The sequence below is a fragment of the Cupriavidus sp. 09_S30 genome, assembly GCF_056930435.1.
The window spans coordinates 171570-400733 of the sequence record NZ_JBXOWI010000002.1 but is presented as its reverse complement, the minus strand read 5'-3'; the positions used below and the strand labels follow the sequence as shown (position 1 = coordinate 400733).

Below are 229164 nucleotides of genomic sequence, written 5' to 3'. Positions count from 1 at the left end.
GACGATGCCTGCGCGCTCGATGCAGGGATAGGCTGTGATGCCCATGTGCTTGCAAGCCTGTGGCGCCGACGGAACGTCCACGCAGTTGCCGTCGCGGTCGAACTTGAGTCCGTGGTACGCGCAACGGATGCCGTTTTCTTCATTGCGGCCGAAGTACAGGGAAACGCCGCGATGCGAACAGAACTCGCTGATCAGTGCGGCCTTGCCCTCCGTGTCACGGAATGCGAGCAGCTTCTCGCCGAGGATCTGCACGCGCACCGGTGGGCAGTCCGGCTCCGCGATTTCGCTCACGAGCAGCACCGGTACCCAATAGCGGCGCATCAGGTTCCCCATCGCCGTGCCGGGACCGGTACGCACCAAAGTTTCAGACATGTTCTTGTCCATCGCCTCTTCCTTGCTAGTCTCCGCGTGTCCGCGTGGTGATATTTGAATCCATTCTACGGACAATTTGAGAAAGATCAAGGACGACTTTGAATACAATGGTGACGATCGGCTTACACAGAGCGGAATTGAGCGGAATACCTCACATGGATACGGAAAAGAACCACGACAGCGTGCGTGCTGTAGATCGGGCGTTGGACATACTTCTCGCCTTTCGCCCTGGTGACGAGGCGCTGACGGTGGCGGAGTTGCTGAAGCGGGTCGATCTCAGTCGGCCCACCCTGTACCGCCTCCTCAATGCGCTGGAACACAACGGCTTTGTGGCATCGTCAGGAGAGCCCCAGCGCTTTCATCTGGGCAGTTCGGTGGCGAGGCTCGCTCACGTCTGGGCAGCAGGGCATCGCATTGCCGACATCGCCCAGGCGCCGCTGCGCCGCCTGTGGGAAGCGACCGGAGAGACCGTGGCCCTGTTCGTACCGGAAGGGGCGTACCGGGTGTGTGTCGCCGAAATCGAAAGCGCGCAGCCACTCAGCTTCCGGCGCGGCGTGGGCTATCGGGAAAGGCTGGTGCTGGGTGCCAGCGGCCGCTCCATCCTGGCGCACCTCAAGGACGGGCTGGACAGCTTCGAAGGCATGAATGCCGCCGACAAGGCAGCCAAGGAGGCTGAACTCGCACGCATCCGCCAACAGGGTTTCGCCTTAAGCCGGGACGAACTCATCGAGGGTGCCGTCGCGCTTGCGGCCCCATTTTTCAATGGGGCCGATCGGGTCGCAGGTTCGCTTTGCATCTTTGGCCCCAGCGTACGGATGACCGAGGAAAAGGTGCGCGAATTCACTAGCCTGCTGATGCGAGAAGCGGAAGAACTCTCCCAATCTCTTGGGCAGCTTCCTTCCGCGAAGCGATAGATTTTTGGGGGGCGCCCACATCGGCGGTACACCCTCCTCTTCGATCGGACATGGACAATGCCCAGTCTTCGCTCTCCATGCCCTCAAAGGGCATGGGGATGCACGGGCATGAACAAACAGGCCTCGAGCCCACGCCCCGCTCTGCGGCGCAAGCGCAATTCGCCTCCGTAGCGATCACCGATGGAACGGACGATCGATAATCCAAGACCACTGCCCTGATTGCCCACGCTGCGGCGCCAGAAGCGTTCGACCGCTTGCTCGCACTCGGCGTCATTCAACCCAGGCCCCTCGTCAAGCACGCGGAAACAGATGCGGCCATCACCGGCAGGCTCGATTCTCAACTGCACGGTACTCGCTGGTGGCGAATAGCGTAGTGCGTTGTCGAGCAGATTGCGCAGTGCGGATACCAGCAGGGCCTCCGGGATTGCGACGGTGAGCGGCAGGCCAGGCTCGGCTTCCTCCAGCGTCAATCGATCTGCCGTCCCATGAATGGCCTCGGCATCCGCCACTGCCTGCCGGGCCGCCGAGCCCGCATCCACACGGTCGCCGTCTTTCGGCTCGACCCGCCCATCCAGCCGCGCCAATAAGAGCAGCTGATCCAGCGTGCCTTGCAGTCGTAGCACGCCATGGTCGGCGTTGGACAGGGCCTGCGCCAGGATCTCCGCTGACTGCGATCTGGAAGCGGCAAGCCTGGCAACCTGCAGATGCGTCTTGATCGCTGTGAGCGGAGTGCGCAGCTCATGGGCGGCGTCATCGGTAAAGCGGCGCTCGCGAGCAATCGCACCCTGGACCCGATCCAGCAAGTGGTGAATGGCGCTGACCAAGGGGCGCAATTCGGGGGGCGTGTCGGTCTCAGGCAGCGGCATGGCGTCGTCGGGACGGCGCCGCGCCAGTACGGCGCGCACACGCTCGATGGGAGCCAGCCCCCGGCCGATACCGAACCACAGCAGCAGCAAAGTGCCGGCCAAGGCAACAGCAAAAGGAACGCCCGCGGAAAAGGCGATATCACGCAGCAAACTCTCGCGCACGTCTAAGCGGTCGGCTGTGGCAATACGAATCCCACCTTGCTCCAGGACATAAGTCCGCCAGGTCTTGCCGCCGAACACATGGGTACCGTACCCAGATGACGCGGCGGCAAGTCCCGGGCTGCCCGCCGTGCGCGCAATGGTCTGGACCATGACCTCCCCGCGCAACAAGCTGACTTCGCAGGCCAAGCCGTCGTGCGCTACCACGTCGAGCGGTGAGCCACCCCGACCGCCCGGAAGGCTCCCGGATGACGGAGATCGAAGCATCAGTCCGGCCACCATGCGCGCTGATGCCGCCAATCGGTCATCCAGTGCCGTGCGCAGCTCGTTACGCACATCCAGGAGCATCCAGATCGCCACCGCGCCCCACAGCAAGGTCAGCGACACACCGATGATGACCAGCAGCCGCACACGCAGGCTGATCGGGCCCCTTTTGGCTGCGAAGGCGACACCGCCAGCTGGCGGCGACCGATCTTGCGCACTCATCGTTCCAGCTCTCCTGTCGCCTCGCCAAGCCGGTAACCCTGCCCTCGTACCGTCTCCACGATGCCGGCCCCAAGCTTACGGCGCAGGTTGTGGATGTGCACGTTGACCGCGTTGCTTTCGACCTCCTGCTCGAAACCGTAGAGGCTGTCGCACAGTTGATCCCCTGCGAGGATCTGCCGCGGATGTTGCAGCAGCGTGCGCAGCAAGGCCAATTCACGCCGGGATAGGTTGACGGGTTTCCCACACAGCAGTACTTCACCGGTCGACGCCGTGAACGTCAACGCACCATGCTCAATGCGGTCGGCACTACGTCCCGACGCGCGGCGCAGCAGCGCCTGCAACCGTGCGACCAGTTCCTCGAGATCGAAAGGCTTGAGCAAGTAGTCATCCGCACCTGCCTTCAACCCCTTGACGCGATGTTCGACCGCGTCGCGCGCCGTCAGCACCAGCACCGGCAGGGAATTTCCTCTGGCGCGCCATCGTGCCAGCACAGTCATCCCATCCTCGTCCGGCAAGCCGAGATCAAGCACGCAGATATCGAAATGTGATGTCGCCAGCGCAGCTTGCGCCTGGCTGGCGGTGCCCACGTGGTCCACGGTCAGGCCATGCAAGCGCAGGCCCGCGACGATGCCGCTGGCCACCAGCAGGTCGTCCTCGATCAATAAAACGTGCACGCCAATCGCCCTCTAAGACTCATCACCAACTCGTGTTTCGCGGCCGACGTTACCGGACCAGGATGAAGGCACCGTTAACGTCACCGTTAACGCTGGCTTAATCACTGGCCACCAAAATCGGCGGCCACGACAGTCTAGCCGCTCTTCATCGTGCCTGAGATGCTGCCAACCTTCGCTCGACCTCGCTGCTTCGTTCTCTTCGGTCTACTCCGCCAGTCCGCTTTGCGGGCGCTACTCTTGCTGACGTTGCTGCTTGTCCCATTGGCAGGCATGTCCCCGGAGCTTGCATACGCCGACGACGGCTTCCTGGAGCCCGAAGAGGCCTTTGTATTGACCGTAGATCCGTCCGACACGGCAGCCACCACTGACGTCCGACTGCACTGGAAGATTGCCCCGGGCTACTACCTCTACCGAGACCGCATCGGGGTCACCGCCACGCCCGCTGGCAGCCCGGAGGTCGTCGACAAACCCGCTGGCCAGCGTAAGGAAGACCCGAACTTCGGCGTGATGGAGGTCTACCACGATGCGGTGACCGTTCCTGTCCATGCCCCTGAAGCCAAGGAACTGGTCATTTCCTGGCAAGGTTGTGCCGAAGCGGGACTCTGCTATCCGCCGCAGACGCGCAGGATCTCTCTTGCGACAACTGCAGCCGCGTCCTCCGTCAAGGCTGCGCCTGCCGACACGGCGAAGGGATTCCTGCTCGATGCCACGGAGGCAAGCGACCGCCGTATCACCCAGTTGCTCGGCGAGCGGACGCTTGCCTGGACCGTGCCGCTGTTCTTCCTGCTGGGCATCGCGCTGGCCTTCACCCCCTGCACGCTGCCCATGGTGCCGATCGTCTCGGGCATCGTGGTCGGCAGCCAGGCGACCCCGAAGCGCGCTTTCGCACTGTCACTGGCGTTCGTGCTGCCGATGGCGCTCACTTATGCGCTGCTGGGCGCGGCCGCCGGAATGATCGGCGCCAACTTGCAGGCACTGCTGCAGAATCGTTGGACTGTCAGCGCTTTCGGCGCCATTTTCGTGGTCCTCGCAGCCGCGATGTTCGGGTTCTTCACCTTTCAGCTGCCGAGCTTCGTACGCGAGCGTCTCGATAGTGCGAGTCGGCGCCGCCGAGGTGGCACGCTGTCGGGTGCGGCCGCACTGGGCTTGCTTTCCGCCCTGCTGGTCGGCCCCTGCATGACGGCACCGCTAGCGGGCGCACTCCTCTATATCTCGCAGACCGGGAACATCCTATCCGGCACGCTGCTGCTGTTCGCGCTGGGCCTCGGCACAGGCCTGCCGCTATTGCTCATGGCAACCTTGGGCGCACGCTACCTGCCCAAGCCAGGGCCCTGGATGGAACGGGTCAAGGGCGCATGCGCGTTCCTGCTGTTAGCCACCGCGGTGTGGATGGTGCAACGCGTGATTCCCGCACCGCTGGCGCTGGCGCTATGGGGCATGCTGCTGGCCAGCTTCGCGCTCACGCTGGCGCACGTAGCTGCAGAGGCCACGACTGGCGTCCGCCTGTTGGGGCGCAGCGTGGCATCGATGGCAGGGCTCTGGGGCTGTGCCATGGTGCTGGGTGCGGCGGCCGGCAGTGGCGATCCCTGGCGGCCGCTCGCCTTCGGTACCGTCGCCACCGCCGCGCCCGCGAGCGCCGCCGGCCAGACAAGCTCATTGCCTTTCGATACCGTCCGCAGCCTGCAAGCTCTCCAGGCACGGCTGGACATCGCCCGCGCGGCCGGCCGGCCTGTGCTCGTGGATGTTTCCGCCGACTGGTGCGTCGCCTGCAAGGCGATCGAGCATGAAGTGTTTGCCGATGCGCAGGCCCGCCAAGCACTGGCCGGCATGGTCCTTCTGCGCGCGGACGTGACAGCCGGGGACGCCGGCCAGCGCGCACTCATGCGCCAGTATCAAGTGCTGGGCCCGCCGACGGTAATGCTGTTCGACGCAATGGGCCAGGAGCGGCGCGACGCTCGCCTGGTCGGTGAATTCGGGGTAGCTGACCTGCTGCAGCGTCTTGCTAACGAAGGAAGTCGCACCGGGGATCGTTCGTGAAGTCGACGCTCCAGATCGGCCCGCTAACCCTGCCTCTCACCTTGTTGGTAATCGTGGGCGCCGCCATGCTGGGCCTGTTCATCGGCGAGCGCTTGGGCCGCAAGGCCAACGTCAATGCGGAACCGCACCTGTTCCGCGCGCTGATGGCCGCTGTGGTGGTCGCACGCCTCGCCTTTGTTTGGCAGTACTGGGACGCTTATTCCGGCGAGCTGCTGGACATCCTGAATATCCGCGATGGTGGCTGGAACCCGCAAGCCGGTTTCATCGCGGCCTGGGCTTATGCACTGATACTGATCCGACCTCGCCGTGCGCTTCGCAAGCCGCTGCTCGTGGCGATGGGCACGGCCAGCGCCTTCTGGATCATGGGATCCGCCACGCTGTCGATGCTGCCGCAGGACGAAGCGCGGCTCCCGGCCATCACGCTTCCCGTGTTAGGCGGAGGAACCGAATCGCTGACGTCCTTCGCGGGCAAACCCGTGGTGGTCAATTTCTGGGCGACCTGGTGCCCGCCCTGTCAGCGTGAAATGCCCGTGCTCCAGCGCGCCCAGGCCGACCATCCCGAACTGCACTTTGTCTTCCTGAACCAGGGTGAGTCCTCGGAGACGGTCCAGCGCTTCCTGGCGAGCCGAAACCTCGATCTGCGCAATGTGCTGCTCGATCCCAATGGCCAGGCAGGCGCGCATTTCGGCCAGTCGGCATTGCCAACCACCCTGTTCTTCGATGCGACAGGTCGCCTGGTCGACCAGCACCTCGGCGAGTTCTCACATGCCACCTTGCTGCGGCGCCTGACCGCGCTTGCTGTGTCCCCCTCATCCAAGGCCTCGGCCCGGCCATCTTCCAAACCATGAATCCCATGACCATGCCAACCTCAGTGCGCCGCCTGCCTCCTGCCAGCTTTCGCCTCCCTTGGGCCATCACCGCTGCCGTGATGGTGGCGGGCGTGGTGGCGCAGTCGTGCGCGCTGGCCGAGGATCGCCCGGCCCCCTTGCGCGCTCTCGAAAAGCAAGGCCTCACCGTGGTCGGCACCTTCCCCTCACCGGGTGGCCTCACCGCCTGGGCGGGCTACATGGGCCAGCAAGCGATCGCGCTGTACGTCACACCCGATGGCAAGCACGTGATCGCGGGAACCCTGCTGGATGCGGAGGGCAAAGACGTCAATCGCAGTGTGCTTGAGAAGACCGTCAGCAAGCCGATGACCGACGGCGTCTGGGGCCAGTTGCAACGTAGCGGCTGGATCGCCGACGGCTCCGACAAGGCGCCACGCACGATCTATGTCTTCACCGACCCGAACTGTCCCTACTGCAACAAACTCTGGTCCGACGCGCGACCTTGGGTGGAAGCAGGCAAGGTGCAGTTACGACACGTCATCGTTGGCATTCTCACTCCAACCAGCCCGGGGAAGGCTGCTGCCCTTCTGGCTGACAAGAACCCCGCCGCAACCTTGGCCGCTTACGAGAGAGCGCAGACGGCAGCCACCGCCAAGGGATTGGCTTCGGGCCACCCGCGCCCACTTGGCGACCAGGGCATCAAGCCCCTGTCGCCTATCCCGCCTGCGGTCCAGGCTCAGCTCGACCGCAATGTCAGTCTCATGAGCGATCTGGGGATGCAGGCCACCCCTGCAGTCGTCTGGCGCGATGCCAAGGGGTCGGTGCAGATGCGCACCGGGGTGCCGGACCAGGTATTGGCGGAAATCATGGGCCCGCGCTAAACACCGTCGCCCAGCATCGCGCCCCTTGACACCAGAACAAGGTATGGTTGTGCAGTGCCGACCCGTGACAGGCGATGATTGCCACCCCTTGCCGGAGTCACTTGCCGGCATCCCAACCGCAGAACCTGAACATTCGCACCGGGAAACGAAGATGAGCGCACTGGTAAAAGCTGGACTCAGACGCACGGTCGCCTTGAGCCTGATCGGCTTGGCAGGCTTGACTGCAAATGCAGCGCATGGAGCCGGCGAACGGCGAGTCATGGACTTTCAAACGCATGCGGAATTCTTTTCGAATGAGACGCACCAGAAGCCACCGCTGGACCCACAGGTGTTCGTTGCTGAACAAGGAGCGCCAGCCGGCGTGGGTCCCCAGGGTATCAAGCACAGCGCCGGATTGCGCAATGCCTTGATCTCGGACGCCCGTACATTGCCCATCATGAACGCCTCGGGACAAGCGCTCGACATGTCTCTTGGCACCTGGCTTGGCGCCAAGGGGCAAATTATCCTGACGCCACAGTCCGATGGTCGGGAGAAGGTCACCGTGGTTCTTTCAGGCCTGCAGCCCCGTGGCCACTACAGCCTGTTCGAGAATCACTTCGATCAGAAGCCAATTGGCTTCACGCCGCTCGACGGCAACGGTACCGACAACGACTTTGTGGCAAGTTCTGAAGGCAAGGCCGTCGTGACAGTGATATCGCCCACGGCCATCACGCATGACAACGCCGTTCTTGTCGTGTACCACTCAGATGCAAAGTCGCATGGGAAGATGCGGGGCGAAATCGGTGTGAATGCGCATCACCAGTTGATAGCCAGGCCGTAATCGGCAAACAGCGCCGCTTCAGCGCGGCGCCACCCAGCCAAGCAGCCGGTGCCCATACCGGCTGCTCACGCCAACCAGCAATAAAGCGACGCCGATATGCCACAGCAGAATCATCACGGTGGCATCGATCGGATGAAGGAGCGATAGCGCGGTGGCCGTCATCGCAGCAACGGCGAGGCCGGCGCACATCGCGACCGGCGCGGGGGACAGCCGTGCCACATGACGCAGCATGGCCAGCCAGACAAAGGACAGCGGCAGGCCCACCAAGACCAGCGTGGCGAAGCAACTGGCGGTCTCGCCAAGCGAGATGCCGCCCGGCCCGATCCGGACCCAGTCGGTCAGGCAGCCATAACCGATCGTGCCGAACCAGGCCAGGGCCGCCGGCACCGGCAGCATCAGCCACCATTGCGAACGGCCGGGCACGCTAGCGATAAGCGCGGCTATGGCGGCCAGTACGGCGGTCAGCACGGCGGCTGCCATTCCTGTCACAAAGGCGGGCTGCGCCAGTTTCAGCGCCAGGTCCGGCCGCACGCCATGATGGAGCGCGGCCAGCCCCACCACCAGTGCCGCCAGCAGCAGCCAGCACGCCGCCCGCACGCCGGGTGAACGCAGGCGCCGCACCGGAGTTGCGTCTGCGACCAGTGAGTCGATCAGGTCAGGGGTGGGCATCACGACTTGTTGCCTTGCGGTCCGAACATCTTGCGCAGCATTTTCAGCGCGCGATGGCTGGCCACCTTCAGCGCGGCCACCGACAGCCCGCTGGTGGCAGCGGCCTCTTTCAGCGACATTTCCTCCAGTTTCAGCATCCGCACCGCCTCGCGTTGCCCGACGGGGAGTCGCTCGATGGCATCCCGAAGCGCGCGCGCATCCACGGTCTCTTCCTGAATATTCGTTCCGGGGGCCGAAAAGGTTTCATGCTTCTCCTCAAGCGCGGTTTCGTGCAAGCCGATGCGGCCCTGGTGGCGCAGGCTGTCGACAATGCGCCGGTTGGCAATGGCAACCAGCCACGGGCCGAACGGTCGGCGCGGGTCGTAGGTGTGGCGAACGGCGTGTACGGTCAGCAGCACGTCCTGCACCGCGTCCTCCAGGTCGCCGCGGTTCCGGATGTGGCGGGCCGCCAGTGCCCGCACGTAGGGGGTGATGGCTTCAAGCAGGTACCTGTAGGCCTCGCGGTCACCACCTTGCGCCCGCGCCATGGCAACCGACCAATCCGCCGTGCCATCGGCTCGGCGGGCCGGCGACACGGAACCGAGGTCGGCAAAAGCCGAATCCTGAGGCTCGCTCGTGCAACTGGAGCGGCCGTCGCGACGGTCCGCTGGGGAAGACATGCTTGCATTCTGCGTCATGGTTAACCGTCTGTCGCGCAAATTTAGTTGGGGCGGGGGTGTAACCTTTGGTCGCCTCCGGCCGAACTTCCTGACACGGTTCCGCATTCAGCGGCCGCAATTCTCAGGAGAACGCAAGATGAACAAGCAACTGCTGGCCGCCTCAACCTTGTCGTCGGCGCTTGGACTCGCCCTGGCCATGGTGGCAGCGCCTGCGCAGGCGCAGGCCATGAAGGAGATGCCGCAGATCGTCAAGGACAACATGGCGAGGATGGAGAAAGGAAAACTCGAGAAGTGTTACGGCATCAATGCCGTGTCAAAGAACGACTGCGCCGAGGGCGCGCATTCCTGCGCCGGACAAGCCACGCAGGCGCGCGATTCGAAGTCGTTCGTGCTGCTGCCGGCGGGGGACTGCAGCAAGATCCAGGGTGGCAAGCTCAAAGCTGCCTGATCCGCCATGTGTGCCGCCATGTGTGCCGCCATGTGTGCCACGGTTGCTGCGCTGCAGCGAGGGCTCGGCCCGATCCCGACGCAGGCCGGAGTCGGGCTGCGCTTCCGGCACCACCTGATGGTGGTCGAGGAGCGTCCGGCGGTCGCCTGGTTCGAGGTGCATACCGAGAACTACATGGGCGGCGGCAGCGCACCTGGCTACCTGGACGCCATTCGGCGTGATTACCCCATCTCCTTGCACGGCGTCGGCCTGTCGCTAGGTAGCGCAGAAGGGCTGGACACGGCCCACCTGGCGCGTGTGCGCGAGGTCGTCGAGCGATTCGCCCCCGGGCTGGTCTCCGAACATCTGTCCTGGAGCGCTGCCGGGGGAACGTATCTCGCCGATCTGTTGCCGCTGCCGATGACGGAGGAAGCGCTGGCCATCGTCTGCCACCATGTCGACTTGGCCCAGGCTTTCCTGAAGCGGCGCATCCTGGTCGAGAACCCCTCGACCTACCTGCGCTTCCGGCACTCCAACATCCCTGAGTGGGAATTCCTCGCCGAGGTCGCGCGGCGCACCGGGTGCGGCATCCTGTGCGATGTCAACAATATCTATGTCAGCGCCTGCAATCACGGTTGGGACGCCATCACGTATCTGAGCGCGCTACCGCCGGCGGCGATCGGGGAGATTCATCTGGCTGGCCACAGCGTACGGGAACTCGAGAATGGGCGGACGCTGCGCATCGATGATCACGGCTCGCGTGTCCCGCCCGAGGTATGGGCCTTGTACGAGGAAGCGCTCCGCCGCTTTGGGCCAGTGCCCACGCTGATTGAATGGGATACGGCCGTGCCCGCGCTCGACGTCCTGATGGAAGAGGCGGTCCTCGCCGAGTCTGCCCTGCAGAGGTATCAGCATGCATCCGCATCCCCCTGCGCTGCTTGAGTTGCAGCACGCCATCGGCCTGTCCCTGCTGCATGGCGCAGACGGCGACCTGTCCGCGTTCATGGTCGCGGACGGGCTCGAGCCGCAGGCGCGGCTCGCCATCTACCGGAACACGGCCACCGGGACGCTGTTGAAGGCGCTGATCCTGTCCTATCCGGCTGTCCAGGCCTTGGTCGGCCCGGAATTCTTCGAGGGCGCGGCCAGGCTGTTCATCGCAGACTCGCCTCCACGAAGCGCATGGCTGGATGCGTATGGCGATGCGTTCCCCGACTTCCTGGCGCGCTTGCCGCAGGCCGCCACGCTCGCTTATCTGCCGGATACCGCCCGGCTCGAATGGGCCGTCAACACCGTGCTGCACGCATCGGACGCGCAGCCACTCGACCTGACTCGCCTTGCGCAACTGGACGAATCCGAGCTCGGGCATCTCTGCTTCGAGCCGCACCCTGCCGCGAGGCTGATCCGCTCCGAATTCCCGGTGGATGCCATCTGGCGAGGAGTGCTGGCCCGCGACGACGGCGCCTTGGCCGCCGTGGATCTTGACAGCGGCCCCGTCCGGCTGCTCGTCCGGCGCGCCCAGGACGGCGCACAAGTCAGCCGCCTGAGTGACGTGCAGTGGCGCTTCACTGCCGCATTGCTGGCCGGATGCCCACTCCATGCCGCCCTGAAGGAAGCGCCGGCGTCCGAGGCTCTCGCCTGGCTCACCACGCTGTTGGCGAGCGGATGCTTTGCCGGCACCCGCCTGCCCGGGCCGGCGTCCGATCCACCATCCCAAGATGCCCGCTCATGACACACGCCACGCAATCCACTCGCCCGCATCCGACGCTCGCCGACCGCGTACTGCATCTGGTCGGCTGGCTCGAGCGCGTACCGTACAGTCTCCTCGCCATACCGCTGCGGCTCGCCGTCGCCACGGTGTTCTGGAATTCGGCGATGACCAAGCTCGCGAACTGGGAGACAGCCCTCGAGCTCTTTCGAGAGGACTACAAGGTTCCGCTCATACCGCCGGAACTGGCCGCCTACCTGGCCGTCTCGATTGAAGTGACCGCGCCCATCCTGCTCATACTGGGATTGGCAACGCGCCCCGTGGCCCTGGTGTTGCTTGGCATGACCACGGTGATCGAGGTGTTCGTCTATCCCTTGGCGTGGCCCACGCATATCCAATGGGCAGCGATGCTGCTGTTGCTGCTCTGCCGTGGTGCGGGCAACTGGTCATTGGATCATCTGATTTACAAGCGGTTTGGCAGTGCGCGCATTGACGGGCCACCTCAGGCGCCGGCAGGCAAACCATAAGCGGAAGAGTATCCGGATGGCCGAATCGAACTGTGGACCGACGGAGCTGCCCTGCTCTATCCAGCGCTACATCAACCGCTCCACATGCCATTTCGCGCTCTGCGGTTCACTTCCGTACCCATTTCTGCGTATGGATTCCGCACGAAGACTTTCGTGGCGACACCCCGGTCGACGGCGTCGTTGTCGAAAGCCAGCAGTGCTGGCTGCGCCCGGAGTCCTTGGGGACTGAGCCTGACTTGCGATGCCCTGCTCCGCCGCGAATCGCAGCGCGCAAAAGCAAAACCCCCCAGTCCTTTCGGATCTGGGGGGTTCTGGGAATGGAGAGCCTGGCGATGACCTACTTTCACACGGGTAGTCCGCACTATCATCGGCGCAAAGTCGTTTCACGGTCCTGTTCGGGATGGGAAGGGGTGGTTCCGACTCGCTATGGTCACCAGGCATAAGGGGTTGCTGCGCCGGGGTTGAGCCGTCACAGCGAATAGGGATGTAGTCTTGGTTGTGAGGTATCGGCACAGAGGCGATACGTCAACCAGTGAAACACACTGGTTATAGGATCAAGCCTTACGGGCAATTAGTACTGGTTAGCTTAACGCATTACTGCGCTTCCACACCCAGCCTATCAACGTCCTGGTCTCGAACGACCCTTCAAGGAGGTCAAGCCTCCAGGGAATCCTCATCTTCAGGCGAGTTTCCCGCTTAGATGCTTTCAGCGGTTATCTCTTCCGTACATAGCTACCCTGCGATGCCTCTGGCGAGACAACAGGTACACCAGCGGTACGTCCACTCCGGTCCTCTCGTACTAGGAGCAGCCCCCGTCAAGATTCCAACGCCCACGGCAGATAGGGACCAAACTGTCTCACGACGTTTTAAACCCAGCTCACGTACCTCTTTAAATGGCGAACAGCCATACCCTTGGGACCGGCTACAGCCCCAGGATGAGATGAGCCGACATCGAGGTGCCAAACACCGCCGTCGATATGAACTCTTGGGCGGTATCAGCCTGTTATCCCCAGAGTACCTTTTATCCGTTGAGCGATGGCCCTTCCATTCAGAACCACCGGATCACTATGTCCTGCTTTCGCACCTGCTCGACTTGTCGGTCTCGCAGTTAAGCACGCTTTTGCCATTGCACTTTAGGTACGATGTCCGACCGTACCAAGCGTACCTTCGAACTCCTCCGTTACACTTTGGGAGGAGACCGCCCCAGTCAAACTGCCTACCATGCACTGTCCCCGACCCGGATTCACGGGCCAAGGTTAGAACCTCAAACAAACCAGGGTGGTATTTCAAGGACGGCTCCACCGAAACTAGCGTCCCGGTTTCAAAGCCTCCCACCTATCCTACACAGATCGGTTCAAAGTCCAATGCAAAGCTACAGTAAAGGTTCATGGGGTCTTTCCGTCTAGCCGCGGGGAGATTGCATCATCACAAACACTTCAACTTCGCTGAGTCTCGGGAGGAGACAGTGTGGCCATCGTTACGCCATTCGTGCAGGTCGGAACTTACCCGACAAGGAATTTCGCTACCTTAGGACCGTTATAGTTACGGCCGCCGTTTACCGGGACTTCAATCAAGAGCTTGCACCCCATCATTTAATCTTCCGGCACCGGGCAGGCGTCACACCCTATACGTCCACTTTCGTGTTTGCAGAGTGCTGTGTTTTTATTAAACAGTCGCAGCCACCAGTTTATTGCAACCCCTTCACCCTTCTGGCGCAGGCCAGTCAAGCTACCAGGGCGTACCTTATCCCGAAGTTACGGTACCAATTTGCCGAGTTCCTTCTCCCGAGTTCTCTCAAGCGCCTTAGAATACTCATCTCGCCCACCTGTGTCGGTTTGCGGTACGGTCTCGTATGACTGAAGCTTAGAGGCTTTTCTTGGAACCACTTCCAATTGCTTCGCGACCTGAGTCGCTCGCCCCGCAGCCTTGAATTACGCGCCCGGATTTGCCTAAGCGCCTTCTCCACTGCAGGGACCGGGACTTCCAACACCCGGACAACCTTCCGCGATCCGTCCCCCCATCGCATCATACGACGGTGCAGGAATATTAACCTGCTTCCCATCAGCTACGCATCTCTGCCTCGCCTTAGGGGCCGACTCACCCTACGCCGATGAACGTTGCGTAGGAAACCTTGGGCTTACGGCGAGGGGGCCTTTCACCCCCTTTATCGCTACTCATGTCAGCATTCGCACTTCTGATACCTCCAGCATCCTTTACAAGACACCTTCACAGGCTTACAGAACGCTCTCCTACCACGCACTTGCGTGCGTCCGCAGCTTCGGTGACTGGCTTAGCCCCGTTACATCTTCCGCGCAGGACGACTCGATCAGTGAGCTATTACGCTTTCTTTAAAGGGTGGCTGCTTCTAAGCCAACCTCCTGACTGTTTTAGCCTTCCCACTTCGTTTCCCACTTAGCCAATCTTGGGGACCTTAGCTGGCGGTCTGGGTTGTTTCCCTCTTGACACCGGACGTTAGCACCCGATGTCTGTCTCCCGTGATTGCACTCTTCGGTATTCGGAGTTTGCTATGGCGGGGTAATCAGCAATAGACCCCCCAACCATGACAGTGCTCTACCCCCGAAGGTGAGACACGAGGCACTACCTAAATAGTTTTCGGAGAGAACCAGCTATTTCCAGATTTGTTTAGCCTTTCACCCCTATCCACAGCTCATCCCCTAACTTTTCAACGTTAGTGGGTTCGGTCCTCCAGTACGTGTTACCGCACCTTCAACCTGGCCATGGATAGATCATCTGGTTTCGGGTCTACACCCAGCGACTGAACGCCCTGTTCGGACTCGCTTTCGCTACGCCTGCCCTAATCGGTTAAGCTTGCCACTGAATGTAAGTCGCTGACCCATTATACAAAAGGTACGCCGTCACCCCCGAAAGGGCTCCGACTGTTTGTATGCATGCGGTTTCAGGATCTATTTCACTCCCCTCCCGGGGTTCTTTTCGCCTTTCCCTCACGGTACTGGTTCACTATCGGTCGATCACGAGTATTTAGCCTTGGAGGATGGTCCCCCCATCTTCAGACAGGATTTCACGTGTCCCGCCCTACTTGTCGTACACCTAGTTCCACAACGCTGTTTTCGCATACAGGGCTATCACCTGCTATGGCCGGGCTTTCCATCCCGTTCTGCTAACAACACTGCTAAAGAGTACAAGGCTCTTCCCATTTCGTTCGCCACTACTTTGGGAATCTCGGTTGATTTCTGTTCCTGCAGCTACTTAGATGTTTCAGTTCGCCGCGTTCGCTTCCCTTGCCTATGTATTCAGCAAGGGATGACCCATACGGGCCGGGTTTCCCCATTCGGACATCTCCGGATCAAAGCTTGTTTGCCAGCTTCCCGAAGCTTTTCGCAGGCTACCGCGTCCTTCATCGCCTGTGATCGCCAAGGCATCCACCACATGCACTTGTTCGCTTGACCCTATAACGAGTGTGTCTCAAGCTCGCGCTCGAAACGGTTTCGCTACAGGTTGAGTTCTCGCATTTGTGCCGTATTCCAAGTCATCTTTCGATCACTTAAATACTTTGGTTGATACAATCACAACCCGGTATCACGTTAAACTACATGCACGTCTCATCAACGCGCCGTGACACCTTTACTACATCCCATATTTTTAAAGAACAGCCGATGTCTTCACATCGCTTGGCAACGCCAAATGCAAGCGCTCAATGCTAAGCGCTTGCATTTGGCCAACCACCTGGCCTCAACAACAAACAACCGATAAGTGTGAGTGCTCAACTATGAATGCACGCTCTGGAAAGGAGGTGATCCAGCCGCACCTTCCGGTACGGCTACCTTGTTACGACTTCACCCCAGTCATGAACCCTGCCGTGGTAATCGCCCTCCTTGCGGTTAGGCTAACTACTTCTGGCAAAACCCACTCCCATGGTGTGACGGGCGGTGTGTACAAGACCCGGGAACGTATTCACCGCGGCATGCTGATCCGCGATTACTAGCGATTCCAGCTTCACGTAGTCGAGTTGCAGACTACGATCCGGACTACGATGCGTTTTCTGGGATTAGCTCCCCCTCGCGGGTTGGCAACCCTCTGTACGCACCATTGTATGACGTGTGAAGCCCTACCCATAAGGGCCATGAGGACTTGACGTCATCCCCACCTTCCTCCGGTTTGTCACCGGCAGTCTCTCTAGAGTGCCCTTTCGTAGCAACTAGAGACAAGGGTTGCGCTCGTTGCGGGACTTAACCCAACATCTCACGACACGAGCTGACGACAGCCATGCAGCACCTGTGTCCACTTTCTCTTTCGAGCACCTAATGCATCTCTGCTTCGTTAGTGGCATGTCAAGGGTAGGTAAGGTTTTTCGCGTTGCATCGAATTAATCCACATCATCCACCGCTTGTGCGGGTCCCCGTCAATTCCTTTGAGTTTTAATCTTGCGACCGTACTCCCCAGGCGGTCAACTTCACGCGTTAGCTTCGTTACTGAAGAAATGAATCCCCAACAACTAGTTGACATCGTTTAGGGCGTGGACTACCAGGGTATCTAATCCTGTTTGCTCCCCACGCTTTCGTGCATGAGCGTCAGTGACGTCCCAGGGGGCTGCCTTCGCCATCGGTATTCCTCCACATCTCTACGCATTTCACTGCTACACGTGGAATTCTACCCCCCTCTGACATACTCTAGCCTTGCAGTCACAAGCGCAATTCCCAAGTTGAGCTCGGGGATTTCACGCCTGTCTTACAAAACCGCCTGCGCACGCTTTACGCCCAGTAATTCCGATTAACGCTCGCACCCTACGTATTACCGCGGCTGCTGGCACGTAGTTAGCCGGTGCTTATTCTTCCGGTACCGTCATCCCTCCGGGGTATTAGCCCAAAGGATTTCTTTCCGGACAAAAGTGCTTTACAACCCGAAGGCCTTCTTCACACACGCGGCATTGCTGGATCAGGGTTGCCCCCATTGTCCAAAATTCCCCACTGCTGCCTCCCGTAGGAGTCTGGGCCGTGTCTCAGTCCCAGTGTGGCTGATCGTCCTCTCAGACCAGCTACTGATCGTCGCCTTGGTGAGCCTTTACCTCACCAACTAGCTAATCAGACATCGGCCGCTCCTATTGCGCGAGGCCTTTCGGTCCCCCGCTTTCACCCTCAGGTCGTATGCGGTATTAGCTAATCTTTCGACTAGTTATCCCCCACAACAGGGCACGTTCCGATGTATTACTCACCCGTTCGCCACTCGCCGCCAGACCGAAGTCCGCGCTGCCGTTCGACTTGCATGTGTAAGGCATGCCGCCAGCGTTCAATCTGAGCCAGGATCAAACTCTTCAGTTCAATCTCTGTGTGTCCTTTCGGTTTCCCTACGGGACTCGCTCTTTCGAGCGGTCGCTCACTCTCAGAAAACTGACTGGCTCCGTCCGAAGACGAAACCAAACATGTTTACTGTGCGAGCACTGATAACTTGTAAGCTAGAAGACCGAGGTCTTCCGCATTCGCCATCAAGCACCCACACTTATCGGCTGTTTGTTTGTTAAAGAACTTACGCGATTCGCTTTGCTTATCGCGTCGCTGCGTTGTCAGCAGCAGAGAAACGAGATTATGAAGTATTTTCTGCGAACAATCAAGCGTTTCGAGAAATTTCTTTTTCTTCGGTAAGCGCTGCTACTGCTCACCCAAGTTAATCTCTACAACCATCCCCCTGCCTTGCAGCGATGCTGCGTGCAGCGGGGAGCGAATACTAATGCTTCAATGGCTGACTTGCAAGTCTTCTCGAAAAAAATATGAAGGGCTTCTTTAGGCACTTGGCCGCCCCGACCCACGACCTGGATGAGCACTGGGCTGGCGCGCGGTGTGCTCCCGGTCCAGTTCGCGCGGTGCGCGCCGCTCGCTGACTCATGACGCCGACGAGCAAGGCGGTGTGCATGGCTAGCTGAGTGATGGCGCGCCGAACTGGCCGCACCGCACCACCACGTCCAGCGCGAGATAATCAGCCGATGACAATCATCGTACGTGACGCCGTGGCCGGGGATGCCCCGGCCTTGCGCGAGCTATTCCTGCGCTCGCGCCGTGAGACCTTCGTCTGGCAGCCGGCCGACGCGTTCCGCTTGGCGGACTTCGACGCACAGACCGACGGCGAACGGCTGCGAGTCGCCGAGGACGAACATGCGCGACTCGCCGGCTTCGTCTCGGTCTGGGAGCCGGACCAATTCATCCATCATCTGTACGTGGACCGGTCGCGGCTGCGGCGCGGCATCGGCCGGGCGCTGCTGCGCGCGCTGCCGGGCTGGCCGGCGACGCGCTACCGGCTCAAGTGCCTGCGCGCCAACGCGGCGGCGCTGGCGTTCTATCGCGCGTGCCGCTTCATCGAGATCGGCGCCGGCACTGCGGACGACGGCGAGTACCTGCTGCTGGAGTCGAGCGGCCAGGACGGGCAATGACCGTCCTTCCGCCCTGTCGCCTTCCCTTCCTGGCGCTTCAAAGAGGAAGATGGTGGCCTTGCTCTCCCGCCGACCAGCTCACGATGCCAGCGCGGTTCATCGCAGCAAACTGGTCGAGGCACATCCCGAAACAGTCGAAGAAGGCGGTGTCGCGGCGCTCCCGGGAGGCGAAGCCGAAGGTCGCACGCATCTGCTTGCCATGCGAAATCTCATAGAGCACGCGCATAAGACGTTGCTCGCAGACCAGGTCCGTCAGTGCCACCCCTTCGCGGAGCATCCGAGCGCTGAGCGCGCTCGGCGAGATATTGAGCAGCGCGGCGGCATGCGCCCGGGACCACGGCGCTTCGGGGCGCGAGAAGACCGCCTGAGCCACCTCCAGCGTGAGCGCCCTGGCCGGCGGAACCGCCCACTCCGCTACGGTCGGACTTTCTGCCGCATCTCGCTTGGCACTCTCCATCGTGCCGAGAGCGAGGTGTATGGCGTTCCCGCCCGTCATCGCACCAATCCACCCGGCTTCCATGGCAAACCGCCGGTACGCCATGACGCGGGCAACCTGGCCCGCCTTCAGGGCGATGCTGCGCGAGACGCCGTGCAGCCACCATGATCCCCGGCGGCAGCCAACTTCGACACAGAAAGGCAGGCACAGATTGTTCAGTCGCATCGTGCCGGCGCGACCGGGGCAACCGACTCGCGCCGTAATCCCCCGTAACTGGACCAGGATCCAGCCACCAGGTAGCCCGCATCTACCGGCAGGTTCACCCCGGTGATCGCCGCGGCCCAATCCGAGGCCAGGAACAGAACGGCCCTCGCCACATCCTCGGAACGCACCAGCCGGCCCAGTGCCGCGCTGCCGGCGAGCTCCAATCCATCCAGCGTATGTGATGCGAGCCCCTTCTCCAGCGCCGGGGTAACCGTGAATCCCGGTGACACACTGTTGACACGCACCCCCTTCGGCCCCCATTCACCTGCGAGGCACTCCGTCAGGTTGATGACCCCGGCCTTCGCCGGCGCGTACGAATGCAGTGGCCCTGAACACATTCCCGCCACCGAAGCGATGTTGATGATCGCGCCTCGCCCCTGCCTGGCCATCGCGGAGCCGAACTCCCGACAGCATAGGTAGGTCCCGCGCAGATCGATGCGCGCAACCCGGTCCCACTCCTTGAGCGACAACTCCTCCGGCGGCAAGGTGCGCTGCAGTACCCCCGCGCAGTTGACCAGGATGTCGATCTTGCCCACCTGCGCCAGAAGTTGCCTGGCAGCCGTTTCGACCGAGACCTCGTCACCGACGTCGACCGGGATGGCGATTCCATCGACAGCCTCGGCGGCGCGCATCGCCGCCGCCGCATCCTTGTCGGCGATCACCACCCGGGCGCCGGCCTGCGCCAGCACCCGCACGCACGCCAGCCCAATGCCGCTTGCGCCACCGGTGACCACCGCGCACTTCCCCTTCAGTTCGATCTCCATCACGCTTTCGCCTCCTGCTGGGACAGTTGATCTCGCAATACGCGCTTCAGTACCTTTCCCGAAGGATTCCTGGGGAGTTCGCCTCGGACGACCAACTGCTTGGGGGTCTTGAAGCCGCCCAGTTGGCGCTTGCAATGCTCCCGCACCTCTTCGAGCGTGAGCGTGGCACCTTCGCGCAGGACGACCACGGCGGTCACGCGCTCCCCCCAACGCGGGTCCGGGAGACCCACCGCTGCCGCCTCGGCTACCTGCGGCAGTTGATAGAGGACTCGCTCAACCTCGGAGGAAGCGATGTTCTCGCCGCCACTGAGAATCATGTCCTTCTTGCGATCCGTCAGGTACAGGAAGCCTTCCGCATCAAGATAGCCGATGTCTCCGGTACGAAACCACTCGCCGGCAAAGCTCGCCTGCGTCTTGCGCTCATCGCGCCAGTAGCCCCGCGTCACTTTGGGACCGTGCAGGCAGATCTCGCCTTCCTCGCCCGCCGGCAGGCACTCCCCGGCCTCGTCCCTGATCTCGATCTGCACATTCGCCAGCGGGCGCCCCGTCGAGCCGATCTTCTCGATCTCGCGGCCTGCCTCCATCATCGTATCGCCCGAGCAGCTTTCGGTCAGGCCATAGGCGTCGATGTATCGCGCAGCACCGAAGAGGGTCGTGAACTCGCGGATGCGTGCCTCGGGCGTTCGCTCACCGCCTCCCACCAGCCATCGGAAGCTGGACAGATCGAAGCGCTCCCGCCCCTGTAGTGCCAGCGTGCGATTCAACATCACCGGTGCCATCCAGCCCCCGGTCAGGCGCTCACGCTCGATCAATGCGAGCACGGTCTCCGGATCGAACTCCCGAAGCACGGCGACCAGCCCGCCCACTTGCAGCACCGCAAGCCCCGGCAGGTCGAAGGCACCGACGTGATACAGCGGACCGACGACCAGCAAGCGTTCATCCCGGCGCAGCCCGAGCGCAGAAATGTGATCGAAGCACTTCCATGCGTAGTTCTCATAGCTGTGCATCACCCCCTTCGGTCGATCAGTGGTACCCGAGGTGTACATCAGCCGGAACAGGTCATCCGGCTTGCTCGCGTGCCCCGCCTCACGGGGAGGGACGCCCCTCGCAAGACGGGTGCTATCGGCTTGCGCCGCGGCGTCCAGCACGATCAGGTGTTGGCACCCGCCGGCATTGCCCTCCAACTCCTCGTCCACGAACAGCAGTACTGCACCCGCGTGCTCGGCGATGTAGGCGACCTCCTCCGCCCCGAGCCGGTAGTTGATGGGCAACAGCACGGCCCCGACGTGGCTCACGGCCAGCGCCAGCTCGATGAAGGCTGCGCTGTTCTTCATCAACAGCGCGACCACATCCCCGGGCCTGATGCCGCGGGCGTCGAGCAGGCCCGCATCGGCGGCGACCCGCTGTGCAAGGCCCGCGTAGGACAGGCGCTCTCCCTCGTAGATCAGCGCCGTCCGCTCCGGTTCGCTGCGTGCCCACCATGTCACGCTGGCGCTCAAAGACACCATGGCTTCGCTCCTTGTCGTCCCGGCACTCAGTAGGAGCGCGGCATGCCCAGATCGTGGTTCGCGACGTAGTTGAGGATCATCTCCTCCGACACCGGAGCAAAGCGGAACAAACGGCAGTCACGCCACAGCCGCTCCACGTGGTACTCCTTGGCATAGCCCATGCCGCCCATGGTCTGCATCGCGCGCTCGGTGGCCCGCGCCACCGCCTGCGCCGCAATCAGCTTGGCGGCATTGGCCTCGCTGCCGTAGGGTTCGCCCATGTCGAAATTGGTCGCGGCCTTGTGATTGAGGAGCCTGGCGGACTCCACCTCCACATGGCATTGCGCCAGCGGAAACTGCAGTCCCTGGTAGGCACTGATCGGGCGATCGCCAAAGACCTTGCGGTCATTCGCATAGTTCACCGCCAGCTTGATCGCCAGCTCACCGGTGCCCACCAGGCCGGCGGTGGTCACGATGCGCTCGGTATTGAGCACATCCAGCAGTTCCTTCCATCCCTTGTGCAAGGTGCCGACCAGTTCATCCGGCTCGATGCGGACGTTGTCGAAGAAGACGCTGCTCGAATCCAGGGTGCAGGTGCCGAGCTTGTCGATCGGCGTGTGGGTCAGGCCCTGGCGGTCGACGTCGATCATGAACATCGACAGGCCGTCGGTGCGGGATTGCGCTTCGCCGATCTTCTTGGTGCGTGCGATCACCAGCATCTTCGACGCCGATTCGACGCCGGTGATCCAGACCTTGCGCCCGTTCAAGCGCCAGCCGCCCCCCTCCTCCGGCGCGGCAAAGGTCTTGATCTCCAGCGTATTGGTGCCGGCATCGGGCTCGGTCAGCGCCATGCAGCAATTGATCTCCCCGCTGATGATCTTCGGCAGCAGTTCGGCGCGCATCTTCTCATTGCCGAAGCGCGAGATGGACACGCCACCGAAGATGGGATTGATCATGAAGAGCTGCCCCACCGTGGAGCCGCCGCCGGTCGCTGCCAGACTCTCCACGATCAGCGACATCTCGAACATGCCCAGGCCGCTGCCGCCGTGCTCGGCGGGCAGCGCCACGCCGCACAAGCCGGCCTCACAGACGGCACGCCAATACTCGGTGGGGAAAGCCTTGTCCGCATCCAGCTTGCGCCAGTACTCCAGCCCGAACCGCTCACCGAGCTGGCGTGCGGTGTCGACGATCATCTTCTGTTCATCGCTCAGTCGAAAGTCCATGCTATGTCTCCTGTGTTTCTGTCATTGGCCTCAGATGTGCAATGCCCGCCCGAAGGCGGCCAGCACCGATTCGTGCATCGCTTCCGACAGCGTCGGGTGGGCGAACACGGTCTCCATCAGCTCGGCCTCCGTCGTCTCCAGCGAAGCCGCCAGGGTGAAGCCTTGAATCAGTTCCGTGGCGTCCGGGCCGACAAGGTGGGCGCCGAGCAGCGCTCCGGTTTCTGCATCGAAGAGCGTCTTGACGAAGCCTTCCGCTTCGCCGATGGCCACCGCCTTGCCATTGCCTTCCAGCGGGAACGTGCCGACGCGGATCGCCAGGCCGCGCGCCGCGGCCTCCTGCTCTGTCAAGCCCACGCTTGCGGTCTGCGGATGGCAATAGGTGCAGGCAGGTATCAGCGCATGCGGCGCCTCAGTTGCATCGCGCAGGCCGGCGATCCGCTCGACGCAGACCAGGCCCTGGTGGCTTGCCTTGTGTGCCAGCATCGGCGCGCCGACCAGGTCACCGATCGCCCACACGTCGGGCTCGCCGGTCTGCCCCCATGCGTCGGCCGCGATCTGGCCCCGGTCGACATGCACCTGGGTATGCTCGAGCCCGAGCCCTTCGACATTGCCGGCCAGGCCGATGGCCACCAGCAGCAGGTCCGCCTCCACGACCGTGCTGCCACTCGCGGTTTGCAGCTTCACACGGACCGCATCCGCGCCGACCTCGGCCTTCTCTACCATCGCGCCGGTATGTACAGCGATGCCGTCCCGCTCGAAGGCACGCTGCACGAAGGTGGAAACATCCGCATCGCTGGCCGGCAGCACGCGCGGCTGTGCCTCGACCACCGTGACCTTGGACCCCAGCGTGGCGTAGAAGCTCGCCAGCTCCATGCCGATGGCGCCGGCACCGACCACGATCATCGAACGCGGCTGCGTCGTCGCGGCGAGGGCGTCCCGGTAGCTCCAGACACGCTTGCCGTCGAAGGGAGCGGCCGGCAGGGGGCGGGGATGTGCGCCGGTGGCAAGGATCACGTGGCGCACAGCAAGCTGGTGCACCGCATCGTCAGCGCCGCGCACCACGACGCTGCCGTGCCCGGCGAGGCTGCCGCTGCCGGCGTAGACTGTCACGCCCGCCTTCTTCAGTAGATGGGCCACGCCGCGGTTCAGCCGCTGGGCCACTGCGCGCGAACGCGCCATGACCTTGGCAAAGTCGATCGCCAGCTCCCCTACCTGCAAGCCAAGCGCATCAGCCTGTCGGATGCGCCTGACCGTATCGGCGGTGTGCAGCAGGGACTTGGTGGGGATGCAGCCCCAGTTCAGGCAGATGCCGCCGAGATGGTCGCGCTCGACCAGAGCCGTGCGCAGCCCAAGTTGCGCCCCGCGCAAGGCCGCGACGTAACCGCCCGGCCCGCCGCCGATGATGACGAGGTCGTAGGATGATTCCGCCATCACGACACCAACAGCCCGAGCGGCTGCTCCAGATAGTTGACGATGCGCTTGAGCAGGCCGAGTGCGTTCACGCCGTCAAGCACACGATGGTCCGCAGAAAGCACCAGCCCGATCTCGCGCCGCAGCGCCGGCTGCCCGGCCGGGTCCGGGCGGAACAGTTCGCGCACGCTCCCCACCCCGAGGATCATGGCCTGCCCGGGATTGATGATCGAGGTCATATAGGTCACGTCATGCATGCCTGCGTTGGACACAGTGATCGCGCCCCCCGCCATGTCGGCCGCGTTCAGCCGGCCCGCCTGGGCACGCTCGATGGCCTCCCCGGCGGCGCGCGCCAGCGCCTGCAGCGGCTGGCGCCCCACATCGCGCAGGACGGGCACGGTCAGTCCGCGCTCGGTGTGGACCGCCATGCCGACGTCGGCCGTCGCCAGCCGGACGATGCCTTCGTCGGTCCAGACCCGGTTCAGATGCGGCAGATCGGCGAGCGCACGACCGACCGCTGCCACGATGAAGTGATTCAGCGTAAGGCGCGTCGCGCCCTGCATCCCATTCAGTTCGGCTCGCAGCGCCTGCAGTTTCGACACTTCTGCCTCCACCGCCAGGTAGAAGTGCGGAATCTCGCGCTTGGAGGCAAGCAGGCGGCGAGCGATGGTCAGCTCCATCGCGCTCGGCTTGCTGACCTCCCCGCCGACTGCCGTAGTGGATCCCGCATGCGGTTCGCCCGGTGCCGGCACAGGGGCCGGCGCCGCCGCGGGCAAGTCGCGCAGCCGGATGCGACCGCGCGGGCCGGACCCGCGCACGGTACGCAAATCGACACCGCGGCGCGCCGCAACGCGACGTGCCAGCGGCGTGACCGGGATGCGCGCGCCTTCCTGGCGCGGCCTGGGCTCGGATATCGCCGTCGGCAGGAACTGGCCGGCCCCGTGTCCATTGACGGGAGCAGCCACCGGGACCTTCTCCGCGGTCGGCACCGATGCCGCTTTGGCATCCTCCGCGCCATCGTCCCAGTAGCCGATCACTTCCCCCACCGGCAATGTGGCACCGGCCTCGAAACGGATCTCCAGCAACATCCCGTCCGCCTCGGCCTGGATCTCGGTCGCCGCCTTCTCGGACTCGATGACGAAGATCCCTTGATCCGCCTTGAAGGACTGCCCTGGGACCACCATCCACTCCACCAGTGCGCCTTCGGTCATGGTCAGGCCCAGCTTGGGAACCAGTAACTCGCGTCGCATGCTCTCAGTGCCCCGTGAAGTTCGGCTTGCGCTTCTCCAGGAAGGCGCGGCAACCCTCGTGCGCATCGGCGCTATCCAGGACAAGCCCGATCATGGCCTGCTCGTGCGCCAGCGCGGAGGGCAGGGGCATATCCGAGCCATCCCGCAACGCGCGCTTGAGCAGGCGCAGCGTCAGCGGCGACTTCTCAGCGATGCGCCCGGCCAGGGCGAGGGCCTCGTCGAGCAGGCGCTCGCGCGGCACCGTGCGGTTGCATAGTCCGAGGGAGACCGCCTCGGCCGCGGTGATCTGGTCTCCGGTGAACATCAACTCCTTCGCCCTGCAAAGCGGAATCTGGCGGATGATGCGCTGCGAGCCCCCGGCTCCGGGGAAGAGCCCGAGCGTGATCTCGGGCAGGCCAAGCTTGGCCTCCTCGGCAACGAGCCGGATATCGAGGGTCAGCAGGATCTCCGTGCCGCCGCCGAGGGCCCAGCCGTTGATGGCGCCGATCGTCGGCTTGTCACATACTTCGAAGCGGCGGAAGACGCGATGAATGACCTCGGCGAACTCCTGGTAGTGGGCCAGTCCCTGCCGGCTGTCGAGATCCGCGATGTCGCCGCCCGCCACAAAGGCGCGGTCTCCGGATCCCGTCAGCACGATCGACCGCACGGCAGCGTCGCCCTCCAACTTCGTGAGCGCTGCCTCCAGCGCCAGCAGGGTCTCCACGTTCAGCGCATTCAACGTCTTCGGACGGTTGATGGTCAGCAGCCCGATCGGGCCGCGCGTCTCACACAACACCAGTTCGGTAGACTCGGACATGAAATCCTCCTTCAGGAAACGGTTTGACGGACGGCCGCGGCTATCGCATCCGCGCTGACCGCATAGCCCTGCTCGAGCGAGGTCGCAAAGGGCACTGGCATGAACGGAGCTGCAACGCGCAACACGGGCGCGTCGAGTTCATCGAAGCCTTCATCTGCCAGCGTGGCGGCGATTTCCGCCCCCACGCCGAAGGCCTGAACGGCCTCGTGGACGACGACTGCGCGATGCGTGCGCGACAACGACTCCAGCACTGTCGACCGGTCCCATGGCTGGATGGAACGCAAGTCGATCACTTCCGCCTCGATGCCTTCGGCCGCCAAGGTTTCTGCTGCCTGCAGGCAGGTGAAGACCGTGGCGCCATAGGTAACCAGCGTGACATCGCGGCCGGCGCGCGCCACGCGCGCCTTGCCGATCTCGACCCGCACGGTCGGATCCACCAGCCCTTTGCGTGCGTACAGCCCCTTGTGCTCGACAAAGACCACGGGATCCGGGTCATCGATGGATGCTCGCAGCAGCGCGTAGACATCCTGCGGCTCGGCCGGGCAGACGACTTTCAGCCCCGGTACATGGGCCAGCCAGGCCTCCAGGCATTGCGAATGCTGCGGCCCGGCGCTCAAGCCCCCGCCGTGCGGCGCGCGCAGCACCATCGGCACGCTGCCCTGCCCGCCGAACATGAAGCGCGCCTTGGCGGCCTGATTGACCAGCGCGTCCATGGCCAGCGTGATGAAGTCCATGAACATGATCTCGACCACCGGCTTGAGCCCGGTAAGCGCCGCACCGACGGCAGCCGAGACGATCGACGCCTCGGAGATCGGGGTATCGCGCACGCGCCCTGGCCCGTATGCTTCGAGCAGGCCCCGCGTGGCCTTGAACGAGCCACCGGCCGTGCCGATGTCCTCGCCGAGCAATACCACGCTCTTGTCCTGCTCCATGCTGTCGCGCAAGGCCTGCGCCACAGCCTGTACATAGCGCATTTCGGTCCCGCTCATGCTCGTGCTCCTGGGGTGTAGACATCGCCCTGGGCCGCCTCGAACGACGGCAGAGCGTCAGCGCGCGCCGCCGCAATTGCGGCCTCCACGCAGGCAGCGGCCTCGGCATCCAGCGCGTCCACCGCCCCGGCGTCGACGCCGCTGCCAAGCAGGGTTGCGCGTGCCCGGGCCAGGGGGTCGTGTGCGGCGAGAGTCTCGATCTCATCGCTCGGACGATACTTCTGCGGGTCACCTTCGAAATGCCCACGCACACGATGCGTGATGCACTCGAGCACGAATGGCCCGTTGCCGGCACGCAGCGCCGCCACGGCCTCACGCGCGGCGTCCGAGACGGCCAGCGCGTCATTGCCGTCCACGCGCGCATGGACGATGCCGAATGCCCCCGACAATCGCTCGAGCGATGCCGCGAACTGACGCGAGGTGGGGGAGAACTCCGACCAGCCATTGTTCTCGCAGACCAGCAGTAGCGGTAGCCTCCATAGCGCAGCCATGTTCAGCGTTTCATGCAGCACGCCCTCCGCCATGGCGCCGTCGCCGAAGAAGGCAACCGCGACCCCCTGGGTCTGCCGGACAGCGTGCGCCATGGCACTCCCCAACGCGATGGGGATGCCGGCGCCGACAATGCCATTGGCCCCGAGGATGCCGAGCGACAGGTCGGCGACGTGCATCGAGCCGCCGCGGCCTTGGCACAGGCCGCCTGCGCGCCCCATGATCTCCTTGAAGAAGCCTTCCACGTCGATGCCGCGCGCGAGCACGTGGCCGTGGCCGCGGTGCGTGGTGGCAAGAGAATCCTGCGACCCGAGCGCACTGGCGATGCCGGCGGCCACCGCCTCCTGACCCACGCTAAGGTGGATGAAGCCGGGCACCTCGCTATCGGCGAAGAGCCGACTCAGCGCCAGCTCCACCTGGCGGACCAGCGTCATAGTGCGATAGAGCGCCAGCTGACGCTCCTGCACTTCGGCGCTTGCAGTCTGTTTCTTACTGCTCATACCGTCTCCTTGATCGCATTCATGCGAACCGTGCCGGCTACGCGGTCCGAACCGTCGTCGGCACGCACCCAGACATCGAACACTTCAGGGTTGTCCTGGTTCTGCGCCCCGCCCGCGACGAGCAACTCCCCGCTGCGCACAGGCTTGAGGAAGCGGATGTCCAGGTCAAGCGACGCGAAGGCATCCGGCCCGAAGCTGCGGAACAAGGCTTGCCACAGCAGGCAGATCGACATCGTGCCGTGCGCGATCACACCGCCCATCGGCGTCTTCGCGGCGAATTCCGCGTCGAGGTGGATCGGGTTGTAGTCGTCGGTGAGCCCGGCGTAGGCACGGATCACGTCCGGCTCGACCCGCAGGGTTGCCGTTTGTAATGGTCGGTTCATGGTCATGCTGCCCAGATCAGCGTGAGATATCCATCGTAGATAGGGCGGCCGCCCTCTCCGCTGCCAGTGGCGCGAAGCTCGACATAGCGCCGCTCGCGCTTCAGTTCCTTGCTTTCGCAGCGCATCACCGTAAGGACCGACTCCCCGGGGCGGGGCACGCCTCGCATCGACAGACGCTGGCGGCTATGCACGTTTCCGGGCGGGCGCGGGGTGACGATGCCCAGGTACGCGCGCATCATCATCACCACCGCAAGGCCGGCGCCTTCCGCGGCCTCGCCTGCGCCGTCTTCCTGTGCATCGCCGAAGATGTGCCGCCAGCCTTGCGTCAGCGCGGCATCGACGGTGATGGTCGTCTCTCCGAGCACGGTGCCGGGCTCGAACCTGTCATAGACGAAGACGTCGCTCATGCGCTCACCTCGGCTTGCGGAAGCGTTGCGCCTTCGACCTCGCGGAAGGTGATGCGCACGGGCTGGCCAATGGCGAGGTCATCGCTGCCATCCTTGACGTTGACCATCAGGCGGAAGCCTTCGTCCATGTCGACGATCGCGATGACATAGGGCACTTCGCCGCGGAATGCCGGTGTCGGCGCGCGGTGGACCACGGTATAGGTAAGGATCTGGCCGCGGCCTGCGGAGCGCTTCCACTCAAGCGCGTCACGGTGGCACGACACGCAGCGCGCGCGAGGAATCAGTTGCACCTGGCCGCAGTGCCGGCAGCATTGATAGCGCACGACACCTTCGGCGCAACCCTCCCAGAAGGCTTGGGTCTCCGCAGTGGAGCGGGGAATGGGACGGCTCATATCAGTGGGCTCCGAGAACAAGAGAACAATGCGCCGAGAGAATGCCGCCATCGCCATGGACGAAGGCTAGCCTGGCGCCATCGACCTGGCGCGCCTCGGCATGACCGCGCAACTGATGCACCGCCTCGACCGCATGGAACATGCCGCCTGCGGCACCGGAGTGCCCATAGGACAGGAGTCCGCCATGCGTATTGCACGGCAGCCGTCCCTCCAGGCCCAGCTCCCCGCGAAGCGCGGCAGGGCCCGCCTCACCGCGTTCGAAGAAGCCGATGGATTCCAGCTCGACCAGCAAGGTGATCGTGAAGGAGTCATAGATCTGCGCCACATCGATATCGGACGGCTTGACGCCGGCCCGCGCGAACGCCGTCGCCGAGGAGGCCTTGCAGCCGAAATTGGTCAGGCTCGGCGCAGCTACGATGTGCTCATGGGTATGCCCCTGTCCGGCGCCCAGGATCTCGATCGCCTTGCCGCGCGTATCCGCCGCCGCGACCTTGCTGCTGACGACCACGGCCGCGCCGCCATCGGAAACCAGGCAGCAGTCGAAGAGCCGCAGCGGCGAGCAGATCTCCCTGGACGCCAGGACCTGCCCCATCGATAGCGGCTCGCGCTTGTGCGCCTTGGGGTGCCGCCCGGCATGGCGGCGATGCTCCACTGCAAGCGCGGCCAGATGTTCGGCGGTTGCGCCGTACTCGTGCATGTAGCGGCGTGCCACCATGCCGTATGCGGCCGGCACACTGATGCCGAAGGGTCGCTCGAACTGCGGATGCCCGACTTCCGCCAGCGCGGCAACGGCGCCGTCGCGCGACATGCCGGTCAGCCGGTTGTCGCCGGTGACGACGAGCACATGGCGGCACTGCCCGCTTGCCACTAGTGCCGCAGCCTGCATGATCATGATGCAGGCGCTTGCGCCGCCGGCCTGGATTGCTGCGCAGTATCCCGGGTGGATGCCGAGGTACTCGCAGAAGACCGAAGCCAGCATCAGGTGCGGCTCTGTGAAGGAGTACGCGCACAGCACGCCATCGATGTCCGAGAGCGCCAGACCGGCGTCGGCCACCGCGCCGAGCGCTGCCTCGGCGTGCAGTGCCATGCAGCTGCTGCCCGGCAACTCGCCGATGGCCGTATCGTGAACGCCGGTGATGAATGCATTCATGGTCATGCGCGATTCCCTCCGGGGAAAGCAAGCGGACGCTTGTTCAAGAAGTTGGCTACGGCGTCGGCGTGGTACTGCGATTGCAGGGCGAGCGCCTGCGCATAGGACTCCAGTTCCGCCAGCGTGTCTTGGTCAAGGTTGAACGAGCGATTGAGCACGTTCTTGGCCATGCCGATCGCCTCGGTCGAGGCGTGGTGATAGCGCTCTGCCATCGCAAGCGCTTCCGGCATCAGTTGTTCCGGCGCCACCACGTTCGCAAGGATGCCGAGCCGGACAGCCTCGTCAGCAGCCACTTCCCGGGCGGAGAACACGATGTCCTTGGCGCGCTGCAAGCCGACGATCCGGGGCAGCAGGAAGAAACCGCCGAGGTCAGGCACCAGCCCGATGCGGCTGAAGGCCGCACAGAAACGCGTGCGGGGCGTGCCGATGATGAAGTCGCAGGCCAATGCCAGGTTGAAGCCCGCGCCGAAGGCCGGGCCGTCGACGGCGGCGATGACCGGCTTCTCCAGGTTGACCAGTTCGCGGAACCAGGGATGGAGCCGCCGGATCCGCTCGCGATCGCGGAGCACGGGACGCTTTGCCTCCGACAGCGACTTGAGGTCGCCGCCGGCGCAGAACATGCCATCGGTTCCGGTAAGAATGACGGCCCTCACCGTCTCATCATCTCTTGCCTCGAACACGGCCTCGGCGATCCCGGCACGGACCTCGAGATCAAAGGCATTCTTCCTCTCCGGGCGGTTCAAGCGGATGACCATCGTGGCGCCATGGCGCTCTCGCAGCACGAAGTCGTTCATGGCTTGAACCCCAGGCTGCGGGCGATGATGTTGCGCTGGATCTCGCTGGTGCCTTCCCCGATCACGTACACCAGCGCATCGCGATGGATCCGGCCGACAGGATACTCACGCATGATCCCGGCCCCGCCATGGATGCGAATCGCCTGCTCGCTGACCGAGAGCGCGGTTTCACTCGCGATGAGCTTCACGCGGGCGGCGGTGGCCGCATCCAGCGTGCCCTGGTCGACGCGCCAGGCGCCGTAGTACACAAGCCAGCGCGCCGCTTCGATCTGCGCCGACATATCCGCCAGCTTGTGGGCAATGGCCTGGTAGTCGCCAATGCGCTTGTTCGCCACGATGCGGTCGTTAGCATAGGCCTGCGCGGCGTCGAAGGCGGCGCGAGCCATTCCCAGCGCATTGGCGGCCACGCCGACGCGATTCTCGCTCAGGGACTCGAGAATCACGGGATAGGTGCCCTCGCGGCCGCCGAGCAGGCAATCGTCCGGGACAAAGGCATCTTCGATGTGGATCAGCGCGGTTTCCGAGGCGCGGATCCCCTCCTTCTTGAGCTTGTGGATGTCGAACCCCTTGTTCGGCAGTTCGACGATGAACAGGCTGATGGCGTCCGGCGTCAGCTCCGGGCTGGTGCGTGCGGCCACCAGCAGGAAATCGGCAATCGGCGCGTTGGTGATGTAAAGCTTGCTGCCGTTGAGCTTCCACCCGCCTGGAACCCGCTCGGCCCGGGTCTTCATCGCGCGGATGTTCGAGCCACCGTCCGGTTCGGACAAGCCGAAGCCGGCAACCTTGTCGCCAGACAGCGCTGGCTTGAAGAAGCGTTCGCGCTGCTCCGGCGTGCCGGCCTTCCAGATCGGCCAGATGCCCAGATGCGTGTGCGCGGACCAACTGGAGGCGAACCCCTGGCTCAGGTAGCTGAGTTCCTCGCGCACGATGCAGTCGCTGACCTTGTCGAAGCCGCTGCCGCCATCGGACTCCGGATAGCGCACGCCCAGCAGGCCAAGTTCGCCCCAGCGCCGGAAGACATGCCGCGGAAACACCTCGGTCTCGTCGGCCTGCGCGACGAGGGGCGACAATTCGTCACGGCACAGGCGTCGCACCGTGTCGCGCACGGACTCGTGCTCTTCAGAAAAGGTGAAATCCAGACTCATGGGGTCGTCTCCAGAAACCGAGCAGGAAGGGAGCCGACTTCGCCCGCGCCTCCTGATTCGTATTAAAGAATAGTATTCGTTGTTGCGAATATTAATGAGCGAGATGGATGACGTCAACCGTTTCGCGCGCGAGTTCCTGAACTGCGCAACCCTTCCAGGTAGGACGCAATCCGCTCGACGACACCCGGTCGCCCGAAGTTCTCCCGCATCAAGGGAGCGACCGCCTTGACGCGAGCCACGAGCGCCTGCGGCGACTGCGTCAGCAGCCGGCTGCGGCGCGCGATGCCCAGCGCAGCCCTGCGGTCCAGATACCAAGCCAGGCGGATCCGGGCCGCCGACGCAAAGTCCGCGGCCGGCAGCACCTCCGTCACCAGCCCGACCCGGAACGCCTCGACCGCCCCGATCGCCTCCCCACCCAAACACAGGCGCTGCGACAAGGCAGGGAGCATGCGCGCCTGCAGTACGGCATCGACGATGACGGGGTACATGCCGAAGCGGATTTCCGGACAGGCAAGCTGGAGGTCGTCAGCCGCGATCACCACGTCCGCCAAGGCAAGCAGGATCGCGCCAGCGCCCGCCGCACGCCCCCGCGCCACCGCGATCAGCGGCGCCGGACAGCAAGCCAGGGCTTCGATCATCGCCAGCAGCGCCTCCTCCTGCTCCGCGAGCGCCTCGGGGCCGGCGACGAATTCCGCGATATCGGCTCCGGCACAGAACAGCGTCGGCGAAGCGCTGCTCAGCAGCAGCACGTCGGCCTCCGCGGCGCTCAGCCCCGCCGCAAACCCGACAACCTCCCGCATCATCCGCGCGCTCATGGCATTGGCCTTGTCAACGCGATCCAGGACCAGCTCATGGTGATCGGGGTGGCGCACTACGCGTATGGGGCTGTGGTTCATGGTTGGTCCTCAAATCGAAGGAAAAGGCCGGTACCGGAGGCAAAGCACCCAGAGCCATTCATCCCGGCTTGCTTCATTCTGTACGCAGAACTATACTCGCCATACAGAATATTAAAAGGAGACGCCATGGCAAGCAGCAACGCCCGTGCACGCCCCCGGAACACCATCGACCGTGAGGCGTTCCGAGACATGTGCCGCGCCTTTGCGCAAAAGGAGGTTGGTCCGCGCTGGCAGAAGGCGGATGACGAGAAGCAATTCCCGCGTGACTTCTATGTGGCGTGCGCGCGTGCCGGGCTGATCGGCATCACCGCGTCGGAGGACGTGGGAGGCGCGGGCCTCGGCGCATACGAAGAGGCCATTGCCATGGAAGAGCTGGCCAGCATCAACCCCAACCTGGCGGTCTCGGTGCTGGTGCAGAACGTGGCCGGCTCGATCCTCTACGAGTACGGCAACGAGGCGCATCGGGAGATCGCGCGCCGCAATATTGCCGGCGAGTGCCTGCTTGCCATCACGATCACTGAACCCGAGGCCGGCAACGACATTCAGAACGTCCGCACGCGCGCCACACGCGATGGCGAGGCATGGCGGCTGGACGGCATCAAGTCCTTCATCACGCTAGCAGGCGACGCCGACGTGCTGGTCACCCTGGCGCAAACCGACCCGGCCGCCGGACGCCACGGCATGCGCTTCTTCGCGGTAGACCGTGACACGGCCGGCATTCAGACCAGCAAGATCGACACCTATGTCAACCGCCCGGCGCCGACATTCCGGGTCATGTTCAGTGAAGCCGAGGTGCCGGAGAGGCGCCGGCTGGACGCAGGGTTCGCGGAGATCATGGCGGGCTTTAACCGTGAGCGCATCATGGTGGCGGCGCGCTGGCTGGGTCATATGCAGACCGCACTCGACTGGGCGATCGGCTATGCCGGCACGCGCAGGCAGTTCGGCAAGCCGATCGGTGCGAATCAGTCCATCGCCTTTGCGCTGGCGCAGGCGCACCTGGACGTCGAGGCAGCGCGCCGCCTGACCTACCACGCGGCCGAGCGCTGGGATAGCGGCGCACCGCTCGAGCAGGTCATTCTTGATGTCTCCACCGCCAAACTGCACGCCACCCAGGCCGTCGTCCGAGTGACGCAGACCGCGCTCCACGTGGCCGGCGGCTGGGGCCTGACCTCGGAACTCCCTGCCATGCGCTGGGCAATGGATGCCCTGGTCGCACCGGTGACGGTCGGCAGCGTCGAGATCCAGCAACGCGCCATTGCCCGCCAGCTTGGTCTGCCGCTGGACTGAGCGCTGTCCGGAGGGACGCCATCGCCCCTCATCCCCATGAGCGCTGCCGGTATAGCGCAGCTCCTAGCCCTAGTGTGAGGTACAACCCCATGAGCAAATTCAAACTACGCCGCTCCCTGCTCGCCAGCGTAGGCGCGGTGAGCCTGCTTGCGCTGCCGTCGATAGCGTGCGCGCAGACCTACCCGACCAAGCCGGTGACGCTTATCGTCGCCTCGCTGCCTGGCGGCATCCTGGACACCGTCGGCCGCATCGTCGCGCACGGCATGGAAGCCATGGGGCAACCGGTCATCGTGCAGAACATGCCGGGGGCCGGCAGCTCGCTCGGCACCGCCGCCGTCGCGCGCGCCACGCCGGACGGCTACACGCTGGGCATGATCGCAACCAGCCATGCCATCAACCCGAGCATCTACCGGCATCTTCCCTATGACACCAAGCGGGATCTCATCCCCATCTCGCAAGCCGTCGCGCTGGCCAATGTGCTGGTGGTCGGCCCGAATACGCCAGCCCACAATCTGGCGGAATTCATCGCCCTGGCGAAGCGCGAACCGGGCAAACTCACCTTCGGCTCCGCCGGCAACGGCCAGTCCAACCACCTGACCGGCGAGATGCTGCAGAAGGCAGCAGGCATCCAGCTTACGCACATCCCCTACAAGGGAAGCGCCGGCGCCATAGTCGACGTACAGGCCGGATTGGTAAGCTGCATGTTTGTTGACGTCCTCTCCGCATTGCCGCTCATCAAGGCGGGCAAGCTGAAAGCCATCGCCGTGACCAGCAACACCCGCGTTCCGGCCGCCCCCGACATTCCCACCTTCAAGGAATCCGGCATGCCCGATTTCAATGGCTCGTCGTGGCTCGGTGTGATCGGCCGCGCTGGCACGCCGCGGGTCATCGTGGACAAGATCAGCACGGCAATCGCCAAGACCATGAATGATCCGGGCGTCAGAGATCGGCTGATCAGCATGGGCGTGGAACCCGTCGGGTCGACTCCCGAGCAGTTCTCGAAATTTCTCGATAGCGAAACCGCGCGCTACGCCGGTGTCGTCAAGACGGCTGGAGTGAAAATTGACTGAGCAGAACCCGTCGCGCAACGCCGGCATTTCCCGCGTCGCCAGCATTCTCAACGCGCAAAGCATTGCCATCGTCGGTGCGTCGTCAGACCCGGCCAAGATCACCGGACGCCCCCTGGCCTATATGCTGTCGCGCGGCTATCAGGGCAAGCTGTACCCGGTCAATCCGGGCCGCAGCGAAGTGCAAGGCCTGACATCGTACCCGTCACTGAAGGCAATCGGCCAACGGGTCGATCTCGCCATCATCGGCACCGAGGCAGGCAAGGTTGAAAGCGTCATTGCCGAAGGGATCGCGGCGGGTATCCCGGCATTCGTCGTGTTCTCCTCGGGCTTCTCCGAAGCCGGCGAGGAAGGCAAGGCAATGCAGGCGCGGCTGCGGGCATTGGCGCAGGAGAAAGGCGTAGCGATCCTGGGACCGAACTGCCTCGGGGCAGCCAATTGCAGCACCGGGCTGATTGCGTCCTTCACCACGGCGCTGGAAGAAACCCCTTTGCAGCGCGGCCGCTTTGCGTTTGTGAGCCAGAGTGGTGCGCTCGGTGCCTATTGGCTCGACATGGTGCTGCGTTCCGGACTGGGCTTCAGCCACTGGATCACGACGGGTAACGAGTGCGATGTCGATGCCGCCGAGGCGATCGACTTCCTGGTGGATGACCCCGATACTGCAGTCATCGGCATGTATCTCGAAGACATCCGGGACACCGTGGCATTTCGCCGGGCGCTGCAACGTGCCGCACAGGCACGCAAACCCGTGATCGCGATCAAATCGGGCCGCTCGAAAGCCGGCGCCGCGGCGGCGGCATCCCACACGGGAGCCATTGCCGGCGACGACTCCCTCTACGATGCCTGTTTTCGCCAAGGCGGTGCGGTGCGCGTCGACTCGCTCAGCGCACTGGTGGACACGGCGAGACTCTTCCTGTACGAAAGCGTGCCTGAAGGCGACAGGCTGGCCGTGATGTCGGTATCGGGAGGCGCAGGCGTGCTGATTGCCGATGAGGCCGAGGCACTCGGCATGCATCTGCCGGCCTTCTCGGCCGCCACCAAAGCTGCGTTGAAAACGATCCTGCCCGCCTTTGCAACACCGTCCAACCCGCTCGACCTGACCGGAAACGTGGTGCAGAGCACCGATAGCTTCGGACGCGCGCTCTCCGCCGTCGGCCAGGACGCTGACATCGACAGCGTGGTGCTCTTCGTGGGCATGATGCACAGCATCGCAGACACGTTCACCGAGGCCTTGGCAAGCGCGCGAAAGCAACTGAACCGACCGATTGCGGTGGTGTGGCTCAGCGCCATGCCAGAAACCGTCGCCAGGCTGGAAGCGGAGCGCATCCCCGTGTTCGCCGACATTCCGCAATGCATGCAGGCGCTGGATGCTGCGCGAAAGGCCAGGCAACTGCAGTCGGAGGCCGCTTCCTCGGCCCTCCCGGCAGTGCGCGTGGCCGGGGCACTCCCGACTGCGAGCACGGTTGCCCTTTCCGAATACAGCGGAAAGGAGCTGCTACGCAGCCAGCGAGCGATCGCGATACCCGAGGGCCGGCTGATCCGTTCCGGCGAGTCATCGGACTCCCTGCCCTTGACCGGGCGGCTGGCCGCCAAGCTGCAGTCGAGTGAGTTGCTGCACAAGAGCGAAGCCGGCGGCGTGATCCTTGGGATTCGCACCGCGGACGAGCTTGCCGGCGCCGTCCAGACGCTGCGCGGGATCGGCGACCACCTGGAGATCGATGTCGAAGGGGTTCTGGTTGAGCAGATGGTGCCCTTCGATCATGAGCTGTTGCTGGGCCTGCGCCGCGATCCGCGCTTCGGCGCGGTCCTGACCATTGCTCGGGGAGGTGTCGAGGTCGAACTGGATGCCGACGCCATCACGAGGCTGCTTCCGCTCGACGCCAGGCAGGTGGAATTGATGCTGCGCAGCCTGCGGGCCGCGCGCCTGCTGGATGGCTTCCGCGGTCGCCCCAAGGTCGATATCCCGGCCATTGCCGCGCGCATCGCCGCGCTGTGCGACTGGTTCATGGAGCGGACCGAACTGGCGGAAGTCGAGATTAACCCGCTGGCGGTGCGAGCCGACCAGGCTTGGGCCCTGGACGCCCTGGTAACACGCACGGCCTGAGGCCGTCCGGTCGGTCCGTCCGGGCCGGCTGACCGACCGGTACAATCCCGCTATTGCCTTTCTTATCCAACCAGCATGGCATCCAATCCCGCACCTGAGAAGCTTGTCGGCGCACTCGCCAGTGGCCTGAGCGTGCTGCGCTATCTGGCCGCAGCACAAGCTCCGGTGGGCGTCACGCGCATCGCACGCGACCTGCAGCTCAATTCGAGCACCTGCTTCAACCTGCTTAAGACCCTGGTGCACGAGCGCCTGGTCATCTTCGATGACTCAGCCAAGACCTACACCATCGGCCTGGGCCTGGTCGAGCTGGCGAAGGGTGCGCTGGAGCAGGCTTCCTATGCCAGGATGGTGCACCCGCATCTCGAGGAGGTTGCGATGCGCCATCGCATTACCGCAACCCTTTGGCAATGCACGACCGACGAGCGCGTGGTTCTCGTCGATCGCGCGGACAACGCTGCCGCCATGCGCGTCCATATGAACATCGGCCAGCGACTCCCGATGTACATTGCCGCGCTCGGACGCAGCTTTGCGGCGCACTCCAACCTCAGCCCTGCGGAACTGCGCTCGCGGTTCAGTGCCCTGCGTTGGGAGAATCCGCCGACCTTCGAAGCCTATCTGGCGGAGGTCGACGACGCTCGCAAGAATGGCTACGCTATTGATATCGACCGATACGTCAAAGGCGTCACTACCGTTTCTGCTGCCGTCCTCGACGGCGCGGGCAGTCCCGTCATGGCCATCAGCGCGGTTGGGTTCAGCGCCCAGTTTGATAAGGCGTCAATCAAAGCGCTGGGAGAAGATCTTTGCGAGCGCGCCGATGAAGTCACCAGAGCTGTCTCAGGACGACCTCGCATAGACAGGCCTGCTTAGGCAGCGTGTCCCGGTTGCCGCCTTTTTCGGGGATATCAGCAGCGCCCGCAGCAGATCAGTTCACTCTTAGCCTTTGCCCGACTTCCGTCGACTTGGCATAGGCGCAGTGGATACTCCGGCGAGCACCCTGTCAGCCGATACCTCAAACCCGCCAGGGCGCCCAGATGACGGGCTGTAGGCGGTTGCGCAGCGGGCCTGAATCAACTTCCGGGCGAACCGCAATCGTGCCCATCCCGCTGCCGCCTGGTCAGGACGCGTGCTGTCCGAACACCCCCTCTACCCATTGTGGGATGCCGGCCGGATTGTCCGGCATCAGCGCCTCCGGCAGGAGTTCGGGCGGGAAATCCTGGTAGCACACCGGGCGCAGAAAACGCTCCATCGCGCTCACGCCGACCGAGGTGGTGCGCGTGTCCGAGGTGGCCGGAAACGGCCCGCCATGCACCATGGCGTGGCACACTTCGACGCCGGTCGGGAAGCCGTTGACGATCAACCGCCCGGCCTTGCGTTCCAGCACGGGGACCAGCGCACGCGCCGCCGCCACGTCGTCGCCGTCGATGTGCAGCGTGGCGGTGAGTTGTCCTTCGAACGCCTGCGCCAACGCCTGCATCTGGGCCACGTCGTCGCAGCGGACCAGCAGGCCGGCCGGGCCGAACACCTCATCGTGCAATGACGGCTGCGTCATGAAATGCGCGGCCGTAGTCTGACACACGATGGCCTCGGCGCTGCACGCGCCCTCGCCGGTTGTGCCCCGGGCCACGGAGGCCACGCCAGGCGTGTTCGCCATGCGTTGCGCGCCGTCGCGGAAGGCGCGATGGATGCCGGGACTCAGCATCGTGCCGGCCGCCCGTCCGGACAGTGCGGCGGCGACGCCGGCAACGAAACGGTCCCAGCCCCGACTCGCGACGCCCAGGACGATGCCGGGATTGGTGCAGAGCTGTCCCGTGCCCATCACCAGCGCATCAACATAGCCCGCGGCGATGCGTTCCGCGCGCGCGTGCAGCGCCCCCGGCATCAGGAAGACCGGGTTGATCGCACTCATCTCGGCAAACACGGGGATCGGCTGCGGGCGCTCGCCCGCCGCGCGGCACAAAGCCAGGCCGCCCGCGCGCGAGCCAGTGAAAGCCACCGCCTGTACGGCGGGATGCCGCACCAGCGCAACCCCGACATCGTGGCCGGTGCCGGCCACCATCGAGAACGTCCCCTCCGGCATCGCCTGCTCGCGCACCGCCCGGGCAATCACGCGTGCCACGAGCTCCGATGTGCCGGGATGCGACGGATGCGCCTTCACGATTACGGGGCATCCCGCCGCCAAGGCCGACGCCGTATCCCCGCCGGCCACCGAGAAGGCCAACGGAAAATTGCTGGCGCCGAACACCGCCACCGGACCGACCGCGATCCGGTGCATCCGCAAATCGGGCCGCCGCATCGGTTGACGCTCCGGCTGGGCGGGGTCGATCGTCGCCCGCATCCACCCGCCTGCGCGCAGTTCGCGCGCGAACAGGCGCAACTGCCCCGTGGTGCGACCGCGCTCGCCCTCCAGGCGGGCACGCGGCAGGCCAGTCTCCTGCATGGCCCGCTCGATCAGTTGCGCCCCGAGCGCTTCGATGCCGTCGGCAATCGCTTCGAGGAAGCGGGCACGCTGCTCGGACGTCGTCGCGCGGTACGCGTCGAACGCACACTCCGCCAATCGGGCCGCGCGCTCGACGTCATCGCTCGAAGCAGAGCAAAAGGCTGGCGCCAGCGTCTCGCCGGTGGCCGGATCGATCGCGTGGAAGCCAGGGCCGGCCTCGCCCTGTTCATCGTGGCCGATCAAAAGTTGTCCCGTCAGGTTCATATCGGTAAGGAATCTTGTACAAAAAACGACTTCAGGTAATCGCGCTCAGTTGCCAGGGCACGAATTCGTTCTGCCCATAGCCGTGCACCTCACTCTTGGTGCGCTCGCCGGAGGCCACGCGCAAGAGCGCCTGGAAAATCGACTCGCCCATTGCTTCGATGCTGTCCTGTCCTTCGGCGATTCCGCCGCAGTTCAGATCGATGTCGGCCTGCTGGCGCTCCCACAACGGCGTGTTGGTGGCCAGCTTGAGCGACGGCGTCGGGGCGCAACCGTAGGCCGATCCGCGGCCGGTCGTGAAGCAGATCAGGTTGGCGCCCCCCGCCACCTGGCCGGTGGCCGAGACCGGGTCGTAGCCCGGCGTATCCATGAACACCAGGCCGCGCCTCGTCACCGGCTCGGCGTATCCGAAGACATCGACCAGGTTGGTGCTGCCCCCCTTGGCGACGGCGCCCAACGACTTCTCCAGGATCGTCGTCAGGCCGCCTGCCTTGTTGCCCGCCGACGGGTTGTTGTTCAAGTCGGCACCCATGCGCCGGCAGTAGTCCTCCCACCAGCCGATGCGCGCGAGCAGTTTCTCGGCGACGGCCGGGCTCTCTGCGCGCCGCGTCAGCAGATGCTCGGCACCATAGATCTCGGGCGTCTCCGACAGGATGGCCGTACCGCCGTGGCGCACCAGGCGATCCATCGCGGCGCCCAGCGCCGGGTTCGCCGTGATGCCGGAATAGCTGTCCGATCCGCCGCACTGGAGGCCGACCACGAGATGGCTGGCCGGCACCGGGACACGCACGGCCCGGTTGGCGTCGGGTAGCAGTTCCCGCACCGCGGCGATGCCCTTGGCCACGGCCTGCGCCGTGCCGCCGGACTCCTGGATCGTGAATGAGCGCAATGCCGGCCCGGCCTGCAACCCCTCCGCTTCCAGCCACGCGGGGATCTGGTTGGTCTCGCAGCCCAGGCCCACGACCAGCACTGCGGCGAAATTGGCGTGACGCGCGTAGCCCGAGAGCGTACGGCGCAGCATGCGTAGGCCGTCGCCGTTCGCATCGACCGCGCAACCGCTGTCGTGCGTGAGCGCGACGACGCCGTCGATGTTCGGGAACTCGGCCAACGCATCCGGGCGGATATCGCGCCGGAAGTGATCCGCGATCGCCCGCGCCACGGTGGCCGAGCAGTTCACTGAGGTCAGGATGCCGATGTAATTGCGCGTCGCCACGCGGCCGTCGGACCGCACGATGCCCTGGAAGGTGGCCGGCACATCGACTGGAACGGTCTCGCGCGCATCGACGCCGACGGCATGTACGCGGTCGAACTGTCCCGTGGTGAGATTGTGCACGTGCACGTGCTGCCCGCGCCGGATCGCTTGCGAGGCGAAACCGATGACCTGGCCATAGCGGCGCACCGGGCTGCCGGCAGGGATGTCGCGCACCGCGACCTTGTGGCCGGGCGGAATCAATCCGGTGACGCTCAGGTTTTCGCCGTCGATCATCGTGCCGGACATCAATTGGGTTCTGGCAATAACGACGTCGTCGACATCGCTAAGTCGGATCGTTGGCGCCAACACCCCCTTGGGGGAGTTCGCCGATGCGCCGATGGGAGTCATGTCAGTTCTCGGTTCGGGCGGGCCGCGGCCCGCCGGGTCAACAATGCCTGGCGGGACGATGCCTCAGCCACGGCTCTCCTGGCCTTGGCGCAGGGCCGTGGCGGCCACGGCGGCGGCGGTGAGCAAGCCGGCGATGATGTACAGACCGTTCTGGACCGACCCGGTGGTCTCTTCGATCATGCCCATGAGCGACGGTCCGAAGAATCCGCCGAACAGCCCGCACGTGGTGACGAATGCCAGACCGCCGGCCAGCGCCGAGCCCTTGAGGCGCGACGACGGGAACAGGAACAGCACGGACTGGACCACGAAGATCATAAGTGCGGTCAGCGAGAAGCCCGCCATTCCGAAGATCGGGTTGGCCGACGTCGCGATCACCAGACCGGCCGCCATGACGAGCAGTCCGACGACGAGCAGCCGGCGGCTTCGCGCGGCCGTGGTCGCGAGCCTCGGCAAGGTGGCGGCGCCCAGGGCGGCAGCGATCCACGGCACGGAATTGAGGGTGCCGATCTGGAACGGTGACAGCTTGCCATAGGTGCCGATCACGCTCGGCAGGAAGAAGATCATCGTGTAGATACTGATCTGGTGGCAGAAATAGACTGCGATGGCGAGCCAGGTCTGGCGATCGGCGAGCATCTGGCGCAGCAGATGCGTGCTGGCGCCCGCCGCTTCCTGCTCCCGCAGGTCGGCCGCCAGCCGACGTTCGATTTCCCGAGACTTCGCCGGCGCTCAGCCACGAGGCCGACGCCGGACCGTTCGGCAAATGTTTCCAGACCACGAACGCCAGCGCGACCGCGGGCAGTCCCTCGCAGATGAACATCCATTGCCAGCCGTGCATGCCCATCAGGCCGTGCATCTGCAGCAGCGCGCCGCCCAGCGGACCGCTGAGGATATTGGCGATACACACGCCGAGCAGGAAATAGCCGGTGGCGCGCACGCGTTGCTTGCGGTCGAACCAGTAGGTCAGGTACAGCATCACGCCGGGAAACAGCCCTGCTTCGGCCGCGCCCAGCAGCAGGCGCATCACGTAGAACGAGGTTTCGCCCTGGACGAACGCCATGCCGGCCGACAACAGCCCCCAGGTGATCATGATGCGGGTGATCCAGAACTTGGCGCCGCATTTGTGCATGATCAGGTTGCTCGGCACCTCGAACGCTGCGTAGGTCAGGAAGAACAAGCCAGCGCCGAGGCCGTAGGCTGCCGAGGAAATACCCAGGTCGACGGCGATGCTCGCCTTGGCGAGCGCGATGTTGGTCCGGTCCAGGAAGCTGATGACATAGACGATGATCAGCAACGGCATCAGTTTGCGGAACAGAAGCTTGTCCAGGGGACGCTCGCCCGCGTGCTCCGACGGCGCGGGCAGGGTCTGTTCAAGAATTTGGCTCATGTGTCTCCTTGCTCCTCTTTATTTTTGGATGTTGGGGCCCCTGCGATGGCGGCACCGCAAGATGCTGCCCGGCCCCCGGGGATGCGCGCCCTGCCTGGCGCAGGGCCGCCATGCTGCTTCGTTCAAACGCCCTTGTCCAGCAGGCCGCGGCCGGCCAGGTTGTTGATGAAGGCGCGCAGGCCGAACTGCCACGGCGCGGCCAGATGGCTGTGCGTGACCCGGTTGCGCAGTTCGCCCAGCCTGGCGCTGCGGATGCTCACCACGTCGTCGAGCTTGTGCGTGAAGCCCTCGCCGGGACGGTCGCGATCGGCGACCGGCGCGAACAGCGTGCCCAGGAACAGCATGAAGCCGTCGGGGTATTGATGCATGGCGACGGTCTGCTCGACCAGCGCCGTCGGATCGCGGCTGATGCGCGCCATGGAGTTGATGCCGCGCAGCACGAAGCCGTCCTCGCCGTAGACGCGCAGATGCACGGTTTCGCGCCGCACGTCGTCGAGGCCGAAGGTCGCGTCGAACAGGCGAATGAACGGACCGATGGCGCACGAGGCGTTATTGTCCTTGGCCTTGCTCAGCAACAGCGCGCTGCGGCCCTCGAAGTCGCGCAGGTTGACGTCGTTGCCGAGCGTAGCGCCGACGATCTCGCCGCGGCCATTGACCGCCAGCACCACCTCCGGCTCCGGATTGTTCCAGGCCGAGTCGCTGCGCACGCCAATGGCATTCCCGGTGCCGACCGCGGAGAGCACGGGCGCCTTGGTGAACACTTCGGCGTCCGGGCCGATCCCCACCTCCAGGTACTGGGACCACAGGCCCTGTTCCTGGAGCACGGTCTTGAGCGCCATGGCGGCGGCCGAGCCGGGCTGGACGGCCGCGAGATCCTCGCCGATGTGGCGTTGCACCTTGGCGCGCACCTCGGCCGCGCGGGTCAGGTCCCCGCCCGCCTGCTCCTCGATCACCCGTTCCACCATGCTGTCGGCGAACGTCACGCCCGCCGCCTTGATCACCTGCAGGTCGCACGGCGCGAGCAGGCTGGCGCGCGTCGGGTCGCGCGCATCGCCGCTGTTGGCGAGCAACGCCTCCAGGCTGCCGATGCGCGGCCCCTGCGCCGCCTGCACGGCGCGCGAGGGATGCGGCGTGTCGAGCAGCGTGCTCATGGTCGGGAACTGCGCCGACAGATCGTATACACCGTCCGCGCGGATCGCGACCACCGAGGGGCCGGGTCGGTCGCCCGGCGACCAGACGCGGCCGACGAGTGTGCCCGCATAGCCGTCATCCGGCAGGATGCGCGCGATGTCGAGCATCATGTCGGTTCGCTCGGGCGTCGAACCGTTCGCGCCATGGGAATGAATATCCTGGTTTTGCACTGTCGTTGGCTCCGTATGCGCCGATGAATTCGCGGACTATGCCCACGCGCTGCCGTTGGGATATTCGTAGGTGGCCAGCGTCTCGGGATGCATCTCGATGCTGTAGCCCGGGCGCTTGGGTGGCAGGTAGCGGCCGCGGCGGATGACCACGGGCTCGAGGAAATGCTCGTGCAGGTGATCGACGTACTCCAGCACGCGCCCGTCCAGCGATCCCGATACCGCGATGTAGTCGAACAGGCAGATGTTCTGCACGTATTCGCACAACCCCACCCCACCGCCGTGCGGACAAACGGGGACACCATACTTGGCCGCCATCAGCAGGACGATCAGCACTTCGTTCAAACCGCCGAGCCGCGCCGCGTCCAGTTGGCAGAAATCGAGCGCGCCCGCCTGGAACATTTGCTTGAACATCACGCGGTTGTGGCAGTGTTCGCCCGTGGCGACGCCGATCGGCGCGATCCGGCTGCGAATGGCGGCGTGGCCGAGAATGTCGTCCGGGCTCGTCGGCTCCTCGATCCACCAGGGATCGAACTCGGCCAGGCGGCGCATGTTCTCGATCGACTCGTCGACGCCCCAGACCTGGTTGGCGTCCATCATCAGGGTCCGCTCCCAGCCGATCTCCTCGCGCAGAATCGTCGCGCGGCGGATGTCTTCCTCCAGATTGCCGCCGACCTTCTGCTTGAAGTGGGTCCAGCCGGCCGCGACCGCTTCGCGCGCGAGACGGCGCAGCTTCTCTTCCGAGTAGCCGAGCCAGCCGGCGGCGGTGGTGTAGCCGGGGAAGCCGTGCTCCAGCATTTCGGCCTCGCGCAGCGCCTTGGTCGGGGCCTTGCGGCGCAGCAGCGTGACGGCTTCGGCCGGAGTCAGCGCATCGGTGACGTAGGTGAAGTCCAGGCAGCGCACCAGTTCCTCCGGCGTCATGTCCGCCAACAGCTTCCACACGGGCTTGCCTTCCGCCTTCGCCCACAGGTCCCACACGGCATTGACGAGCGCCGCCGTGGCCAGGTGGATCGCGCCTTTGTCCGGGCCGAGCCAACGCAACTGGCTGTCGCCGGTGGTGATGCGATGCCAGAAGGCGCCCATGTCGGCGGCGATCTCCTCGAGGGTCAGGCCAACCACCATCGGTGCCAGCGAATTGACGGCGGCAACGCACAGTTCGTTGCCCCGGCCGATGGTGAAGGTCAGCCCGTGCCCCTCCAGGCCGGTGGCCGAGTCGGTATGCAGTACCACGTAGGCCGCGGAGTAATCGGGCGCGCTGTTCATCGCGTCGGAACCGTCGAGCGAGCGGGAGGTCGGGAAGCGGATATCGCGTACGGTCAGATGGGTGATGCGGATGGTCATGTCGAAATCGTGGATCGGACGAGAAAGCGATGGGGCAATTCTACGAATCCGTTCGATATCCGTATAATTGTGATTCCGTATATATTGATCCCAAATTTGATATGAGTTCGAAGCCGGCGCGGCAGGCGATGCCGACGGGCGAATCCCCGGAGACGACCAGAACCCGTACCGCCCTGCGGATCTCTAGCCGGCAGATCGCGCTGCTCAACGCGCTCAACGAGTTTCGCAACATGCGGCGCGCGGCGGCCGCGATGCACACCACCCAGCCGGCCGCCAGCCTGCTGTTGCAGCAGTTGGAAGAGCGGCTGGGCGTGAAATTGTTCGAGCGGCTTGCTCGCGGCATGGAGCCGACACCGTACGGCGAAGTCCTGATTCGCTACGCGCAGAGCGTGCTGCACGATTTCGAGCATGCCGAGGCGGAAATCACCGAGTTAGCGAAGGGGGCAGCTGGCCTAGTCCGTGTCGGCAGCGTCATGGGACCCGTGCCGACGCTGCTTACGCGTGCGCTCACGGCGTTCAAGCAGGCGAATCGGCGCGTGCGGCTAAGCATCGAGGTGGGCACCAGCGATACCTTGCTGCCGGCCTTGCTGCGCGGGGATCTAGATGTGGTGCTCGGCCGCCTGCCCGATCAGTTTAACCAGCAGGACCTGGCAATCGAGCCGTTCGAGAAGGGCGAACAGATGCGCGTGATCGCGCGTCCGGGTCACCCCCTCGCCGGCCGCGCGAAGCTTCGCCTGGCCAATCTGGTCGACGCGACGTGGATTCTCCACCCCCTCGGCAGTCCAATGCGTCGGCGGGTCGAAGGCGCTCTGCAGGAAGCACGGCTGACGGCCGACCTGGATATCGTAGAGACGGCCTCGATCCTCGCCACGACCGCGATGATCGAGGCCTCGGATATGATTTCCGTCGTGCCGAACGATGTCGCGCAACATTACGCCAGATACGGACTGGTCACGATACTGCCAGTGGCATTACCGATCTCGATGGCCAATCTCGGGATCGTCACGCGCAAATCGCGCACGCCCTCGCCTGCAGTGCAGACCTTGCTCCGATATCTGAAGGAAGACGATCCTCACGATTGATGATGTCGGCCGGATAGTGCGCAGGCGCAAGGATGATCGTTTTAGGTAGATCAGCAATGGTCTTCCGTCGGTCGGACGCCATCCTGAACCCTTGGTTTATCGCACGCCAGTCGAAGCACCGATTGAATCGGTATAAGAACCTGTTTCAAGTGCGATAAGTGTCGCCGTCCGTCGGAGATTTGAAGGTGATGGCCAGCGCGTTGCGCGCCAGCGTGAGCGCACGTACGGTCATGCCGCCGAGCTGATGCAGGCCGGCAAAGACGTGCTCCACTCGGGCCCGGGTGCGATTGGTGGCGCGATTGCGGGCTTTGAGTCTGGCCCCCCGGCTCCTTGCCGGCCTGGGTGCGCCGGGCAATGCCATCCTTCAGATGGTAGCTCTTCGCGCAAGTCGCGGTTGGCCCCGCTGTCGTAGCCGCGATCGGCAAGGACACGACTGCGCGCGTTGCTCGGGTCCAGCACATCGGCCAGCGTGTGGCCAACATCAACATTGGCGGCGCTGATCTTGAGCTTGCGCACCAGCTTGTAGCGAGCGTCCACGTCAAGACGGGGTTGAAAAAATCCAGCAGGTTCCCTAGTCTGGGACGAACATAGAGATGCTGTCGCAGTTGCGTTACCGCCCGTCGAATCCAATATGCGGGAGTCCAGGTGCTTTTGCCGCTACCGACACTACGACACGCCCATCGGCTGGTTTTCATGGTGGTCGCTGTCGCTTGGCTTGGCGCAACTGCTGCCATCGCGGCTGGCGCCGCTGACGCCGATCTGGTCAAACGCGGCGAATACCTGGCTCGCGCCGGCGATTGCGTCGCCTGCCATACGGCGCCCGGCGGCCGACCGTTCGCAGGAGGCCTGTCACTGCCCACCCCGATCGGCGCGATCGTTTCGACCAATATCACGCCATCCAGGACGCACGGAATAGGCAACTACACGCTGGCGCAGTTCACCGATGCCCTGCGTAAAGGAGTACGGGCCGACGGGCAGCACCTTTATCCGGCAATGCCCTACACCTCGTATGCCTTGGTCACCGATGAGGATGCAGCCGCACTCTACGCGTACTTGATGAACGGCGTGCCGGCAGTGGATACTGCGCCGCCCGCTACCGATCTTCCCTTCCCTTTCAATATCCGCCTGTCGATGGCCGTCTGGAACGCTCTGTTTCTCGATGACAGCCGCTATCGACAGGATTCATCCAAGAGTGCCGAGTGGAATCGCGGCGCTTACCTGAGCCGTGGCCTGGCACACTGCAGCACGTGCCATACGCCGCGCAACGCCATGATGGCCGAGGACAAGTCGAAGGACCTGGCCGGCGGTGACGTGGGCACATGGGACGCCCCTAATATCACATCTGACCCGATCAGTGGCATCGGCGCCTGGAGCGAGCAGGAAATTGCACGCTATTTGCGCAGCGGGAGCGCCAAGGGCAAGGCACAGGCAGCAGGCCCGATGGCCGAAGCCATCGATCACAGCCTGCGACACCTGAGCGACACCGACCTGCACGCCATCGCCGTCTACTTGAAGAGCGTGTCACCCGTGCGCGATGCCGCAGACACGCGTGCCGCGTTCGACCGGGGCGCCAAAGCGGACGACCTGGGCAGCGTCCGTGGCGTGGCGCTGCCTGCGGATCTCAACCGGATGACGGGTCCACAACTCTACGACGCCCATTGCGCCACCTGCCACCAGGCGCATGGAGAGGGAAGCTTCGACGCCGGCTTGCCCCCGCTGTTTCACAATGCCGCGCTCGGCCGGGCCAAAGCCGACAATCTTGTGATGGTGATCCTCGAGGGCGTCCACAGGCAACTCGATCCGCCCGAACTGCGAATGCCGGGATTCGCCGCATCGCTTTCCGACCAGCAGATCGCCACCCTCGCTTCGTACCTGACGCAGCGCTACGGCAACCCGCGGGCTGCAGTGACAGCGGACCAGGTGAAGACACTCAGGGCCGGCGGTGAGGCATCGAACCTCGTGGTCCTTGCGCGTGTCGGCATCGGTGTCGGCGTGGTCGTGGTCGTCGGCGTGTTGCTGGCGCTGCTCCGCTTGGGACGGCGTCATAAGGCCTGACCGCCCCGTTCACGGATGCCATGCCGACGTGAACCGCAGTGGATTCCCGGTATCAGTGGCCGATCCGCAGTCCCACCGGGCCTGGCCTGACAGCCGGGGCAACCAGACCGAGAAATGATGAGACAAAATCGCCTGCTCAACGCTGTGTCTCTCCCGCTGCTGTGCGTCGTGGCTTCGGCTGCCTCCGCCCAGAGCGTGACCCTGTACGGCGTCGCGGACGATGCCCTGGTCTATGCGAGCAACCAGGGCGGAAGCCACAACTTCTACACCCGCAGTGGAAACAACGCGGCGTCGCGTTTCGGTTTCCGTGGCGAAGAACCGCTGGGCGGGACGCTCTCGGCGATCTTTGACCTGCAGCAGGGATACGACATCGACACCGGTAAGCAATCCAGTGCCGGGCTCATGTTCAACCGCCAGGCCTTCGTCGGCCTGCAGGATGCGCGCTTCGGCACCCTTACGCTGGGCCGGCAATACACCACCTATTATCAGTTTCTCGGGCCGCTGGGTCCGGTCACGATGCTGACGGGTGCGACCGGTGCCCACCCGGGAGATCTCGACGGCTTTGACACCACGGTTCGCTTCAATAATTCCGTCCAGTACGTCTCCCCGTCATTCTCGGGATTCAGCGTCGGCGCACAATATGCCTTCGGGGAAATTCCCGGGCGCATGCAGGCTGGCAGCTCGGTCAGCGCTGCGGCCAAGTATGAAAGCGGCCCGGTCGGCATCGGTGTTGGCTATATCCGTATGTACAACACCGGAAACGTCCCGGCGTTCGACCCCAATGCCAGCGGCAGCTTTGGCTCATCCTCCGTCACCACTGGTTTCGTGTCGGCCAGCTCGGTCCAGCATATTGCGGCAGCTGGCCTATACCGGATTGGCAAATTCCAGGTCGGACTGAATTATTCCAATATCCGCTTTGAGCCGGGCAGCAACTCGCTATTCAGCGGCCTGGCCGTGTTCAACACCTACGGGGCTATTGCCCGTTATGACATCGCCCCGCAGGTCGATATCGCCGCCGGCTACAGTTACACGTACGCGAGCAGATCGAACGGCATCAGCGATGCCGCGCGCTACCACCAGATCGCACTCAAGGAGCAGTACCACCTGTCCAAGCGCACAGCCCTGTATGCCCTGCAGGCCTACCAGCATGCCAGCGGCAAAACCCTCGGCGCGGCCGGAAGTTCTCAAATCGTCGACGCAACGGCAACCGTGGGGGACTCGCAGAACGGGTCGCCATCCTCGAACGGCAATCAGTTCGTCGGCATGCTCGGCATTCTGCACACCTTCTGAATTCGTCGATCCGGAGGTTGTGATGAACGACCAACAAGACATATTAGCCACCCATGGCGGGCCCGATCCGGCGCGTCGCGCGGTGCTGGCGGGCTTGCTGTCCGCCTATGCCGCCTCTCTGATCCCGTGGGCGCTGGCTCAGCCGGTAACGGACGGCGACCAGGGTGCATTCATCGCGCTATCGGCCATCATCGCGGGTCGCCAGACACTCGATAGCGCCCTGGCCAAGCGGCTCTACACCGCGCTCGTCGAGGAAGACGCTGGCTTTCCCGCAGCAAATCGGCAACTGCTGGCCCTGATCAACGAGCGCAAGATCGATCCAATGCAACTGCAGCAGATACTCGACGCCGAACAGTCGCCGCTGGCACCCTTGCCTCGCAAGATCGCGACCGCCTGGTTCCTCGGTATCGTCGGCAGTGGCGAAAAGGCGCGCGCGCTGGCCTATGAGGACGCATTGAACGCCGCCATCGTCGGGGATGTATTGAAGCCTCCGACCTATTGCTATGGCGTGTACGGAAGCTGGGCCAAGAAGCCCGCTTAGGCAAGCTTACCCTTGGAGTTGTCCATGTCCGACCCGTCCTCCGCCGATTTCGTCGTCATCGGCTCCGGCATCATCGGCTCGCTGGCTGCCCGCAAGCTCGCCTTGGCCGGGGCCTCTGTTCTGATCCTCGAGGCGGGGCCGCGTGTCACCCGGGCAGAAATCGTCGCGCGCTTTCGCAACTCGACCCGTCGCAGCGACTGGATGTCGCCTTATCCTCCGGCGCCCTGGGCGCCGCATCCGATCTACCAGCCCAAGGACAATGGCTATCTGATCCAGGCAGGGCCTTACCCATACCCGGCAGAGTATGTTCGTCAGTACGGCGGGACCAGTTGGCACTGGGCCGCGCATGCGTGGCGCAATGTCCCCAATGACTTCAGGATCCACAGCTTGTACGGGGTGGGCGTCGACTGGCCGCTCACCTATGAGGAACTCGAACCGTTCTATCAGGAAGCCGAGGAGTTGATGGGGGTGTCCGGCGCGCCCAACACCGGATCACCGCGCAGCAAGCCCTTCCCCATGGATCCGGTCGCCGAGCCTTGGGCGATGCGCCGCATCCGCGAGCGCCTAGCGCCCGCCTACGAGGTCGTCAGCAACACAACTGCGCGCAACAGCCGCACCTACGATGGCCGGCCGCCCTGCTGCGGCAACAATAGCTGCCAGCCGATCTGTCCGATCGACGCGCAATACAATGGCGGCGTGGCGGCGCGTTCGGCGGAGGCGGCCGGCGTCAAGATTCTGACGGATGCCAATGTCTACAAACTGGAGCATGACGACAAGGGTCGCATCGCGGCGGCGCTCTATTATGACCCTGACAAGAAGTCCCATCGCGTCACCGGAAAGACCTTCATCGTGGCTGCGAACGGCATCGAAAGCCCACGCCTGCTCCTGCTGTCGGCCAGCGACAAGTTCCCCAAGGGGCTGGCCAACAGCAGCGATATGGTCGGTCGGAATCTGATGGACCACCCGAGCACATCGCTCACCCTTGATGCGGACGAGGACCTGTGGCTTGGGCGGGGCCCCCAGAGCCCCAGTCTCGATCAACACCATGCGCGACGGCGCATTCCGCTCTGACCATGCGTCTTACCGGCTTGACTTCACCAATATTTCCCGGGTGGACGGCGCCACCAAGTCGTTGATCAGCAGGGGAGTCTACGGCGTAGAGTTCGAAAAGCAATTGCGGTACAGCGCGGCACGCGAGATGAGCGTGAAAACGGTACTGGAAGTGCTGCCACACCCGGAAAACCGGATCACCCTGAGCGACCAGAAGGATGCCATGGGCATCCCCAAGCCCCAGGCGCATTATGCAATCGACGACTATACGCGCAGGGGGCACCAGCGCGGCAAACAGGACTTCCAGCGCATCGCCGAGCTGATGGGCGGCACGAATCTGCGCTTCAGTCCCGATGACAAATTCGACAACAACCAGCACATCTGCGGCACGCTGAGCATGGGCAGCGACCCCGCCACATCGGTCTGCGACAAGTGGTCGCGCGCTCACGACCATGAGAACCTCTTCCTCGCCAGCACCGGCGTCTTGCCCACCGCCGGCACTTGCAACTCCACTGAGAACGGCCTTGCCGTCGCGCTGCATGCCATCGTACATCTGCTTGCCGAGCAGGGAAGTCCGAAGCCGGCTACATAGCCCTCCTTTCCCCTTTCCTGGAGCTCGCCGAAACGCCGTGGGGATGCTACGCGCCACCGGCCTGCGATGGGATTCGCTCTACTTCAAGGCACGCTGCAAGACGGCGATCATGGCGATGACAACACAGGCGAATGCCAGCAATACGAACAGGTTTCCGGTACCGATGAGGTTCGCCTGCTGATCGATCAGGCGCGACAGGCGAGCCAGTTCTGCTGGCTCTATCCCTTCCGGGAATTCAAACGGGGTCACTTTGGCTATCAACTGCGTTCGCGCCATGACTTCGTCATATTGCAACCAAAGGCTCGCGAGTCCGGTGCCAGCCGCCGAGGCGATCTGGCGTACGATGTTCTTGAACTGGTAGCCGTGGGCAAAGTCGTCCACACTGAACTCCGCCCAGGTCAACCCGGCGACGAGCATCAGAACGAATGGCAGAGTCAGGCTTTGCAGCACCAGCACCGGCAGAATGACATCGAGCGATGCCCCCGGCATCATTCGTTGTGAAAGCAGCCACGCCGCAAGCGCGAAGATCAGATAGCCCAGCGCAATATAGCGCCTCGTACCGGGTAAGGCAGTACCCCAGAACGTGAATGCTGCGGCCGCCGTGAAACCGAGTACGGAGGTGGTGCTCAAGACAGTGCCCGTGGTCTGAAAGGTAAATCCCAATCCGCTTTGCAGCATTGTGGAGATCACATAGGTCCACAAGCCATTCAGGAAGTAATAGATCGCGTAGAAGAAGAGTCCGACCAGGAAGCGGCGGCCCAGCAACAGCGCTGGATTGAGCCAAGGATCGGGATGCCGCTGCAAATGGAGCAAGCCTAAGACAAAGAACGCCAAGCCAACGATTGGGGTCAAGGCTACCCCCGGCGAGCTCGCCAGCTCGTAAAAGCGCAGGTCCCCCAGCCCATGCAACAGAGTGAGCGCACCCGCGCCGAACAGAATCACGGTGATCCAGTCCATCGCATGGTACTGGACATCCCAAGGCGACAGTGTCGCGGTCAGCCGCGGTGGATAGGTGGCCAGAACGAAGATCAACGTCACCAGGGCGATCCCCGCCTGAAGCACGAAGACCATCTGCCAGTCCGCGCTCTCAACCAGTTGTGCGGTGATCCAGGGTGCCGCTGCCGGCAGGCCCATGCTACCGATATTGAAGCCGATGAAGAGGGGGCGGCGTTCCTCGCGGGCTGCGCTGAGCTGGATGATGATGCGCGACGCGGCAAACAGCCCGCCAGCACCGAATCCCTGCACCGCTCGAGCCACGGCCAATTCGAGCGGATTGCGGCTCAGGGCGCAGAGTGTGGCGCCGGCTGCGGCAATCACCAGGCCGGCGATCGTGAAGCCACGATAGCTGATGTCGTACGCCAGGCGCCGCTGCATGAGATTGGCAACCACCGCTGCAGCCGCATACGATGTCATCGCCCAAAGAAAGTCTTCCGGCGAAGCATGCACGCCGCCACGAATGTGGGTGCCCGCCACGCCCATCATCGCCGACGCCCAGAAATCGACGCCGGTCGCACAACCGAGGGCCAGCCCGATCAAGTAGACCCGCAGCGGGGAAAGCTCCGGGTGCTGGCTCAGCAAGGGCTTACGTTGCATGGGAGGCGACTACCATTCAAGCCGTCAAGCGAAAGTTCCCCTGCGTTAATCCTGGTCCCGATTTTCCGATTGATCTTCAGCGCCAGCTGGGTACAAGCCACGCCCGACAACAAATAGGCGCTGACTGAAACCAGGCCGAACTTCGCTGACAGTCCCAAAGCGCAGATAGCGGATCGCACGGAGGAATGGCATCATCGGATTCCTGCGGTTGCGGAAACCTAAGCCTTTAGCATAGAACCGCCCTCTCGCTTTTTTAAGGTGGAGACGTTAGATTTTGGGTCGCACCACCAGGACGATCTCGCTGGCTGCTTATACCGACCAGGACGGCGAGGAGGTGCTGCCGGCGCGCACGCTTCCTTACGACACCCAGGCAGCGAGGGGCCACTGGTCATCTCTGCGCCGCCCACCCGGTTCACCGACGTAAGCAAAGCGCATGTGTATCAGGGTATCGAGCGAGGTAGCAAAGATGGGGATGTGCCACCGTAGGCATATACTTTCGCGGCATTGTGCCAATGGATCCGCGAAAGCCTCGCAGGTGTCCTTGCAGCGTTACTGCAGTCTGATGTTTGCCCTTTTTGCCACTGCAGCCCAGCGATCGACCTCTGATGCAGTGAGCTTGGCAAGCTCGTCCGGCGTACCACCGCCAGCATCTGCCCCCAATCCGTTCCAGCGGTCAATGAACCGCTTGTTGCTGAAGGCGGCGTTGATGGCCTTGTTCAACCGTTCAACGATGGCCGGTGGCGTGTTGGCAGGAGCATAGAGACCGTACCAACTCGTGGCGTCATAGTTGGGCACACCGGATTCCGCAATCGTGGGAACCGTCGGCAGATAGCTCGCGCGGCGGGACGCCGTCACGGCGATTGCCCGCACACTGCCAGCCCGTATGTGTTGCAATGCCGAGGGCATGGTTTCAAACATCACTTGCGTGGTTCCCGCGATCAGATCCACTATCGCCGGGCCGGATCCCCGGTACGGTACGTGCATCATGTTCGTGCCGGTAGTGCTTTTGAACAGCTCGGTCATCAGATGCTGCATCGTGCCCGCCCCTGGCGTGGCATAGCTGTACTTCTCGGGAGAAGCCTTCAAAAGGGCAATCAGCTCCTGCACGTTCCTCGCCGGCAGCGACTTCGTAACAATGACAGCATGGTTGACCCGCCCAAGCAGGCCGATCGGCGTCATCTTCCGGATGTCGTAGCCGAGCTTCGGGTAGACCGACTGCGCGATTGCATGATGGACAGCGCCGAAGAGCACTGTGTAACCATCGGGCTGTGCCTTTGCGACGATGTCGGCGCCGATCGTTCCGCCAGCCCCTCCTCGGTTGTCCACTATGATCGTCTGCCCCAATTCACGCCCCATCTCCTCCGCGATGGCCCGGGACAGAATATCCACCGTTCCTCCTGGCGCGAACGGCGCAACCAGCCGCACCACTTGAGAAGGGTAGCTGCCCTGGGCCCTCGCTAAGGGTGCCAGCGCCGTCGCGGCCAGGGTAAGCACAGCTTGCCGACGATTCATCGTTTGTCTCCTCTCTCTATCGTTTTTGCGATGACTCTTTTCTTCTCAGGCTGGGCTGCCCTGCGCCGCCTTCAGATAGCCATCACGCGTCTGCGGCAGTTTCATGCCGAGCAGCTTGGAGGCAAGCTGCGTGCGCAGAATTTGTGCCGTACCACCCGCGATAGTGAACATGCGGGCGTCCCGTACGTGACGTTCCATCGCGTTGTGGCGGCCATAGCCGGAGGAGCCGTAGAATTGGAGGGCGTCGTTGGTGACTTTGTTGGCGGTTTCGGCAGCGAAGATCTTGGCCCTGGCTGCTTTATCAATATCCGGAAACTCTGCGCCGCTGGCGGCCGCAGAACGCAACAGCAGTCGCGCAGCCTCGAGTTGGGTAGACATGTCTGCCAACATCCACTGCAGCCCCTGGAACTCGGCGATCGGGCGACCGAACTGATGCCTCGATTTGAGGTAGGCCGTGCCCTCCTCGAACGCGCCTTGCGCAATGCCCAGGGCCACCGTGCCCGCACCGACGCGCTGTGCGTTGTAGGCGGTCATCAGTGAAGCGAAGCCACGCTTCAGGCCGCCAGGCGGCACCACCAGCATCGACTTGTGGATCTTGAGATCATGGAACTCAAGATGCGTCTCTGGAATTCCACGAACCCCCATGGCATATAGCCTGCGGCCCACCACAAGTTCGGCCGGCGCATCGTTGTCTCGCACACAGATGAATGCACCGATACCCTGCTCCACACCATCGTCGAACACGCGTGCAAAGATCAGATGCAGCTTCGATACGCCGCCGCCGGTGATCCAGTATTTCTCGCCGTTGAGGATGTAGTGATCGCCCTTCTTGTCAGCACGCGTTGTCATCTCACTGGCGGCACTGCCTGCGTTTGGCTCCGAAATGCAGATGGCCGGCTTGTCGCCAGCAAGAACCAGGCTTGCCGCCAACTTCAGTTGCTCCTCGGTGCCGTACTTCGCAATCGCCCCGATAGCGCCCATGTTTGCCTCGACGGCAATTCGCCCCATGGTGGCGCAGGCCTTCGCCATCTCCTCGATGACGATCACTGTATCCAGGTACGAAAGGCCTCGACCTCCCACGCTCTTGGGCAACGTCATGCCCATAAAGCCCGCCTCGCGCAGTTGCGCGACATTGCCCCAGGGGTACTGCTCCGTAAGGTCCGTTTCGGCGGCAGTGGGAGCGAACGCGGATTGCGCCAGTTCCCTGGCTTGGCTCTGCAGCTTCGACTGTTCAGCGGTAAGTTCGTACATAGAATGCTCCTAGTTTTTTTCACTGTTTCCCAGCCAGTCCGCCAGCACTTCGCCCGCGTGCTCATTGAGCCGCGGAGGCGACCGCCTGTAGCTCGGTGGGGTCGCTGACATCCTGAGAGGATTGGCCAGAAGACGAATCTCGCCGCCCTGCGCCCATTCGCAAGGCATGCGCAACTCGGCTCCGCGCGCTTCGACATGCGGGTCCGCAAACACATCTTCCAAATTGTTCACCGGCCCACATGGAACCCCGACCGCATCGAGTTCCTGTAGCCATGACGCACGGGTTCGTTTCGTGAGGACGTTTTCAACCAACTCGCACAGCGCCGCACGGTTTCGGATTCGCATCGGGTTGCTTGCATAGCGTTCGTCGGATGCCAGATGCGCCATGCCAGCCACCTGGCAAAAGCGCTTGAATTGCGCGTCATTGCCGACGGCGAGAATCATCGGCGCGTCTGCAGTCGAGAACACCTGGTACGGAACGATATTCGGATGGCCGTTACCCAACCGATCGGGGACTTGCCTGTCGGTCAGGTAATTGGTCCCGGCGTTGACGAGCCAAGATATCTGCGTGTCGAGGAGGGAGATGTCGATGTGCTGCCCCTCACCTGTTCGCTTCCGATGCTGCAGCGCTGCCAGGATCCCGACCGTGGCATACATGCCCGTCATGACATCGGCAATACCGACACCTACCTTCATGGGCTCGCCGTCAGGCATCCCCGTGAGACTCATGATGCCGCCCATGCCCTGGATCAAGAAGTCGTAGCCGGGCCGGCTCGCGTAGGGGCCGGTCTGCCCGAATCCTGTGACGGAGCAATAGATCAGGCGAGGATATCGGGCCCTGACCTGCTCATACGCCAAGCCGTACTTGGCCAGTCCACCAACCTTGTAGTTTTCGATTAGGACGTCGGCCTGCGCGATCAGACGATGTACAAGTTCCTGCCCAGATTCCGTACTGATGTCGAGGGCAATGGACCGCTTATTCCGGTTAGCAGAGAGGTAGTAAGCACTCTCATCCGTCTCTTCCCCGGACACTCCACATACGTACGGCGGCCCCCACTTTCGCGTGTCGTCCCCTTCATCCGGTTTCTCAACCTTGACTACATCCGCCCCCAGGTCGCCAAGGAGTTGTGCGGCGCTGGGGCCGGCCAGGATGCGGGAAAGGTCTAAAACTTTGATGCCAGCCAGCGCCATCGTCTGTTCGGATTTCATGCCACACCACCATGGGAACTTACCGAATCAGCCTGTGATGTGAAAATCGTTACTGACGCCGAACTCGACCAAAACTGACACGAACCGATCACCGTCTTCTCCTTTGCTTTAATAGGAAGCAATCATAGGGTTCATGTTTCTCACGTTCAATTGAGATTGATTTCAATGAGATGAGCCACCAGCACATCCGAAATGTGACTCGCGGCTTGCGCGCGGATGACTCGCCAGCACAAAAAGTAAAGAGGACTCCCACTCCTCCAGGACAGTCCGTACGCCGTAGTGAGTGGGCCGTACCAGTCTCCGCAGTAAGGCGTCGAGAATCCCTTGCGCTCCTCGCCCTGCGCATCTGGCTCAAGCCTGCAAGCGACGAACTCCCACAGAGGTGAGCGTTTTCTCTGGGACGCTTCAGAGGCACTTCAAGCTGCGCCAACCGCCGACACAGATCGATCAACAAGCTGTGAAGGGCAATTGAAAACAATTTCAATTGAAGATGATCACCCCTGAAATTATCATCGCTCAAAAAGAGGCAATACTTTCGCACCTCCCAAGGAGACAAATATGCTCACCAATCTTCCAGACCGCTTTCAGAAATTCACTCGCGATTTCACCAGCTTGATTGAACTTGCAGAAGGCAACGAACAGTTTCTGATTGAACGCGGCACCCAGATACTCGGGGATCTTGTCAGCAAGGACGACTGGCTTCCGGAGGCGTACGCAAAACCACACCCCCAGTATTATCAGCAGTATCTGCTCTATCGTGACCCACAGAGTAGATTCTCGGTTGTCAGTTTTGTATGGGGACCTGGCCAACGGACGCCAATCCATAACCATACCGTTTGGGCATTAATCGGAATGCTGCGGGGCGCGGAAAGGAGTGAGCGATTTGAGGCCGATGCAGATGGAAAACCAATGCATTGCCTTGGTATTGAAGAGCTCCTACCAGGGCACGTCGATACTGTTTCGCCTAGCACATGCGACATTCATCGAGTTTACAACGTGTTCGAGGACCAGGTCTCCGTGAGCATTCACGTCTACGGGGGTGACATTGGACGAATTTCCCGTCACGTGTTCGATCCAGCAACGGGCGCTCGGAAGGATTTCATTTCCGGCTATTCCAATGAGGCAGAACTCAGGGACATTTGACCAGAATGACTGACACCTCAGAAGGAAGATCACTCCGGAAACTCGGCTTCTTTCTGAGGTGCCCCAAATTAGAATCTGAAGGTACGCCAAGGGCGCTCAGGTAGGCTGCAACTTTGTCTGCCGTACGGTATTCCTGATACTGGAGTTCAGGATGAGCATGCAGATCGCGGCGCAAGCTGACATCAGTGGGGGTTCAAGTAGACCGCGCTGCAAGGTCGTATCAAACGTCGGCGCGGTCCGGCAGCCGGATTGCCAGCATCTCGCCAACGGCACACGTGTGCTCACCAGCAGTAAGCACCAGATCGATCCAGGCCTTTCTCCCCTCCAACGAACGGAGCGCCCCCTTCACGACGAGTTCAACACCTAGCGGCGTGGGGCGCTTGAACTCAACTTTCAACGATGCTGTCACGAAGCGGTGCGGGGGCAAGCTATCGGCAATTTCTCTCCCCTCCTTCTGATACATAAAGGCTGCAGCAGAGGCGGCCCCGTGGCAGTCGAGAAGCGACGCGATCATCCCGCCATAGGCATGGTCGGGAACACCGCCGCTGTACTTGAGTTCCGGGGTAAACCTGGCAATCGTCTCGCTACCAACCAGATAGCTCTTCAGATGGTGTCCGTGCGGATTGCTCGCACCGCAGCCATAGCAGTGCGCAAACTCTTCGGGGTAGGAGTCCTGTATTGCATGCGCTGACATCTGTCGGTTTCCTTCCTTATCAGAATGAGTTTCGTAGCCAGCCTTCTGGAATCCTCGACCTACTACGAATCTGCGACAGCCGAGCCGTCGTCCTCACAGCCGCGGCGTCCTGTGACCAATCGTAGAACTCATGAACTTCATGTTCAATTGAATTTCATATCAACTCAAGATCCCGCTCGACGAACTTGCGGGGACAAGACGTGAGCCATAGAATTCAACGAACTTCTGAATGATTGAAGGTGGGATCAATGGCGCGACAATCCGGTATGGCTTCACCAACACTCCGGCAGCTCGAGCTTTTGCTAGCACTGGTTTCCTCAGACGGAATTGCAGGCGCCGGCGCAAAGCTTGGCATGTCCCCCTCCGCAACCAGTCACGCACTTCGCGCATTGGAGACCGCACTCGGCACAGAGCTGGTCGATCGCAACGCGTCGGGTGTCGCGCTAACCTATACCGGTGAGCATGTTCTCCCGCATGTTCGCGATGTCTTTGCTTCTCTTCAGTTGATCCAGGCTACGGCGCTGGCCGGCGCCGAACTGAAGACCGGGCTGCTGCGCTTGGGCTCGTTCGGCGCTAGCGCCACGATAAGGGTCCTTCCTCCCATCCTCGATCGATTCAAGGCCCGGTACCCGGGCGTTGACATTGTGGTCACTGAGAAGCCAGATGAACAGACGTCGCGAGACCTGATCGAGCGTCGCTTGGAGCTTGCTGCAGTCACGCTGCCAAAGCCAGACTTCGACTCACAAACTCTTGCTGTCGACGAGCTTGTCGCCGTGCTGCCATCGCACCACCCACTGGCAAAATCGGAGATTGTCCAACTCAAGGACCTGACCGAAGATCCGTTCATCTTGACACGTGCAGGATCGCAAGCCTTGGTCACCAAGCTGTTCGCCAGAAGCGGACTACGCCCGCGGGTAACGTACGAACTGCTGCAGCTGATGTCAATACTGGAGTTGGTAGCAAGCGGAAAGGGGATTTCCGTCCTTGCAAAGCTTGCACTTCCGGATCAGTACAACGGCACCGTTTTCCGCCCAATTGCGCCCGGCACATCCCGGCGAATCGGTTTGGTATGCCTGAATGAGAGCCGCCTTTCGCCTGTCGCGCGGGCATTCTGGCAGGAAACGCGTCAATACCAGGCCAGTCTGAAGTCTGCCTCTCGGGCGCAAGGCAGCTCTACGCGATGAGCGTTCTGCAATAGTCGGACATCGACATCTGCGTCACGGTGATTCGCATGCGCTTGTCGAGCTCGCTCTCCAAACCTGAGCTTTTCGTCAAAGTGCATGAGAACGGCAGCCTGTTCAAGGCAGCGCGCTCACTCAGCCTAACGCCGTCAGAGACCAATCCTGTACTGCGGGCGAGCATCATTTGCGCGTAGCCCCGTCTTGCGAGCTCCCAACAATCGGCTGATTCTTGCAGAGCTGAAGATTCTCCCGGACTTTCCAGCAGCCGCAACGGTTGCTACGGCACGTAGTGTCTTTGATCTCAATCGTGCTCACCCATCGCGCAGATGGTGTCTCACCAAAATCGGCTTCTCGACACACCGCATTCGCCACACGCAGCAATTTGGTGAATGCGATGCTCATAACGCATGACTGTTGCGTGCCACCGGGCCAAAGCGGAAGTCTGTTGCGCAGCAACGCACTAGTATTGGAGTCATCCTCCTGCGCCCGCGCCTCGCAGATGGTGAGGAGGTGAATGTCATGTGAATGGAGACGTTGAATGCCAAACAACCCACTCAAGGAGCGCCGGATTCGCCTGGACGGTGCTGCCTTGTTGCGTCAGCTTGAAGAGCTTGGGGAAGTCGGCGCCGACCCGGACGTGGGCGGCCGCACCCGCATTGCGCTTACCGAGGTTGAGAAGGCAGGTCGCGATCTGCTCGTACGTTGGATGCGAGAGCTGGGCCTTGAGGTTGTAATAGACCGCATCGGAAACGTATTTGGTGTTCTCCGCTCAGATACCGACGACGGCATGCAAGCTCCTCTGATGATGGGCTCGCACATCGACACGGTGACGAACGCCGGTGCCTTGGATGGCTGCTACGGCGTCCTGGGCGGGTTGGCGGTAGCGCGGGCATTTCGGGAGGCAGGCATTGCGCCGACTCGTACCATCATGATTGGTGCCTTTACCAACGAGGAAGGCATCCGTTATCAGCCGGACATGATGGGTTCGCTTGTCTATGCTGGCGGGCTCTCTGTTGACGAGGCGCTCGAAACCGTTGGCACGGACGGAACGCGGCTCGGCGACGAACTTGCACGCATTGGCTACGCGGGAGACTTGGAACCCGGTGCCATCGTCCCACATGAGTACGTGGAGCTGCATATCGAGCAGGGCCCGATTCTGGAAGCCGAGAACATCCAGATCGGCGTGGTCGAGAACCTTCAGGGCATCTCGTGGCAGCAGGTAACCATTCAGGGCAATGCCAATCACGCTGGTACGACGCCAACGCACCTGAGGCATGACGCAGGTTTGGTGGCGGCATCCATCGTGACTTTCCTGCGCGAGCTCTCGCTTGCCTCCAATGGAAGCACTCTGGCTACCGTTGGCTGCTTGAGCGTTCAGCCGAATGTCATCAACGTCATCCCGCGCCGCGCGACGCTGACCGTCGACCTTCGTGACCCGGATGAACAGCGACTCAAGCAGGCTGAGCAGCGCTTAGCGGAGTTCCTGGAGAAAGTGGCTCAGGAAGAAGGTGTGAAGGTCAGCACTGAGCGATTGGCGCGCTTCGAGCCCGTGGTGTTCGATGCTGACCTGGTGGCGTCCATTGAGGCTTCTGCAAACCGGTTCGGCTTTACCAACCGACGCATGACGTCCGGAGCGGGGCATGACGCGCAAATGATTGCACGTATCGCCCCCGCCGCGATGATTTTCGTCCCGAGCAAGGGCGGCGTAAGCCACAACCCGCGCGAGCACACGGATGACGACCAACTTGTCATGGGCGCGGAAGTATTGCTCGACGTCGTGCTCAATCGCCTTGGACAAACCCAGGCCTGACCTTCCATCGACTTTGGAACTACCTATGCTGACAAAGAACTCCCGTGCCCGCAGGACCGCGTACCCCTCCGAACTCAAAGACATCATGAGCATCGAGCAGGCAGAGCGTAGCCGTGCGTGGCTGTCTCACTGGGACCAGCTCAATGCTGGCCCGACGCCGCTGCACGACCTCCCGGCGCTTGCCGAGAGCCTGAACATCGCGCAATTGAGTGTGAAGGACGAATCGGTGCGGTCACCGCTTGGCAGCTTTAAGGCACTTGGTGCGCCTATCGCGCTTGCTCGCCTGATTCTGCGCCTGTTCCCGGAGCACAATCTGGACCCGCTGGCGCTGATTGGCGGCAGGTATGCAGACCTGCTCAAGGGTTTCACGGTCATCAGTGCGACCGACGGCAACCACGGGCGCGCGCTCGCGGCGGCAGCGAGGACTTTCGGCTGCCAATGCGTGATTGTGCTGCACGCCAATGTGAGCCAGGAGCGCGAGGATGCCATCGCTGCCTATGGTGCGAAGATCGTGCGCATTGCTGGCAACTATGACGAATCCGTCGCGGAAGCTGCGCGTTTGGCTGCCACCAATCAGTGGACGGTGGTTTCGGATACCTCCTACCAGGGCTACCAGGACATCCCGCGCGATGTGATGCAAGGCTATGGTGCCATCGCGGCCGAAGTCTTAAGCCAGGCCAAGGTTGGTCCCGGCGAGCCGGCGCCGTACACGCACGTCTTCCTGCAAGGCGGGGTAGGCGGACTTGCGGCCGGCATTGCCAGCTATTTCTGTGAGTTCTTCGGAGAGCATCGTCCGCAGTTCATCGTTGTTGAGCCGGTGCAGGCTGATTGCCTGTATCAGAGTGCTCTCCAGGGACAGGCGGCCAGCGCAACGGGCTCGGTGGATTCCGTCATGGCAGGGCTCGCTTGCGGTGAAACGTCACCGCTTGCCTGGCGCTTCCTCGAGAACAGCGTTGACGTCTTCATGACGATTTCCGATGACGACGCGGTAACGGCCATGCACCTGCTGGCTGGCAAGCAGAACGGCGACATTCCCGTCGTTGCTGGCGAGTCGGGAGCGGCCGGTGTGGCCGGCCTGGCCGTCCTTCGCGCAAACGAAGTGCTGTCGGCAGAGGCTGGGCTCGATGCCAGCTCTCGTGTGCTTGTTATCAACACTGAAGGCGCGACGGCGCCGTCCGTCTACCAGCAACTAGTAGGCGAGTCGCATGAGTCTGTTCTCGCGCGCCAGGCCGCCTGGCTTGCGCGCTGATTCAGCCGACACCCTCCCTTACACCCACTAAGAAGCGCGCACCGCGACGATGAGGTCTTCCTCATCGTCGGGGCGAAGTGCGTCCCAACGATTTGGAGACAAAGATGAGTTCGACGCAGAAGCGCAGTATCGGGCCAGTTCCGCTGATGTTCACCGGGCTGGGCTCGATCATCGGCTCTGGCTGGCTGTTTGGCGCATGGCACACCGCGAAGATAGCCGGTCCCGCTGCAGTCCTGGCATGGGTCATCGGTGCGGTGGTTATTCTCGCCATTGCATTGACGTACGTAGAGCTAGGCGCCATGTTTCCGGAGTCGGGTGGCATGGTCCGCTACGCTCGCTACTCCCACGGCTCGCTTGTAGGATTCGTCAGCGCATGGGCCAACTGGATTTCGATTGTCTCTGTCATCCCGATTGAGGCCATCGCATCGGTGCAGTACATGGCATCGTGGCCATACCCCTGGGCGCAAGGGCTCATGGCCAAAGGGGAACTTTCAACGCCCGGCCTGGTTGCCAGCGCCGCTCTGGTTGTCGTCTACTTCTTGCTGAATTACTGGGGCGTCAAGCTCTTCGTGAAGACGAACTCTGCCATCACCATCTTCAAGATTGCAGTGCCGGGGTTGACAGTCGTCGGGCTGGTATGGGGTGGATTCCACACGGAGAACTTTGCGCTTGGCACCAAGGCGGCATTCGCTCCCTATGGATGGTCCGCGGTCCTGACCGCAGTGGCCACAAGTGGCATCGTTTTCAGCTTCAATGGGTTCCAGAGCCCAGTCAGCCTGGCTGGCGAAGCCCGCAATCCGGCAAGAAGCATTCCGTTTGCGGTGGTGGGGTCCATCCTCGTTGCGCTGGTCATCTACGTTTTGCTGCAGCTTGCATTCATCGGCGCGGTCAGTCCGGCGAGCATCCGTGAAGGCTGGGCTCATCTGGACTTTACGTCCCCATTTGCTGAACTGGCCCTGGCATTGAATCTGAACTGGCTTGCGATGATGCTTTACGTCGATGCGTTCATCAGTCCTTCGGGGACTGGCGCCATCTACACGGCAACCACGGCGCGCATGATTCACGCCATGGAACGCAATGACACCATGCCCAGGCTCTTTGGCAACACCCATCCAATCTACGGCGTCCCGCGGGAAGCCATGTGGTTCAACCTGGCCGTGTCGTTCGTCTTCCTGTTCTTCTTCCGTGGCTGGGGCGCTCTGGCTGCCGTCATTTCGGTAGCAGTCGTTATCTCATTCCTTTCCGGGCCAGTCAGCCTGATGGCATTGCGAGAACATGCGAGCGACATTCATAGGCCGCTGCATATCCGCGGCATGTCGCTGATTGCGCCCTTCGCCTTTGTTTGTGCCACGCTGGTGCTCTACTGGGCCAGATGGCCCCTGACCGGACAGGTCATCGTGCTGATGGTCGCAGCGTTGCCACTGTACCTGTATTACCAGGCCAAGGCAGGATGGCGCGGCTTTGGCGAAGAACTTCGCTCGGCCTGGTGGCTCATCCTGTACCTGCCCGCAATCGCGCTGCTATCGTGGCTTGGTGGGCCGGAGTTCGGCGGGCAAGGCGTCATTCCCCCCGGCTGGGACATGGTGTCGGTTGCCGTCATCGGCCTCATCTTCTACCGCTGGGGTGTGCGAAGTGGCCGCCGTACCGCGTACCTGGCGGAGAGCAGCGCAAGCGGACTACGGGAGTTTGCCTGAGCGAAATCGAGGCAGTCCTGGCAAGGAGTGACCGCCTCCGCTGCCATCAGAGCTCGATGGCTACGCCCAGACTTACCTTCGAGCGCTGCATGGCAACATGGGTCTGGAAGCTTTTGACGTTCCCCGCAATGAAGAAGAGCTCCCTCGTCAGACGCTCATACTCTGTCATGTCGGCAACCGTCAAAACCAGCAGGAAGTCGTAGTCACCCGTCACGTAGTACACCTGCTGGACCTGGGGACAGTCGACGAAACGCTTCTTCACCTCGTCAAGGAGGTCCAGTCGCTCGCTCTCCAGCTTTACCTCGACCAACACGGTAATGGGCTTGCCAACTCTTGCCGGGTCGACCACAGCCGTGTTGGCCATGATGACTCCATCGGCCTCGAGCGCTGCGATGCGACGATTCACGGCTGAGGGTGACAGATTGACTGCATCGGCAAGTTCGCGTTGCGACAGCCTGTTGTTGTGCTGAAGCAGTTGCAGAAGCTTTCGGTCGTATGCATCCAGTTGCAATGCCATGTTCTTCACTCTCACAAATCAAGGCCGGCGCAAGTTTCACTCTAATGATACGCACAATTGGCGAGAAACCCTGGCCTTCAACGCAACGACGTTGCATTTTTCGGCGTCATAAGGGCGGATTCTTGCACTAGCACACTCGTATGATGTGAGCGGTGCTGCTGATTGCCTCAATGAATCTCATGAACACTGACATCGAACTTCTCGAATTGCTCAAGTCGTGGCGGCACGAACTCCACCGTCGCCCGGAGACCGGCTTCGAAGAGCTGCGGACCTCGGAGTTCGCCGCAAAGCTACTTGGCGGCATGGGGATGGAGGTCCATCGTGACATCGGCGGTACCGGCCTGGTGGCAAACCTGCAGATCGGGGATGGGCCGGGCGTCATCGGCTTGCGCGCGGACATGGATGCTCTAGCGATTCATGAGAATGCGCCGGAGCGCGAGCACGCATCCGAAGCCGCCGGAAAGATGCATGCGTGCGGTCACGATGGCCATATGGCGATGATTCTCGGTGCAGCCAAGCTGCTTTCCGAGCGCCGAAACTTCAATGGGACGGTGCGATTCATCTTCCAGCCTGCGGAGGAACACGGACGCGGCGCAAAGGCGATGATGCAGGATGGATTGTTCGAACGCTTTCCCGTCGACGCTATCTATGGGGCACACAACATGCCAGGGCTGCCGGCAGGCAACATTGCGACTCGGGCGGGCGGCATCATGGCCAGCGAAGACAACTTCGTGATCCATGTGAAAGGCCAGGGAACACATGCGGCGAGACCCCACATGGGCGTGGACCCCATTGTGATTGCCGCCGAGATTGTCCTGGCACTTCAGACCATCGTGTCGCGGAATCTCGACCCCAGCCTTCCCGCAGTGATTTCCTGCACCGAGTTCATTACCGACGGCATTCGCAACGCCATCCCTACGAACGTCATCATCAAGGGCGATACGCGCAGCTACACCCCTGCGGTTCAGTCATTGCTCGAAACCCGGATGCGCGAAATCAGCGAGGGTATCTGCCGCATGCACGGTGCGACCTGCACCTTCGAGTACACCCATGAATTCGCGCCGACAGTGAACTGGGAGCGATGCGTGCCCATTGCATTGCAAGCAGCGGAGAACATTGTTGGTCCGGACCGTGTCAACGGTACCATCGACCCGATGATGATTTCCGAGGACTTCGGCGCCTTCCTTCAAGTCGTGCCTGGCGCTTTTGTCTTCATCGGCAATGGCGAATCCGGAACGCCAGGAGGCGTACCCCTGCACAACAATCGCTATGACTTCAATGACAATGTCTTGACGGTCGGCGCAAGGTACTTTGCTGAACTTGCCCGCATCGCATTGCCGGTGTGACATCGGCTGGTCGGAACCAAGGGCCTTGGGTTTTCCGGACCGGCCGAAGCCCGCCCTATCTTCGATCAGATTGAGTATGTAGCTGCGCTACATATCACACCTGTCCGCCGTTGCACGAAGCCACGGCAACGGTGGTCGGTGACTCGGCGAGTGGCACAAAGCGTCGTGTCGCGCCATCGAGCGCATCGATGCTACCCGTCTCAATATCGTAGACCCAGCCGTGCAGATTCATGCGCCCCTGTTCGAGCGCAAGTGCCACCGACGGATGCGTGCGTAGGTTGGCTAGTTGCGCGATCACGTTCTCACGCACGAGGCCATCGAGCTTGGCGCGAGGCGTATCGAATTGATGCGCCGCATTGATCGCTTTCGCAGCATCCGAATGGCGCAACCAGTTCGCGACCGCCGGCAGATGATCAAGACACGTGCAGCGCGAAATCGCGCCCATTGCGCCACAGTCCGAATGCCCGCAGATCACAATGTCCCGCACGCCCAGGACCGCGACCGCATACTCGACAGTGGCCGATACGCCACCCGGTTCTGGACCGTAAGATGGCACGATGTTCCCCGCATTGCGGATCACGAACAGTTCGCCCGGCTCGCGCTGGGTGAGGAGTTCAGGCACGACGCGGCTGTCCGAGCAGGTGACGAACAGCGCTTTCGGATTTTGTGTTGTTGCGAGCTGCTTGAAAAGCTCGACACGTTGCGGATAGACCTCGCGCTGAAAGCGCAGAAAGCCGTCGATGATGTCACGCATGGGGTCCTCCAGATTCGAATACCGGATGCTGGCACGACCATTCGATACGCCATCATGCCGGTGCGGCCACGATTATCGCCGACATCAAGCGCTGGAGGCGCGGGGATCAGCAATGCCTCGGCTGATGCACCAGCCGCTCGCCGTGGGAGGCCAGCACGTGTCATCACGCCTATTGCGCACTCACCAGCACCGCGCTGGCCAGGACTGGAGGGGCGTTGCCTTCCACCACCAGCAGCGTCGCAGCGGCAGGCGCTCTGGCCGACAAGGCCGACACCGCCTCACGCAGTGGCCCAATCGCGGTACCGTTGGCAGCGCCTGCAGCGTTGGTCTTGAAGCTGGCCACCGGGGTAGGCTGACCCGCCACGTACACGTTGTAGACCGTTTCCGGCTTGAGCTTGAACAGGAACACTTCCAGGGCGTCGACCAGTCCCAGATTGCGTGCCACCACGAAGCCGCGTCCCTCCTTGCCTACCGCCTTGAGTGGAATGTTGATGGGCTCGTTATTGGCGCGAGGCACGAGATTGGCGGTGCCTTCGCCAGCGGGCACGGCGTGGGAGACGTAGACCAGTGCCTGAGGCGCTTGTCCCACCGGTGCGTGAGCGATGACCTTGTTGCTGGCAGTGTCGATCACATCGACCCCGTCACCATTCTCCAACCCCACGTACATCCGGGTGCCGTCGTCGGACGGCCAGATACCATGCGGCAATGCGCCAACCGGAATGGTGGCCACCAATTTTGGCGCAGCATCCGTCGTGTAGACCTTGACCACGTTCTCGCCGCCAACAGTCACGTAGGCCAGCGTGCCCCGCGCGGTCCTGGCAAAACCGAGGTGATTGGTGATGAAGCCGGTGTCGAGCACCCCCTTGACCTCAAGGCTCTGAGTGTCGATGCGGGTGACCTTGCCCACGTCCTTGTGGGTCATCCACATTTCCTTGTGGTCCGGGGTGAACTGCAGGAACGGCGAGAACGGGCTGGCCACGGGAATGCGCTTGACGACCTGATACCTGGCGACGTCGATCACATCGACCTCGGGCGTAAAGCTGGAGACGACAAAGGCAAGCTTGCCATTAGGATGGAACAGCACCATGCCCGGTCCGGGCGCGGTCTCGATGCGGCGCGTTTCCTTGTAGGTGCTCGGGTCGATCACTGAGATGTAGTCCTCCCCGCGCACCACTACCCAGACTTCCTTGCCATCGGCGGTAAAGAAGCCCTCGTGCGGAGAGCGGCCGATATAGGCAATGCCCTTGACCTTGTTCGTGGCGGTGTCGATGAAGGCCACCGAATTCGAGCCGTTGGAGATGGCGATCAGGGTCTTGTGATCGGGCGAGAAGCCCAGCCCGTGCACGTTGATCTCACCCTTGTAGAGCGGCGAGAGAATATCTGGCCGCGCATTGCCCAGGCGGATCTGGCCAAGCAGCGTATTGGTGGCCGGGTTGATGACCGATACCGTGTTGGTGTTCTGGTCGGCCGTGTAGACACGGTCACCGGCCGCGGGCGCGGCGAGCGCGAGCGGTGAGGCGCTGGCAAGTGCAAAGGCCAGAGCCGGCAGCAGCGTCTTCTTCATCTGGGCTTCCTTCAATGCGTGTTGGGAATCAGTGGTGTCCGGCCCGCCGGTACCTGGCCCGCAGACGCCGGGGCCGGCCCCTGGTGCCGGGCGAGCCATGCCTGCATCAGGCGAATTTCGTTCTGTTGTTCGGTGATGATGCCCTGCGCCAGGTTACGAAGCTCAGGGTCCCTGGTATCGAGCAGGAGCGCCTTTGCCATATCGATCGCGCCCTGATGGTGGGGGATCATCATCGTGACGAAGTCGTGGTCCGGCTCTCCGTTCATCGGGGCCGAGCGCATTCCCGCGTCCATGACGGCCATGGCGTCGTCCATCAGTTGCGCGAAGGGCTTCGCGGTACTGGCGACGAAGGGCGCTGGCTGCTGTACCACGGCTGTGTGCACATGGCCGTGCGGCGCGGATTGGCCCTCGTCGGCAACAGCAGCCGCGCAGACCAGCGCACCGATGATGGTCATCACGCAACCGGCGAGCGAACCCTCGCGGCTTCTGCGGGCGAGTGGACTAAAGGCAGTGCAGAACGCTTTCATCGTTTCATCTCGGTTCCAGTTGCGCATAGACGGCGGTGGCGACGCGCGCGAGTTCGCGCTTGTCGATCCCTGCGGACAAGGCGTAGCCGAACTTGCCGTCGATCCAGTAGAAAACGTTGACCGGGCCTTCCTGAGCGAAGCGGAAGGCCGTGTCCTTGTTGGCGGTGTTTTCGTTGGTCACGTAGAGGGTCAGGCGTTGCCCGGTCACGTCGTGGTACATGAACTGCGCCACGGGCCCGCTCGCGCCCGGCAGCAGCCGCCCACCGATCAGCTCATAGCCTACCGAACCGAGCTTCGGCGGATTGATCTGGGCGCCCAGTCGCTTGGACAGCCACGCGACCAGTTGATCTTCCTGGTCCGCACCAAGTTCGACTGGCCTGCGCACGTCGGGGCTGTAGACCACGTGCGCGATCGCGGCCCGGTGCGGCAAGCTCGCCATGTCGGCGGCCAGCCCCTGCATTGCACCTGGCGCCTGAGCCACGAGAGGCGCTTGCTGCATCGCGCCGCGCCCGACCCAGCCGGCCGTGGCGCCGATGAAGGCGATGGCGACGCCAGCCGCGATGCGCTGGAGCGACCGCGGAGGCAGCCATCCGTTGCGTTGCCTTGCGCTTGCCGCAGGGGGCGGCGTGCGCGCCGCTTCGATGAGCCGGCTCGGGATCGCTTCGTCCGATACGGGGCCAAACAGTGTCCTGATGGCCTGCTTCTGTTCGCGATAGACCCTGATACGCTCGGCCTCTTGGGGATGGGCCAACAGATAGCGCTCGATCTCGGCGCAGCGCGACTCGGGCAGAAATCCGTCGATGTAGGCGTGCAATTCCGATTCGCTGATGGGCAACGGGTTCATTTCACCACCTTCAGGAGCGTCGCCTGGTCGCGACCATCCATGACCGCGCGCAGGCGAGCGCGTGCGCGTGACAGGCGCGACATGACGGTGCCAACCGGAATGTCGAGCGTGCTTGCCAGCTCGTCGTAGCTCATGTCCTCGAGCGCCACCAGCACCAGAAGCTCGCGCTGTTCGACGGGCAGCCGCTGGAGCGCGGCAGCGAGGTCGCGCAGCTCCAACGGGCCGGTCTGCGCTGCATCAGTGGATACGGCAAGTGCTTCGTCCTCCATCGTCGTCGTCACCAGCGCCGGTTTGCGCCTCTGGTCTATATGGAGGTTGTGCATGATGCCAAACAGCCAGGCGCGCATGTCGCTGCCCGGGCGCCAGCCGGCCAGCTTGGCCCAGGCACGCTCGAGCGTGTCCTGAACCAGGTCGTCGGCTGCGGAGGGCTCGCCCAGCAGCGCCCGGGCATAGCGTCGCAGCCGTGGAATTGCGGCAGCCATCTGCGCCGCCGCCTCCGTGATTGGCACGTCCTTCGAGTCCATCAGAGCGCACCCTTGATCCTGCCAGGTACTCTGGACTGCATGTCGCCAGCGCCTCGGCGAAGCGATGCCCGGTTACTCGCCCGGGTGGCATACGAACGCATCATCGGATTTCCCTCTGCGGGCGCGCCTGCAATCAGTATCCGCTCACAGCCAGTTTGGGATCAATCTGCCAGGTTTCGCTCACGATCCTGTCATTGCGGTAAGTCAGCACGTAGCGCACCTTGATCGGCTGCTTGCCTTCGAACACCACATTGGCCGTCACGCTCGCACCCATGGGGTTGGCCGCTTCCTCGACCTTGTCGACCGAGACCTTCAGTGGTCCCTGTGCCTTGGTGAACTTCTCCCACACGCCGCGGATGGCGTCTGCACCGGTATAGGTGCCATCCAGCGGCCCACCAACCCAGTTGAACTGAGCATTGTCGGCATAGCTGCGCATCAACGCCGCGACATCGCCCGAGGCGATGGCCTGAAAGTGCAGATTGGCGTCGGCGGCCGGTTGGGCGGCGAAGGCAGTGAAGGATGCCAGGGCGAGGGTCGAAACGAGCAGCAGCTTCTTCATATTGCGTTCTCCAAGGTTGAGTTGATCAGGCCTGTACGTTGGTATACGAGCCCAGATCCGACTTATTCCCTCACCGCAGAGAATTTTCCATTGAAGTTCCCACCCTCCCACCGGAGACAGTAGGTGGCACGCGCGCGCTCCTGGCAGAATTGGTGAGCTCTGCCGGCCCGTAGGTGTACCCAGAACAGTGGCCCCAGCGCAAGCCCCACCATCCAGTGAAGCCAGTCGGTGTACGACCGCAGCAGTTCGCCGTTGAAGTAATAGAGGCCATAGCCGCGCACGGCGGAGGCCGGCCTCAAGCGACGGCCCTTTTTAGAATACAAAATAAGCCGGGTTAACTTGCCATCCATTTTGCAAATCCGGCGACGTCCGGCAGGCCCCACGCCCCGGCGCGTCCGATGAGGCCCGCACGGGCCGCAGCGGCCCGCTGTACAAGCGGCCCGCCGGGCCCGCCCGGATGGGCTATGCGGATATGGTGCGCGTTGCCGGGTCCCTGGAGCACATCCCTGCGGAACGCAAGATAGAGACCGCCGAATGGTTGCTTGCCCGGCTGGGCAAGCCGGCGGAAAACAGCCAGGGCTGGTGGGCGGTGGGCCGTATCGGGGCACGCCGGCCTTAGCCGAGATGGAAGCGATGAACTCCCCGTCGTCCCCGCGCAGGCGGGGACTCCATGGCTTTAACCGCACCAACCGACCCAGGACGCCGGCTCGCGAGCTGACGCTTGCACTGCGGGCCGTCCGCAGGCGTGCCAATCCTCTGCGGGCATTGGCACCCCCGCTTCGTCGCGCGCAAAAGCAAAACCCCCCAGTCCTTTCGGATCTGGGGGGTTCTGGGAATGGAGAGCCTGGCGATGACCTACTTTCACACGGGTAGTCCGCACTATCATCGGCGCAAAGTCGTTTCACGGTCCTGTTCGGGATGGGAAGGGGTGGTTCCGACTCGCTATGGTCACCAGGCATAAGGGGTTGCTGCGCCGGGGTTGAGCCGTCACAGCGAATAGGGATGTAGTCTTGGTTGTGAGGTATCGGCACAGAGGCGATACGTCAACCAGTGAAACACACTGGTTATAGGATCAAGCCTTACGGGCAATTAGTACTGGTTAGCTTAACGCATTACTGCGCTTCCACACCCAGCCTATCAACGTCCTGGTCTCGAACGACCCTTCAAGGAGGTCAAGCCTCCAGGGAATCCTCATCTTCAGGCGAGTTTCCCGCTTAGATGCTTTCAGCGGTTATCTCTTCCGTACATAGCTACCCTGCGATGCCTCTGGCGAGACAACAGGTACACCAGCGGTACGTCCACTCCGGTCCTCTCGTACTAGGAGCAGCCCCCGTCAAGATTCCAACGCCCACGGCAGATAGGGACCAAACTGTCTCACGACGTTTTAAACCCAGCTCACGTACCTCTTTAAATGGCGAACAGCCATACCCTTGGGACCGGCTACAGCCCCAGGATGAGATGAGCCGACATCGAGGTGCCAAACACCGCCGTCGATATGAACTCTTGGGCGGTATCAGCCTGTTATCCCCAGAGTACCTTTTATCCGTTGAGCGATGGCCCTTCCATTCAGAACCACCGGATCACTATGTCCTGCTTTCGCACCTGCTCGACTTGTCGGTCTCGCAGTTAAGCACGCTTTTGCCATTGCACTTTAGGTACGATGTCCGACCGTACCAAGCGTACCTTCGAACTCCTCCGTTACACTTTGGGAGGAGACCGCCCCAGTCAAACTGCCTACCATGCACTGTCCCCGACCCGGATTCACGGGCCAAGGTTAGAACCTCAAACAAACCAGGGTGGTATTTCAAGGACGGCTCCACCGAAACTAGCGTCCCGGTTTCAAAGCCTCCCACCTATCCTACACAGATCGGTTCAAAGTCCAATGCAAAGCTACAGTAAAGGTTCATGGGGTCTTTCCGTCTAGCCGCGGGGAGATTGCATCATCACAAACACTTCAACTTCGCTGAGTCTCGGGAGGAGACAGTGTGGCCATCGTTACGCCATTCGTGCAGGTCGGAACTTACCCGACAAGGAATTTCGCTACCTTAGGACCGTTATAGTTACGGCCGCCGTTTACCGGGACTTCAATCAAGAGCTTGCACCCCATCATTTAATCTTCCGGCACCGGGCAGGCGTCACACCCTATACGTCCACTTTCGTGTTTGCAGAGTGCTGTGTTTTTATTAAACAGTCGCAGCCACCAGTTTATTGCAACCCCTTCACCCTTCTGGCGCAGGCCAGTCAAGCTACCAGGGCGTACCTTATCCCGAAGTTACGGTACCAATTTGCCGAGTTCCTTCTCCCGAGTTCTCTCAAGCGCCTTAGAATACTCATCTCGCCCACCTGTGTCGGTTTGCGGTACGGTCTCGTATGACTGAAGCTTAGAGGCTTTTCTTGGAACCACTTCCAATTGCTTCGCGACCTGAGTCGCTCGCCCCGCAGCCTTGAATTACGCGCCCGGATTTGCCTAAGCGCCTTCTCCACTGCAGGGACCGGGACTTCCAACACCCGGACAACCTTCCGCGATCCGTCCCCCCATCGCATCATACGACGGTGCAGGAATATTAACCTGCTTCCCATCAGCTACGCATCTCTGCCTCGCCTTAGGGGCCGACTCACCCTACGCCGATGAACGTTGCGTAGGAAACCTTGGGCTTACGGCGAGGGGGCCTTTCACCCCCTTTATCGCTACTCATGTCAGCATTCGCACTTCTGATACCTCCAGCATCCTTTACAAGACACCTTCACAGGCTTACAGAACGCTCTCCTACCACGCACTTGCGTGCGTCCGCAGCTTCGGTGACTGGCTTAGCCCCGTTACATCTTCCGCGCAGGACGACTCGATCAGTGAGCTATTACGCTTTCTTTAAAGGGTGGCTGCTTCTAAGCCAACCTCCTGACTGTTTTAGCCTTCCCACTTCGTTTCCCACTTAGCCAATCTTGGGGACCTTAGCTGGCGGTCTGGGTTGTTTCCCTCTTGACACCGGACGTTAGCACCCGATGTCTGTCTCCCGTGATTGCACTCTTCGGTATTCGGAGTTTGCTATGGCGGGGTAATCAGCAATAGACCCCCCAACCATGACAGTGCTCTACCCCCGAAGGTGAGACACGAGGCACTACCTAAATAGTTTTCGGAGAGAACCAGCTATTTCCAGATTTGTTTAGCCTTTCACCCCTATCCACAGCTCATCCCCTAACTTTTCAACGTTAGTGGGTTCGGTCCTCCAGTACGTGTTACCGCACCTTCAACCTGGCCATGGATAGATCATCTGGTTTCGGGTCTACACCCAGCGACTGAACGCCCTGTTCGGACTCGCTTTCGCTACGCCTGCCCTAATCGGTTAAGCTTGCCACTGAATGTAAGTCGCTGACCCATTATACAAAAGGTACGCCGTCACCCCCGAAAGGGCTCCGACTGTTTGTATGCATGCGGTTTCAGGATCTATTTCACTCCCCTCCCGGGGTTCTTTTCGCCTTTCCCTCACGGTACTGGTTCACTATCGGTCGATCACGAGTATTTAGCCTTGGAGGATGGTCCCCCCATCTTCAGACAGGATTTCACGTGTCCCGCCCTACTTGTCGTACACCTAGTTCCACAACGCTGTTTTCGCATACAGGGCTATCACCTGCTATGGCCGGGCTTTCCATCCCGTTCTGCTAACAACACTGCTAAAGAGTACAAGGCTCTTCCCATTTCGTTCGCCACTACTCTGGGAATCTCGGTTGATTTCTGTTCCTGCAGCTACTTAGATGTTTCAGTTCGCCGCGTTCGCTTCCCTTGCCTATGTATTCAGCAAGGGATGACCCATACGGGCCGGGTTTCCCCATTCGGACATCTCCGGATCAAAGCTTGTTTGCCAGCTCCCCGAAGCTTTTCGCAGGCTACCGCGTCCTTCATCGCCTGTGATCGCCAAGGCATCCACCACATGCACTTGTTCGCTTGACCCTATAACGAGTGTGTCTCAAGCTCGCGCTCGAAACGGTTTCGCTACAGGTTGAGTTCTCGCATTTGTGCCGTATTCCAAGTCATCTTTCGATCACTTAAATACTTTGGTTGATACAATCACAACCCGGTATCGTGTTGATTACTTCAGCGCCTCATCAACGCTTCACGACACCTTTACTACATCCCATATTTTTAAAGAACAGCCGATGTTTTCACATCGCTTGGCAACGCCAAATGCAAGCGCTCAACGCTAAGCGCTTGCATTTGGCTAACCACCTGGCCTCAACAACAAACAACCGATAAGTGTGAGTGCTCAACTATGAATGCACGCTCTGGAAAGGAGGTGATCCAGCCGCACCTTCCGGTACGGCTACCTTGTTACGACTTCACCCCAGTCATGAACCCTGCCGTGGTAATCGCCCTCCTTGCGGTTAGGCTAACTACTTCTGGCAAAACCCACTCCCATGGTGTGACGGGCGGTGTGTACAAGACCCGGGAACGTATTCACCGCGGCATGCTGATCCGCGATTACTAGCGATTCCAGCTTCACGTAGTCGAGTTGCAGACTACGATCCGGACTACGATGCGTTTTCTGGGATTAGCTCCCCCTCGCGGGTTGGCAACCCTCTGTACGCACCATTGTATGACGTGTGAAGCCCTACCCATAAGGGCCATGAGGACTTGACGTCATCCCCACCTTCCTCCGGTTTGTCACCGGCAGTCTCTCTAGAGTGCCCTTTCGTAGCAACTAGAGACAAGGGTTGCGCTCGTTGCGGGACTTAACCCAACATCTCACGACACGAGCTGACGACAGCCATGCAGCACCTGTGTCCACTTTCTCTTTCGAGCACCTAATGCATCTCTGCTTCGTTAGTGGCATGTCAAGGGTAGGTAAGGTTTTTCGCGTTGCATCGAATTAATCCACATCATCCACCGCTTGTGCGGGTCCCCGTCAATTCCTTTGAGTTTTAATCTTGCGACCGTACTCCCCAGGCGGTCAACTTCACGCGTTAGCTTCGTTACTGAAGAAATGAATCCCCAACAACTAGTTGACATCGTTTAGGGCGTGGACTACCAGGGTATCTAATCCTGTTTGCTCCCCACGCTTTCGTGCATGAGCGTCAGTGACGTCCCAGGGGGCTGCCTTCGCCATCGGTATTCCTCCACATCTCTACGCATTTCACTGCTACACGTGGAATTCTACCCCCCTCTGACATACTCTAGCCTTGCAGTCACAAGCGCAATTCCCAAGTTGAGCTCGGGGATTTCACGCCTGTCTTACAAAACCGCCTGCGCACGCTTTACGCCCAGTAATTCCGATTAACGCTCGCACCCTACGTATTACCGCGGCTGCTGGCACGTAGTTAGCCGGTGCTTATTCTTCCGGTACCGTCATCCCTCCGGGGTATTAGCCCAAAGGATTTCTTTCCGGACAAAAGTGCTTTACAACCCGAAGGCCTTCTTCACACACGCGGCATTGCTGGATCAGGGTTGCCCCCATTGTCCAAAATTCCCCACTGCTGCCTCCCGTAGGAGTCTGGGCCGTGTCTCAGTCCCAGTGTGGCTGATCGTCCTCTCAGACCAGCTACTGATCGTCGCCTTGGTGAGCCTTTACCTCACCAACTAGCTAATCAGACATCGGCCGCTCCTATTGCGCGAGGCCTTTCGGTCCCCCGCTTTCACCCTCAGGTCGTATGCGGTATTAGCTAATCTTTCGACTAGTTATCCCCCACAACAGGGCACGTTCCGATGTATTACTCACCCGTTCGCCACTCGCCGCCAGACCGAAGTCCGCGCTGCCGTTCGACTTGCATGTGTAAGGCATGCCGCCAGCGTTCAATCTGAGCCAGGATCAAACTCTTCAGTTCAATCTCTGTGTGTCCTTTCGGTTTCCCTACGGGACTCGCTCTTTCGAGCGGTCGCTCACTCTCAGAAAACTGACTGGCTCCGTCCGAAGACGAAACCAAACATGTTTACTGTGCGAGCACTGATAACTTGTAAGCTAGAAGACCGAGGTCTTCCGCATTCGCCATCAAGCACCCACACTTATCGGTGTTTGTTTGTTAAAGAACTTACGCGATTCGCTTTGCTTATCGCGTCGCTGCGTTGTCAGCAGCAGAGAAACGAGATTATGAAGTATTTTCTGCGTTTAATCAATCAATTTCGAGAAATTCTTCATTCTGGAAAGCGCACTCATTCGAGTTGCCCCTAGCCGGCCATTTCCCCCTCCGTTACGCGATGCATTGCGAAACGGGGTGCGAATATTAATGCCTCAATGGCTGACTTGCAAGTCTTTTCGAAAGAAAATTGGAAGAGCCTCTTTTATCACTTGATCGCCCCGACCCACGACCCGGATGAGCACTGAGCTGGTCCGCGCCTATCCGACGCGGAAAAATTCCACGCTCTGCCCCGCATTGACCGCCCGCCGCAGCCACGACGGCATCTCGCCTTGCCCCCACGTGCGCCCCTCGGCGTTGCGATAGCAGACCCTTGGAGGCAGGGGTGGCGGCGGGTCGAAGCGCCCCGCCGTCGCCAGTTCTTCCATCGTCAGCCCGTACTCGGCCATCTGGGCCTGGATCCAGCGGATCGCGTCCGCCCGCTCATTTTTCACTGTCATCGTTGCCGTCGTGGCCGTCATCCCGGTTGCTGGGCAAGCCTGGCGCACCTTGCTTTTCTTCCACTGGCGTCGCCCCGGTCTTGCGCCACCGCCCCGTTCGCGCGGCGCCAGGCACAATTCGGCCAGCAGTTGGCGCGCGAGCGCCGCGGCCTGGGGCTTCGAGCCGGAAGCGGGCTTCGGCCTGCGCTACCGCCGCAAGTTCGGGGCGCAGGTCTTCGACGGCGTACCCGCTCTTCTGGCGCGCGGCGCGCTCCCGGTTCAGTTCGCGCACCGCGGTCGCTTACGCGAACCCCGCGGTGGCGATCTGCCGCCTCTCCGGTAACGAGCCCTTGCAGCGCGCGTACTGACGCCCCAGGGGACCCGGTGGGCCAGTGGTGCTCGACTGGCTCGAGCCGTCGCCGTAGGCCCCGCCCACTACCGTACCCATTTCTGCGAGCTGAAGCATTGCGAATCGCCGTGATCGCAGCCGAGCGCCAGAACCGCTTTGCGGCAATGGATACATGCCGTGACATGATCGTGAGCCTGAGCGAACTCGGCCTCGCGCAGCGAGTGCAAGACCTGATGATGGAATACGACTACTACTTCATGCAAAACATCGACCCTGCGCAATGTCGAGCGATGGCTGTCCACCAAGCTGTGGTCCAGCTAAGAGCGAGGGCGGAAGCGCAAGCGGCGGCGGCGCAACAGAACACCCCCTTCTCCTTCGGTCAGGGGCAATAAAAAACGGGCCAGTGGCCCGTTTTTTATCGTGTCGTGCCCGACCGCCACTCGGGCAGTTCCGGCAAATTGCGCCGCGTTGAAGTTTTGGCTGCTTCCTTCAGCTTGGCCTTCATCGCAGAAATGACGACTACGGTCTTTGCAGCCGTGACGGCGGGCGCGCACCACGACCTTGCGGCCTGTCGTCTGAGCCGTGCCGTCTTTCGGCTTGTGTATGCACGCGGGAACCGCTGAAGATCATGAGCAGTTAGGCGAATTCGCGGCTCTCTATTGCACGACCGTCAAGCTCGACTTGGTCGCCGGCTTCAATTTCAGTTCCGTCCCAGCTCCGCCTACTTACCCAGATACTTGAACAAGCTCATCCCCTGGATCTGCATGAACGATTGCTGCGCCGCCTGCAGCGCAGTCTGCCGCTGGTAGTACTCGGTCATGGCCGAGGCGTAGTTCAGGTCCTGCAGCCCGGACAGCGTCTGCTGGTAGTTCAGGTCGCGATCGGTGCCGATGGTGTTGAGGGCGTCGAGTTCCTGCATGCGCGAGCCGACCGAAGTGCGCACGGTGAGCACATTGTCGAGCGCGTTGCTCATCTTGCGGTTCGCGGTGGCAAGCGCATTGGTCACGTTCGCCTGGTCGGCGTCACTCTGGATCGGCTTCTGCAGCGCCTGAATGGTTTGCTGCAGCGTGGCGAAGATGTCCGTGCCGGCCTGCCGCGCGGGCGCGGCGGTGATGGTATCGCCGTCCTGGGGCTTGCCCGTCACCGAGAAGGAGACGCCGCCTATGTTGATGGCGGCGCCATCGACGTAGTTGGTTGCCGTCCCGACGGTGGCCGGCGGCTGTGCGGACTGATCGGTCACCGTGTACTGCATCCGGTTGGTGACCGGATCGGTGTTGAACTGGATGGAGAACGCGTGGCCATACAGCGGGTCGGTCGGGTCGGTGACCGAGACCGCGCTGAAGACAGCCGTGCCCTTGTTGGTGCTATTGCCTTGCAGCACATAGCCTGCCGATGACTGCACGCTCATGAAGACATCGCGGCCGTTGTCGCCTGCGGCGATCTGGCGCGCCACGTCGACCTGCATCATTTGCTGGCCCGTATCGCCCACGTACTGGATGCCGCCGTTGGCGTCCTTGGTGAACGGCGGCGTGCTCGACTGGAAGCCGGCGAACAGGTACTGGCCATTGCCGTCATCGCTGTTGGCCAGGCCCAGCAACTGGTTGTACTGGCCCTGCAGCGAAGTCGCCAACGACGCGCGGTCCACGTCGCTCAGGCCACCGTTACCTCCCTGGATCAGCAGAGTCTGGATGTTCTGGATCGTGGTCGTCACGCTCTGCAGCGCGTTTTCCTCGATACCCAGACTGTTGTTGGTCTGGGTGCGCGAGGTCGCGTACTGGCCGTTGACTGCGCTCGCCTGCGAGACGGCCAGCGCGCGCGTGGCGGCGACGGGATCGTCGGAAGGCGTAACGATGCGGCGCCCGCTGGCGAGCTGCTGCTGCACGTAGAGCAGCTGGCTCTGCTGGTCGTTCATCGAGGCCAGGCCTTGCTGATACAGCATGGAGGAAGCGACACGCATGGGAATTCCTTGTTGATGCGTTGAGCCGGACGTTCTGCCAGGCAGCTTAGCGGCCGATGCCGATGATGGTGTCGAACAGCGTCGCCGCGGTCTGGATGACCTGTGCGTTGGCCTGGTAGAGCTGCTGGTAGCGCAGCATCGAGACCGTCTCCTCGTCCGTGTTGACGCCCGAGACCGATTGCTGTGCCGACTGTACCTGGGCGGTGATGCTGTCCTGCGAGGTCGAGGCGATCTTGACCGATTTGGCGCGGCTGCCGACGTCGTTCACCAGCTGTGCGTAGGCGTCGTTGAAGCTCGACACGCCGCCGATGGTCTTCGCGTTCTGCAGCTTGGCCAGTTGCAGCGCGTTGCTGTTGTCGGACACGCCACCGGTGTTCGGCGCCAGCGTGAACGTGTCGCCTGTCTTCGGTGCGCCGTCGAAGGTGACGGTCTGGCCATTGATGGTGTACGAAAACGCCGTGCCGCTGGTGCTGGAACCCGAGGGCGTGACCGCCTTGCCCGCTGCGTCGGTGAACGTATAGCCGGAGCCGGTGTAGGTGGCCGTGATGGTTGAGCCCAGCATGGCGAAGTTCGACCCCACATTGCTCAACGCGACCGTCCCGGTGCCGGTATTGCCCGCGCCGACCGCGACGCGCGTCGGCGCGGCGGCAGCGATCTTGGCCGGGTCCTTGATCAGCACATCGAACGCGCTGGCGGCGTTGCGCGTAGGCTGAACCAGGAAGGAGTCATTGGCCTGCATGCCTGCCGTGATCTGCAGGCTGAAGCCGTCGGCGTCCAGTTGCATCGGGTAGGTGCCCGCCGCTGCCGAGGCCACGGTCTTGTTGTCGGACGCCCGCACCAGGCTGTAGTTGGCGCCGTCAAATTTCAGCGTGTAGTCGCTGGTGGTCAGCGCCGATGTATCGGTGATGGTTGGTGTGACCTGGGCCGTGCCGGTGTTGCGGGTGTTCGGCAGCACGGTCGCCTGGCCCACCTGGAAAAGGTCGCCGCCGACCTGGCCGGTCAGGTCGATGCCCAGTTTGTGCTGGTCGTTGAACGTCTGGCCCAAGGCGAGCGAGATCCGTCCGATGGCATTCTGCGCCGCATCGAGCGTTTCGCCGCGGAACTGCAGCAGGCCGCCGATGGAGCCGCCGGAGACAGAGCTGTCGTCCATCTCGACCGCGCCGCCGGTGGGCAGCGTATAGGCCAGCACCGTGCGCGACGGGTCCGCCGAAGACGGCACCGCCTGCAGGTCGTAGGAGTTCCCGCCGATGACCAGCGGCTGGCCGTTGCCGACCACGACGTTGTAGGTGCCGCCGTCCTGCACCACCACCTTGGCGCCGATCAGCTTGTTCAGCTCCGACACGGCCTGGTCGCGCTGATCGAGCAGGTCGTTCGGCGGCTGCCCCCCGGAGGCCGCCGTAGCCTTGGCGATCTCGTTGTTCAGGTTGGCGATCTGCTTGGTGTAGGCATTGACCTCCGTTGTGGAGGACTGCAACTGCGTATTGACCCCGGATTGCAGCTGCTTGAAGTACTGATCGGAGGAGCGCACCTGGCCGACGAGCGCCTGCGCGGCCGACAGCAGGTTCTGGCGCGCGGAGGGGTCGGCCGGCGTATCGGCCACGCCCTGGACCGCGGCGAAGAACTTCTGCATCAGCGGTGCCAGGCCGCTGGTCTGATCGGAGAGCAGGTTATCGATCTGGGCGATCTGGGTCGAGTAGGTCGACAACTGCGCGCTGGCGGTCTGGGCGCCGCGCAGCTGGCCGGTCAGGAAGGAATCGTAGACGCGCTGCACGGTGACCGCGTTCGAGCCCTGCCCGATAAAACCGCTGCTGCTGTACAGGCCACCGGCCGAGGCAATGATGGTGTTCTGCCGCGTATAGCCGGTAGTGGCCGAGTTGCTCAGGTTGTGGCCCACGGTATTGAGGGCGTTTTGCGCGGTGTTGAGTCCGGACAGACCGATATTGAAGAGAGACATGCTCTAACCCTGGATCAGCTTGGCGGTCGCCGGCCGGTGCCGGAGACATGGAATGACTGTGATATCGGCAGGGCGGCCGCCGGACTTTAGCGCCGCGGCGGCGGGTCCGCCCGGCTCAGACAGTGACGCGCTTCATGATCCGGACCAGCTTCTCGCCGTAGAACGGATCGGTGGCATAGCCTGCGCGCTGCAGGCCGCGCGCGGCTTCGTCGGCGCTGCCGGCCGCGAGCACGCCGGCATAGCGTGGATTGCTCGACAGCAGGCGCGCGTAGTCAGCGAATGCTTCCTCATAGGAACCGTAGGCGCGGAAGCGCGCGCGCACCTTCTGCGGCTGGCCGTCGACGTACTCGGTGGTGGTGATCTCAGCCACCTGTCCCTTCCAGTTCGCGCCGGCCTTGATGCCGAACACATTGTGCGTGGTGCTGCCATCCGGATGCGAAATCTCTTTGCGGCCCCAGCCGGACTCCAGTGCCGCCTGTCCCAGGATGAGCCGCGCCGGCACGCCGCTGGCGCGCTCCGCGGCCTGGGCCGGCCCGGCCATGCGGGCGACGAAGGCGCTGACATGCGGCGGCGAGTCGTTCTCGTAGGCATAGCCGCCGTTGTCGGCGCCGCCCTGCCAGGCATAGGCGTCCTGCGCCTGGTACTGGCGCACGCCGGCCGTGGGGTTCCACACGGTGCCCGGCACCACGGTGCCGGGACGCGGCGGCTGGTCGCCGTCCACAGCGTCCGCGCCATCCTGGGCCGCCTGGCCGGCGGCGGCAACGCGTGCCGCCATGCCTTGCGGATCGTCCGGCAGCGCCGTGCCTGCCGCGCGGGCGAGCTGGCGCACCATCACATCGGCCAGGCCGATCCCGCGCGATGACAGGTGCTGGGCCATCTGCTGGTCCAGCATCGACATGTAGAGCTTGCTCTGGTCGTTGTCGAACAGGCCATCCTTCGGCGTGGCATCGCGCATGCTCTTGAGCACCATCTGCGTGAACACGGCCTCGAACTGGCGCGCGGCTGTCTTCAGCGTCTCGCCGCCGGCACCCTGGTGCGCGGCCTGCTTGAGCATTTCGAAGCCCTGCGTGTCGAGCGCGAAGCGCTGCGACAGGTCGGCCTGGGCAGTGGCTGCGCTGTTCATGTCAGATCACCTCGAGTTCGGCGCGCAAGGCACCGGCGGCGCGCATGGCCTCCAGAATCGTCTGCAGGTCGGCCGGGGTCGCGCCCAGCGCGTTGAGCCCCTTGACCACGGCGGCCAGCGAAGCCCCGGCCTTGACCATCTGCAGCGAGCCGCCGCCCTGCTTCATGTCGATCTGCGATACCGGCGCCACCACCGTCTGGCCGCCGCTGAACGGTGCCGGCTGGCTGATCACCGGCTGCGTGTTGATCACGACCGACAGGTTGCCGTGCGCCACCGCGCAATCGTCCACCATCACCGCCTGGTTCATCACGATGGAACCGGTGCGCGCGTTCAGGATGACCTTGGCGGCGCCCTTCTCGGGGATCACGTCCAGCCCCTCGATGCGCGCCAGGAAGCCCACCCGCGCCGCCGGCGACGCCGGTGCGCGCACCTGCACCACGCGCCCATCCAGCGCGGCCGCGGTACCGCCTCCCAGTGCGCGGTTGATGGCCTCCACCACGCGTTGCGCGGTGCCGAAATCGGTTTCCTTCAGCTCCAGGTTGAGCAGCCCGCCCTCAGGCTGGAACGCGGGCACGCCGCGCTCGACGATGGCACCGTTGGCGATGCGCCCGACCGCGAGCTGGTTGACCTGTACCTTACTGCCGTTGGCCGACGCGCCCGCGCCGCCGACCAGCATATTGCCCTGCGCGATGGCGTAGACCTGGCCGTCGGCGCCCTTGAGCGGCGTCATCAGCAGCGTGCCGCCGCGCAGGCTCTTGGCGTTGCCCATCGACGACACCACCACGTCGAGCTGGCTGCCCGGCTGCGCGAACGGCGGCAGGCTGGCCGTCACCATCACCGCCGCCACGTTCTTGAGCTGCATGTTCTTGCCGGCCGGCAGGGTGATGCCGAGCTGGGAGAGCATGTTGGTCAGGCTCTGCGTGGTGAAGGGCGTCTGCATGGTCTGGTCGCCCGTATTGTCGAGGCCGACCACCAGGCCGTAACCGACCAGCGGGTTGTCACGCACGCCCTGCACCGTCACCAGGTTCTTCAACCGCTCCGCCTGCGCGCTGCCGCACAGCGCCAGACCCCACAGCAGGCCGACGAGGAAGAGGCGAAGCAGGCGGAAGCGCGAAGACATTGGCGAAAACGGATTGAGATGGGACATCAGAATGGGGAAACGCTGAGGAAGAAGCGCTGCAGCCAGCCCATGTTCTGCGCTTCGTCGATATAGCCCTTGGCGGTGTACTCGATGCGCGCGTCCGCCACCTGGGTGGAGGGCACGGCATTGTCGCCGCCGATGGTGCGCGGATTGACCACGCCCGAGAAGCGGATGAACTCGGCGCCCTGGTTGATCGCCATCTGCTTCTCGCCGGAAACCACCAGGTTGCCGTTGGGCAGCACCTCCAGCACGGTCACCGTGATGGTGCCGCTGAAGGTATTGGCCGCGCTGGCGCCGCCGCTGGCCTTCATGGCGTTGGCGCCGCTGATGTTGGCGTTCTGGCTGGTGCCGAACAGGCCGCCCAGCGCGCGGGGCACCGAATCGAAGGACAGCGTGGCATTGCCGGTGCGGCTGGCGTTGGTGCCGGAGTTCTTGGTCGCGTTGACGTTCTCGCTGATCACGATGGTAAGGATGTCGCCCACATTGCGCGGGCGGCGGTCCTCGAACAGCGGATTGCCGGCGTAGGATCCCTGGAAGATCGATCCGCTCGGCGCGCCCATGGGACGCGATTCCGCGCGCGCCGAAGTGGGCAGTTGCACGAGCGGCTCGCGCGGCACCAGCGCGCAGCCGGAGGCCAGGCAGCACAGCGCGAGCGCCCCCAGTCTGGGCAGCATGGCAGCCATGATCAGCCGAGCTGGCCCAGGCGCTGCAGCATCTGGTCGGATGTCTGCACGGCCTTGCTGTTGATCTCGTAGGCGCGCTGCGTCTGGATCATGCTCACCAGTTCCTCCACCACGTTCACATTGGATGCTTCCACATAGTTCTGCTGCAGCACGCCGGAGCCGTTCAGGCCCGGCACGGTGGTATTGGGCGCGCCAGATGCGTCGGTCTCCACGTAGAGGTTCTCACCCTGGCTCTGCAAGCCGGCCGGATTGGCAAAGGTGGCGAGCTGCAGCTGCCCGATCTGCACATTGTTGCTGGAGCCCGGCTGGGTCACGGAGACGGTACCGTCGCGCGCGATGGTCAGCGAGGTGTAGTTGGCCGGCACGGTGATAGCCGGCTGCACGACGAAGCCGCTGGAGGTGACCAGCTGGCCGTTCTGGTCGCTCTGGAAGGAGCCGTCGCGCGTGTAGGCGGTGGTGCCGTCCGGCATCGTGACCTGGAAGAAGCCGTTGCCGATGATGGCCACGTCCTTGCTGTTGCCGGTCTGCTGCGGATTGCCCTGCGTGTGGATGCGCTCGGTGGCGACCGGGCGCACGCCGGTACCCAGTTGCAGGCCCGACGGCAGCGTGGTCTGGTCGGACGACAGCGCGCCCGGCTGGCGCACGGTCTGGTACATCAGTTCCTCGAACACCGCACGGCCGCGCTTGAAGCCGTTGGTCGATACGTTGGCCAGGTTGTTCGAGATCACGTCCATCTGCGTCTGCTGCGCATCAAGACCGGTCTTGGCAATCCAGAGAGAGCGGATCATGCTTGGTTTCCTTGCACGGCCGCCAGCGGACGGCCGCGATCTGTATCTGTAAGTCGAGAGGCCGGCGCGACGGTGGCCGGCCGGCCGTCAGTTGGTCGAGAGCAATGCGTTGGCGCGCTGGTCGTTGGAGTCAGCGCCCTGGATCATCTTCATCTGCATCTCGAAGCGCCGCGCATTGGCGATCATGTCCACCATGGCCTCGACCGGGTTGACATTGCTGCCTTCCAGCGCGCCCGAGGTGACGCGGACCGTGGCGTCGGCCTGCAGCGGCTGGGCGCCGGGACGCAGGCGGAACAGACCGTCGTCACCGCGCGCGATGGCGTCGGCGGGCGGGTTGACCAGGCGCAGCTTGCCCACCTGCGCCAGGCCATTGGCGGTATCGCCCGGCCCGCGCGCGGTGATCGCGCCGTCGCTGCCGATGGTCACCGTAGAGCCCGGCGGCACGGACAGCGGGCCACCATCGCCCATCACGGGCAGGCCGCCGGCGGTCAGCAGCTCGCCATTGGGGCCGAGGCTCAACGCACCCGCCCGCGTGTAGGCTTCGCCGCCGTCCGGCGTCTGCACGGCCAGCCAGCCATTGCCCTGCAGCGCAACGTCCAGGGAACGCCCGGTGTAGGTCAGCGGGCCGGCCTTGAGGTCGGCGCCGGGCGTGCTGGCCAGCGTGAAGGCGCGGGTCTGGGTCTCGGCCCCTACCACCGGCACCGCGCGGAACATATTGATCTGCGCGCGGAAGGCCGGCGTCGAGGCGTTGGCCAGATTGTTGGACACGGCCGCCTGCTGGTCCAGCGTCTGCTTGGCGCCGGACATGGCGGTGTAGATCATGCGGTCCATGACTTCGTCCTAGCCCTCGTCTTTCCGCGTTACAGGTTGACCAGGGTCTGCATCACCTGGTCCTGCGCCTTGATGGTCTGGGCATTGGCCTGATAGTTGCGCTGCGCGACGATCAGGTTCACCAGCTGACCGGACAGATCCACGTTGGAGTCTTCCGTGGCATTGGACTTGAGCGTGCCGAGGCTGCCGCCCGGCGCCGACAGCAGCGCCTGGCCGGAGGAACCGGTCTCGGACCAGACGTTGTTGCCCTCCGGCTTCAGGCCCTGCACGTTGCCGAAGCCAGCCAGCACGACCTGGCCCAGCGCCTGGGTCTGCTGGTTGGAATAGCTGCCCAGGATGGTGCCGTCGCCCTGCACCGCGAAGCCCAGCAGGCTGCCCGAGGTGTAGCCGTTCTGCGTCAGCTGCTTGGTGTCGCTGTCAGCGCCGAACTGCGTGGTGCCGGTCAGGTCCAGCTTCGCATCCATCTGTGCGGCGCCGTTGGCGGCCGGCACGGTCAGCGTAATCGCCGCCGGCGCGGTCGACTGCAGCGCGCCCGCGCTGGTGAACGCCAGCGTGGCCGGCATGCCCGCCAGCACGTTGCCGGCGGAGTCGGTCACGTACATGTTCCAGTCGGTGCCGCCCGCAACGGTCGGATTGGCTGCCGACTTGCTGAAATAGGCCGTCAGCTGCTGGGAATTGCCCAGCGAGTCGAAGACCTGGATCGGCGTGCTGTAGTTGAACATGTCCGACGTCGGCAGATTGCCGGGCGCGCTGGCGAAGGCCTTTGCGGGCACGGTGCTGCCCGAATTCAACTGGAGCTGGGCAGCGATGTTGCTGGTGGCCTTGGGCGTCATCTGCGCATTGCTGATCGTCAGCGGCTGCGGCTGCACGCCGGCGCCGGCCTTCACGCCTGCCGGATAGCCGGTCAGCTGCAGGCCCTGCGCGTTGGTGATGCGGCCATCGGCCTGGCGCACGAACTGGCCGTTGCGTGCATAGAAGACCGAGCCGTCGGTACTCTGCATGCGGTAGAAGCCCGCGCCGTTGGTGATAGCGACATCAAGCGCGTTGCCGCTGTTCGAGATATTGCCCTGGTTGAAGGACTGGACCACCGAGTTCACGGAAGTGCCCAGGCCAATCTTGGTGCCGGCATAGACATCGGCGAATTGCGCGGTGGACTGCTTGAAGCCGACGGTGTTCGCGTTGGCGATGTTGTTGCCGATCACGTCCAGATTGGCGGAGGCGGCGTTGATGCCGCTTACCCCTTGACCGAAGCCCATATGAGTATCCCTTGTTGCCTGTCGTTCGTCGAAGACCGGCGCGTGTCCGCCGGACCGGGTGATTAAAGAATGCGGCGGATGTCGTTGACGTTCGCGCTCTGGCCGTTGCCGATGTCGGCCAGCACGCCGGTCGAATCGCCGCTGATGCTCTTGACGGTGCCGTAGTTCAGCGCCACCGGCGACACGCTCTTGCCGCTGGCAGTCGCCGTCACCTTGAAGGTGTAGTCGCCATCCGGCACGGCCACGCCAGCATCGTTCTTGCCATCCCAGCTCACGTCCTGCACGCCGGCGGTCTGGCCCTTCAGATCGATGGTGCGCACGACCTGGCCGGAGGAATCGACGATGTCGACCGTGACCGCATCGGCAGTCGACGGCAGGTCGATGCCGAACTTGCTGGAAGTACCGTCGGAGACGCTGATCTTCGAGCCCGGCACCATCACGGTGTGCCCGATCAGGGCAGTCGAACCCATCGCGCGGCTCGCGCTGACCTGGGACAGCAGCTGGTTCAGCGTGCTGTTCATGGTCTGCATGCTGCTGACCGTGCTGATCTGCGCCAGTTGCGAGGTCAGCTGCGAGTTGTCCATCGGGTTGAGCGGATCCTGATTGTTCATCTGGGTGACGAGCATGGTCAGGAAGTTGTTCTGCAGATCGGCGGCGCTGGCGCTGCCGGACTGCAGGCTCTGGGTCAGGCTGGTCGTCGTGCTGTTGACGTTGGAAGTGGTGGTCATGGCGGATCCGACTGTTTGGCGATGGGTACCCGGGCCTTACTGGCCGAGGGTCAGCGTCTTGAGCATCATGCTCTTGGCCGAGTTCAGCACCTCGACATTGGCCTGGTAGGAACGCGAGGCGGAAATCATGTTGACCATCTCCTCCACCGGATTGACGTTGGGCATGGTCACGTAGCCTTGGGCGTTGGCCAGCGGATGCGTGGGATTGAGCACCATGCGCGGCGGCGAGGGGTCTTCCATCACGCCCTGCACCTGCACGCCGCCGATGTCGCTCTGGCCCGGCGTGGGCGCCAGGCCGAAGACCACCTGCTTGGCGCGGTAAGGCTGGCCGTCCGGGCTGACCGCGCTGTCGGCGTTGGCCAGGTTGGAGGCGGTGACGTTCATCCGCTGCGATTGCGCGGCCATGGCCGAGCCGGCCACGTCGAAGATGTTCATTGCAGGCATGGCTCGCTCACTGCTGGATTGCCGCCAGCATGGTCTTGATCTTGGAGTTCATCACGGTCAGGTCGGACTGGAAGCGAACCGTGTTGTCGGCGAAGGCCACGCGCTCGGTATCCATCTCGACGGTGTTGCCGTCGATGCTCGACTGCAGCGGAATGCGGTAGGCCAGATCCTGCTGGCCGCCGGCGGATGCCTGTCCGGGCAGGTGGCGCACCGAGGTCGTGGACAGCGATACGCCTTGCGCCTGCGCGCCGCGCTCCATGGACTGCGCGAGCGTGCTGGAGAAATCGAAGTCGCGCGCCTTGAAGCCCGGGGTGTCGGCATTCGCGATATTGGCGGCCAGCACCGATTGCCGCTGGTTGCGCAGGCTGAGCGCCTCCTGCTGGAAACGGAATGCCGCGTCGAGTCTGTCAATCATGTCTGCATCTCGCGTGGAAGGGAGAACATGGGCGGCACCTGCCACCGCAATGCTTCTTCAGGCATGCCATCTTAGGTGTGGCTCCGCCAGGGCAATCGCATGAATAGGCGACGGAAACCCGCGCATTTCCCTCCCAAGCGCGCAGCACGCCTGCCTACAATGTGAGGCGTTCCGATACGCGCAGCCGACTCCTGGCGCGCGTTCCATGCTGGGAAGAAGAGATGAAGCCGCTCTATCGCGCAGGCCCGCTGCTGTTGATGCTGGCCGTGGCCGCCACGCAGGCTGCGCCGCCGCGCGCCGGCCAGGCCGGCGCCCCCGTCAGCCCGTTCGCCGACGACCCGGTGCGCCGCGCCGTGCAACAATTCCTCGAGCGTCAGACCGCCGGGCTGCCAGGCAAGGTCAGCATCCAGGTGGTACCGCCTTCGGGCGGACGCGCGCCGGACTGCCCCCTGCCCGATCCCTTCCTGCCGGCCGGTGGCTCGCCATGGGGCCGGGTGACGGTCGGCGTGCGCTGCGGCGGCGAACGGCCATGGATCCGCTACCTGCAGGCGCAGGTGGCCGTCATGGCTGACTACTATGTGGCCGCGCGCGCGCTGGCACCGGGCGAGCCGATCGCGCCCGCCGATCTCGAAGTGCGCCAGGGCGATCTTTCCACCCTGCCGCGCGCGGTGGTGACCGATCCGGCCCAGGTGGCAGGCGCGGTGGCGGCCAACCGCATCGCAGCGGGCTCCCCGGTCCGCGCCGACCTGCTGAAGAAGCCGGCGGCGATGCGCCCCGGCCAGGTCGTGACGGTGACCGTCGAGGGCGAGGCCTTCCAGGTCAGCAGCGAAGGCCGGGTGTTGACCGAGGCCGCCGTCGGCGCACCGGTCCAGGTTCGCCTGAAGAGCGGCCAGGTGGTCGGCGGGATCGCGCGCAGTGCCGACACCGTGGTCCTGCAGCAGTAATCCGGGCTGGCACTGGCGCGGGAGCAGTGCCGGGCCGGCCCCTGCCGGCCATGCGACAATGCCGACCAGGCCATCACTGGCCAGGCGAAGTCGGCCTAAAGTTCCGCGCCGAACTTCCGATATGCCAGAGGAACCCAGCAAGGAACACCCGTGAAGATCAATCAATCCACCTCGTCTCGGCCTGGCGAGCCCGCTGACGGCGCCACGCGCGCCGCCCCGGCCGCCAGCGCAGCGTCGCCGGTGCAGGCCTCGGGCGACGTGCACGTCAGCCCGCTGGCCGCCCAGGTCCGCGCGATCGGCGCGGGCCTGGTACAGGACAGCGACGATGACATCGACACCGCGCGCGTCGAGGAGATCCGCCAGGCCATCGTGGAAGGCCGGATCAAGATCGACCCGAGCAAGATCGCCGATGGACTGCTCGCCTCGCTGCGCGAGCTGCATCAGAACAAGTAGGTCAACAGCAGCCCTCTATCCGCGGAGAATGAAATGAGCCTGATCCGTAGCCTGCAGCACGAAACCGAGGCCGTGTCGGCATTTGCCGGCGCGCTGGCCGAGGAACGCGAGGCGATGAAGTCGGGCGATTTCGCCGCGCTCAGTACCCTGCTCGAGCGCAAGACCGCTCTGGCACGCGCACTGGCCGACATGAGCGCGGCGCGCGAGGCGCAGATGCGCGCGGCCGGCATCCGGGCCGACGCGAGCGGCCAGCTGGTCGGGCTGCGCATCGATCCGGCGGTCACGCTGGCGTGGCGTGACCTGCGGCTGGCAGCGCAATCCGCGCGCGACGCCAGTGAACTGAACGGCGCCGTGATCAACGCTCACCTCGAATTCACCAGCGCTGCGCTGCATACGTTGCGCCAGCGCGGCACCGATGCCGGCCTGTACGGCCGCAACGGCCGCGCCGAAGGCGCGACGCCCGGCGTCAGCCTGGCCTGCGGCTGAACAATGCCGGCGCCCCGGGGCAATCCCCGGGCGCCGGTCGCCCACGCTGACCTGCGCGGGCAATGCACCGGGCAGGCACACCGAAGCCACGGGCCGGCGTGCGGCCCACAGCCCGCCTGCCGCACCCCTAGTTCAATGATCCAGCGGACTAGCGGAAATTCACGATGACCTGATCGGAACGCCCCTGCAGCACGGGCGTCAGCGCGCCGCGTCCCGGCACCATGAAGGCAAAGACAAAACCCTGGCCGGCGTCGTCGCCACGAAAGGCGTCGGTGCGGCCCTGGGCATCGGGCAGCATCACGCAGCGCACCGAATTGCACAGATAGGCCTGCAGGTCCGGCGGAATCCCGCCGACAAAGGTGTAATGCCAGCGCACCGCCGTCACCACGCCTGCGGCCTGCGGCGGCCGGTAATTGGGCAGGATGGGCGGCGACATCGTGCGCATGCCGCGGCTATGCAGTGCGGGTCCCTGCACGGACGCCGACCACGAAAAGCTAGGCCCAGTATCGGCCGCGCGCGCCGTGCCGCCGGCCAGCACGAGCGACGACGTCGCGATGCAGAACACACAGACAGCCCGCGGCACGCGTGCACCGCACGGCGACGCCGTTGCCGGGCCGCCGGCGCGCATCAAAGCAGGCCCCGCAGCTGGTTGCGCAGCCGCGTGATCGCCTGGCCGCGGATCTGGCAGACGCGCGACTCTGTGACTTCGAGCACCGCGCCGATTTCGCGCAGGTTCAATTCCTGGTCGTAGCATAGCGACAAGACCAGCTTTTCCCGTTCCGGCAAGCGGTCGATGGCGCGGACCAGCGCCTCGCGCATGCCGCTTTCCATCAGCACCAGCAGCGGATCGCCGTCGTCGCTGCCGCCCAGGTGGCGGTCCAGGAAATCCTCTTCGCCGGAGCGTTCGAAGTCTTCGTAGTGCAGCAGCTGGCAGCCGTGCACCTCGTTGAGCAGCAGCTGGTATTCGTCCAGCGGCATCTCCAGCGCCTCTGCCACCTCGGAATCCAGCGGTGCGCGGCCCAGCTTCTGCTCCAGGCCGCGCACCGTGCGCTCGATCCGGCGCGTGAACTGGCGCAGGCTGCGCGACTGCCAGTCGTTGGCGCGCACCTCGTCGAGCATGGCGCCGCGGATGCGCTGGCTGGCATAGGTTTCGAAGCGGGCGCCATGGGTGTCTTCATAGCGCTTGGCCGCGTCAAGCAGGCCGATCATGCCGGCCTGGATCAGGTCATCGAGCTGCACGCTGGCCGGCAGCTTGGCCGCGAGCTGCAGTGCGATGCGGCGCACCAGCGAGGCATGCGCCTTGACGATATCCGTTTGTTCGAGCTTTCCCTGAATCGTGTACATGGTGGAACTCTCGTGGCTCCTAGAGCGCGAAGCAGTTTGCGGCCCCGCCGCGCGGGCACGGCATCGCCTCGGCCCGGGTGGGCGGCGCGGCACGGGCTGAGCGCGTGGCGAGGGGCATCGGCTTCAGTGAATGCGTGCTTGGTCCCGTTCCCCCGCCATGGGGGACAAGGACGACAAGGCGGACGGAGCGGGCGCAGCCTGCAGCGGCCAGCCGCCGATGCCGCTGGCGATGCGGCGCAGCGCGACGGTGGCAGGCGCAGCGGGATAGGCGTCGACGACGCCGCGCCCGAGCTGCTCGCCCTGCTGCACCAGCGGGTCCAGCGGCAGGTAGCCGGCACAGCTAGCCTCGACACCGAGGTACTGGCGGGCCGTACGGGCAAGATTGCCCGCGACCGCGGCGGCGATGCCGTCACCGGACGCGGCGTTGATCACCAGGTGGAAGTGGCGGCAGGCATAGCGGTGGTGCAGGCGCTTGATGCAGGCATAGGCCGCCGTGATGGAGGCCGCCTCGGGCCGCATCACGACCAGCAGGTTGTGCGCGATGCCGGACAGCGGCGACAGCCCGCCCTGCGCATCGGCCCGCGCATCGGCCACCACGGTGCGGAAGCCCGCGAGCGTGCCGGATAGCGCGGAGGCGTCAGGCAAGGCACCGCCGTCGGGCAGCACGGCGAGGCCGGACGGGTGTGCCGGCCCGAGCGCTTCCTCCAGCGTGGCGCGCGCCTGCAGCACGGCAGCCAGCGTGGCGCGCGGCGCGGCGCCGGCGAGCCTGGCGGCGCGGGCAGCGCGCTCGTCCTCATCGACCAGCAGTACGCGCTCACCCTGCCTGGCCAATGCACTCGCCAGGCCGAGCGCGACGGTGGTCGCGCCCGCGCCGGGCTCGCATGCCACCACCGCGATACGGCGCGTGGTGCGCGGTGCCAGCATGCGGCGCAGCCCTTCGGCCTGATCGGATGCCAGAGTATGCACTGACTTACTCTCCCAGCGGCGCGAGTTGCACGGTGGCATACCGCCCGGCCGATTCCTGCGCGGCGAGTGCTTCGGCCTGCGCGGTCGCGAAAGGTGCAGCCTGAGGCGTGGCCTCCGGCGCAGCCTTGCGCTCAGTGCGCGCCGGATAGTTTTCCAGCACGTCCAGCAAGGCAAGCAAGCGCGCCAGGCCTTCGACCAGCAGCGGCCCCTGCCCCGACTGCGCGCCCTTGCCCGCCACGCGGCCGGCAAGGCGGGCCAGGAAAGCCGGCGCCGAGGCCGTCGGTTCATGTTCGAGGCGCAGCGCGGTCAGGCCGGCCTGCAGCGCCAGCAAGGCGGTGCGGCATTGCGCTTCGTCAGCACTGGGCACCGCGCCGCGGGCAAGATGATCGAGCGCGTGCCGCAGCGTGCGGAAGCGCGCGTCGGCCACCTGGCCCCAGCGCGCCCAGCGCGCCAGTTGCCCGGTCTCGCCCGCCAACTCGGGATCGCACAGCAGATAGGCCGTCTCCAAAGACTTGCCGCTGTCCCGCTCGACCAGGCGCGACACCAGCAGGCTGGCCTCGATGCCGCCCTCGGCGCCACCGCGGCCGGCACGGCGTTGCAGCGGGCCCTCCGGCACGCGCACCGGCACCTGTGCCAGCCACTGGACGGCCTCCCGCCCCTGCACGGAGACGTCGCCCATGGCGTGGAAGGTCAGCGTCTCGGCCAAGGTCTCGATCTTCCAGGCAGCGCCGCCGCTGAGCACACGGCTGCCCTTGCGGGCCCCGGCGAGCCAGCGCTCCCCGCCCTGCTGCCAGCGGGCCAGCACCGCCGGGCCTGGCAGGGCATCGACGACGTTGACCACGGTACGCGCGGCGGCCAGCGCGGCCCGCAGCGTGGTCGCTTCGGCCTCGCCGGCGCCACCGCGCCCGCCTGTGACGGTGGCGGCCAGCGGATAGCCGTCGCGGTCGGCCAGCCACAGTGCGTACTGCACCGATTGCGGCGCACGCCGCCCGGGAGCCTGCACGGATGCGCTGGCGCCCAGCGCCAGCACATAGCGCTCGCAGCGGCGGCCGACTTCCCGGCAGGCCGACTCGCGCACTTGCTGGGCCACCGCGCGCAGCGGTACGGTGTCGTCTTCACGCTGCTGCCAGAGCCCGCGCAGCAGCCCGAAGCCCTGCGCACCCGCTTCCAGCTCCGCCACGCAGGTTCCGACCGCGTCGGCGCTGTCGCTGAGCGAACGCAGCATGTCGTCTGCCGCCGGCGCGCTGGCCGCGTCGCCTTCCTCGGCGGCGGCGCCCAGGCGGTGCGCCACGTCGGCATCGGCGAACACCGAGCCGCGCCGGGGCGTCAGGAAGGCACGCTCGACCAGGGCCTGCGACTGGGCCAGTTCCAGGTGCTCCGGCACGCGCTGGCCCGTCGAAGCATAGAAGACCGGCAAGCGATGGCGGATCACCACGTCGAGCACCGCGCCCAGATGGGTCGCTTCATCGAGCTTGCTGATGATGCAGCCGTCCAGCCCGCCGCTGCCTTGTCCGCCCGCAGCCGTCTCCTGGCGATAGGCGTGCACCACTTCGTTGAGCGTATCGCCGTGGCTGGCGCCATTGAGCAGCAGCACGCGCTGCACCGGAGCCTGCACGCCGGCAAGCATGGCGATCTGTTCTGAAAGATTGCGGTCGCGCTGGCTCATGCCGACGGTATCGACGATCACCAGGTGCTTGTCGGCGAGCGCATCCAGCGCGAAGCGCAGGTCGGCGCCGTCCTTCACCGCGTGCACGGGTACGCCGAGGATGTCGCCATAGATGCGCAGCTGTTCGTGCGCGCCGATGCGGAAGCTGTCCGTGGTCAGCAAGGCGAGCCGCTCGGGACCATGCTTGAGCACGAAGCGCGCGGCCAGCTTGGCCGTGGTGGTGGTCTTGCCGACGCCGGTCGGGCCGATCAGCGCCAGCACGCCGCCCTGTGCGAACAGAGCGTCGTCGTCGCCCAGCACCTGCACCTTGCGAGCCAGCTCTTGGCGGATCCAGGCCATCGCGGCTGGGCGATCATGGCCGAGCGGAAGGCGTGCCAGCAGCGTACGCGCCAGTTGGCCCGAGAATCCCGCGCCGGCCAGCCACGCAAACAGCGATTCGCGCAGCGGATCGCCCGCGGCCACAGGCGTCGAGGCCATGCCGGCGAACTGCCGCTCGATCAGGGCGCGCATCGACTTGAGCTCGCCGCGCAGGTCGCCGAGGGCGGCGTCGTCCGCACGCTCCTCGACAGGCGCCACGTAGGGGCGGGCGCTGCCGGAGATCGCGCCAAGGTCGGCATCGCGCATGGCGACGATCTCCACGCCGCCTTCCACGGTGCGATTGGACAGCACCACCGCGTCGGGTCCCATGGCCTCGCGCACTTGACGCAGGGCCTCACGGCCGTTGGCCGCCACGAACTTCGCTACGCTCATCGCGCCTTCCTCACGCTGCACCGCCGATCATCGCGGTGATCCTGATATTCCTGTTGTCCGGCACCTCGGCATGGGACAACACCTTGAGCTGCGGCAGGGTGCGCCTGAGGAAGCGCGCAAGCAGCGGACGCAGCGGATGCGGTACCAGCAGCACCGGGTTGTAGCCCATCTGCTCCTGCCGCTCGACCGCAGCGCGCGCCTGCTCCAGCAGCGCATCGGCCAGGCCCGGCTCGATGCCGCCACCGCTGTTGAGCGCCTGCGTCATTACGCGCTCCAGGCTGGCATCGAGGCCGATCACCTGCATCTCCGCCCCGCTGGGGAACAGGTGCTGCGTGATGGCGCGGCCCAGTGCCAGGCGCACCAGGGCGGTCAGTTCGTTGGGGTCAGTGACCTTGGCGGCGTGCTCGGCGACAACGTCGAGGATGGTGCGCATGTCGCGGATGGGCACGCTTTCGTCCAGCAGGTTCTGCAGCACCTTCTGCAGCGCAGTCAGCGAGATCAACTTCGGCACCAGGTCCTCGGTCAGCTTCGGCGACTCCTTGGCAATGCGGTCGAGCAGCTGCTGCACTTCCTGGCGTCCAAGCAACTCGGCGGCGTGCAGGTGGATCAGGTGGTTCAGGTGGGTCGCCACCACGGTGCTGGCGTCCACCACCGTATAACCGTAGGCCTGGGCGCGCTCCTTGAGCGCAGCGTCGATCCAGACCGCGGGCAGGCCGAAGGCCGGGTCGCGGGTCTCCGCGCCGGGCAGCGAGCCGCTGACCTGACCGGGGTTGATCGCCATCCACTGCCCGGGCACCGCCTCGCCCGCGCCGACCTCCACGCCCTTGAGCGTGATGCGGTAGGCGTTGGGCTTGAGTTCGAGGTTGTCGCGGATATGCACCACCGGCACCAGAAAGCCGATTTCCTGTGCCACCTTCTTGCGGATGCTCTTGATGCGGCCGAGCAGTTCGCCGTTCTGGGCGCGGTCGACCAGCGGAATCAGCCGGTAGCCCACTTCCATGCCCAGCGGGTCGACCAGGGTGACATCGTCCCAGGTCGCTTCGCTCGATTCCGCGGTGGGCGCGGGCTGGCGCGCCTCACGCGTCTTGCTGTCTTGGGCGTCCGCCTGCTGGCGCCGCGCCAGGTAGCGGCCGAACCAGACCAGCGCGCCGGAAAACAACAGGAACGCAAAATGCGGCATGCCCGGGATGATGCCGAGCAGGCCGATGATGGTGCCGGTCAGGTAGAGCACGCGCGGGTTGGAGAACAACTGGCCGGTCAGCTGCTGGCCGACGTCCTGGTCGTTCGACACGCGCGAGACGATGACACCCGCGGCGGTGGAGATCACCAGCGCGGGGATCTGCGCCACCAGGCCGTCGCCGATGGTCAGCAGCGTGTAGTTGCGCACGGCCGTGGAAAAATCCAGGTCATGCTGCACCATGCCCACCACCATGCCCGCGCCGACGTTGATGAACATGATCATCAGGCCGGCCACGGCATCGCCGCGCACGAACTTGCTGGCACCGTCCATGGCGCCGTAGAAGTCGGCCTCCTGGGCCACCTCGGCGCGGCGTTTCTTGGCGCCCTCCTCGTTGATCAGGCCCGCATTGAGGTCGGCATCGATCGCCATCTGCTTGCCGGGCATCGAGTCCAGCATGAAGCGCGCACCCACCTCGGCGATACGGCCGGCACCTTTGGTGATCACCATGAAGTTGATCACCACCAGGATGGCGAACACCACGATGCCGACGGCGAAATTGCCGCCCACCAGGAAGTGGCCGAAGGCTTCGATCACCTTGCCCGCCGCATCCGGGCCGCTGTGGCCTTCCAGCAGCACCACGCGGGTGGAGGCCACGTTCAGCGACAAGCGCAGCAGCGTGGAGAACAGCAGCACGGCGGGGAAGGCGGCGAAGTCGAGCGGACGCTGGGTGTACATGCCCACCAGCAGCACCATGATCGACAGCGCGATATTGAAGGTGAACAGAAGATCGAGCAGGAAGGGCGGCAGCGGCAGCACCATCATGCCCAGGATCATCACGATCAGCAGCGGGCCTGCCAGGGCCCGCATCTGGCCGGCACTCTGCCCGACGGGCAGCTTGATCAGGGAACTCAGGGCATTCATGCGCGGCTTTCCGGTACGGCTAGTTCGTCAGGCACGGGAAGGTTGCTGGGCGCCGCGGGCTGCGGTCCGTTGGAGTAGTGCCAGTGTTTCAATTGGAAGACCCAGGCCAGCACTTCGGCCACGGCGGTGTACAGGCCGGCGGGAATCTCCTGGCCCAGTTCGACGTGCCGGTGCAGGGCGCGCGCCAGCGGCGGCGCCGACAGCAACGGCACACGGTGTTCAGCGGCGATCTCGCGGATGCGGGCGGCCACCAGCTCGCTGCCCTTGGCCACCACGCGCGGTGCGCTCATGCGGCCCTCCTCGTAGCGCAGGGCGACCGCGAAGTGCGTCGGGTTGGTCACCACCACATCCGCCTTGGGCACCTCGGCCATCATGCGCCGGCGCGCCATGGCACGCTGCTGCTGGCGGATGCGTCCCTTCACATGCGGGTCGCCCTCAGTTTCCTTGTGCTCCTGCTTGACCTCCTCCTTGGTCATGCGCAGCTTCTTGTGGAACTGCCAGAACTGCCAGGGCACATCGAGCCCGACCACCACGATCAACGAGGCGACGACCAGCGCCGAACAGAACAGGACCAGCTCGAGCATGTGCTGCAGCGCCTCCTGCACCGGCGCATTCATCAGGGCGATGGCGTCCGGCAGGCGGTGCCAGAGCACCCATGCGGCAACCCCGCCCACCAGCACCGACTTGGCAATGGCCTTGAACAGCTCGGCCAGCGTCTGCGCCGACACCATCCGCGAAAGACCCTGCAGCGGCGACAGGCGGCTGAAATTGGGCGCGAGCGATTTAGTCGAGAACATCCAGCCGCCCAGCAGCAGCGGCGCAGCCAGCGCCGCCACGGCGAACAGCAGCAGCAAGGGCAGCAGCGCGAGCAGGCTGTCCCAGACCACGCTGGCAAATTGCGACAGCATGCGCGACACATCGAAGGCCGTCGCGGGTTCGAAACCCAGGCTGTGCCGCATGTTGGCATCCAGCCTGCGGCCAAGCGGCGCGCCAAGCGTCCACAGGCCGGCTACGCCGGCCATCAGCATGATGAAGGCGGCGAGCTCGCGCGAACGGATCACCTGCCCCTCTTCGCGCGCCTTTTCCAGGCGCCGGGGTGTGGCGGGTTCGGTTTTCTCGAGATCGCTTTCTTCGGACATGCACGCTCCGTTGCGAAGCGCCAGACGGCCCTTCGTCAGTGTGACGATTATCGAAGCGGGCCTGACCTGCCATTAGCGGGAATAGGGCCGGGAATCGGGTGCTGTTTGCGTGATCAGCAATGCCGGTGGATGCGGCGTTCGGCCCAGCGAGGAATAACGGACGGCGCCCCGACAACTTGAGGCGAGGGGCTTCGCGCGGTGGCGACGGCCGCCTGCACGTGGCGGGCTACGAGCCCGCGCCTGCCTCAGGCTAGGCCCGCACCCAGCGTGGCCACGCAGATGGTCAGCAAGCCGAGCAGCAGGTTCCAGCCCACGGCCTGGCGGATCCGCCCGAGCGCCACGCCGCCGGCTGGCCAGTCCTCCGCCTCCACGCTGCGCCGCAATGCTGCGAACGGCCCGACGTAGACGTACAAAAAGATCGCGAACATCAGCAGCCCGCTGCCCATCATGACGTGCCAATTCGCCGGCGCGGCCGAGCCGGCTTGGCCGAAGCGCACCATGCCGGTCACTCCGATCAGCAGCACGGTGGCCCACACCCAGCCCAGGAAGCGGCCGAGCACCGCGCGCCAAAGGCGAAGCCGCGACGGCGGCTCGAGCAGCTGGGCCGCGGCAGGACGCAGGCAGACATAGGCGAAAAACATGCCCCCGACCCAGATGACGGCGGCGGCAACGTGGATGAAGCGCAGCAGCAATTCGACGCGCATGATTGGCAGCTCCCGGAAAGGTCCCGGCCGTGTGCGCGGGACGCGGCCTCCATTCTATGCACAGCCGGCGTGGCACGTGCCCTCGATGGGCCGATATCTGCCGATTCGGATGCTACCATCGTGACGTTATCGCCGCATAATCCGTCAACTTCTGAACGCCACGATGATCGCGATGGGCATTGATTCCAGCCACTCCCGCCAATCCCGCTGGACCACTCTCTTCCTGCTGACGTTCCCGCCGTTGACCTGGGCAGGCAATGCCATTGTCGGGCGCCTCGCGGCCGGATATGTGCCGCCGATCACGCTGAATTTTGTCCGCTGGGTGATTGCGGGGCTGATCCTGGCCATCTTCGCGGGGCGCAGCCTGCTCGCGCATCGCGCCGCGCTGCGCGCGAACGCCTGCGTGATATGGGCGCTCGGCGCACTCTCGATCGCCAGCTACAACGCGCTGCAGTATCTGGCCCTGAAGACCTCCACGCCGATCAACGTCACGCTGATCGGGGCCTCCACACCGCTGTTCCTGCTGATCCTGGGTACCGTCTTCTTCAAGGAACGGGCCAAGCCTTGGCATGTGGCCGGCGCGCTGCTATGCCTGATCGGCGTCGGTTTTGTGCTGCTGCGCGGCGAACCGGCGCGTCTCGCCCAGCTCGACTTCGTTCCCGGCGACCTCTTCATGCTGGCGGCGACCATCGCCTGGAGTGCCTACACATGGATGCTGCGCAAGCAACGCCCGGACCTGCCTCTGCCCGCCCTGTTGCTGGCCCAGATCATCACCGGCCTGGTGGTCAGCGTGCCATTCGTCGGCTGGGAACTGGGCATCGAACAGCAATCCATCCGCTGGGGCTGGCAGGTTGTCGCCATCCTGGCCTATGTCGGCACGATGCCGTCACTGCTGGCCTATTTCGCCTGGGACCGTGCCGTCGTGCGGGCCGGCGCGCAGTTGCCGGTCTTCTTTATCACCCTGACGCCAGTGTTCGCCGCACTGTTGTCCACGCTGCTGCTGAGCGAATGGCCGCAGTGGTATCACGCGGCGGGCCTGGCGACAATCGGCGCGGGGATCTTGCTGGCGCAGAAGCGATAGACGATAGCGGTAATTGACTGATAAATCGCCGACAAAGAGAACAGAATAGCGGCGCTCGCTGATCGCAAGGCTTAGCCTGCGCATGAGGACGAGGGGATGCAAAAACCTTGTTGCTGGCCGTAGTGCACGGGCAGCGAGGCCAATGCGGCGGCAATGGGAACGGCTGGAGATGACGTCTCGTTGGGGGGACAAACGCACTGGACGATGTGGTTCGCGCCGGCCTTAGCCGAGATGGAAGCGATGAACTCCCCCGTCGTCCCCACGCAGGCGGAGACCCAGTGGCTTTAACCGCATCAACCGCCCCAGGACGCCGGATTGCGAGTTGACGCTTGCACGGCGGGCCTTCCGCAGGCGTGCCAATCCCCTGCGAGCATTGGCACACCCCCGCTTCGTCGCGCGCAAAAGCAAAACCCCCCAGTCCTTTCGGATCTGGGGGGTTCTGGGAATGGAGAGCCTGGCGATGACCTACTTTCACACGGGTAGTCCGCACTATCATCGGCGCAAAGTCGTTTCACGGTCCTGTTCGGGATGGGAAGGGGTGGTTCCGACTCGCTATGGTCACCAGGCATAAGGGGTTGCTGCGCCGGGGTTGAGCCGTCACAGCGAATAGGGATGTAGTCTTGGTTGTGAGGTATCGGCACAGAGGCGATACGTCAACCAGTGAAACACACTGGTTATAGGATCAAGCCTTACGGGCAATTAGTACTGGTTAGCTTAACGCATTACTGCGCTTCCACACCCAGCCTATCAACGTCCTGGTCTCGAACGACCCTTCAAGGAGGTCAAGCCTCCAGGGAATCCTCATCTTCAGGCGAGTTTCCCGCTTAGATGCTTTCAGCGGTTATCTCTTCCGTACATAGCTACCCTGCGATGCCTCTGGCGAGACAACAGGTACACCAGCGGTACGTCCACTCCGGTCCTCTCGTACTAGGAGCAGCCCCCGTCAAGATTCCAACGCCCACGGCAGATAGGGACCAAACTGTCTCACGACGTTTTAAACCCAGCTCACGTACCTCTTTAAATGGCGAACAGCCATACCCTTGGGACCGGCTACAGCCCCAGGATGAGATGAGCCGACATCGAGGTGCCAAACACCGCCGTCGATATGAACTCTTGGGCGGTATCAGCCTGTTATCCCCAGAGTACCTTTTATCCGTTGAGCGATGGCCCTTCCATTCAGAACCACCGGATCACTATGTCCTGCTTTCGCACCTGCTCGACTTGTCGGTCTCGCAGTTAAGCACGCTTTTGCCATTGCACTTTAGGTACGATGTCCGACCGTACCAAGCGTACCTTCGAACTCCTCCGTTACACTTTGGGAGGAGACCGCCCCAGTCAAACTGCCTACCATGCACTGTCCCCGACCCGGATTCACGGGCCAAGGTTAGAACCTCAAACAAACCAGGGTGGTATTTCAAGGACGGCTCCACCGAAACTAGCGTCCCGGTTTCAAAGCCTCCCACCTATCCTACACAGATCGGTTCAAAGTCCAATGCAAAGCTACAGTAAAGGTTCATGGGGTCTTTCCGTCTAGCCGCGGGGAGATTGCATCATCACAAACACTTCAACTTCGCTGAGTCTCGGGAGGAGACAGTGTGGCCATCGTTACGCCATTCGTGCAGGTCGGAACTTACCCGACAAGGAATTTCGCTACCTTAGGACCGTTATAGTTACGGCCGCCGTTTACCGGGACTTCAATCAAGAGCTTGCACCCCATCATTTAATCTTCCGGCACCGGGCAGGCGTCACACCCTATACGTCCACTTTCGTGTTTGCAGAGTGCTGTGTTTTTATTAAACAGTCGCAGCCACCAGTTTATTGCAACCCCTTCACCCTTCTGGCGCAGGCCAGTCAAGCTACCAGGGCGTACCTTATCCCGAAGTTACGGTACCAATTTGCCGAGTTCCTTCTCCCGAGTTCTCTCAAGCGCCTTAGAATACTCATCTCGCCCACCTGTGTCGGTTTGCGGTACGGTCTCGTATGACTGAAGCTTAGAGGCTTTTCTTGGAACCACTTCCAATTGCTTCGCGACCTGAGTCGCTCGCCCCGCAGCCTTGAATTACGCGCCCGGATTTGCCTAAGCGCCTTCTCCACTGCAGGGACCGGGACTTCCAACACCCGGACAACCTTCCGCGATCCGTCCCCCCATCGCATCATACGACGGTGCAGGAATATTAACCTGCTTCCCATCAGCTACGCATCTCTGCCTCGCCTTAGGGGCCGACTCACCCTACGCCGATGAACGTTGCGTAGGAAACCTTGGGCTTACGGCGAGGGGGCCTTTCACCCCCTTTATCGCTACTCATGTCAGCATTCGCACTTCTGATACCTCCAGCATCCTTTACAAGACACCTTCACAGGCTTACAGAACGCTCTCCTACCACGCACTTGCGTGCGTCCGCAGCTTCGGTGACTGGCTTAGCCCCGTTACATCTTCCGCGCAGGACGACTCGATCAGTGAGCTATTACGCTTTCTTTAAAGGGTGGCTGCTTCTAAGCCAACCTCCTGACTGTTTTAGCCTTCCCACTTCGTTTCCCACTTAGCCAATCTTGGGGACCTTAGCTGGCGGTCTGGGTTGTTTCCCTCTTGACACCGGACGTTAGCACCCGATGTCTGTCTCCCGTGATTGCACTCTTCGGTATTCGGAGTTTGCTATGGCGGGGTAATCAGCAATAGACCCCCCAACCATGACAGTGCTCTACCCCCGAAGGTGAGACACGAGGCACTACCTAAATAGTTTTCGGAGAGAACCAGCTATTTCCAGATTTGTTTAGCCTTTCACCCCTATCCACAGCTCATCCCCTAACTTTTCAACGTTAGTGGGTTCGGTCCTCCAGTACGTGTTACCGCACCTTCAACCTGGCCATGGATAGATCATCTGGTTTCGGGTCTACACCCAGCGACTGAACGCCCTGTTCGGACTCGCTTTCGCTACGCCTGCCCTAATCGGTTAAGCTTGCCACTGAATGTAAGTCGCTGACCCATTATACAAAAGGTACGCCGTCACCCCCGAAAGGGCTCCGACTGTTTGTATGCATGCGGTTTCAGGATCTATTTCACTCCCCTCCCGGGGTTCTTTTCGCCTTTCCCTCACGGTACTGGTTCACTATCGGTCGATCACGAGTATTTAGCCTTGGAGGATGGTCCCCCCATCTTCAGACAGGATTTCACGTGTCCCGCCCTACTTGTCGTACACCTAGTTCCACAACGCTGTTTTCGCATACAGGGCTATCACCTGCTATGGCCGGGCTTTCCATCCCGTTCTGCTAACAACACTGCTAAAGAGTACAAGGCTCTTCCCATTTCGTTCGCCACTACTCTGGGAATCTCGGTTGATTTCTGTTCCTGCAGCTACTTAGATGTTTCAGTTCGCCGCGTTCGCTTCCCTTGCCTATGTATTCAGCAAGGGATGACCCATACGGGCCGGGTTTCCCCATTCGGACATCTCCGGATCAAAGCTTGTTTGCCAGCTCCCCGAAGCTTTTCGCAGGCTACCGCGTCCTTCATCGCCTGTGATCGCCAAGGCATCCACCACATGCACTTGTTCGCTTGACCCTATAACGAGTGTGTCTCAAGCTCGCGCTCGAAACGGTTTCGCTACAGGTTGAGTTCTCGCATTTGTGCCGTATTCCAAGTCATCTTTCGATCACTTAAATACTTTGGTTGATACAATCACAACCCGGTATCACGTTAAACTACATGCACGTCTCATCAACGCGCCGTGACACCTTTACTACATCCCATATTGTTAAAGAACAGCCGATGTTTTCACATCGCTTGGCCAATGCCAAATGCAAGCGCTCAACGCTAAGCGCTTGCATTTGGCTTGTCCAACCCAAGGTCGATGGTGGAGGATGACGGGATCGAACCGACGACCCCCTGCTTGCAAAGCAGGTGCTCTCCCAGCTGAGCTAATCCCCCCTCAGATAACTTGGTGGGTCTGGTAGGACTTGAACCTACGACCCCCGCCTTATCAAGACGGTGCTCTAACCACCTGAGCTACAGACCCTTGGCTGTAACAGCAAACAGACCGATAAGTGTGAACGCTTAACTAAGGAAGCACGCTCTAGAAAGGAGGTGATCCAGCCGCACCTTCCGGTACGGCTACCTTGTTACGACTTCACCCCAGTCATGAACCCTGCCGTGGTAATCGCCCTCCTTGCGGTTAGGCTAACTACTTCTGGCAAAACCCACTCCCATGGTGTGACGGGCGGTGTGTACAAGACCCGGGAACGTATTCACCGCGGCATGCTGATCCGCGATTACTAGCGATTCCAGCTTCACGTAGTCGAGTTGCAGACTACGATCCGGACTACGATGCGTTTTCTGGGATTAGCTCCCCCTCGCGGGTTGGCAACCCTCTGTACGCACCATTGTATGACGTGTGAAGCCCTACCCATAAGGGCCATGAGGACTTGACGTCATCCCCACCTTCCTCCGGTTTGTCACCGGCAGTCTCTCTAGAGTGCCCTTTCGTAGCAACTAGAGACAAGGGTTGCGCTCGTTGCGGGACTTAACCCAACATCTCACGACACGAGCTGACGACAGCCATGCAGCACCTGTGTCCACTTTCTCTTTCGAGCACCTAATGCATCTCTGCTTCGTTAGTGGCATGTCAAGGGTAGGTAAGGTTTTTCGCGTTGCATCGAATTAATCCACATCATCCACCGCTTGTGCGGGTCCCCGTCAATTCCTTTGAGTTTTAATCTTGCGACCGTACTCCCCAGGCGGTCAACTTCACGCGTTAGCTTCGTTACTGAAGAAATGAATCCCCAACAACTAGTTGACATCGTTTAGGGCGTGGACTACCAGGGTATCTAATCCTGTTTGCTCCCCACGCTTTCGTGCATGAGCGTCAGTGACGTCCCAGGGGGCTGCCTTCGCCATCGGTATTCCTCCACATCTCTACGCATTTCACTGCTACACGTGGAATTCTACCCCCCTCTGACATACTCTAGCCTTGCAGTCACAAGCGCAATTCCCAAGTTGAGCTCGGGGATTTCACGCCTGTCTTACAAAACCGCCTGCGCACGCTTTACGCCCAGTAATTCCGATTAACGCTCGCACCCTACGTATTACCGCGGCTGCTGGCACGTAGTTAGCCGGTGCTTATTCTTCCGGTACCGTCATCCCTCCGGGGTATTAGCCCAAAGGATTTCTTTCCGGACAAAAGTGCTTTACAACCCGAAGGCCTTCTTCACACACGCGGCATTGCTGGATCAGGGTTGCCCCCATTGTCCAAAATTCCCCACTGCTGCCTCCCGTAGGAGTCTGGGCCGTGTCTCAGTCCCAGTGTGGCTGATCGTCCTCTCAGACCAGCTACTGATCGTCGCCTTGGTGAGCCTTTACCTCACCAACTAGCTAATCAGACATCGGCCGCTCCTATTGCGCGAGGCCTTTCGGTCCCCCGCTTTCACCCTCAGGTCGTATGCGGTATTAGCTAATCTTTCGACTAGTTATCCCCCACAACAGGGCACGTTCCGATGTATTACTCACCCGTTCGCCACTCGCCGCCAGACCGAAGTCCGCGCTGCCGTTCGACTTGCATGTGTAAGGCATGCCGCCAGCGTTCAATCTGAGCCAGGATCAAACTCTTCAGTTCAATCTCTGTGTGTCCTTTCGGTTTCCCTACGGGACTCGCTCTTTCGAGCGGTCGCTCACTCTCAGAAAACTGACTGGCTCCGTCCGAAGACGAAACCAAACATGTTTACTGTGCGAGCACTGATAACTTGTAAGCTAGAAGACCGAAATCTTCCGCTTCCCGCATCAAGCGCCCACACTTATCGGCTGTTTGTTTGTTAAAGAACTCACGCGATTCGCTTTGCTTACCGCGTCGCTGCGTTGTCTGCAGCAGAGAAACGAGATTATCAACGACTTTCTACGTTTCGTCAACAGGTTCGAAGCATCTTTTTTGCTTCGGTCAGTCGCGCTTCGCAGCACCACCAACCATCCCATCGACCCCGCAACCCGCGTCGCGCCTGGCTTTGCCGGGTGCTTCGTGTTGCGAGGGGGCGAATATTAGGCCAGTTCCTCTAGCTTGGCAAGTGCTTTATGAAAAGAATTTGACAGCCCCGCGTCACACACCCGGCGAGCCCTCGGATAGTGCCTCCGCGGGCACCGGAAGCCGGGTCGGATCGGGATAGAATCATCCGATGCCGGACCACCCCGAATCTCAGATCGCCTCCTCAGGCGAATCCGCCGTCGACCCCTTGGCGCTGGCCGCCTCGCTGCCGCGCCCGATCGTCTTCGTTGACCTGGAAACTACAGGTGCCAACGCGCAGCATGACCGGATCACCGAAATCGGCGTGGTCGAGGTAGGGCCGGAAGGCATCGTGGAATGGGAGACGCTGGTCGACCCCGGCACGTCCATCCCTTCCTTTATCCAGCGGCTCACGGGCATCAGCGACGACATGGTGCGCGGCCAGCCCACCTTCGAGGCACTAGCGGAAGGCCTGGCCGAACGACTGCACGGCAAGCTTTTCGTCGCCCATAACGCCCGCTTCGACTATGGCTTTCTGAAGAGCGCCTTTCGCCGCGCAGGTGTGGACTTCCGCGCCGACGTGCTGTGCACGGTCAGATTGTCGCGCTCACTCTTTCCTGCCGCTGCCCGGCACGGACTGGACGCACTGATCGGCCGCTTCGGGCTGCAGCCCAAGGGCCGCCACCGCGCGCTGGCCGATGCCGAGCTGCTATGGCAGTTCTGGCAGCACATCCACGCGCGCTATTCTCCGACGCTGGTGGACCAGGCGGTCCGTGCGCTGATCAAGCACAGCAGCCTGCCGGCCGGACTGGAGGAGGACGCGCTCGACGGCATTCCGGACCGCGCCGGCGTCTATCTGTTCTATGGCGACCAGCCGATGCCTCTCTATATAGGGAAGAGCATCCACCTGCGCCAGCGCATCGGCGCACACTTCGCCAACGACCACCGCGATGCCAAGGACGCCAGCCTGTCACGCGCCGTGCGGCGTGTGGAGTGGCGCGAGACGGGCGGCGAGATCGGGGCACTGCTGCTGGAGGCCCACCTGGTCAAGACGCTGCAGCCGCTGCACAACCAGCGCCTGCGCCGCAACGCCCAGCTGTACTCCTGGGAGTTGCCGCCCGGTCTGCCGGTGCCGCGCTTGCGCTCGGATCGCGACGTCGACTTCAGCCGCCACCCGGCCCTGTTTGGCACCTTCCCCAGCCGGGCCGCCGCGGAGGGGGCGTTGCGCGAATTGGCGCGCGGCCACGGCCTGTGCGAAGCGACGCTGATGCTGGAGCGCACCACGCGCAGCGGTGTCCCCTGCTTCGCTCGCCAGTTGCAGCGCTGCGCCGGCGCCTGCGTGGGCCAGGAATCCAGTGCCGACCACCGCGCCCGCACGGAAGCGGCGCTGGCCCCGCTGGCCCTGCGTCCCTGGCCATTTCCCGGCCCTGTCGCCTGGCGCGAAGGACGCGGCGCCCACTGCCATTGGCATGTGCTGGAGAATTGGTGTTACCTGGGCTCCGCCCCGACCCTGGCGGGCACGCCGGAACTGCTGGGCACGCACGCCCGTTTCGACCTGGACGCCTACCAGATCCTCCAGCCCCATCTGGAAACACTGCTGACGCAAGCGCGCTCGCTGCCGCGCGAGCGCGAATTCGCACTGCTGCCCTCACCCCAGCCGAGTCCATCGGCTGCGACCACCGCGCAGACCGCCCCAGTACGCCGGCCCACGCGAACGCCGGCAAGCGCTTCTGCAACGGCTCCACTCCCTTTCGAAAGCTGACCGCCCCGTCCAATCGGCACCATATAGGTGCATTGTATACTATATAGGGATTTCCCTTGCGAGGACGTTCCCTGTGGCACTCATATCAATGCCCCAAAACAGCGCGGGATAACGCAAGAATCAGCCAAATATACGCTGCATTGCACCAAAACTGGCCGATTGCAGCCCTCCGGAAATTTGCCTTGCGATCCGGCTGCCTAAGAATATAGTATACCGATTCGTATCCCACAGCCCCCAGGCGCTTGGCCCTTGTACAGGCCGAGCGCCAACAACGATGGAGCGAATCGTGACCCGGCAAGACGACGACGCCTTGCAGTTGGACACCCGCTTCCTGCCGGCATGGCAGGCAGCGGCCTTGCTGGAGAAGGGCGAAACCAGCGCCAGGGAACTGGTGGATTGCTGCGCGGCGGCCTACTGCGAAGGTCACGCCAGCATCAACGCCCTGGTGCTGGCAGATTTCGATGCCGCCCGTGCCGCCGCCGCCCAGAGCGACGCCCGCCGCTCCCGCGGGCAGCCCCTAGGGCCGCTCGACGGCGTCCCCTTTTCAATCAAGGAATCCTTCGACGTGGCCGGCTGGCCGACCACTTGCGGCAATCCGGCCCATCTCGGCAATGTCGCCGGCGCCGACGCCGCGGTGGTCGAGCGACTGCGGGCCGCCGGCGCGGTACTGCTGGGCAAGACCAATGTGCCCATCGCCCTGCGCGACTGGCAGAGCTACAACGCCATCTACGGCACCACCCGCAATCCACGCGACATTGCGCGCACGCCCGGCGGCTCCTCGGGCGGGAGCGCGGCCGCAGTCTGCGCCGGCATGAGCTTCTTCGACGTCGGCTCGGACATCGGCTCGTCACTGCGCAATCCCGCCCACTACTGCGGCGTGTTCTCGCACAAGAGCAGCCATGGCCTGATCCCGCTGCGCGGCCACGGCATCGGCGCGCCGCACTATGGCGAGCAGGAGATCAATGTCGCCGGCCCGGTCGCGCGCAGCCCGCGCGACCTGGAGTTGGTGCTGCGGGCCCTGGCCGGGCCGGACGGCGAGCAGGCTTCGGCCTGGCGGCTGGAGCTGCCCGCTTGTGACAAGCGCACCCTGGCGGAATTCCGCGTGGCGGTGCTGCCCACGCATGCGCTGGCCGAGGCCGACGCCGAGGTCCGCAGCGAAATCGAGCGGCTGGGCCGCTGGTTGGAGGCGCAGGGCGCGCGCGTGGACTGGGACCGCCGTCCTGACTTCGATGCCGCAGAACTTTGGCACACCTATGTGCTGATGCTGCGCGCCACCACCTCGGTCCATATGGACGAAGCTGGCTTCGACGCCTTGCTGGCCCGCGCGGCGCAAGCCACACCCGGCTCGCACGACTACGCCACGCTGCAATACACCGGCGCAGCCATCCGCCATCGCGAATGGCTGCAGCTCCAGCAGAAGCGCGCCCGCTTCGCCGACGGCTGGCGGCGCTTTTTCCACGACTACGATGTGCTGTTGTGCCCCGCGGCGGTCACCACCGCCTTTGCGCTCGATGAGCGCGGCGAGCCTTGGCAGCGCACGCTGCAAGTCAACGGCCAGGCACAGCCGCTGACCGACCAGCTGTTCTGGGCCGGGCACTCCGGCCTGTGCGGCCTGCCCTCGACTGTAGCGCCCATCGGGCCCGGCCTGAGCGGCCTGCCCGTCGGCGTGCAGATCGTCGCCGCCCGCCATGCCGACCTGACTTCGCTGCGCTTTGCCCAGTTGCTGGAGCAGGCGGGCTTCTCTTTCCGGCCACCGCCGGCTCTTCCCCACTCGGTGCAATAAGACAGGGCACCGCCCCCACCCGTACTCGTAGAAGGAGCGAACATGCTGGACTGGTTCCGGGATCTATCACGCATGGAGCGCAAGGGTTTTTATGGCGCGTTCCTCGGGCATGCGGTCGATGTGTTCGACTTCATGATCTATTCCTTTCTGATCTCGACGCTGATCGCCCAGTGGGGCATGAGCAAGTCGACGGCTGGCGCCATCGTCACCTGGACGCTGGTGTCTTCGCTGGTGGGCGCCATCGGCGCGGGCATCCTGGCCGACCGCTACGGACGCGTGCGCGTGCTGCGCTGGACCATCGTGCTGTTCTGCGTGTCCTGCTTCCTGTGCGGCCTGGCCAACAGCCCCGAGCAACTGATGGCCTTCCGCATGCTGCAGGGCCTGGGCTTCGGCGGCGAGTCCTCGCTATGCATGGTGCTGGTGACCGAACTGATCCGCAATCCGGCGCACCGCGGCAAGTACTCCGGCTTCACCGCGAGCAGCTACTCCTTCGGCTGGGGCGCGGCGGCCATCGCTTATGCGATCGCCTTCAGCGTGCTGCCGCCCGAGACGGCGTGGCGGGCCTGCTTCTTCATCGGCATCCTGCCCGCGCTGGTCGTGATCTATATGCGCCGCAACCTGCAAGAGCCGGAGGTCTTCGTCAAGAGCCGTGCCGAGACCGGTGCTGGACCCTCCGCGCTTGGCCAGCTCGCGCGGCTGGGCGCGCGGCCGCTGCTGGGCAAGACGGTGCTGTGCAGCCTGCTGTCGGGCGGCATGCTGGGTGCCTACTATGCCATCGCGACCTGGCTGCCCACTTTCCTGAAGACCGAGCGCGGCTTGTCGGTGTTCGGCACCAGTTCCTACCTGGCGGTGACCATCGCCGGCTCGCTGGTCGGCTACGTGGCCGGCTCCTATGCATCGGACCGCTGGGGCCGCCGCCTGACTTACGTGGCCTTCGCCGCCGGCGCGCTGGTCATGGCAATGGTCTATATGGTGATCCCGGTTTCCAACGGCTCGATGCTGCTGCTCGGCTTTCCGCTGGGCGTGCTGATGCAGGGCGTGTTCGCCGGCATCGGCGCCACCATCTCCGAGTCCTACCCGAATGACATCCGCGCCACCGGCTATGGCGTGTCGTACAACATCGGCCGTGTGATCGGCTCGCTGTTCCCGCTGACGGTCGGCTGGCTCAGCAGCGGCCGCACCTCGCTGCCGGTGGCCATCGCCATCGTGGCCGGCGCCGGCTATGCCATGGTGGTGGGCGCCGCCCTGCTGCTGCCCGAAACGCGCGGCATGGATCTGGACCAGGCCGGCGGCAGCGGCGGAGAGGACGACGAACTTGCACCGACGCTGTCGCCGGCGGTGGGCAAAGCCGCATAGGATTGCCGCGCGGCGCTTGCCAGCCGCATGGGCGCGGACTACGCTTCGGCGGGGATCATGCCCCGCCGGAGGAACCATGCCCGCCGCCCACCCTCGCCTGCTCACTCCTCCGGCGCTGCTGGCCGGCCTTACCCTGTGCGCGTTGGCCGGCTGCTCCAGCCTGCAGGACAACGTCATGCAGCAAGCCCTCGATACCTGGCGGACGGCACCGATCGAAGAGGCGAAGGCACAGTGGGGACCGCCGCAGGCGGTCCAGGCGGCCCCTGACGGCACCGCCTACCTCTGGGTCGAGGAAGTACCGGGTGCCCGGCCGCCCGGCAGCGGCCCGAACGACGCGCGCGCCCCCACCGATCCGCCGATCGTCATCCCCAACGGCCACTGCCAGCGCCGCCTGATCACGGGCCCCGACGGCCGCGTATTCCGCGCGGACTGGAGCGGCGATGCCTGTTGCGTCACCACCGCCTTTGGCTACTGCGCCAACTTGCCGCGCCGTACGCCCCCCGGCTGAGACAGCTGTGGGGCCTGACACCGATTGGGCACTGCGCGACGGCCGCCTGCCCGCCTGAGGCAACGGCCGGGCGGCAGCCCGTAGCCGGCGCGTCGCCCGCTCAGTCGATCGTCGCGCCGGAGGCCTTGACTGCCTGGCCCCAACGCTTCTGCTCCATCTCGATGGACCTCGCGAAGGCTTCCGGTCCCTGCCAGGCGGCCTCGGCACCCTGCACCTCCAGCTTGGCGCGGGTATCCGGATCCTTCAGCACCGCTTCCAGCGCACCGGAGAGCCTGGCGACCACCTCCTTGGGCGTGCCCGCCGGCGCCAGCATGCCGTAGAAGCCGACCACCTCGAAGTTCTTGAGGCCCTCTTCCTCCATGGTCGGCACATTGGGCAGCGCCGGCGAGCGGTGACGAGAGGTGACGGCCAGGGCGCGCACCTTGCCACCCTTGATAAAACCAGTGAACAGCGGCACAGAATCGGCCATCATCTGTGCCTGGCCGCCCATGACGTCAGTCAGCGCCGGCGCGCTGCCCTTGTAGGGGACGTGCGTCATCTCGGTGCCCGTGGCCTGCATGAACATTTCCGGCATCAGGTGCGAGATGCCGCCGTTGCCGCCCGAGGCAAAGTTGAGCTTGCCGGGGTTGGCCTTGGCGTAGGCGACGAACTCCTTCACGTTGCGCGCCGGCACGTTGTTGTTGACCACCATCACCAGCGGGATCAGTGCCGTTCGCGCCACCGGGGCGAAGTCGCGCGGCATGGCGTAGCCCAGCTTGGGATAGAGTGAGTTGTTGATCGCCATCTGGCCGGTGTTGGCCAGCAGCAGCGTATAGCCATCGGGCGCGGACTTGGCGACCATGTCGGCGCCGATGTTGCCGGCCGCACCGGCCTTGTAGTCGATCACGACGGTCTGGCCCAGCAGCGGCTGCAGCTTCTCGGCCAGGAGGCGCGCATGGGTGTCGACCGGGCCACCCGGCGGGAAGCCGACGACTACTCGGATCGGCTTGTCCGGCCAGGCTGCCGCAGCGGGGCCTGCCACCAGCGTGGTGACAGCCAGCAGTGCTGCCGCGGCAAGGCGGCAGGAAAATCCGCGGCGTGTGATCGTGTTGTGCATGGTCTCCTCTCTCCTTCGAATCGGTCGAATGTGGCGCGCCGCCCGGATGTCCGCAGCGGGCGCGGCACCCTTAATTGTGACGTTTTTATGACAACTGACAATGCCTGACCTGTCACCCGGGGATGTGCGAACCCGCCTTAGCCGCTTATCATCCCTTTCCGACCCCGGGGCAGGCCGGGTCAGCCGCTGGAACGGCTGGCGCGTTTTCCCACGGCGGGCGCAGGCCACCACGGCCGGGCCCGGACCGGCCGTGCACGGCGCGCCGCCGGGGCCGAAGCCAAGGAATCTCACACTGTGAAACCAACGAATCAAGCTGCAAGCCTGCTGCTCTGGGCGGCGCTCTATGCCTTTGGCGGCTACGCTTCGCACCAGCTCAACGGGCCCTTCGATGCCGCCGGCTATATCTGGCTGCCGGCCGGCGTCACCATGGCCGCCTTCATGCTCACGCCGACGCGGCGCTGGCTGCCGGTCGGGCTGGCCTTCTTCGTCGCGCAGATGGCATTGGGCTGGGTGGAGGGCCGCAACGCCTTCCGCATGGTGCTGTTCTCGGCCGACGAGATCGGCACGGCCGCGCTCGCCGTGGCCCTGGTGCGCCTGACCCATTTCTCGCTCGAAGGCGTGGCCTTCGTGCGCGGCCTGCTGCTTGCCGGCATCATCTCCAGCACGGTCGGCGCGGCGATCGGGGCGGCCTGGTTCGCCATCTATATGGACGTGCCGTTCTGGCACACGGCCCGCGTCTGGGCCATCGCCGACCTGGTCGGGGTACTGATCGTCACCCCGGTCTTCGCCGGCTGGTCGCGCTTTCGCGCGATGCGCTCGGGCGGACAGGACCGCGCCGACTTCCTGTTCGGGCTGGCAGCCTTCGTGGCACTGGTGCTGACCACCTTCGTCATCTTCGACGGCAGGACCAGCGCGCACCTGCCGCAGGGCATCGCCTTCGCGCTGACCTATTTCCCGCTGTTCTTCGCCGCCATGGTCACACTGCTGTGGGGCGGGCGCGGCGGCTCGATGGCCGTGGCCTTCCTGGCCGTGTTCGTGCTGCTCAACACCGGCCAGGGCGAAGGCCCCTTCGCCGAAACCGCATTGCACCGCGGCCGCTCGCTGCTGGAAGCGCAGATCTACCTCGCGGTGGCCGCGCTGCTGACGCTGCTGATCAGCACGCTGCGTACCAGCCGCGAGCAGTTGCACGAGCAGTCCGCGCGGCGCCAGAACGACGTGGCGCTGGCGCTGGCCGCCAGCGGCCAGCTCGTCTACTGCCTCGATCCGCACACCGGCCGCCTGCGCTGGAGCGGGGACACGCAGCGTGCGTTCGGCCTCGCCGAGCAGGACCTCGCCGACCTCGACACCGTGCTCGCCCTAGTCCACCCGGACGACCGCGCCAGGGTACGCAGACGCTGGCTCGAGGAGAGCGACGGCGACACGCGCGCCGACCTGCGCTTCCGGCTGCTGCTGCCGACGGGCGCCACCACCACCGTGGTGGACATGAGCGGACCGCTGCTCGACGGCGACGAATCGGTCGCCGTGATCGCCGGGGCCTGGCGCCTGGAGGCTGCGCAGCCGGAGCAAGCCGGCACGGAGCGCGACGCGGCATGACTCCGACCCCGGGCGCCGGCACCGGCGCCCTGCTTATCCACGGACTCGGCGGCACGCAATTCGACCTGGGCCCGATGCACAAGGCACTGCGCCGCGCCGGTGTGCAGACGCACGCGGTCACGTTGCCAGGCCACGGCGGCCAGCCGGAAGACCTGGTGCCGGTGCTGGCCGAGGACTGGCTCGACACCGTGCTGCAGGCGTATGACGAGCTGGCCGGCCAGTACGAGACCTTCCACGTGATGGGCATGTGCCTGGGCGGACTGCTGGCGGCGGCGCTGTGCGAGCGGCGCCAGCACCGCAAGGGCAAGCTGGTCACGCTGGCCGCGCCGGTCTATATCGACGGCTGGTCGACGCCCTGGTACCGCTTCCTGCGCTACCCGGTCTACCGCATCCCCGGCCTGCCCGCGCGCATGCGGGTGGAAGAGGACGAACCCTACGGCATCAAGAACGACCTGGTGCGCGCCATCGTCAAGGCCAAGTTCGAGCGCGGCGACAACTTCCACTACCGTTGGGTGCCGCTGGCCTGCGTCCGGCAAGTGGACCGCCTGCGCGGCTGGGTGCTGCGCGGCGCGCACCGCATCGCCTGTCCCACGCTGTCCATGCACGCGCGCGAAGATGAGCTGACCAGCCTGAAATCGCTCGACTTCCTGGGCCGGGCGATACCGCAGATACAGACCGTGGTGCTGGAGAACAGCTACCACATGATCTGCGTGGACAACGACCGCGAGCAGGTGGTCAGCGGGGTGCTGGATTTCTTCGGCCTGCAGCCGGACACCGCCTCGCCGCGCGCACGCCGGCAGGCGCGTGCGGCGGTCGAGGTGCCCATGGACGCCGAGGCCGTGCGCACGCTGGTCGACGACTACCTGCACGCGCTGACGCAAGGCCACCAGGAATCGCTGTTCCCCCTGCTCGCGCCCGACGTGCAGTGGCGCCACCATGACAGCCTGCTGCTCAATGGCAGCTTCGACGACCGCGACGCGGTCATCGCCATGTTCGCCCAGGCACACGCTCTGGCCGGCGATACCCTGCACATCGAAGTGACCGCGCCACCGCGCATCGATGGCCAGCGCGTGGAAGTCGATCTGGCGGTGTCGGCTGTCCGCGATGGCCGGCCGATGGCGAACGGTGGCACCCAGACCCTGCAGCTGCGCAACGGGCGTATCGCCGCCGTCGACTACCGCCGCCAGGCCGGCGCCTGATCGGCGCCTGATTCGGCACCCCAGCGCCGCAGGGCTGCGGGACCACGCGCCGGGCGGACCGGAGGGCAGCCGCCGCTAGGACTGGCCCCGGGCCACCGCGCCGCGCCACAGGTACAGGTCGACCACCACTAGCAGCGCCAGCGGCACCAGCAGGCTCCACATGGACCAGCCAGCGTGCACGAGCGCGCCGAGCACCGCGCCCGCCGCGAATGCGCCCACGGCCGGCGCCATCTTGGCGAGCCGCGCCTGGATGTCGACGCGCCGCGCGCCCTCCGCGAAGGGCAGGTCGACCAGGTCGATCACCACCTGCGTCGTATTGCCGGTCATGATGGTGGTCGGCCCCAGCCGGGCCAGCACGGTCCTCGACAACGCGTTCTGGATGCCCATTGCGGCCACGCCGAGCAGGCCGGCGGCCAGCGCCGCGGGCGCGCCCGGATCGAGCGGCGCGGCATGCAGCCCGGCGGCCATGAAACCCAGCAGCAGCAGGCACTGGACGAGCAGCAAGGGCGGCACGGGCGCGCGCCCCGAGCGGATCAGGCCCGCCTCGGCGAGGCGCGTGGCGGCCACGGAGACGATGAAGACTGGCAGCGCCAGCAGCTTGACGAGCAGGCCGTGGGGCGTTCCCGCCAGCCCGACACCGATCATGATGAAGTTGCCGGTCACGTGCGCAGTGAACAGGCCGGACAGCGCAATGAAGCCGACCACGTCCACATAGCCGGCGACGAAGGCGAAGAGGCAGCCCAGGACGATGTCGAGGCGGGGCGTGCCCGCCACCTTGTCCGCCTCGGCCTTGGTACCCGCGCCGGCCTCCCGGGCCGCGCCAGACGGCGCCGGACTCAAGGCCGCCCTCCAGGCTGGCCGGTGGGTTGAAGCGACACGCTCAGGGCTTCCATATTCTTCCTCTCTTCTCTTGTGCCGGCTCTTCCCGCGGCATGCGGGGCGCGCTACGCGCGGACCTAGAAGTTGTGCCGCATGCCGAGCGCGAATACTTGCGGATCGGCCCCGGCCTTTACGCCCGCGGGGTTGATCGCGAAGTCGTAGATTGCATTGCTGTGGTTGTTGATTCGGCTGTAGTAAGCGTAGAGCCCGGTGCGCTTGGACAGCGGATAGTCGTAGCCCACCGTGAGCTGCCACGCACCGGTGCCCGGGCCGCTGCGGAAGAAGCCGACCGTCTCGGTGGCGTTGCCGGTGCCGTTGCCCACCCAGCCCAGCCCGGCGCGGATGCTGCCCGTGCCGACCTGCTGCACCACCGAGACATAGGCGCCGTTGCGCTCCAGGTCGCCGGTAGCGGTGCGGTAGTGCAGGTGCTCATACAGGGCGCTCAGGCGCGTAGCGGAAAACTGGTAGGACACGCCGAACTTGATCGCATCGTCATTGCGGCCCGCCGTCTGGTAGTGCTGGTGGACTTCATAGGCCAGCGCCACACCAAGCGCACCGCGGTTATAGGCGGCGGCCATCGAGTACAGCGCCGGGTTGCGCGGCACCGTCAGCTTCTCCTCCGGCAGGCCATAGCCGAGCGAGGCGGAGAAACCGCCCCAGACCGGCGACTGATACTGCAGGATGTTCTTCTGGCGCCGGTCGAAGGAACTGGTGTTCTGCACGTTGTCGGTGGTCGCGGCGGCGCCGTTGCCGAGCAGCGCCATGTAGCCGGCGGTGGTCGGGTAGTAGGGGTCGTAGCCCCTGGTCGAGGCTGTGTAGGGCGTGTCCCAGTTGCCCATGAAGACCATGCCGTAGGGACTGTCCAGGCCGAGGCGCGTATCGCGCGCGGCGATCTGGCCGGCGCCGGTGTCGAGCGACAGGGTGCTCTCGATCTGCCACACCGCCTTGAGCCCGTAGCCGAGCGCCTCCTCGCCGCGCAGGCCGAAGACGGAGCGGTAGCTGGAAATCCGCCCTGCGTCGCCGAGCTTGCTGCCATCGCTGGCGGTGCTGACGGTGACATATTCGAGCGCGGTGTTCAGGCGCCCATACACGGTAACTTCGGACTGCGCGTGCGCCGGCGCGGCGGCTGCAGTGAGAGACGTCAGGAACGCGGCGAGGCAAAGACGCCGGCGGGAACGGACACCGCTTCGCCGCGCGTCGCGGCGCCGCCTGAGCCTGGACTGCATGAACAGCACATTCTGCATTCAGCCTCCTCTTTCACCATCGCCTGCGACGCCCGGAGGGACCGGCGCGTCCTGCGCCGCCCTGCCGACCGCCGCAGCCTCTCCCGCCCCGGGCGGCGCGCCTGTGATCCTGGGCACGCACTCGCCGCGGAACCAGGCGACGCTGACCGGCTCGCCCGCCAGCATGCGCTTGACCGGCGGCACCGCCTGCTCGCCGATCAGCATGCCCAACAGCCCCAGCAAGGCGATGGCCGGCGGCGCCGGCGAGCGCACCTGCAGCAGCGCATAGATGATGCCGACGAGCACGCCCGCGGCCAGCGATACGATATAGACCTTCATGGTGATGTGTCCAGATGTCCAGGGTTCCGGGAGGTCAGGGTTCCTCGCTCCGGCCCCGGCGCAGGAGGTCATGCCAGGCCACCAGCAGGAAGCCGCCGACCAGCCCGAGGTGCTCGAAGAAGGCGTTGGCCTGCATGAACTGCTCGGCGGGCGGGGCCGCCCAGAAGCGGTTGGCCAGGAAGGTGGCCATCAGCGTGAAGGCCGCCAGCGCCAGCGCGCCGAGCCAACGATAGAACCCGGTCAGGATCAGCAGCGAGGCGCCCAGTTCCAGCGCGATCACGGCCGCCGCCAGCGGTGCGGCTGGCGCCAGCCCGAAGTGCTGCATCTCCTGCACGGCGCTGCCGAAGTCGGTGAGCTTGACCAGCCCGCCTTGCAGGTAGGCGGCGCACAGCAGCAGCAAGGCCAGCCAGTGCAGCCAGCGCGGCAGGCGGCGGCCCGCGCCGGCCCGGTCCAGAGTGGTGTCCGCCATGGTGCAGCTCCGTCGTCAGAATGCCCAGCACGAGCAGCCGAGCGCGCCCCAGAAGCCACGCGCGTCGGAGGTCGGCACATTGGCGGCCAGCGCCGAGGTGTGTGCATGGCCGTGCACGCCGCAGGCGCTGGCGCAGCCGCAGGCGGCGCTGCGCGCCAGCGCTGCCTTGGCCTGCGGCCTCGGCTGGTAGCCGCCCTTGTGGCGCACCGGCGACCAGTCCGGCATGGCCGGCGGCACCACCGGCGCCAGCGGCCCGAAGTCCCCTTCGCCGTAGACGACCTTGCCGCCCAGCAGCGTCATCACCGAGGTGATGTCCTGGATTTCGTCGCCTGGCACCGCGAAGTAGTCGGCCGACAGCACCGCCAGGTCGGCCAGCTGGCCAACGGCGATGCGCCCCTTCTTGCCCTCCTCCGACGAGAACCAGGTATTGGCCTCGGTCCACAGCCGCAGCGCGGTCTCGCGGTCGAGCAGGTTGGCCTGCGGGTACATCGACAGCCCGCCCACCGTCTTGCCGGTGGTCAGCCAGTACAGCGAGACCCAGGGGTTGTACGAGGCCACCCGCGTGGCATCGGTGCCTGCCCCAACCTTGACGCCACGCTCGAGCATGCGCTTGATCGGCGGCGTCGCCTCGGCCGCGCGCGCGCCATAGCGCTCGACGAAGTACTCGCCCTGGTAGGCCATGCGGTGCTGCACGGCAATGCCGCCGCCCAGCGCCGCGATGCGGTCGATATTGCGGTCGCTGATGGTCTCGGCGTGGTCGAAGAACCAGTGCAGGCCGTCGAAGGGGATGTCACGCGCCACCTTCTCGTAGACGTCGAGCGCGCGCGAGATGGTCTCGTCGTAGGTGGCATGCAGGCGCCACGGCCAGCGCTTTTCGGCCAGCAGCCGGATCACCGGCTCGAGGTCGGCCTCCATCGACGGCGGCATGTCGGGGCGCTCGACGCGGAAGTCCTCGAAGTCGGCCGCCGAGTAGACCAGCATCTCGCCAGCGCCGTTGTGCCGGTACAGGTCATCGCCCTGCCCCGGCTTGACCTGGCCCGCCCAGCTGCGGAAGTCGTTGAGCTCTTCCTTGGGCTTCTGCGTGAACAGGTTGTAGGCCAGGCGCACCGTGAGCTGGCCTTCCTTGTGCAGTTCCTCGATGATCTGATAGTCGTCGGGGTAGTTCTGGTAGCCGCCGCCCGCGTCGATCACGCCGGTCACGCCCAGGCGGTTCACCTCGCGCATGAAATGGCGCGTCGAGTTCTTCTGGTACTCCGGCGGCAGCTTCGGCCCCTTGGCCAGCGTGGCGTAGAGGATGGTCGCGTTGGGCTTGGCCAGCAGCAGGCCGGTCGGATTTCCGCTGCTGTCGCGGACGATCTCGCCGCCCGGCGGATTCTGCGTGTCCTTCGTATAGCCCACCGCACGCAGCGCCGCCCCGTTGAGGATGGCGCGGTCATACAGGTGTAGGATGAAAACCGGCGTGTCGGGCGCTGCCGCGTTCAGTTCCTCGATGGTGGGCAGCCGCTTTTCCGCGAACTGGTGCTCAGTGAACCCGCCCACCACCCGCACCCACTGCGGCGCGGGTGTGCGCGCCACCTGCTCCCTGAGCATGCGCATGGCATCGGCAAGCGAGCGCACGCCGTCCCAGCGCAGCTCCATGTTGTAGTTCAGCCCGCCGCGGATGATGTGCATATGGCTGTCGATCAGCCCGGGAATCGCACGCCGGCCGCCCAGGTCGATCACCTTGGTGGCGGCGCCGGCCGTGCGCATGATGTCGTCGCGGGTGCCGACGGCGGCGAAGCGGCCGTCGCGGATGGCGACGGCGTCAGCCTGCGGATTGGCGGGATCGAGAGTGGCGAACTTGCCGTTGGTGAGGATCAGGTCCGGCGGCGTCGATGTGTTCATGGCGAATGTCCTGGTGGCGCCCGCGGTAGCCGGCGCGGCAGCGCTGGCGAGAAACCGCGGGCGTTTCATGGGCGGGCCGGCATGACCGGCCGCGCCGGGTGTCGAGCATGCAGTCAGTCGGGATGAAGCGGGGGAACGGAGCATGTGACAAGGCCGGCCAAGACGGCCACGCCGGCCGGGCCGGCATGCCCGCCTCAGACATGCCGCATGCTCATCGCCCGGCGCTGGCCGTCGCCGACGCCGCCGGTTCAGCGCGCGGGCAGTGCCGGGATTGCCTCGTGCTGGCTGGCGGTGCGCTGGGCTGCCTTGTGCACCATCGTGTAAGCGTAGTCCACGCCCATGCCGTAGGCACCGGAATGTTCCTTGACCAGCGCCATCACCGCGTCATAGGTTTCGCGGTGCGCCCAGTCCCGCTGCCATTCGAGCAGCACCTGCTGCCAGGTCACGGGCACCACGCCGGCCTGCACCATGCGCTGCATGGCATAGTCGTGGGCATCCTTGCTGGTACCGCCGGAGGCGTCGGCCACCATGTAGATCTCGTAGTCGGTATCGTGCATGGCCGACAGCGCAAAGGTGAGGTTGCAGACCTCGGTCCACAGGCCGGAGACGACAATCTTCTTGCGGCCGTTGGCGGCCAGAGAGTCGCGCACCTTCTGGTCATCCCAGGAATTCATCGAAGAACGCTCGAGCAATCCCTTGCCCGGGAACACGTCGAGCAGCTCCGGATAGGTGAATCCCGAGAAGCTCTCGCTCTCGACCGTCGTGATGGTGGTGGGAATATTGAAAATGCGGGCCGCCTTGGCCAGCGCGACCACATTGTTCTTCAAGACCTGGCGGTCAATCGACTGGACACCGAATGCCATTTGCGGCTGCTGGTCGATAAAGATCAGCTGGCAGTTCTGCGGTGTCAGGACTTCAAGCTTGGGATTGCTCACGATATTCTCCTGTTCAGGTTGGGGAGAGGTGGGACAATGGCATACGGCACGCAGGCAGCCGGGAAATGGCGGCGCAGTACTTCCCGGATGCATGACAAGCGCGTGAAGAACTCATGGAAACGGCTGGATTTATCCGCGTCACCGGTCTGATAATGGAGAGCAATGCAGGACGTGAGATGAAAAGGGTCGATTGACTCATTAACCACCCTCATCGCAAATGCCAAATATAATCCCTCATCCATTTATCAAGTTGAGCTCAGACCGTGCGCCAGAGTATATCCAGACGGGTCGCGCAGACATAACGGATATTTTCGAACGGTTCAAACAGGAATTTCGAAAATGAAGATCACATTGGACGCACTGCAGGTCATCGAAGCGATCGCGCGCTGGGGCACGTTCGGACTCGCGGCCGAGGCTTTGCACAAGGCGCCCTCCTCCCTAAGCTACGTGGTGCAGAAGCTGGAAAGCGACCTCGGCATCACAGTGTTCGACCGCAGTGGCCACCGTGTCCGGCTGACGAAGGCCGGCGAAGTCCTGGTCGAGGAGAGCCGCCAACTGCTGCGCGCCGCGCAGGACCTGGAAGAGCGCGTCAGGCGCGTGGACGCGGGCTGGGAAACGGAACTGAAGATCGCAACGGAAGCCCTGCTGCCGTTCGATGCCCTGACGCCGCTGGTGTCGGCATTCCAGGCCGAAAACACTTACACGCGCCTGTTGTTCTCGCAGGCGATGCTCAGGGAGGCCTGGACGGCGCTGGTATCCAATCAGGTCGATCTCATCATCGGGGCGGTCGGCGACCCGCCCGTCGCCCAGGGATTGTTCTCGGTTCCGATCGGCAGCCTGAGGACATTGTTCGTGGTTTCCCCCGGGCATCCGCTGGCATCGGCGCCGGAACCGATCGACTGCGCGGTCTTGTGGCAGCACCAGTTCGTGGAGATCGGCTCGGGGCGCGACACCATCTTCGGCATGTCACCGGCGCTGGTCGAGGGCCAGAAGCAGATCAACGTTCCGAGCCTGCAATCCAAGGAAGCCGTCCTGCTGGCAGGCATCGCCTGCGGCTACCTGCCCTCCTGTGTCGCGCAGGCCCATATCGCGAGCGGCCGGCTCGTGCAGAAGCAACTGTGCGAGGCGCGTCCCGCGCAGACCTTGCACATCGCGTGGCGCAGCAAGAACCCGGGGCCGGCGCTGCGCTGGTGGCTGGAGCGCCAGCAAACCCTGATCGACACCTTGCGGGAGCGCCTGGACCTGGAGGCAGAGGCCGCCTAGCTAGAACACGCGCCCGAGCTGCAGGTACAGGTTCCAGACGCCGTTCGGCGCCGCCGCCACGCCAAAGTAGAGCGGGCCGATCGCACTGTTGCCGCCGATGAACAGGCTGCCGCTGCTCTTGTAAGGGCCATTGCCGAAGTTGCGCCGTCGCAGCCAGACATCGCCCACCTCCAGGCTGGCGCCGATCACCGTGGTGCGGAAGCCGGGCAGGATGAATTCGCGCAGATCGTTCAGGTAGGTCACGCGGCCATAGAGCAGGTAGTTGCCGGTGAACTGGTCGGTCGCGTAGGCAGCCAGGTGCTGGAAGCCGCCGAGCGTGAAGCCCAGGCCGCCGCTGAGGTTCGGGGCGGTACGGTGGTCGCCGTAGGTCATGCCGGCCTCGGCCGCCAGGTTCAAGGTATGGCGGCCGACGCTCCCCGCCCACAGCGCCTTGCCATAGGCCTCATCGAAGCGGTTGTCGGTACCGCCCAAGGCCATCTCGTTGATGGCCAGCAGGTAGTAGCCCTTGCGCGGAAACTGCGGGTCGTCGAGCTGATCGATCGTCAACTGCGCGCGCACGGTCGGCTGGGTGACGCGGAAGCTGGGAAACAGGCGCGAACTGCCGGCGCTGATATTGTACGACGGCGAGTACCGCACCTGCTGATAGTTCACGCCGGCGCGGAACTCGCCCAGGCGGCCGATCGGCACGCCGAAGTCGATGCCCGCCATGCCGGTGTCGACGCGGTAGGCCGTCAACGGCGTGGCATAGCGGTCCGAAGCATTGTCGGGATACAGGTCGATGTGCTTGCGGCTGATTTCCGCATACGGCGCGACGTAGAAGCCGAAGCGGTCGAACACGGGCTGGCGCAGCTCCGTATGCCACTTGGCTTGGTTGCTGCCGAGCACCACGTCGTTGCGCCACTCCAGCCCGCTCTGCGTGAGCCAGGGATAGCGGTGGCCGATCTGCAGGTTGAAGGCCCCCTGCCCGTTGAAGCTGTTCGACAGGCCGAAGCCGAACAGCAGGAACTGCGGGCCCCAGGATTTCTCATGCGCGTCGACCGTCAGCACATTGCGCGTCGTGCCATCCGGCTCGGTCTGGCTGACCAGTTCCTGCGTCACGCTCTCGAAATCGCCGGTGGTGGAAAGCTGGGCCAGCTCGCGGTTCAGCGCCGCCGCGTCGTAGCGGTCGCCCTCGCGCACGCCCAGGTATTCGCGCACATAGCTGGGCGGGATATGGCCGTGGGTGTTGATGTCGATGGCGTCGATGCGCGTATTGGCCTCCAGCACCGGTCCTGTCTTGCGTGCGGCCACATAGGCCTGCCACGCCTCGGGCGGCAGCGCCAGCGCCGCCAGCCGTTGGCTGGCGCCCTGCGCGGCCAGCCAGCCCCCCTGCACTCCGTCATTGGCGCGGGAGAAGTCGGTGAACGACAGGTCTCCCAGGTCGGGCTCCAGCAGCACGTCGCTGCCTTGCAGCAGCGCTTTCTGTGCGGCCACATTCTGGTTCATCAGGATCGTCACCATCTGCTGCGTGACGGCCGCCGGCGAATTCAGGCTGGCGGGATCATCGAGCGGCGAACCGACATTGACCGCGATCACCACGTCCGCGCCCATGTCGCGCGCCATCTGCACCGGCAGGTTGCTGACGAGCCCCCCGTCGACCAAGGTGCGGCCGCCGACGGTGATCGGCGCGAACAGGCCCGGCACCGCCACGCTGGCGCGGATGGCGCGCGGCAGCGAGCCGTGGTCGAAGATCACCGGCTGGCCGGTGCCCAGGTCGGTCGCGACGGTGCGAAACGGGATGGGCAGCTTGGCGAAGTCGATGTCGGCCGGCAACTGCGCAGTCCAGTTCTGCAGCAGCGCCAGCAGGCGGTTGCCCTGCACCAGGCCGGCCGGCAGCTTGACCTTGCCATCGCCGTAGCCGACGGAAATGCCGATCGGATACTGGAATTCGTCCTCGCGCAGCTTCTGCGGCAGCTGCGCGCGCTCGTTGCGGTCGAAGGCGATATCGCTCAGGTCGATGTGCGCCAGGCGCGCTTCCAGCGCACTGGCCGACAGGCCGCTGGCGTAGAGCCCCCCCACCACGGCGCCCATGCTGGTGCCGGCGATGCAGTCCACTGGCACGTGCAGCGCTTCCAGTGCCTTGAGCACGCCGATATGGGCGTAGCCGCGCGCGCCACCGCCGGAGAGCGCCAGGCAGATGCGCGGGCGCTTGCCCGGAGTGGCGTGCACGGCGGTGGCCAGGCTGGCCAACTGGGACGCCTGCTTGCCGGGCGCGGCGGCACCGGGTGCGCCCTTTCCCGCGGTGACCATCGAGGGCGCAGGCGTGGCCGCGAGCGCCGAAGAGGCCGAAGCACCACTTTCAATCGTGGCGCCCCGGGCGGCATGCGGCAACATCGACAGGGCGGCAAGCGCGACGAGCAGAAGCAGCCAGAAGCCCAGCGGCGGGCGGCCGCTGGCGACGGCACGGTGGTCTGTGCGGAACATGGAGAGGGCGGGCGCAGGTGAGGCTTCGCCGCAGCGGCGGCATCGCCCTTCCGCGGCGCCCACGCCGGATTGGCGCGGCAAAACCTGTCACGATAGGCGAATTGCCGCCCCTTGAGAAGGCGACCGCACGCCCTGCCATGCTTTCGTGGGGAGGGGGCGGCGCATCCCCGTGCGCCGCCGTGATGGAGTGCTTTCGAGCTGTGTGTCCGATACAACAGTCGGCGTGCCTACTCAGGCGCTCAGGCGGGCGCGGGCCACGCGCCGGTACGCTCCAGCACCGGCGACCAGCCCTGGAAGCGCCAGCGCAGCGGCAGCGCCCCCGGCCGCCGCACCACGCGGTCGACGTGTATCCGCACCAAGCGCTCGGCGCCGGCGAAGGCAGCCAGCTCGGGCCCCTCCCAGATCACCTCGGTGCGGCCACCCAGGTGCAGCAGCGTGCCGTCGTCGAAATCCGGCACCAGCAGCCCGGCCTGCGGGCTGGCGAGCAGGTTGCCGATGGTATTGAAATAGGCATTGCCGTTGAAGTCGGGAAACGTCAGCGTGCCGTCGCCGTCCACGCGGATGAAGCCCGGCTTGCCGCCGCGGTGCGAAACATCGGCGCCGCCGGTGCGCGGCGCGGCGGCGTCGACGTGGTGGGTGGCAATAAAGAAGGTATCGGCGCGTTGCAGCAAGGCACGGGCCGCATCGTCCAGCCGGCTGCCGCGCCATGCCGCCTGCCCGGAAGGCGCCGCCGCGCGGACCTCGCGCAGCTGGATATAACGCGGGCAGTTGCCGAAGCTCTGGCTGACGGCCACTGCCATGCCTTCGGGCCCCACCGCTTCCAGCACGCCGTTGAGCCGGTTGCGCCGGCGCGTGTGCAGTTCAATCCCGAGCAGGCCGACCTCGCTGCCCACGTGCAGCGCACCGGCAAGCGGATCGTCCGGCAGCAGGCCTGCGCCGAGATGCAGGTGATAGGGATCAACGGCCTGCGCAAAGCCGGGCGCGCCCGCCAGCATGGTGGCCCAAGGCCGCCCGTCGGCGTCGAGCGCGCCGAGCAGCAGGAAGGGGAACTGGGCGAAGAAGTGGCGATGCTGCTCGGGCATGTGTCCCCGCACCGCCCGCTGGCCGGCGGCCTCGATCAGATCGTGCTTGCCCGCCCGCAGTTGGGCGGCCCGCTCGCCCGCATGAAAGGGCGAGCCGGCGTGGGGCCAGCCGCGCATGTCGGTGTCCAGGCTTGTCTTGGCGTCCATGATGTACTCCTTGGTGCTGGCGCGGCCGGATCGGGGGTGGACCTTGCAGGCGGCTAGGCAGCGAGCCCGACGCGCGACACGGGCATCGGCACGAAGCCGGGCAAGGCCTCGATCGAAGCCAACCAGGCACGCAGCGCCGGATAAGGTGCCAGCGGGATGTTGCCCTCCTCGGCCCGCGCGATATAGCTGTAGGCGGCGACGTCGGCCAGCGTGGGTGCCGGGCCGGCCAGGAAGGGTTGTTCGGCCAGCCACTGCTCCATCAGTGCGAACAGATTGCGCGCACGTTCGATGGCTTCGTCCAGCGGCCGCGGCATGCCGAACAGCACCGTCACACGCGCCGCGGCAGGGCCGTGGGCGATCTCGCCCGCGGCCACCGACAGCCAGCGCTGCACCGCCGCCGCCCCGGCCGGGTCGCGCGGCAGCCACTGGCCGTCGTCGTAGCGCAGGGCCAGGTAGACCAGGATGGCGTTCGAATCGCTGATGATGGTGCCGCCATCGTCCAGCACCGGGACCTGGCCGAAGGGATTGAGCTGCAGGAACGGGGCGCGCTTGTGCTCGCCGCCGCGCAGGTCTACCGGGACCAGCCGGTACGGCAGGCCGAGCAGCGACAGGAACAGCTCCACGCGGTGTGCGTGTCCCGACAGCGGCATGTGGTAGAGCATCAAGGGGCTGGCGGGGGTGGCCTGGGTGGCGATAGGGGTCATGGGGATCTCCAGGAAGTCGACGGTGCCGGTTGTGTCGGTTATGTCCATTGCATTCTGGTCGCCGGCCCGCCTGGAATAAATGGGGCAAAACGTATTTGACTACTCCGCCAGGTGGAGTAATGTGGCGGCCATGGACAAGCTACGTGCCATGCAAACCTTCGTGCGCATCGTCGATGACGGCAGCCTGACGGCCGCCGCCACTGCCATGCGCAGTTCCCTGCCCGCCGTGGTGCGCACGCTCGCCGCGCTGGAAACCGACCTGAGCGTGCGCCTGCTCAACCGCACCACGCGGCGCCTGTCGCTGACCGACGAAGGGCGCAGCTACCTGGAGAGCTGCCGCCGCATCCTGGCCGCCGTCGACGAGGTCGAGGCGGGCCTGAGCGCACGCCACGTGGAGCCTGCCGGCCAGCTCGTGATGACGGCGCCGGTGCTGTTCGGCCAGATGTACGTCGCGCCAGCGGTAACGCGCTTCGTGGAGCGCTACCCGGCGGTGAGTTGCCGCCTGGAGTTCACCGACCGCGTGGTGAACCTGCTCGAGGAGAACATCGACGTCGGCGTGCGCATCGGCCCGCTGGCCGACTCCACGCTGGTGGCGCAGACGGTCGGCCAGATACGCCGCGTCGTGGTGGCGACCCCGGCCTTCCTGCGCAAGCACGGCGTGCCGCGCCACCCGGAGGCCCTGGCGCAGGCCAATTGCGTGCGCTTCATCGGCAATGCCGCGCACTGGTGGACCTTCCAGAAGAACGGCGAAGCCTTCCACGTGCCCGTTAGCGGCAATCTTGAGTTCAACCAGACAGCGCCCGCGGTGGCCGCCTGCGCGGCGGGCGCCGGCTTCGGCAACTTCCTGTCCTACCAGGTGGCGCCGCTGGTGGCGGCCAAGGAGCTGCGCATCGTGCTGCAGGAATTCGAGCAAGCGCCATGGCCGCTGTCGCTGATCTACCCGCATGCGCGGCTGCTGCCGGCGCGCAGCCGCGCCTTCATTGAATGGATGAAGGCGGACCTGGGGCCGCGCTTCAGCTAGCCCGCAGGCCCGCAAACCCGCGCCCCCTCACTCCAGCACGATGCCCGCGCTGCGTATCACCTCCTCCCATTTGCGTACCTCGGCATCGATGAAGCCGGAGAACTCGGCGCTGGAACCTGGCTCGGGTTGCAGGCCGAGCGAGACCAGCCTGTCCCGCACGCCGGGGTCCGCCAGCACCGCACTGGCATCGCGGTTGAGCTGGTGCACGATGGCCGCGGGCGTGCCCGCCGGCGCCAGCAGGCCGAACCAGCCATAGCCCACCACGCCCGGATAGCCCTGCTCGCCGAAGGTCGGCGCCTCCGGGTAGACCGGCGTGCGCTTGTCGGAGGACACCGCCAGCACGCGCAGCTTGCCGGCCTTGACGAAGGGCAGCGCCGAGGTGATGGCGGTCAGCGTGGCGTCGACGCGGCCCGCCAGCAGCTCGGTGTAGGCGGTGGCGTCGCCGCGGAAATGCACGTTGACGTCCTTGAAGCGCGCCTGCGCGGCGAACAGCTCGGCGGCAAGGTGCGGCCCCGATCCCGCGCCCGGCGAGGCGAAGGTCACGCCGTCCTTCTTCTCGCGCGCCATGCGCACGAAATCCGCGACGCTGCGCACGGGTGAATCCGCCCGCACGATCAGGAAGAGCGGACCCAGCACGCGCGGCCCCACCGGGGTGAAATCCTTGTGGATGTCGTAGCGCTGCGGCAGGCCGGCCGCCGTGTTGATGGCGAAGGGCGCGGCGGCCCACAGCAGCGTATAGCCGTCCGGCGCGGCGCGCGCCAGCTGTTCGTTCGCCACCCGCGTGCCCGCACCCGGCTTGTTCTCCACCACGAACTGCTGGCCGTACTTGCGGCTGAGCGCCTCGGCCAGCAACCTGGCCGACGTGTCGTTGGAACCGCCCGGCCCGTAGGGCGACAGCAACCGCACCGCGTGCGCGGGATAGTCCTGCGCCCGGGCGGGCAGCGAGCCGCCGGCGAGCAGCAGCGCAAGCCCGGGCACCTGCGCCAGCAGGCGCCGCCGCGCCATGCGCGGGGCGTTCATGGCTAGGCTCCCGTCCGGCGGATGGCCGGATAGACGAAGGTCTTGTCCAGGTGGGCGCGCGCGGGTATGTAGAGGCGCAGCACCACGTAGAACGGGCCGGCCGGCGCGGGCAGCCAGTTGCCGTGCAGCGCCGGGTCGGCCGGCGGCGTGGCCGACAGCTGCAGGCGCAGGCCACCGTCTGCATCGTAGCGCAGGCTCGGCGAGCGGTCGCCCAGCGAGTAGCGGGCGAGCGCATTGTCCACCAGCATGCAGTCGCCCTTGTCGTACATGGTCAGCGACCAGAAGGCGTCCACCTGCGGCAAGCCGCCGGCGGGGAAGGCCAGTTCGTAGGCATGGCGGCCATCGAGCGGCGCATCGGCGCCGTCGCGATCGGCGATCATGTACATCGCCTCCTCCATGCCCAGCGCGCCGATATAGTTGCGCGCCACCTGGGCGCGCTGCAGGTACTGCTCGCCGAAGGAAGACAGGATCTCCACCGGCAGGTTCCAGCCGCCGCCGAGAGCCGAATCCATCGGCACAGCCAGCTCGGACAACACGGCTTGCAGCGCCGCGGACAAGACCGCCAGCTGCGCGTCGCCGAGCGCTGCCGCATCGCAGCCAGCGCCGATGCCGAGCGCGGCGAAGCGCGCCATCCGTGGCGCCTCCTGCGGCGCCGGCGGATAGTCGCGCAGCGCGCGGTTCACCACCTCGGCAAAGCGGCGCGCGTCGCCCGGCCGCTCGTCCGGGCGCATCGCCACATCGAAGACAAAGGCAGCCGGGCCGCCATCGGCACGGCTCAGGCGGATGCCATCCTGAAAGGCGTGGACCGCCGGCAGGTCGGCCTCACCCTCGGCCAGCAGGCGGCCGATCATCCAGACCGCATCGGTCGGGCAGGCGATGGCCACCGCCCCAGGCGGCACCGCGCCCTGCCAGCCTGGCCCATGCAGCAGGAAGCGGCCGGGCCCCGGGCCCGTGGTGCGCGTGCCGACATAGCCGAAGGGATTGGTATAGAAATCGAGCAGGCCCAGCACGTAGTAACGCCCACCGCTGTCAGGCACCTCCAGCAGCAGGGGCCCGCGCGAGAGGTCGATCCAGGCATTGGTGTAGAGCGTATCGTTGTTGGGGGTCACCACCTGGCGATGGCGCGGCCCGAGCAGTTCGCGCGTGTGGGTGATCTCGTTGACCCAGCGCAGCGTCGAGCCGGGCCCCTCACCGGCGAATCGGCCCGCCGCGTTGCGGCGCGGGCAGGTGGCGGCGCGCATGCGCGCCATCTCATAGAGCGGCAAGGTGTGGATCACGGCCTCGCGCGCGAGCGCTTGCATCGAGGTGATGGTCGGGTTGGCGGTCATCGATGGTCTCCGGGTTCAGTCGACGCGGCGCAGCGCGGGAATCGCGTACTGCCCCGCCATGAAGGCGGGGCTCGGGTGGTACAGGCGCAGGATCAGGTAGAAGCGGCCGGCCGGTGTCGGCAGCCAGTTTTCCGCCCGCGCCGGGCGGCGCTGGCCGACTTCGATCACCAGACTGCCGTCGGCCTCGAAGCGCAGTCCCGGCGTGCGGTCGCCGATCGCATGCCGGCCGATCTCGTTGGCGACGAAATAGCGGTCCTCTCCGTACAGCGATACGGACCAGAAGGCCTGGGCAGGCGGCAGCATGCCAGGCGCGAAACGCAGTTCGTAGGCACGGTTGCCGTCCAGCGGCTCGCCTTCCGCATCGAAGTCCGCCATGGCGTAGACCGCCTCGTCCGCGCGCAGCGCGCCCAGCCCCTTCATCGCCGTGGTGGCACGCAGCAGCCAATCGTCACCGTACGCACCGAGCTGCAGGCTGTAGCCCCAGCTCTTGCGCCCCTGGCTGCGGGTGTGCGCCTCGATCAGCTGGATGCCCTGCCGATAGGCGCTGGCCAGCCCCGCGCGCACTGCGGGGCGCAGTGCGCCGACCTCCGGCGCATCCTCCAGCCGCACGCCCACCTTGCGCAGCAGCGTAAGCAGTCCCTGGTCCTGCGGCGCGGGCGGATAGTCACGCAGCCCGTTGAACAGGTTCTGGAAGAAATCCAGCGCCTCGTCGCCGCTTTCGCTCCAGGCCTCGACGCAGGTCGGGCGGCGCGGCCCGGCACTCGCCGTGAGCGCGAAGCCCCGCTCGAAGGCCAGCGCGCGCGGCAGGTCGGCTTCGCCCTGCACCAGCACGCGGCCCAGCAGCCAGACCAGCGGCGTCGGACAGGCGACCACGTGGGCGCCGCTACCTTGCTGGCCAGGCCCGACCAATTGCACCTCGGCGCCCTCGGCCGGGATATTGCGCGGGCCCAGGTTCTCGAAGTTGTTGGTGAAGGCATCCAGCAGTTCGATCACGTAGTAGCGCTCGCGCTCGGGCAGGGGCGGGATGCGCAGCGTGGCCGGCCCATCAGCCAGGTTGAGCCAGCCGCAGAAGTAGAGCAGGTCGTTGGCGGGCGTGACGATGTCGCGGTCGGCGTGCGTCCATGGCCGTTCGCTGGCTGACAGCATGTTCATGGGTGCGCGGCCGTAGCCGGTGACTTCGCGCGTGGAGGTCTGCAGCCGGCAGGTGCGCAGGCTCTCGACCAGCGGGTAGCCGTACAGCACGAGCGGCAGCGCGGCGGCAGCGGTGAACGCCTCCTGCGGGCTCGCGTAGGCGGGCGCGGCAAGGACGGGGGCGGCGGGATGGTTCATGCAATGGTCTCCGGTTGGGTGGCGCCGATGCCCGGCGCTTTACTCGAACACGACGCCGCTGGACTTCACCAGCGCCGACCAGGCCTGCGCGTCATCGCGCATCTGCGTCGCGAAGGTCGCGCGCGGCACGGGTGTGTAGCGCATGCCGAAGGCGGCAATCTGCGCCTGCACGGCACGGTCCTGCATGGCGGCGCGGCTGGCCTGCTCCAGCCGGTCGACGATGGCCTCCGGCGTGCGCGCCGGCACGAACAGTGCGAACCAGCTATCGAGGTGGAACGGCACGCCGGATTCCGCGAAGGTGGGCACGTCGGGCAGCGCCGGCGAGCGCTGCGAACCGCTGACGGCCAGCGCGCGGACCTTGCCGGCGCGGATCAGCGGCAGCGTACCGGTCAGGTCGGACATCGCCACCTGCAGCGTGTCGCCGATCAGGTCGGTGAGCATCGGGCTCACGCCCTTGTAGGGGATATGGCGCAGGTGGATGCCGGCCGATGCGTTCAGGCTTTCTCCCGCCAGGTGGCCGCCCGAGCCTGGGCCCCAGGAGCCGTAGGCGAGGTCGGCACCGGGACGCCGTGCCAGCGCGATCAGGCCCGGCAGGTCATGCGCGGCGAAGGCGGGATTGGCCACCAGCACATTGCCGCCGTAGGCCAAGCGCGCCACCGGCACGAAGTCGCGCAGCGGATCGTAGGGCAGGCGCGGGAAGATCGAGGGCGCGATCGCATGCGTGGCCGAGATGCCGAGCAGCAGGGTGTAGCCGTCCGGCGCGGCGCGCGCGACCTGCGCCGAACCGATGGTGCCGGTGGCGCCCGCCACGTTCTCCACCACCACGGTCTGCTTGAGTTCCGCGCCGAGCCTGGCCGCCACCAGCCGGCCCAGCACATCGGTGCCGCCGCCGGGCGGAAACGGCACCACCAGCCGGATCGGCTTGTCCGGATAGGTGCCTGCCGCGGCCGGCGCGGGCGTAGCGAGCATCACCAGGGCGCAGGCCGCGCCGATTGTGGCGATCCAGCGCCGCGTGCGGGCGAGCGCGCCCAGCGGCATCCATGCTGCCGATCGTTCCATCCTTGTCTCCTGTTGGCGGCCCCCGTCTTGCGCGGGCGCTCGCGGCGTTGCCCGGCACGCGCCGGGAATCTGCTTCAGGCTGGCGCGGCCACTGCCTCCTCTCCCGCGCCGCCGTGTGTCTGCGCCACCTCATGGGGCACCTCATGCGCCGGACGCAAGGTAATCACGGCATCGGCCGCGCACAATCCGTCGGCGCTGATGATGAAGGGATTGATTTCGAGCGTGTCCAGCCGCTCGCCCAGCGCCACCGCGGCGCGCGACACGCGTACCAGCACGTCGGCGACGGCATCGGGATCGAGCGGCGGATGTCCGCGGTGGCCCGCGCACAGCGCGGCCGCCCTGCTCTGCGCCAGCATGGCGCGGGCGCGGGCATGCGACAACGGCGCCAGGCCGAAGGCGGTCTGCCGCAGCACCTCCACGGCGGTGCCGCCAATGCCGGCCAGCACCACCGGCCCGAATACCGGGTCGCGCCGTACGCCCACCATCAGCTCGCCCCACCCCCGCACCATGCGCGCCACCAGCACGCCTTCGAAGGGCGGTACGCGGTCCTGCGCGTCGCGGCAGCGCGCCAGCGCCGCGCGCACCTGCGCGACGGCGGCGCGCACGCCCTGCGCATCCGCCACGCCCAGCACCACGCCGCCGACGTCGCTCTTGTGCAGCACGTGGCGCGAGCACAGCTTCACCGCCACGGGATAGCCGATCTGCGTGGCGATGGCCACGGCCTCCTCGGCGTCTGCCGCCAGCCCGTGCTCCGTCACGGGCACCCCCGCGGCCGACAGGATGCGTAGCGCCTCGAATTCCGACAGCGCCGCGGCGTCCTCCGGCAGCGCGGCCGCCGGCTCCGCGCCGGCATCGCCATCGGATGCGGCGGGCATCGCGCGCCCCGCTTCGAGCGCGGCCGCGCGCGCCAGCGTGGCAACGGCTTCGACCGCATGGGCGGGCTCGCGGAAGACCAGGCAGCCGCGCGCCTCCAGCCAGACACGCTTGTCGTCGTCGACCAGGCCGCTCAGCAACAATGGTGCGCCCCCGCGCGCGCGCAGGGTCTCCACGCTTTGCTGCAGCCCGCCCCACAGGCGCGGCGAATTGGCGCCGCCGGCCAGGAAGGCCGCCACGCAGCCATAGTCGGCGCTGGTGGCGGCGGCTTCGAGCGCGTCGAGCAGCACGCGCGGCTGGGCCAGGATCTGCCCGGTCACGTCGATCGGATTGGCCGTACTGGCGAAGGGAATGGCGGCGCGCAGCGCGCTTGCCGCCGCCTCGGGCATCGGCGGCAGCGGCAGGCCGAGGCGCTCGGCGCTGTCGGCCATCATGATGCCGACGCCGCCCGACACGGTCACGATGGCAAGCGGCGCCACAGAGTCGGCGGCCAGCCCGCTCGGGCTGTGCCAGCGCGGCGGGCGGCTGCCGCGCGACAGCACATAGCCCAGGCGGAAGAACGCCTCGAGCGTGTCGGCGCGATGCACGTTGTATTCGTCGAAGACCGCCTGGTAGACGGCGTCCTCTCCCGTCAGGCTGGCCGTGTGCGACTGCGCCGAGCGCGCGCCGGCCTCGGTGGCGCCGACCTTGGCCACCACCACCGGCTTGCCGGCCGCGCGCGCCGCCGCCAGGGCGCGGCGCAGGCGTGCGCCGTCGCGGCAGCCCTCCATGTAGACCAGGATCACGCGCGTATGCGGATCGTCGGCGAGCCAGGCGATCACATCGGCCAGTTGCAGGCCGGCCTCGTTGCCGGTCGTCACCCAGTGGCTCAGGCCCAGCCCGGCTTCGCGCGCCAGCGCGAAGGCGTAGCCACCGAAGGCACCGCTCTGGCTCACCAACGCAACATCGCCGACCGGCGGCACGCCGGACAGCGGGATCGGCGAGAAGGTGGCGAACACGCGCTCGCGCAGGTTCATGGCGCCAAGGCAGTTGGGACCGAGCAGCAGCACGCCGTGGGCGCGGGCCGCTTCGGCCAGCGCCTGCTGCATGCGCACGCCCGCTTGCTCGCCTACCTCGGCGAAACCGGAAGTGAAGTACACTGCCACGCGCACGCCGGCCCGGCCGAGCTGCGCCATCACATCCAGCGCCGCGCTGGCCGGCACGGCCACGATGGCCAGGTCGACCGGCGCGCCGATGGCATCCAGCGACGGATAGGCACGCAGGCCCTGCACGTCGGGCGCATCGCGATGGACCGGGTAGATGCGGCCCGCATAGCCGAGCTCGCGCAGCAGCCGGATTGGCATGCCGCCCACCTTGTCGGGCTGCGTGGATGCGCCGATCACCGCAATCGAGCGTGGGCGCAGCAGGGCGTCGAGGTCATGCATCGGCGGGGGTCTCCTATCGTTGGCGTTGGCATTGGCGGCAGCGGCCGCGTGGTCTCATGGCGTTGTCGTGCGCCGCTGGCGCGCTAACGTTGCAAGCCGGTAGCCGCCTCGATGGCCCGCACCATCTCCATCAGCAGCGGCGCAATGCGCCGCTCCAGCGCGCCGCGCCGCAGCAGCGAGCCCGCCACCGCGCAGTTGAACAGCAGCGGCCGGTTCAGGTGGACGATGCGCGAGTACACGCCGACGCCGTGCACGCCGCTGCCGGCGTCGCCCTCGTTGATGGCGTAGCCGCGCTTGGGATAGTGGGCCACGTTGTGGCAGACGCGGTCATAGAAGGCGGCGTATTCGTCGGGCCGCTCGTCCTTTGCCGACGCCATCAGCTTGCCGAACTCCTGCTTAGACAAGGTGCACAGGAAAGCGCGGCCCATGGCCGTGCTCATCACCGAGCGCACCGCGCCCACGCCGGGCCGCGCCGGCGTGCCCTCGTTATGGGTGCACGACACCAGGTAGGTCACGTCGAGCCGGTGCGCCACGCCCATGGACACCGCACCCTCGATGCGGTCGGCCAGCGCCTGCATCAGCGGGCGCGCCGCGTGGCGCACCTGCAGGCCGGCGAGGTAGGGATACCCCAGCGCCAGCACCTGGGCACTGACGAAGTACTTGTCCAGCTTGGGGTCCCAGTCAAGGTAGCCGAGCTCGAACAGCGTGCGGCAGATGCGCGACACGGTCGCGCGCGGCAATTGCAAGCGCTGCGCGAGCTCGCCGTTGCCCAGCGGGTGCGGTTCGTCGATGAAGCAGCGCAGGAGCGCGAAGCCCTTGGCCAGCAGCCCGCCGAAGGACGGGTCCTCCAGGCGGCGCTCGGCGATGAATTGTTCGACCGGCATGTTCATGTCTTGTCTCCTCGGACCAGTTTGGGTCGACCAGCCCGGTAGTGTCAAAGTCCGGAATATATTTCCATATATTGGAAATCAGTCTAGCGGCTTGACGAACGGGGGTGATGAACCATATGGTTCGAAAACCGAACGAAGATTCGAAAATCCGGAGACTTATCATGCACACCTCTCCCGCGCGCGGCGCGTCCGGCGGGTCTGCCTTCCCGACCGTCGCCACGCCATCCATCCTGCAGCCGCCGCGCCAGCGGCGCGCCCGCGAAACCGAACAAGCACTGCTCACGGCCGGCCGCGAACTGCTCGCGCGGCGCGACTTCGCCGCGGTATCGGTGGCGCAGATCGCCGCGGCCTGCGAGGTCTCGGTGGGGGCCTTCTACGGCCGCTTCCGCGACAAGATGGCCTTCTTCGAATCGCTGCGCACGCTGGTGATGCAGGAGACCGCCGAATCGGTGGCACGCTACCTGTGCCTTGAACGATGGGCCGAGGCTTCCACCCGGGAACTGCTGGACAAGACCATGCGCTTCCTGGCGCGCGGCACGCACGCCAACCGCGGCGTGATCCGCGCCTCGCTCAAGCACGCCTCGGCCCGCCCCGAAGAATGGCTGCCGCACCGCGAAAGCGGCGAGGAGGTCGTCCGCCGCATGGTGGACCTGCTGGTCCCCCGCCTGCCCTATCCGGCCGAGCAGGCGGAACTGCGCGTGCGCTTTGCCATGCAGGCGGTCTTCAGCCTGCTGGTCAACGCCGTCCTCAACGACCCGGGCCCGCTGCAACTCGATGACGAGCGCCTGCCCGACGAAATGAGCAATATGGTCGCGCGCTACCTCGAGCTGCCCGCCTGAGGCAGCACCAGCGCGATCCGGCAGGCCGGCGGCCTGCCGCCGCCATTGCGCCGGCCCGAGGCCGGCCATCCCACCATCCCCTGGAGACAGAACATGAGGAAACGCAGCCCGCTGCGCGGGAAGCGTGCCGCCTTGCGCGCGGCCGCCACCCTGTTGCTGCTGCCGCTGGCCGGCCACGCGCAGGACAATTACCCGAACAAGGCGGTACGGCTGGTGGTGCCCTATCCGGCAGGCGGGCTGACCGACACGCTGGCGCGCGCCCTCGCCGACGGGCTGGGCAAGCGGCTCGGCCAGCCCGTGGTGGTGGAGAACAAAGGCGGCGCGGGCGGCATCATCGGCACCGACCTGGTGGCCAAGTCCGCACCCGACGGCTACACCTTGCTGCTGACCATTCCTGGCCCCATCACCGCCAACCTGGCGCTGTACAAGAAGCTGCCCTACGACCCGCGCACCGACCTGCGCCCCATCTCCGACCTGGCGACCGCGCGCACGGTGCTGGCGGTCAACGCGAGCGTGCCCGCCGGGAGCGTGGCCGAACTGATCGCCTATGCCAAGAAGGAGCCGGGCAAGCTGCGCATGGGATCCTGGGGGCCCGGCACGCAGCCGCACACCATCCAGACCTATATGGACAAGAAGTATGGCATCGACATCCTGCACGTGCCGTATCGCGGCGAAGGACCGATGGTGACGGATCTGCTGGCGGGGCAGGTCAATGTCACCGTCGGCTCGGTCACCTCGCTGCAGCAGCACTTCGCCGGCGGCAAGCTGCGCCCGCTGGCCGTGATCGGCGCGCGCCGCGCCAAGGCGCTGCCCGACGTGCCCACCTTCACCGAGGCAGGCTATCCGGACGAGGCCTACAAGCTAGTGGGCCCGATCACGCTGATGGCGCCAGCCAGGACGCCCCAGCCCGTCATCGACAGGCTGGGGCGGGAAGTCAGCAGCCTGGTGAAGAGCCAGCCGCTGGCGCGGCGCATCGAAGACATGGGGGCGGAGCCGCTGGGCAGCCAGCCAGCCGAGGCCGAAGCCGCGTACAAGGCCTATCTGCCGGTGGTGCTGAAACTGACGGCCGATACCGGCGTGACGCTGGACTGAGCCCCACGGCAAATCGGCGCCGTCGCACGCGCCCCGGCCCCCAGGCCAGCTGGCGCCGGGGCGACAATGCAGGCGGGAAATGACCGCTATGAATCCTGCGCGGCTTGCTTTTCCGCGCTGCGGCATCGCGCCTACAATGGCCGCAGACCGCACGCGCCAGGCCTTCGAGATGCAGGGCACGTGCGCCACCCATCCCTAGACTTGGGGGCGCGATCCAGCGCCCATCCCGATATGGCTACGCTTTTCCTGGTGCGACATGGTCAGGCCTCATTCGGCGCGGCCAACTACGACTGCCTCTCCACCACCGGCCGCCAGCAGGCCCGCTGGCTGGGCGAGTACTTCCGCGATCGTGGCGTCGCGTTCGACCGGGTCTTCGCCGGCACGCTGGTGCGCCAGCAGGACACCGCAACCGAGATCCTCGCCGGCCTGGGCGATACCTCTGCCCAGGTCCAGACCCACGCCGGACTGGACGAGTACGACGGCGAGGCGCTGTATCGCAGCTTCACCGGCGGCGCCGACCACCGCGCCCACCAGAACGGCGACTACAACGACTACTGGCGCACCTTCCGCGCTGCCTACAAGGCCTGGACCGAAGACGCGCTCGCCGACATGACGGAGTCCTGGGCCGACTTCGGCAAGCGCATCCGCAGCGGCCTGCTGCAAGCGCTGGAAGGCGCCACGCGCGACGACAACATCCTCGTGGTCAGTTCCGGCGGCGCCATCGGCCGCGCCACCGCCGACCTGCTCGGCGCACCGGCGCAGACGGCCATCGAACTGAACCTCCAGTTCCGCAACACCGCCTTCTGCGAGATCATCGCCGGACGCTCGGCCCAACGCCTGCTCAGCTTCAACAGCCTGCCCCACCTGGACCGGCCCGAGCGGCGCGAGGCGATCACGTTCGCTTGATGGGGCCAAGATGCGCCAACGCCGCTGGCCAAGCATAGTGTCTTGGCGATTGGTGTTGGCCCATCCGGTCGGCTCTGGCAAGAGCGTTGCCATTCGCGCCGCTGCGGTGTGCTCCCCTCTCCCGCTTGCGGGAGAGGGGCCGGGGGAGAGGGCAGGCGCTTGCTGGCGGCGACGTGCTGGATCACACCGACGGCTTCGTCTTAGCCTTGGCGTGCTGGACAACACCGACGGCTTCGTTGCTTGTGGCTCCTTGCTAAACCACCCCTCTCCCCCGCCCTCTCCCCATGAGGGGAGAGGGAGCCAAGACCCTATGCTTGGCGATTAGTGTTGGCGCATCCTGCCGGCTTCGGCTGGCGCCGGGATTCGCGCCAGCCGAAGCCGACGGTGTGATCCATCCAATCGCCACCAGCGATCACCCGCCCAAAGAAAAAGGAGCCGGTCTCCCGGCCCCTCTCTCCGCCATCGCGGCAATACCCGACCTTACAGCCGCTCGACAATGGTCACGTTGGCCATGCCACCGCCCTCGCACATGGTCTGCAGGCCGTAGCGCTTGCCACGCTGATGCAGCGCATGGACCAGCGTCGTCATCAGCTTGGCACCCGAGCCGCCCAGCGGGTGGCCCAGGGCGATCGCGCCGCCATTGACGTTGAGACGGTCGGGGTCGGCACCCGTCGTCTTCAGCCAGGCCAGCGGCACCGGCGCGAAGGCTTCGTTGACCTCGAACAGGTCGATGTCGTCGATCTTCATGCCGGCGCGCTTGAGCGCGTGCAGCGTGGCGGGCACCGGTGCCTCCAGCATGATGACCGGGTCGTGGCCCAGCATGGTCATGTGGTGCACGCGTGCCAGCGGCTTGACGCCGAGCTTCTTCAGGCCGGCCTCGTTGACCACCATCAGGCCCGCCGCGCCGTCGCAGATCTGGCTGGCGGTGGCGGCCGTCACGCGGCCGCCCTCGGCGATCAGCTTGACGCTGGCGATGGACTCCAGCGTGGCCTCGAAGCGGATGCCCTCATCCACCGTGTGCGATTCGCCATTGCTGCTGCCATCGGCCAGCCGCACCTGCACCGGCACGATCTCGTTCTTGAAGGCGCCGCTTTGGGTCGCCGCGATGGCGCGCTGGTGGCTTTGCAGCGCATAGCGGTCCAGGTCTTCGCGCTGCAGCTCATACTTGCGCGCCATCATCTCGGCGCCGGTGAACTGGCTGAACTTCACGCCCGGATAGCGCTTCTGCATGTTCGGGCTCATCGACGTGCCGAAGCCGTTCTGCGCGGCCAGCGTGGACGGCAGCCCCATGGGCACGCGCGTCATGCTTTCCACGCCGGCGGCGATGACGATGTCCATGGTGCCGGACATCACCGCCTGCGCCGCGAAGTGCAGCGCCTGCTGCGAGGAGCCGCACTGGCGGTCGACCGAGGTGCCTGGCACGCTTTCCGGCAGGCACGACGCCAGCACCGCATTGCGCGCGATATTGCCCGACTGCTCGCCGGCCTGGCCGACACAGCCCATGATCACGTCCTCGACCAGCGCGGGATCGGCGCCGGTGCGCGCGATCAGCGCGTCGAGCACCTGCCCGGCCAGGTCTGCCGGATGCCAGCCGGACAGCTTGCCGCCCTTGCGGCCTCCCGCGGTGCGCACCGCGGCGACGATGTATGCCTCTGCCATGAGATCTCCTTTGTCCCCAGTTGTTGGGCCTGGTCGCGGCTGTGCCCGACTGGCCGTTGAACCCCCGGCTCGCGCCGGATCGCGGCAGGCCCGCCCGCCTGGACGGGCCCGCAGCCTGATGACCGATTCTGCGGCCGGCGCCGCCCGCGCCGCGTCGTCGGAAGCGACGATTGCGCACAGACGAATGCGGCCCGCGCCGCGCGTGGCTGGTTGCGCTCAGGTGCGCGGTGCCAGCACCGAGAAGATGGCCGTGGCGCGCAGCAGGCAACGCTCGCCCACCATCAGCTTGCAGCTGCCGAAACGCAGCCGGTTGCCGAGCTTGTCGAACGACACGTGCGCCTCGACCCAGTCCCCGACCCGCGCCGAATCGAAGTAGTCCAGGCTCAGGTTGGCCGTCACCGCGGTAGGACGCTTGCTGCCGGCCTCGAGCGACATCATCATGCCGATGGCTGTGTCGGCCAGCGTGGCCAGCATGCCGCCATGCGGGATGCCGAGCGGGTTCAGGTGCTGCGGCCCGATGCGGATGCCGACAGCGCGCCGCGGCGGGTTGACGTAGAGCTGCCCGAGGTGCGCAAGAAAGCCGCTGGTACCGCGCAGCGCGATGAATCCTTCCGGCGGATCGTCCGCCGGCGCCTCCGGCGTGGCATCGGCTATAGGGAAGAGGCCCTGCATGACATCGCCCGCCATCTCAGCCAGCGAAGTAGCGTGACGCGACGCCGAGCTGCTCCCGGCATTCGGCAACCATGCGCTCGATCAGCTCTGCGCAGCTCGGCACGTCGTCGATCAGGCCCACACACTGGCCCGCGCTGACGATGCCGTCATGGACGTTGCCGGCCTGCAGCGCGGCCTTGCCACGCGCACCCGCCACCAGGTGGCGTACTTCCTCGAACTGCGCACCGCCGGGACGCCGCTCGATGGCCACCACCTCTTCCGAGATAGCGTTGCTCAGCACGCGCGCGGTGTTGTGCATGGTGCGGAAGATCAGCTTGGTGTCACGCTCGCTCGCATCCACCAGGGCCTGCTTGATGTTGTCGTGGATGGGCGCCTCGCGCGTGGCGCAGAAGCGCGTGCCCATGTTGACACCCTCCGCGCCCAGGACCAGGGCCGCCGCCATCCCCCGCCCGTCTGCGATGCCGCCCGAGGCGATCACCGGAATGCCCAGGCGCCTGGCCGCCAGCGGGATCAGCACCATGCCCGGCACGTCGTCCTCGCCAGGGTGGCCGGCGCACTCGAAGCCGTCGATGGAAACCGCATCCACCCCGAGGCGCTCCGCCGACAGCGCGTGGCGGATGGCCACGCACTTGTGAATCACCTTGATGCCTGCCGCCTTGGCCCGCGCGATATGCTCCTTGGGATTGTTGCCGGCCGTTTCCAGTACCTTGATGCCGCTCTCGATGATCACGTCCAGGTAGCGCGCGTAAGGCGGAGGATTGATCGACGGCAGCAGCGTCAGGTTGACGCCGAAGGGCTTGTCGGTCAGTTCGCGGCAGCGGCGGATCTCATCGGCAAGGGCCTCCGGCGTGGGCTGGGTCAGCGCGGTCAGGATGCCGAGGCCGCCGGCATTGGAGACGGCTGCGGCCATTTCGGCATAGCCTACCCATTGCATGCCGCCCTGGATGATCGGGTAGCGGGTGCCCAGCAGCTCGGTGATGCGCGTTTTCATGGAATTCCTTGGTGCCTGGTTGATGCGGGATGCAGATCGGAAAGAAGCCGGAACGGGGGTGCGGGGCAGCCACAGCAGCAGCAGTGCAAAGGGCCGGCACGATGCCGGCTCATGCCAGACCAAAAGAAGCTGGGCGGCGCAGCCGCCACACCCACGCGGCATCCTGCGCTCCGCCCGGCTCCGCCCCCGGCGGCAGACTGGTGCCAGTCTAGCCGCGCCATGACCAGCCAGCCTCGTCGGAAGCGACGATTACAGGCGGCGCGCGGCGCACTAGGCTTGAAGCTCATCCACCTGCACAAGCCCGCCATGACAGACGCCAGCCCGCCGAGCTTTGAAACGCTGCAGTACGCCGTCGAGGACGGCGTCGCCACCATCACCTTGAACCGCCCCGACCGGCTCAATGCCTTTACGCCGCAGATGATGCATGAGCTCATCGCGGCCTTCGATGCCACCGACGCCGACGATGCCGTGCGCGCGGTCATCGTCACCGGCGCCGGACGCGCCTTCTGCGCCGGCGCCGACCTGGCGGCCGGCGGCTCGACCTTCGATTACGAGAAACGCTACGGCGCCACGGCCGCCAACACGGCGCACCGCGACGGCGGCGGCCGCGTTTCGCTGCGCATCTTCCGCAGCCTCAAGCCGGTGATCAGCGCGGTCAACGGCGCCGCGGTCGGCGTGGGCGTCACCATGCAGCTGCCGATGGACATCCGCCTGGCCTCCACCGACGCGAAGTTCGGCTTTGTCTTCGCGCGCCGCGGCATCACCCCGGAGGCCGCCTCTTCCTGGTTCCTGTCACGCGTGGTCGGCATCTCGACCGCGCTCGAATGGTGCTACACCGGGCGTGTGTTCAGCGCGCAGGAAGCCCTCGAGCGCGGGCTGGTGCGCTCGCTGCACGCGCCCGAAGATCTGCTGCCGGCCGCCCGGGCGCTGGCGCGCGAGATCGCCGACAACGCCGCGCCGGTGTCGGTGGCGATCTCGCGCCAGCTGATCTGGCGCATGGCCGGCGCCAGCCACCCGATGGAAGCGCACAAGCTGGACAGCCGCGCCATCCAGTCGCGCGGCCGTTCCGCGGACGTCAAGGAGGGCGTGGACGCCTTCCTCGACAAGCGCCAGGCGCATTTCCCCGAGCGCGTGTCGCACGACATGCCGGACTTCTTCGACTGGACGAGCGAGCCGCCCTTCATCTGAGGCAGCCCGGGAGACGCAACCATGCATGTCAGCGAAGCGGTAGAGAGCCGCAAATCCGTGCGCGCCTTCCTGCCCAGGCCGGTCGCCCCCGAGGCCATCCGGCGCGTGCTGGAGGCGGCGGCACGCGCGCCGTCAGGCGGCAACCTGCAGCCCTGGCACATCCATGTGGTAGGCGGCGAGGCGCTCGACCGGCTCAAGGCCATCATGCGCGAGCGCGTGGCCCAGGCGCCCAGCGGCGAGTCGCGCGAATATCACATCTATCCGCCCGAACTGGTCTCGCCCTACCGCGACCGGCGCTTCGAAGTGGGCGAGGACATGTACCGCTGCCTGGGCATCGCGCGCGAAGACAAGCGCGGCAGGCTGGCGCATTTCGCCAACAACTTCCATTTCTTCGGCGCGCCGCTGGCCCTGTTCTGCACGGTGGACCGGCGCATGGGCCCGCCGCAATGGTCGGACCTGGGCATGTACCTGCAGACGGTGATGCTGCTGCTGCGCGCCGAAGGCCTGCACAGCTGCGCGCAGGAATGCTGGGCCGTCTACCCGGAAACCATCGGCAGCTTCCTGTCGCTGCCGCCGGAGCGCATGCTCTTCACCGGCATGGCGATCGGCTACGAAGACCCCGAGGCAGCGGTGAACCGGCTGCGCGCTGCGCGCGCGCCCTTGGCCGAATTCGCGGAGTTCGTCGGCATCTGACACCCGCCGCCGGGCGGCCGGCAAACTGCCTACAGCAGGCCCAGCTGCCGCGCGATCGCCACCGCCTGCGTGCGGTTGCTGGCGCGCAGCTTGGCGCTGATATTGCGCAGGTGGGTCCGCACCGTGGTTTCGGAGACAAAGAGCCGCTCGGCCATGGCGATATTGGAGAAGCCTTCGGCCAGCAAGCGCAGCACCCTCTCCTCTTTGGGCGTCAGCGGTTCCGGCAAGGCCGCGCGTTCGCGGCCCGGCGCCGGCGCCTGCGCCGCCTGGCGCGCGGCATGCGCCGGCGCGCAGGCCTGCAACAGGCGCTGCACGTAGGCCGCCGGCAAGGCAGCGCCGGCCGCCTCGCTGGCCTGCGCCGCCAGCCGTCGCGCCACCGCGCCCTCGTCGGCAACAATGCGCACGAAGCCTTCCGCGGCGCAGAAGCGCAAGGCCTCCCCCATTGTGTCCAGCGCCCCGGCTGCGTCGCCGGCGCGCTCGCAGGCGAGCGCCAGCAGCACGCGCAGCTTGAGCGCGCGGCGCAGCAGCTCGCCACGCCGCGCGGCCGCCAGTTCGCGCACGATGGCCTCGCGCGCCGGCTCGGCCGGGCCGGTAGCCAGGTCCAGCCGCAGCTGGGCCAGGGCGAGGTTCTCCACGTCATTGGCGAAGGAGGTCACGCCGACGCGCGCCTTCCACAGCCCCGGGTCGGCTGCACGCTGCAGCGCATCGGCGGCGGCATGGCGGTTGCCCTGCAGCAGCGCCAGCCGGCCGCGTTCCAGCAGCGAGCTCTGCACCAGGCGCGGCAGGCCGCGGTGATGGCCCAGGTGTTCCAGGCCGGCCAGCCATTCATAGGCGTGATCGGTCTCCCCGCGCTCGAAGGCAATGCGCGCCAGCACCACGTGGCCTGAAATGATCTGGTCCGGCAGGCCCAGGTCGCGCGCCAGCGGCACGTAGACATTGAGCAGCCGCTCGGCACGCCCGCAGTCGTTGATCTCGTACAGGCCCTCGGCCAGCAGGATGCCCGCCATGGCGTTGCCATTGGTGGGGCCGTAGCGGTTGGGCAGCATGGTGCTGGCCGCGACGCGGAAGCGCGCGAGCGCCTGCTGCAGGCGCGCCTGGCGCAGGTCGATCAGTCCCTCGACCGACTCGGAGAAGATCTTGTTGAAGTTGCTGTCCGATCCATGCACCGCCTGGCGCGCCAGGGCCAGCAGGCGGCGCGCCTCGCGGTAGTCCCCGCTCACCGCGGCCAGGCGCGCCATCGAGGTGGCGAGGATGGAATCCGGGAAGGGATAGCCCATCGGCACAGGCAAGGGATCGTCGCGGCTGGCGGCGCGTGCCTCGTCGAAGCGGTCCATCATGTGCAGCAGCATATGGCGCAGCGCGCGCACATGTGCCTGCAGGTCGGGGTCGGCGCCGCCTGGCGAAATGGCCTGCAGCAGGGCGATCGCGTCGGACGGGCCGCGCGTGAACGAGACGGCCCACACCTGGGCGATCTGCAGCTTGGGCCAGGCTGCCAGCGCCTCGGCGGACACCGAGCCCAGCCAGCGCGTCAGCAAGCGCATGCGCCCCTGCGCCAGCAGATCGTCGACGCTTGCACGCAGCAGCGGCAGGGCCCGGCCCATGGCGCCGGCAGCCAGCGCATGCTCGATCGCGGGCACCGGGCGGCCCTGCTGCTCGAACCACAGCGAAGCCGCCAGGTGCATGGCTGGCATCTGGTCCTGCCGCGTGGCGGCAAGCTGGCTGCGCAGGAAATCCGAGAACAGGCTGTGGTAGCGATACCAGCGCACGGACGCGGCGGCATGTGCGCGCCCTCCAGGCGCATCGCCATCACGCGCACCATCGAGCGGCATCAGGAACAGGTTGGCCCGCTCCAGCCATGCCAGGATGTCTTCGCTGTCACCGGCATCGCCCGCGGCCTGGCGCACCACGTCGCACAGGGGTCCGCACAACTCGTCGAGGATGGCCGTGCGCAGCAGGAACTGGCGCACGCGCTCGGGCAGATGCAGGAAGACGTCTTCGAGCAGGTAGTCGGCAATGGCGGCATTGGAACCGGAAAAGCCGGCAATGAAGGCGTCCGGATGCTGGCGCCGCTCCAGCGCCACCGAAGCCAGCCACAGCGCGGTGGCCCAGCCTTCGGTGCGGCGATGCAGGCTCCTGACCGCCGCGGCCGGCAGCGTCAGCCCGCGTGCCTGGCCCAGGAAGGCGGCGGTTTCCTCAGCGGTGAAGCGCAGTTCGGCCGGCTCGATCTCGAGCAGTTCGCCACGCGCGCGCAACCGGCCCAGGCCGCTCTCCGGCACCCAGCGCGTCCCGATCACCAGCCGCGCACCGGGTGGCAGTTTCTCCACCACTTGCCACAGCAGGTCGGTGACGGCCGGATTCTGGATGGCCTCGAAGTCATCGAGAAAAAGGGCAAAACGGGCGTCCCGCCCGGCCCGGCCGGCCATGCGGTCGATCAGCGCCAGCGCGCGCTCGCCCGCCGAACAGCTCGGCCTCGGCCCGCGCGCGCGGCAGGCTCGCCGGCCGCCGCATCCGGTCGAAGGCGGCCTCGAGCGAGCCGAGAAACCGCCCGATATCGTTGTCGGCGCGATCGAGCGTGAGCCAGGCCGTGGGCACGCCCGCGGCCTCCAGTCGCGCCCGGCACTGCAGCATGACGGTGGTCTTGCCGAAACCTGCCGGAGCCCGCACCAGCACCAGCCTGACGAAGTCGGCCGCGCACACGGCATCGCAGATCCGCTGCCGCTGCACCTGGAACGGACTGGGCACGGGAGGGCGCAGCTTCGCCAGCAGCGCCGCGCCACTCATGTCCGGGGCCGTTTGCCCGCTGGTCTCCTCGCTACTCGCCATTCGCCGTATCGTTGCGCGGTCCTGCCGCGCCTTATCGCCAGTATTGCCAGTATCGCCCGTGTGACCCGTATCGCCCGTATCGCGCGGGCCGCGCGGAACGCCAGGCCGCATATGGAAAGGCCGGTCTGCGACAGCCGGCCTCAGTCTCGTCGAACGAACAATTATGGCGTAAACCGGCGCAAGGCACCGGCCGCAGCAATCACACTAGCTTGTTACCCCGTCCCGCCCAGTAGCGGTCGCGCAGCAGGCGCTTGAGCAGCTTGCCAGTGGGCAGGCGCGGCAGTTCCGGCTCGAAATCCACCGAACGGGGGCATTTGATGGCGGACAGGCGTTCCCGGCAGAAGGCCATCAGTTCCTCTGCCAGCGCCGGCCCCGCTTCGGCCATATTGACCGGCTGCACCACCGCCTTGACCTCCTCGCCGAAGTCCTCGTTGGGCACGCCGATGACGGCCACGTCGAGCACCTTGGGGTGGGTCATCAGCAGGTTCTCCGCCTCCTGCGGGTAGATGTTGACCCCGCCCGAAATGATCATATTAGCCTGGCGGTCAGTCAGGAACAGGTAGCCGTCCTCGTCCAGGTAGCCGATATCGCCCAGCGTGGTCCAGCCGGGATGCTGCGGGTGGCGGGTCTGCGCGGTCTTGTCCGGGTCGTTGTGATACTGGAAGTTGCGGCCGTCGGCGAAGTAGATCACGCCGGGCTCGCCCGGCGGCAGCAGCGCCCCGCTGCCGTCGCAGATGCGCAGCGTGCCGATCGAGGCGCGGCCCACAGTTCCCTTGCGGCCCAGCCACTCATGCGAATCGACCGAAGTCGAGCCGTTGGCCTCGGTGCCGGCGTAGTACTCCCAGATGATCGGGCCCCACCAGTCGATCATCTGCTCCTTGACCTGCACCGGGCACGGCGCTGCAGCATGCACGGCAAAGCGCAGCGAGGCAATATCGTAGCCTTCGCGCACCGCGGGCGGCAGCTTGAGCATGCGCGAGAACATGGTCGGCACCAGTTGCGTGTGCGTGATGCGATGGTCCTGCACCAGCCGCAGATAGTGCTCGGCGTCGAAGTGTTCCATCACCACCGAGGTGCCGCCCAGCGCCTGCACCATCAGGCTGTAGCGCAGCGGCGCCGCATGGTAGAGCGGGGCGGGCGACAGGTAGCGCGTGTCGGCACCGAAGCCGTAGCGGCCGCGGCACATCTCGATCAGCGAAGTCGGCGCGTCGATGCGGGCATCGGCCGGCGGCGAAAACACACCTTTGGGCCGGCCCGTGGTACCGGAGGAGTACAGCATGTCGCCACCGGCGATCTCGTCCTCGATGCGCGAGACCGGGTACTGCGCCAGCGTCGACTCGTAGGGCGCATAGCCCTCGATCGCGCCGTCCATCATGAGCCGCAGGCGCAGCCCTGGCGTGTGCTGCGCCAGCACGCGCGCCACCGGAGCCTGGGCATGCGTCGTCACCAGCAGGCGCGCACCGCTGTCTTCCACGATGTAGGCGGCCTCGGCCGCGGTGAGCCGCGTGCTGATGCACACATAGATGATGCCCGAGCGCTGCGCTCCCCAGCAGAGCTCGAACAGCCGCGGGTGGTTCTCCAGCAGGAAGGCGACGCGGTCGCCCGGCTTCAATCCATGGGCGCGGAACATCCGCGCCACCTGGTTGGAGCGCTCGTCGAGCTCCCGGTAGGTGACGGTGGCCCCGGAGGCCATGATCACCGCCGCTTTGTCCGGGGTGCGCTGCGCATGAACATAGGGATGCATGGAACAAACTCCTCGGGTTAGACAGGCCGGCCGCAGGTGCCGCTGCGGGCATTCTGGGGAACCGGGGCGGGCCTGGGCATCGTCGGAAGCGACGATCATCGCGATGCTGCGGCGCGTCAGCGCCAGCCGCCCGGCCGGGCGCGCAGGATTCGTCGCATCCGACGATGCAGGCCGCGCGCCGGCGGACATAATGGCCGGATGCCCGCGGCATGCCCGAGTGCCGAACCAACCCGTGGAGGACAGCGGTGGATTTCCAATTCAGCGAAGAACAGACCATGCTGCGCGACACGGTGGCGCGCTATCTGGCCGACCACTACGACTTCGAGGCGCGGCAGGCCGCCGTGCGCTCGGCGCCCGGCTGGCGTCCCGCCTGCTGGAAGGCGCTGGCCGGCGAGCTCGGGCTGCTGGGCGCGGGGCTGCCCGAGCGCTTCGGCGGCCTGGGCGGCGGCGCGGTGGAGCACGCCATCGTGATGGAGCAGTTCGGCAGGCACCTGGTGGTCGAGCCGTATCTGTCGAGCATCGTGCTTGGCGCGGGCGCGCTGGCACAGGGCAGCCCGGAACTGGCGCAGGCCTGGCTGCCGGCGCTGATCGCCGGCGAGGCGGTGGCCGCCTGGGCGCACGCCGAGCCGCACGGCCGGTACTGCCTGCACGATGTGCAGACGCGTGCGGAGCGCCACGGCAAGGGCTGGCGCCTCTCCGGACACAAGCGCGGCGTGGTGGCAGCGCCGTGGTCCACGCATCTGGTGGTCAGCGCGCGCAGCGCCGGCGAGCGGCGCGATACTGCCGGCATCAGCCTGTTCTGGGTACCGCGCGACGCACGCGGCCTGAGCCTGCAGGACTATCCCACCATCGATGGCGCGCGCGCCGCCGACGTGCATCTCGACAACGTCGAGGTCAGCGAAGCCGACTGCATCGGCACCCCGGGACAGGCACTGGCACTGATCGAGCAGGTCAACGATACCGCGCTGGCGGCGCTGGCCGCCGAAGCCGCCGGCGCGATGCAGCGCATGCTCGCCGACACGGTCGACTACGCGCGCCAGCGCAAGCAGTTCGGCGTGCCGATCGGCACCTTCCAGGTGCTGCAGCACCGCATGGCGGACATGTACGTGCACGCCGAGCAGGCCGCGGCGCTCAGCCTGGTCGCGGCCATGCAGGCAGGCGCCGCGCCGCGCGAACGCGCGCTCGCGGCCAGTGCGGCGAAGGCCCAGGCAGGCCTGGGCGGCAAGTTCGTCGGCCAGGCCGCGGTACAGATCCACGGCGGCATGGGCGTTACCGAGGAACTGGCGGTGGGCCACTACTTCAAGCGCGTGACGGCCATCGACCTGCAGCATGGTTCAGCCGAATACCACCTGCGCCGCTATGCCGACCTGCTCTACCCCGCCGGCCATTCCGCCCAGGCACAAGCGGCCTGAACGGGCCTGAACGCGGCGCGCACGCCGCAGACGACCGAACCGACATCCTGCCAGAACCGAACGAGGCCTGACGATGCATCTCGAATTCTCCGCCGAAGAGCTGCAGTTCCGCGACGAAGTCCGCGCCTGGATTGCCGACGCCTACGACGACGAGCTCAGGGCCCTGATGGCCCAATCGAAGAACGGCTATCTCGACAAGGCCGGCCAAGTGCGCTGGCAGAAGAAGCTGCATGCGCGCGGCTGGGCGGCGCCCAACTGGCCGCGCGAATACGGCGGCCCAGCATGGACGCCGGCGCAGCGCTACCTCTTCCAGGCCGAGACTGCGGCCGCAGGCTGCCCCACGGTGTCGCCGATGGGGCTGAAGATGGTGGCGCCGGTGATCATGAAGTTCGGCTCGGCCGAGCAGAAGGCGCGTTTCCTGCCGCCCATCCTGAGTTCCGATGTCTGGTGGTGCCAAGGCTACTCCGAGCCCAACTCGGGTTCGGACCTGGCCTCGCTGCAGATGCGGGCCGACCACGGCCGCGACGAGCAAGGCGAGCACTATGTGCTCAACGGCTCGAAGATCTGGACCACCCATGCTCAATGGGCCGACTGGATGTTCTGCCTGGTGCGCACCGGCCGCGAAGCGCGGCGCCAGGACGGCATCAGCTTCGTGCTGGTCGACATGCGCACGCCGGGCATCACGGTCTCGCCGCTGCCCACGCTGGATGGCCCGATGCCCGGACAGCAGGAGGTCAACCAGGTCTTCTTCGACAATGTGCGCGTGCCGGTGGAGAACCGCATCGGCGAGGAGGGCATGGGCTGGACCTATGCCAAGTACCTGCTGGAGTTCGAGCGCGGCGGCAGCTTCGCGCCGATGCTGCGCCAGCAGCTGGCCAAGGTGGCGCACATTGCCGCCGACCAGCCCGGCGACGACGGCGGCAGCATGCTGGACGATCCCGCCTTCCGCCGCAAGCTCGCCGAACTGCATCTGCGCGCCGCCGCGCTGGAGGCCGTGGAATTGCGCATCTTCTCCAATGTGTCCTCCGGCACCTCGATCGGCGCGGCTTCCAGCATGCTCAAGCTGGTGGGCACCGACACGCTGCAGGCCATCAGCGAACTGGCCGTCGACGCCACGGGACCCGATGCGCTTCCCTTCGTGCAGGACACCTGGGCCGAAGTGCAAGGCCGTCCCGCTGCGCCGCGCGTCGGCCCCGACTACGCCGGCCCCATCGCGCCGCGCTATTTCAACTACCGCAAGGCCTCGATCTACGCTGGCTCGAACGAGATCCAGCGGAATATCATCGCCAAGCTTGTGTTGGGGCTTTGAACGGGCCGTTCACGGCCCGTAGAGACTCCCGCTCGCCCTAATGCCGTTCAGTTAAGGCTGGACGGCATTTTTCTGGGTGGCGCGGGTCTGAGCGCCTTGCTTTAGCGGCGTGGGTTGATCGTGGCAAAAGCCGCTGCCTAGTACCGAACCCCCAAGCACCGCCCAAAGAAAAAGGCGCCCGCAGGGGCTAATGCCGCGCATCCCGCGGCGGCGGCATGCGGGGGCGCGGATCGGGGCCTTACGGCGCGGTCAGTTGACGCGCCGCGCGAAGCCTTCCCAATAGGGCTCCCGCAGCTTGCGCCGCAGCAGCTTGCCGGAGGGATTGCGCGGCAGCGCATCGACGAAGTCGATGGTCTTGGGAATCTTGAAGCCGGCCAGGCGCTGGCGCGCCCAGGCAATGATGGCTTCGCGCTCCGGCTGCACGCCGGGACGCGGCACCACGATGGCCTTCACCGCTTCGCCCCACTTCTCGTCCGGCACGCCGATCACCGCCACGTCGGCCACGTGCGGATGGCCGTAGATCGCGCTCTCCACCTCGGCCGGGTAGACGTTCTCGCCGCCGCTGATGATCATGTCCTTGACGCGGTCATGGATGTAGACATAGCCGTCCGCGTCGAGATAGCCGGCATCGCCGGTGCGCAGCCAGCCGTCGGCATCGATCGTGCGCGCCGTTTCGTCGGGCTGCTTCCAGTAGCCGGCCATGTTCTGCGGCGAGCGGATCATCAGCTCACCCACCTCGCCCGGCGGCAGCCGCCGGCCCTCCCAGTCGACCACCACCACCTCCACGCCCGGCAGCGGCTTGCCCGCCGCGCGCATGCGCGGCACGTCCTCGGTGGTGTGGTCCTCGGGCGGCAGTGCCACCACGGTGCCGGTGGTCTCGGTCATGCCGTACTGCTGCGCGAAGCCGCAGCCGAAGACCTCGATGCCTTCGCGCAGCAGCGCTGCGGGAATGGGTGCGGCACCGTACAGCAGGTACTTCAGCCGCGAGTAATCGACCTCCCTGGCACGCGGGTCGCGCAGCACGATCTGCATCGCGGCAGGGACCAGGAACAGCTTGCTGACACGATCGCGCTCGATGAAATCCAGCACGGCGCGCGGATCGAACTCGCGTGCGATCACGCCCTTCGCGCCCGACAACAGGTTGCGCAATCCCCAGCCCGAACCGCCGATGTGCGCGACCGGCATCGCCACCAGCGAGACATCGTCGACGCTCCAACGCGACCAGGGGATGTTCTCGGTCTCGCTGGCCAGCGTGCCCGCGCTCAGGTTGCGGTGCGTGAGCATGGCGCCCTTGGGCCGCCCTGTCGTGCCCGAGGTATAGAGTTGCAGCACCACGTCGTGCGGCGCCGCCGTGTGATCGACAGGCGTGGCGGGCTGCGCGTCGCGCCAGTCGGCGTAGGCCGGCCAGTCCGCCTGGCCGCCCTCCATCGCAATCACCTTGCGCGCCAGCGGCAGGCCGGGCAGCAGTTCGCGCACCAGCGCGGCGGATTCGGGCCCGACGAACAACAGCACGGCATCGCAATGGCCGGCGATGAAGGCCACCTCGGGCGGCGCCAGGCGCCAGCTGATCGGCGCCATGACCGCGCCAAGCTTGGCTGCGCCGAGCCACAGCTCGAAGTACCGGTCGCTGTTCTTGCCGACGTAGGCAATGCGGTCGCCGGCGCCCACGCCGTCAGCACGCAAGGCCTGCGCCACACGGTCGGTGTGGCGGTCGAACTCGGCGTAGGTGGTGTGCCGGCCCTCGAAGTCATAGGCGACGGCATCGCCGCGCGTGGCTGCGAAATGTCGCAGTGCTTGGGGCAGTGTGGCCAGGTAGCTGAAGTCCATCCACGTCTCCGGTATCGTTGTCGCGCGCGCATCGCTATCGCCCGCGCGGCGCCTGAGCGCGCCGGGCGACGATGCCCGGCCGCGCCGACGGCTGTGCTCAGCGCGGTGCCATGCGGATGGCGCCGTCCAGCCGCACCGACTCGCCGTTGAAATAGCCGTTGCGACACATCTCGACCGCCAGCGATGCGAACTCGCCGGGCAGGCCAAGGCGCTTCGGATAGGGAACGGAAGCCGCCAGCGCCGCCTTGACGTTCTCTGGCGCCCCCTGCAGCAGCGGCGTGTTGAAGATGCCGGGCATGATGGTGTTGACGCGGATGCCTTCTCCCGACAGGTCGCGCGCGATCGGCAGCGTCATGCCGACCACGCCGGCCTTCGAGGCGGAGTAGGCCGCCTGCCCCATCTGCCCGTCCTGGGCCGCCACCGAGGCGGTATTGATGATGACGCCGCGGTCGCCGTCGCGCGCGTCCAGCGTCAGCATGCCCGCGGCCGAGCGCGCGATGCAGCGGAAGGTGCCGATCAGGTTGATCTGGATGATCCGCTCGAAGGCATCGGACGGAAAGAACTTGATCTGGTCCGGCGCCTCTTTGGCGCGCGACGCCGTCTTGAAGGCATTGCCCGTGCCCGCGCAGTTGAGGAGGATGCGTTCCTGCCCGATGGCGGCGCGCGACTTGGCGAAGCCCGCCTCGACCTGTTCTTCCGAGGTGACATCGACGCGGCAGAAAATCCCGCCGAGCTCGCGCGCCACCGCCTCGCCCTTTTCCACGTTCATGTCGAACAGTGCCACGCGCACGCCATGCGCGGCCAGCGCACGCGCGGTCGCCTCGCCAAGGCCGGAAGCACCGCCGGTCACCACCGCCGACACCGAAGCATCGAGTTCCATACCGTCTCCAGGATGCGACGCGCTGCGCTCACGCGCGCGCCGCCGTGTTGAGAATGCCGGCGCCGCGGCGCCGGACTGGTATGGAGATTCGAGGATTGGCGCCCCGCCCGCATCGTCGGAAGCGACGAATGCAAGCGGGCGCATGGGCGACACGGGGGGCGCGGGCGGCCGTCAGCCGCAGGCCTTGCCGTGATCCGCCTTGAAGCCCTGCGAGGTCGCCTGCGACTCACTCATGTACTGGCCGTGCTTGGTCTTGCCGTACCACTTGCTGCCGGGGCAGTGGTAGACCTTGGATTCAGTATTGACCCAGACTTGGCCCGGCCCGCCGCCCGGCGCCGCGGCGCGGGTCGCGGATGGCGCGGCCGCAGCAGACGCTGCGGACGACTTGGGCTTGGCCGGCGCGGCCGGCGCGGAAGGAGCGGTGGTCGGTGCAGCGGACGGTGCCGACGGCGCGGGCGCGGCTGCCGCGGCCATCGGGGCCGCACCGGCCGCCTTGGCTGCGCTCGCACCATACCAGTCCTTGACGCCGCCGTGATGTGCGCAGGCGCCGTGCTTGCTGGCGCCGTAGTAGCTGCTGCCATCCTTGCAGGTGCCGGTGGGCGCCTGGCCGGCGGGAGCGGGGGCGGTCTGCGCCAGTGCCGCCTGGCCGCCCAGGGCGGCGAGCAGCAAGGCGGTCAGCAAGCCGGGGAATCTGGCGGCACGGGCTAGACGTTGGACAAAAGACGCTTGGCGCATATCGGACTCCTGCTGTGAGCTTGGGATGGCCGGACACAAACACTATTGCACCTTGGCGCGTGCAGCACGGTTGCGAAGGCAAGGCTGCACCGCCGGCAGGCGCGGACCGGGCGCGCCCCCACAGCCCAAAACGGCAGGCCGGCCGCCGCCGTTGACCGGCCGCGCAGGCAAGGCGGCGAAAAGGCCACGGGGCCGCGCCGGATGTGCGCCATCCTGTCCATCGGCCATACTTGGCGGCAAGCGATGCGCTACAGTGTCGTAGCAGGCCCTCCCACCCTAGTCCGCTGAATCATTGAAATGGGAGGTGAAGGACATGCCATGCGGGAATCAGCGCTAGGCGCAAAGCGCAGCAATAGCACGGCTATTGCGAGCATTTGCAACGACGCGATGAGCCCGCATGGCATGGCAGGCACCGACCAATTTCAGTGATTCAGTGGACTAAGCCGGGCCGGCCGAGCGCTGCCCTGCAACCGATCGATGCCGACGATCCCCTACTGATGCGGAAATTCCTCACTTGTTTCCTGCTGCTGGCCGCGCTGACCTGGCTGGCCTGCACGGCCCCGGCGGGTGCACAGACGGCATCGCCGCTCGTGGCCGCACTGCGCGGCGCCTCCACGCCACCCGCGTCGCAACCCGCGGCCCCCGCCAGCGAACCGCTCGGGGAGTCGCTGGACCGGGTCATTGCCAACCTGCAGAACGACAAGCAGCGCAAGGCGCTGCTCGAGCAACTCCAGGCCATCCGCCGCGGACTGGGCGCATCAGGCGTGCCGGCCAGCGCCGCGCAGGCCGGCGGTGCCGGACTGATCGGCGCGCTTGCCCAAGCGATGGACCGGATCGATAGCAAGCTGCGCGCCAAAGACCAGGGCCCATGGCAGTACTGGCAATTGCGCCTGAACTTCGCCGCGCAGGAGTGGCAAGACGCCGTGACCCAGCATGGCACACGCACCGCGCTCGACTCGTTGCGGGAATTCGGCCTGGTGGTCGGTGCCTGGGCGCTGGCCGGCTGGCTCCTGTGGGAACTGGCGCGGCGGCTGCGCAACCGGCGCCTTGGGCGGGCGGCGCACGCGCAGTTGCCGGCATTGCCGTCCTGGGTCGACGTGAGCGTCTATATGCTGCGCCGCATCGGACCATGGGTAGTGGCCTTTGTCTTGACTTTCCTGCTGGCCTACCGCGCCTTCGCCCACTCTCCGGCCAGCGTCGCCGGCATGCTGGTGTCATACAGCATCCTTGCCGGCGCGCTGCTTTCCGCCGCCTGCCAGGTGATCTTCACGCTGTTTCGCACCGCGCACCGCGGCAGCGCGATCCGCGACCTGCTGGCGCACACGCCGCGGCTGCTGTACCTCGTCGGCGCGCTGGCGGCCCTGGGCAATGCCTGCACCGACGGCCGCGTGGTCAATGCCCTCGGCTTCAACCTGGCGGCCCTGCTGGGTACCGTGGCGGACATCGCCGCCGCGCTGCTGATCGGCTACTTCTGCCTGCGCTTCCGTCGCCCCATCGGGCAGCTGATCAGCAATCGGCCGCTGGCCGTGCGCCAGGCCCACCCCGCGCTCATCGACGTGCTGCGCATAGCCGGCAGCACCTGGCACTTGCCTGTGCTGACCGTGGTGATTGCTTCGGTGATCGCTACCCTGCTTGCCACTGGCCATGCCGAGGATTTCCTGCGCCGCACGGTGTCTTCGGTCGCACTGTTCGTGGCGGCACTGCTGCTGACCCTGATGAGCGGCCGCTCGCCGCAGGCCGCGCACCGCCCGCCGCGCATCCGCGACCAGCGCCGCTCGGCCTACGTGGCCCGCTTCGGCAAGTTTGCGCTGACTTTGTTGCGACTCATGATCTGGTTCGGCTTCTTCGAGCTGACCAGCCGCGTCTGGGGCGCGTCGCTGCTGGAACTGACCGAGTCGACCGAGCTCGGCAAGCGTATCGGCGAAGCCGTGGCCAGCGTCACCGGCACCGTCCTGCTGACCTGGCTGCTCTGGCTCGTGATCGACACTGCCACCACGCAACTGCTGTCGCCCACGCATGGACGCGCGCCGCAGCCCAGCCTGCGTGCCAAGACCATCCTGCCGCTGGTACGCAACGCCCTGCTGGTCATGCTGCTGACCGTGGCGCTGATCGTCGTGCTGGCCAACCTTGGCGTGAACGTGACGCCGCTGCTGGCCGGCGCCGGCGTGGTCGGCCTGGCCATCGGCTTCGGCGCGCAAAGCCTGGTGCAGGACCTGATCACCGGCCTGTTCATCGTGATCGAAGACTCGATTGCGATCGGTGATTCGATCGAACTGCCCGACCACGCGGGCACGGTCGAAGCGATGACCATCCGCACCGTCAAGCTGCGCGACGGCAAGGGCGCGCTGCACGTGCTCCCCTACAGCCAGATCAAGATCATCAAGAACCTGTCGCGCGGCTATGCCTACGCCGTGTTCAGCATCGCCATCGCACCGGACAGCGACCTGGACCGCGCACTGCAATTGATCCGAGAGACCGGCGCCGAGGTGCTCCGCGACTTCCGCCGCACGCGCAAGCTGATGTCGGGGCTGGATGTCCTGGGCCTGGACCAGCTCGGCCCGAACGGTCCGGTGGTGCTGGCGCAGTTCAAGACGCAGCCGCTGGTGCAGGGCGAGATCACTCGTGCCTTCAACGCGCGACTTAAACGCAAGTTTGACGCCAACGGCATCCGCCTGGCCGCGCAGCAGATGTTTGTGCGCATGGCGCAGCCGGGGCAGCCGGCCGGGGCCGAAGCCCGCAGCGGCGATACGCCTGCGGCAGCCGCCGCCCCGAGCGTGCCTGGCGAAGCGGCACCACCCGCAAACGAAGGCGCCACCGGCGGCCGGAGCGACGCGGCCAGGCGGTCGGACAAGCCGGCCAGTTGACGAGTGCCGCACAGGCATCGGGAAATGGAGAGATCGGGTCATGCACTGTTGCCTGCATGCCATAGCCTCCCTCGCCGCGGCGCCGAAAAAGATTTTGAGTATACGCAAGGGCGACGCTAACATGGCCGGGCGCTGCACGGCGGCATGCGGCCGTGGACCGGCACGGCAGTGGCATGATGTGACAGGTAGTGGCAGCGCATACCGATAACGATGACCGCGGCGCCGGCGCCAGCCGGCCGCGGCGAAAAAAGATACGGGGGGAGGCAATATGCCTCCGGAGAAATCGACATGGGTGAGCTTCCGTCGTCCGACGAGGATTTTCATCGCCTGGTGGACTCCATCTACGAGTCCGCCCTCGACGTCACCATGCTGCCCGAAGCGCTGGATCGCTTCTCGCAGTACACCTGCACCGAACAACCACGCTATCTCGTCTGGGACAAACTGGCGGGCGCCGCGCGCCTCGGCGTGACGCAGCATGGCTGCTTCGCCCCCCAGGGCGGCGAGCTGCCCGAACCGCTGCACAGCCTAGCGCAACTGCCGGGCAGCGGCCTGGCAGGTGTGAGCGGCACCTTTACAGACCTGTCCCCGGCAGCGCCGGGCACCGCCACCGGGGCGGCGCTGTGTAGCCAGGCTGAGCTGGCGCGGGGCGTGCGCCTGTATAACAGCGACGAAGTCTGCGTGCTGATGAGTGGCGCCCGTGCGAAGTACGCCGGCCTGGACGACCACCACCGCCGTCGCCGCCTGGCCCAGGTATTGCCGCACTGGGCACGTGCCGCGAGGCTGCAGCAGCGCAATGTCGAACTGAGCGGCCTGGCCGCGCTCGGCCTGGCCAGCCTGGATACGCTGGACTTCGGCGTGATGGTGCTGCAAGGCAATATGCGCGTGCGCTACAGCAATCGCTGGGCCGAAGCCATCGTGCAGACCGATGCCAAGCTGGCGCTCGAAGACGGCCGGCTGCGCGCGCGCGACGACACCTTGCAGTCCGTGCTGCGCGAGCTGCTGGACAGCGCCGTGCAAGGGCACGCTGGCGGCTCTGCCGGCTCGTGGATGCATGTCACCTCGGGCGGGCAGCCAGTGCCGCTCATCGTAATGCCGCTGCTATCGCGCCAGCCGCTCGAAGCGCCCTGGCAACTGCCCTGCGCGATGCTGCTGATGGGCAACTCCGAATCGCGCTCCGTGCTCGACACCGCAGTGCTCGGCTCGCTGTTCGGCTTGTCGCGCAAGGAAAGCATCATCGCCATCCGGCTGGCGGCCGGCGAAACGCTGAACGAGATCGCCGAGGGCGAGTTCCTGTCGCCGCATACCGTGCGCGTTCACATCCGCGACATCCTGCGCAAGACGGGCACGCACCGCCAGGCGGAACTGGTGCGGCTGCTGCACCTGCTGCCGGGCGTGGACCTGGAGCGGGCCGGCGTGCTCGGCAGCGCCGGCTCGCGCGCGCGACGCGCCACGCCGGCGTGAGCACATCCCGGCGCCCGAGGGCCTTCCGGGGGCCTATGTCTGCTGGCGCACCGCATCGCGGGCAATCTGCGCGAAGCGCATGACCTGGCGCTCGTCCCCGTCCGGGCGCGTGGCGAGCGCGATACCGATGCGCTCGGCCGGGCGCGGGCTCGACAGGGGCAGGAAGCGCACGCGCCGATTGGCATAGCGCGCGGCCACGCTCGGCACCAGCGCCACGCCGAGTCCGCTCTCCACCAGGCTGATGATGGTCTGCACCTGCACCGCCTCCTGCGCCACGCGCGGCACGAAGCCGGCGCGTTGGCACAGCATCATCGCCACCGCGTGCAGGTTGGGCACCGCCGTGCTCGGATGCATGATGAACGGCTCGCCGGCGAGCTCGCGCAGCGCGATCGAATCGCGTGCCGCCAGCGGGCTGTCGGCCGGCACGGCCGCGAGGAACATGTCGTCTTCCAGCGGCGTCAGCACAAACGCCCCGGCGTTGAGAATAGGCACGCGCACCAGGCCGGCATCGAGCGTATGCTGCTGCAATCGTTCCAGGATGGCCGCCGTGGTGGATTCGTGCAGCACCAGCTCGATGCCCGGATACGCGGCACGGAAAGCGGGGATCAGCTTGGGCAGCAAGGCATAGGTGGCCGAGCCGACGAAGCCGATGCGCAGCGCACCGCGCTCGCCGTGCGCCGCCGCCAGCGCCGCCGCGCGCGCCTGCCCGGCGTGGAACAGGGCCCGGCGCGCATCGTCCAGCGCGGCTTCACCGGCCTGGGTCAGGCGCACGCCGCGCGAGGTGCGCACGAACAGTGGCGTACCCAGTTGCTCCTCGAGCTTGCGCATGGAGATCGACAGCGGCGGCTGCGCCATGTGCAGCCGCTCGGCGGCGCGGTGGAAGTTGCCGGTCTCGGCCAGCGCAACGAACTGCTGCAGTTGACGCAGATCCATCTTGATATCGCCGGTATATCGAAAGCTAAAAATCTAATATTAGACGCGATAGCGACGCTGATCTACTCTTGCCCGGCGGTAATAGAAGCCTGGGGTCCGCCGGACCATGCGCCAGTGCACCAAAGACCAGACAGGCAAGGAGACAAAGCATGCAGCCACTCGCGGGCATCCGCGTGATCGATCTTTCTTCGGTGGTGATGGGGCCGTACGCCAGCCAGTGGCTGGCGGACCTGGGCGCCGAGGTCATCAAGGTGGAGGCGCCCGAGGGCGATTCCACCCGCCATACGGGGCCATCCGCCGAGGCGGGCATGTCGGCCATCTTCCTCGGCGTCAACCGCAGCAAGAAGAGCGTCTCGCTCGACCTGAAGCAGCCGGGCGCGCAAGCCGCGCTCGACAAGCTGCTGGCCGGCGCCGACGTGTTCATGCACAGCATGCGGCCGCAGAAGCTGGGCGGGCTCGGCCTCGCGCCGGCCGATGTGATGGCGCGCCATCCGCGGCTGGTCTACGTGAGCCTGCTGGGCTTCGCCGAGGACGGTCCCTACGGTGGGCGCCCCGCCTACGACGACATCATCCAGGGCCTGTCCGGCAATGCCGCGCTGATGGCCGCGCAAACCGGCTCGGCGCGCTACTTCCCCACCATCGCGGCCGACAAGACCAGCGGACTGGTGGCGGCGCTGTCGATCGCCGCCGCCCTCGCCGGCCGGCCGGCGCGCGCAGGACGCGGCACGCTGGTAGAGGTGCCGATGTTCGAATCGATGGCCGCCTTCAATTTGGTCGAACACTTCTACGGCCAGCATTTTGCCCCCCCGCGCGGACCCGCGGGCTATCCGCGCGTGCTGGCACCGCTGCGCCGCCCCTACCAGAGCGCCGACGGCCACGTGTGCATGATGCCGTACACCGACGCCCACTGGCGCGACTTCTTCACCGCGGCCGGCCGCCCCGACCTGGCCGCCGATGCCCGTTTCACCGACATCGCCGCACGCACGCGCCACATCGAGACCTTGTACGAGCTGACCGGCGAGATCGTGCGCACGCGCACCACGGCCGCATGGCTCGCACTGTGCGAATCGCTGCAGATTCCGGTGGCCAAGGTCAACCGGCTCGACGAACTGGCCGACGATCCGCACCTGCGCGCCACCGGCTTCTTCGCGCAGCTGGAGGATCCGGCCATGGGCACCGTGCGCTTTCCCGGCGCGCCGGTGCGCTTTGATGGCGAGCGCGCCGAGATCGGCATGCCGCCCCGGCTGGGCGAGCACACGCGCACCGAGCTGCGCGCCGCCGGCCTGAGCGAGGCGGAGATCGAGGCGCTGGCCCGCAGCGGCGCCGCCGTGTGCGCCGGCCATCAGGCCACCACCGACAAGGAGACCCCATGATGCAATCGCAACTGCCGCGGCTCGGCCAGGGCTTCTACTGGCAGGACCTCAAGGAGGGCCAGGCCTTCCAGACCTTCCGCCGCACCGTGACCGAGACCGACCTGGTCAACTTCATCTCGGTCACCGGCATGGTCGAAGCCATCTTCATCGAGGCCGGCTACGAAGGCGGCGCCATCCAGGGCCGGCCGGTGCCCGCGGCGCTGACCTACACGCTGATCGAAGGCTTCATCCTGCAGACCATGATCCAGGGCACCGGGCTGGCCATGCTGGAGCTGCAGCAGAAGATCCACGCGCCGGTCGTGGTGGGCGACACCATCTGGGCCACGGTCACCGTCGACGCCATCCGTCCCACCTCGCGCAGCGGCCGCGCCGTGGTCGACTCGACCATCGAGGTTTTCAACCAGCGCGGGGAGCAGGTCATGACGTACTCCGCACGCCGCCTGTTGGCCGGCCACTGAAGCCACGGCAACGAAAGAGGAGACCGCGATGCCCACCCGCAGAACGTTCCTGGCGGCCGCACTGGCCGCACTCGGCCTGATCCCGGCGGTAGCCGCCCAGGCCGCCACCGACTTTCCCAAGCATCCGATCCGGCTGGTCGTGCCCTTCCCCCCCGGCGGTCCGACCGACCTCGTATCGCGCGTGATCGCCAAGCAGATGAGCGAAGAGTTCGGTCAGCAGGTCATGGTCGACAACCGGCCGGGCGCGAACGGCAACATCGCCGCCGAGGCCGTGGCCAAGGCGCCTGCTGACGGCTACACGGTGCTGTACAACACGTCGTCGATCGCCCTGAGCCCGGCGCTGTACCGCAAGCTCGTCTACGACGTGCGGCGCGACTTCGCTCCGGTAGCGCTGACGGCGGTGGTGCCGCTGGTGCTGGAAGTCAACGCGCAACTTCCGGTCAGCAACCTCAAGGAGTTCATCCAGTACGCCAAGGCCCATCCCGGCAAGCTGACCTACAGCTCAGCGGGCAATGGCAACGTCACCCATCTCGCCGCCTTCCTGTTCCTGCAGGCCAACGGACTGGATGCCGTGCATGCCCCCTACAAGGGCAGTGCCCCGGCCCTCAGCGACCTCGTCGGCGGCCAGGTGCAGTTCATGACCGACACCATCAACTCCTCGCTGCCCTTCATCCGCGACAAACGGCTCAAGGCTCTTGCGGTGACCAGCTCGACGCGCAGCTCGCAGCTGCCCGACGTGCCGACCGTGGCCGAGACAGTGATGCCCGGCTTCGAGGTGGGCGCCTGGCAAGGCATGCTGGTGCCGGCTCGCACGCCGGCCGACGTGGTGACGCGGCTCAATGTCGCCGTGACGAAGGCCCTGGCCTCGCCGGAACTGCGCGCCAGCCTCGCGGCGCAGGGTGCCGAACCGCTCGGCTCGACGCCGGAAGCCTATGGAAAATACCTCGCGCGCGAGATCGAGCGCTGGCACAAGGTGGTGAAGGACTCGGGCGTCGCATTGGACTGACGCCCGCCCCGGCGGCGCCTCAGGCGCCGTCGCCCTCCTCGCGCAGCATGGCCCAGCACAGGCGTACCAGTTCCGCCTCGAAGGCGGCGGTGCCCAGCAGGGGCGACCGCTCCAGGGAAGCAGCGCGCACCACGCCGAACAGCGCGCGCGTCAGCACGAACATCTGTGCAGGTCCTGGTGTGCGCAGGCCGGGCAGGTCCAGCGCCTGCATCTGGGCGGCGATGCGTTCGCTGGCGGCGCGCAGCGCCACCAGCGCATCCTCTTCACGGTCCTCGCGCCAGGCCAGCCGCGCCAGCGCCCGCCCCGGCACGTCTTCGCCACCGAAGCTGCGTACATAGGTCGACACATAGGCGCCCAGCAGGGCGCGCAGCCCTTGCCGGGCGGACTGTGCCGACCAGCCGGATGCCGGGTCACGCGCCTGGCCGGCGAGCGCCTGTGCCCCCTGCGCGACCATGTCCTCCAACTTCGCCAGTGCCACCTCGCGCTCACGCGAGACCAGGGCCCGCACGATGGCATCGCGGTCCGGGAAATACTGGTAGAGCGTGCCGATCGACACGCCGGCCAGCTCGGCGATGCGATCGGTGGAAGGCGGAGCCTCGTCGTTGGCGGCCGGCCCGGCCAGGAGCCGCGCTGCGGCATCGAGGATGGCATCGACGGTGAAGCGCGCGCGCGTTTGTGTGGGCTTGCGGCGCCGAGTGGGTTCGGCGGGAGGAGCGGCGGAAGGCATGCGGTTCGTCTGAAGTTGGACACCAGCCGCCGGCGGATACCTTGGAAAACTGAGCAGAAAGCGAGTAGGCAAGCGGGCTGCGCGGCCGCAAGATTGTCGCACACCGATCGGCGCCAGCGCGCCGTCAGCCCTCCTGCCGCCATGCCCGAACTGACCTCCCTCGCCCCCATCCGCCCCGTCCGCCCCACTCGCCACGATCCCCCCCCTGCCGGCGGCGGGCCGGCTTCCCGCGCGCCTGACGCCCCCACCGTGCTGGTGGCCGGCGCCGGCATCGCCGGCCTTAGCGCCGCCTGGCAGCTGTTGCAGGCCGGCCTGCGGGTACGCGTCCTGGAGGCGAGCGAAGCGCCGGGCGGGCGCATGAGCACTGTCGAAGGCGGCGGCCACCTGTTCGAGCGCGGGGCGCAGTTCCTTTCCACCGGCTACGGCGTGCTGCCGAAACTTGCCGTCGACGCCGGCCTGCCCGCCGCGCTCAAACTCGCCAGCGACACCAGTGCCGTGGTGCGCGGCGGCCAGCCGCGCCGCATCCGCCCCACGCATCCGGCCGATCCTCTGCGCAGCGGTCTGCTGGGCACTGGCGAATGGCTGCGCTATGGCCTGGCGATGTGGGAAGCCAGGCGCCCGCTGGGAACACTGCCGCTCAACGACCTCAGCGCCTGGGCCGACTTCGACGACGCATCCGCCGCCGCCTGGCTGACACAGCGGAGGGCGGCGGGCGCACTGGCCTACATCAGCGAGCCAGTGCTGCACGGCTTCTATTTCCTTGCGCCGGAAACGACCTCGGCCGCACTGGCGTTGCAGGTCAGTGCCTTCAGCTGGCGCCGCTGCCCCAGCACCGCGCTGGCCACCGGCATGCAAAGCCTGCCGCGCCGGCTGGCGCAGTCGCTGCCGGTCAGCTACGGCCACCGCGTCGAGCGCATCGAGCAGCGTGGACAGTCGGTCCGAGTCAGCGGGCCGGGCTTCGAGGCCAGTGCCGACTACCTCGTCTGCGCGATGCCGGCACCGCACGCCCGCCGCGCATGGCAGGACGCCGACGTCTTCGCGCAGCGGCTGCTGGCCACGCCCTACAGCCGTACCATCAACCTGGGCCTGCTGACCCGCCCCGGCTTTCACCCGCCGCCCGTGCTGCATGACGTGTATGGCCTGCTCGTGCCGCGCGCGGAGCGCCGCCACATTGCCGCAGTCGCGCTCGAAGCGGCCAAGCTGGGCGCCGCCCCTGACGGTGCGCAGGTGATCAATGTAATGCTCAGCGATGCCGCGGCGGCCGAACGGCTGGGCGCCAGCGACGCCAGCGTGCTGGCGGACGTGCTGCCGGAACTGGAGGCCTACCTGCCGGGCATCTCGCGGGCGCTGGCCGACTGCGTGGTATCACGCTGGGAGCACGCCATGCCCTGTGTGCCGGTCGGGCACGCGCGCGACGTGCTCGCCTACCGGACACGCCCGCGCGCGGCCGGGCGCCGCGTCTTCCTGGCGGGGGACTACCTGAACGCGCCATTTACCGACGCAGCGGCCCTGAGCGGCACATGGGCCGCGCAGGCCGTGCTGGAGACAAGCGCCCTGCAGGCGCAGGCGCCGGCCGGCGCCCGCGGCTAGGCCGCCTTGCGGTGCCGGCGCTCGGGCCGGCATTCGTATTTCATCTCGCGCCGGCCATCCTCGTAGACCACCTCGAACCGCGTGGTGAAGCCCCACAGCCGCGTGACGTGGCGCACCACCTCCTCGTAGTTGTGGGCCAGCGGGCGGCGGCTGCTCTGCAGATGGCGCAGCGTCAGCGAGCGGTCGCCACCCACGTCGACGTTGGTGACCTGGATATTGGGCTCCATGTTCGACAGGTCGTACTGGCTCGCCAACAGCTGGCGGATCATGCGGTAACCTTCGTCGTCATGGATGGCCGTCACGCGCAGTTTGCCCTCGCGATCATCGTCCAGCACCGAGAACAGCTTCAATTCGCGGATCACGCGCGGCGACAGGAACTGCAGCATGAAGCTCTCGTCCTTGAAGTTGCGCATGGCGAAGTCCAGCGTCTTGTGCCAGTCGCTGCCGGCGATCTCCGGCGCCCAGCGGTAGTCTTCCTCGGTGGGATCCTCGCAGATGCGCCGGATATCCTGGAACATCAGGAAACCGATCGTGTACGGGTTCAGGCCGCTGTAGTAGGGGCTGTGATAGGGCGGCTGATAGATGACGTTGGTGTGCGCCTGCAGCAACTCCAGCATGAAGGCATCGTTGACCAGCTTCTCGTCGTAGAGCTTGTGCAGGATGGTGTAGTGCCAGAATGTGGCCCAGCCCTCATTCATGACCTTGGTCTGCCGCTGCGGGTAGAAATACTGCGCGATCTTGCGCACGATGCGCACGATCTCACGCTGCCAGGGCTGCAGCTTGGGCGCGTTCTTCTCGATGAAGTAAAGCAGGTTCTCCTGCGGCTCCGGCGGAAACTGCGGCTCGGGCTCGGGGGCCTCGTCCTCCGCGGTCAGCGCGTGGGGACGGTGCTTGGGCAGCGTGCGCCACAGGTCGTTGACCTGCATCTGCAGGTAGTGCTCGCGCTCGGCCTGGCGGGCCTTTTCCTCGGTGATCGACAGCCTCTTGGGCCGCTTGTAGCGGTCCACGCCGTAATTCTGCAGCGCATGGCAGGAGTCGAGCAGCATCTCCACTTCCTGCTCGCCATAGCGCTGCTCGCACTCGGCCACGTAGTTCTTGGCAAACAGCAGGTAGTCGACGATGGCGTCGGCATTGGTCCAGGTGCGGAACAGGTAGTTGCCCTTGAAGAAAGCATTGTGGCCGTAGCAGGCGTGCGCAATCGTCAGCGCCTGCATCGGCATGGTGTTTTCCTCCATCAGGTAGGCGATGCAGGGATTGGAATTGATGACGATCTCGTAGGCCAGCCCCATGTGGCCGCGCTGGTAGCTGCGCTCGGAGGCGAGGAAGTGCTTGCCGTACGACCAGTGGCTGTAGCCTACCGGCAGGCCGGACGACGCATAGGCATCCAGCATCTGCTCGGCAGTGATGATCTCGATCTGGTTCGGGTAGGTGTCCAGGCCGAATTCGCCGGCGATGCGGGCGATCTCCTGGTCATAGCGCCGGATCAGTTCGAAAGTCCATTCCGAGCCGGTGGAGAGATAGGCCATGTGCGCTCCAGTTGACTCCGTCACACAAGACAGGCGTGTGCCCCGCAGCGGCGCCTCACCTTGCCGGCGCGGCGCAGCAATGGCGGTCCGGCAGGATCCCGGACCGGCCGTCGTTCATGCCGCTCGCTTCTGGAACAGGTCGTGCAGGACCGGGTAGATCTCGTCGGCGCTGATGATGCGCTGCATCGCGAAGTTCTCGTGCCCGGCCTTCACTGTAAGATACTCCTCCCACAGATTCTGTGGTTCCTCCGAGGCCACCTCGACATAGGCGAAGTACTGCACCAGAGGGAGGATGGACTCGCGCAGCAGCCGCCCGCAAAGCTCGGAATCTCCCGCCCAGTTGTCGCCGTCGGAAGCCTGCGCACAGTAGATGTTCCACTGGCTGGCCGGATAGCGGTTCTGGATCACTTCAGCCACCAGCTTGAGCGCGCTCGACACGACCGTACCGCCCGATTCGCGCGAGTGGAAGAAGTCATCCTCTTCCACCTCCTTGGCCACGGTATGGTGGCGGATGAAGACGACGTCGATGCGCTCGTAGTTGCGCTTCAGGAACAGGTAGAGCAGCATGAAGAAGCGCTTGGCGAGGTCCTTGCGGCTCTCGTCCATCGAGCCCGACACGTCCATCACGCAGAACATCACCGCCTGCGCCTGCGGGCGCTTGCGCAGCACGCGGTTGTTGTAGCGCAGGTCGAGCTTCTCGATGAAGGGCACGCGATCCAGGCAGGCGCGCAGGTGGCGCATTTCCTTCATCAGCTCCAGCGCCCGCTCGCCGTAGGGCCCGTCCTGCTCAAGCACCTCGCTATACTCGCGTTCCAGTTCGTTCAGCTTGCGTTGGTAGGGGCTGGACAGCGCAATGCGCCGGCCCAGGGAACTGCGCATCGTGCGCAGGATCGACAGGTTGGACGGCGTACCATCCAGCGAGAAGCCCGCGCGCACCTTGCGCACCTCCGCAATCTTGGCCAGGTGCCGCTTGGCCATGTCGGGCAGCGCCATGTCCTCGAAGAAGAAATTGAGGAAATCCTCGCGGGAGAGCGTGAAGACGAAGTCGTCCTCGCCCTCCCCCGAGTCGCTCGCCTGGGAACCGCCGCCGCCGGCGCCCTGCTGCTGGCGGTCGAAGGTGTCCCCCCGGACAAACTTCTTGTTGCCCGGGTGGATCCATTCGCGCCGCCCGCCGTGGCCGTGGTGGAACACGGGCTCGGAGATGTCCTTGACCGGAATGGACACCTGCCCGCTTTGCTCGATGTCCATGATCTTCCGGCCGGACACCGCCTTGGCCACCGCCTGGCGTATCTGCTCCCGATAGCGCTTGATGAAGCGCTGCTTGTTGACGGTGCTCTTGCCGCCACCGTTCTCGCGCCGATCGATGACCGTGGCCATATTGTTGCCCTCGGTTAGAGGCCTCGTCCTGGCGCCGTTACGACGACTTCCTCACGCGCAGATACCACTCCACCAGCAGGCGTACCTGCTTCGGCGTGTACCCCTTCTCCACCATGCGGTTGATGAAGTTCTCGTGCTTGTCCTGGTCTTCGCGCGAAGACTTGGCGTTGAACGAGATCACCGGCAGCAGGTCCTCCGTGGTCGAGAACATCCGCTTTTCGATCACCATGCGCAGCTTCTCGTAGCTGGTCCAGTTCGGGTTCTTGCCCCCGTTGTTGGCCCGCGCGCGCAGCACGAAGTTGACGATCTCGTTGCGGAAGTCCTTCGGGTTGGAGATGCCTGCCGGCTTCTCCACCTTCTCGAGTTCGTCATTCAGCGCATTGCGGTCGAGAATCTCGCCGGTGTTCGGATCGCGGTACTCCTGGTCCTGTATCCACAGGTCGGCGAACACCACATAACGGTCGAAGATGTTCTGCCCGTACTCCGAATACGATTCCAGGTAGGCGGTCTGGATCTCCTTGCCGATGAACTCCACATAAGGGTTCGTCAGGTACTCCTTGATGTAGGACATCAGCTTGGACTCGCTCTCCGGCGGGAACTGCTCGCGCTCGACCTGTTGCTCGAGCACGTAGAGCAGGTGCACCGGATTGGCCGCCACCTCGGTGTTATCGAAGTTGAAGACCTTTGACAGCACCTTGAAGGCGAAGCGCGTCGACAAACCCGTCATGCCTTCGTCGATGCCCGCATAGTCGCGGTACTCCTGGTACGACTTGGCCTTCGGGTCGACATCCTTCAGGCTATCGCCGTCGTAGACGCGCATCTTGGAGAAGATGTTGGAATTCTCCGGATCCTTGATGCGCGTGAGCACCGCGAACTGCGCCATCATCTTCAGCGTGCTGGGCGCGCATGGCGCGGCCGACAGCGAGCTGTTGCGCAGCAGCTTGTCGTAGATCTTGACCTCTTCCGACACCCGCAGGCAGTAAGGCACCTTGACTATGTAGATACGGTCGAGGAAGGCCTCGTTGTTCTTGTCGGACTTGAAGGTCTGCCACTCGGCCTCGTTCGAGTGCGCCAGGATGATGCCGTCGAACGGGATCGCGCCGAAGCCTTCCGTACCCTTGTAGTTGCCCTCCTGGGTGGCGGTCAGCAGCGGGTGCAGCACCTTGATTGGCGCCTTGAACATCTCGACGAACTCGAGAAGGCCACGGTTGGCAAGGCACAGCCCGCCGGAATACGAGTAAGCATCCGGATCGTCCTGCGGGTAGTCTTCCAGCTTGCGTATGTCGACCTTGCCGACCAGCGAGGATATGTCCTGGTTGTTTTCATCGCCCGGCTCCGTCTTCGAGATCGCGATCTGCGACAACACCGACGGGCGCAGCTTGACCACGCGGAAGCGGGTGATGTCGCCGTTGAACTCATGCAGCCGCTTCACGGCCCACGGCGAGGCGATGGTGTTCACGTAGCGAATCGGTATGCCGTAGTCTTCCTCGAGAATCTTGCCATCCTCCTCGGGCGAGAACAGCCCGAGCGGCGACTCATGGATAGGCGAGCCCTTCAGCGCGTAGATGGGGATCTGCTCCATCAGCGACTTCAGCTTCTCGGCGAGCGAGGACTTCCCGCCACCGGGAGGCCCGAGCAGGTAGAGGATCTGCTTGCGTTCCTCGAGACCCTGGGCGGCATGCTTGAAGAAGGAGACGATCTGCTCGATCGTGTCTTCCATGCCGTAGAACTCGCGGAAGGCCGGATAGATCTTGATGACCTTGTTGAAGAACAGCCTCGACAACCTTGGGTCGTGATGCGTGTCCACCAACTCCGGCTGACCGATCGCAGCGAGCATGCGCTCGGCTGCGGTCGCATAGGCAGTGGGATCCTTCTTGCAGATATCCAGATATTCCTGGATGCTGTATTCCTCTTCCTTGCGAGCTTCGAAGCGCGATGCGTAATGGCCGAAAATGTCCATACCTCACTCCCGTCTGAGTCTCGTCCGAGGCGAAGGCGTATTTCTACTACCTGAGACTGCGAGCCAGCTTTGACGGTTCCGCCACCCCGGCTTGACGGCAGCTGGCAAAGTTGCGAAATCTTTACTTCATCATAGTCAAATAACGGCGGGTGGGGAGGGAGCGTTGACTGGCATTTGCGCTTCCGCGGCAAGCGCGCAACGAACGCACTTGCGAGTTACGCAGGATGAAGATCCTGCCAGCTATGCCATGCTCCCCAGCCGCCCGTATCGGGCTATGTGACAGCTTTCTGGTCACACATTACACCTTATCCGCAACACGTGCATAGGTGGCTTTGTAACGAGAAGCACGCTCCGAAACGACGCTGCCGGCGCAAAGGCCGGCAGCACGGGCGATGGCGGGCGGTCTACTGCTGACGCCCTAGTGCGTTCCTAGTGCGTTTGCACGAGCACACACCGTGATGCGCTGTTACAAGGTGCGCGCCACCAGCTCCTTCATGATCTCGTTGGAGCCGCCATAGATCTTGCTCACGCGGGCGTTGGCATACATGCGGGCGATCGGGTATTCGAGCATATAGCCGTAGCCGCCATGCAGCTGCAGGCATTCGTCGATGATTTCGCAGTTGCGCTGCGAGCACCACCACTTGGCCATCGCCGCGGTGGCGGCATCCAGCTTGCCATCCAGCAGCCGCACCATGCAGTCGTCGACAAAGGTGGCAGCGATGGTGGCCGTGGTCTTGCACTCGGCCAGCTTGAAGCGGGTGTTCTGCAGGTCCAGCAGCGGCTGGCCGAACACGCGGCGCTCGCGCACGTAGTCGGTGGTCAGCTCGATGGCGCGGTGCATGCTCGCCACCGCACCGAGCGCGATGATCATGCGCTCCTGCGGCAGCTGCTGCATCAGCTGGTAAAAGCCCTGCCCCTCCCGCTCGCCGAGCAGGTTGGCCACCGGCACGCGCACGTCGTCGAAGAAGAGTTCGGCGGTGTCCTGGCCCTTCTGGCCGATCTTCTCCAGGATCCGGCCGCGGCGGAAGCCCGGCAGGTCGCGCGTCTCGACCATGATCAGTGAAACGCCGCGGGCGCCGGCCTCCGGGTCGGTCTTGGCGACGACGCAGATCAGGTCCGCGTGGTAGCCGTTGGTGATGAACGTCTTGGCGCCATTGATGCGATAGCACTCTCCGTCCTGGGTCATTTCACGCACCGCGCGGGTGCGCACCGACTTCAGGTCGGAGCCCGCTCCGGGCTCCGACATGGCGATGGCGGCGACCAGCTCGCCCGTGGCCATCTTGGGCAGCCACTTGCGCTTCTGCTCCTCCGTGCCGTAGTTCAGCAGGTAATGTGCCACGATGCCGCTGTGCACCCCGTTGCCCAGGCTGGAGACGATCGCGCGCGCCATCTCCATGGTAATCACCGCTTCGTGGGCGAAGTTCCCGCCGCCGCCGCCATATTCTTCCGGGATGCTGGCGCACAGCAGGCCGACCTCGCCGGCCCGGTTCCAGACCTCGCGGTCAATATAGCCGCGCTCGGCCCAGCGCGCCTCGTTCGGCGCCAGTTCGCGCTCGATGAAGCGGCGCACGGTCTCCTGGAACAGGCTCAGGTCCTCGCTCATCCACGGCGTGGGCCGCGGCGCCATCTCAGCATGCTTGTCGGAAGCTCCCATCGTCTCTCTCCTGGTTTTTCGGTGCGTTGCTTGTGGATCAGTGTTGTCCGGCCGGAAGCATCCGGCCCGGTTGGGAATCCAGGGGCGGCCGGACGCTCATCGGCCTGCCGCCCGGCAGCGGGTCACGGCGCAGGCGCCGCCGAGCCCGAGGTGGTGGTGCGGCGCAACATTGCCGAGGCCGGCCTCTTCCCACGCGGCGCGGGCGGCCCGTGCGCCCATCCGTGGGCAGGACTCGCTCATTCCCGCATCGGTGAAGGGGACCATCCCCACGCCCACCACGCATCCGGCTTTCATCGGCAGCCCCACGCTCGGATCCCGCTCAGGTCGGCCGAGCCGCTCAATCGGGCCAGCGGAAGCGCGGCGGCTGCTTCTCCAGGAAGCGCGTCGCGGCCTGCTCGCGGTATTCGGTAGCGAAGGCGATGCCCTGGCCGTCAGCCTCCATCTCCAGCATGCTGTGCAGGTCCTGGTTGAGCGAGGCGTTCAGCGCGCGCTTGGTCAGCGCCAGCGCGACCGGGGACGCCTCGGTGAAGGCCGCGGCGATGGCACGCGCGCGCGCCTGCAGGTCCTCCGGCGGGACGATCTCCATCACGATGCCCTGGTCGCGCGCCGCCTCGGCGCTCAGCTCGCGCATGGAGAACATCAGCGCCTTGGCGCGCTGCAGGCCGATCATGCGCGGCAAGGTGTAGAGCACGCCACAGTCGGGAATCAGGCCGAGCCGCAGGAAGGGCAGGCCGAAGCGGGTGCGCGGCGTCGCCAGCACGATGTCGGCCGTCAGCGCCAGGCTGAAGCCGGCGCCGAAGGCCGCGCCGTCGACCGCGGCGATGACCGGGCGATCGAGCTGGATCAGGTCCTCCAGCCAGGGGTGGATGGCGCCCAGGCGCTGGCGGCCCTGTTCTGCGCTGATCTGCCCCTTCATGGTGCTGATGTCGCCGCCCGAGCAGAAGTCGGTGCCGGCGCCGGTCAGGATCAGCGCGCGTACCGTGCTGTCCTGGCGCAGCTGGTGGATGACGTCGCCGATCTCGCGGCGCATCGTGCCATTCAAGGCGTTCTTGCGCGCCGGATAGTCCAGCGTCAGCGTGGCGATGCCGTCCTCGACGGCGTAGCGTATGGTTTCCAATCTGTGCTCCTGCTCAAGGTGGCGGCCTTGCGCCCCGCCGCGGCCGGTCATCTGCCTGCCGGGCGGGGCGGCCGGCGCCTCAGTCGAGTTGAATGTGGGCGTCGCGCACGATGCGGGCCCATTTTGGTGTATCGGTGCTTACCACTGATGCCAGTTCCTCGGGCGACGATCCCACCGGCTGCAGCCCCATGTCCGCCAGGCGCTGCGACACCTCGGGCAGCCTGGCGATGCGGACGATTTCGGCCGATAGCCGGGCGCTCACGTCGCGCGGCGTGCCGGCCGGCAGGAAGAAGGCAAACCAGCCATTGGGCTCGAAGCCGGTGAAGCCGGCCTCGGCGAAGGTCGGCACCGACGGCAGCGCCTTGTGCCGCTGCGTGCCGGTGATGCCAAGAATGCGGAACTTGCCCGAGTTCAGGTAGGCGTTGGCCGAGGTCACATCGACGAAGGCCGAATCCACCTGCCCGCCCAGCAGGTCGCTCACCAGCGGGGCGGCGCCCTTGTAGGGAATGTGGACCAGGTCGATGCCGGCCCGCATCTTGAGCTGCTCGCCATGCAGGTGGGACGAGGTGCCGTTGCCGTAGGAGCCGTAGCTGAGCTTGCCCGGGCTGGCCTTGGCCAGCGCGACGAACTCGGCCAGGGTGTGGGCGGGCACCCGGTTGGGCACCACGAACAGGTCGGACGAGCGCGCCAGCAGCGAGACCGGCGCGAAGTCACGCTCCACGTTGTAGGGAATCTTCTTGTACAAGCTGGGCGATTGGATCATCGCGGTGATTCCCAACAGTACCGTGTAGCCGTCCGGCGCCGCCTTGGCCACGATGTCGTTGCCCAGCATGCCGCTGGCGCCCGGCTTGTTGTCCACCACCACCGGCTGGCCCCAGTTCTGGGACAGGCGCTGCCCGATCAGGCGGGCGACCGTGTCGGTGCCGCCGCCGGCCGGATAGGGCACCACCAGACGCAGCGGGCGCGACGGATAGCTACCCTGCGCCCGCGCGCTCCAGTTCCCCAGCGCCGCGGCCCCGCCCAGGGCGGCGGCCTGCGCCAGCCAGTGTCTTCTACTGCTCTGCATTGCTGTCTCCTCTGCTTCCTTTATTTCCCACTGTTTCCCGCTGCTTCCTTTCCTGCCTTCCACTGCGCCCTTCAGGCGGCGGCGTCCTGCCGCGGCGCGGCGGTCTCGGCATCCTGCAGCGCGCGCCACTGGATCTTTCCTGTGGCCGACTTCGGCAGCGCGTCGACGAACTCGACCACGCGGGGCACCTTGTAGGCCGCCAGGCGCTCGCGGCACCACTGCATGATCTGCTCGGCGCTCGCCTCCTCACGCCCCCGCATGCCCGGCTTCAGCGCGATCACCGCCTTCACGGTCTCGCCGCGCCGCTCGTCCCGCGCCGCGATCACGCAGGCCTCATGGATGGCCGGATGCCCGTAGAGCAGGTTCTCCACCTCCGCCGGCCAGACCTTGAAGCCGGACGCATTGATCATGCGCTTGAGCCTGTCGCGCATGAAGAAGTAGCCGTCCTCGTCGACGAAGCCCAGGTCACCGGTGCGCAGGAAGCGCTTGCCGTCGATCTCGATGAAGCTCTCGGCGTCGGCTTGCGGGTTTTGCCAGTAGCCGCGCATCACCTGGGCGCCGCTGGCGACGATTTCGCCCAGTTCGCCCTGCGGCAGTTCGGCGCCGGTCTGCGGGTCGATCACGCGCGCATCGACGCCGAAGGTGGCGATGCCCAGGCATTCGCGCTTGGGCCGCTCGCGTGGGTTCGACAGCAGGAAGGCCGCCGTCTCGGTCAGGCCGTAGGCTTCGATGTAGCCCAGGCCGAAGCGCTCCTGCAGCATGGTGGCCACCGCGTCGGGCATGGCCGCGCCACCGCCGCCGAGGAAGGCCAGGCCGGACAGGTCGCGCTCGAAGATGCCCGGCTGGGAAAAGAAGTCCACCAGCATGGCCGGCGGCGCGCCCCAGTTCGACACCCGGTAGCGCTCGATCAGGTCTGCGGCCAGCACGCGGTCCCAGCGCGGCAGCAGCACGATGGTGGCGCCCAGGTAGAGCGGCGAATGGATGCCGTTCTGCATGCCCAGCAGGTGGAACATCGGCGCCACCGAGAGGAAGACCGCCTCGGGCGTGTTGCTGCGCCAGACCTGCGAGCCGACCGCGGCGCTCATCAGCGTGCCGTGGGTGTGCATGCAGCCTTTGGGATTTCCGGTGGTGCCGGACGTATAGGCCAGCATGCACAGCGTGTCGAAGCCGGCGGCGTGTGGCAGCGGCGCCATCGCAGCGGCGTTGGCATCCTGCCAGCGCGCCAGTGTTCCGGCTGCCGGCGCCCGTGCCGGCAGCGCCGTGCGCTCGCGCAGCCAGGCCGGCACGGCAGGGGCGCCATCCCCCTCGCCCTCACCCTCGTCCGCCAGCATGTCGGCGTAGTCATGGACGACGACATGCTGCAGCGCGCCGCCGTGCAGCGGCGCCAGCCGTTCATAGAGCTCGGCGGCGGCAAAGGCCACGCGCGCGCCACTGTCGCCGACGACGTGCTCCAGTTCGCCGGTCAGCCACATCGGGTTGGCCGGCACCACCACGGCCTCGGCGCGCAGGATGGCGTAGTAGGCAATGATGAATTGCGGGCAGTTCTGACTGTAGAGCAGCACGCGGTCGCCCGGTCCCACCCCGCAGGCACGCTGCAGGTAGCCGGCCATGCGCTCGATCTGCTCGAGCAGCGAGGCATAGGAGATCGCGCGGCCGAAGTACTGGATGGCGGTCTTGTCAGGATAGCGGTGCGCGGCGACTTCGACGTTGTAAACCAGGCTGGTGCGGGGCACCTGCGCCTGCGCAGGCAGGCCGGAGGGCCAGAAGGGAGAACGGCGAAGCGGTTGTGCTGCGTTGGAATTCAGGGACTGCATCATGTCGTGCCAGTTATCGTGCCAGTGTCTGCAAGCAGGGGATTCCGGGGTGGCCGCGGCGCGGTTGCAAGGCCGGCCGCTCAATCGAAGCGGATGTTGCGCGTGCGGATGACCTTGCCCCAGCGGGCGTAGTCGGTCTGCACGGTCTGCGCGAATGCGTCGGGCGTGCTGCCGCTCAGCATCACGCCCATCTCGCCCATGCGGCCGCGCAGCGCGGGCGTGGCGAGAATGCGGTTCACGTCGGTGGCGTACTTGTCGACGATCTGGCGCGGCGTGGCGGCCGGCAGCAGCAGGCCGAACCAGCCCATCGACTCCAGGCCCGCGACGCCCGCCTCGGCGAAGGTCGGCACGCCCGGCAGTTGCGGCGAGCGCGCCGGCCCGGTCACCGCGAGCGCGCGCAGCCGGCCTGTGGCGACGTGCGGCTTGGCGCCCATCACCGAAATGATGGCGGCGGGTACCTGGCCGCCGAGCAGGTCGTTCAGTTCGGCAGACTCGCCCTTGTACGAGACGTGGGTCATGTCGAGACGGGCCGCCTCCTTGAAGATCTCGCCGTACAGGTGGCCGCTCGAGCCGGTGCCGAACGACCCGTACGAGTACTTGCCGGGGGCCGCGCGCACCAGGGCGATGAACTCGGCCAGGCTGGTGGCCGGCACCGACTGGTGCACCGCCAGCACCAGGCTGGTAGTCCCCAGCTCCGAGACCGGCACGAAGTCCTTGACCGGATCGACCGGCGCCTTGGCGTAGAGACTGGGCGCCTGGACCAGCGTGGTGATGGTCAGCAGCGCGGTATGGCCATCCGGTGCGGCCTTGGCCACGGCGTCGGCGCCGATCATGCCGCTGGCGCCGGGCTTGTTCTCCACCACCACCGGGCGCTGCCATTGCTTGCCCAGCGGCTCGGCGATGGCGCGCGCCAGCACGTCGGTGGCGCCGCCGGCGGGGTAAGGCACGATCAGGCGTACCGGCTTGGTGGGAAACTGCTGAGCCGTTGCCGGGCCCGCAGTGACGAGCATGGCGGTGGCCAGCACGGCCGGCGCCAGGAAGGCGCAAATCTGCCGGAACATCTGCAAGCGCTGTTGGCCCTTGGCCTGAGTCTGCATCATTGCCGCTCCTATATTGTCAATCGAGTCGCAGGTCGAGCTTGCGGATCAGGCCCGCCCAGTAGCGGTGGTCCGCGCTGGTCACCGCGGCGAATTCGGCGGGACGCGTTCCCTTTACGATCACACCTAGTTCGGCCATGCGGCCACGAACGTCGTTGCCGGCCAGGATGGCGTTGACGTCGGCCGAGACCTTCTCGACGATGGGCGCGGGCGTCGCCGCCGGCGCGAACAGGCCGAACCAGCCCGGACCGTCGAGCCCCGCATAGCCGAGCTCGGCAAAGGTGGGCACGTCGGGCAGCAGCGGTGCGCGGCTGTTGCCGGTCACGGCCAGGGGCCGCACCTTGCCGGTGGTCGCGTGCTGGCGCAGCGCCATCGGCGAGACCGTGCCCAGTGAGACCTGCTTGCCGAGCAGGTCATTGAAGAGCGGCGCCTCGCCCTTGTAAGGCACATGGATCATGTCGATGCCGGCCGCGGCAGTGAACACTTCCATATAGAGATGGGCGCCCGAGCCGGTGCCGTAGGTGCCGTATGAGTAGTGGTGAGGACGGCGCTTGGCCTGCGCGACGAAGTCGGCCAGGGTGCCGGGCATGGCCCCATTGGCGGCCACGACCAGGTGCGAGGTGGCCAGCTCCGATACCGGCGCCAGATCCTTGAGCGGATCGAAGGGCGGCTTGGCGAACTGGCTGGGCACTTGGACCACGCCGGTCAGGGTCAGCAGCAGCGTGTGGCCGTCGGGCGGCGCCTTGACCACGGCGTCGGCACCGATCATGCCGCTGGCGCCCGGCCTGTTCTCCACCACCACCGGACGCTGCCACTGCCGGCCCAGCGGCTCGGCGATGGCGCGCGCCAGCACGTCGGTGGCGCCGCCGGCCGGATAGGGCACGACGATGCGCACCGGACGGCGCGGGAACTGGGCCCCAGGTGCCGAGGCGGCCGCGGTCTGTGCGGCAGCGGGCATCAGCCCTGCGGCAAGCAGCAGAGGAGCGGCTCCGAGCCGATACAACGCCTTGCGACGATTTGCCTGCATCTTGCCTCCTCCTGGCGCCAGTCAGCGGCCTACGGTCGTGAACAGGCAGAGATTGCGCGATGCTGCGCTGCGTGGACAATGACCAATCGGCCCAAAATGATTGGCCGAATTGCTCAGGGGCAAAGCCACCCTTCGGCAAATCCGGATTGCACGGGCTCCCGCACTGCGGCAGATTCGAGGAAAAGGGCGCAGGCACAACCCGCAGGAAGCGGTGCGGTACCGCCAGCGCGACCAGATGAGGAGACCCATGCACAGCCTACTCGTGGCGACGCACGCCCCTGTCCTCCCGCCCGTGCACCGGAACATCCCGGGCCATGTGGCCGGCCGCCCGGCGCCGCGGGCCGGTGAGCCGTGCGCCCCGGCGCGCCACACCATTGCAGTGCAGCATGTCGAGCAGATTTTGCTCGGCGCGGGCCGGCTCGGCCACGACATCGACGCCTTGCTGCGCCGCGCCGGCATTTCACCCGTGCTGCGCCAGTCCCCCAGCGCACGTGTCAGCCAAGGCCAGTACGCGGCGCTTATCCGCACGCTGCGACGCGTCTTGCGCGACGAGTTCTGGGGGCTGCTGTCGCGGCCGGTGCCGCCGGGTGCCTTCGCCCAGGCCTGCGCGGCCATGATCCGCTGCGCCACGCTGGAAGAAGCGCTGCAGGCCGGCATCCGCCACTACCGGCTGCTGATCGACGATTTCGTGCCACGCCTGCGGCCGCAGGACGGCCACGCCAGCCTGGTGCTGCTGCCACGCGCGCCGGACACGCCCTGCCGGCGCTTCGCCGAGTCCACCTTCGTCTTCCACGGCTACGGCCTGGTCAGCTGGCTGCTGGCGCGCGGCCTGCCGCTGGCGGGCGTGGACCTGAGCGCAGCGCCGCCCTCGCGCCGCACCGACACCGAGCGCACCTTCGGCGCGCAGGTACGCTACGGCCAACCCCTCACCGCCCTGCACTTCGACGCCGCCTGGCTGCGCCTGCCGCTGGCGCAGGACAGCCTCAGCCTGCGCGCCTTCCTGCGCGACGCGCCGCGTGACCTGCTGGTGCGCTATCGCGACGACTGCAGCCTGGCCGAGCGCATCCGCCGGCAGCTGCGCTGCCAGCTCGACGGAGAACTGCCTTCGCTGGAAGACGTGGCGGCCACGCTGCGACTGACCCCGCAGACGCTGCGGCGCCGCCTGCGCGAGGAAGGCCGCGGCTACCAGAGCATCAAGGACGACCTGCGGCGCGACGCGGCCATCGGCCTGCTGGAGCGCTCCGACCTGCCGCTGCACCAGGTGGCGCTGCGCCTGGGCTACTCTGAACCCAGCACCTTCCACCGCGCCTTCAAGAAGTGGACCGGCGTGGCACCCGGCGCATACCGGCACCGGCAGCTGGCCGGCCTGGCGGCGCACGCCTGAGGCCGGCGCGCGCCGTCAGATTGTCTGCAGGCGGAAGGGCTCGATCGCCTCGCCGTGGGACTGGCTCATCTGGCGCATCACCTCGTTGCGCGAGTCCTGCATGATCTTGCGCATGGCGTGCTCGGCCCGTTCGGCATCGTCGGCCTCGATGGCCGCCAGCACCTGGGTGTAGTCGCGCACGCTTTCCAGCCGCCGCGCGCGCGTGATGTAGTCCATCGGCTGGTTGGTGACCCATAGCATCTGCCAGATGCCGTCGTGCGGCAGCGTGCGGTAAGCCTGGATCAGCTGGCGGTTGCCGCAGGCGTTCATCAGGCCCACGCCCATGCGGCCGATGGCGCGCACGAAATCGATCAGCGCCGGCTCGGCCTGGCGCCCCAGCTTGCGCAGCTCGGCCAGCCGCTCACGCAGCGGTGCCAGCGCCGCCTTGTCCGGGTTGATCGCCAGGTAGCGCACGGCCAGCGACAACAGCGCGCTGCGGATATTGAAGATGTCGATCACGTCGTTGAGCTGCAGCTCGACGACGAAGGCCCCGCGCCGCGGCGAGATCTCGACCAGGCCCTGTGCCTGCAGCACGCGCAGCGCATCGCGCACCGGGCCGCGGCTGATGCCGAACAGCTCGGCGATGGCCTGCTCCTTGATCTGCTCGCCCGGCGCGTACTGCCCGGCGAGGATGGCCTGGCCCAGGTGCTTGGCCACCTGCTCCGGAATGGTGGCGGCGGTCAGGCGCCGCCGCGCGGCACCGGCCGGTTCCGCGGCAGGCTCGTCCGCCGCTTCTGGCACCGAACGCGCTTGCAGGATGTCGAAGAGTCCGCTCATGACGAGACATGTCTACATAGATGTCTCATTCTATCTGTCTGCTCATTCCCGGGTAAATCGTCGATTGTTAACAATCGACCGTTGACTTCGTACTTAAGCGCTCCCATAATTTTTCTCGCCACCCGCGGCGACCGCGCGGGCGGGCCAGCAGCGCAACGGTCCCTAACGGTTCCCACATGCGCGCGCGGCTCGACCCGGCGGCGACCGGACAACGCAATACAGCAGTGCATCACAAACGGGGGCGGAGACAACCCAGCCGGCCGCGCGCCGGCACCCTTGGAGGAGCACGATGCGACAGCACTCGCTGCAAGCCTTGTTCGGCGGCCTCATGCTGGGGGCGCTCGCCTGCGCCGCCGGTCCGGCCGCGTCCCAGAGCAAACCCGCCGCACCATCCACCGCCACATCCCCCGCAGCTTCCGCAGCGCCCGCCAGCGGCACCCTCACGGTCGCCTTCGCGGCCGAATCGACCACGCTGGACCCGGTCAAGATCTCGGCCGGCGTGGACCACTACTTCGTCGGCCAGATCTTCGAGATGCTGACGCGGCGCAATGCTGCGCTCAAGGACGAGAACTGGCTGGCCGAATCATGGAAGCTGGAGACCGGCAAGGATGGCAAGCCGGTGCTGGACGTGCACCTGCGCAAGGGTGTCAAGTTCCACAACGGCGACCCGCTCACCGCCGAGGACTTCGAGTTCTCCTGGCAGCGCCAGCGCGATCCGAAGAGCAGCTTCTTCTCGCACTACGTGTCGTCGGTGGAGCGCTTCGAGATCCTCGATCCCTACCACTTCAAGATCTACTTCAAGGAGCCTGACGCGCAGTTCGTCGCCGGCAATATGCAGCTGTGGGCCATGCCCAAGAAGTACATCCAGAAGGTGGGCGAAGAGGAATTCGCGCGCAAGCCGATCGGCACCGGGCCGTGGAAGTTCGTCTCGCGCACGGTCAAGGATGAGCTGCGGCTGGAGGCCTTCGACGGTTACTGGAACCAGGCCCATCGGCCGCGCGTGAAGGAACTGGTCATCAAGATCATCCCCGAGGACATGACCCGGGTGGCCGCCTTCAAGACCGGCAAGGTCGACTGGATCGACAACGTGCCGCCGGCGATGGTGGACGAGTTCAAGAAGATGCCGGGCGTGAAGACCGCCACGCTGGTCAGCGGCAACAACCTCTTCCTGAACTTCAACACGCAGATGCCCAAGTCGCCGTTCAACGACGTGCGTGTGCGGCAGGCGGCCGCGCATGCCATCGACGTCGACGCCATCATCAAGCGCGTGCTGTTCGGCCAGGGCGAGCGCTACGCACAGGTCGGCAAAGGCTCGGTCGGCTACGACCCCGCGCTCAAGCCCTACGCCTACGATCCCAAGCTGGCGCGCGACCTGCTCAAGCAGGCCGGCTATCCGAACGGCTTCGACACGCCCTGCTACAACCTGACCACGCCGCGCGAACCGAGCATGAAGGAAGTCGGCGAGGCCATGTACGCCTACCTGGCTTCGGTCGGCATCCGCTGCCAGGTGCGCAACCTGGAGTACGGCGCCTGGATCAGCCTGGGCAAGCGCGGCCGCAGCGGCCCCCCGGACATGGACGGCGTGCTGAGCTGGATGTGGTCGCAGGGCCTGCCGGGCGATCCCGGCCTCGCCTGGTCGGGCCACCTGCATAGCTGGCAGCAGGGCTCCGGCTGGGGCACCTACTCCTATACCAGCGACAAGGAGGTCGACGCCCTGCTGGAGAAGCAGCGCGGCACCATGGACCCTGCTGCACGCACCGAACTACTCAAGCAGATCGCGCAGGTCAAGCAGGAGCGTGTGCTGGGCGGCCTGCCCACCTACCGTCCGCTGGTCACCTTCGCCTGGCGCGACAAGGTCGATTACGTGCCCTGGCCGATCCGCGACTACTGGCGCGCCTTCCAGGAAGTCAGCCTGACGCAGAAGTAGGCCCTGCCCGCCGGCACGGCCGCGCGCCCCCGCCCGGGCGGCCGTGCTTCCCTTCCCTCCCCCGGAGGAACCTCGCATGCCCATCGCCAGACGCCTGCTGCACGGTCTCGTCAGCATCCTCGGCGCGAGTGTCATCATCTTCGTGATCTCTCGGCTGTCCGGCGATCCGCTCGCCCTGCTGCTGCCGGCCGACGCGCCGCCCGACGTGATCGAACAGACCCGGCTGCATCTCGGACTGGACCGGCCGCTGCTGACGCAATACCTCTACTTCCTCGGCCACGCGCTGACGGGGGACTTCGGCAACTCCTACCGCTGGCAGGTGCCGGCACTGGGGCTGATCCTGGAGCGGCTGCCGGCCACGGTGGAGCTGGCCATCGCCGCGCTGCTGTTCTCGGTAGCGATGGCGGTGCCCTTCGGCGTGCTGTCGGCGCTGAACCGCGGCGGGTGGATCGACCGCTTCGGCAAGGCCTTCGCCATGCTGGGCCAGGCCATGCCCAACTTCTGGGTCGGCCTGCTGCTGATCCTGTTCTTCGCAGTGCGCCTGAACTGGCTGCCCGCCTTCGGCCGCGAAGGCCCGGCCAGCCTCGTACTACCCGCCATCGCGCTGGGCTGGTACCCGGTGGCGGCACAAACGCGCGTGGTGCGCTCGGCCATGCTCGACGTGCTCGACAGCGACTACATCCGCATGGGCCGCGCCATGGGCGTGCCGGAGCGCGCGCTGGTGTGGAAGTACGCGCTGCGCAATGCCGCCATTCCGCTGGTCACCATGCTTGGCGTCTACTTCGCCGCGATGCTGGGCGGTGCCTTCGTGGTCGAGGTCATCTTCGCCTGGCCCGGCGTCGGCCGCACGGTGGTGGAAGCGGTGTTCGCGCGCGACTTCCCCGTGGTGCAGGCGGGGGTGATGCTCACCTCGGTGCTGTTCGTGCTGTCCAACACACTGGTCGACCTGAGCTATGGCCTGATCGACCCGAGGATGCGCCATGGCTGATACCGCCACCCCTTCTTCATCGGGCACCTCGCCGGCCCTGCCCCGCCGCGCGCTGCCGCGCGCCTGGGTGCGCTGGTCCACGCTGGCCGGCCTGCCCTGGTTCGCCAGCGTGGTCTTCGCCGTGCTGCTGGCCTGCGCGCTGGGCGGCGACCTGCTGCTGCCGCACGATCCCAACGGACTCGACCTGGGCCTCGCCTTCCAGCCGCCCGCCTGGCTGGCGGGCGGCCACTGGTCCTATCCGCTCGGCACCGACAATATGGGCCGCGACGTGCTCTCGCGCATCATGGCCGGTACGCGCATCTCCCTGGTGGTAGCGCTGTATGCCATCCTGATCTCGGGCGGCATCGGCACCGCCGTCGGCATGGCGGCCGGCTACTTCGGCGGCCACGTCGACGCGCTGATCATGCGGCTGGTCGACATCCAGATGTCGATCCCCGCGCTGGCGCTGGCCCTGGTGCTGGCCGCCGTGCTGGGCCCCGGCTTCGAGACCGTGGTGCTGGTCATCGTGGTGACCTACTGGACCTGGTACGCGCGCATCGTGCGCGGCGAGGTGATGTCGCTAAAGCAGCGCGACTACGTGGCGTTGGCGCGCGTGGCGGGCTGCGGCACGCTGGTCATCTTCCGCCGCCACCTGCTGCCCAACCTGCTCAACACCCTGCTGGTGCTGGCCACGCTGCAGGTGGGCCAGGTCATCATCTTCGAGGCCTCGCTGAGCTTCCTGGGCCTGGGCATCCAGCAGCCGGACGTGTCCTGGGGACTGATGCTGGCCGACGCGCGCAACTACATCAGCAATGCCTGGTGGGTCATCACCATGCCGGGCCTGGCCATCATGGCCACCTGCCTGGCGTCCAACCTGCTGGGCGACTGGCTGCGCGACCATTTCGACCCGCGCCGGAGGCAGTTATGAGCGATACCCATTCCGCCGCCGGCGAGCACGCTGGCGCCCAGGCAGCGCAGGCGGCGCCAGGCGCCGGCGAACCGATGCTCTCGGTGCAGGGTCTCACCACCCACCTGCGTCTCAAGCGCGGCGTGGTGCGCGCCGTCGACGGCGTCAACCTGCACGTACAGGCGGGCGAAACGCTGGGCGTGGTGGGCGAGTCAGGCTCCGGCAAGTCGATGACCATCCTATCCATCATGCGGCTGCTGCCGCGCCAGGGCGGCGTCACGCTCGGCGGCAGCGTGCGGCTCGACGGCGTGCAGCTGCTCGACCTGCCCGAGAAGACCATGAGCCGGGTCTACCGCGGACGCAAGATCGCCATGATCTCGCAAGACCCGCTGACCTCGCTCAACCCGGTCTTCACGGTGGGCGACCAGGTCGGCGCGCCGGCACGCTACCACGGCCTGAGCCATGGCCGCGCGGACAACCGGCGCCAGGTGGCCGAGGTACTGGAGCGGGTGCGCATCCCCTCCCCCGAGACGCGGCTGGACGACTACCCGCACCAATTCAGCGGCGGCATGCGCCAACGCGTGGTAACCGCCATGGCCATCGCCGGCGCGCCGCGCCTGCTGGTGGCCGACGAGCCCACCTCCGCGCTGGACGTGACCATCCAGGTGCAGATGATGGCGCTGTTCCGCGAGATCCAGCAGAAGACGGGCGTAGGCATCATCCTGATCACGCACGACCTGGGCGTGGCGGCCAGCATCTGCCACCGGGTGGCGGTGATGTACGCCGGCCGCATTGTCGAGACGGCCGACGTGCGCACGCTGTACCGGCACCCGGCCCACCCCTACACCCAGGCGCTGTTCAGCGCCATCCCCCACTTCGGGCGCCGCCAGGATCGCCTGTCCGCCATCCCCGGCGCGCCGCCCAGCCTGATCGATCCGCCCAAGGGCTGCCGTTTCGCCGCGCGCTGCCCGCAGCGCAAGCCGCTGTGCGAAGACGCCTATCCGCCGGAGATCGAACTGGCGCCCGGCCACAAGGTCAGCTGCTGGCTGGCCCAGGCCGCATGAAGGAGGCCGGCATGCTGCTCGAAGTCGACAATCTGAAGAAGCATTTTCCGGCGCGCGGCGGCGGCACCGTGCGCGCCGTGGACGGCGTGAGCTTCGCCGTGGGCGCCGGCGAAACCTTCGCCCTGGTCGGCGAATCCGGCTGCGGCAAGACCACCATTGCGCGCCTGCTGCTGTTGCTGGAACGCCCCAGCGGCGGCGCCATCCGCTTCGACGGCGAGGACGTGCTGGCGCTCGGCCGTGCCGGCGTGATGCGCTACCGGCGCCAGGTGCAGGCGGTATTCCAGGACCCCTCCTCCTCGCTCAATCCGCGCCTGAAGGTACGCACCCTGCTGGCCGAGCCGCTGCTGGCGCATGGCGAGGCAGGCAGCCGCGACGCGCTGCGCCGCAAGCTGGTGGAGTTGCTCGACATCGTCGGCCTGCCGGCCAGCGCGCTCGACCTCTACCCGCACGAGTTCAGCGGCGGCCAGCGCCAGCGCATCGCCGTGGCGCGCGCGCTGGCGCTGCGCCCGCGGCTGATGGTGCTGGACGAGCCCACCTCCGCGCTGGACGTCTCGATCCGCGCACAGATCATCAACCTGCTGACCGACATCCAGCAGGCCTTCGGCCTGGCCTACCTGGTGATCGCCCACGACCTCGCACTGGTCGAGCACTTCAGCTCGGCGGTCGGCGTGATGTACCTGGGCTCGCTCGCCGAAAGCGGACCGAGCCCCGCTGTGTTCGGCGCGCCGCGCCATCCCTATACGCAGGCATTGCTGGGCTCGGCGCCGCGCCCCGACCCGGACCATCAGCCGGCCGAAGGCCTGATCCGCGGCGAGATCGGCTCCGCGCTGCACCCGCCGCCGGGCTGCAGCTTCCATCCGCGCTGCCCGCACGCCATGGCGCGCTGCGCCGAGCAGGTGCCAGCCCCGATACGGCTCGATGGCGCCGGCCAGCATGCCGCCCTGCCTCACCTGGCAGCCTGCCACCTGCTCGAGGCAGAGGCCACCCCGCATTCCGACCCTCACCAGAAACAGGAGCTGATCGCGTCATGACCTCCGATCCCGCCGGTAAGCAAAACCCCGCGCCGCCCGCCGACGAAGCCGCCTTCTTCGCCCGGCTCGAAGCGCTGCACCAGCGCAACTGGCCCGCCGGCGTGCCGCGCGCGCCGATCTACCCCCATGGCGAGATCGCGCTGACGGACTATCTGCGCGCTTGGGCGCGCGAGCGCCCCGACCACCGCGCCATCATCTTCTACGGCACCGAACTCAGCTACGCGGAACTGGACGCGCAGAGCGACCGCTTCGCCGCGCTGCTGCACACGCACGGCGTGCGTCCCGGCGACCGCGTGGCGGTGATGCTGGGCAACTGCCCGCAGTTCCATATCGCCTTCTACGGCATCCTCAAGCTGGGTGCGGTGCACGTGCCGGTCAACCCGCTCTTCAAGGAGCAGGAACTGGTCTACGAGCTCAACGACGCCGGCGCGCAGACCCTACTGGTACTCGACCAGCTTGCCCCGCTGGCGCTGTCGGTGCAGCCGCGCACCGGTGTGCGCACGGTCTTCGTCACCGGCTACCGCGACATGCTGCCGGCCCGGCCGACGCTGCCCGTGCCGGACAGCATCGACACGCCGCGCATCGTCCCGCCCGGCACCATCGACCTGATGCCGGCGCTGGCGGCCTGCACCGCACCTGCACCGCACCACGCGCCGGACCTCGATGCGGCGGCCGCGCTGAACTATACCGGCGGCACCACCGGCATGCCCAAGGGCTGCGTGCACACACAGCGCGACATGGTCTACACCGCCGCCACCGGATGCACCCTATCCGGCATGCTGGCGCCGGGTTCCCATGGCGCCGCAGCCGACGAGGTCTCACTGAACTTCATGGCGCTGTTCTGGATTGCCGGCGAGAACATCGGCCTGGTCTATCCCATCTTCAGCGGCGGCACGCTGGTGCTGCTGGCGCGCTGGGATCCGGTCGGCGTGATGGCGGCCATCGAGCACTACCGGGTGCGCCGCACCGTGATGCTGGTGGACAACGCCGCCGAGCTGATGGACCACGCCGACGCCGGCCGCTACAACCTGCGCTCGCTCACCGCCACACGGGTGTCGTCCTTCGTCAAGAAGGTCAACCCGGACTTCCGCCGCCGCTGGCTCGCGCTGACCGGCACCGTGATGGCCGAAGGCGCCTGGGGCATGACCGAGACCCACACCAGCGACACCTTCACCACCGGCATGCAGGACGACGACATGGACCTCAAGGGCCAGCCTGTCTTCGTCGGCATTCCCATGCCCGGCACCCGCATCAAGATCTGCGATTTCGACACCGGCGCGCTGCTGCCGATCGGCCAGGAAGGCGAGATCGTGGTCAGCACACCGTCGCTCCTCAAGGGCTACTGGAACAAGCCAGAGGCCAGCGCGGAATCGATCCGCGGCGGCTGGTTCCACACCGGCGACATCGGCGTCTACGACGAGCAGGGCTACCTGCACTTCCTCGGGCGGCGCAAGGAGATGCTCAAGGTCAAGGGCATGAGCGTGTTCCCGTCCGAGATCGAGGCCATGCTCGGCCAGCATCCGGCGGTGATCGGCTCGGGCGTGATCGGCCGCGAAGACGCCGAGCGCGGTCAGGTGCCGGTCGCCTTCATCCTGGTGCACCCGCAGGCGGCCGAGTCGCTGACCGAGGCCGAATTGACGCAGTGGTGCCGCCAGAACATGGCCACCTACAAGGTTCCCGAGATCCGCTTCGTCGGCGCGCTGCCGATGACGGCCACGGGCAAGGTCAAGAAACATGAGCTGGTCCACTTCCTGGACTGAGCCGCGCAGCGCATCGCACCAGATCAGGGAGACCTTATGAACATCCACAACCGCGCCGAGGAACTGGCGCTACGCAAGGCAGAGGCAGCCCAGATGGGCGGGCCGGACAAGCTCGCGCGCATCCGGGCGCGTGGCGCGCTCAATGCGCGCGAGCGCATCGCCGCCCTGCTTGACGAGGGCAGCTTCTTCGAGCTCGGCATGCTCAACCACTCCGACATGCTGGGCATGGAAGGCAAGACGCCGGCCGACGGCAAGGTCTGCGGCGTCGGCCGCATCGACGGCCGGCCGGTGGTGGTCAAGGCCGACGATGTCTCGGTGCTGGCCGGCACCGGCGGGCGCGTCGGCAATCGCAAGGCGCGCCAGCTGGTCAAGCTCGCGCTCGACAAGGGCTATCCCATCATCAACCTGGGCGAGGCCGGCGGCGCGCGCCTGCCCGACATCCAGGGCTCGGACGGGCTCAGCTCCATGACGGTAGGCACCAGCCTGGCGCGGCGCGTGCGCCAGGTGCCGATGGCGGCCGCCATCCTCGGCGACTGCTTCGGCAGTCCGTCATGGCACGCCGCCTTCGCCGACTTCGTGGTGCAGGTCAAAGGCAGCTGCATGGCCGTCTCCGGTCCGCGCGTGCTGGAGGTTGCCACCGGCGAGAAAGTCAGCAACGAGGAGCTCGGCGGCTGGCAGGTACATGCGCGCACCACCGGCCTGGTCGACCGTGTGGCCGAGGACGAGGCCGGCTGCCTCCAGCACATCCGCGACTTCCTCTCCTACCTGCCCTCGCACGCGGGCCAGCTTCCGCCCACGCGCGCGCCGCGCGAGACAGCCGAAGAGATCGCCGCCCGCCAGCCGGGTCTCGGCAAGCTGGTGCCTGACGCGCCGCGGCGCGCCTACGATATGCGCGAACTGCTGCGCGTGCTGGTGGACGACCGCGAGCTGTTCGAGCTCAAGCCCGAATTCGACCGCAGCGTGATCACCTGCCTGGCGCGGCTGGAGGGGCAGACCGTCGGCATCATCGCCAGCAATCCGCTCTACTCGGCGGGCGCGATGGGGCCGGACGGCTGCGACAAGTGCACCAGCTTCATCTGCCTGTGCGACTCCTTCAACATCCCGCTGCTGTTCCTGCACGACACGCCGGGCTTCTTCGTCGGCAAGGCGGCCGAACAGAAGCGCATGCCCGGCAAGATCATCAACTTCGTCGAGGCGCTGGCGCTGGCCACCGTGCCCAAGGTCTCGGTGGTGATCCGCAAATCGTATGGCATGGCCTACTCCAACCTGGCCGGCAGCGGCATGGATGCCGACTTCGTGTTCGCCTGGCCGGGTGCCGACATCAGCTTCATGTCGCCCGAGGTGGCCGTCAACGTGCTGCGCCCGGCCAGCGGCGACCCCGCGCACGACCGCGAGGAAAAGGAGAAGCTGTACGAGGAACTGCGCACCGCCAGCGCGCCGTGGCGCGCCGCCGGCCTGGGCCATGTCGACGACGTGATCGCGCCGGAAACCACACGCGCCACGCTGATCCAGGCGCTGGCGCTGGCGCGCGGCAACCGCGAGGGCGGCGTCGGCAAGCATCACCTGGCCGCCTGGCCAACCAGCTTCTGATACGGCAGAAACAACAGGAACGACGCGGGAGAAAACAAGATGGCAACAACCAAGGTAGAAGCGATCGTGACCGGCAAGGTCTGGAAGATCGAGAAGCAGGAAGGCGAAGCGGTGGCGGCCGGCGAGGCCATCATGGTGCTCGAATCAATGAAGATGGAGATCCCGGTGGAAGCGCCGGTGGCCGGCAAGGTAGGCAGGCTGAGCGTGACGGAGGGCGACAGCGTGACCGAGGGGGAGGTGGTGGCGGTCGTGATGGGCTAGCACCGGCGCGCGCTGGCGCCTTCTGGCTCGCGGTGCCAGCCACAGTGCGGCCTGGCTGGAAATAGAAAGGCCAGGGCAATCTCCCTGGCCTTGTGCGCCTCTTACCGACGCCCCCCGCGGGCGCGGTAAAGCAGTCGGCGGCGAATCGCTTCTGCCGTGGCCTCTGCCGTGCCGCCGGTCAGGGCATCACGCCATGGCGGGCAGGTGAAGCTTGGCAGGCCGCCGCATCAGGTGGAACACGCCGCCGATGCCGGAGGCCAGCGCGATGGCGGTCAGCATTTGGGACGGCACCCATACCAGGTTGGAGATGTTCAACAAGCCGATGGTGATCAGGCCGATGTTCAGGTACGTTGAGAAGGCGCACAAGAACAACAGGGCAAACCCGACTTGGCGATTGCGGACTACCTTTTTGCTGGCTTCCATGTTCACCTCCGCGATTTAGCACCACACGCTGACGGTACACCTGCACGGCGCGGACACGTCGTGAAAGGGTGTCCGTTGGAGATAGATTCTCGCAACTCGGATGATGAGAATATTGGGAGAAACCCGCTTTCCTGGCGGCCCTCTGATGCGCGAACATCGAAGTGGTTCCCGCACAGCCGATGATGCGATGCCGCATGACTGATGCGATGGAATCCGATCGCGTGCGGTCTTGCTCGCTCTCGCATGAATGGAGGAGCAAGCCAAACCGCCCCTTGATGCGAAGACTTCCGCGATGCCGCTACACCCTCCTGCGCACAGCCCTGGCGGCAGACGCCGGCGCCTGGAAATGCGCCACCAGGAAATCGATGAAGGCACGCGCCCGCGCCGACTGGTTGCGCTGCCCGGCGTAGTAGATGAACAGGTCCGCCGACGGCAGCGTGTACGCCGGCAGTACCACGCGCAGCCGCCCGCTTTCCAGGTACTTGGCCAGGTCCCATTCGGAGCGGATCAGGATGCCGTGCCCGTCCAGGGCCCAGCCGAGCACGATGTCGCCATCGTTGCTCGACAGCGCTCCCTCGACCTTCACCACTTCGCTGCGGCCCCGGTGGCTGAAGCGCCAGATGCCGTAGGCATCATCGTTCTGCCGGTGGATGATGCAGCGGTGCTGCGCCAGGTCCGCAAGAGTCTCGGGGGTACCGTGCTTATCGAGATAGCCCGGCGACGCGCACAGGAAGCGCCGGTTCGACATCACGCGCCGCGCATTGACCCGCTTGTCAGGCAGTTCGCCGAAGCGGATCGCGACGTCCACGCCGCTCTCCACCAGCTCGACCGGCCGATCCGTGAGCTCGAGCTGCACCTCGACGTCCGGATAGCGCTTGGCGAACTCGGAAACGAGGGGCGCGATGGTGTTGCGGCCGAATCCCAGCGTGGCATTGATGCGCAGCAGCCCGCGCGGCACCGACCTGCCGCGCGACACTGCCTCCTCCATCTCGCGCAGCTCGCCGAGGATGCGCGTCGCATAGGACAGGTAGGTCTCCCCTTCGCCGGTCAGGCTGACGCTGCGCGTGGTGCGGTTGACGAGCCGCACGCCGAGCCGTGCCTCCATCTGGGCCAGCCGCTTGGTGGCCGCGGGCGGCGTCAGGTCCAGCAGGCGCGCGGCCGCCGACAGGTTGCCATGGCGCGCAAGGAGGACAAAGAACTCGAGTTCGGAAGCCAGGTCGTTTTTCACCGGAATTCAATTCTCAAGTGAATCTAAGTGAATTCTAGTCGAGCCCGGCGCGCCTAATCTATCGTTTTCCATTGCCCGGCACCGTGCCTCCCACGGCCCTCGTGCCCGCAATGGCTGCATCAACGCTTCGCCGCCCCAGGAGAGATTTGTTGTGAGAATCGTCGAAATCCGCGAACAGACCCTGCCCATCAGTTCACCCATCCGCAATGCCTATATCGACTTCAGCAAGATGACGCTGAGCCTGGTGGCCGTGATAACCGACGTCATTCGCGACGGCAAGCCGGTGGTCGGCTACGGCTTCAATTCGAACGGCCGCTACGGCCAGGGCACCTTGATGCGCGAGCGCTTCATCCCGCGCGTGCTGGAAGCCGATCCCGCCTCGCTGCTGGACGCGAGCGGCGACAACCTCGATCCGCACAAGATCTGGGACACCATGTTCACGAACGAGAAGCCGGGCGGCCACGGCGAGCGCTCAGTGGCCATCGGCACCATCGACATGGCGGTGTGGGACGCGGTGGCCAAGATCGCCGGCAAGCCGCTGTTCCAGCTGTTGGCCGAGCGCTACGGCAACGGCACGCCGGAGCGCAAGGTGTTCGTCTACGCCGCCGGCGGCTACTACTACCCGGGCCAGGACCACGGCAAGCTCAAGGACGAGATGCGCAGCTACATCGACCGCGGCTACACGGTGGTCAAGAAGAAGATCGGCGGCGCCTCGCTGGACGAAGACCTGCGCCGCATCGACTCCATCCTGAGCGTGCTGCAGGACGGCCAGAAGCTGGCCGTCGACGCCAACGGCCGCTTCGACCTCGACACCGCCATCCAGTACGCCAAGGCCCTGTCGCAGTACGACCTGTTCTGGTACGAGGAAGCGGGCGACCCGCTCGACTTCGAGCTGCAGGCCACGCTGCGCAACTACTACGCCAAGCCGATGGCCACCGGCGAGAACCTGTTTTCGATGCAGGACGCGCGCAACCTGATCCGCTACGGCGGCATGCGACCCGATCGCGACTGGCTGCAGTTCGACTGCGCGCTCAGCTACGGCCTGGTCGAGTACCTGCGCACGCTCGACATGCTCAAGCAGCACGGCTGGTCGGCCAGCCGCTGCATCCCGCACGGCGGCCACCAGATGTCGCTCAACATCGCCGCCGGCCTCGGCCTGGGCGGCAACGAGAGCTACCCCGACCTGTTCCAGCCCTTCGGCGGCTTCCCCGATGGCGTGCAGGTCGAACAGGGCTATGTCACCATGCCGGAGCTGCCGGGCATCGGCTTCGAAGGCAAGTCAGATCTTTATCGCGTGATGCAGGCGCTGTCCGCCTGAACCGCGCTCACGGCAGCACTTAGGCAGCACTTAGGCAGTACCCCAGGCAGCACCATCACCAGCAAGCCATCAAAAAAGAGGAGACAGTGATGATGAAACAGCCCGCGCTGGCCTGCACGGCCAGCCTGATCCTGGCCACCGGCATCGCCGCCGCACCCATGACCGCCCGCGCCGAATTCCCGGACAAGCCCATCACCCTGGTGGTGCCGTTCGCCGCCGGCGGCCCCAGCGACAAGATCGCACGCGATATCGCCGAGGCCATGCGCAAGCCCCTGGGGCAGACGGTGTTGGTGGAAAACACGGCGGGGGCCGGCGGCACCATCGGCACCGCGCGCGTGGCCCGCGCCGCGCCCGACGGCTACACCCTGCTGGTGCACCACATCGGCCTGGCGACCGCGCCGGCGCTCTACCACCGGCTCGGCTACAAGATGAGCGACCTGGAACCGATCGGGCTGATCAACGAAGCCCCGTCCACGCTGATCGGCCGCCCGACACTGCCGGCGAACAACCTGGCCGAACTGCGCAAGGCGATTGCCAACGGCAGCGGCACGCTCAACCTCGCCAATGCCGGCGTCGGCTCCGCCTCCCACCTGTGCAGCCTGATGCTGCAAAGCAGCCTGAAGAGCAGCATGACCTTCATTCCCTACAAGGGGACCGGACCGGCCATGTCCGACCTGCTCGGCGGACAGGTCGACCTGATGTGTGAGCAGGCCACCAACAGCACGCCGCAGATCGAGGCGAAGAAGGTCAAGGCCTATGGCGTCACCGGCCTGCATCGCTCCGCCGTACGGGGACTGTCCGGCATCCCGACGCTGGGCGAAGGCGGCCTGCCGGGCTTCAACTTCCAGGTCTGGCACGGCGTCTATGCACCGCACGGCACGCCGCCCGCGGTAGTGGCAAAGATCAACGCCGCGCTGCGCGTCGCGCTCAAGGACCCCGACCTGATCCGGCGTGAAGAGGCGCTGGGCATCACCATCGTCAGCGACCAGCGCCTGTCCCCGGCCGGGCACAAGGCATTCCTGAACAGCGAGATCGCGCGCTGGGGGAAGATCATCCAGGAGGCGGGGATCCAGCCGGAGTAGGCCACATCCGCGAGGGCCGGCGCACGCCGGCCCGCACCGGTCCTCGCGCCTCAGACGGCGGCTGTTACCGCTGAGCCAACGCCGCCAGCACCGGCAGGTTGCCCTCGCCGAAGCCGTGCTGCCGACCTTCGCGCTGCACGATCTCGAAGAAGAACTCGCCGGCCTCCCGCTTCGCGAAGGCCTGCAGGAAACGACCCCAGCGGCCGTTGCCGCGCGGCGTGCCATCGACCAGGATGCCATAGCTGCGCAAGGCCGCAAGATCGAGGCCGTGCCCAGGCAGGCGTTCGGCCACGGCGTCGTAGTAGGCGGCCGGAGGCTGCACGAACTCCACGCCGCCCTGCGCCAGCGTGGCGGCGCTGGCGAGGATGTCGTCGCTGGCCAGTGCGATGTGCTGGATGCCTTCGCCGTGCTGCTCGGACAGATAGCCGCGCATCTGGTCGTGGCGCTCCGAGCCCTTCTCGTACAGCGGGATGCGGATGGTGCCGCAGGGCGAGACCAAGGCGTGTGCCTGGCCAGACTCTGCCGCTTCACTCAGTTCGCGGAAGCCCAGCACCTTGCGATAGAACTCCAGCCACTCTTCCAGATGCCCCGGCTCGACCGCCTGCGTCAGGTGGTCCACGCGCGTCAAACCCGCGGTCGGCGGGCGAGCACCCTGCGGCAGCGGGCGAAAATCCACATCGTAGATCGAGATATCACCGACATCGCCGGGCCGCCCCTCCTTGCCGCGCCAGCGGTCGATGAAGTAGAGCACGGACTGGCCGATGCCCTGGATGGCGGGGATGTTGAGTTCCATCGGCCCGATGGCGCCGCCCTCGAACGGCCATGCGCCCGCTTCCAGCGCGCGTGAGAAGGCGGCGGCGGCATCGTCCACGCGGATGCCGAGCGCGCAGATCGACAGCCCATATTCGCTGGCATAGCGCGTCGCAAACGAATCGGGCTCCGCGTCGAGGATGAAGTTCATTTCGCCCTGGCGGTACAGGGTCACCGCCTTGTGGCGGTGGCGGGCGATGGCGGCGAATCCGAAGCGCTCCAGGGTACGGCCGAGCGCGGCTGGGTCGGGCGCAGCGAACTCGACGAATTCGTAGCCCTGGATGCCGAGCGGGTTGTCCCAGGGCTGGTCATCGTCCGCGCGCGGTGAAAAAGCCTGTGCGGCACTCATGGTCATGATTCCTGTGGGGTGGCGTCGGGGCGTTGCCCATTCCGGGCGACGACGCTCGAATCTTAGCAACGCCCTCCGCCAAACCCGCCCGCCACGGTCGTTCCGCCGACCTCGTGGAAACCCGCACTGCGATCTATCATCGCGCATCTTCGTACGACTATCGCGCAAAGTGCCCCATAGGTTGCTTGGCGAGTCGACGGCCGGCCTCTACTCTCCGGTCGTCGCAACTCACCCCACGGCCGGCGCAGCCCGACCGCGGCACATCCGGCTCCACGCACATCATGATCAATGGCAAGACCACTGTCATCGCGCACCTCGGCTATCCCACCGAATCGTTCAAGGCGCCGATGATCTATAACCCCTGGTTCGAGCAGCAGGGCATCGACGCGGTCGTGGTGCCGCTGGGCGTCCGGCCGGAAGATTACGCCGACGTCTTCCACTCACTGTTCCGCCTGAGCAATCTGCATGGCGCGTTGGTCACCATGCCGCATAAGGTCGCCACCATCGACCTGGTCGACGAATTGACCCCGACCGCCCGCATCGCCGGCGCTTGCAACGCGGTACTGCGGCGCGCGGACGGCACGCTGCTGGGCGACCAGTTCGACGGCGCCGGCTTCGTGCGCGGCCTGCGCCACAAGGGGGCACGACTCGAAGGTGCGCGTGCCATCGTTTCGGGCTGCGGCGGCGTGGGCAGCGCAATCGCCGCCTCGCTGGCCGCCGCGGGCGTGGCCGAGCTGGCGCTGTTCGACACGCGCGCCGCGATCGCGCAGGGCTTGGGCGAACGGCTCACAGCGCATTACCCCGCCCTGCGCGTGCGCGCCGGTTCGGATGACCCCGACGGCTTCGATGTGGTTGTCAACGCGACCCCGCTAGGCATGCGCGCTGGCGACCCGCTGCCCTTCGACGTGGCACGCATCGCGCCGGGTGCCATCGTCGGCGAGGTGGTGATGAAGTCGGAATACACCCCGTTTCTCGAGGCCGCCATGGCGCGCGGCTGCCAGGTCCAGGTCGGCACGGACATGCTGTTCGAGATGATCCCGGCCTACCTGGAGTTCTTCGGATACGGCACCGCCACGCCGGACGCGCTGCGCGCGGTGGCGCGGATCCGCTAGATCCGCTATTGAGGGCGCCCCCGCCCTGAACCGAGCCCGAGCGTTGCCATGCGAACGTGACAAAGGCACGCCGGCAAGCCATTCTCATCCACTGGTGGAGACAATCGAATGACCATGACACATAAGGAGCTGCCTATGGCGGCCGGCCCCGGCGCTTCGTTCGGCGGCAAGATCCGGGCGGCCTTCGCCGTGGGCAAGGTGCGTTGGGGCATGCTTGCCCTGGTGTTCTTCGCGACCACGCTGAACTATGTCGACCGTGCCGCCCTCGGCGTATTGCAGCCCGTGCTGGCCAAGGCCATGGCGTGGACGGCACAGGACTATGCAAACATCAACTTCTGGTTCCAGGTGGGCTATGCCATCGGCTTCGCGCTGCAGGGCCGCTTAATCGACATGGTCGGAGTCAAGCGCGCCTTCGCGCTGGCGGTGCTGTTGTGGAGCATTGCCTGCGGCGCGCACGCTCTTGCAGCCTCTGCCGTTGGCTTCATGATCTGCCGCTTCTTTCTCGGCCTCACCGAGGCGGCCAACTACCCGGCCTGCGTCAAGACCACGCGCATCTGGTTCCCCGCCGGCGAGCGGGCCATCGCGACCGGCATCTTCAACGCCGGCACCAACGTCGGCGCCATGCTCACGCCGATCATGCTGCCGCTGATCCTGCAGGCCTGGGGCTGGCAGGCCGCCTTCCTCGCGGTCGCCGCGCTCGGCGCGGCCTGGCTGGTCTTCTGGCTTGTGCGCTACTACAACCCCGACGAGCATCCGTCCGTCAGCCAGGCCGAACTGGCCCACATCACGCGCGACGTCGAGCCGGCGCCGCAGCGCATTCCCTATTCGCGCATCCTGCGCATGCGCGGCACCTGGGCTTTCGCGCTGGCCTACACGATCACCGCGCCGGTGTTCTGGTTCTACCTGTACTGGCTGCCGCCCTTCCTCAACCAGCAGTACCAGCTCGGCATCAGCGTCACGCAGATGGGCATCCCGCTGATCATCATCTACCTGTGCGCCGACATCGGCAGCGTCGGCGGCGGTGCGCTCTCTTCCTGGCTGATCAGCCGCGGCATGCCGGCAGTGCGGGCGCGCCTGCTGTCGATGCTGGTCTTCGCCCTGTGCATCACCTCGATCGTCATGGCCGCCGGCGCCAGCAGCCTGTGGATGGCGGTGGCCGCGATCTCGGTCGCCATCGGCGCGCACCAGGCCTGGACCGCCAATATCTGGAGCCTGGTGATGGACTACACGCCGAAGCACGTTGTCAGCTCTGTGTTCGGCTTCGGCGGCATGATCGGCGCGATCGGCGGCATGTTCATGACGCAGCTGGTCGGCTATGTGCTCACCGTGACGCACAACAACTACGCCGTGCTGTTCACGATGATCCCCTGCGCCTACTTCATCGCGCTGGCCTGGCTGTTCTTCCTCGCGCCGCGCAAAGTGGCCGACGCCACCTGACGCCCCACCCCTGCCCCACCGACAACACAACAAGACCTCCAGACACCGACAATGCAAAAGAAATTGATTGCGCTGCTCGCGCTGGGCGCGGGCAGCGTGCCTGTGTTCGCCCAGACTTCCGGTGGCGTCACCCTCTACGGCCTGATCGACACAGCCATCCGCTACAGCACCCATGAAGACGCCGCCGGCAACAGCCGCACGCAGCTCACCGACGGCGCCCTCACCGGCAGCCGCTGGGGCCTGCGCGGTGGCGAAGACCTCGGCGGCGGCAACAAGGCATGGTTCATCCTGGAGTCCGGTTTCTTCCCCGACACCGGCGGCAGCCAGCAGGGTGGGCGGTTGTTCGGCCGTACTGCGGTGGTCGGCCTCGAGGGGGATTTCGGCAAGCTGGCGCTCGGCCGCCAGTACACCCTGGCCCACGAGGTACTGTCCTCCTATGAGGCCATGGCATTTGCCAACAACTCCATCGTCGGCTACCAGGGCGGCAACTACACCGGCCTGCGCTACGACAACACCATCAAGTACATCAAGTCCTTCGGCGGGTTGCAGGCGGCAGCGGCCTATACCTTCGGCGAGGTGCCGGGCAGCCTCAAGACCAGCTCGGCCGCGGCCGGCTCGCTGGTCTACGGTTCCGGCCCCTTCGAGGTCGGCGCCGTCTACCAGCAGACGCAGAATGTCACGAGCGCCTTCTTCGGCGCTGTGCCCGCCGCGCAGGCCAGCAAGCAGACGGTATGGGGCCTGGGCGGTACCTGGAAGACCGCACGGGCGCAGTATTACCTGGGCTACACCGACAACCGGCTCGACGTGGCCGACTACCGCAACCACGTCGGCTACGTCGGCGCGCGCTTCAACCTGAACGACGCGCTGGCCCTGATCGGCACACTGCAGTATGACTGGCTGCGCCATGCGGGCCAGGGCGGCAAGCGGCTCACCACCGCCGGCATGCTGCTCTACAGCCTCAGCAAGCGGACCGACCTGTACCTGGAGGTGGACTACACCAAACTGCAGGGCCAGTGGATCGCCCTCAACAGTTCGCCGGCCTTCTCCAACAGCGGCAATACCTTTGGCAATGGCACGCGGCTGGGCGTGATGGCGGGCATGCGACACAAGTTCTGACGATGCCCCCTCCGCCGCGCCCGCCAGCGGGCGCGGCACGCTCCTGTTATGCGACGTCTTGCGCGGCAACGTCCGCCATCTGTGCCAGTGCCGCCACGGCCAGGCCATATCCCTTGACGCCCAGCCCTGCCATCACCGCTCGCGCCACCGGCGAGATCCACGATTGGTGGCGGAACGCTTCACGCGCGTGCACATTGGTGACGTGGTACTCGATCACCGGCAGCGCGGTGCCGCGGATGGCGTCATGCAGCGCGATCGACGTATGCGTGAGCGCACCGGCGTTGAGCACCACCCCGATCCCTTCCCCCTGCGCGCACAGGCGGCCCGCCTCGTGGACCCAGTCGATCAGCACTCCCTCGTGGTTGGTCTGCCGGCACACCGCGCGCAGGCCGAAGCGCTGCGCGGCCTCCTGGCAGATGCGCTCCACATCGGCCAGCGTCTCGCTGCCATACAGCGCCGGCTCACGCGAGCCGAGCAGGTTGAGGTTGGGACCATTCAGCACCAGCACCGATGGCATGGCTTCTCCTGACTCAGATGAAGAATTGAAAACACGTAGGAAGGACGCGGCTGCGCCATTCGCACGGCCAGCGTCGCAGCCTACCGCCAACCACTCACCAAGTAGAGCCCGTCCATGGAAACTCAGAATGCGCGCCTGACGAACAATGATCCCTTCCTGCGCGACCTGCGCCTGTTCTGCGTGGTCGCGCGCCGCGCCAGCTTCATCGCCGCGGCCCATGAGATGGGCCTCTCGCCAGCGCACGTGAGCAAACGCATCGCCATGCTGGAGGCCGGCGTCGGCGCCAGGCTGTTCCACCGCACGACGCGCCGCGTCAGCGTGACGGCGGACGGCGAGAACACGCTGGCCTGGGCGCAGAAGATCCTGGATGACGTGGACAATATGCTGGAAGCCGTGGGCGGCTCCGGCCGCGCCGGCGGCGAGCCGCGCGGCCTGCTGCGCATCGCCACCAGCCTGCGGCTCGGGCGGCGGCACGTGGCGCCCGTACTGGCCTTGCTACGCCAGCGGCATCCGGGGCTGGAGGTCTGGCTGGAACTGCTCGATCGCCGCGTGGACCTGATCGGCGAGAACTTCGACCTCGACATCCGCGTGGGCGAAGTGCACGAGCCGCACCTGATCGCTGCCCGCCTGGGCAGCGGCAGCCGGGTGCTGTGCGCGGCCCCGGCGTACCTGGCGCGGCGCGGCGTGCCGCAGCAACCGACCGAGCTGGCCGGGCACGACTGCCTGCTGCACCGCGAGCGCGACCAGGCCTTCGGCGTCTGGCGCCTGCAGGGCCCCGACGGCGCGCAGACGGTCAAGGTCGGCGGACCCATGGCATCGAACCACACCGACGTGACGCGCCAATGGGCGCACGACGGCTACGGCATCATCATGGCCTCGACCTGGGACGTGGCCGACAGCCTGCGCGCGGGGCAGTTGGTGCGCGTGCTGCCGGACTGGCAGCAGCCGGCCGACGTGTGGGCCGTCACCAGCGCGCGCGCCTCGGCCTCCGCCCGCATGCGGGCCTGCATCGACTTCCTCAAGGCCAGCCTGGCGCACGGACCGCACGCACTGGCGAGCGCCCCCGGCCGCTAGTTAGTCCAGCCGGCCTCCACCCCTGCCTGGAGCAGCGAAGGCACAGGATGGCCGCCTACAGCACCCGCATGATCAGCAACGCCGTGTCCTGCAGCACTTGCAGCACGCGGTCCAGTGCCTGCTCTGCCGTCTCGTCGCCGATCGGCATATTGACCGACAGCGCGGCGATCACCTTGCCGTGGCGGTCGCGCAGCGGCACCGCGATGCCGCGTACCCCGATCTGTAGCTGCTGCTCCAGCATCGCGTAACCGCGCTGACCCGCCTTGCGGATCTCCTCCAGCAGGCGGTCGTGCTGCAGGATGGTGTAGGGCGTGTAGGGCGCCAGGACGCAGGTCTCGAGCCATTCGCGCACCTGCTCCTCCGGACGCGAGGCCAGCATCATCACCCCGGCCGAACCCAGCGGCGCCGGCACCCGCGCGCCCAGCACGAAGCCCGTGCTCATCACGCGGCTGGCGCTGGTGCGCGCGATAAAGACCAGTTCCCACCCGTCGAGCACGCTGAGATAGGCCGCTTCGCCGAGCTGCGCAGTGATCTGCTGCAGGAAGGGCTGCACCGTGCGCGGCAGGCGCGCTGAATCGAAGTAGGACCAACCCACCTTGAGCACGCGCGGCGTCAGACTGAACAGCGTGCCGTCGCTGGTGGTGTAGCCCAGGTGCTCCAGCGTCAGCAGGTAGCGGCGCGCGGCGGTGCGTGTCAGGCCGGTGAGCTGGGCCGCCTGCGTCGGCGTCAGGCGGGGGTGGTCGTTATCGAAGGCCTCGAGGATGGCCAGCCCCTTCTCCAGCCCGGCGATCCAGTCGCGCCGGTTCAACGGTTCCTTTTCCATGGTTAACCCTGATAACGAGCGAAAGCCGCTCACTGTTGAGCGATTGTCGCACGCTTGAGCGCGAATGGTGGTTGTTGGCCAGCAGGACGTTTCCTATTCTCTGCTCTGCCGCATGACCATCCCCCGCTCCGCCATGACCACCGCGCCCCGCCCCCTGCCGAAGTCGATTGCCACCGTCTCGTTGTCGGGCACGCTGCCCGAAAAGCTGGAGGCCGCCGCAGCGGCCGGGTTCGATGGCGTGGAGATCTTCGAGAACGACCTGCTGCAGTTCGATGGGTCCCCGGCGGCGGTGCGCCGCATGGCGGCCGAGCTGGGACTGCAGATCTTCCTCTACCAGCCGCTGCGCGACTTCGAAGCCATGCCGCGCGAGCAGTTCGCGCGCAACCTCGCGCGCGCCGAACGCAAGTTCGATGTCATGGAGCAGCTCGGCGCCGGCATGGTGCTGGTGTGCAGCAATGTGCAGGACGCCACAGTCGACGATCCGGCACGCGCTGCCGACGACCTGCGCCGCATGGCCGAGGCCGCGGCCCGCCGCGGCCTGCGCGTGGGCTACGAGGCCCTCGCCTGGGGCCGCCACACACGCCGCTGGCAGCAGGCGTGGGAAATCGTCCACCGTGCCGACCATCCCGCGCTGGGACTGGTGCTCGACAGCTTCCATACGCTATCGCTCGGCGACTCCCTGCAAGGCCTCGACGCGGTGCCGGCCGACAAGCTCTTCTTCGTCCAGCTTGCCGACGCGCCTCGCCTGTCGATGGACGTGCTGTCGTGGAGCCGCCACTACCGCAACTTCCCCGGCCAGGGTGAACTGCCGGTGACCGGCTTCGCGCGTGCCGTGCTGCAGGCCGGCTATGCCGGGCCGCTGTCGCTGGAGATCTTCAACGACACCTTCCGCGCGGCGCCGGCGCAACTGACCGCGCAGGACGGGCTGCGCTCGCTGATCTGGCTGGAGTCGGAGGCCGGCGGGGCCGCACTGCCCGCCGCGCCAGTGCTGGCGGGCGTGGACTTCCTTGAGTTCGCCGTGGATGCCGCCGCCGGCCAAGCGCTGGCGCTGCGACTGGAGGCGCTCGGTTTCGTCCATGCCGGCAGCCACCGCACCAAGGCGGTCGAGCTTTACCGCCAGGGCGAGGTCAACCTGATCCTGAACGCTGAGCCCTACAGTGCGGCCGCCGCGCATTTCGCGCTGCACGGTCCGTCCGTGTGCGCCGTCGGCCTCAAGGTCGACGACGCCGGCCGGACCATGGCGCGCGCCCGCGCGCTGCGCTGCCAGGAATGGCGCGGAACGATCGGCCCCGGGGAACGCGCGATTCCGGCGCTGCGGGCGCCCGACGGCATGCTGTTCCACCTGATCGACGACCAAGGCGCCGAGCGCAGCATCTACGAGAGTGACTTCGCGCTCGCGCCCTGGACCCGGTCGGGAGATCCGCAAGCGGCGGCCGGACTGACCGGCGTCGACCATCTCGCCCAGGCGCTGCCCGCCAACCGGTTCGACAGCTTCGTGCTGTTCTATCGCACGGTGTTCGGCATGCAGCCCGACACCTTGCACGAGCTCGCCGATCCGTACGGCCTGGTCAAGAGCCGGGCCATGGTCAGCCCCGGCGGGCAGGTGCGCATCCCGCTCAACGTGTCCGACAGCGGCATAACCACCACCGGGCGCTGCGTCCAGGCCCATGCCGGTTCTGGCGTGCATCACGTCGCCTTCCGCTCGGCGGACATCGAGCGCACGGTGCAGGAGATCGACCGCCAACGCGCCTCCATGCTGCCGGTACCGGCCAACTACTACGACGATGTGGCCGCGCGGCTCGCGCTCGACGACGGCTTGCTGGCACGCCTGCAGCGCCTCGGCATGCTTTACGACCGTGACGCCCACGGCGAATTCCTGCATGCCTACACCGCCCCCTTCCAGCAGCGCTTCTTCTTCGAGATCGTGCAGCGCAGCGACTATTGCGGCTACGGCGCGGCCAATGCCGCGGTGCGCATGGCCGCGCTGACGCAGATGGATCCCGCCTGAGCCTATCTGAACCCGTACCGTGCGACACACCGCCGCGGCATGCGTTACTGGGTTCGCAACGCACGCCCCGGCAGCTTGCTTTCCCGCACGGACACCAGGGTGCCGCCGATCCCGCTCGCCGCGATCAGCGCCACGCCGAGCAGCGACCAGCGGTCCGGCAGGTAGTCGAAGACGAGCCAGCCGCAGAGCATGGCGAAGCCGATCTGCAGGTAGAGGTAAGGCGTCAGCAGGTTCACCGGCGCACGGGCATAGGCCAGCACCAGCAGCAAGTGTCCGGCCGTGCCCGCCAGCACCATGCCGGCCAGCAGGCCCCAGTGCCGCGCCGTGAGTTGCGACGACCAGGCGCCGGGCAGCGCTGCCGACAGCAGCAACGCTGCCACCAGACCCGTATAGAAATGCGTCGCGGCGGCGCCATCGCGGCTGGTCAGCACGCGCGTCAGCAACTGATAGACCGTATTGCACAGCACCACGGCGAGCGGCAGCAGCAGCGCGGCCTGGAAGGCGGCGCGCGGCCGGATCACCAGCAGGGCGCCGGCCAGGCCAGCGAACATCAGCCACCAGCGCAAGGTGGAAACGCGCTCGCCGAACAGCAGCGCGGCCGCCACCGTCATGGCCAGCGGCGTCAGCATCACCACCGCCGTGAACTCGCCGACTGGCAGCACCTGCAGGCTGAAGAAGGCGCAGACGCTGGCCAGCAGTATCGTCACCGCGCGCAGGCATTGCAGCCACGGCCGCCGCGAGCGCAACAGGGCCCGGCCGCGCGCCGGCAGCAGCACGGCCCCGGTCATGGCGGCCTGCGCCAGGTAGCGCAGCCACAGGGCCATGATCATCGGCACCGCCGTGCCGGCCATCTTGGTCAGGGTATCGAGGGCGGCGAAGCAGGCTACCGCAGCGACCATCAGCGCGACGCCGCGCAGGGAACCGGGGGCGCTCACGGGCGCCTTCCGGCGCGGGACGCGCGGCTACCGAACGCCACCGCCCCACCCATGCCGTCTTGATGCCGGGACACGGGAGGCCTGCACCGCCCTGCCTCCGGCGCGTCGGCCGCTGTCATGCCTTCCCGCCGCTTCATCCGCCCCCTCCGCCCTTTTCGCTCGATGTGCCCGACAGCTTACCCGGGCACGGGGAGGCGATCGTCGAGGCCGCGGGCAACACAGCATGTCGCGGCAGCGAACAATGCTGCTGGCGGGTCCACCACTCATTGATGAAGTCGAAACCGATGCAACTTTCGGAATTCGCTGATTCCCGGCCACCGGATCAGGTATTTACGATCATCTCACCCAACGGGTAATCCCGACATCAAAGCCCAAATGCCCATAACGAAGGAGTAGAAAAGGTGGAAAACGTACCACTGCAGGCTCCCGGCATCAAAATTCTCGCTTGGCTATTTTTTCTTACCGTTGCAACACCCATGCTCCTGACATTGGTGGCCACCTTTCTCGCAGGACGAACAAATCACACCAGTTCAGTTGCCCTCACTGCCGCCATAGTCATACCGGTTTTCCTTGTCCTTTCATATTTCCTTTTCCGCCTTGATCTATCGATAGACAATAACAAGCTTGTTCTCGCGAGCAGCTTCTACAGGATAGACATTCCTCTATCTGAAATAGGAAAAGACTTGAAGATCGTCGATCTATCAGGCAGAAAATCAGTGAGATTGAAATTCCGCTCCAATGGATTCAGCCTACCCGGTTACCATTCGGGATGGTATGTAGATGGCGACGACCGGAAGATATTCGCCGCACTCACTTCAACAAGGGCACTGTACATTCCCACGAACTGTGGGTTGGCAATCCTGGTAAGCGCCAGGGACCCCAACAGCCTGAAGCTTCGGCTTGAGACGCTTGCGGGTCTCCCAGTACCTGGGCGTATTCGTTGATGGGGCCGCAGGGGATGCCTTCGCGCTCCAGCGCCTCCACCCAGTTGAGCTCAGCGCGTCTGGCCGCGCGCAGGGCTCAAAGGATCGCTTGCAGTCCCTTGTCCGCGATAATGTTCAGCAACTTGAGAGCCGGCCCGGCCGGCCGGGTCTCGCCTTGCTCCCACTTGCGCACGGTCGACGCAGTGGTATGCAGATGATGTGCAAATACTGGCTGGCTGAACTTCAGTTGTTCGCGCAAGCGCTTGATGTCGGCTGCGCTGAACTCCCGCACCGGCGGCGGGCAGATCGCGTCGAACTCGCGCATCGTCACCTTGCCAATTGCGCCAGCCTCGTGCAACGCAGCCAGATCGCCGCGCAGCGATTCAATGATCTTGCTCGTCACAGCAAATCTCCATTAATACGCCTGCCTGCAATGCCTTCACCAGGTTCTCGGCCGTCAGTTCCAGGAACACCTTGGCGGCATACTTCAGCGCCCGCAACTCATCCTGCGTGACATTCGCTTTATCATTCTTCGGGAACCCGTGCAGGAACACATAGCGGCAACCAATGCGGGCCGACAACAGTGTGCGGTACCCACCGCTCTTGCCACCACCCGGTCGAGCAATCCGCTTCTTGTACAGGCAGCCGCCCAGGTCCGCATCCACCAGACCGTCCTCCATCTCTCTGACTGCCTTGCACAAGGTGGCATCGGGCAATTTCTCGCCCGCCTGCCACCGCGCAAAATCCTTGCGCTTGAGGACAACCATGCAGATTCGACTCCTTGACTATACCCGTATCGGGTATGACTCGCCAGTTCCGCCATTGCACGCATAGGGTGAGTCTGAGTCGCCACATCATCGAGCGCGAAAGCACCCAGCCCCCGAGCGGCGGAAGGCCGCTTCGATCCATTCATACTCCTCGTGTATGGCGCAGGACCAGCTCATGCATCGGCTTGCCCCGCGAACGCGGAGTTCGCACGCAGGCCGAGGCCCGCGCCGTGCACGATGCTAGGGTGGGAAGAAGGGGGCAGGATTAGGAAGTCTCTGCTTCCGAGTCGCTAGGCAGCTGGCAAGCGAGCATGCGGAGCAGGCTCACCGCATGTTCGTCGGGCATGAGCAACTGCCCTCAAATCACGCCGTGCTCCCGCAGCGCCGTGTCGTAGCGCACCTGCAGTTCTTCCAGCACCTGGGCGTAGTCGCTGATCGGGACGCAGGGGATGCCTGCGCGCTCCAGCGCCTCCACCCAGCTGAGTTAGCACGTGATGGCCTGCCTTGGCGAGGCGTGCGCTAACCCAACACAGATGTATCGGCATTTGTGTCCTCCGCTTTACATCTAGCCGATGTAGCCCAAATCACCGACCCGAAGACAGCAAGATCTTCAAATGTTCTTGTCACTATCGCTAGATCTCTAATAGAATTGACCAACGCCGATTGAAGAAGGCGACCGACCGCCTGGAGACAGATATGCTGACCCATGAAGAGAATGAACTGTTGTGCCGCGTAGAAGGCGATGCCCCGATGGGGAAGCTGATGCGCCGGCACTGGACCCCTGTCTGCCTGATTGAAGAAGTCAGCGAACCGGATGGCGCGCCGGTCAAGGCGCGCGTTTTCGGCGAGGACCTGGTCGTGTTCCGCGACAACGAAGGCCGCGTCGGTGTGATGGACGAGTATTGCCCGCACCGCCGCGCCTCGCTGGTGTACGGCCGCAATGAAGACGGTGGCCTGCGCTGCCTGTACCACGGCTGGAAGTTCGACGTGCTGGGCAATGTGCTGGAAATGGTGTCCGAGCCGGCGGCCAGCGGCATGACCGAGAAGGTCAAGCACAAGGCCTATCCTACGAAGGAATGGGGCGGCATGGTCTGGGCGTACATGGGTCCGCAGGACGCTATTCCAGAATTCGTCGCACCCGCTTGGGCACCGACCGCTGACACCCGGGTAAGCATCGCGAAGGCACTGCTGCCGTGCAACTGGGCACAGATCCTTGAGGGCGCGATTGATTCCGCACACAGCTCAAGCCTGCATTCGTCCGACTTCGTGCCGGCAAGAGTCGGCGGCGCCGAGGCAACGTCGAAGAACTGGCTGCGCCCGTCCACCGACAAGGCACCGCGCCTGCAGGTCGAGCGCACCCAATATGGCTTCCGCTACGCTGCACTGCGCCGCCCGATCTTCAACGCCAACACGCACGACTACGTGCGCTCCACCGTGTTCGTTGCACCCGGCACCGTGCTGATCCCGCCCAACAACCTGTATAACGTCGCCAACATCAACGTGCCGATGGACGACACGAATACGGCGTTCTACTTCATCGCGTGGGGCGATCCCGCGACGACGCCGGAAACCGAAACCTGGCGCAAGTTCCTCCATCAACAGATCGGCCCCGATCTGGACGAGCGCTACCGTCCGCTGCGCAATCACGAGAACCGCTTCTGGCAAGACCGCCAAGCCATGAAGGCCGGCAATTTCACCGGCATCACGGGCTTCCCGAACCAGGACATCGCCATGTGGGTCACGATGGGTCCCATCGCCAATCGTTCGGACGAGCGTCTGGGCGCGAGCGATCTCGCCATTGTCGAATTCCGTCGCCGCATGCTCGATGCCATCGCCGAATTCCAGCAGGACGGCGAAGCCATCGGTACCGGCGCAAAGGCGATCCCGCAGACGATCTGTTCGTATCAGGCAGTGGTGCCGAAGGAAACTGACTGGCGTGCGTACGGCGCTCGTTATGTCAGCGCGAAACATGCGTTGCCGGATGACGAGCCCGCAGCGATCGCGACCGACTATCAGGTCAGGCAATAAGCGATGAAGCCAGCCATGGAACAGCGCCGATTGCGCATCGGGGTGGCAGGACTGGGGCGAGCGTTTTCGCTGATGTTGCCCACTTTCCTTCAAGACCCGAGGGTTCAACTCGTCGCCGCGTGCGACCCGCGCGAGGAAGCACGGCAGCAGTTCGCCGCCGATTTCGGCGCACGGACCTACGCAGACGTGCGGGACTTGGCCGGCGACCCCGATGTGGAAGTCATCTACGTGGCCAGCCCCCATCAGTTTCACGCGCAGCACACCGAAACTGCCGCAGCCAACGGCAAGCACGTGCTGGTCGAGAAACCGATGGCGCTCAACGCGGCCGACTGCGATCGCATGATCGCCGCGTGCCGGGCTGCACACGTGCATCTGATCGTTGGACACTGCCACAGCTTCGATACGCCGTACCTGCGCACGCGCGAACTGATCCGTTCGGGCAATTTCGGCGCGGTGAAGATGATCCAGGCTTTCAACTACACCGACTATCTATACCGGCCGCGCCGCCCGGAGGAACTCCTGACGGCCGAAGGTGGCGGTGCCGTATTCAGCCAGGCCGCGCACCAGGTCGATATCGTGCGGATGCTCGCGGGCTCGCGTGCGACGCGCCTGCGCGCAAGTGTCGGCCGATGGGACTCGAAGCGCCCGACCGAAGGCGCGTATTCGGCACTGATCTGGTTCGAGAATGGCGCCTATGCCTCCCTCTCGTACAGCGGTTATGGCCACTTCAACAGCGACGAGTGGATGGGCTGGATCGGCGAGATGGGCGACCACACAAGTCCGGATGCCTACGGTGGCGCCCGGAGGCGGCTGGCGACCCTCTCCTCCTCGCATGATGAAGCGCAGCTCAAGGCCGCCGGCACGTATGGCGGCGCCGCATACAAGCCGCCATCGACCGCGGCAGAGGAGCCGACACGCTGCCATCAGCATTTCGGCCCGGTGATCGTGGCGTGCGAACACGCCGACCTGCGCCCCCTGCCCGATTCCATCATCGTGTACGGCGACCGGCAACGAGAGACGCTGCCGCTTTCCCACCTCACCGTGCCGCGCGGTGAAGTGATCGACGAACTCTACGAGGCCGTCATCGCGGGGCAGGCGCCTCTGCATGACGGTGAGTGGGCAAAAGGCACGCTGGAGATTTGCATCGCCATACTGGAATCGAGCGAAACGGGCAAAGACGTGTCGCTCTGATCCTCGCCAGAAAACAAAAGGCCCTCGCACAGCGAGGGCTTCTTGTTTTTGTGTGGCTCGGCGGGCAGCCGACGAGGACCGCCCCAGCCAACACTACGCGCCTAGCGCCTCAACCCGCAGCGAGAAGTCCACCGCCCTGACGTGCTTTGTGAGCCCGCCAACGGAAATGCGGTCCACGCCCGTTTCCGCAATCGCACGCAGCGTCTCCTTCGTCACGCCGCCTGACACCTCCAGGCTCGCGCGCCCGTTGTTAATGCGCACCGCCTCCCGCATTTGTTCCAGCGAGAAATTATCGAGCAGGATTGCGCCGGCGTCTGCAGAGAGCGCTTGCGCCAGTTCATCCAGCGTCTCGACCTCGACCTGCACCGGCACACCCGCATCAAGTACCTGCGCAGCGCGCACCGTCGGTGCAATCCCACCACCCGCTGCGACGTGGTTCTCCTTGATCAGGATCCCGTCATACAGTCCTCGGCGATGGTTCTCGCCACCACCGATGCGCACCGCATACTTTTGCGCCAAGCGCAGTCCGGGCAGGGTCTTTCGGGTGTCGAGAATCCGCGCCCTTGTGCCCTTGACGATCTCCACCAAGGCGTGCGCCGCTGTGGCCACGCCCGACAGCAGTTGAATGAAATTGAGCGCCGTGCGCTCCGCAGTCAGAATGCCGCGCGCCGGCCCGGCCATCTGGCACACCGCCTGCCCTTCGCGCATCCATTCGCCTTCGCCAACGAACCACTTGATCGTGATGCACGGCTCGCACTGCCGCAGGGTTTCTTCAAACCATGGCCTGCCGCACAGCAGCGCAGCTTCGCGCACCGTGAGAACCGCCTCGGCCGAGGCAGCAGGGTCGACGAGCTGGGACGTCCAGTCGATATTGCCAACATCTTCCGCGAGCGCTTCGCAGACATTGCGCGTCATCGCCGCGCGGGTCGCTACATCCATTTGAATGGTCCGTATACTGTGCGAAAAAAACTGCATGAGATCGACAGCGGCCGCACTGATGCGCCGTCGCCAATCCAATGACATTGAATATGTGAAGAAGGGAAACCTGGCAACGACCGACGCGAGCCGCACGCGTCAGGTATCTTCCTACTCCTCGCCGCGCGCGGCGATCAGACTGCCCATTTCCCGCGTGGACGGAATCCGCAGCGCCGGATCATTCGTCTCGGCTTCGTCACGCGACATGTTTTCGATGATCGCCAGGAGCACCTTGCGCGCAATGTTGATCTCCGTGGTCTTCAGGCCCTTGACACTGATCTCGTTGACTTCTTCAGCCAGTGGAACGAGCTTGTTTTTCAGGCTACGGCCGCGGGCCGTGAGATACACGTGCGTGTTCTTGCGATTGTCAGGGGCATAGCGACGCTCGACGTATCCGAGCTTTTCCATCGCGGACACCGCGCTGAACGTGGTCGGTGTGGTGGTGCCGGCCTCGTCGCTGAACTCCTTCTGCGTCAGCCCGTCGGTGACCCACAGGATGCGCAGGAACGCCCAGTGGCCAAATGAGACCTCATGCTGCGCCAGGCGCATTTGCAGTCCGCGCACCATCGCGCGGGCTGCATCCTTGACCAAGTGGGCAAGACGATCATCCGGCACGGCCTCGCGCCAATGCCGCAGGATGGGATCCTCCCTGGAGGCCTTTGCCTTGCCGGAAGAACGTGTTGCAACCATGCTTTCCTCGCCGTGACTGTCGCCAAAATGGTTCACATCATAGCGCGTTCACCAGTGCGCGTGCCGCTTGGTGGCCGCGCACAGATGCCCTGCAAATACCAGATGCGCGACGGTGTCAACGCCCATTGCGGGATCAGATCTTGAAGCTCTCCAGGCTGGCTGGGTGGAACAACTCAGCCGGCTGAAGACGACGGCTCGACAGCCCCTCAGCGTGGTGCTGCGCCAGGAAGCGGTCGACCACGTGCTCATTGTTGGCGAATCCGTACGACCAGAAATCGTGACCCATCAGGCGTCGCGCGTTGCGCAGTTGGTCTTCGATGAACGGAAGCGTGACCTTGGTGGCCGACGTGTCGCTCAAACGTGCGAGCGCCACTTCCTTCGAATGCTCGAAGGCCTTCACGATGGCGCCGGGCAGCCACGGATGCTGCTCGGCCAGTGTCTTTCGGATGCCGAGCGTGTGCATGATCGGGAACAGCTTGCGGCGCTCGTACCATTCCGCGGCGCTCTTTTGCGGGTCGTCGAACAGGTACTTGACCTGCGGGTGCCCACGGTCGAAACACGACGGTGCACGCGGCCCGATCACGCCGTCGATCTCTCCCTCGGCCAGCAGATTCGAGATCGTCTTGCCTTCCGGTGCGTTTTCAAGCATGACGCCTTCCGGCAGCTTCAGCGAGATCTTCTCCACGCGCGTCGGGTCTTCGTAGCCGCCGCGCACCCACCGGATGTCCGACGCCTTCACGCCATACTCCTCTTCGAGGAACATGCGGACCCACACATTGGCCGTGAGTTGGTATTCGGGCACGCCGATTCGCTTGCCCTTCAGGTCTTCCGGACGATTGATGCCGCGATCGGCACGCACGTAGATCGAGCTGTGCCGGAACGCACGCGACGGGAACACCGGCACAGCGATGTACGGCGAGGTACCTGCGGCCGTCTTGACCGAATAGCTGCTGAGCGAAAGCTCGCAAATGTCGTAGTCTGCGTGGCGGAATGCACGGAAGAAGATCTCTTCCGGATCCTGCAACATGAACACAGGATCCACGCCGTCGATCTGGACGTCGCCGTCGATCAGCGGACGCATCCGGTCATAGTTGCCCACGGCGATGGAAAGTTGAAGCTTGCTCATTTATGTTCCTTTCTAACAATCGAAATCGATCCGTTGCGTGTTCTCACGCACCGGATTTCGGTGCCTGTTGCTCACGTGGCACGCCGAAGAGGACGGCAATACCACCAGCGAAGACCAGTACGGCAACCAGCAGGATGCCCGCCGAGAAACTACCCGTCACGGTCTTCACCCAGCCGAGCACAATCGGGGCGAAGAAGGCCCCGACCTGGCCGAGACTGCTGATGACGCCGATCCCGCCCGCGGCCGCCTCGCCCTTGAGGTAATTCGGCGGAATGGTCCAGATGATGGCTGCGGCGGCGAAATAGCTCACCGAAACGAGGCTCAGGCACAAGATCGCAGCGGCCGGGTTGTGGGTCAGCAGCGTCAACAGCGTTGCTCCCGCGGCACCCGCCGTCGTAGACAGAAAGAAGTGCCAGCGACGCTCAAGCCGCATATCGGAGCTGCGTGCAATCAGCAGCATGGCAACGGCGCCAACGATGTAAGGCAAGGCCGACAGCAAGCCGATCTCCAGTATGTTGGAGATGCCCGTCTGCTTGATGATGGTTGGCGTCCAATAGTTCAGGATCGTGCCGCAAATGGGTACCGTGGCCCAGCCTGCTGCAATCACATAGACGCGCGGGTCGCGCAGCGCAACGAGGAGGCGGCTCGGCGCGCTTTCCGGTTTCTGGCGGTGTTCTTCCTCCAGGGCGGTCACGACGATGCGCTTCTGCGCGGCAGTCAGCCACGTCGCATCCTGCGGTTTGTCGACCAGATAGAACCAGGCAAACACACCTGCAAGCACAGCCGGCAGACCCTCGAGGAACAGCAGCCACTGCCAGTTGCGAAAGCCCCAGACATCCGTGAAATTCTGGAGAATCAGGCCCGAAAGCGGGCCGCCGATGATGCCGGCCACGGCAATCGCCAGCAGGAATCGCGACGTGATACGGGCACGGCGCTTGGCCGGATACCAGAACGAGAGATAGAGAATGATCCCCGGCCAGAAGCCCGCCTCCGCCGCGCCGAGCAGCGTCCGGGCGAGGTAGAACTGCCAGGGCGCGTTCATGAAAGCCATGGCGGTGGAAATGGCGCCCCACAACAGCATGATCCGCGTCACGGTCTTGCGTGCGCCGATGCGCCTGAGGAGCAACGTGCTCGGCACTTCGAGCAAGATGTAGCCGATGAAGAACAGGCTCACGCCGAGCCCGTATGCGGCATCGCTCAGTCCCAGGTCCTGCTTCAACTGCAACTGCGCGAAGCTGATATTGACGCGATCGAGATAGTTCAGTACCCAGCAGAGGAACAAGAAGCTCATCAGCCTGAGTGTGATCTTCCGATAGGTCGCCTCGACGGCTACGGAATCGGTGCTCAGATGCGGGGGCGCATCGGCGTAGCTCAACGTGGAATCTTTCATGTCTTTGTCTCGTGGGGGCGTGTTGTCGACTCGATCGGTCGGACCTCCACGCGGGACGGTGGCGGCCTATCGTTGCCAACTTTTTCATTAGACGTCTAGTTATTAGACTACGAGGCCCGGTTGTCGCTGACAAGTGAGGGTTTATACCAACCGAAAACTTCAACCGTCGATTACGTCGCTTGCGTAATTAGATATCTAGTCATATGATACAAGCCACCCACCGAAGCGGAACGAATCAAGTAGAGGGAGACAGGCATGACTACCCAGGAAAGCGGTTTTCTGCGGCTGAAGATCGCGGAGAAGGAGAAGATTGCACGCGACATCTGGCGCTTTGAGCTGACCGATCCGCAGGGCGCGCCGCTTCCGCCGTTCGAAGCCGGATCGAATTTGACCGTCGTGGTACCCAATGCCATGCGCCGCAGCTATTCCCTCTGCAACGATTCCCAGGAAAGTCATCGCTACGTCATCGCGGTCAAGCGTGACAGCAACGGGCGCGGCGGATCCATGAGCCTGATCGACAACACGTCCGCAGGTGATCTGATTGACGTATCCCTGCCGCGAAACGAATTCCCGCTCGACGAGCGCGCGAAGTCGTTCATTCTTGTCGCGGGTGGCATTGGTATCACGCCGATGCTCTCGATGGCTCGCCAACTGAAGGCGGAAGGCTTGCGGGATTTCAAGCTGTACTACCTGGCCCGCGACCCGGAGGGTACGGCGTTCCTGGATGAGCTCGGCAGCGACGAGTGGCGCTCGACGGTGAAGATTCACCACGATTTCGGCGACCCCGCCAGATCATTCGACTTCTGGACACTGTTCGAGCGGCCCAAGGCAGCACACATCTACTGCTGCGGCCCGCAGATGCTGATGGACACGGTGCGCGACATGACGGGGCACTGGCCGTCTGGCACCGTTCACTTTGAAAGTTTCGGCGCAAACAACGCGAACGCGCAGGTGAACACGCCGTTCATGGTTCAGCTCAAGCGCACCGGCACGTCGCTGGACGTCCCGGCTGATCGCTCCATCCTTGAGGTGCTGCGCGCCGCAAACGTGCACGTTGCGAGTTCATGCGAAAGCGGTACCTGCGGATCCTGCCGGACCGCGCTGTGCTCGGGTGAGGTGGATCATCGAGATCTGGTGCTGCGGGACGACGAGAAAGCAACGCAGATCATGGTCTGCGTGTCGCGCGCAAAATCGGGCGAACTGATACTGGACCTCTGAGCCAGCATCAATGGCAACGCCCCTGCTCGGCTGTTGCCTACCAGGTAAATCGGTTTGAGCCGACGGCCTTCGCGCAGCCAGTAGAATGGGAGCAGCTGGGGGCAGTATCCCTCGATACATCTGCGACGTGCGAAGCTGCCGACACGTCAGCGCCGCGGTTCCTGCATCGCGTCCCTGGTGCGACACACGGGCACAACACGAGACCTTGAACATGAACGACCAGACTTCCTCCCGCGCCCCATCGACCCGGGATGCCAGTGCGCCGATGCCGACTAGCGACAACAGTCTCGCTTGGTCCGATGCGCGTCTGCTCGGGTTCACTCCCATGGACGACGTGCATAAGGAGTTCTACGTGCTTGCGCTGAAACTGGTGACCTGCTCGGATGCGAGCGCCGCGGAAGCGATCGAACAATTCGAGCAGCACGCGATCAGCCATTTCGGGCAGGAAGACGAATGGATGCGCTCCACCAACTTCCCCCCGCGGGATTGCCACGTCGACGAGCATGCCGCTGTGCTGAAGTCGGTCGGTGAAGTCAAGCAAGCTGTCGCACAGGGGAAGGCCGGCGCCGACCTGGTTCGAGACATCGGGATGGCCCTTTTTGACTGGTTCCCGGGTCATGCCGACTACCTGGATTCCGCGCTGGCTGCCTGGATGACCAAACAGAACATGGGGGGAAAGCCCATCGTGTTGCGCCGGAAGCTTGACTGAATGGCTCACGGGCTCCGCGTACGAAAATCCAGCACAAATTGCTGCCAGAATGAGTCCCCACCATTGACGATTGGCTCTCCGTGGCGCATGGAGAGCCAATCAGCCAAACCCATCCCTCAAATCACCTTCCGCTCCCGCAGCGCCACAATCTCCTCCTCGCTCTTGCCCAGCACGCCCGACAACACCGCGTCGGTATGCTCCCCGAGCCGTGGCGGCGCCGCGTCATAGCGCACCGGCGTGGCCGACAGACGCAGCGGACTCTTCACCGTGGGGCACAGACCACCGTCGCTGCGGGTCAGGTCGACCTGCAGTTCGCGGTGGCGCACCTGCGGGTCTTCCAGCACCTGGGCGTAGTCGTTGATGGGGCCGCAGGGGATGCCTTCGCGCTCCAGCGCATCCACCCAAAAGGCGGTGGGCCGGGTGCGCATATGCGCTTCCAGCATGGGCACCAGCGCATCGCGGTTGACCAGGCGGCCGGGGCCGGTACGGAAGCGTTCGTCGGCGGCCAGGTCGGGGCGGTCGACGCCGCGGCAATAGGCTTGCCACTGCCCGTCGTTGCCGGCGGCCACGATCATGTAACCGTCGGCGGTGGCGAACACGTGGTAGGGCACCATATTGGCGTGGGCGTTGCCGAAGCGGCCAGGCACCTTGCCGGTGATGCGCTGGGCGATGATGGGCGTGGCACCCACCGCGACCACGGCGTCGAGCAGGGCGATGTCGATGTGCTGGCCTTCGCCGGTGCGCTCCGCGTGGCGCAGCGCGGCCAGCACGGCGACGGTGGCGTACATGCCGGTGAGCATGTCCACCACGGCCACGCCCACCTTCTGCGGGCCGCCGCCGGGCAGGTCGTCGCGCTCGCCGGTGATGCTCATCAGGCCGCCGATGCCCTGGAAGATGAAGTCATAGCCCGGCTTGTGCGCGCTGGGGCCTTCCTGGCCGTAGCCGGTGATCGAGCAATAGACCAGGGCCGGGTTGACCGCCTTGAGGCTGTCGAAATCCAGCCCGTAGCGCTTCAGGTCGCCGACCTTATAGTTCTCCAGCACGATGTGCGACTTCGCCGCCAGTTCGCGCACGATGGCCTGCCCTTCGGCGCTGGCGATGTCCAGCGTGAGCGAGTGCTTGCCGCGGTTGGCGCCGGCGTAGTAGGTGGCGTCGCGCGAGGGCTTGCCGTCGCCGTCGGGCAGCCAGGGCGGGCCCCAGGAACGGGTGTCGTCGCCCACGCGGGGGCGCTCCACCTTGATCACCTCGGCGCCGAGGTCGGCCAGGTTCTGCGCGCACCACGGGCCGGCCAGGATGCGCGAGAGGTCGAGCACGCGCACGCCGTCCAGCGCGCGCGCGCCGGATGCCGGCTTGGCTGCGGTCGGTGCCGTCATGCGCGGAACTCCGCCACGCCGTTGCTCAGCACCGTCACGTCGCGCGCGGGAATGCGCGCGTCGAACAGCACGCGCCCACCGCCCTCGCGCCACATGCGCACCTGCAGCGTTTCGCCTGGGAAGACCGGGCGCGAGAAACGCACGTTCAGCTCGGCAAGGCTGTCGCCGTCGCCATCGGCGCAGGTGTCGATGAGCGCGCGCGCGGCCACGCCATAGGTGCACAGCCCGTGCAGGATGGGCCGGTCGAAGCCAGCCTTGCGCGCCACCGCCGGATCGGCGTGCAGCGGGTTGGGGTCGGCATTCAGGCGGTACAGCAGCGCAGCCTGCGGCAGGATGGCGATCTCGCGCACCACGTCCGGCGCGCGCGCCGGCGCGGCCGGCAGCGGCTCGGGCGCAGCGTCGCCTTGCCCGAAGCCGCCGTCGGCGCGGCAGAAGGTGGTTTGCGCCAGCGTGGCCAAGGCTTCGCCGGTGGCGTCGTCGATCAGCGTGCGCTCGGTGATCACCAGCGCGCCCTTGTCGGCACCCTTGTCGATCACGTGCGAGATATGAGCACGCGCGCGCACGGTGCCGGCTGCCGGCAGCGGGCGGTGCAGGCGCAGACGCTGCTCGCCATGCACCACCTTGACCCAGTCGATGCCGGCCTCGGGGTTCTGCATCCAGAAGCCCGGGTAGGCCAGCACCACGGCCTGCGTGGGGAAGGCCTTGAGGCCGTCCTCATAGACGTAGCGCAGCTGGCGAGAGTCGACCGGGTCTTCGCCCAGGCCCAGTCCGAGCGCGTAGAGGATGGAGTCCTTCTCGCCGTAGGCCTGCGTGATCTCGGGGAAGGCCCAGTGCTTGATGCGGGCGTAGTCGAGCGCCATATCAGATCGGGTCCCAGTTGATCACGTCGGGCGAGCGCTCCAGCTTGAAGAAGCTGTTGCGCATGGCGGGCAGCGCGATCTCGGCGATCGATTCCGGCGTCCAGCCTTCGGACAGGTGCACCGAGCGGACCGGGCGCGGCTGGCTCATCAGCATGATCTCGTTGGCGCGCACGGCGAAGATCTGTGCGTTGACCTCGCGTGCGGCGTCGCTGGCCAGGAACACCGCCATCGGCGCCACCTTGCCGGCCTCCATCTTCTGCAGCTTGGCCACGCGTGCCTTCTCTTCCGGCGTTTCCGACGGGATCGAGCTGGTCATGCGGCTCCAGGCGAAGGGCGCGATGCAGTTCGAGCGCACGTTGAAGCGCTGCATGTCCAGCGCGATCGACTTCGACAGCGCGGCAATGCCCAGCTTGGCCGCCGAGTAGTTGGCCTGGCCCAGGTTGCCGATCAGGCCCGAGGTGGACGTCATGTGCACGTAGGCGCCGCTTTCCTGGTCCTTGAAATAGTTGGCCGCGGCGCGGCTGACGAAGAAGGTGCCGTTCAGGTGCACGTCGATCACCGCGCGCCACTCTTCCTCGTTCATCTTGAAGAACATGCGGTCGCGCAGGTTGCCTGCGTTGTTGACCACGGCATCGATGCGGCCGAAGTTGTCGAGCGCACACTGCACGATGGCGTTGGCGCCGTTCCAGCTAGACACGCTGTCGGTGTTGGCCACGGCCTCGCCGCCGGCGGCGCGGATCTCCTCGACCACGCGGTCGGCGGGCCCCTTGTCACCGCCTTCGCCGGTCAGCGACACGCCCAGGTCGTTGACCACCACCTTGGCGCCCGCGGCCGCCAGCGCCAGTGCCACGCCACGTCCGATGCCGCCACCCGCGCCGGTCACCAGCGCCACCTTGCCTGCCATCACTCCACTCATCGCTTCTACTCCTGTTGAATACACGGGTTCGGGCGCGTGGCGGCGGATCCGCCGCGCGCTTGGATTCTTGCGTCGTTTATTCCAGCTTCACGCCGGCATCGCGCACCACCTTGTTCCAGCGCGCCAGCTCGGCGTCGATATGGGCGCCCAGCGCCGCTGGGGTCGATCCGACCGGCTCGTAGCCGTTGGAAGCGATCTGCGCACGCAGGTCGGGCTGCGCCAGCACCGCGGCGATCTCGCGGCTGAGCCGGTCGACGATGGGCTGCGGCGTTCCCGCCGGCGCCAGCACGGCGTACCAGCCATTGATGTCGAAGCCGGGCACGCCGGCCTCGGCCAGCGTCGGCACCTCGGGCGCCATCGCCGCGCGCTTGGCGCTGGTCACAGCCAGCGCCTTCATGCGGCCGGCGCGGATCTGCGGCATCGAGGTCGATATGCTGTCGAAGGTGAGCTGGATGTCGCCGGCCAGCATGGCGTTGACCACCTGCGCGCTGCCCTTGTAGGGCACGTGCGTCATCTTGACGCCCGCCATCGCGTCGAACAGCTCGCCCGCCAGGTGGCCGGTATTGCCATTGCCGGCCGAACCGAAGGTGATCTTGCCCGGCGCGGCCTTGGCCGCAGCGATCAGCTCGGGCACCGTGCGCGCCTGCAGCGAGCCGCTGGCCGCGAGGATCAGCGGCAGGTTGGCCACCAGCGAGACCGGTGCGAAATCCTTGCGTGTGTCGTAGGGCAGCTTGGGATACAGGCTGGGATTGATCGCGTGCGCGGCCAGCACCATGATCAGCGTGTAGCCGTCAGGCTTGCTGCGCGCCAGCGCCTGGGTGGCAATGGTACCGCCCGCGCCGGGCCGATAGTCGAGCACGATGGGCTGGCCCAGCCGCTCCTGCAACTTGGCCCCGAGCGGGCGCGCCAGCAGGTCGGCGCTGCCGCCGGGCGGATAGGGAATCAAGAGCTGGATCGGGCGCGACGGCCAGGCATCGGCCGCGCGCGCGCCGTGCGGCACGACGGCCACTGCGGCGGCCGCCAGCACGCCGGCCAGCAGCAGGTGCCGGCGTACGCTGCCGGAGAACCGCGCCGACCGCAGCGGCGCGATGGTTCGGTTGGTGAATATTGTCTTCGCCATCCTGGTCTCCTCTGCTTGCTCTTGTCTTGACGCCCGCCAGCGGCGCCTCAGCCGCCCGCCCGCAGCACACGGCAATCGGCGGCCAGCGCCAGCGGCGCAGCCGACAGGGCCTGCACCGCCTCGAAGGACACGCCCTCGACCAGCCCGGTCACCAGCAGCCCGCCGCCAGGCTGCACGTCGATCACGGCCAGGTCGGTGTAGATGCGGTCGACCACGCCGATGCCGGTCAGCGGATAGCTGCAGCGCTCGACGATCTTTGGCTGCCCGTCGCGCGTCACGTGTTCCATCATGACGAACAGCCTGGCCGCGCCGACCACCAGGTCCATCGCACCGCCCACGGCGGGGATCGCATCGGGCTCGCCGGTAGACCAGTTGGCGAGGTCCCCCGTGGCCGACACCTGGAAGCCGCCCAGCACGGTGATGTCGATATGGCCGCCGCGCATCATCGTGAACGACACCGCGTGGTCCGAGATCGACGCGCCCGCAATCAGGCCGATCGGCTCCTTGCTGGCGTTGATCAGATCGGGGTCGGTGGCGCCCTCGCGGATCACCGGGCCCATGCCGAGGATGCCGTTCTCGCTGTGCAGCACGATCTCGCGGTCGGCCGGGAGCTGGTCGGATACCAGCGTCGGCATGCCGATGCCGAGGTTGACGACGCTGCCGTCCGGGATGTCGTGGGCCACGATGCGCGCCATCTGGGCGCGGCTCAGGCGGGGCAGCTGGAGCAGAGCGTCATGCGGCATGGCGGACTCCCCGATCGGCCAGCACCACGGTCTGCACGAAGATGCCCGGCGTCATCACTTGCTGCGGCGCCATCTCGCCCAGCGGCACGATCTCGTCGACCTGCACAATGGTGTGGCGCGCGGCGGTGCACATCACCGGACCGAAGTTGCGGCCCGCGTAGCGGTAGCTCAGGTTGCCCCAGCGGTCCGCGCGGTGCGCCTTGACCAGGGCGAAATCGCCGCGCAGCGGTTGTTCCAGCACGTAGCCGACGCCGTCGATCACGCGGGTCTCCTTGCCTTCGGCCAGCGCGGTACCGTAGGCGGTCGGGGTGAAGAAGGGACCCAGGCCAGCGCCGGCGGCGCGCATGCGCTCCACCAGCGTGCCCTGTGGCACGCACTCCAGCGCCACCTTGCCGGCGCGGTAAGCCTCGATGAAGGCTTCAGCGTTGTTCGAGCGCGGGTGCGAGCAGATCACCTTGCGCACGCGGCCCGCGCGGATCAGCGCAGCGATGCCGGTGTCGCCGTTGCCGGCGTTGTTGTTGACGATGGTGAGTTCGCGCGCGCCCTGCGCCAGCAGCGCGTCGAGCAGCGCACCGGGAATGCCGGAGCCGCCGAAGCCGCCGACCAGCACGGTGGCGCCGTCGCCGATGCCGGCGACCGCGTCTTCCAGGGATGCAACCGTTTTGTCGATCATGTCGTTTCCGTCAGCGGATTCGCCGCTACTGCAGCGGGATGCCGGTGTCCTTGACCACGCGCGCCCAGCGCGCGCGCTCCTGCTCGATGAAGCGGCCGAAGTGCTCGGAGGCGTCACCGCCCGGCTGCCCGCCCAGGTCGGCCAGCCGCGCCTTGACGTCCGGATCGGCCAGCGCGCTCGCCGCGGCCTTCTGCAGTTGCGCGATCACGGCCGCAGGCGTGCCGGCGCGCGCCACCAGGCCGAACCAGGCGGTCACCTGGAAGTCGTCGAAGCCGGCCTCCTTCATGGTGGGCACGTCGGGCAGCTCGGGCACGCGCGCGGCGCTGGTCACGGCCAGCGCGCGCAGCTTGCCGGCCTGGATCTGCGGCAGCGAGCTGGGCAGGTTATCGACCATCATGGTCACCTGGCCGGCCACCAGGTCGGCCACCGCGGGCGCGGCCCCTTTGTAGGGCACATGGATGATGTCGATGCCGGCGCGCTTCTTGAACAGCTCGCCCGACAGGTGGACCGACTGGCCCGTGCCGGAGGAACCGAAGGAAAGCTGGCCCGGCTTGGACTTGGCCAACGCGACCAGCTCGGCGACGTTGTGCGCGGGCACCTTGGCATTGACCACCAGCACATTGGGCACCGACACCACCATCGTGATCGGCGCGAAATCCTGCGGCTGGTAGGGCAACTGACGGTACAACGCGTAGTTGATCGCGTTCGGGCCGATATTGCCCATCATCAGCGTGTAGCCGTCGGCCGGGGCCTGCTTGAGGGCCTGCGAGCCGATGATGCCGGCGCCGCCGGCGCGGTTGTCCACGACGATCGGCTGGCCCAGGATCTCGCTCATGCGCTTGCCGACCAGGCGGGCGGCGATGTCGGTGGTGCCGCCTGCCGCCGCCGGCACGATCAGGCGGATGGGGCGGTCCGGATAAGCGGCCTGTGCGCCACTCGCGCCACTTGCGCCCGCTATGCAGAATGCCGTTGCCGCCACCCATGCGGCGGCCACCCGGCGCAAACTGCTCTTGCCCGTTGTCATGCCCAAGTCTCCTTGACCGGCTATCGCACCGCACTGGCACGGCGGCAGCGCCGAATCGTCTTTGTCTGGTTCTATTGCACCGCCAGATACGATAAATTGACGGCGGAGACATGGGAATTCACGATTCACAAAAGCGGCCTTTGGCCCGACGAAACGCATGCATTACGATCTGACCGACCTGCGCCTGTTCCTCAACGTCGGCGAAACGGAGAATCTGACCCGCGCTGCAGAACGCAGCTTCCTGTCACTGCCCGCTGCCAGCACCCGTATCAAGCAGCTCGAAGAGGCCTTCCAGGCCCCGCTGCTGATCCGCCAGGTCAAGGGGGTGCGCCTGACGCCGGCGGGCGAGACGCTGCTGCGCCATGCGCGCGAGGTGTTCCGCGAGCTGGAGTGCCTGCACTCCGACCTGCGCCCCTACGCCAAGGGCGTCAAGGGCCGGGTGCGGCTGCTGGCCAACACCACGGCCACCAACTCCTTCCTGGCCACGGCACTGTCGCGCTTCCTGTCCGAGAATCCCGATGTGGATGTCGAGCTGGAGGAACACCTGTCCGCCGAAATCGTCTCGGCCATCGGCGCGGGCGCAGCCGACCTGGGCATCGTGGCCGGCGAAGTGGCCACCGACGACCTCGACACGATGCAGCTGTGCAGCGACGAGCTGATCGTCATCGCCCCGGTCAATCACCCGCTGCCGCAGTTCAAGCGCCTGCACTTTGCCGAGCTGCTCGATAGCTGCCGCTTTGTCGGCCTGAACCAGTTCAGCGCGATCCAGTCCTTCCTCGACCGTATCGCCAGCGGCATGGGCAAGCGCATCAGCCTGCGCATCCAGGTAGGCAGCTTTGACGCGGTGTGCCGCATGGTGGAGGCCGGCGCGGGCATCGCCATCGTGCCCAACAGCTGCGCGCGCCGCTACGCCAGCCGCAAGGTGCTGCGTTTCATCCAGCTCGAAGACGATTGGGCGCGCCGCGAGCTGCGCCTGGTGCGCCGCCCGGGGCGCGAGCTGCCGCAGTTCGCGGAAACGCTGATCGAGTATCTGAAGGACGCGGCGCGCGAGCCGGTGTAAGCAAGCGGGCGCCTGCCCTTGCGCCGGCCGGGCATTCGCTGTCGGCGCATGCGGGCGCCGCCGCGCCCGCGCAAGCTCAGAGCGTGAGGGTCAGCTTGCCGGTGAGCGCTCCCGGCAACAACGCTGACTGCGTCTGCCGCTCGTCGTAGGTGCTGCTCGACACGCGCAGGTCGCGCTCACGGGTCAGCGCCTGCAGATGCGTGCCGAGGAAATCGTAGAGGCTGTCGTCGAAGCGCATGGTGCCGACCGGCGCCTGGATGCGCCCGTCCTCCACCCAGAAGGTGGCAAAGCGGGTCATGCCGGTCAGGCGGGCCGCCGGCACATCCGACCAGTTCAGGTACCACAGGTTGCCAATATAGAGGCCGGTGCCGAGGGCTGCCAGCACGTCCTGCTGCGCCAGCGCGCCGCCCGCCACCGACAGCGACCGTGGCGCCTCGTCGGCATCGGCGCAATTGGCCGCCATGCCGTACTCGCGCGCGCTGCGCGGATAGACCAGCCGGCCGGCCGCCGCGCCTTCGCGCAGCAGGGCCACGTCGGCACGCGGCAGGCCCTGCGGACCGAAAGCCGGCGCCAGCGCGCCGCTGGCCAGCTCGTCCATCTGCAGCAAGGGGCTCAGGCTCGCGCCGCCATCGTAGAGGCGCTGCAGCGGGCTTTCCTTGTTGGCCAGCGCGCGAGCGGAAAATCCGCCCCAGCCAAGCATGTCCACCACCTCGTGCAGCGCGGCCGGCGCCAGGTAGGCGCGATACGCGCCCGGCGCCAGCGTGCGGGCCGGCTTGCCCAGGTGCGCCAGCTGCGCGCGGGCCTGGGCGAAGCGCGCGGCGAAGGCATCTGCATCCCAGCGCGCCGCGGCGTAGTCGGACTTGACCGCCTGGCCGTTGGCGTGGAACAGGCTCCAGTCGAAATGGCAGGCCGGCACCGCGTGCCAGCCGTAGGCGCCGAAGCTGTTGGCGAAGCCGCGGTACAGCGGGCCGGCGGCGTAGATCCCCGCCAGGTCCAGGCCTGCCGCCGCGTCTGCGATCTGGGCGAGCACGGCCGCGCCGTCCGGCACGCCGTCGCCGTCCGCATCGGCGCGGCGGCGTTGCCAGGGATCGCGCGCCACCATCAGGTAGGGATCGGGCTGGAGCTGGCCGATGGCCTCGCGCAGCCGCGCCATGCCCTCGACCAGCCGCGCGCGGTCGGCGCCAGGGTCGCCGGCCAGCGTGATGGCGATCTCGGCGTGCCGCTCGTCGCGGATCAGCTGCAGGCATGCCATCGCCTGCCGCACCTGCCCGGCCTGGCGTACGCGCGCCCGGTTGAAACGGACGAACTCCGAGTCCTCGGCGCTATACCACAGCGTGAACTGCTCGCCGGGACGCAGCGCGGCGCGCGCTGCGTCGACGAGACGGGAGAACGCGGCCTCCATCGGGCCCTGGTACATGGATGCGGTGGGGGTGCCCGTGGTGTTGCTCATGCCGCCCCCCCGAACACCTCGACCTGCCGGAATACGCAGGCGGGCGAGGCATGCCCGACGCGCACCACCTGGTTGGGCTCGCCCTTGCCGCAGAAGGGCGTGCCGTGGACCTCGAAGGTACTCGCATCGCCCACCGCGGCCAGGCTGCGCCAGAAGCTGGCCGAGATGCCGCGATAGTTCGGATTCTTGACCACGCCCTTGAGCTCCCCGTCCTCGATCAGCTGGCCCCATTCGCAGCCGAACTGGAATTTGTTGCGCGCGTCGTCGATCGACCACGAGCGATTGGTGTTCATCAGGATGCCGCGCTCGATGCCGCCGATGAGCTGCGCCAGCGTGCGCTCGCCCGGCTCCACGTTCAGGTTGGCCATGCGGTCGATGGGCGCGCGGTTCCAGCTGCTGGCGCGGCTGTTGGCCACGCCGGGCATGCCGGTGCGGAACTGCGACAGCGCGCCGCCCAGCGGCCGCAGCAGGCGGCCCTCACGGATCAGGTAGGCCTTGTGTGCAGGCGTGCCGTCGTCGTCGTGGTCATAGCTGGCCAGCTCCTCGGCAATGCCGGGATCGAAGGTGACGTTGAGCAGCGCGGAGCCGTACTGATAGTGGCCGAAGTCTTCCTGGCGCACGAAGCTCGTGCCGGCATAGTTGCGCTCGTCGCCGAGGATGCGGTCCAGCTCGAGCGGATGGCCGATCGACTCGTGGATCTGCAGCATCATCTGCTCGGGCATCAGCAGCAGGTCGGTGGTGCCGCTGGGCGTATTCGGCGCCATCAGCAACTGCAGCGCCTCGTCGGCCACCCGCGGCGCGGCGCCGGAGAAGCCGAGCGCGTCGATCACCTCCACGCCGCCCTGCCGGCCGCTGGCGAAGCCGCCGAAGCTGCGCGTCTGGCTGTCGTTGCCGTCGAATGCGGTCACGCTGATGCCGGGATAGACGAAGCGCAGTGCCTGCCATTGCTCGGCGCCGGCGCTGTTCAGGTAGAGCTGCTCGACCTGCTTGTGGTCCAGGTAGAGCATCCAGTTGGCCAGGCGCGGGTCAGGCGGAATCCGTGAGGACTCGTCGGCCAGCAACGCGAATCGCTCGGCCAGCCCCGGGAAGCCGGCCGATGCGCCCGGCGACGTATATTGCGAGCGGCCCTGCGGCGGCACCAGCCCGCGCGCGTCCACCAGCATATGGCCGGCAAGCTGCCGTGCCAGCGCCTCGGCACGGTCCAGCGCCGCCTGCAGGCCGGTCGGGCTCAGGTCGGCGGTGGCGGCATACGCCTCGGCGCCGCCCACGCGCGCGGTCAGCATGGCGCCTGCGTCGTCGCTGAAGCGCGGCGGCTCGGCCACGCCACGCCGCATGGCGCAATGCTCGCCGCGTCCACGCACGGCGCGCAGGGAATGGAAGTCGGCGCGGGTGCGCAGCGCGGCGAAGTGTTGCCTCAGTCGTTCGAACAAGGAGGGCTCCCGGAACTGCCGCTGGGGGGCCGGCATGCAGGCCTGCTTTAGGCGCCGGCTGCCGGCCCTGCGGGCAGAAGATCAATGCCCATGATCTTACCCCGGCCACCGGGCCTGCTGGCGGCGCGCCGCCAGCCGCGCTGCGTGCGCGTTCAAGCCAGGCTCAGTCCGCCTTCACCCCCGCCGCCTTGATGATGGGCGACCATTTCTCGATCTCCGACTGCAGCCAGGTGCGCAGGCCCTCCGGCGTCTGCTTGTCCTCGGGCACGATCTCCGCGCCCAGGTCGGCCAGGCGCGCGGCCACGGCCGGGTCCTTGAGCGCGGTGCGCAGCGCGCCGTTGAGCCTGGCGATCACCGCGGGCGGCGTGCCCTTGGGCGCGTAGATGCCGTGCCAGACCTTGACCTCGAAGCCTTTCAGCCCGCCCTCCTGCAAGGTGGGAGAGTCCGGCAGCGCCTTGATGCGGGAGGTAGTGGTGACGCCGTAGAGCTTGACCCGGTTCGCCTTGATGTGCGGCAGCGTCTGCGTGGTCTGGTCGCACAGGATATCGACCTGGCTGCCGAGCAGCGCGGTCAGCGCGGGTGCGGTGCCCTGGTAGGGAATGGCTGTCAGCTCGACGCCGATGGCCTTCTGGAACAGCATCCCGCACAGTTGCGAGACGGCGCCCAGCCCGGCGTTGGCCAGGTTGACCTTGCCCTGGTTCTGGCGGATGTAGGTGATCAGTTCCGTCAGGTTGCCGGCGGGCAGGTCGTGGCGGCCGAGCAGGGTCATGGGCACGTCGGCCACCTGCCCGACGAAGCTGAAGTCGGTCAGCGGATGGTAGGACAGCTTGCGGTACAGCGCCGGCGCGGTGGCCATGCCGTTGTGGTGGATCAGGATGGTGTAGCCATCCGGCGCCGCCTTGGCCACGTAGGCGGCCGAGACGGTGCCGCCCGCGCCCAGCCGGTTCTCCACCACCACGCTCTGCCCCAGCGTCTTCGACATCGAGGCGGCTAGCGTGCGCGCCACAACATCCGTGGGCCCGCCCGCGGCGAAGGGCACCACCATGGCGATCGGCCTGCTCGGATAGGCATCGGCCGCCTCGCCGGGCAAGGGGCTGGCAAGGGCCGCCGCCAGCGCCGCGCCCAGCGCCCAGTCGCGCCATCCGGCGCCGCCGTGCCTGTGGCCCATCTCTACGGTTTCCACGTCTTGCCGTGCGGACCACCGCCATGCGAATTGCTTCATGTCTGCTCTCCTCTCTGGCAGCTTTCTGCTGCTTCTCGCTGCTTCGTGCTGTATCCCCCCGCGGTTTTCCGCTGCCGGGGCTCGTGCCCGCTTGCCGCACCGATCGCGATGTTTTCCGGCAAGGGTCGGACCAATCACGTGGACGCGCCATTCGCATTTGCCAAAGGCAGCGCAAGGCGCACGCAAAGCGAGGGAGTTCCCTGAGACACATGCCGGGCAGAGGCGGGCCCGGCGCGTCGCATGTTGCGCTGGTTCATCCCCTTGCGCACGGCCATACGGCGTGCCGCCTGCGCCGCGCAGAATTCCGGCGACCGAATTCCGGCGACCGAATTCCGGCGACCCTAAGCCGCTCTTTCGCAAATCCGAATTTCGGGGGCAGAGGCCCTCGGGAATAATGGCCGCATCCCCATCGAATATCGGATGAGCCCATTCATGGTTGCCGAA

At 65.7% G+C, this 229164-nt stretch carries 189 protein-coding genes, 2 tRNA genes, 9 rRNA genes and 3 pseudogenes (2 of these 203 running past the window's edge); 75 read left to right on the top strand and 128 right to left on the bottom strand.

Annotated elements, in window-relative coordinates; genetic code table 11:
• A protein-coding gene (locus AC1Z3O_RS21980; protein WP_483517993.1) for a Rieske 2Fe-2S domain-containing protein crosses the window boundary here: on the bottom strand, positions 1-384 show its 5' portion. The gene continues 891 nt to the left of window position 1, outside the view; only the first 384 of its 1275 coding nucleotides appear in the window; its start codon is at positions 382-384; the stop codon falls past the left edge of the window.
• Positions 385-527: 143 nt separating this feature from the next.
• On the opposite strand from AC1Z3O_RS21980, the gene AC1Z3O_RS21975 reads away from it, so the two are divergent.
• Entirely contained in the window at positions 528-1286 is a 759-nt protein-coding gene (locus tag AC1Z3O_RS21975; RefSeq protein WP_483517992.1) for an IclR family transcriptional regulator, read from the top strand.
• Between the two features lie 83 nt (positions 1287-1369).
• Here the strand turns inward: AC1Z3O_RS21975 and AC1Z3O_RS21970 are convergent, their stop codons facing one another.
• Together AC1Z3O_RS21970 and AC1Z3O_RS21965 are read right to left on the bottom strand one after the other, a co-directional pair.
• The gene (locus AC1Z3O_RS21970) at positions 1370-2797 is read right to left on the bottom strand and encodes an ATP-binding protein (RefSeq protein ID WP_483517990.1); all 1428 of its coding nucleotides are present in this window, start codon (positions 2795-2797) and stop codon (positions 1370-1372) included.
• Positions 2794-3471 (bottom strand): response regulator, encoded by a 678-nt coding sequence (locus AC1Z3O_RS21965; protein WP_483517989.1) that lies wholly within the window; start codon positions 3469-3471, stop codon positions 2794-2796. Before AC1Z3O_RS21965 ends, AC1Z3O_RS21970 begins: the two co-directional genes overlap by 4 nt.
• Positions 3472-3630: 159 nt before the next feature.
• Here AC1Z3O_RS21965 and dsbD point away from each other — a divergent pair, with 159 nt between their 5' ends.
• From dsbD to AC1Z3O_RS21945, 4 genes are all read left to right on the top strand, one after another.
• Entirely contained in the window at positions 3631-5508 is a 1878-nt protein-coding gene (gene dsbD / locus AC1Z3O_RS21960) for a protein-disulfide reductase DsbD (RefSeq protein ID WP_483517988.1), read from the top strand.
• On the top strand, positions 5505-6356 hold the full coding sequence (locus tag AC1Z3O_RS21955) for a TlpA family protein disulfide reductase (protein ID WP_483517987.1): 852 nt from the start codon (positions 5505-5507) through the stop codon (positions 6354-6356). The genes dsbD and AC1Z3O_RS21955 overlap by 4 nt, the downstream gene beginning before the upstream one ends.
• Positions 6357-6361: 5 nt before the next feature.
• Positions 6362-7216: a thiol:disulfide interchange protein DsbG gene (gene dsbG / locus AC1Z3O_RS21950; RefSeq protein WP_483521906.1), complete on the top strand. Its 855-nt coding sequence runs from the start codon at positions 6362-6364 to the stop codon at positions 7214-7216.
• A gap of 151 nt (positions 7217-7367) precedes the next feature.
• Entirely contained in the window at positions 7368-8036 is a 669-nt protein-coding gene (locus AC1Z3O_RS21945) for a hypothetical protein (RefSeq protein ID WP_483517986.1), read from the top strand.
• Between the two features lie 18 nt (positions 8037-8054).
• Here AC1Z3O_RS21945 and AC1Z3O_RS21940 read toward each other — a convergent pair whose 3' ends face one another.
• A complete protein-coding gene (locus AC1Z3O_RS21940; RefSeq protein ID WP_483521904.1) occupies positions 8055-8705 on the bottom strand; it encodes an NrsF family protein in 651 nt (216 codons plus the stop codon).
• Entirely contained in the window at positions 8705-9382 is a 678-nt protein-coding gene (locus tag AC1Z3O_RS21935) for a sigma-70 family RNA polymerase sigma factor (protein WP_483517985.1), read from the bottom strand. The genes AC1Z3O_RS21940 and AC1Z3O_RS21935 overlap by 1 nt, the downstream gene beginning before the upstream one ends.
• 118 nt (positions 9383-9500) lie before the next feature.
• Between AC1Z3O_RS21935 and AC1Z3O_RS21930 the strand changes: the two genes are divergently transcribed.
• From AC1Z3O_RS21930 to AC1Z3O_RS21915, 4 genes are read left to right on the top strand one after another with little or no spacing between them, the layout of a single operon-like run.
• The gene (locus tag AC1Z3O_RS21930; protein ID WP_483517984.1) at positions 9501-9812 is read left to right on the top strand and encodes a BufA1 family periplasmic bufferin-type metallophore; all 312 of its coding nucleotides are present in this window, start codon (positions 9501-9503) and stop codon (positions 9810-9812) included.
• Between the two features lie 30 nt (positions 9813-9842).
• Complete coding sequence (gene bufB / locus AC1Z3O_RS21925; protein ID WP_483517983.1) at positions 9843-10733, top strand: MNIO family bufferin maturase; 891 nt, start codon at positions 9843-9845, stop codon at positions 10731-10733.
• The gene (locus AC1Z3O_RS21920) at positions 10705-11520 is read left to right on the top strand and encodes an HvfC/BufC family peptide modification chaperone (RefSeq protein ID WP_483517982.1); all 816 of its coding nucleotides are present in this window, start codon (positions 10705-10707) and stop codon (positions 11518-11520) included. The genes bufB and AC1Z3O_RS21920 overlap by 29 nt, the downstream gene beginning before the upstream one ends.
• Positions 11517-12023, top strand: a complete 507-nt coding sequence (locus tag AC1Z3O_RS21915) for a DoxX family protein (protein ID WP_483517981.1) — start codon at positions 11517-11519, stop codon at positions 12021-12023. The genes AC1Z3O_RS21920 and AC1Z3O_RS21915 overlap by 4 nt, the downstream gene beginning before the upstream one ends.
• A 324-nt stretch (positions 12024-12347) precedes the next feature.
• Here AC1Z3O_RS21915 and rrf (AC1Z3O_RS21910) read toward each other — a convergent pair.
• From rrf (AC1Z3O_RS21910) to AC1Z3O_RS21900, 3 genes are all read right to left on the bottom strand, one after another.
• A 5S ribosomal RNA gene (gene rrf, locus AC1Z3O_RS21910) occupies positions 12348-12461 on the bottom strand.
• 112 nt (positions 12462-12573) lie between these two features.
• Positions 12574-15451: ribosomal RNA gene (locus AC1Z3O_RS21905) — 23S ribosomal RNA — on the bottom strand.
• A gap of 337 nt (positions 15452-15788) precedes the next feature.
• Positions 15789-17320: ribosomal RNA gene (locus AC1Z3O_RS21900) — 16S ribosomal RNA — on the bottom strand.
• Together the 16S, 23S and 5S rRNA genes form the textbook arrangement of a ribosomal RNA operon.
• A 659-nt stretch (positions 17321-17979) precedes the next feature.
• Between AC1Z3O_RS21900 and AC1Z3O_RS21895 the strand changes: the two genes are divergently transcribed.
• Complete coding sequence (locus AC1Z3O_RS21895) at positions 17980-18423, top strand: N-acetyltransferase family protein (protein WP_483517980.1); 444 nt, start codon at positions 17980-17982, stop codon at positions 18421-18423.
• A 37-nt stretch (positions 18424-18460) separates the two neighbouring features.
• Here the strand turns inward: AC1Z3O_RS21895 and AC1Z3O_RS21890 are convergent, their stop codons facing one another.
• The 16 genes from AC1Z3O_RS21890 to AC1Z3O_RS21815 all read right to left on the bottom strand — a co-directional run bounded on the left by AC1Z3O_RS21890 (position 18461) and on the right by AC1Z3O_RS21815 (position 33198).
• Positions 18461-19084, bottom strand: a complete 624-nt coding sequence (locus tag AC1Z3O_RS21890; RefSeq protein ID WP_483517979.1) for a hypothetical protein — start codon at positions 19082-19084, stop codon at positions 18461-18463.
• Positions 19075-19887 (bottom strand): SDR family NAD(P)-dependent oxidoreductase, encoded by an 813-nt coding sequence (locus AC1Z3O_RS21885; RefSeq protein WP_483517978.1) that lies wholly within the window; start codon positions 19885-19887, stop codon positions 19075-19077. The genes AC1Z3O_RS21890 and AC1Z3O_RS21885 overlap by 10 nt, the downstream gene beginning before the upstream one ends.
• On the bottom strand, positions 19887-21395 hold the full coding sequence (locus tag AC1Z3O_RS21880; protein ID WP_483517977.1) for an AMP-binding protein: 1509 nt from the start codon (positions 21393-21395) through the stop codon (positions 19887-19889). Before AC1Z3O_RS21880 ends, AC1Z3O_RS21885 begins: the two co-directional genes overlap by 1 nt.
• A gap of 26 nt (positions 21396-21421) precedes the next feature.
• Complete coding sequence (locus AC1Z3O_RS21875) at positions 21422-22597, bottom strand: acyl-CoA dehydrogenase family protein (protein WP_483517976.1); 1176 nt, start codon at positions 22595-22597, stop codon at positions 21422-21424.
• A gap of 30 nt (positions 22598-22627) precedes the next feature.
• Positions 22628-24028, bottom strand: coding sequence for a dihydrolipoyl dehydrogenase (lpdA, locus tag AC1Z3O_RS21870; RefSeq protein ID WP_483517975.1), 1401 nt, complete (start codon positions 24026-24028; stop codon positions 22628-22630).
• Positions 24028-25257, bottom strand: coding sequence for a dihydrolipoamide acetyltransferase family protein (locus tag AC1Z3O_RS21865; RefSeq protein ID WP_483517974.1), 1230 nt, complete (start codon positions 25255-25257; stop codon positions 24028-24030). The genes lpdA and AC1Z3O_RS21865 overlap by 1 nt, the downstream gene beginning before the upstream one ends.
• Positions 25258-25261: 4 nt before the next feature.
• Positions 25262-26053, bottom strand: coding sequence for an enoyl-CoA hydratase/isomerase family protein (locus AC1Z3O_RS21860; protein ID WP_483517973.1), 792 nt, complete (start codon positions 26051-26053; stop codon positions 25262-25264).
• Positions 26054-26064: 11 nt separating this feature from the next.
• A complete protein-coding gene (locus AC1Z3O_RS21855; RefSeq protein WP_483517972.1) occupies positions 26065-27042 on the bottom strand; it encodes an alpha-ketoacid dehydrogenase subunit beta in 978 nt (325 codons plus the stop codon).
• Entirely contained in the window at positions 27039-28031 is a 993-nt protein-coding gene (locus tag AC1Z3O_RS21850) for a thiamine pyrophosphate-dependent dehydrogenase E1 component subunit alpha (RefSeq protein ID WP_483517971.1), read from the bottom strand. Before AC1Z3O_RS21850 ends, AC1Z3O_RS21855 begins: the two co-directional genes overlap by 4 nt.
• Positions 28028-28414, bottom strand: coding sequence for a MaoC family dehydratase (locus AC1Z3O_RS21845; protein WP_483517970.1), 387 nt, complete (start codon positions 28412-28414; stop codon positions 28028-28030). The genes AC1Z3O_RS21850 and AC1Z3O_RS21845 overlap by 4 nt, the downstream gene beginning before the upstream one ends.
• A 2-nt stretch (positions 28415-28416) precedes the next feature.
• Positions 28417-28821, bottom strand: a complete 405-nt coding sequence (locus AC1Z3O_RS21840; RefSeq protein ID WP_483517969.1) for a hypothetical protein — start codon at positions 28819-28821, stop codon at positions 28417-28419.
• Entirely contained in the window at positions 28818-29213 is a 396-nt protein-coding gene (locus tag AC1Z3O_RS21835; RefSeq protein ID WP_483517968.1) for a Zn-ribbon domain-containing OB-fold protein, read from the bottom strand. Before AC1Z3O_RS21835 ends, AC1Z3O_RS21840 begins: the two co-directional genes overlap by 4 nt.
• 1 nt (position 29214) lies before the next feature.
• Positions 29215-30369, bottom strand: coding sequence for a thiolase family protein (locus AC1Z3O_RS21830; RefSeq protein ID WP_483517967.1), 1155 nt, complete (start codon positions 30367-30369; stop codon positions 29215-29217).
• On the bottom strand, positions 30366-31157 hold the full coding sequence (locus AC1Z3O_RS21825) for an enoyl-CoA hydratase/isomerase family protein (RefSeq protein WP_483517966.1): 792 nt from the start codon (positions 31155-31157) through the stop codon (positions 30366-30368). Before AC1Z3O_RS21825 ends, AC1Z3O_RS21830 begins: the two co-directional genes overlap by 4 nt.
• Positions 31154-32302 carry an acyl-CoA dehydrogenase family protein gene (locus AC1Z3O_RS21820; protein WP_483521903.1) on the bottom strand — a complete coding sequence of 383 codons (1149 nt, stop codon included), beginning with the start codon at positions 32300-32302 and terminating at the stop codon, positions 31154-31156. The genes AC1Z3O_RS21825 and AC1Z3O_RS21820 overlap by 4 nt, the downstream gene beginning before the upstream one ends.
• Before the next feature lie 113 nt (positions 32303-32415).
• Entirely contained in the window at positions 32416-33198 is a 783-nt protein-coding gene (locus tag AC1Z3O_RS21815) for an enoyl-CoA hydratase/isomerase family protein (protein WP_483517965.1), read from the bottom strand.
• A 126-nt stretch (positions 33199-33324) separates the two neighbouring features.
• On the opposite strand from AC1Z3O_RS21815, the gene AC1Z3O_RS21810 reads away from it, so the two are divergent.
• The 4 genes from AC1Z3O_RS21810 to AC1Z3O_RS21795 all read left to right on the top strand — a co-directional run bounded on the left by AC1Z3O_RS21810 (position 33325) and on the right by AC1Z3O_RS21795 (position 38523).
• A complete protein-coding gene (locus AC1Z3O_RS21810) occupies positions 33325-34485 on the top strand; it encodes an acyl-CoA dehydrogenase family protein (protein WP_483517964.1) in 1161 nt (386 codons plus the stop codon).
• Positions 34486-34574: 89 nt separating this feature from the next.
• Positions 34575-35555, top strand: coding sequence for a Bug family tripartite tricarboxylate transporter substrate binding protein (locus AC1Z3O_RS21805; RefSeq protein ID WP_483517963.1), 981 nt, complete (start codon positions 34575-34577; stop codon positions 35553-35555).
• Positions 35548-37656, top strand: coding sequence for an acetate--CoA ligase family protein (locus AC1Z3O_RS21800; RefSeq protein ID WP_483517962.1), 2109 nt, complete (start codon positions 35548-35550; stop codon positions 37654-37656). The genes AC1Z3O_RS21805 and AC1Z3O_RS21800 overlap by 8 nt, the downstream gene beginning before the upstream one ends.
• Before the next feature lie 75 nt (positions 37657-37731).
• Complete coding sequence (locus AC1Z3O_RS21795; protein WP_483517961.1) at positions 37732-38523, top strand: IclR family transcriptional regulator; 792 nt, start codon at positions 37732-37734, stop codon at positions 38521-38523.
• A 247-nt stretch (positions 38524-38770) separates the two neighbouring features.
• On the opposite strand, the gene AC1Z3O_RS21790 is transcribed toward AC1Z3O_RS21795, so the two are convergent.
• The 5 genes and pseudogenes from AC1Z3O_RS21790 to AC1Z3O_RS21770 form a co-directional block, all read right to left on the bottom strand.
• The gene (locus AC1Z3O_RS21790; RefSeq protein ID WP_483517960.1) at positions 38771-40357 is read right to left on the bottom strand and encodes an aldehyde dehydrogenase (NADP(+)); all 1587 of its coding nucleotides are present in this window, start codon (positions 40355-40357) and stop codon (positions 38771-38773) included.
• A 31-nt stretch (positions 40358-40388) separates the two neighbouring features.
• Positions 40389-41954 carry a UxaA family hydrolase gene (locus tag AC1Z3O_RS21785; RefSeq protein ID WP_483517959.1) on the bottom strand — a complete coding sequence of 522 codons (1566 nt, stop codon included), beginning with the start codon at positions 41952-41954 and terminating at the stop codon, positions 40389-40391.
• A gap of 63 nt (positions 41955-42017) precedes the next feature.
• Positions 42018-43338, bottom strand: a pseudogene (locus AC1Z3O_RS21780) (MFS transporter).
• A 122-nt stretch (positions 43339-43460) separates the two neighbouring features.
• Positions 43461-44639: a fumarylacetoacetate hydrolase family protein gene (locus AC1Z3O_RS21775; RefSeq protein ID WP_483517957.1), complete on the bottom strand. Its 1179-nt coding sequence runs from the start codon at positions 44637-44639 to the stop codon at positions 43461-43463.
• Between the two features lie 96 nt (positions 44640-44735).
• Complete coding sequence (locus AC1Z3O_RS21770) at positions 44736-46037, bottom strand: L-fuconate dehydratase (protein ID WP_483517956.1); 1302 nt, start codon at positions 46035-46037, stop codon at positions 44736-44738.
• Positions 46038-46066: 29 nt separating this feature from the next.
• On the opposite strand from AC1Z3O_RS21770, the gene AC1Z3O_RS21765 reads away from it, so the two are divergent.
• Positions 46067-47119 (top strand): LysR family transcriptional regulator, encoded by a 1053-nt coding sequence (locus tag AC1Z3O_RS21765; RefSeq protein ID WP_483517955.1) that lies wholly within the window; start codon positions 46067-46069, stop codon positions 47117-47119.
• 145 nt (positions 47120-47264) lie between these two features.
• Here the strand turns inward: AC1Z3O_RS21765 and AC1Z3O_RS21760 are convergent, their stop codons facing one another.
• Entirely contained in the window at positions 47265-47390 is a 126-nt protein-coding gene (locus tag AC1Z3O_RS21760) for a hypothetical protein (protein ID WP_483517954.1), read from the bottom strand.
• A 422-nt stretch (positions 47391-47812) separates the two neighbouring features.
• Here AC1Z3O_RS21760 and AC1Z3O_RS21755 point away from each other — a divergent pair, with 422 nt between their 5' ends.
• The 4 genes and pseudogenes from AC1Z3O_RS21755 (at position 47813) to AC1Z3O_RS21740 (ending at position 52647) form a co-directional block, all read left to right on the top strand.
• A complete protein-coding gene (locus tag AC1Z3O_RS21755; RefSeq protein WP_483517953.1) occupies positions 47813-49174 on the top strand; it encodes a c-type cytochrome in 1362 nt (453 codons plus the stop codon).
• 117 nt (positions 49175-49291) lie between these two features.
• Positions 49292-50464: a porin gene (locus AC1Z3O_RS21750; protein ID WP_483521901.1), complete on the top strand. Its 1173-nt coding sequence runs from the start codon at positions 49292-49294 to the stop codon at positions 50462-50464.
• Between the two features lie 22 nt (positions 50465-50486).
• Positions 50487-51005 carry a sugar dehydrogenase complex small subunit gene (locus tag AC1Z3O_RS21745; RefSeq protein ID WP_483517952.1) on the top strand — a complete coding sequence of 173 codons (519 nt, stop codon included), beginning with the start codon at positions 50487-50489 and terminating at the stop codon, positions 51003-51005.
• A 24-nt stretch (positions 51006-51029) separates the two neighbouring features.
• Positions 51030-52647, top strand: a pseudogene (locus AC1Z3O_RS21740) (GMC family oxidoreductase).
• A 78-nt stretch (positions 52648-52725) separates the two neighbouring features.
• Here AC1Z3O_RS21740 and AC1Z3O_RS21735 read toward each other — a convergent pair.
• From AC1Z3O_RS21735 to AC1Z3O_RS21720, 4 genes are all read right to left on the bottom strand, one after another.
• A complete protein-coding gene (locus tag AC1Z3O_RS21735) occupies positions 52726-54240 on the bottom strand; it encodes an MFS transporter (protein WP_483517951.1) in 1515 nt (504 codons plus the stop codon).
• 549 nt (positions 54241-54789) lie between these two features.
• Positions 54790-55752 carry a Bug family tripartite tricarboxylate transporter substrate binding protein gene (locus tag AC1Z3O_RS21730; RefSeq protein WP_483517950.1) on the bottom strand — a complete coding sequence of 321 codons (963 nt, stop codon included), beginning with the start codon at positions 55750-55752 and terminating at the stop codon, positions 54790-54792.
• Between the two features lie 45 nt (positions 55753-55797).
• A complete protein-coding gene (acdA, locus tag AC1Z3O_RS21725) occupies positions 55798-57003 on the bottom strand; it encodes a 3-sulfinopropanoyl-CoA desulfinase (protein WP_483517949.1) in 1206 nt (401 codons plus the stop codon).
• A gap of 9 nt (positions 57004-57012) precedes the next feature.
• Entirely contained in the window at positions 57013-58212 is a 1200-nt protein-coding gene (locus AC1Z3O_RS21720) for a CaiB/BaiF CoA transferase family protein (RefSeq protein ID WP_483517948.1), read from the bottom strand.
• A gap of 558 nt (positions 58213-58770) precedes the next feature.
• On the opposite strand from AC1Z3O_RS21720, the gene AC1Z3O_RS21715 reads away from it, so the two are divergent.
• A complete protein-coding gene (locus tag AC1Z3O_RS21715; RefSeq protein ID WP_483517947.1) occupies positions 58771-59355 on the top strand; it encodes a cysteine dioxygenase family protein in 585 nt (194 codons plus the stop codon).
• Between the two features lie 220 nt (positions 59356-59575).
• On the opposite strand, the gene AC1Z3O_RS21710 is transcribed toward AC1Z3O_RS21715, so the two are convergent.
• Positions 59576-60049: a PaaI family thioesterase gene (locus AC1Z3O_RS21710; protein WP_483517946.1), complete on the bottom strand. Its 474-nt coding sequence runs from the start codon at positions 60047-60049 to the stop codon at positions 59576-59578.
• A gap of 248 nt (positions 60050-60297) precedes the next feature.
• Between AC1Z3O_RS21710 and AC1Z3O_RS21705 the strand changes: the two genes are divergently transcribed.
• The 4 genes from AC1Z3O_RS21705 to AC1Z3O_RS21690 all read left to right on the top strand — a co-directional run bounded on the left by AC1Z3O_RS21705 (position 60298) and on the right by AC1Z3O_RS21690 (position 65983).
• Complete coding sequence (locus AC1Z3O_RS21705) at positions 60298-61233, top strand: LysR family transcriptional regulator (RefSeq protein WP_483517945.1); 936 nt, start codon at positions 60298-60300, stop codon at positions 61231-61233.
• Positions 61234-61768: 535 nt separating this feature from the next.
• Positions 61769-63040: an allantoate amidohydrolase gene (locus AC1Z3O_RS21700; protein ID WP_483517944.1), complete on the top strand. Its 1272-nt coding sequence runs from the start codon at positions 61769-61771 to the stop codon at positions 63038-63040.
• Between the two features lie 25 nt (positions 63041-63065).
• Positions 63066-64289 (top strand): diaminopropionate ammonia-lyase, encoded by a 1224-nt coding sequence (locus AC1Z3O_RS21695; RefSeq protein ID WP_483517943.1) that lies wholly within the window; start codon positions 63066-63068, stop codon positions 64287-64289.
• Positions 64290-64393: 104 nt separating this feature from the next.
• Entirely contained in the window at positions 64394-65983 is a 1590-nt protein-coding gene (locus AC1Z3O_RS21690) for an APC family permease (protein ID WP_483517942.1), read from the top strand.
• 46 nt (positions 65984-66029) lie between these two features.
• Here AC1Z3O_RS21690 and AC1Z3O_RS21685 read toward each other — a convergent pair whose 3' ends face one another.
• The gene (locus AC1Z3O_RS21685) at positions 66030-66500 is read right to left on the bottom strand and encodes an Lrp/AsnC family transcriptional regulator (RefSeq protein ID WP_483517941.1); all 471 of its coding nucleotides are present in this window, start codon (positions 66498-66500) and stop codon (positions 66030-66032) included.
• 179 nt (positions 66501-66679) lie between these two features.
• Between AC1Z3O_RS21685 and AC1Z3O_RS21680 the strand changes: the two genes are divergently transcribed.
• Positions 66680-67846: a M20 aminoacylase family protein gene (locus tag AC1Z3O_RS21680; RefSeq protein WP_483517940.1), complete on the top strand. Its 1167-nt coding sequence runs from the start codon at positions 66680-66682 to the stop codon at positions 67844-67846.
• A 94-nt stretch (positions 67847-67940) separates the two neighbouring features.
• Here AC1Z3O_RS21680 and AC1Z3O_RS21675 read toward each other — a convergent pair whose 3' ends face one another.
• From AC1Z3O_RS21675 to AC1Z3O_RS21650, 6 genes are all read right to left on the bottom strand, one after another.
• Positions 67941-68600 carry a carbonic anhydrase gene (locus AC1Z3O_RS21675; protein WP_483517939.1) on the bottom strand — a complete coding sequence of 220 codons (660 nt, stop codon included), beginning with the start codon at positions 68598-68600 and terminating at the stop codon, positions 67941-67943.
• A 169-nt stretch (positions 68601-68769) separates the two neighbouring features.
• Positions 68770-70164, bottom strand: coding sequence for a YncE family protein (locus tag AC1Z3O_RS21670; RefSeq protein ID WP_483517938.1), 1395 nt, complete (start codon positions 70162-70164; stop codon positions 68770-68772).
• An 11-nt stretch (positions 70165-70175) separates the two neighbouring features.
• Positions 70176-70691, bottom strand: a complete 516-nt coding sequence (locus tag AC1Z3O_RS21665) for a DUF305 domain-containing protein (protein ID WP_483517937.1) — start codon at positions 70689-70691, stop codon at positions 70176-70178.
• 4 nt (positions 70692-70695) lie between these two features.
• A complete protein-coding gene (locus AC1Z3O_RS21660) occupies positions 70696-71535 on the bottom strand; it encodes an anti-sigma factor family protein (protein WP_483517936.1) in 840 nt (279 codons plus the stop codon).
• Complete coding sequence (locus AC1Z3O_RS21655) at positions 71532-72059, bottom strand: RNA polymerase sigma factor (protein ID WP_483517935.1); 528 nt, start codon at positions 72057-72059, stop codon at positions 71532-71534. The genes AC1Z3O_RS21660 and AC1Z3O_RS21655 overlap by 4 nt, the downstream gene beginning before the upstream one ends.
• 133 nt (positions 72060-72192) lie before the next feature.
• Positions 72193-72618: a nuclear transport factor 2 family protein gene (locus tag AC1Z3O_RS21650; RefSeq protein WP_483517934.1), complete on the bottom strand. Its 426-nt coding sequence runs from the start codon at positions 72616-72618 to the stop codon at positions 72193-72195.
• Positions 72619-73048: 430 nt separating this feature from the next.
• Between AC1Z3O_RS21650 and AC1Z3O_RS21645 the strand changes: the two are divergent.
• Positions 73049-73234 (top strand): annotated as a pseudogene (locus AC1Z3O_RS21645) (hypothetical protein); the annotation flags it as partial.
• Positions 73235-73460: 226 nt separating this feature from the next.
• Here AC1Z3O_RS21645 and rrf (AC1Z3O_RS21640) read toward each other — a convergent pair.
• The 4 genes from rrf (AC1Z3O_RS21640) to AC1Z3O_RS21625 all read right to left on the bottom strand — a co-directional run bounded on the left by rrf (AC1Z3O_RS21640) (position 73461) and on the right by AC1Z3O_RS21625 (position 79181).
• Positions 73461-73574 (bottom strand): 5S ribosomal RNA (gene rrf / locus AC1Z3O_RS21640).
• Positions 73575-73686: 112 nt separating this feature from the next.
• A 23S ribosomal RNA gene (locus AC1Z3O_RS21635) occupies positions 73687-76564 on the bottom strand.
• 336 nt (positions 76565-76900) lie between these two features.
• Positions 76901-78432: ribosomal RNA gene (locus tag AC1Z3O_RS21630) — 16S ribosomal RNA — on the bottom strand.
• 509 nt (positions 78433-78941) lie between these two features.
• Entirely contained in the window at positions 78942-79181 is a 240-nt protein-coding gene (locus AC1Z3O_RS21625) for an H-NS histone family protein (RefSeq protein WP_483521899.1), read from the bottom strand.
• A 456-nt stretch (positions 79182-79637) separates the two neighbouring features.
• Here AC1Z3O_RS21625 and AC1Z3O_RS21620 point away from each other — a divergent pair, with 456 nt between their 5' ends.
• Positions 79638-79901 carry a hypothetical protein gene (locus AC1Z3O_RS21620; RefSeq protein WP_483517933.1) on the top strand — a complete coding sequence of 88 codons (264 nt, stop codon included), beginning with the start codon at positions 79638-79640 and terminating at the stop codon, positions 79899-79901.
• 329 nt (positions 79902-80230) lie between these two features.
• On the opposite strand, the gene flgL is transcribed toward AC1Z3O_RS21620, so the two are convergent.
• The 11 genes from flgL to flgB all read right to left on the bottom strand — a co-directional run bounded on the left by flgL (position 80231) and on the right by flgB (position 90829).
• Positions 80231-81466 carry a flagellar hook-associated protein FlgL gene (gene flgL, locus AC1Z3O_RS21615; protein WP_483517932.1) on the bottom strand — a complete coding sequence of 412 codons (1236 nt, stop codon included), beginning with the start codon at positions 81464-81466 and terminating at the stop codon, positions 80231-80233.
• A gap of 46 nt (positions 81467-81512) precedes the next feature.
• Positions 81513-83420, bottom strand: a complete 1908-nt coding sequence (flgK, locus tag AC1Z3O_RS21610; RefSeq protein ID WP_483517931.1) for a flagellar hook-associated protein FlgK — start codon at positions 83418-83420, stop codon at positions 81513-81515.
• Between the two features lie 115 nt (positions 83421-83535).
• The gene (gene flgJ, locus AC1Z3O_RS21605) at positions 83536-84543 is read right to left on the bottom strand and encodes a flagellar assembly peptidoglycan hydrolase FlgJ (RefSeq protein ID WP_483517930.1); all 1008 of its coding nucleotides are present in this window, start codon (positions 84541-84543) and stop codon (positions 83536-83538) included.
• A gap of 1 nt (position 84544) precedes the next feature.
• Entirely contained in the window at positions 84545-85663 is a 1119-nt protein-coding gene (locus AC1Z3O_RS21600; RefSeq protein WP_483517929.1) for a flagellar basal body P-ring protein FlgI, read from the bottom strand.
• 26 nt (positions 85664-85689) lie between these two features.
• Positions 85690-86367, bottom strand: a complete 678-nt coding sequence (gene flgH / locus AC1Z3O_RS21595; RefSeq protein WP_483517928.1) for a flagellar basal body L-ring protein FlgH — start codon at positions 86365-86367, stop codon at positions 85690-85692.
• Positions 86368-86369: 2 nt separating this feature from the next.
• Positions 86370-87155: a flagellar basal-body rod protein FlgG gene (gene flgG / locus AC1Z3O_RS21590; protein WP_483517927.1), complete on the bottom strand. Its 786-nt coding sequence runs from the start codon at positions 87153-87155 to the stop codon at positions 86370-86372.
• An 87-nt stretch (positions 87156-87242) separates the two neighbouring features.
• Positions 87243-87986, bottom strand: a complete 744-nt coding sequence (gene flgF, locus AC1Z3O_RS21585; RefSeq protein WP_483517926.1) for a flagellar basal-body rod protein FlgF — start codon at positions 87984-87986, stop codon at positions 87243-87245.
• A gap of 29 nt (positions 87987-88015) precedes the next feature.
• A complete protein-coding gene (gene flgE, locus AC1Z3O_RS21580) occupies positions 88016-89242 on the bottom strand; it encodes a flagellar hook protein FlgE (protein WP_483517925.1) in 1227 nt (408 codons plus the stop codon).
• Positions 89243-89304: 62 nt separating this feature from the next.
• Positions 89305-89970, bottom strand: a complete 666-nt coding sequence (flgD, locus tag AC1Z3O_RS21575) for a flagellar hook assembly protein FlgD (protein WP_483517924.1) — start codon at positions 89968-89970, stop codon at positions 89305-89307.
• 36 nt (positions 89971-90006) lie between these two features.
• On the bottom strand, positions 90007-90414 hold the full coding sequence (gene flgC / locus AC1Z3O_RS21570; protein ID WP_483517923.1) for a flagellar basal body rod protein FlgC: 408 nt from the start codon (positions 90412-90414) through the stop codon (positions 90007-90009).
• A 7-nt stretch (positions 90415-90421) separates the two neighbouring features.
• The gene (gene flgB / locus AC1Z3O_RS21565) at positions 90422-90829 is read right to left on the bottom strand and encodes a flagellar basal body rod protein FlgB (protein WP_483517922.1); all 408 of its coding nucleotides are present in this window, start codon (positions 90827-90829) and stop codon (positions 90422-90424) included.
• Positions 90830-91050: 221 nt separating this feature from the next.
• Here flgB and flgA point away from each other — a divergent pair, with 221 nt between their 5' ends.
• The 3 genes from flgA to AC1Z3O_RS21550 all read left to right on the top strand — a co-directional run bounded on the left by flgA (position 91051) and on the right by AC1Z3O_RS21550 (position 92712).
• Positions 91051-91773, top strand: a complete 723-nt coding sequence (gene flgA, locus AC1Z3O_RS21560; RefSeq protein ID WP_483517921.1) for a flagellar basal body P-ring formation chaperone FlgA — start codon at positions 91051-91053, stop codon at positions 91771-91773.
• A 150-nt stretch (positions 91774-91923) separates the two neighbouring features.
• Complete coding sequence (gene flgM, locus AC1Z3O_RS21555) at positions 91924-92226, top strand: flagellar biosynthesis anti-sigma factor FlgM (RefSeq protein WP_483517920.1); 303 nt, start codon at positions 91924-91926, stop codon at positions 92224-92226.
• A gap of 33 nt (positions 92227-92259) precedes the next feature.
• Positions 92260-92712 (top strand): flagella synthesis protein FlgN, encoded by a 453-nt coding sequence (locus AC1Z3O_RS21550; protein ID WP_483517919.1) that lies wholly within the window; start codon positions 92260-92262, stop codon positions 92710-92712.
• Between the two features lie 148 nt (positions 92713-92860).
• Here AC1Z3O_RS21550 and AC1Z3O_RS21545 read toward each other — a convergent pair whose 3' ends face one another.
• From AC1Z3O_RS21545 to AC1Z3O_RS21515, 7 genes are all read right to left on the bottom strand, one after another.
• Entirely contained in the window at positions 92861-93340 is a 480-nt protein-coding gene (locus AC1Z3O_RS21545; protein ID WP_483521897.1) for a flagellar protein FlhE, read from the bottom strand.
• A complete protein-coding gene (locus AC1Z3O_RS21540) occupies positions 93340-94056 on the bottom strand; it encodes an RNA polymerase sigma factor FliA (RefSeq protein ID WP_483517918.1) in 717 nt (238 codons plus the stop codon). The genes AC1Z3O_RS21545 and AC1Z3O_RS21540 overlap by 1 nt, the downstream gene beginning before the upstream one ends.
• A 123-nt stretch (positions 94057-94179) precedes the next feature.
• The gene (locus tag AC1Z3O_RS21535) at positions 94180-95022 is read right to left on the bottom strand and encodes a MinD/ParA family ATP-binding protein (RefSeq protein WP_483517917.1); all 843 of its coding nucleotides are present in this window, start codon (positions 95020-95022) and stop codon (positions 94180-94182) included.
• A 4-nt stretch (positions 95023-95026) separates the two neighbouring features.
• Positions 95027-97438, bottom strand: a complete 2412-nt coding sequence (flhF, locus tag AC1Z3O_RS21530; protein WP_483517916.1) for a flagellar biosynthesis GTPase FlhF — start codon at positions 97436-97438, stop codon at positions 95027-95029.
• A gap of 10 nt (positions 97439-97448) precedes the next feature.
• Entirely contained in the window at positions 97449-99539 is a 2091-nt protein-coding gene (gene flhA, locus AC1Z3O_RS21525) for a flagellar biosynthesis protein FlhA (protein ID WP_483517915.1), read from the bottom strand.
• A complete protein-coding gene (flhB, locus tag AC1Z3O_RS21520) occupies positions 99536-100678 on the bottom strand; it encodes a flagellar biosynthesis protein FlhB (protein ID WP_483517914.1) in 1143 nt (380 codons plus the stop codon). Before flhB ends, flhA begins: the two co-directional genes overlap by 4 nt.
• Before the next feature lie 245 nt (positions 100679-100923).
• The gene (locus AC1Z3O_RS21515) at positions 100924-101382 is read right to left on the bottom strand and encodes a CopD family protein (RefSeq protein WP_483517913.1); all 459 of its coding nucleotides are present in this window, start codon (positions 101380-101382) and stop codon (positions 100924-100926) included.
• A gap of 172 nt (positions 101383-101554) precedes the next feature.
• On the opposite strand from AC1Z3O_RS21515, the gene AC1Z3O_RS21510 reads away from it, so the two are divergent.
• A complete protein-coding gene (locus tag AC1Z3O_RS21510; protein ID WP_483517912.1) occupies positions 101555-102463 on the top strand; it encodes a DMT family transporter in 909 nt (302 codons plus the stop codon).
• A 452-nt stretch (positions 102464-102915) separates the two neighbouring features.
• Here the strand turns inward: AC1Z3O_RS21510 and rrf (AC1Z3O_RS21505) are convergent.
• The 5 genes from rrf (AC1Z3O_RS21505) to AC1Z3O_RS21485 all read right to left on the bottom strand — a co-directional run bounded on the left by rrf (AC1Z3O_RS21505) (position 102916) and on the right by AC1Z3O_RS21485 (position 108066).
• Positions 102916-103029: ribosomal RNA gene (rrf, locus tag AC1Z3O_RS21505) — 5S ribosomal RNA — on the bottom strand.
• 112 nt (positions 103030-103141) lie between these two features.
• Positions 103142-106019, bottom strand: a 23S ribosomal RNA gene (locus AC1Z3O_RS21500).
• A gap of 290 nt (positions 106020-106309) precedes the next feature.
• Positions 106310-106385, bottom strand: a tRNA-Ala gene (locus tag AC1Z3O_RS21495).
• An 11-nt stretch (positions 106386-106396) separates the two neighbouring features.
• A tRNA-Ile gene (locus tag AC1Z3O_RS21490) sits at positions 106397-106473 on the bottom strand.
• A gap of 61 nt (positions 106474-106534) precedes the next feature.
• Positions 106535-108066, bottom strand: a 16S ribosomal RNA gene (locus AC1Z3O_RS21485).
• Between the two features lie 550 nt (positions 108067-108616).
• Between AC1Z3O_RS21485 and AC1Z3O_RS21480 the strand changes: the two genes are divergently transcribed.
• The 4 genes from AC1Z3O_RS21480 to AC1Z3O_RS21465 all read left to right on the top strand — a co-directional run bounded on the left by AC1Z3O_RS21480 (position 108617) and on the right by AC1Z3O_RS21465 (position 113853).
• Entirely contained in the window at positions 108617-110206 is a 1590-nt protein-coding gene (locus AC1Z3O_RS21480; protein WP_483517911.1) for an exonuclease domain-containing protein, read from the top strand.
• A gap of 286 nt (positions 110207-110492) precedes the next feature.
• Positions 110493-111989: an amidase gene (locus AC1Z3O_RS21475; protein ID WP_483517910.1), complete on the top strand. Its 1497-nt coding sequence runs from the start codon at positions 110493-110495 to the stop codon at positions 111987-111989.
• 42 nt (positions 111990-112031) lie between these two features.
• A complete protein-coding gene (locus AC1Z3O_RS21470) occupies positions 112032-113345 on the top strand; it encodes an MFS transporter (RefSeq protein WP_483517909.1) in 1314 nt (437 codons plus the stop codon).
• Positions 113346-113421: 76 nt separating this feature from the next.
• The gene (locus AC1Z3O_RS21465) at positions 113422-113853 is read left to right on the top strand and encodes a hypothetical protein (protein ID WP_483517908.1); all 432 of its coding nucleotides are present in this window, start codon (positions 113422-113424) and stop codon (positions 113851-113853) included.
• A gap of 100 nt (positions 113854-113953) precedes the next feature.
• Here the strand turns inward: AC1Z3O_RS21465 and AC1Z3O_RS21460 are convergent, their stop codons facing one another.
• Positions 113954-114949, bottom strand: coding sequence for a Bug family tripartite tricarboxylate transporter substrate binding protein (locus tag AC1Z3O_RS21460; RefSeq protein ID WP_483517907.1), 996 nt, complete (start codon positions 114947-114949; stop codon positions 113954-113956).
• A gap of 294 nt (positions 114950-115243) precedes the next feature.
• Here AC1Z3O_RS21460 and AC1Z3O_RS21455 point away from each other — a divergent pair, with 294 nt between their 5' ends.
• Positions 115244-116542 carry an MASE1 domain-containing protein gene (locus AC1Z3O_RS21455; protein WP_483517906.1) on the top strand — a complete coding sequence of 433 codons (1299 nt, stop codon included), beginning with the start codon at positions 115244-115246 and terminating at the stop codon, positions 116540-116542.
• Positions 116539-117741: an alpha/beta fold hydrolase gene (locus tag AC1Z3O_RS21450; RefSeq protein ID WP_483517905.1), complete on the top strand. Its 1203-nt coding sequence runs from the start codon at positions 116539-116541 to the stop codon at positions 117739-117741. Before AC1Z3O_RS21455 ends, AC1Z3O_RS21450 begins: the two co-directional genes overlap by 4 nt.
• A gap of 75 nt (positions 117742-117816) precedes the next feature.
• On the opposite strand, the gene AC1Z3O_RS21445 is transcribed toward AC1Z3O_RS21450, so the two are convergent.
• From AC1Z3O_RS21445 to AC1Z3O_RS21420, 6 genes are all read right to left on the bottom strand, one after another.
• On the bottom strand, positions 117817-118581 hold the full coding sequence (locus AC1Z3O_RS21445) for a YoaK family protein (protein ID WP_483517904.1): 765 nt from the start codon (positions 118579-118581) through the stop codon (positions 117817-117819).
• A gap of 116 nt (positions 118582-118697) precedes the next feature.
• Entirely contained in the window at positions 118698-119846 is a 1149-nt protein-coding gene (locus AC1Z3O_RS21440) for a porin (protein WP_483521895.1), read from the bottom strand.
• Positions 119847-119864: 18 nt separating this feature from the next.
• Positions 119865-120182 carry a DUF1427 family protein gene (locus tag AC1Z3O_RS21435; RefSeq protein WP_483517903.1) on the bottom strand — a complete coding sequence of 106 codons (318 nt, stop codon included), beginning with the start codon at positions 120180-120182 and terminating at the stop codon, positions 119865-119867.
• Positions 120183-120216: 34 nt separating this feature from the next.
• Complete coding sequence (locus AC1Z3O_RS21430) at positions 120217-120651, bottom strand: DoxX family protein (protein ID WP_483517902.1); 435 nt, start codon at positions 120649-120651, stop codon at positions 120217-120219.
• 15 nt (positions 120652-120666) lie between these two features.
• On the bottom strand, positions 120667-122535 hold the full coding sequence (locus AC1Z3O_RS21425; RefSeq protein WP_483517901.1) for an amidohydrolase: 1869 nt from the start codon (positions 122533-122535) through the stop codon (positions 120667-120669).
• Positions 122536-122783: 248 nt separating this feature from the next.
• The gene (locus AC1Z3O_RS21420) at positions 122784-123470 is read right to left on the bottom strand and encodes a hydrolase (protein WP_483517900.1); all 687 of its coding nucleotides are present in this window, start codon (positions 123468-123470) and stop codon (positions 122784-122786) included.
• Positions 123471-123809: 339 nt separating this feature from the next.
• On the opposite strand from AC1Z3O_RS21420, the gene AC1Z3O_RS21415 reads away from it, so the two are divergent.
• Positions 123810-124733: a LysR substrate-binding domain-containing protein gene (locus tag AC1Z3O_RS21415; RefSeq protein ID WP_483517899.1), complete on the top strand. Its 924-nt coding sequence runs from the start codon at positions 123810-123812 to the stop codon at positions 124731-124733.
• Here AC1Z3O_RS21415 and AC1Z3O_RS21410 read toward each other — a convergent pair whose 3' ends face one another.
• From AC1Z3O_RS21410 to AC1Z3O_RS21400, 3 genes are all read right to left on the bottom strand, one after another.
• On the bottom strand, positions 124734-127196 hold the full coding sequence (locus tag AC1Z3O_RS21410) for a patatin-like phospholipase family protein (protein WP_483517898.1): 2463 nt from the start codon (positions 127194-127196) through the stop codon (positions 124734-124736).
• A gap of 239 nt (positions 127197-127435) precedes the next feature.
• A complete protein-coding gene (locus AC1Z3O_RS21405) occupies positions 127436-128425 on the bottom strand; it encodes a pyridoxamine 5'-phosphate oxidase family protein (protein ID WP_483517897.1) in 990 nt (329 codons plus the stop codon).
• 53 nt (positions 128426-128478) lie between these two features.
• Positions 128479-129120: a glutathione S-transferase family protein gene (locus tag AC1Z3O_RS21400; RefSeq protein WP_483521893.1), complete on the bottom strand. Its 642-nt coding sequence runs from the start codon at positions 129118-129120 to the stop codon at positions 128479-128481.
• A 139-nt stretch (positions 129121-129259) separates the two neighbouring features.
• Here AC1Z3O_RS21400 and AC1Z3O_RS21395 point away from each other — a divergent pair, with 139 nt between their 5' ends.
• Positions 129260-130150 carry a LysR family transcriptional regulator gene (locus tag AC1Z3O_RS21395; RefSeq protein ID WP_483517896.1) on the top strand — a complete coding sequence of 297 codons (891 nt, stop codon included), beginning with the start codon at positions 129260-129262 and terminating at the stop codon, positions 130148-130150.
• 27 nt (positions 130151-130177) lie between these two features.
• Here the strand turns inward: AC1Z3O_RS21395 and AC1Z3O_RS21390 are convergent, their stop codons facing one another.
• From AC1Z3O_RS21390 to AC1Z3O_RS21365, 6 genes are all read right to left on the bottom strand, one after another.
• Positions 130178-131170 carry a Bug family tripartite tricarboxylate transporter substrate binding protein gene (locus AC1Z3O_RS21390; RefSeq protein ID WP_483517895.1) on the bottom strand — a complete coding sequence of 331 codons (993 nt, stop codon included), beginning with the start codon at positions 131168-131170 and terminating at the stop codon, positions 130178-130180.
• A 2-nt stretch (positions 131171-131172) separates the two neighbouring features.
• The gene (locus AC1Z3O_RS21385; protein ID WP_483517894.1) at positions 131173-132498 is read right to left on the bottom strand and encodes a DUF1254 domain-containing protein; all 1326 of its coding nucleotides are present in this window, start codon (positions 132496-132498) and stop codon (positions 131173-131175) included.
• Positions 132499-132513: 15 nt separating this feature from the next.
• Entirely contained in the window at positions 132514-133827 is a 1314-nt protein-coding gene (locus AC1Z3O_RS21380) for a DUF1254 domain-containing protein (protein WP_483517893.1), read from the bottom strand.
• Between the two features lie 39 nt (positions 133828-133866).
• Complete coding sequence (locus AC1Z3O_RS21375) at positions 133867-134886, bottom strand: Bug family tripartite tricarboxylate transporter substrate binding protein (protein WP_483517892.1); 1020 nt, start codon at positions 134884-134886, stop codon at positions 133867-133869.
• 74 nt (positions 134887-134960) lie between these two features.
• Positions 134961-137183: an acetate--CoA ligase family protein gene (locus AC1Z3O_RS21370; RefSeq protein WP_483517891.1), complete on the bottom strand. Its 2223-nt coding sequence runs from the start codon at positions 137181-137183 to the stop codon at positions 134961-134963.
• 83 nt (positions 137184-137266) lie between these two features.
• Positions 137267-138073, bottom strand: a complete 807-nt coding sequence (locus tag AC1Z3O_RS21365; protein WP_483517890.1) for an IclR family transcriptional regulator — start codon at positions 138071-138073, stop codon at positions 137267-137269.
• Positions 138074-138234: 161 nt separating this feature from the next.
• Between AC1Z3O_RS21365 and AC1Z3O_RS21360 the strand changes: the two genes are divergently transcribed.
• From AC1Z3O_RS21360 to AC1Z3O_RS21350, 3 genes are all read left to right on the top strand, one after another.
• The gene (locus AC1Z3O_RS21360) at positions 138235-138912 is read left to right on the top strand and encodes a TetR/AcrR family transcriptional regulator (protein ID WP_483517889.1); all 678 of its coding nucleotides are present in this window, start codon (positions 138235-138237) and stop codon (positions 138910-138912) included.
• Between the two features lie 93 nt (positions 138913-139005).
• Positions 139006-140004 carry a Bug family tripartite tricarboxylate transporter substrate binding protein gene (locus tag AC1Z3O_RS21355; protein WP_483517888.1) on the top strand — a complete coding sequence of 333 codons (999 nt, stop codon included), beginning with the start codon at positions 139006-139008 and terminating at the stop codon, positions 140002-140004.
• Between the two features lie 231 nt (positions 140005-140235).
• The gene (locus AC1Z3O_RS21350; protein WP_483517887.1) at positions 140236-140910 is read left to right on the top strand and encodes a histidine phosphatase family protein; all 675 of its coding nucleotides are present in this window, start codon (positions 140236-140238) and stop codon (positions 140908-140910) included.
• Positions 140911-141390: 480 nt separating this feature from the next.
• On the opposite strand, the gene AC1Z3O_RS21345 is transcribed toward AC1Z3O_RS21350, so the two are convergent.
• From AC1Z3O_RS21345 to AC1Z3O_RS21335, 3 genes are all read right to left on the bottom strand, one after another.
• The gene (locus tag AC1Z3O_RS21345) at positions 141391-142569 is read right to left on the bottom strand and encodes an acetyl-CoA C-acetyltransferase (RefSeq protein ID WP_483517886.1); all 1179 of its coding nucleotides are present in this window, start codon (positions 142567-142569) and stop codon (positions 141391-141393) included.
• Positions 142570-142785: 216 nt separating this feature from the next.
• A complete protein-coding gene (locus AC1Z3O_RS21340; RefSeq protein WP_483517885.1) occupies positions 142786-143241 on the bottom strand; it encodes a PaaI family thioesterase in 456 nt (151 codons plus the stop codon).
• 16 nt (positions 143242-143257) lie between these two features.
• A complete protein-coding gene (locus AC1Z3O_RS21335; RefSeq protein WP_483517884.1) occupies positions 143258-144232 on the bottom strand; it encodes an NAD(P)H-dependent flavin oxidoreductase in 975 nt (324 codons plus the stop codon).
• Positions 144233-144538: 306 nt separating this feature from the next.
• Here AC1Z3O_RS21335 and AC1Z3O_RS21330 point away from each other — a divergent pair, with 306 nt between their 5' ends.
• Together AC1Z3O_RS21330 and AC1Z3O_RS21325 are read left to right on the top strand one after the other, a co-directional pair.
• A complete protein-coding gene (locus tag AC1Z3O_RS21330; RefSeq protein ID WP_483521891.1) occupies positions 144539-145420 on the top strand; it encodes a crotonase/enoyl-CoA hydratase family protein in 882 nt (293 codons plus the stop codon).
• Positions 145421-145441: 21 nt separating this feature from the next.
• The gene (locus AC1Z3O_RS21325) at positions 145442-146113 is read left to right on the top strand and encodes a nitroreductase (RefSeq protein ID WP_483517883.1); all 672 of its coding nucleotides are present in this window, start codon (positions 145442-145444) and stop codon (positions 146111-146113) included.
• A gap of 29 nt (positions 146114-146142) precedes the next feature.
• Here the strand turns inward: AC1Z3O_RS21325 and AC1Z3O_RS21320 are convergent, their stop codons facing one another.
• From AC1Z3O_RS21320 to AC1Z3O_RS21310, 3 genes are all read right to left on the bottom strand, one after another.
• On the bottom strand, positions 146143-148536 hold the full coding sequence (locus AC1Z3O_RS21320) for a winged helix-turn-helix domain-containing protein (RefSeq protein WP_483517882.1): 2394 nt from the start codon (positions 148534-148536) through the stop codon (positions 146143-146145).
• Positions 148487-148936: a hypothetical protein gene (locus AC1Z3O_RS21315; protein WP_483517881.1), complete on the bottom strand. Its 450-nt coding sequence runs from the start codon at positions 148934-148936 to the stop codon at positions 148487-148489. The genes AC1Z3O_RS21320 and AC1Z3O_RS21315 overlap by 50 nt, the downstream gene beginning before the upstream one ends.
• 199 nt (positions 148937-149135) lie before the next feature.
• Positions 149136-150680 carry an AMP-binding protein gene (locus AC1Z3O_RS21310; RefSeq protein WP_483517880.1) on the bottom strand — a complete coding sequence of 515 codons (1545 nt, stop codon included), beginning with the start codon at positions 150678-150680 and terminating at the stop codon, positions 149136-149138.
• A gap of 245 nt (positions 150681-150925) precedes the next feature.
• Between AC1Z3O_RS21310 and AC1Z3O_RS21305 the strand changes: the two genes are divergently transcribed.
• Positions 150926-152092, top strand: a complete 1167-nt coding sequence (locus AC1Z3O_RS21305) for an acyl-CoA dehydrogenase family protein (RefSeq protein ID WP_483517879.1) — start codon at positions 150926-150928, stop codon at positions 152090-152092.
• Positions 152093-152165: 73 nt separating this feature from the next.
• Positions 152166-153401: an acyl-CoA dehydrogenase family protein gene (locus tag AC1Z3O_RS21300; RefSeq protein ID WP_483517878.1), complete on the top strand. Its 1236-nt coding sequence runs from the start codon at positions 152166-152168 to the stop codon at positions 153399-153401.
• 249 nt (positions 153402-153650) lie between these two features.
• Here the strand turns inward: AC1Z3O_RS21300 and AC1Z3O_RS21295 are convergent, their stop codons facing one another.
• The 3 genes from AC1Z3O_RS21295 to AC1Z3O_RS21285 form a co-directional block, all read right to left on the bottom strand.
• Positions 153651-155228 (bottom strand): fatty acid--CoA ligase, encoded by a 1578-nt coding sequence (locus AC1Z3O_RS21295; protein ID WP_483517877.1) that lies wholly within the window; start codon positions 155226-155228, stop codon positions 153651-153653.
• Between the two features lie 97 nt (positions 155229-155325).
• On the bottom strand, positions 155326-156108 hold the full coding sequence (locus tag AC1Z3O_RS21290) for an SDR family NAD(P)-dependent oxidoreductase (protein WP_483517876.1): 783 nt from the start codon (positions 156106-156108) through the stop codon (positions 155326-155328).
• Positions 156109-156279: 171 nt separating this feature from the next.
• On the bottom strand, positions 156280-156843 hold the full coding sequence (locus AC1Z3O_RS21285) for a DUF3761 domain-containing protein (protein ID WP_483517875.1): 564 nt from the start codon (positions 156841-156843) through the stop codon (positions 156280-156282).
• Positions 156844-157340: 497 nt separating this feature from the next.
• On the opposite strand from AC1Z3O_RS21285, the gene AC1Z3O_RS21280 reads away from it, so the two are divergent.
• Both AC1Z3O_RS21280 and AC1Z3O_RS21275 read left to right on the top strand, forming a co-directional pair.
• A complete protein-coding gene (locus AC1Z3O_RS21280) occupies positions 157341-159707 on the top strand; it encodes a mechanosensitive ion channel family protein (RefSeq protein WP_483517874.1) in 2367 nt (788 codons plus the stop codon).
• A 288-nt stretch (positions 159708-159995) separates the two neighbouring features.
• The gene (locus tag AC1Z3O_RS21275) at positions 159996-161168 is read left to right on the top strand and encodes a helix-turn-helix transcriptional regulator (RefSeq protein ID WP_483517873.1); all 1173 of its coding nucleotides are present in this window, start codon (positions 159996-159998) and stop codon (positions 161166-161168) included.
• A 33-nt stretch (positions 161169-161201) separates the two neighbouring features.
• Here the strand turns inward: AC1Z3O_RS21275 and AC1Z3O_RS21270 are convergent, their stop codons facing one another.
• Positions 161202-162101 (bottom strand): LysR family transcriptional regulator, encoded by a 900-nt coding sequence (locus AC1Z3O_RS21270; protein ID WP_483517872.1) that lies wholly within the window; start codon positions 162099-162101, stop codon positions 161202-161204.
• Positions 162102-162250: 149 nt separating this feature from the next.
• On the opposite strand from AC1Z3O_RS21270, the gene AC1Z3O_RS21265 reads away from it, so the two are divergent.
• From AC1Z3O_RS21265 to AC1Z3O_RS21255, 3 genes are read left to right on the top strand one after another with little or no spacing between them, the layout of a single operon-like run.
• Positions 162251-163474 carry a CaiB/BaiF CoA transferase family protein gene (locus AC1Z3O_RS21265; RefSeq protein WP_483517871.1) on the top strand — a complete coding sequence of 408 codons (1224 nt, stop codon included), beginning with the start codon at positions 162251-162253 and terminating at the stop codon, positions 163472-163474.
• On the top strand, positions 163471-163932 hold the full coding sequence (locus tag AC1Z3O_RS21260) for a MaoC family dehydratase (protein WP_483517870.1): 462 nt from the start codon (positions 163471-163473) through the stop codon (positions 163930-163932). Before AC1Z3O_RS21265 ends, AC1Z3O_RS21260 begins: the two co-directional genes overlap by 4 nt.
• Positions 163933-163960: 28 nt before the next feature.
• Positions 163961-164938 carry a Bug family tripartite tricarboxylate transporter substrate binding protein gene (locus AC1Z3O_RS21255; RefSeq protein WP_483517869.1) on the top strand — a complete coding sequence of 326 codons (978 nt, stop codon included), beginning with the start codon at positions 163961-163963 and terminating at the stop codon, positions 164936-164938.
• A 19-nt stretch (positions 164939-164957) separates the two neighbouring features.
• On the opposite strand, the gene AC1Z3O_RS21250 is transcribed toward AC1Z3O_RS21255, so the two are convergent.
• Complete coding sequence (locus tag AC1Z3O_RS21250; protein ID WP_483517868.1) at positions 164958-165665, bottom strand: TetR/AcrR family transcriptional regulator; 708 nt, start codon at positions 165663-165665, stop codon at positions 164958-164960.
• A gap of 141 nt (positions 165666-165806) precedes the next feature.
• On the opposite strand from AC1Z3O_RS21250, the gene AC1Z3O_RS21245 reads away from it, so the two are divergent.
• Positions 165807-167255, top strand: coding sequence for a protoporphyrinogen/coproporphyrinogen oxidase (locus AC1Z3O_RS21245; RefSeq protein ID WP_483517867.1), 1449 nt, complete (start codon positions 165807-165809; stop codon positions 167253-167255).
• On the opposite strand, the gene AC1Z3O_RS21240 is transcribed toward AC1Z3O_RS21245, so the two are convergent.
• From AC1Z3O_RS21240 to AC1Z3O_RS21200, 9 genes are all read right to left on the bottom strand, one after another.
• Positions 167252-168781 carry a SpoVR family protein gene (locus AC1Z3O_RS21240; RefSeq protein WP_483517866.1) on the bottom strand — a complete coding sequence of 510 codons (1530 nt, stop codon included), beginning with the start codon at positions 168779-168781 and terminating at the stop codon, positions 167252-167254. The two genes, AC1Z3O_RS21245 and AC1Z3O_RS21240, sit on opposite strands and share 4 nt — an antisense overlap.
• 114 nt (positions 168782-168895) lie before the next feature.
• Positions 168896-170158, bottom strand: coding sequence for a YeaH/YhbH family protein (locus AC1Z3O_RS21235; RefSeq protein WP_483517865.1), 1263 nt, complete (start codon positions 170156-170158; stop codon positions 168896-168898).
• A 37-nt stretch (positions 170159-170195) separates the two neighbouring features.
• Positions 170196-172118 carry a PrkA family serine protein kinase gene (locus AC1Z3O_RS21230; protein WP_483517864.1) on the bottom strand — a complete coding sequence of 641 codons (1923 nt, stop codon included), beginning with the start codon at positions 172116-172118 and terminating at the stop codon, positions 170196-170198.
• A gap of 466 nt (positions 172119-172584) precedes the next feature.
• Positions 172585-173772 carry an acyl-CoA dehydrogenase family protein gene (locus AC1Z3O_RS21225; protein ID WP_483517863.1) on the bottom strand — a complete coding sequence of 396 codons (1188 nt, stop codon included), beginning with the start codon at positions 173770-173772 and terminating at the stop codon, positions 172585-172587.
• A 337-nt stretch (positions 173773-174109) separates the two neighbouring features.
• The gene (locus AC1Z3O_RS21220; protein WP_483517862.1) at positions 174110-174889 is read right to left on the bottom strand and encodes an enoyl-CoA hydratase/isomerase family protein; all 780 of its coding nucleotides are present in this window, start codon (positions 174887-174889) and stop codon (positions 174110-174112) included.
• 79 nt (positions 174890-174968) lie between these two features.
• Positions 174969-175955, bottom strand: coding sequence for a Bug family tripartite tricarboxylate transporter substrate binding protein (locus AC1Z3O_RS21215; protein ID WP_483517861.1), 987 nt, complete (start codon positions 175953-175955; stop codon positions 174969-174971).
• 71 nt (positions 175956-176026) lie between these two features.
• Positions 176027-177769, bottom strand: coding sequence for a long-chain fatty acid--CoA ligase (locus AC1Z3O_RS21210; RefSeq protein WP_483521889.1), 1743 nt, complete (start codon positions 177767-177769; stop codon positions 176027-176029).
• An 80-nt stretch (positions 177770-177849) separates the two neighbouring features.
• Positions 177850-178779 (bottom strand): Bug family tripartite tricarboxylate transporter substrate binding protein, encoded by a 930-nt coding sequence (locus AC1Z3O_RS21205; protein ID WP_483521887.1) that lies wholly within the window; start codon positions 178777-178779, stop codon positions 177850-177852.
• 106 nt (positions 178780-178885) lie between these two features.
• Positions 178886-179893 carry a tripartite tricarboxylate transporter substrate binding protein gene (locus AC1Z3O_RS21200; RefSeq protein ID WP_483517860.1) on the bottom strand — a complete coding sequence of 336 codons (1008 nt, stop codon included), beginning with the start codon at positions 179891-179893 and terminating at the stop codon, positions 178886-178888.
• A 247-nt stretch (positions 179894-180140) separates the two neighbouring features.
• On the opposite strand from AC1Z3O_RS21200, the gene AC1Z3O_RS21195 reads away from it, so the two are divergent.
• Complete coding sequence (locus AC1Z3O_RS21195) at positions 180141-181277, top strand: AraC family transcriptional regulator (protein WP_483517859.1); 1137 nt, start codon at positions 180141-180143, stop codon at positions 181275-181277.
• Positions 181278-181292: 15 nt separating this feature from the next.
• Here AC1Z3O_RS21195 and AC1Z3O_RS21190 read toward each other — a convergent pair whose 3' ends face one another.
• The gene (locus tag AC1Z3O_RS21190) at positions 181293-182093 is read right to left on the bottom strand and encodes a GntR family transcriptional regulator (RefSeq protein WP_483517858.1); all 801 of its coding nucleotides are present in this window, start codon (positions 182091-182093) and stop codon (positions 181293-181295) included.
• 289 nt (positions 182094-182382) lie between these two features.
• Between AC1Z3O_RS21190 and AC1Z3O_RS21185 the strand changes: the two genes are divergently transcribed.
• From AC1Z3O_RS21185 to AC1Z3O_RS21150, 8 genes are all read left to right on the top strand, one after another.
• On the top strand, positions 182383-184020 hold the full coding sequence (locus tag AC1Z3O_RS21185; RefSeq protein ID WP_483517857.1) for an ABC transporter substrate-binding protein: 1638 nt from the start codon (positions 182383-182385) through the stop codon (positions 184018-184020).
• A gap of 76 nt (positions 184021-184096) precedes the next feature.
• Positions 184097-185008, top strand: a complete 912-nt coding sequence (locus AC1Z3O_RS21180) for an ABC transporter permease (RefSeq protein ID WP_483517856.1) — start codon at positions 184097-184099, stop codon at positions 185006-185008.
• Positions 185001-185915 (top strand): ABC transporter permease, encoded by a 915-nt coding sequence (locus AC1Z3O_RS21175; RefSeq protein WP_483517855.1) that lies wholly within the window; start codon positions 185001-185003, stop codon positions 185913-185915. The genes AC1Z3O_RS21180 and AC1Z3O_RS21175 overlap by 8 nt, the downstream gene beginning before the upstream one ends.
• A gap of 74 nt (positions 185916-185989) precedes the next feature.
• Entirely contained in the window at positions 185990-186958 is a 969-nt protein-coding gene (locus AC1Z3O_RS21170) for an ABC transporter ATP-binding protein (protein ID WP_483521885.1), read from the top strand.
• Positions 186959-186969: 11 nt separating this feature from the next.
• Positions 186970-187989 (top strand): ABC transporter ATP-binding protein, encoded by a 1020-nt coding sequence (locus AC1Z3O_RS21165; RefSeq protein ID WP_483517854.1) that lies wholly within the window; start codon positions 186970-186972, stop codon positions 187987-187989.
• Positions 187986-189749 carry an AMP-binding protein gene (locus AC1Z3O_RS21160; RefSeq protein WP_483517852.1) on the top strand — a complete coding sequence of 588 codons (1764 nt, stop codon included), beginning with the start codon at positions 187986-187988 and terminating at the stop codon, positions 189747-189749. Before AC1Z3O_RS21165 ends, AC1Z3O_RS21160 begins: the two co-directional genes overlap by 4 nt.
• 36 nt (positions 189750-189785) lie before the next feature.
• Positions 189786-191339, top strand: coding sequence for an acyl-CoA carboxylase subunit beta (locus AC1Z3O_RS21155; RefSeq protein ID WP_483517851.1), 1554 nt, complete (start codon positions 189786-189788; stop codon positions 191337-191339).
• A gap of 39 nt (positions 191340-191378) precedes the next feature.
• The gene (locus AC1Z3O_RS21150; protein ID WP_483517850.1) at positions 191379-191600 is read left to right on the top strand and encodes an acyl-CoA carboxylase biotin carboxyl carrier protein subunit; all 222 of its coding nucleotides are present in this window, start codon (positions 191379-191381) and stop codon (positions 191598-191600) included.
• Positions 191601-191786: 186 nt separating this feature from the next.
• Here the strand turns inward: AC1Z3O_RS21150 and AC1Z3O_RS21145 are convergent, their stop codons facing one another.
• Positions 191787-192023 (bottom strand): hypothetical protein, encoded by a 237-nt coding sequence (locus tag AC1Z3O_RS21145; RefSeq protein ID WP_483517849.1) that lies wholly within the window; start codon positions 192021-192023, stop codon positions 191787-191789.
• Between the two features lie 298 nt (positions 192024-192321).
• Positions 192322-193251, bottom strand: coding sequence for a LysR substrate-binding domain-containing protein (locus AC1Z3O_RS21140; protein WP_483517847.1), 930 nt, complete (start codon positions 193249-193251; stop codon positions 192322-192324).
• Positions 193252-193402: 151 nt separating this feature from the next.
• On the opposite strand from AC1Z3O_RS21140, the gene AC1Z3O_RS21135 reads away from it, so the two are divergent.
• Both AC1Z3O_RS21135 and AC1Z3O_RS21130 read left to right on the top strand, forming a co-directional pair.
• Entirely contained in the window at positions 193403-194569 is a 1167-nt protein-coding gene (locus AC1Z3O_RS21135) for a mandelate racemase/muconate lactonizing enzyme family protein (protein ID WP_483517846.1), read from the top strand.
• Between the two features lie 92 nt (positions 194570-194661).
• A complete protein-coding gene (locus tag AC1Z3O_RS21130) occupies positions 194662-195651 on the top strand; it encodes a tripartite tricarboxylate transporter substrate-binding protein (RefSeq protein ID WP_483521883.1) in 990 nt (329 codons plus the stop codon).
• Positions 195652-195715: 64 nt separating this feature from the next.
• Here AC1Z3O_RS21130 and AC1Z3O_RS21125 read toward each other — a convergent pair whose 3' ends face one another.
• Entirely contained in the window at positions 195716-196810 is a 1095-nt protein-coding gene (locus AC1Z3O_RS21125) for a 4-hydroxyphenylpyruvate dioxygenase family protein (RefSeq protein ID WP_483517845.1), read from the bottom strand.
• Between the two features lie 281 nt (positions 196811-197091).
• Between AC1Z3O_RS21125 and AC1Z3O_RS21120 the strand changes: the two genes are divergently transcribed.
• The 3 genes from AC1Z3O_RS21120 to AC1Z3O_RS21110 all read left to right on the top strand — a co-directional run bounded on the left by AC1Z3O_RS21120 (position 197092) and on the right by AC1Z3O_RS21110 (position 200475).
• On the top strand, positions 197092-197922 hold the full coding sequence (locus AC1Z3O_RS21120) for a shikimate dehydrogenase family protein (RefSeq protein WP_483517844.1): 831 nt from the start codon (positions 197092-197094) through the stop codon (positions 197920-197922).
• Between the two features lie 108 nt (positions 197923-198030).
• The gene (locus AC1Z3O_RS21115) at positions 198031-199359 is read left to right on the top strand and encodes an MFS transporter (RefSeq protein ID WP_483517842.1); all 1329 of its coding nucleotides are present in this window, start codon (positions 198031-198033) and stop codon (positions 199357-199359) included.
• Between the two features lie 51 nt (positions 199360-199410).
• Positions 199411-200475, top strand: a complete 1065-nt coding sequence (locus AC1Z3O_RS21110) for a porin (RefSeq protein WP_483517840.1) — start codon at positions 199411-199413, stop codon at positions 200473-200475.
• Between the two features lie 46 nt (positions 200476-200521).
• Here AC1Z3O_RS21110 and aroQ read toward each other — a convergent pair whose 3' ends face one another.
• On the bottom strand, positions 200522-200992 hold the full coding sequence (aroQ, locus tag AC1Z3O_RS21105) for a type II 3-dehydroquinate dehydratase (protein ID WP_483517839.1): 471 nt from the start codon (positions 200990-200992) through the stop codon (positions 200522-200524).
• Between the two features lie 114 nt (positions 200993-201106).
• Here aroQ and AC1Z3O_RS21100 point away from each other — a divergent pair, with 114 nt between their 5' ends.
• Complete coding sequence (locus AC1Z3O_RS21100; RefSeq protein ID WP_483517838.1) at positions 201107-202066, top strand: LysR family transcriptional regulator; 960 nt, start codon at positions 201107-201109, stop codon at positions 202064-202066.
• A gap of 55 nt (positions 202067-202121) precedes the next feature.
• Here AC1Z3O_RS21100 and AC1Z3O_RS21095 read toward each other — a convergent pair whose 3' ends face one another.
• On the bottom strand, positions 202122-202889 hold the full coding sequence (locus AC1Z3O_RS21095; protein ID WP_483517836.1) for an IclR family transcriptional regulator domain-containing protein: 768 nt from the start codon (positions 202887-202889) through the stop codon (positions 202122-202124).
• Positions 202890-203022: 133 nt separating this feature from the next.
• Here AC1Z3O_RS21095 and AC1Z3O_RS21090 point away from each other — a divergent pair, with 133 nt between their 5' ends.
• Positions 203023-204897, top strand: a complete 1875-nt coding sequence (locus AC1Z3O_RS21090; RefSeq protein WP_483521881.1) for a bifunctional sugar phosphate isomerase/epimerase/4-hydroxyphenylpyruvate dioxygenase family protein — start codon at positions 203023-203025, stop codon at positions 204895-204897.
• A 44-nt stretch (positions 204898-204941) separates the two neighbouring features.
• Here the strand turns inward: AC1Z3O_RS21090 and AC1Z3O_RS21085 are convergent, their stop codons facing one another.
• Positions 204942-205832 carry a DMT family transporter gene (locus AC1Z3O_RS21085; RefSeq protein WP_483517835.1) on the bottom strand — a complete coding sequence of 297 codons (891 nt, stop codon included), beginning with the start codon at positions 205830-205832 and terminating at the stop codon, positions 204942-204944.
• Between the two features lie 401 nt (positions 205833-206233).
• Here AC1Z3O_RS21085 and AC1Z3O_RS21080 point away from each other — a divergent pair, with 401 nt between their 5' ends.
• Positions 206234-206776, top strand: a complete 543-nt coding sequence (locus tag AC1Z3O_RS21080) for a PH domain-containing protein (RefSeq protein WP_483517833.1) — start codon at positions 206234-206236, stop codon at positions 206774-206776.
• Between the two features lie 76 nt (positions 206777-206852).
• On the opposite strand, the gene AC1Z3O_RS21075 is transcribed toward AC1Z3O_RS21080, so the two are convergent.
• Both AC1Z3O_RS21075 and AC1Z3O_RS21070 read right to left on the bottom strand, forming a co-directional pair.
• On the bottom strand, positions 206853-207158 hold the full coding sequence (locus AC1Z3O_RS21075) for a helix-turn-helix domain-containing protein (protein WP_483517832.1): 306 nt from the start codon (positions 207156-207158) through the stop codon (positions 206853-206855).
• The gene (locus AC1Z3O_RS21070; RefSeq protein ID WP_483517831.1) at positions 207139-207522 is read right to left on the bottom strand and encodes a type II toxin-antitoxin system RelE/ParE family toxin; all 384 of its coding nucleotides are present in this window, start codon (positions 207520-207522) and stop codon (positions 207139-207141) included. The genes AC1Z3O_RS21075 and AC1Z3O_RS21070 overlap by 20 nt, the downstream gene beginning before the upstream one ends.
• Positions 207523-208218: 696 nt before the next feature.
• Between AC1Z3O_RS21070 and AC1Z3O_RS21065 the strand changes: the two genes are divergently transcribed.
• Together AC1Z3O_RS21065 and AC1Z3O_RS21060 are read left to right on the top strand one after the other, a co-directional pair.
• Positions 208219-209550: a Rieske 2Fe-2S domain-containing protein gene (locus AC1Z3O_RS21065; protein WP_483521879.1), complete on the top strand. Its 1332-nt coding sequence runs from the start codon at positions 208219-208221 to the stop codon at positions 209548-209550.
• 15 nt (positions 209551-209565) lie between these two features.
• Positions 209566-210741, top strand: a complete 1176-nt coding sequence (locus AC1Z3O_RS21060; protein ID WP_483521877.1) for a Gfo/Idh/MocA family protein — start codon at positions 209566-209568, stop codon at positions 210739-210741.
• Between the two features lie 93 nt (positions 210742-210834).
• Here the strand turns inward: AC1Z3O_RS21060 and nadC are convergent, their stop codons facing one another.
• The 4 genes from nadC to AC1Z3O_RS21040 form a co-directional block, all read right to left on the bottom strand.
• Positions 210835-211680: a carboxylating nicotinate-nucleotide diphosphorylase gene (gene nadC / locus AC1Z3O_RS21055; RefSeq protein ID WP_483517830.1), complete on the bottom strand. Its 846-nt coding sequence runs from the start codon at positions 211678-211680 to the stop codon at positions 210835-210837.
• A 147-nt stretch (positions 211681-211827) separates the two neighbouring features.
• On the bottom strand, positions 211828-212406 hold the full coding sequence (locus AC1Z3O_RS21050) for a MarR family winged helix-turn-helix transcriptional regulator (protein ID WP_483517829.1): 579 nt from the start codon (positions 212404-212406) through the stop codon (positions 211828-211830).
• Positions 212407-212539: 133 nt separating this feature from the next.
• Positions 212540-213532, bottom strand: coding sequence for a PhnD/SsuA/transferrin family substrate-binding protein (locus AC1Z3O_RS21045; protein WP_483517828.1), 993 nt, complete (start codon positions 213530-213532; stop codon positions 212540-212542).
• Positions 213533-213575: 43 nt separating this feature from the next.
• Positions 213576-214922: an MFS transporter gene (locus AC1Z3O_RS21040; RefSeq protein WP_483517827.1), complete on the bottom strand. Its 1347-nt coding sequence runs from the start codon at positions 214920-214922 to the stop codon at positions 213576-213578.
• Positions 214923-215177: 255 nt separating this feature from the next.
• Here AC1Z3O_RS21040 and AC1Z3O_RS21035 point away from each other — a divergent pair, with 255 nt between their 5' ends.
• Entirely contained in the window at positions 215178-216140 is a 963-nt protein-coding gene (locus tag AC1Z3O_RS21035; RefSeq protein ID WP_483517826.1) for a PDR/VanB family oxidoreductase, read from the top strand.
• Between the two features lie 211 nt (positions 216141-216351).
• The gene (locus AC1Z3O_RS21030; RefSeq protein WP_483517825.1) at positions 216352-216849 is read left to right on the top strand and encodes a bacteriohemerythrin; all 498 of its coding nucleotides are present in this window, start codon (positions 216352-216354) and stop codon (positions 216847-216849) included.
• 116 nt (positions 216850-216965) lie between these two features.
• Here AC1Z3O_RS21030 and AC1Z3O_RS21025 read toward each other — a convergent pair whose 3' ends face one another.
• From AC1Z3O_RS21025 to AC1Z3O_RS20995, 7 genes are all read right to left on the bottom strand, one after another.
• On the bottom strand, positions 216966-218222 hold the full coding sequence (locus tag AC1Z3O_RS21025; protein WP_483517824.1) for a CaiB/BaiF CoA transferase family protein: 1257 nt from the start codon (positions 218220-218222) through the stop codon (positions 216966-216968).
• The gene (locus AC1Z3O_RS21020; protein ID WP_483517823.1) at positions 218219-219082 is read right to left on the bottom strand and encodes a MaoC/PaaZ C-terminal domain-containing protein; all 864 of its coding nucleotides are present in this window, start codon (positions 219080-219082) and stop codon (positions 218219-218221) included. Before AC1Z3O_RS21020 ends, AC1Z3O_RS21025 begins: the two co-directional genes overlap by 4 nt.
• 1 nt (position 219083) lies before the next feature.
• Positions 219084-219998, bottom strand: a complete 915-nt coding sequence (locus tag AC1Z3O_RS21015; RefSeq protein WP_483517822.1) for an SDR family NAD(P)-dependent oxidoreductase — start codon at positions 219996-219998, stop codon at positions 219084-219086.
• 76 nt (positions 219999-220074) lie between these two features.
• The gene (locus AC1Z3O_RS21010; RefSeq protein ID WP_483517821.1) at positions 220075-221118 is read right to left on the bottom strand and encodes a tripartite tricarboxylate transporter substrate binding protein; all 1044 of its coding nucleotides are present in this window, start codon (positions 221116-221118) and stop codon (positions 220075-220077) included.
• A 47-nt stretch (positions 221119-221165) separates the two neighbouring features.
• Positions 221166-221861, bottom strand: a complete 696-nt coding sequence (locus tag AC1Z3O_RS21005; protein WP_483517820.1) for a 3-oxoacid CoA-transferase subunit B — start codon at positions 221859-221861, stop codon at positions 221166-221168.
• Positions 221851-222534, bottom strand: a complete 684-nt coding sequence (locus AC1Z3O_RS21000; RefSeq protein ID WP_483517819.1) for a 3-oxoacid CoA-transferase subunit A — start codon at positions 222532-222534, stop codon at positions 221851-221853. The genes AC1Z3O_RS21005 and AC1Z3O_RS21000 overlap by 11 nt, the downstream gene beginning before the upstream one ends.
• A 25-nt stretch (positions 222535-222559) precedes the next feature.
• Positions 222560-223558 carry a Bug family tripartite tricarboxylate transporter substrate binding protein gene (locus AC1Z3O_RS20995; protein WP_483517818.1) on the bottom strand — a complete coding sequence of 333 codons (999 nt, stop codon included), beginning with the start codon at positions 223556-223558 and terminating at the stop codon, positions 222560-222562.
• Between the two features lie 157 nt (positions 223559-223715).
• On the opposite strand from AC1Z3O_RS20995, the gene AC1Z3O_RS20990 reads away from it, so the two are divergent.
• On the top strand, positions 223716-224618 hold the full coding sequence (locus AC1Z3O_RS20990; protein ID WP_483517817.1) for a LysR family transcriptional regulator: 903 nt from the start codon (positions 223716-223718) through the stop codon (positions 224616-224618).
• A gap of 76 nt (positions 224619-224694) precedes the next feature.
• On the opposite strand, the gene AC1Z3O_RS20985 is transcribed toward AC1Z3O_RS20990, so the two are convergent.
• From AC1Z3O_RS20985 to AC1Z3O_RS20975, 3 genes are all read right to left on the bottom strand, one after another.
• Positions 224695-226068, bottom strand: coding sequence for a metallopeptidase TldD-related protein (locus AC1Z3O_RS20985; RefSeq protein ID WP_483517816.1), 1374 nt, complete (start codon positions 226066-226068; stop codon positions 224695-224697).
• The gene (locus tag AC1Z3O_RS20980; protein WP_483517815.1) at positions 226065-227534 is read right to left on the bottom strand and encodes a TldD/PmbA family protein; all 1470 of its coding nucleotides are present in this window, start codon (positions 227532-227534) and stop codon (positions 226065-226067) included. The genes AC1Z3O_RS20985 and AC1Z3O_RS20980 overlap by 4 nt, the downstream gene beginning before the upstream one ends.
• A gap of 127 nt (positions 227535-227661) precedes the next feature.
• Entirely contained in the window at positions 227662-228666 is a 1005-nt protein-coding gene (locus AC1Z3O_RS20975) for a tripartite tricarboxylate transporter substrate binding protein BugD (protein WP_483521876.1), read from the bottom strand.
• A gap of 486 nt (positions 228667-229152) precedes the next feature.
• Here AC1Z3O_RS20975 and AC1Z3O_RS20970 point away from each other — a divergent pair, with 486 nt between their 5' ends.
• Positions 229153-229164 carry the start of an acyl-CoA dehydrogenase family protein gene (locus tag AC1Z3O_RS20970; RefSeq protein WP_483517814.1) on the top strand. It continues 1158 nt past the right edge of the window, so only the first 12 of its 1170 coding nucleotides appear in the window; the start codon lies at positions 229153-229155; its stop codon lies off the right edge, out of view.

Coding starts and splice junctions, on each gene's coding strand:
- AC1Z3O_RS21975 (WP_483517992.1), top strand. CDS start 528: ATGGATACGGAAAAGAACCACGACAGCGTGCGTGCTGTAGATCGGGCG.
- AC1Z3O_RS21970 (WP_483517990.1), bottom strand. CDS start 2,797: ATGAGTGCGCAAGATCGGTCGCCGCCAGCTGGCGGTGTCGCCTTCGCA.
- dsbD (WP_483517988.1), top strand. CDS start 3,631: ATGCTGCCAACCTTCGCTCGACCTCGCTGCTTCGTTCTCTTCGGTCTA.
- dsbG (WP_483521906.1), top strand. CDS start 6,362: ATGACCATGCCAACCTCAGTGCGCCGCCTGCCTCCTGCCAGCTTTCGC.
- AC1Z3O_RS21945 (WP_483517986.1), top strand. CDS start 7,368: ATGAGCGCACTGGTAAAAGCTGGACTCAGACGCACGGTCGCCTTGAGC.
- AC1Z3O_RS21940 (WP_483521904.1), bottom strand. CDS start 8,705: ATGCCCACCCCTGACCTGATCGACTCACTGGTCGCAGACGCAACTCCG.
- AC1Z3O_RS21935 (WP_483517985.1), bottom strand. CDS start 9,382: ATGACGCAGAATGCAAGCATGTCTTCCCCAGCGGACCGTCGCGACGGC.
- AC1Z3O_RS21930 (WP_483517984.1), top strand. CDS start 9,501: ATGAACAAGCAACTGCTGGCCGCCTCAACCTTGTCGTCGGCGCTTGGA.
- bufB (WP_483517983.1), top strand. CDS start 9,843: ATGTGTGCCACGGTTGCTGCGCTGCAGCGAGGGCTCGGCCCGATCCCG.
- AC1Z3O_RS21920 (WP_483517982.1), top strand. CDS start 10,705: ATGCATCCGCATCCCCCTGCGCTGCTTGAGTTGCAGCACGCCATCGGC.
- AC1Z3O_RS21915 (WP_483517981.1), top strand. CDS start 11,517: ATGACACACGCCACGCAATCCACTCGCCCGCATCCGACGCTCGCCGAC.
- AC1Z3O_RS21895 (WP_483517980.1), top strand. CDS start 17,980: ATGACAATCATCGTACGTGACGCCGTGGCCGGGGATGCCCCGGCCTTG.
- AC1Z3O_RS21890 (WP_483517979.1), bottom strand. CDS start 19,084: ATGCGACTGAACAATCTGTGCCTGCCTTTCTGTGTCGAAGTTGGCTGC.
- AC1Z3O_RS21885 (WP_483517978.1), bottom strand. CDS start 19,887: ATGGAGATCGAACTGAAGGGGAAGTGCGCGGTGGTCACCGGTGGCGCA.
- AC1Z3O_RS21880 (WP_483517977.1), bottom strand. CDS start 21,395: ATGGTGTCTTTGAGCGCCAGCGTGACATGGTGGGCACGCAGCGAACCG.
- AC1Z3O_RS21875 (WP_483517976.1), bottom strand. CDS start 22,597: ATGGACTTTCGACTGAGCGATGAACAGAAGATGATCGTCGACACCGCA.
- lpdA (WP_483517975.1), bottom strand. CDS start 24,028: ATGGCGGAATCATCCTACGACCTCGTCATCATCGGCGGCGGGCCGGGC.
- AC1Z3O_RS21865 (WP_483517974.1), bottom strand. CDS start 25,257: ATGCGACGCGAGTTACTGGTTCCCAAGCTGGGCCTGACCATGACCGAA.
- AC1Z3O_RS21860 (WP_483517973.1), bottom strand. CDS start 26,053: ATGTCCGAGTCTACCGAACTGGTGTTGTGTGAGACGCGCGGCCCGATC.
- AC1Z3O_RS21855 (WP_483517972.1), bottom strand. CDS start 27,042: ATGAGCGGGACCGAAATGCGCTATGTACAGGCTGTGGCGCAGGCCTTG.
- AC1Z3O_RS21850 (WP_483517971.1), bottom strand. CDS start 28,031: ATGAGCAGTAAGAAACAGACTGCAAGCGCCGAAGTGCAGGAGCGTCAG.
- AC1Z3O_RS21845 (WP_483517970.1), bottom strand. CDS start 28,414: ATGAACCGACCATTACAAACGGCAACCCTGCGGGTCGAGCCGGACGTG.
- AC1Z3O_RS21840 (WP_483517969.1), bottom strand. CDS start 28,821: ATGAGCGACGTCTTCGTCTATGACAGGTTCGAGCCCGGCACCGTGCTC.
- AC1Z3O_RS21835 (WP_483517968.1), bottom strand. CDS start 29,213: ATGAGCCGTCCCATTCCCCGCTCCACTGCGGAGACCCAAGCCTTCTGG.
- AC1Z3O_RS21830 (WP_483517967.1), bottom strand. CDS start 30,369: ATGACCATGAATGCATTCATCACCGGCGTTCACGATACGGCCATCGGC.
- AC1Z3O_RS21825 (WP_483517966.1), bottom strand. CDS start 31,157: ATGAACGACTTCGTGCTGCGAGAGCGCCATGGCGCCACGATGGTCATC.
- AC1Z3O_RS21820 (WP_483521903.1), bottom strand. CDS start 32,302: ATGAGTCTGGATTTCACCTTTTCTGAAGAGCACGAGTCCGTGCGCGAC.
- AC1Z3O_RS21815 (WP_483517965.1), bottom strand. CDS start 33,198: ATGAACCACAGCCCCATACGCGTAGTGCGCCACCCCGATCACCATGAG.
- AC1Z3O_RS21810 (WP_483517964.1), top strand. CDS start 33,325: ATGGCAAGCAGCAACGCCCGTGCACGCCCCCGGAACACCATCGACCGT.
- AC1Z3O_RS21805 (WP_483517963.1), top strand. CDS start 34,575: ATGAGCAAATTCAAACTACGCCGCTCCCTGCTCGCCAGCGTAGGCGCG.
- AC1Z3O_RS21795 (WP_483517961.1), top strand. CDS start 37,732: ATGGCATCCAATCCCGCACCTGAGAAGCTTGTCGGCGCACTCGCCAGT.
- AC1Z3O_RS21790 (WP_483517960.1), bottom strand. CDS start 40,357: ATGAACCTGACGGGACAACTTTTGATCGGCCACGATGAACAGGGCGAG.
- AC1Z3O_RS21785 (WP_483517959.1), bottom strand. CDS start 41,954: ATGACTCCCATCGGCGCATCGGCGAACTCCCCCAAGGGGGTGTTGGCG.
- AC1Z3O_RS21775 (WP_483517957.1), bottom strand. CDS start 44,639: ATGATGCTCGACATCGCGCGCATCCTGCCGGATGACGGCTATGCGGGC.
- AC1Z3O_RS21770 (WP_483517956.1), bottom strand. CDS start 46,037: ATGACCATCCGCATCACCCATCTGACCGTACGCGATATCCGCTTCCCG.
- AC1Z3O_RS21765 (WP_483517955.1), top strand. CDS start 46,067: ATGGGGCAATTCTACGAATCCGTTCGATATCCGTATAATTGTGATTCC.
- AC1Z3O_RS21755 (WP_483517953.1), top strand. CDS start 47,813: ATGGTGGTCGCTGTCGCTTGGCTTGGCGCAACTGCTGCCATCGCGGCT.
- AC1Z3O_RS21750 (WP_483521901.1), top strand. CDS start 49,292: ATGAGACAAAATCGCCTGCTCAACGCTGTGTCTCTCCCGCTGCTGTGC.
- AC1Z3O_RS21745 (WP_483517952.1), top strand. CDS start 50,487: ATGAACGACCAACAAGACATATTAGCCACCCATGGCGGGCCCGATCCG.
- AC1Z3O_RS21735 (WP_483517951.1), bottom strand. CDS start 54,240: ATGCAACGTAAGCCCTTGCTGAGCCAGCACCCGGAGCTTTCCCCGCTG.
- AC1Z3O_RS21730 (WP_483517950.1), bottom strand. CDS start 55,752: ATGAATCGTCGGCAAGCTGTGCTTACCCTGGCCGCGACGGCGCTGGCA.
- acdA (WP_483517949.1), bottom strand. CDS start 57,003: ATGTACGAACTTACCGCTGAACAGTCGAAGCTGCAGAGCCAAGCCAGG.
- AC1Z3O_RS21720 (WP_483517948.1), bottom strand. CDS start 58,212: ATGAAATCCGAACAGACGATGGCGCTGGCTGGCATCAAAGTTTTAGAC.
- AC1Z3O_RS21715 (WP_483517947.1), top strand. CDS start 58,771: ATGCTCACCAATCTTCCAGACCGCTTTCAGAAATTCACTCGCGATTTC.
- AC1Z3O_RS21710 (WP_483517946.1), bottom strand. CDS start 60,049: ATGTCAGCGCATGCAATACAGGACTCCTACCCCGAAGAGTTTGCGCAC.
- AC1Z3O_RS21705 (WP_483517945.1), top strand. CDS start 60,298: ATGGCGCGACAATCCGGTATGGCTTCACCAACACTCCGGCAGCTCGAG.
- AC1Z3O_RS21700 (WP_483517944.1), top strand. CDS start 61,769: ATGCCAAACAACCCACTCAAGGAGCGCCGGATTCGCCTGGACGGTGCT.
- AC1Z3O_RS21695 (WP_483517943.1), top strand. CDS start 63,066: ATGCTGACAAAGAACTCCCGTGCCCGCAGGACCGCGTACCCCTCCGAA.
- AC1Z3O_RS21690 (WP_483517942.1), top strand. CDS start 64,394: ATGAGTTCGACGCAGAAGCGCAGTATCGGGCCAGTTCCGCTGATGTTC.
- AC1Z3O_RS21685 (WP_483517941.1), bottom strand. CDS start 66,500: ATGGCATTGCAACTGGATGCATACGACCGAAAGCTTCTGCAACTGCTT.
- AC1Z3O_RS21680 (WP_483517940.1), top strand. CDS start 66,680: ATGAACACTGACATCGAACTTCTCGAATTGCTCAAGTCGTGGCGGCAC.
- AC1Z3O_RS21675 (WP_483517939.1), bottom strand. CDS start 68,600: ATGCGTGACATCATCGACGGCTTTCTGCGCTTTCAGCGCGAGGTCTAT.
- AC1Z3O_RS21670 (WP_483517938.1), bottom strand. CDS start 70,164: ATGAAGAAGACGCTGCTGCCGGCTCTGGCCTTTGCACTTGCCAGCGCC.
- AC1Z3O_RS21665 (WP_483517937.1), bottom strand. CDS start 70,691: ATGAAAGCGTTCTGCACTGCCTTTAGTCCACTCGCCCGCAGAAGCCGC.
- AC1Z3O_RS21660 (WP_483517936.1), bottom strand. CDS start 71,535: ATGAACCCGTTGCCCATCAGCGAATCGGAATTGCACGCCTACATCGAC.
- AC1Z3O_RS21655 (WP_483517935.1), bottom strand. CDS start 72,059: ATGGACTCGAAGGACGTGCCAATCACGGAGGCGGCGGCGCAGATGGCT.
- AC1Z3O_RS21650 (WP_483517934.1), bottom strand. CDS start 72,618: ATGAAGAAGCTGCTGCTCGTTTCGACCCTCGCCCTGGCATCCTTCACT.
- AC1Z3O_RS21625 (WP_483521899.1), bottom strand. CDS start 79,181: ATGACAGTGAAAAATGAGCGGGCGGACGCGATCCGCTGGATCCAGGCC.
- flgL (WP_483517932.1), bottom strand. CDS start 81,466: ATGCGTGTCGCTTCCTCCATGCTGTATCAGCAAGGCCTGGCCTCGATG.
- flgK (WP_483517931.1), bottom strand. CDS start 83,420: ATGTCTCTCTTCAATATCGGTCTGTCCGGACTCAACACCGCGCAAAAC.
- flgJ (WP_483517930.1), bottom strand. CDS start 84,543: ATGAACAGCGCAGCCACTGCCCAGGCCGACCTGTCGCAGCGCTTCGCG.
- AC1Z3O_RS21600 (WP_483517929.1), bottom strand. CDS start 85,663: ATGTCTTCGCGCTTCCGCCTGCTTCGCCTCTTCCTCGTCGGCCTGCTG.
- flgH (WP_483517928.1), bottom strand. CDS start 86,367: ATGGCTGCCATGCTGCCCAGACTGGGGGCGCTCGCGCTGTGCTGCCTG.
- flgG (WP_483517927.1), bottom strand. CDS start 87,155: ATGATCCGCTCTCTCTGGATTGCCAAGACCGGTCTTGATGCGCAGCAG.
- flgF (WP_483517926.1), bottom strand. CDS start 87,986: ATGGACCGCATGATCTACACCGCCATGTCCGGCGCCAAGCAGACGCTG.
- flgE (WP_483517925.1), bottom strand. CDS start 89,242: ATGGGCTTCGGTCAAGGGGTAAGCGGCATCAACGCCGCCTCCGCCAAT.
- flgD (WP_483517924.1), bottom strand. CDS start 89,970: ATGACCACCACTTCCAACGTCAACAGCACGACGACCAGCCTGACCCAG.
- flgC (WP_483517923.1), bottom strand. CDS start 90,414: ATGCCTGCAATGAACATCTTCGACGTGGCCGGCTCGGCCATGGCCGCG.
- flgB (WP_483517922.1), bottom strand. CDS start 90,829: ATGATTGACAGACTCGACGCGGCATTCCGTTTCCAGCAGGAGGCGCTC.
- flgA (WP_483517921.1), top strand. CDS start 91,051: ATGAAGCCGCTCTATCGCGCAGGCCCGCTGCTGTTGATGCTGGCCGTG.
- AC1Z3O_RS21550 (WP_483517919.1), top strand. CDS start 92,260: ATGAGCCTGATCCGTAGCCTGCAGCACGAAACCGAGGCCGTGTCGGCA.
- AC1Z3O_RS21545 (WP_483521897.1), bottom strand. CDS start 93,340: ATGCGCGCCGGCGGCCCGGCAACGGCGTCGCCGTGCGGTGCACGCGTG.
- AC1Z3O_RS21540 (WP_483517918.1), bottom strand. CDS start 94,056: ATGTACACGATTCAGGGAAAGCTCGAACAAACGGATATCGTCAAGGCG.
- flhF (WP_483517916.1), bottom strand. CDS start 97,438: ATGAGCGTAGCGAAGTTCGTGGCGGCCAACGGCCGTGAGGCCCTGCGT.
- flhA (WP_483517915.1), bottom strand. CDS start 99,539: ATGAATGCCCTGAGTTCCCTGATCAAGCTGCCCGTCGGGCAGAGTGCC.
- flhB (WP_483517914.1), bottom strand. CDS start 100,678: ATGTCCGAAGAAAGCGATCTCGAGAAAACCGAACCCGCCACACCCCGG.
- AC1Z3O_RS21515 (WP_483517913.1), bottom strand. CDS start 101,382: ATGCGCGTCGAATTGCTGCTGCGCTTCATCCACGTTGCCGCCGCCGTC.
- AC1Z3O_RS21510 (WP_483517912.1), top strand. CDS start 101,555: ATGGGCATTGATTCCAGCCACTCCCGCCAATCCCGCTGGACCACTCTC.
- AC1Z3O_RS21480 (WP_483517911.1), top strand. CDS start 108,617: ATGCCGGACCACCCCGAATCTCAGATCGCCTCCTCAGGCGAATCCGCC.
- AC1Z3O_RS21470 (WP_483517909.1), top strand. CDS start 112,032: ATGCTGGACTGGTTCCGGGATCTATCACGCATGGAGCGCAAGGGTTTT.
- AC1Z3O_RS21465 (WP_483517908.1), top strand. CDS start 113,422: ATGCCCGCCGCCCACCCTCGCCTGCTCACTCCTCCGGCGCTGCTGGCC.
- AC1Z3O_RS21460 (WP_483517907.1), bottom strand. CDS start 114,949: ATGCACAACACGATCACACGCCGCGGATTTTCCTGCCGCCTTGCCGCG.
- AC1Z3O_RS21450 (WP_483517905.1), top strand. CDS start 116,539: ATGACTCCGACCCCGGGCGCCGGCACCGGCGCCCTGCTTATCCACGGA.
- AC1Z3O_RS21440 (WP_483521895.1), bottom strand. CDS start 119,846: ATGCAGTCCAGGCTCAGGCGGCGCCGCGACGCGCGGCGAAGCGGTGTC.
- AC1Z3O_RS21435 (WP_483517903.1), bottom strand. CDS start 120,182: ATGAAGGTCTATATCGTATCGCTGGCCGCGGGCGTGCTCGTCGGCATC.
- AC1Z3O_RS21430 (WP_483517902.1), bottom strand. CDS start 120,651: ATGGCGGACACCACTCTGGACCGGGCCGGCGCGGGCCGCCGCCTGCCG.
- AC1Z3O_RS21425 (WP_483517901.1), bottom strand. CDS start 122,535: ATGAACACATCGACGCCGCCGGACCTGATCCTCACCAACGGCAAGTTC.
- AC1Z3O_RS21415 (WP_483517899.1), top strand. CDS start 123,810: ATGAAGATCACATTGGACGCACTGCAGGTCATCGAAGCGATCGCGCGC.
- AC1Z3O_RS21410 (WP_483517898.1), bottom strand. CDS start 127,196: ATGTTCCGCACAGACCACCGTGCCGTCGCCAGCGGCCGCCCGCCGCTG.
- AC1Z3O_RS21405 (WP_483517897.1), bottom strand. CDS start 128,425: ATGGACGCCAAGACAAGCCTGGACACCGACATGCGCGGCTGGCCCCAC.
- AC1Z3O_RS21395 (WP_483517896.1), top strand. CDS start 129,260: ATGGACAAGCTACGTGCCATGCAAACCTTCGTGCGCATCGTCGATGAC.
- AC1Z3O_RS21390 (WP_483517895.1), bottom strand. CDS start 131,170: ATGAACGCCCCGCGCATGGCGCGGCGGCGCCTGCTGGCGCAGGTGCCC.
- AC1Z3O_RS21385 (WP_483517894.1), bottom strand. CDS start 132,498: ATGACCGCCAACCCGACCATCACCTCGATGCAAGCGCTCGCGCGCGAG.
- AC1Z3O_RS21380 (WP_483517893.1), bottom strand. CDS start 133,827: ATGAACCATCCCGCCGCCCCCGTCCTTGCCGCGCCCGCCTACGCGAGC.
- AC1Z3O_RS21375 (WP_483517892.1), bottom strand. CDS start 134,886: ATGGAACGATCGGCAGCATGGATGCCGCTGGGCGCGCTCGCCCGCACG.
- AC1Z3O_RS21370 (WP_483517891.1), bottom strand. CDS start 137,183: ATGCATGACCTCGACGCCCTGCTGCGCCCACGCTCGATTGCGGTGATC.
- AC1Z3O_RS21365 (WP_483517890.1), bottom strand. CDS start 138,073: ATGAACATGCCGGTCGAACAATTCATCGCCGAGCGCCGCCTGGAGGAC.
- AC1Z3O_RS21360 (WP_483517889.1), top strand. CDS start 138,235: ATGCACACCTCTCCCGCGCGCGGCGCGTCCGGCGGGTCTGCCTTCCCG.
- AC1Z3O_RS21355 (WP_483517888.1), top strand. CDS start 139,006: ATGAGGAAACGCAGCCCGCTGCGCGGGAAGCGTGCCGCCTTGCGCGCG.
- AC1Z3O_RS21350 (WP_483517887.1), top strand. CDS start 140,236: ATGGCTACGCTTTTCCTGGTGCGACATGGTCAGGCCTCATTCGGCGCG.
- AC1Z3O_RS21345 (WP_483517886.1), bottom strand. CDS start 142,569: ATGGCAGAGGCATACATCGTCGCCGCGGTGCGCACCGCGGGAGGCCGC.
- AC1Z3O_RS21340 (WP_483517885.1), bottom strand. CDS start 143,241: ATGCAGGGCCTCTTCCCTATAGCCGATGCCACGCCGGAGGCGCCGGCG.
- AC1Z3O_RS21335 (WP_483517884.1), bottom strand. CDS start 144,232: ATGAAAACGCGCATCACCGAGCTGCTGGGCACCCGCTACCCGATCATC.
- AC1Z3O_RS21330 (WP_483521891.1), top strand. CDS start 144,539: ATGACAGACGCCAGCCCGCCGAGCTTTGAAACGCTGCAGTACGCCGTC.
- AC1Z3O_RS21325 (WP_483517883.1), top strand. CDS start 145,442: ATGCATGTCAGCGAAGCGGTAGAGAGCCGCAAATCCGTGCGCGCCTTC.
- AC1Z3O_RS21320 (WP_483517882.1), bottom strand. CDS start 148,536: ATGGCCGGCCGGGCCGGGCGGGACGCCCGTTTTGCCCTTTTTCTCGAT.
- AC1Z3O_RS21315 (WP_483517881.1), bottom strand. CDS start 148,936: ATGGCGAGTAGCGAGGAGACCAGCGGGCAAACGGCCCCGGACATGAGT.
- AC1Z3O_RS21310 (WP_483517880.1), bottom strand. CDS start 150,680: ATGCATCCCTATGTTCATGCGCAGCGCACCCCGGACAAAGCGGCGGTG.
- AC1Z3O_RS21300 (WP_483517878.1), top strand. CDS start 152,166: ATGCATCTCGAATTCTCCGCCGAAGAGCTGCAGTTCCGCGACGAAGTC.
- AC1Z3O_RS21295 (WP_483517877.1), bottom strand. CDS start 155,228: ATGGACTTCAGCTACCTGGCCACACTGCCCCAAGCACTGCGACATTTC.
- AC1Z3O_RS21290 (WP_483517876.1), bottom strand. CDS start 156,108: ATGGAACTCGATGCTTCGGTGTCGGCGGTGGTGACCGGCGGTGCTTCC.
- AC1Z3O_RS21285 (WP_483517875.1), bottom strand. CDS start 156,843: ATGCGCCAAGCGTCTTTTGTCCAACGTCTAGCCCGTGCCGCCAGATTC.
- AC1Z3O_RS21280 (WP_483517874.1), top strand. CDS start 157,341: ATGCGGAAATTCCTCACTTGTTTCCTGCTGCTGGCCGCGCTGACCTGG.
- AC1Z3O_RS21275 (WP_483517873.1), top strand. CDS start 159,996: ATGGGTGAGCTTCCGTCGTCCGACGAGGATTTTCATCGCCTGGTGGAC.
- AC1Z3O_RS21270 (WP_483517872.1), bottom strand. CDS start 162,101: ATGGATCTGCGTCAACTGCAGCAGTTCGTTGCGCTGGCCGAGACCGGC.
- AC1Z3O_RS21265 (WP_483517871.1), top strand. CDS start 162,251: ATGCAGCCACTCGCGGGCATCCGCGTGATCGATCTTTCTTCGGTGGTG.
- AC1Z3O_RS21260 (WP_483517870.1), top strand. CDS start 163,471: ATGATGCAATCGCAACTGCCGCGGCTCGGCCAGGGCTTCTACTGGCAG.
- AC1Z3O_RS21255 (WP_483517869.1), top strand. CDS start 163,961: ATGCCCACCCGCAGAACGTTCCTGGCGGCCGCACTGGCCGCACTCGGC.
- AC1Z3O_RS21250 (WP_483517868.1), bottom strand. CDS start 165,665: ATGCCTTCCGCCGCTCCTCCCGCCGAACCCACTCGGCGCCGCAAGCCC.
- AC1Z3O_RS21245 (WP_483517867.1), top strand. CDS start 165,807: ATGCCCGAACTGACCTCCCTCGCCCCCATCCGCCCCGTCCGCCCCACT.
- AC1Z3O_RS21240 (WP_483517866.1), bottom strand. CDS start 168,781: ATGGCCTATCTCTCCACCGGCTCGGAATGGACTTTCGAACTGATCCGG.
- AC1Z3O_RS21235 (WP_483517865.1), bottom strand. CDS start 170,158: ATGGCCACGGTCATCGATCGGCGCGAGAACGGTGGCGGCAAGAGCACC.
- AC1Z3O_RS21230 (WP_483517864.1), bottom strand. CDS start 172,118: ATGGACATTTTCGGCCATTACGCATCGCGCTTCGAAGCTCGCAAGGAA.
- AC1Z3O_RS21225 (WP_483517863.1), bottom strand. CDS start 173,772: ATGGGAGCTTCCGACAAGCATGCTGAGATGGCGCCGCGGCCCACGCCG.
- AC1Z3O_RS21215 (WP_483517861.1), bottom strand. CDS start 175,955: ATGCAGAGCAGTAGAAGACACTGGCTGGCGCAGGCCGCCGCCCTGGGC.
- AC1Z3O_RS21210 (WP_483521889.1), bottom strand. CDS start 177,769: ATGCAGTCCCTGAATTCCAACGCAGCACAACCGCTTCGCCGTTCTCCC.
- AC1Z3O_RS21205 (WP_483521887.1), bottom strand. CDS start 178,779: ATGCTCGTCACTGCGGGCCCGGCAACGGCTCAGCAGTTTCCCACCAAG.
- AC1Z3O_RS21200 (WP_483517860.1), bottom strand. CDS start 179,893: ATGCAGGCAAATCGTCGCAAGGCGTTGTATCGGCTCGGAGCCGCTCCT.
- AC1Z3O_RS21195 (WP_483517859.1), top strand. CDS start 180,141: ATGCACAGCCTACTCGTGGCGACGCACGCCCCTGTCCTCCCGCCCGTG.
- AC1Z3O_RS21190 (WP_483517858.1), bottom strand. CDS start 182,093: ATGAGCGGACTCTTCGACATCCTGCAAGCGCGTTCGGTGCCAGAAGCG.
- AC1Z3O_RS21185 (WP_483517857.1), top strand. CDS start 182,383: ATGCGACAGCACTCGCTGCAAGCCTTGTTCGGCGGCCTCATGCTGGGG.
- AC1Z3O_RS21180 (WP_483517856.1), top strand. CDS start 184,097: ATGCCCATCGCCAGACGCCTGCTGCACGGTCTCGTCAGCATCCTCGGC.
- AC1Z3O_RS21175 (WP_483517855.1), top strand. CDS start 185,001: ATGGCTGATACCGCCACCCCTTCTTCATCGGGCACCTCGCCGGCCCTG.
- AC1Z3O_RS21170 (WP_483521885.1), top strand. CDS start 185,990: ATGCTCTCGGTGCAGGGTCTCACCACCCACCTGCGTCTCAAGCGCGGC.
- AC1Z3O_RS21165 (WP_483517854.1), top strand. CDS start 186,970: ATGCTGCTCGAAGTCGACAATCTGAAGAAGCATTTTCCGGCGCGCGGC.
- AC1Z3O_RS21160 (WP_483517852.1), top strand. CDS start 187,986: ATGACCTCCGATCCCGCCGGTAAGCAAAACCCCGCGCCGCCCGCCGAC.
- AC1Z3O_RS21155 (WP_483517851.1), top strand. CDS start 189,786: ATGAACATCCACAACCGCGCCGAGGAACTGGCGCTACGCAAGGCAGAG.
- AC1Z3O_RS21150 (WP_483517850.1), top strand. CDS start 191,379: ATGGCAACAACCAAGGTAGAAGCGATCGTGACCGGCAAGGTCTGGAAG.
- AC1Z3O_RS21145 (WP_483517849.1), bottom strand. CDS start 192,023: ATGGAAGCCAGCAAAAAGGTAGTCCGCAATCGCCAAGTCGGGTTTGCC.
- AC1Z3O_RS21130 (WP_483521883.1), top strand. CDS start 194,662: ATGAAACAGCCCGCGCTGGCCTGCACGGCCAGCCTGATCCTGGCCACC.
- AC1Z3O_RS21125 (WP_483517845.1), bottom strand. CDS start 196,810: ATGAGTGCCGCACAGGCTTTTTCACCGCGCGCGGACGATGACCAGCCC.
- AC1Z3O_RS21120 (WP_483517844.1), top strand. CDS start 197,092: ATGATCAATGGCAAGACCACTGTCATCGCGCACCTCGGCTATCCCACC.
- AC1Z3O_RS21115 (WP_483517842.1), top strand. CDS start 198,031: ATGACCATGACACATAAGGAGCTGCCTATGGCGGCCGGCCCCGGCGCT.
- AC1Z3O_RS21110 (WP_483517840.1), top strand. CDS start 199,411: ATGCAAAAGAAATTGATTGCGCTGCTCGCGCTGGGCGCGGGCAGCGTG.
- aroQ (WP_483517839.1), bottom strand. CDS start 200,992: ATGCCATCGGTGCTGGTGCTGAATGGTCCCAACCTCAACCTGCTCGGC.
- AC1Z3O_RS21100 (WP_483517838.1), top strand. CDS start 201,107: ATGGAAACTCAGAATGCGCGCCTGACGAACAATGATCCCTTCCTGCGC.
- AC1Z3O_RS21095 (WP_483517836.1), bottom strand. CDS start 202,889: ATGGAAAAGGAACCGTTGAACCGGCGCGACTGGATCGCCGGGCTGGAG.
- AC1Z3O_RS21090 (WP_483521881.1), top strand. CDS start 203,023: ATGACCACCGCGCCCCGCCCCCTGCCGAAGTCGATTGCCACCGTCTCG.
- AC1Z3O_RS21070 (WP_483517831.1), bottom strand. CDS start 207,522: ATGGTTGTCCTCAAGCGCAAGGATTTTGCGCGGTGGCAGGCGGGCGAG.
- AC1Z3O_RS21065 (WP_483521879.1), top strand. CDS start 208,219: ATGCTGACCCATGAAGAGAATGAACTGTTGTGCCGCGTAGAAGGCGAT.
- AC1Z3O_RS21060 (WP_483521877.1), top strand. CDS start 209,566: ATGGAACAGCGCCGATTGCGCATCGGGGTGGCAGGACTGGGGCGAGCG.
- nadC (WP_483517830.1), bottom strand. CDS start 211,680: ATGGATGTAGCGACCCGCGCGGCGATGACGCGCAATGTCTGCGAAGCG.
- AC1Z3O_RS21050 (WP_483517829.1), bottom strand. CDS start 212,406: ATGGTTGCAACACGTTCTTCCGGCAAGGCAAAGGCCTCCAGGGAGGAT.
- AC1Z3O_RS21045 (WP_483517828.1), bottom strand. CDS start 213,532: ATGAGCAAGCTTCAACTTTCCATCGCCGTGGGCAACTATGACCGGATG.
- AC1Z3O_RS21040 (WP_483517827.1), bottom strand. CDS start 214,922: ATGAAAGATTCCACGTTGAGCTACGCCGATGCGCCCCCGCATCTGAGC.
- AC1Z3O_RS21035 (WP_483517826.1), top strand. CDS start 215,178: ATGACTACCCAGGAAAGCGGTTTTCTGCGGCTGAAGATCGCGGAGAAG.
- AC1Z3O_RS21030 (WP_483517825.1), top strand. CDS start 216,352: ATGAACGACCAGACTTCCTCCCGCGCCCCATCGACCCGGGATGCCAGT.
- AC1Z3O_RS21025 (WP_483517824.1), bottom strand. CDS start 218,222: ATGACGGCACCGACCGCAGCCAAGCCGGCATCCGGCGCGCGCGCGCTG.
- AC1Z3O_RS21020 (WP_483517823.1), bottom strand. CDS start 219,082: ATGGCGCTCGACTACGCCCGCATCAAGCACTGGGCCTTCCCCGAGATC.
- AC1Z3O_RS21015 (WP_483517822.1), bottom strand. CDS start 219,998: ATGAGTGGAGTGATGGCAGGCAAGGTGGCGCTGGTGACCGGCGCGGGT.
- AC1Z3O_RS21010 (WP_483517821.1), bottom strand. CDS start 221,118: ATGGCGAAGACAATATTCACCAACCGAACCATCGCGCCGCTGCGGTCG.
- AC1Z3O_RS21005 (WP_483517820.1), bottom strand. CDS start 221,861: ATGCCGCATGACGCTCTGCTCCAGCTGCCCCGCCTGAGCCGCGCCCAG.
- AC1Z3O_RS21000 (WP_483517819.1), bottom strand. CDS start 222,534: ATGATCGACAAAACGGTTGCATCCCTGGAAGACGCGGTCGCCGGCATC.
- AC1Z3O_RS20995 (WP_483517818.1), bottom strand. CDS start 223,558: ATGACAACGGGCAAGAGCAGTTTGCGCCGGGTGGCCGCCGCATGGGTG.
- AC1Z3O_RS20990 (WP_483517817.1), top strand. CDS start 223,716: ATGCATTACGATCTGACCGACCTGCGCCTGTTCCTCAACGTCGGCGAA.
- AC1Z3O_RS20985 (WP_483517816.1), bottom strand. CDS start 226,068: ATGAGCAACACCACGGGCACCCCCACCGCATCCATGTACCAGGGCCCG.
- AC1Z3O_RS20980 (WP_483517815.1), bottom strand. CDS start 227,534: ATGCCGGCCCCCCAGCGGCAGTTCCGGGAGCCCTCCTTGTTCGAACGA.
- AC1Z3O_RS20975 (WP_483521876.1), bottom strand. CDS start 228,666: ATGGGCCACAGGCACGGCGGCGCCGGATGGCGCGACTGGGCGCTGGGC.